The sequence below is a fragment of the Bradyrhizobium sp. CCBAU 51753 genome, from assembly GCF_015291565.1.
In the GTDB taxonomy this organism is placed as follows: Bacteria; Pseudomonadota; Alphaproteobacteria; order Rhizobiales; family Xanthobacteraceae; genus Bradyrhizobium; species Bradyrhizobium ivorense.
The window spans coordinates 3,029,504-3,260,189 of sequence record NZ_CP030037.1 but is presented as its reverse complement, the minus strand read 5'-3'; the positions used below and the strand labels follow the sequence as shown (position 1 = coordinate 3,260,189).

The 230,686-nt window shown below is 65.5% G+C and carries 193 protein-coding genes (2 of these 193 cut by a window edge); 80 read left to right on the top strand and 113 right to left on the bottom strand.

Going from position 1 to position 230,686, the window contains the following annotated elements; genetic code table 11:
• Window positions 1–561, bottom strand: the 5' portion of a protein-coding gene (locus XH93_RS14500) for a TetR family transcriptional regulator C-terminal domain-containing protein (RefSeq protein WP_194474040.1). 78 nt of this gene lie to the left of the window's left edge; only the first 561 of its 639 coding nucleotides appear in the window; the start codon lies at window positions 559–561; its stop codon lies off the left edge, out of view.
• A gap of 265 nt (window positions 562–826) precedes the next feature.
• Here XH93_RS14500 and XH93_RS14495 point away from each other — a divergent pair, with 265 nt between their 5' ends.
• The 5 genes from XH93_RS14495 (at window position 827) to XH93_RS14475 (ending at window position 5,777) form a co-directional block, all read left to right on the top strand.
• Complete coding sequence (locus XH93_RS14495; RefSeq protein ID WP_038387982.1) at window positions 827–1,033, top strand: ferredoxin; 207 nt, start codon at window positions 827–829, stop codon at window positions 1,031–1,033.
• A 64-nt stretch (window positions 1,034–1,097) separates the two neighbouring features.
• Window positions 1,098–2,324 carry a cytochrome P450 gene (locus XH93_RS14490; protein WP_194474039.1) on the top strand — a complete coding sequence of 409 codons (1,227 nt, stop codon included), beginning with the start codon at window positions 1,098–1,100 and terminating at the stop codon, window positions 2,322–2,324.
• Between the two features lie 81 nt (window positions 2,325–2,405).
• Window positions 2,406–3,728 (top strand): MFS transporter, encoded by a 1,323-nt coding sequence (locus XH93_RS14485; RefSeq protein WP_194474038.1) that lies wholly within the window; start codon window positions 2,406–2,408, stop codon window positions 3,726–3,728.
• A 12-nt stretch (window positions 3,729–3,740) separates the two neighbouring features.
• Window positions 3,741–4,403, top strand: a complete 663-nt coding sequence (locus tag XH93_RS14480) for a sulfite oxidase-like oxidoreductase (protein ID WP_194474037.1) — start codon at window positions 3,741–3,743, stop codon at window positions 4,401–4,403.
• Between the two features lie 153 nt (window positions 4,404–4,556).
• On the top strand, window positions 4,557–5,777 hold the full coding sequence (locus XH93_RS14475; RefSeq protein WP_194474036.1) for a bifunctional alpha/beta hydrolase/OsmC family protein: 1,221 nt from the start codon (window positions 4,557–4,559) through the stop codon (window positions 5,775–5,777).
• 172 nt (window positions 5,778–5,949) lie between these two features.
• Here XH93_RS14475 and XH93_RS14470 read toward each other — a convergent pair whose 3' ends face one another.
• On the bottom strand, window positions 5,950–7,404 hold the full coding sequence (locus XH93_RS14470) for a PLP-dependent aminotransferase family protein (protein WP_371815115.1): 1,455 nt from the start codon (window positions 7,402–7,404) through the stop codon (window positions 5,950–5,952).
• A 75-nt stretch (window positions 7,405–7,479) separates the two neighbouring features.
• Here XH93_RS14470 and XH93_RS14465 point away from each other — a divergent pair, with 75 nt between their 5' ends.
• The gene (locus XH93_RS14465; protein WP_194474035.1) at window positions 7,480–8,406 is read left to right on the top strand and encodes a DMT family transporter; all 927 of its coding nucleotides are present in this window, start codon (window positions 7,480–7,482) and stop codon (window positions 8,404–8,406) included.
• A gap of 97 nt (window positions 8,407–8,503) precedes the next feature.
• Here the strand turns inward: XH93_RS14465 and XH93_RS14460 are convergent, their stop codons facing one another.
• The 20 genes from XH93_RS14460 to XH93_RS14365 all read right to left on the bottom strand — a co-directional run bounded on the left by XH93_RS14460 (window position 8,504) and on the right by XH93_RS14365 (window position 29,554).
• The gene (locus tag XH93_RS14460) at window positions 8,504–9,829 is read right to left on the bottom strand and encodes an adenylate/guanylate cyclase domain-containing protein (protein WP_194474034.1); all 1,326 of its coding nucleotides are present in this window, start codon (window positions 9,827–9,829) and stop codon (window positions 8,504–8,506) included.
• 123 nt (window positions 9,830–9,952) lie between these two features.
• Entirely contained in the window at window positions 9,953–11,683 is a 1,731-nt protein-coding gene (locus tag XH93_RS14455; RefSeq protein ID WP_194474033.1) for an adenylate/guanylate cyclase domain-containing protein, read from the bottom strand.
• A gap of 429 nt (window positions 11,684–12,112) precedes the next feature.
• Window positions 12,113–13,420, bottom strand: coding sequence for an adenylate/guanylate cyclase domain-containing protein (locus XH93_RS14450; RefSeq protein ID WP_139862927.1), 1,308 nt, complete (start codon window positions 13,418–13,420; stop codon window positions 12,113–12,115).
• A gap of 199 nt (window positions 13,421–13,619) precedes the next feature.
• The gene (locus tag XH93_RS14445) at window positions 13,620–14,675 is read right to left on the bottom strand and encodes a YeeE/YedE family protein (RefSeq protein WP_194474032.1); all 1,056 of its coding nucleotides are present in this window, start codon (window positions 14,673–14,675) and stop codon (window positions 13,620–13,622) included.
• A 245-nt stretch (window positions 14,676–14,920) separates the two neighbouring features.
• Window positions 14,921–16,351: an indoleacetamide hydrolase gene (iaaH, locus tag XH93_RS14440; protein WP_194474031.1), complete on the bottom strand. Its 1,431-nt coding sequence runs from the start codon at window positions 16,349–16,351 to the stop codon at window positions 14,921–14,923.
• Between the two features lie 33 nt (window positions 16,352–16,384).
• Window positions 16,385–17,716, bottom strand: coding sequence for a phenylacetate--CoA ligase PaaK (paaK, locus tag XH93_RS14435; protein WP_194474030.1), 1,332 nt, complete (start codon window positions 17,714–17,716; stop codon window positions 16,385–16,387).
• Window positions 17,717–17,734: 18 nt separating this feature from the next.
• Window positions 17,735–18,190 (bottom strand): hydroxyphenylacetyl-CoA thioesterase PaaI, encoded by a 456-nt coding sequence (paaI, locus tag XH93_RS14430; RefSeq protein WP_139482066.1) that lies wholly within the window; start codon window positions 18,188–18,190, stop codon window positions 17,735–17,737.
• 198 nt (window positions 18,191–18,388) lie between these two features.
• Complete coding sequence (gene paaE / locus XH93_RS14425) at window positions 18,389–19,465, bottom strand: 1,2-phenylacetyl-CoA epoxidase subunit PaaE (RefSeq protein ID WP_194474029.1); 1,077 nt, start codon at window positions 19,463–19,465, stop codon at window positions 18,389–18,391.
• Window positions 19,466–19,467: 2 nt separating this feature from the next.
• Window positions 19,468–19,971 (bottom strand): 1,2-phenylacetyl-CoA epoxidase subunit PaaD, encoded by a 504-nt coding sequence (gene paaD / locus XH93_RS14420; protein ID WP_194474028.1) that lies wholly within the window; start codon window positions 19,969–19,971, stop codon window positions 19,468–19,470.
• On the bottom strand, window positions 19,965–20,741 hold the full coding sequence (gene paaC, locus XH93_RS14415; RefSeq protein WP_194474027.1) for a 1,2-phenylacetyl-CoA epoxidase subunit PaaC: 777 nt from the start codon (window positions 20,739–20,741) through the stop codon (window positions 19,965–19,967). Before paaC ends, paaD begins: the two co-directional genes overlap by 7 nt.
• Before the next feature lie 112 nt (window positions 20,742–20,853).
• On the bottom strand, window positions 20,854–21,141 hold the full coding sequence (paaB, locus tag XH93_RS14410) for a 1,2-phenylacetyl-CoA epoxidase subunit PaaB (RefSeq protein ID WP_139482070.1): 288 nt from the start codon (window positions 21,139–21,141) through the stop codon (window positions 20,854–20,856).
• A gap of 12 nt (window positions 21,142–21,153) precedes the next feature.
• Window positions 21,154–22,146, bottom strand: coding sequence for a 1,2-phenylacetyl-CoA epoxidase subunit PaaA (gene paaA / locus XH93_RS14405; protein ID WP_194474026.1), 993 nt, complete (start codon window positions 22,144–22,146; stop codon window positions 21,154–21,156).
• Between the two features lie 74 nt (window positions 22,147–22,220).
• Window positions 22,221–23,090 carry a phenylacetic acid degradation operon negative regulatory protein PaaX gene (gene paaX / locus XH93_RS14400; RefSeq protein ID WP_194474025.1) on the bottom strand — a complete coding sequence of 290 codons (870 nt, stop codon included), beginning with the start codon at window positions 23,088–23,090 and terminating at the stop codon, window positions 22,221–22,223.
• 209 nt (window positions 23,091–23,299) lie between these two features.
• A complete protein-coding gene (locus XH93_RS14395) occupies window positions 23,300–24,070 on the bottom strand; it encodes a triacylglycerol lipase (protein WP_194474024.1) in 771 nt (256 codons plus the stop codon).
• Between the two features lie 201 nt (window positions 24,071–24,271).
• On the bottom strand, window positions 24,272–25,555 hold the full coding sequence (locus XH93_RS14390) for a DUF445 domain-containing protein (RefSeq protein ID WP_194474023.1): 1,284 nt from the start codon (window positions 25,553–25,555) through the stop codon (window positions 24,272–24,274).
• Between the two features lie 33 nt (window positions 25,556–25,588).
• Window positions 25,589–26,540 (bottom strand): IS630 family transposase gene (locus XH93_RS14385; protein ID WP_139480399.1). Its coding sequence is split into 2 segments (ribosomal slippage): window positions 25,589–26,195 and window positions 26,194–26,540, totalling 954 coding nucleotides; the frame shifts between segments, so codons are not numbered across the junction.
• A 298-nt stretch (window positions 26,541–26,838) separates the two neighbouring features.
• The gene (locus XH93_RS14380; RefSeq protein WP_139482075.1) at window positions 26,839–27,315 is read right to left on the bottom strand and encodes a phasin; all 477 of its coding nucleotides are present in this window, start codon (window positions 27,313–27,315) and stop codon (window positions 26,839–26,841) included.
• A 186-nt stretch (window positions 27,316–27,501) separates the two neighbouring features.
• Window positions 27,502–28,095 (bottom strand): GNAT family N-acetyltransferase, encoded by a 594-nt coding sequence (locus XH93_RS14375; RefSeq protein WP_172626794.1) that lies wholly within the window; start codon window positions 28,093–28,095, stop codon window positions 27,502–27,504.
• A complete protein-coding gene (locus XH93_RS14370; protein WP_194474022.1) occupies window positions 28,092–29,174 on the bottom strand; it encodes an alpha/beta fold hydrolase in 1,083 nt (360 codons plus the stop codon). Before XH93_RS14370 ends, XH93_RS14375 begins: the two co-directional genes overlap by 4 nt.
• Complete coding sequence (locus tag XH93_RS14365; protein ID WP_139482078.1) at window positions 29,171–29,554, bottom strand: hypothetical protein; 384 nt, start codon at window positions 29,552–29,554, stop codon at window positions 29,171–29,173. Before XH93_RS14365 ends, XH93_RS14370 begins: the two co-directional genes overlap by 4 nt.
• Before the next feature lie 170 nt (window positions 29,555–29,724).
• On the opposite strand from XH93_RS14365, the gene XH93_RS14360 reads away from it, so the two are divergent.
• Entirely contained in the window at window positions 29,725–30,651 is a 927-nt protein-coding gene (locus XH93_RS14360) for an alpha/beta fold hydrolase (protein ID WP_194474021.1), read from the top strand.
• A 118-nt stretch (window positions 30,652–30,769) separates the two neighbouring features.
• A complete protein-coding gene (locus tag XH93_RS14355) occupies window positions 30,770–31,240 on the top strand; it encodes a nuclear transport factor 2 family protein (RefSeq protein WP_194474020.1) in 471 nt (156 codons plus the stop codon).
• A 142-nt stretch (window positions 31,241–31,382) separates the two neighbouring features.
• On the opposite strand, the gene XH93_RS14350 is transcribed toward XH93_RS14355, so the two are convergent.
• The 6 genes from XH93_RS14350 to XH93_RS14325 form a co-directional block, all read right to left on the bottom strand.
• The gene (locus XH93_RS14350; RefSeq protein WP_194474019.1) at window positions 31,383–32,057 is read right to left on the bottom strand and encodes a spermidine synthase; all 675 of its coding nucleotides are present in this window, start codon (window positions 32,055–32,057) and stop codon (window positions 31,383–31,385) included.
• A 132-nt stretch (window positions 32,058–32,189) separates the two neighbouring features.
• Window positions 32,190–35,423, bottom strand: a complete 3,234-nt coding sequence (locus XH93_RS14345; RefSeq protein ID WP_194474018.1) for a bifunctional cytochrome P450/NADPH--P450 reductase — start codon at window positions 35,421–35,423, stop codon at window positions 32,190–32,192.
• 133 nt (window positions 35,424–35,556) lie between these two features.
• Window positions 35,557–36,552: an alpha/beta fold hydrolase gene (locus tag XH93_RS14340; protein ID WP_194474017.1), complete on the bottom strand. Its 996-nt coding sequence runs from the start codon at window positions 36,550–36,552 to the stop codon at window positions 35,557–35,559.
• A 12-nt stretch (window positions 36,553–36,564) separates the two neighbouring features.
• Entirely contained in the window at window positions 36,565–38,115 is a 1,551-nt protein-coding gene (locus XH93_RS14335) for a wax ester/triacylglycerol synthase family O-acyltransferase (RefSeq protein ID WP_194474016.1), read from the bottom strand.
• Between the two features lie 58 nt (window positions 38,116–38,173).
• Window positions 38,174–38,965, bottom strand: a complete 792-nt coding sequence (locus XH93_RS14330) for a triacylglycerol lipase (RefSeq protein WP_194474015.1) — start codon at window positions 38,963–38,965, stop codon at window positions 38,174–38,176.
• A gap of 8 nt (window positions 38,966–38,973) precedes the next feature.
• Window positions 38,974–39,228 (bottom strand): DUF6489 family protein, encoded by a 255-nt coding sequence (locus XH93_RS14325; RefSeq protein WP_139482086.1) that lies wholly within the window; start codon window positions 39,226–39,228, stop codon window positions 38,974–38,976.
• 409 nt (window positions 39,229–39,637) lie between these two features.
• On the opposite strand from XH93_RS14325, the gene XH93_RS14320 reads away from it, so the two are divergent.
• The 12 genes from XH93_RS14320 (at window position 39,638) to XH93_RS14265 (ending at window position 53,615) form a co-directional block, all read left to right on the top strand.
• Window positions 39,638–41,236, top strand: coding sequence for an ABC transporter substrate-binding protein (locus XH93_RS14320; protein ID WP_194474014.1), 1,599 nt, complete (start codon window positions 39,638–39,640; stop codon window positions 41,234–41,236).
• Between the two features lie 104 nt (window positions 41,237–41,340).
• A complete protein-coding gene (locus XH93_RS14315) occupies window positions 41,341–42,321 on the top strand; it encodes an ABC transporter permease (RefSeq protein WP_194474013.1) in 981 nt (326 codons plus the stop codon).
• Window positions 42,322–42,332: 11 nt separating this feature from the next.
• A complete protein-coding gene (locus XH93_RS14310; RefSeq protein WP_194474012.1) occupies window positions 42,333–43,295 on the top strand; it encodes an ABC transporter permease in 963 nt (320 codons plus the stop codon).
• On the top strand, window positions 43,292–44,272 hold the full coding sequence (locus XH93_RS14305; RefSeq protein ID WP_194474011.1) for an ABC transporter ATP-binding protein: 981 nt from the start codon (window positions 43,292–43,294) through the stop codon (window positions 44,270–44,272). Before XH93_RS14310 ends, XH93_RS14305 begins: the two co-directional genes overlap by 4 nt.
• On the top strand, window positions 44,269–45,264 hold the full coding sequence (locus XH93_RS14300) for an ABC transporter ATP-binding protein (protein WP_194474010.1): 996 nt from the start codon (window positions 44,269–44,271) through the stop codon (window positions 45,262–45,264). Before XH93_RS14305 ends, XH93_RS14300 begins: the two co-directional genes overlap by 4 nt.
• A 101-nt stretch (window positions 45,265–45,365) precedes the next feature.
• The gene (locus XH93_RS14295; protein WP_194474009.1) at window positions 45,366–47,171 is read left to right on the top strand and encodes a gamma-glutamyltransferase family protein; all 1,806 of its coding nucleotides are present in this window, start codon (window positions 45,366–45,368) and stop codon (window positions 47,169–47,171) included.
• Window positions 47,172–47,415: 244 nt separating this feature from the next.
• The gene (locus XH93_RS14290; RefSeq protein WP_194474008.1) at window positions 47,416–48,126 is read left to right on the top strand and encodes a DUF1028 domain-containing protein; all 711 of its coding nucleotides are present in this window, start codon (window positions 47,416–47,418) and stop codon (window positions 48,124–48,126) included.
• The gene (locus XH93_RS14285) at window positions 48,123–49,112 is read left to right on the top strand and encodes an ABC transporter ATP-binding protein (protein WP_139860911.1); all 990 of its coding nucleotides are present in this window, start codon (window positions 48,123–48,125) and stop codon (window positions 49,110–49,112) included. Before XH93_RS14290 ends, XH93_RS14285 begins: the two co-directional genes overlap by 4 nt.
• A complete protein-coding gene (locus XH93_RS14280) occupies window positions 49,109–50,221 on the top strand; it encodes an ABC transporter ATP-binding protein (RefSeq protein ID WP_194474007.1) in 1,113 nt (370 codons plus the stop codon). Before XH93_RS14285 ends, XH93_RS14280 begins: the two co-directional genes overlap by 4 nt.
• 17 nt (window positions 50,222–50,238) lie before the next feature.
• Window positions 50,239–51,750 carry an ABC transporter substrate-binding protein gene (locus XH93_RS14275; protein ID WP_194474006.1) on the top strand — a complete coding sequence of 504 codons (1,512 nt, stop codon included), beginning with the start codon at window positions 50,239–50,241 and terminating at the stop codon, window positions 51,748–51,750.
• Window positions 51,751–51,781: 31 nt separating this feature from the next.
• Entirely contained in the window at window positions 51,782–52,723 is a 942-nt protein-coding gene (locus XH93_RS14270; protein ID WP_194474005.1) for an ABC transporter permease, read from the top strand.
• A 4-nt stretch (window positions 52,724–52,727) separates the two neighbouring features.
• Window positions 52,728–53,615 carry an ABC transporter permease gene (locus XH93_RS14265; RefSeq protein ID WP_194474004.1) on the top strand — a complete coding sequence of 296 codons (888 nt, stop codon included), beginning with the start codon at window positions 52,728–52,730 and terminating at the stop codon, window positions 53,613–53,615.
• Window positions 53,616–53,910: 295 nt separating this feature from the next.
• Here the strand turns inward: XH93_RS14265 and XH93_RS14260 are convergent, their stop codons facing one another.
• From XH93_RS14260 to XH93_RS14235, 6 genes are all read right to left on the bottom strand, one after another.
• Window positions 53,911–54,654 carry a hypothetical protein gene (locus tag XH93_RS14260; RefSeq protein ID WP_194474003.1) on the bottom strand — a complete coding sequence of 248 codons (744 nt, stop codon included), beginning with the start codon at window positions 54,652–54,654 and terminating at the stop codon, window positions 53,911–53,913.
• Between the two features lie 132 nt (window positions 54,655–54,786).
• On the bottom strand, window positions 54,787–57,894 hold the full coding sequence (locus XH93_RS14255; RefSeq protein WP_194474002.1) for a multidrug efflux RND transporter permease subunit: 3,108 nt from the start codon (window positions 57,892–57,894) through the stop codon (window positions 54,787–54,789).
• 250 nt (window positions 57,895–58,144) lie between these two features.
• On the bottom strand, window positions 58,145–59,338 hold the full coding sequence (locus tag XH93_RS14250) for an efflux RND transporter periplasmic adaptor subunit (protein ID WP_139481847.1): 1,194 nt from the start codon (window positions 59,336–59,338) through the stop codon (window positions 58,145–58,147).
• A gap of 1 nt (window position 59,339) precedes the next feature.
• Window positions 59,340–60,041 carry a TetR/AcrR family transcriptional regulator gene (locus XH93_RS14245; RefSeq protein ID WP_139860843.1) on the bottom strand — a complete coding sequence of 234 codons (702 nt, stop codon included), beginning with the start codon at window positions 60,039–60,041 and terminating at the stop codon, window positions 59,340–59,342.
• A gap of 64 nt (window positions 60,042–60,105) precedes the next feature.
• Window positions 60,106–60,696 (bottom strand): thiamine pyrophosphate-dependent enzyme, encoded by a 591-nt coding sequence (locus XH93_RS14240; protein ID WP_194474001.1) that lies wholly within the window; start codon window positions 60,694–60,696, stop codon window positions 60,106–60,108.
• Window positions 60,693–61,226 carry a thiamine pyrophosphate-binding protein gene (locus tag XH93_RS14235; RefSeq protein WP_139860845.1) on the bottom strand — a complete coding sequence of 178 codons (534 nt, stop codon included), beginning with the start codon at window positions 61,224–61,226 and terminating at the stop codon, window positions 60,693–60,695. Before XH93_RS14235 ends, XH93_RS14240 begins: the two co-directional genes overlap by 4 nt.
• Window positions 61,227–61,431: 205 nt before the next feature.
• On the opposite strand from XH93_RS14235, the gene XH93_RS14230 reads away from it, so the two are divergent.
• Together XH93_RS14230 and XH93_RS14225 are read left to right on the top strand one after the other, a co-directional pair.
• Window positions 61,432–62,655, top strand: a complete 1,224-nt coding sequence (locus tag XH93_RS14230; protein ID WP_194474000.1) for a cytochrome P450 — start codon at window positions 61,432–61,434, stop codon at window positions 62,653–62,655.
• A gap of 681 nt (window positions 62,656–63,336) precedes the next feature.
• Window positions 63,337–64,686: a Spy/CpxP family protein refolding chaperone gene (locus tag XH93_RS14225; RefSeq protein WP_246799617.1), complete on the top strand. Its 1,350-nt coding sequence runs from the start codon at window positions 63,337–63,339 to the stop codon at window positions 64,684–64,686.
• A gap of 25 nt (window positions 64,687–64,711) precedes the next feature.
• Here the strand turns inward: XH93_RS14225 and XH93_RS14220 are convergent, their stop codons facing one another.
• The 10 genes from XH93_RS14220 to XH93_RS14175 form a co-directional block, all read right to left on the bottom strand.
• Entirely contained in the window at window positions 64,712–65,857 is a 1,146-nt protein-coding gene (locus XH93_RS14220) for an alpha-hydroxy acid oxidase (RefSeq protein WP_194473998.1), read from the bottom strand.
• A 105-nt stretch (window positions 65,858–65,962) separates the two neighbouring features.
• The gene (locus XH93_RS14215) at window positions 65,963–66,826 is read right to left on the bottom strand and encodes a sugar phosphate isomerase/epimerase (protein ID WP_194473997.1); all 864 of its coding nucleotides are present in this window, start codon (window positions 66,824–66,826) and stop codon (window positions 65,963–65,965) included.
• Window positions 66,826–68,019, bottom strand: coding sequence for a dihydrodipicolinate synthase family protein (locus XH93_RS14210; protein WP_194473996.1), 1,194 nt, complete (start codon window positions 68,017–68,019; stop codon window positions 66,826–66,828). The genes XH93_RS14215 and XH93_RS14210 overlap by 1 nt, the downstream gene beginning before the upstream one ends.
• Window positions 68,020–68,033: 14 nt before the next feature.
• Complete coding sequence (locus XH93_RS14205; protein ID WP_194473995.1) at window positions 68,034–69,185, bottom strand: Gfo/Idh/MocA family protein; 1,152 nt, start codon at window positions 69,183–69,185, stop codon at window positions 68,034–68,036.
• Window positions 69,182–70,585 carry a hypothetical protein gene (locus XH93_RS14200; protein WP_194473994.1) on the bottom strand — a complete coding sequence of 468 codons (1,404 nt, stop codon included), beginning with the start codon at window positions 70,583–70,585 and terminating at the stop codon, window positions 69,182–69,184. Before XH93_RS14200 ends, XH93_RS14205 begins: the two co-directional genes overlap by 4 nt.
• Before the next feature lie 13 nt (window positions 70,586–70,598).
• The gene (locus XH93_RS14195) at window positions 70,599–71,447 is read right to left on the bottom strand and encodes an ABC transporter ATP-binding protein (RefSeq protein WP_194473993.1); all 849 of its coding nucleotides are present in this window, start codon (window positions 71,445–71,447) and stop codon (window positions 70,599–70,601) included.
• 115 nt (window positions 71,448–71,562) lie between these two features.
• Window positions 71,563–72,561: an ABC transporter substrate-binding protein gene (locus XH93_RS14190; protein WP_194475142.1), complete on the bottom strand. Its 999-nt coding sequence runs from the start codon at window positions 72,559–72,561 to the stop codon at window positions 71,563–71,565.
• Window positions 72,562–72,693: 132 nt separating this feature from the next.
• Entirely contained in the window at window positions 72,694–73,467 is a 774-nt protein-coding gene (locus XH93_RS14185) for an ABC transporter permease (RefSeq protein ID WP_371815114.1), read from the bottom strand.
• 277 nt (window positions 73,468–73,744) lie between these two features.
• Entirely contained in the window at window positions 73,745–74,452 is a 708-nt protein-coding gene (locus XH93_RS14180; RefSeq protein ID WP_194473991.1) for a TetR/AcrR family transcriptional regulator, read from the bottom strand.
• 123 nt (window positions 74,453–74,575) lie between these two features.
• Window positions 74,576–75,424, bottom strand: coding sequence for a VOC family protein (locus XH93_RS14175; RefSeq protein WP_194473990.1), 849 nt, complete (start codon window positions 75,422–75,424; stop codon window positions 74,576–74,578).
• A gap of 228 nt (window positions 75,425–75,652) precedes the next feature.
• Here XH93_RS14175 and XH93_RS14170 point away from each other — a divergent pair, with 228 nt between their 5' ends.
• Both XH93_RS14170 and rbsK read left to right on the top strand, forming a co-directional pair.
• Window positions 75,653–76,546, top strand: coding sequence for a sugar kinase (locus XH93_RS14170; RefSeq protein WP_194473989.1), 894 nt, complete (start codon window positions 75,653–75,655; stop codon window positions 76,544–76,546).
• A gap of 22 nt (window positions 76,547–76,568) precedes the next feature.
• Window positions 76,569–77,504 carry a ribokinase gene (gene rbsK / locus XH93_RS14165; RefSeq protein WP_194473988.1) on the top strand — a complete coding sequence of 312 codons (936 nt, stop codon included), beginning with the start codon at window positions 76,569–76,571 and terminating at the stop codon, window positions 77,502–77,504.
• Between the two features lie 97 nt (window positions 77,505–77,601).
• On the opposite strand, the gene XH93_RS14160 is transcribed toward rbsK, so the two are convergent.
• Window positions 77,602–78,822, bottom strand: a complete 1,221-nt coding sequence (locus XH93_RS14160; RefSeq protein WP_194473987.1) for an NAD(P)/FAD-dependent oxidoreductase — start codon at window positions 78,820–78,822, stop codon at window positions 77,602–77,604.
• A gap of 288 nt (window positions 78,823–79,110) precedes the next feature.
• On the opposite strand from XH93_RS14160, the gene XH93_RS14155 reads away from it, so the two are divergent.
• Both XH93_RS14155 and XH93_RS14150 read left to right on the top strand, forming a co-directional pair.
• A complete protein-coding gene (locus XH93_RS14155; protein ID WP_194473986.1) occupies window positions 79,111–79,902 on the top strand; it encodes an enoyl-CoA hydratase/isomerase family protein in 792 nt (263 codons plus the stop codon).
• A 21-nt stretch (window positions 79,903–79,923) separates the two neighbouring features.
• The gene (locus tag XH93_RS14150) at window positions 79,924–80,511 is read left to right on the top strand and encodes a histidine phosphatase family protein (RefSeq protein WP_194473985.1); all 588 of its coding nucleotides are present in this window, start codon (window positions 79,924–79,926) and stop codon (window positions 80,509–80,511) included.
• Here the strand turns inward: XH93_RS14150 and XH93_RS14145 are convergent.
• The 4 genes from XH93_RS14145 to XH93_RS14130 form a co-directional block, all read right to left on the bottom strand.
• Complete coding sequence (locus XH93_RS14145; RefSeq protein WP_194473984.1) at window positions 80,493–81,833, bottom strand: TRAP transporter large permease; 1,341 nt, start codon at window positions 81,831–81,833, stop codon at window positions 80,493–80,495. The two genes, XH93_RS14150 and XH93_RS14145, sit on opposite strands and share 19 nt — an antisense overlap.
• On the bottom strand, window positions 81,830–82,414 hold the full coding sequence (locus XH93_RS14140) for a TRAP transporter small permease (RefSeq protein ID WP_194473983.1): 585 nt from the start codon (window positions 82,412–82,414) through the stop codon (window positions 81,830–81,832). Before XH93_RS14140 ends, XH93_RS14145 begins: the two co-directional genes overlap by 4 nt.
• 166 nt (window positions 82,415–82,580) lie before the next feature.
• The gene (locus XH93_RS14135; RefSeq protein WP_194473982.1) at window positions 82,581–83,579 is read right to left on the bottom strand and encodes a TRAP transporter substrate-binding protein; all 999 of its coding nucleotides are present in this window, start codon (window positions 83,577–83,579) and stop codon (window positions 82,581–82,583) included.
• 150 nt (window positions 83,580–83,729) lie between these two features.
• Complete coding sequence (locus XH93_RS14130) at window positions 83,730–85,433, bottom strand: IlvD/Edd family dehydratase (RefSeq protein ID WP_194473981.1); 1,704 nt, start codon at window positions 85,431–85,433, stop codon at window positions 83,730–83,732.
• A 171-nt stretch (window positions 85,434–85,604) separates the two neighbouring features.
• Between XH93_RS14130 and XH93_RS14125 the strand changes: the two genes are divergently transcribed.
• Both XH93_RS14125 and XH93_RS14120 read left to right on the top strand, forming a co-directional pair.
• Window positions 85,605–86,294 carry a GntR family transcriptional regulator gene (locus XH93_RS14125; RefSeq protein WP_194473980.1) on the top strand — a complete coding sequence of 230 codons (690 nt, stop codon included), beginning with the start codon at window positions 85,605–85,607 and terminating at the stop codon, window positions 86,292–86,294.
• 22 nt (window positions 86,295–86,316) lie between these two features.
• On the top strand, window positions 86,317–86,901 hold the full coding sequence (locus XH93_RS14120; RefSeq protein WP_194473979.1) for an invasion associated locus B family protein: 585 nt from the start codon (window positions 86,317–86,319) through the stop codon (window positions 86,899–86,901).
• Here XH93_RS14120 and XH93_RS14115 read toward each other — a convergent pair whose 3' ends face one another.
• Complete coding sequence (locus XH93_RS14115; protein ID WP_194473978.1) at window positions 86,902–87,723, bottom strand: NAD(P)-dependent oxidoreductase; 822 nt, start codon at window positions 87,721–87,723, stop codon at window positions 86,902–86,904.
• A 101-nt stretch (window positions 87,724–87,824) separates the two neighbouring features.
• On the opposite strand from XH93_RS14115, the gene XH93_RS14110 reads away from it, so the two are divergent.
• Entirely contained in the window at window positions 87,825–88,787 is a 963-nt protein-coding gene (locus XH93_RS14110; protein ID WP_194473977.1) for an SMP-30/gluconolactonase/LRE family protein, read from the top strand.
• 208 nt (window positions 88,788–88,995) lie between these two features.
• Here XH93_RS14110 and XH93_RS14105 read toward each other — a convergent pair whose 3' ends face one another.
• Both XH93_RS14105 and XH93_RS14100 read right to left on the bottom strand, forming a co-directional pair.
• A complete protein-coding gene (locus tag XH93_RS14105) occupies window positions 88,996–90,426 on the bottom strand; it encodes an aldehyde dehydrogenase family protein (RefSeq protein WP_194473976.1) in 1,431 nt (476 codons plus the stop codon).
• A gap of 581 nt (window positions 90,427–91,007) precedes the next feature.
• Window positions 91,008–93,374, bottom strand: a complete 2,367-nt coding sequence (locus XH93_RS14100; protein WP_194473975.1) for a transketolase — start codon at window positions 93,372–93,374, stop codon at window positions 91,008–91,010.
• A gap of 131 nt (window positions 93,375–93,505) precedes the next feature.
• On the opposite strand from XH93_RS14100, the gene XH93_RS14095 reads away from it, so the two are divergent.
• The gene (locus tag XH93_RS14095) at window positions 93,506–93,967 is read left to right on the top strand and encodes an Lrp/AsnC family transcriptional regulator (protein WP_139481877.1); all 462 of its coding nucleotides are present in this window, start codon (window positions 93,506–93,508) and stop codon (window positions 93,965–93,967) included.
• A 923-nt stretch (window positions 93,968–94,890) separates the two neighbouring features.
• Here the strand turns inward: XH93_RS14095 and XH93_RS14090 are convergent.
• Entirely contained in the window at window positions 94,891–96,063 is a 1,173-nt protein-coding gene (locus XH93_RS14090) for a fumarylacetoacetate hydrolase family protein (RefSeq protein WP_194473974.1), read from the bottom strand.
• A gap of 148 nt (window positions 96,064–96,211) precedes the next feature.
• On the opposite strand from XH93_RS14090, the gene ppk2 reads away from it, so the two are divergent.
• Together ppk2 and XH93_RS14080 are read left to right on the top strand one after the other, a co-directional pair.
• Entirely contained in the window at window positions 96,212–97,171 is a 960-nt protein-coding gene (gene ppk2 / locus XH93_RS14085) for a polyphosphate kinase 2 (protein ID WP_246799616.1), read from the top strand.
• A 283-nt stretch (window positions 97,172–97,454) separates the two neighbouring features.
• Entirely contained in the window at window positions 97,455–98,333 is an 879-nt protein-coding gene (locus XH93_RS14080; protein WP_194473973.1) for a transporter substrate-binding domain-containing protein, read from the top strand.
• 183 nt (window positions 98,334–98,516) lie between these two features.
• Here XH93_RS14080 and XH93_RS14075 read toward each other — a convergent pair whose 3' ends face one another.
• From XH93_RS14075 to XH93_RS14065, 3 genes are all read right to left on the bottom strand, one after another.
• Window positions 98,517–99,185, bottom strand: coding sequence for an amino acid ABC transporter permease (locus XH93_RS14075; protein WP_194473972.1), 669 nt, complete (start codon window positions 99,183–99,185; stop codon window positions 98,517–98,519).
• A gap of 67 nt (window positions 99,186–99,252) precedes the next feature.
• The gene (locus XH93_RS14070; RefSeq protein ID WP_194473971.1) at window positions 99,253–100,512 is read right to left on the bottom strand and encodes an FAD-binding oxidoreductase; all 1,260 of its coding nucleotides are present in this window, start codon (window positions 100,510–100,512) and stop codon (window positions 99,253–99,255) included.
• A 5-nt stretch (window positions 100,513–100,517) separates the two neighbouring features.
• Window positions 100,518–101,276 (bottom strand): SDR family NAD(P)-dependent oxidoreductase, encoded by a 759-nt coding sequence (locus XH93_RS14065; RefSeq protein WP_194473970.1) that lies wholly within the window; start codon window positions 101,274–101,276, stop codon window positions 100,518–100,520.
• Between the two features lie 256 nt (window positions 101,277–101,532).
• Between XH93_RS14065 and XH93_RS14060 the strand changes: the two genes are divergently transcribed.
• Genes XH93_RS14060 through XH93_RS14045 form a run of 4 tightly spaced genes read left to right on the top strand, consistent with a single transcriptional unit; the run spans window position 101,533 to window position 105,333 of the window.
• Complete coding sequence (locus tag XH93_RS14060) at window positions 101,533–102,825, top strand: MFS transporter (RefSeq protein ID WP_194473969.1); 1,293 nt, start codon at window positions 101,533–101,535, stop codon at window positions 102,823–102,825.
• Between the two features lie 18 nt (window positions 102,826–102,843).
• Window positions 102,844–103,599 (top strand): SDR family NAD(P)-dependent oxidoreductase, encoded by a 756-nt coding sequence (locus XH93_RS14055; RefSeq protein ID WP_194473968.1) that lies wholly within the window; start codon window positions 102,844–102,846, stop codon window positions 103,597–103,599.
• A 21-nt stretch (window positions 103,600–103,620) separates the two neighbouring features.
• The gene (locus XH93_RS14050) at window positions 103,621–104,550 is read left to right on the top strand and encodes a polysaccharide deacetylase (RefSeq protein ID WP_194473967.1); all 930 of its coding nucleotides are present in this window, start codon (window positions 103,621–103,623) and stop codon (window positions 104,548–104,550) included.
• 36 nt (window positions 104,551–104,586) lie between these two features.
• Window positions 104,587–105,333, top strand: coding sequence for an SDR family NAD(P)-dependent oxidoreductase (locus XH93_RS14045; RefSeq protein WP_194473966.1), 747 nt, complete (start codon window positions 104,587–104,589; stop codon window positions 105,331–105,333).
• Window positions 105,334–105,387: 54 nt separating this feature from the next.
• On the opposite strand, the gene XH93_RS14040 is transcribed toward XH93_RS14045, so the two are convergent.
• The 5 genes from XH93_RS14040 to XH93_RS14020 form a co-directional block, all read right to left on the bottom strand.
• Entirely contained in the window at window positions 105,388–106,470 is a 1,083-nt protein-coding gene (locus XH93_RS14040; protein ID WP_194473965.1) for a zinc-binding dehydrogenase, read from the bottom strand.
• A 37-nt stretch (window positions 106,471–106,507) separates the two neighbouring features.
• Window positions 106,508–112,159 carry an autotransporter domain-containing protein gene (locus XH93_RS14035; RefSeq protein ID WP_194473964.1) on the bottom strand — a complete coding sequence of 1,884 codons (5,652 nt, stop codon included), beginning with the start codon at window positions 112,157–112,159 and terminating at the stop codon, window positions 106,508–106,510.
• A 245-nt stretch (window positions 112,160–112,404) separates the two neighbouring features.
• Window positions 112,405–113,394 (bottom strand): DMT family transporter, encoded by a 990-nt coding sequence (locus XH93_RS14030; RefSeq protein WP_194473963.1) that lies wholly within the window; start codon window positions 113,392–113,394, stop codon window positions 112,405–112,407.
• A 190-nt stretch (window positions 113,395–113,584) separates the two neighbouring features.
• Window positions 113,585–114,424, bottom strand: a complete 840-nt coding sequence (locus tag XH93_RS14025) for an aldo/keto reductase (protein ID WP_246799615.1) — start codon at window positions 114,422–114,424, stop codon at window positions 113,585–113,587.
• A gap of 177 nt (window positions 114,425–114,601) precedes the next feature.
• Window positions 114,602–116,083: an aldehyde dehydrogenase family protein gene (locus XH93_RS14020; protein WP_194473961.1), complete on the bottom strand. Its 1,482-nt coding sequence runs from the start codon at window positions 116,081–116,083 to the stop codon at window positions 114,602–114,604.
• Between the two features lie 118 nt (window positions 116,084–116,201).
• On the opposite strand from XH93_RS14020, the gene XH93_RS14015 reads away from it, so the two are divergent.
• Window positions 116,202–117,287, top strand: coding sequence for a substrate-binding domain-containing protein (locus tag XH93_RS14015; protein ID WP_194473960.1), 1,086 nt, complete (start codon window positions 116,202–116,204; stop codon window positions 117,285–117,287).
• A 32-nt stretch (window positions 117,288–117,319) separates the two neighbouring features.
• On the opposite strand, the gene XH93_RS14010 is transcribed toward XH93_RS14015, so the two are convergent.
• From XH93_RS14010 to XH93_RS13995, 4 genes are all read right to left on the bottom strand, one after another.
• On the bottom strand, window positions 117,320–117,778 hold the full coding sequence (locus XH93_RS14010) for a DoxX family protein (RefSeq protein WP_194473959.1): 459 nt from the start codon (window positions 117,776–117,778) through the stop codon (window positions 117,320–117,322).
• A gap of 23 nt (window positions 117,779–117,801) precedes the next feature.
• Entirely contained in the window at window positions 117,802–118,638 is an 837-nt protein-coding gene (locus tag XH93_RS14005) for an intradiol ring-cleavage dioxygenase (RefSeq protein ID WP_194473958.1), read from the bottom strand.
• A gap of 10 nt (window positions 118,639–118,648) precedes the next feature.
• Complete coding sequence (locus XH93_RS14000) at window positions 118,649–120,007, bottom strand: MFS transporter (RefSeq protein WP_194473957.1); 1,359 nt, start codon at window positions 120,005–120,007, stop codon at window positions 118,649–118,651.
• A 61-nt stretch (window positions 120,008–120,068) separates the two neighbouring features.
• Window positions 120,069–121,043 carry an amidohydrolase family protein gene (locus XH93_RS13995; protein ID WP_194473956.1) on the bottom strand — a complete coding sequence of 325 codons (975 nt, stop codon included), beginning with the start codon at window positions 121,041–121,043 and terminating at the stop codon, window positions 120,069–120,071.
• A 184-nt stretch (window positions 121,044–121,227) separates the two neighbouring features.
• On the opposite strand from XH93_RS13995, the gene XH93_RS13990 reads away from it, so the two are divergent.
• Window positions 121,228–121,779: a MarR family winged helix-turn-helix transcriptional regulator gene (locus XH93_RS13990; protein ID WP_194473955.1), complete on the top strand. Its 552-nt coding sequence runs from the start codon at window positions 121,228–121,230 to the stop codon at window positions 121,777–121,779.
• A gap of 20 nt (window positions 121,780–121,799) precedes the next feature.
• The gene (locus tag XH93_RS13985; RefSeq protein WP_194473954.1) at window positions 121,800–122,999 is read left to right on the top strand and encodes a 3-hydroxybenzoate 6-monooxygenase; all 1,200 of its coding nucleotides are present in this window, start codon (window positions 121,800–121,802) and stop codon (window positions 122,997–122,999) included.
• Here the strand turns inward: XH93_RS13985 and XH93_RS13980 are convergent.
• The 6 genes from XH93_RS13980 to XH93_RS13955 form a co-directional block, all read right to left on the bottom strand.
• Window positions 122,996–123,895, bottom strand: coding sequence for an SMP-30/gluconolactonase/LRE family protein (locus XH93_RS13980; protein ID WP_194473953.1), 900 nt, complete (start codon window positions 123,893–123,895; stop codon window positions 122,996–122,998). The genes XH93_RS13985 and XH93_RS13980 overlap by 4 nt on opposite strands.
• A gap of 159 nt (window positions 123,896–124,054) precedes the next feature.
• The gene (locus tag XH93_RS13975; RefSeq protein ID WP_194473952.1) at window positions 124,055–124,480 is read right to left on the bottom strand and encodes a globin family protein; all 426 of its coding nucleotides are present in this window, start codon (window positions 124,478–124,480) and stop codon (window positions 124,055–124,057) included.
• A 100-nt stretch (window positions 124,481–124,580) separates the two neighbouring features.
• Complete coding sequence (locus XH93_RS13970; protein ID WP_194473951.1) at window positions 124,581–125,375, bottom strand: ABC transporter ATP-binding protein; 795 nt, start codon at window positions 125,373–125,375, stop codon at window positions 124,581–124,583.
• An 11-nt stretch (window positions 125,376–125,386) separates the two neighbouring features.
• The gene (ntrB, locus tag XH93_RS13965; protein WP_194473950.1) at window positions 125,387–126,289 is read right to left on the bottom strand and encodes a nitrate ABC transporter permease; all 903 of its coding nucleotides are present in this window, start codon (window positions 126,287–126,289) and stop codon (window positions 125,387–125,389) included.
• A 61-nt stretch (window positions 126,290–126,350) separates the two neighbouring features.
• Window positions 126,351–127,661 (bottom strand): CmpA/NrtA family ABC transporter substrate-binding protein, encoded by a 1,311-nt coding sequence (locus XH93_RS13960; protein ID WP_139481569.1) that lies wholly within the window; start codon window positions 127,659–127,661, stop codon window positions 126,351–126,353.
• A 327-nt stretch (window positions 127,662–127,988) separates the two neighbouring features.
• Window positions 127,989–128,903: an intradiol ring-cleavage dioxygenase gene (locus tag XH93_RS13955; protein ID WP_194473949.1), complete on the bottom strand. Its 915-nt coding sequence runs from the start codon at window positions 128,901–128,903 to the stop codon at window positions 127,989–127,991.
• Between the two features lie 155 nt (window positions 128,904–129,058).
• Here XH93_RS13955 and XH93_RS13950 point away from each other — a divergent pair, with 155 nt between their 5' ends.
• The 3 genes from XH93_RS13950 (at window position 129,059) to XH93_RS13940 (ending at window position 133,641) form a co-directional block, all read left to right on the top strand.
• Complete coding sequence (locus tag XH93_RS13950; RefSeq protein WP_194473948.1) at window positions 129,059–130,333, top strand: serine hydrolase; 1,275 nt, start codon at window positions 129,059–129,061, stop codon at window positions 130,331–130,333.
• Between the two features lie 363 nt (window positions 130,334–130,696).
• Window positions 130,697–132,205, top strand: a complete 1,509-nt coding sequence (locus XH93_RS13945; RefSeq protein WP_194473947.1) for a sensor histidine kinase — start codon at window positions 130,697–130,699, stop codon at window positions 132,203–132,205.
• Between the two features lie 116 nt (window positions 132,206–132,321).
• Window positions 132,322–133,641 (top strand): dicarboxylate/amino acid:cation symporter, encoded by a 1,320-nt coding sequence (locus tag XH93_RS13940; protein WP_139481572.1) that lies wholly within the window; start codon window positions 132,322–132,324, stop codon window positions 133,639–133,641.
• A gap of 65 nt (window positions 133,642–133,706) precedes the next feature.
• On the opposite strand, the gene XH93_RS13935 is transcribed toward XH93_RS13940, so the two are convergent.
• Window positions 133,707–134,012, bottom strand: coding sequence for a hypothetical protein (locus XH93_RS13935; RefSeq protein ID WP_139481573.1), 306 nt, complete (start codon window positions 134,010–134,012; stop codon window positions 133,707–133,709).
• A 570-nt stretch (window positions 134,013–134,582) separates the two neighbouring features.
• Here XH93_RS13935 and XH93_RS13930 point away from each other — a divergent pair.
• The gene (locus XH93_RS13930) at window positions 134,583–134,978 is read left to right on the top strand and encodes a helix-turn-helix domain-containing protein (RefSeq protein ID WP_094194089.1); all 396 of its coding nucleotides are present in this window, start codon (window positions 134,583–134,585) and stop codon (window positions 134,976–134,978) included.
• Between the two features lie 412 nt (window positions 134,979–135,390).
• On the top strand, window positions 135,391–135,717 hold the full coding sequence (locus XH93_RS13925) for a hypothetical protein (RefSeq protein WP_172626771.1): 327 nt from the start codon (window positions 135,391–135,393) through the stop codon (window positions 135,715–135,717).
• Between the two features lie 40 nt (window positions 135,718–135,757).
• Here the strand turns inward: XH93_RS13925 and XH93_RS13920 are convergent, their stop codons facing one another.
• From XH93_RS13920 to XH93_RS13885, 8 genes are all read right to left on the bottom strand, one after another.
• The gene (locus XH93_RS13920; protein WP_194473946.1) at window positions 135,758–136,840 is read right to left on the bottom strand and encodes an isocitrate/isopropylmalate dehydrogenase family protein; all 1,083 of its coding nucleotides are present in this window, start codon (window positions 136,838–136,840) and stop codon (window positions 135,758–135,760) included.
• Between the two features lie 144 nt (window positions 136,841–136,984).
• The gene (locus XH93_RS13915; protein ID WP_139481576.1) at window positions 136,985–138,055 is read right to left on the bottom strand and encodes an alcohol dehydrogenase; all 1,071 of its coding nucleotides are present in this window, start codon (window positions 138,053–138,055) and stop codon (window positions 136,985–136,987) included.
• Between the two features lie 87 nt (window positions 138,056–138,142).
• Complete coding sequence (locus XH93_RS13910; protein ID WP_194473945.1) at window positions 138,143–139,111, bottom strand: ABC transporter ATP-binding protein; 969 nt, start codon at window positions 139,109–139,111, stop codon at window positions 138,143–138,145.
• A complete protein-coding gene (locus XH93_RS13905) occupies window positions 139,108–140,094 on the bottom strand; it encodes an ABC transporter ATP-binding protein (protein ID WP_194473944.1) in 987 nt (328 codons plus the stop codon). Before XH93_RS13905 ends, XH93_RS13910 begins: the two co-directional genes overlap by 4 nt.
• Window positions 140,091–140,960 (bottom strand): ABC transporter permease, encoded by an 870-nt coding sequence (locus tag XH93_RS13900; RefSeq protein ID WP_194473943.1) that lies wholly within the window; start codon window positions 140,958–140,960, stop codon window positions 140,091–140,093. The genes XH93_RS13905 and XH93_RS13900 overlap by 4 nt, the downstream gene beginning before the upstream one ends.
• Window positions 140,947–141,897 carry an ABC transporter permease gene (locus XH93_RS13895; protein ID WP_194473942.1) on the bottom strand — a complete coding sequence of 317 codons (951 nt, stop codon included), beginning with the start codon at window positions 141,895–141,897 and terminating at the stop codon, window positions 140,947–140,949. Before XH93_RS13895 ends, XH93_RS13900 begins: the two co-directional genes overlap by 14 nt.
• Before the next feature lie 6 nt (window positions 141,898–141,903).
• Window positions 141,904–143,442: an ABC transporter substrate-binding protein gene (locus XH93_RS13890; protein WP_194473941.1), complete on the bottom strand. Its 1,539-nt coding sequence runs from the start codon at window positions 143,440–143,442 to the stop codon at window positions 141,904–141,906.
• Between the two features lie 116 nt (window positions 143,443–143,558).
• Window positions 143,559–144,782, bottom strand: coding sequence for a CaiB/BaiF CoA-transferase family protein (locus XH93_RS13885; protein WP_194473940.1), 1,224 nt, complete (start codon window positions 144,780–144,782; stop codon window positions 143,559–143,561).
• Window positions 144,783–144,942: 160 nt separating this feature from the next.
• Between XH93_RS13885 and glgA the strand changes: the two genes are divergently transcribed.
• A complete protein-coding gene (glgA, locus tag XH93_RS13880) occupies window positions 144,943–146,370 on the top strand; it encodes a glycogen synthase GlgA (protein ID WP_194475141.1) in 1,428 nt (475 codons plus the stop codon).
• A gap of 3 nt (window positions 146,371–146,373) precedes the next feature.
• On the opposite strand, the gene XH93_RS13875 is transcribed toward glgA, so the two are convergent.
• Window positions 146,374–147,543 (bottom strand): patatin-like phospholipase family protein, encoded by a 1,170-nt coding sequence (locus XH93_RS13875; protein ID WP_194473939.1) that lies wholly within the window; start codon window positions 147,541–147,543, stop codon window positions 146,374–146,376.
• A 205-nt stretch (window positions 147,544–147,748) separates the two neighbouring features.
• Between XH93_RS13875 and XH93_RS13870 the strand changes: the two genes are divergently transcribed.
• Entirely contained in the window at window positions 147,749–148,645 is an 897-nt protein-coding gene (locus XH93_RS13870) for a LysR family transcriptional regulator (RefSeq protein WP_194473938.1), read from the top strand.
• A 53-nt stretch (window positions 148,646–148,698) separates the two neighbouring features.
• On the opposite strand, the gene XH93_RS13865 is transcribed toward XH93_RS13870, so the two are convergent.
• Entirely contained in the window at window positions 148,699–149,421 is a 723-nt protein-coding gene (locus XH93_RS13865) for a peroxiredoxin-like family protein (protein WP_194473937.1), read from the bottom strand.
• Window positions 149,422–149,502: 81 nt separating this feature from the next.
• A complete protein-coding gene (locus XH93_RS13860) occupies window positions 149,503–149,694 on the bottom strand; it encodes a hypothetical protein (protein WP_139864594.1) in 192 nt (63 codons plus the stop codon).
• Between XH93_RS13860 and XH93_RS13855 the strand changes: the two genes are divergently transcribed.
• From XH93_RS13855 to XH93_RS13845, 3 genes are all read left to right on the top strand, one after another.
• Window positions 149,693–150,181, top strand: a complete 489-nt coding sequence (locus XH93_RS13855) for a DUF302 domain-containing protein (RefSeq protein ID WP_194473936.1) — start codon at window positions 149,693–149,695, stop codon at window positions 150,179–150,181. The two genes, XH93_RS13860 and XH93_RS13855, sit on opposite strands and share 2 nt — an antisense overlap.
• A 305-nt stretch (window positions 150,182–150,486) precedes the next feature.
• Complete coding sequence (locus XH93_RS13850) at window positions 150,487–150,975, top strand: cupin domain-containing protein (protein ID WP_244622208.1); 489 nt, start codon at window positions 150,487–150,489, stop codon at window positions 150,973–150,975.
• Window positions 150,976–151,085: 110 nt separating this feature from the next.
• On the top strand, window positions 151,086–152,363 hold the full coding sequence (locus tag XH93_RS13845) for an MFS transporter (RefSeq protein WP_194473935.1): 1,278 nt from the start codon (window positions 151,086–151,088) through the stop codon (window positions 152,361–152,363).
• On the opposite strand, the gene XH93_RS13840 is transcribed toward XH93_RS13845, so the two are convergent.
• From XH93_RS13840 to XH93_RS13825, 4 genes are all read right to left on the bottom strand, one after another.
• A complete protein-coding gene (locus tag XH93_RS13840; protein ID WP_139481589.1) occupies window positions 152,284–153,522 on the bottom strand; it encodes an MFS transporter in 1,239 nt (412 codons plus the stop codon). The two genes, XH93_RS13845 and XH93_RS13840, sit on opposite strands and share 80 nt — an antisense overlap.
• Window positions 153,523–153,611: 89 nt before the next feature.
• Window positions 153,612–154,208 (bottom strand): PRC-barrel domain-containing protein, encoded by a 597-nt coding sequence (locus XH93_RS13835; RefSeq protein ID WP_194473934.1) that lies wholly within the window; start codon window positions 154,206–154,208, stop codon window positions 153,612–153,614.
• 53 nt (window positions 154,209–154,261) lie between these two features.
• The gene (locus tag XH93_RS13830) at window positions 154,262–156,463 is read right to left on the bottom strand and encodes an amylo-alpha-1,6-glucosidase (RefSeq protein ID WP_194473933.1); all 2,202 of its coding nucleotides are present in this window, start codon (window positions 156,461–156,463) and stop codon (window positions 154,262–154,264) included.
• Between the two features lie 111 nt (window positions 156,464–156,574).
• Window positions 156,575–158,338 carry an ABC transporter ATP-binding protein gene (locus XH93_RS13825; RefSeq protein ID WP_139481592.1) on the bottom strand — a complete coding sequence of 588 codons (1,764 nt, stop codon included), beginning with the start codon at window positions 158,336–158,338 and terminating at the stop codon, window positions 156,575–156,577.
• Window positions 158,339–158,658: 320 nt separating this feature from the next.
• On the opposite strand from XH93_RS13825, the gene XH93_RS13820 reads away from it, so the two are divergent.
• From XH93_RS13820 to XH93_RS13795, 6 genes are all read left to right on the top strand, one after another.
• Complete coding sequence (locus tag XH93_RS13820; RefSeq protein WP_139481593.1) at window positions 158,659–159,726, top strand: glycosyltransferase family 4 protein; 1,068 nt, start codon at window positions 158,659–158,661, stop codon at window positions 159,724–159,726.
• Between the two features lie 295 nt (window positions 159,727–160,021).
• Window positions 160,022–161,275 (top strand): ABC transporter substrate-binding protein, encoded by a 1,254-nt coding sequence (locus XH93_RS13815; RefSeq protein ID WP_194473932.1) that lies wholly within the window; start codon window positions 160,022–160,024, stop codon window positions 161,273–161,275.
• A 17-nt stretch (window positions 161,276–161,292) separates the two neighbouring features.
• On the top strand, window positions 161,293–162,162 hold the full coding sequence (locus XH93_RS13810) for a branched-chain amino acid ABC transporter permease (RefSeq protein ID WP_194473931.1): 870 nt from the start codon (window positions 161,293–161,295) through the stop codon (window positions 162,160–162,162).
• Window positions 162,162–163,148 carry a branched-chain amino acid ABC transporter permease gene (locus tag XH93_RS13805; RefSeq protein WP_194473930.1) on the top strand — a complete coding sequence of 329 codons (987 nt, stop codon included), beginning with the start codon at window positions 162,162–162,164 and terminating at the stop codon, window positions 163,146–163,148. The genes XH93_RS13810 and XH93_RS13805 overlap by 1 nt, the downstream gene beginning before the upstream one ends.
• A 10-nt stretch (window positions 163,149–163,158) precedes the next feature.
• Entirely contained in the window at window positions 163,159–163,908 is a 750-nt protein-coding gene (locus tag XH93_RS13800) for an ABC transporter ATP-binding protein (protein ID WP_246799614.1), read from the top strand.
• Window positions 163,901–164,605, top strand: coding sequence for an ABC transporter ATP-binding protein (locus XH93_RS13795; RefSeq protein ID WP_194473928.1), 705 nt, complete (start codon window positions 163,901–163,903; stop codon window positions 164,603–164,605). Before XH93_RS13800 ends, XH93_RS13795 begins: the two co-directional genes overlap by 8 nt.
• A 569-nt stretch (window positions 164,606–165,174) precedes the next feature.
• Here XH93_RS13795 and XH93_RS13790 read toward each other — a convergent pair.
• The 3 genes from XH93_RS13790 to XH93_RS13780 form a co-directional block, all read right to left on the bottom strand.
• On the bottom strand, window positions 165,175–167,109 hold the full coding sequence (locus XH93_RS13790) for an alkyl/aryl-sulfatase (protein WP_194473927.1): 1,935 nt from the start codon (window positions 167,107–167,109) through the stop codon (window positions 165,175–165,177).
• 44 nt (window positions 167,110–167,153) lie between these two features.
• On the bottom strand, window positions 167,154–168,974 hold the full coding sequence (locus tag XH93_RS13785; protein ID WP_194473926.1) for an NAD(P)/FAD-dependent oxidoreductase: 1,821 nt from the start codon (window positions 168,972–168,974) through the stop codon (window positions 167,154–167,156).
• Window positions 168,975–169,132: 158 nt separating this feature from the next.
• On the bottom strand, window positions 169,133–170,161 hold the full coding sequence (locus tag XH93_RS13780; protein WP_194473925.1) for an ABC transporter substrate-binding protein: 1,029 nt from the start codon (window positions 170,159–170,161) through the stop codon (window positions 169,133–169,135).
• A gap of 100 nt (window positions 170,162–170,261) precedes the next feature.
• Between XH93_RS13780 and XH93_RS13775 the strand changes: the two genes are divergently transcribed.
• The 7 genes from XH93_RS13775 (at window position 170,262) to XH93_RS13745 (ending at window position 176,731) form a co-directional block, all read left to right on the top strand.
• A complete protein-coding gene (locus XH93_RS13775) occupies window positions 170,262–170,909 on the top strand; it encodes a TetR/AcrR family transcriptional regulator (RefSeq protein ID WP_194473924.1) in 648 nt (215 codons plus the stop codon).
• Window positions 170,910–171,160: 251 nt separating this feature from the next.
• Window positions 171,161–171,955, top strand: a complete 795-nt coding sequence (locus XH93_RS13770; protein WP_139481603.1) for an ABC transporter permease — start codon at window positions 171,161–171,163, stop codon at window positions 171,953–171,955.
• A 12-nt stretch (window positions 171,956–171,967) separates the two neighbouring features.
• On the top strand, window positions 171,968–173,005 hold the full coding sequence (locus XH93_RS13765) for an NAD(P)-dependent oxidoreductase (RefSeq protein ID WP_194473923.1): 1,038 nt from the start codon (window positions 171,968–171,970) through the stop codon (window positions 173,003–173,005).
• Window positions 172,992–173,816 (top strand): GNAT family N-acetyltransferase, encoded by an 825-nt coding sequence (locus XH93_RS13760; RefSeq protein WP_194473922.1) that lies wholly within the window; start codon window positions 172,992–172,994, stop codon window positions 173,814–173,816. The genes XH93_RS13765 and XH93_RS13760 overlap by 14 nt, the downstream gene beginning before the upstream one ends.
• Window positions 173,817–173,825: 9 nt before the next feature.
• Window positions 173,826–174,881 (top strand): dihydrodipicolinate synthase family protein, encoded by a 1,056-nt coding sequence (locus XH93_RS13755; protein WP_194473921.1) that lies wholly within the window; start codon window positions 173,826–173,828, stop codon window positions 174,879–174,881.
• Window positions 174,869–175,654 carry an ABC transporter ATP-binding protein gene (locus XH93_RS13750; protein WP_194473920.1) on the top strand — a complete coding sequence of 262 codons (786 nt, stop codon included), beginning with the start codon at window positions 174,869–174,871 and terminating at the stop codon, window positions 175,652–175,654. The genes XH93_RS13755 and XH93_RS13750 overlap by 13 nt, the downstream gene beginning before the upstream one ends.
• A gap of 66 nt (window positions 175,655–175,720) precedes the next feature.
• Window positions 175,721–176,731 carry a restriction endonuclease gene (locus tag XH93_RS13745; protein ID WP_210340483.1) on the top strand — a complete coding sequence of 337 codons (1,011 nt, stop codon included), beginning with the start codon at window positions 175,721–175,723 and terminating at the stop codon, window positions 176,729–176,731.
• Between the two features lie 52 nt (window positions 176,732–176,783).
• On the opposite strand, the gene XH93_RS13740 is transcribed toward XH93_RS13745, so the two are convergent.
• From XH93_RS13740 to XH93_RS13730, 3 genes are read right to left on the bottom strand one after another with little or no spacing between them, the layout of a single operon-like run.
• Window positions 176,784–177,887 (bottom strand): ABC transporter ATP-binding protein, encoded by a 1,104-nt coding sequence (locus XH93_RS13740; protein ID WP_194473919.1) that lies wholly within the window; start codon window positions 177,885–177,887, stop codon window positions 176,784–176,786.
• Between the two features lie 16 nt (window positions 177,888–177,903).
• A complete protein-coding gene (locus XH93_RS13735; protein WP_246799613.1) occupies window positions 177,904–178,929 on the bottom strand; it encodes an ABC transporter substrate-binding protein in 1,026 nt (341 codons plus the stop codon).
• 23 nt (window positions 178,930–178,952) lie between these two features.
• Window positions 178,953–180,725 (bottom strand): iron ABC transporter permease, encoded by a 1,773-nt coding sequence (locus XH93_RS13730; RefSeq protein WP_246799612.1) that lies wholly within the window; start codon window positions 180,723–180,725, stop codon window positions 178,953–178,955.
• Window positions 180,726–182,006: 1,281 nt separating this feature from the next.
• Between XH93_RS13730 and XH93_RS13725 the strand changes: the two genes are divergently transcribed.
• The 8 genes from XH93_RS13725 to soxA all read left to right on the top strand — a co-directional run bounded on the left by XH93_RS13725 (window position 182,007) and on the right by soxA (window position 189,543).
• Entirely contained in the window at window positions 182,007–183,407 is a 1,401-nt protein-coding gene (locus tag XH93_RS13725) for an MFS transporter (protein ID WP_194473918.1), read from the top strand.
• Window positions 183,408–183,558: 151 nt separating this feature from the next.
• Window positions 183,559–184,008 carry a (2Fe-2S)-binding protein gene (locus XH93_RS13720; RefSeq protein WP_194473917.1) on the top strand — a complete coding sequence of 150 codons (450 nt, stop codon included), beginning with the start codon at window positions 183,559–183,561 and terminating at the stop codon, window positions 184,006–184,008.
• A gap of 10 nt (window positions 184,009–184,018) precedes the next feature.
• Window positions 184,019–186,199 (top strand): xanthine dehydrogenase family protein molybdopterin-binding subunit, encoded by a 2,181-nt coding sequence (locus tag XH93_RS13715; protein ID WP_194473916.1) that lies wholly within the window; start codon window positions 184,019–184,021, stop codon window positions 186,197–186,199.
• Between the two features lie 55 nt (window positions 186,200–186,254).
• A complete protein-coding gene (locus tag XH93_RS13710) occupies window positions 186,255–187,526 on the top strand; it encodes an NAD(P)/FAD-dependent oxidoreductase (RefSeq protein ID WP_194473915.1) in 1,272 nt (423 codons plus the stop codon).
• On the top strand, window positions 187,519–187,968 hold the full coding sequence (gene soxX / locus XH93_RS13705) for a sulfur oxidation c-type cytochrome SoxX (RefSeq protein ID WP_246799611.1): 450 nt from the start codon (window positions 187,519–187,521) through the stop codon (window positions 187,966–187,968). The genes XH93_RS13710 and soxX overlap by 8 nt, the downstream gene beginning before the upstream one ends.
• Window positions 187,969–187,973: 5 nt before the next feature.
• A complete protein-coding gene (locus XH93_RS13700; protein ID WP_194473913.1) occupies window positions 187,974–188,453 on the top strand; it encodes a SoxY-related AACIE arm protein in 480 nt (159 codons plus the stop codon).
• Window positions 188,453–188,773, top strand: coding sequence for a thiosulfate oxidation carrier complex protein SoxZ (gene soxZ / locus XH93_RS13695; protein WP_194473912.1), 321 nt, complete (start codon window positions 188,453–188,455; stop codon window positions 188,771–188,773). Before XH93_RS13700 ends, soxZ begins: the two co-directional genes overlap by 1 nt.
• The gene (gene soxA / locus XH93_RS13690) at window positions 188,770–189,543 is read left to right on the top strand and encodes a sulfur oxidation c-type cytochrome SoxA (RefSeq protein WP_194473911.1); all 774 of its coding nucleotides are present in this window, start codon (window positions 188,770–188,772) and stop codon (window positions 189,541–189,543) included. Before soxZ ends, soxA begins: the two co-directional genes overlap by 4 nt.
• 122 nt (window positions 189,544–189,665) lie before the next feature.
• Here soxA and XH93_RS13685 read toward each other — a convergent pair whose 3' ends face one another.
• Window positions 189,666–190,439: a ferredoxin--NADP reductase gene (locus tag XH93_RS13685; RefSeq protein WP_194473910.1), complete on the bottom strand. Its 774-nt coding sequence runs from the start codon at window positions 190,437–190,439 to the stop codon at window positions 189,666–189,668.
• A 171-nt stretch (window positions 190,440–190,610) separates the two neighbouring features.
• On the opposite strand from XH93_RS13685, the gene XH93_RS13680 reads away from it, so the two are divergent.
• The 3 genes from XH93_RS13680 to XH93_RS13670 all read left to right on the top strand — a co-directional run bounded on the left by XH93_RS13680 (window position 190,611) and on the right by XH93_RS13670 (window position 194,451).
• Window positions 190,611–191,807: an amidohydrolase family protein gene (locus tag XH93_RS13680; RefSeq protein ID WP_194473909.1), complete on the top strand. Its 1,197-nt coding sequence runs from the start codon at window positions 190,611–190,613 to the stop codon at window positions 191,805–191,807.
• Window positions 191,808–192,379: 572 nt separating this feature from the next.
• Window positions 192,380–193,780 (top strand): selenium-binding protein SBP56-related protein, encoded by a 1,401-nt coding sequence (locus tag XH93_RS13675; protein WP_139481622.1) that lies wholly within the window; start codon window positions 192,380–192,382, stop codon window positions 193,778–193,780.
• 2 nt (window positions 193,781–193,782) lie between these two features.
• Window positions 193,783–194,451 (top strand): hypothetical protein, encoded by a 669-nt coding sequence (locus XH93_RS13670; RefSeq protein ID WP_194473908.1) that lies wholly within the window; start codon window positions 193,783–193,785, stop codon window positions 194,449–194,451.
• Window positions 194,452–194,591: 140 nt separating this feature from the next.
• Here XH93_RS13670 and XH93_RS13665 read toward each other — a convergent pair whose 3' ends face one another.
• From XH93_RS13665 to XH93_RS13630, 8 genes are all read right to left on the bottom strand, one after another.
• A complete protein-coding gene (locus tag XH93_RS13665; RefSeq protein ID WP_194473907.1) occupies window positions 194,592–195,047 on the bottom strand; it encodes a MarR family winged helix-turn-helix transcriptional regulator in 456 nt (151 codons plus the stop codon).
• A gap of 14 nt (window positions 195,048–195,061) precedes the next feature.
• A complete protein-coding gene (locus tag XH93_RS13660) occupies window positions 195,062–195,766 on the bottom strand; it encodes an ABC transporter ATP-binding protein (RefSeq protein WP_139481625.1) in 705 nt (234 codons plus the stop codon).
• Window positions 195,763–196,554, bottom strand: a complete 792-nt coding sequence (locus XH93_RS13655; RefSeq protein WP_194473906.1) for an ABC transporter ATP-binding protein — start codon at window positions 196,552–196,554, stop codon at window positions 195,763–195,765. Before XH93_RS13655 ends, XH93_RS13660 begins: the two co-directional genes overlap by 4 nt.
• Entirely contained in the window at window positions 196,551–198,440 is a 1,890-nt protein-coding gene (locus tag XH93_RS13650) for an ABC transporter permease (RefSeq protein WP_194473905.1), read from the bottom strand. Before XH93_RS13650 ends, XH93_RS13655 begins: the two co-directional genes overlap by 4 nt.
• 167 nt (window positions 198,441–198,607) lie before the next feature.
• Window positions 198,608–199,822, bottom strand: coding sequence for an ABC transporter substrate-binding protein (locus XH93_RS13645; protein WP_194473904.1), 1,215 nt, complete (start codon window positions 199,820–199,822; stop codon window positions 198,608–198,610).
• A gap of 29 nt (window positions 199,823–199,851) precedes the next feature.
• Window positions 199,852–200,436 (bottom strand): amino acid synthesis family protein, encoded by a 585-nt coding sequence (locus tag XH93_RS13640; RefSeq protein WP_066516275.1) that lies wholly within the window; start codon window positions 200,434–200,436, stop codon window positions 199,852–199,854.
• A 16-nt stretch (window positions 200,437–200,452) separates the two neighbouring features.
• Window positions 200,453–201,361: a UPF0280 family protein gene (locus tag XH93_RS13635; RefSeq protein ID WP_194473903.1), complete on the bottom strand. Its 909-nt coding sequence runs from the start codon at window positions 201,359–201,361 to the stop codon at window positions 200,453–200,455.
• Window positions 201,358–202,806, bottom strand: a complete 1,449-nt coding sequence (locus XH93_RS13630) for a 6-hydroxynicotinate reductase (protein ID WP_194473902.1) — start codon at window positions 202,804–202,806, stop codon at window positions 201,358–201,360. Before XH93_RS13630 ends, XH93_RS13635 begins: the two co-directional genes overlap by 4 nt.
• Before the next feature lie 293 nt (window positions 202,807–203,099).
• Between XH93_RS13630 and XH93_RS13625 the strand changes: the two genes are divergently transcribed.
• The 5 genes from XH93_RS13625 (at window position 203,100) to XH93_RS13605 (ending at window position 210,644) form a co-directional block, all read left to right on the top strand.
• Window positions 203,100–203,567, top strand: coding sequence for a (2Fe-2S)-binding protein (locus XH93_RS13625; protein ID WP_194473901.1), 468 nt, complete (start codon window positions 203,100–203,102; stop codon window positions 203,565–203,567).
• Window positions 203,567–207,091, top strand: a complete 3,525-nt coding sequence (locus XH93_RS13620; protein ID WP_194473900.1) for a molybdopterin cofactor-binding domain-containing protein — start codon at window positions 203,567–203,569, stop codon at window positions 207,089–207,091. Before XH93_RS13625 ends, XH93_RS13620 begins: the two co-directional genes overlap by 1 nt.
• A 61-nt stretch (window positions 207,092–207,152) precedes the next feature.
• Window positions 207,153–208,457 (top strand): nicotinate phosphoribosyltransferase, encoded by a 1,305-nt coding sequence (gene pncB, locus XH93_RS13615; protein ID WP_194473899.1) that lies wholly within the window; start codon window positions 207,153–207,155, stop codon window positions 208,455–208,457.
• A 108-nt stretch (window positions 208,458–208,565) separates the two neighbouring features.
• Window positions 208,566–209,861, top strand: a complete 1,296-nt coding sequence (locus tag XH93_RS13610) for an O-acetylhomoserine aminocarboxypropyltransferase (RefSeq protein WP_194473898.1) — start codon at window positions 208,566–208,568, stop codon at window positions 209,859–209,861.
• Between the two features lie 3 nt (window positions 209,862–209,864).
• On the top strand, window positions 209,865–210,644 hold the full coding sequence (locus tag XH93_RS13605; RefSeq protein WP_194473897.1) for an alpha/beta fold hydrolase: 780 nt from the start codon (window positions 209,865–209,867) through the stop codon (window positions 210,642–210,644).
• Window positions 210,645–210,842: 198 nt separating this feature from the next.
• Here XH93_RS13605 and XH93_RS13600 read toward each other — a convergent pair whose 3' ends face one another.
• The 4 genes from XH93_RS13600 to XH93_RS13585 all read right to left on the bottom strand — a co-directional run bounded on the left by XH93_RS13600 (window position 210,843) and on the right by XH93_RS13585 (window position 215,484).
• On the bottom strand, window positions 210,843–211,862 hold the full coding sequence (locus XH93_RS13600; RefSeq protein WP_194473896.1) for a S1C family serine protease: 1,020 nt from the start codon (window positions 211,860–211,862) through the stop codon (window positions 210,843–210,845).
• A gap of 223 nt (window positions 211,863–212,085) precedes the next feature.
• Window positions 212,086–212,535 carry a hypothetical protein gene (locus XH93_RS13595; protein ID WP_194473895.1) on the bottom strand — a complete coding sequence of 150 codons (450 nt, stop codon included), beginning with the start codon at window positions 212,533–212,535 and terminating at the stop codon, window positions 212,086–212,088.
• Between the two features lie 7 nt (window positions 212,536–212,542).
• On the bottom strand, window positions 212,543–214,144 hold the full coding sequence (locus XH93_RS13590) for a GMC family oxidoreductase (RefSeq protein ID WP_194473894.1): 1,602 nt from the start codon (window positions 214,142–214,144) through the stop codon (window positions 212,543–212,545).
• A gap of 116 nt (window positions 214,145–214,260) precedes the next feature.
• Complete coding sequence (locus XH93_RS13585; RefSeq protein ID WP_194473893.1) at window positions 214,261–215,484, bottom strand: cytochrome P450; 1,224 nt, start codon at window positions 215,482–215,484, stop codon at window positions 214,261–214,263.
• Window positions 215,485–215,717: 233 nt separating this feature from the next.
• Here XH93_RS13585 and XH93_RS13580 point away from each other — a divergent pair, with 233 nt between their 5' ends.
• Window positions 215,718–217,355 carry an NAD(P)/FAD-dependent oxidoreductase gene (locus XH93_RS13580; protein WP_194473892.1) on the top strand — a complete coding sequence of 546 codons (1,638 nt, stop codon included), beginning with the start codon at window positions 215,718–215,720 and terminating at the stop codon, window positions 217,353–217,355.
• Window positions 217,356–217,620: 265 nt separating this feature from the next.
• Here the strand turns inward: XH93_RS13580 and XH93_RS13575 are convergent, their stop codons facing one another.
• The 7 genes from XH93_RS13575 to XH93_RS13545 all read right to left on the bottom strand — a co-directional run bounded on the left by XH93_RS13575 (window position 217,621) and on the right by XH93_RS13545 (window position 229,047).
• Entirely contained in the window at window positions 217,621–220,923 is a 3,303-nt protein-coding gene (locus XH93_RS13575) for a carboxyl transferase domain-containing protein (protein ID WP_194473891.1), read from the bottom strand.
• A 210-nt stretch (window positions 220,924–221,133) separates the two neighbouring features.
• Window positions 221,134–222,018, bottom strand: coding sequence for an ABC transporter permease (locus XH93_RS13570; protein WP_194473890.1), 885 nt, complete (start codon window positions 222,016–222,018; stop codon window positions 221,134–221,136).
• Entirely contained in the window at window positions 222,015–222,971 is a 957-nt protein-coding gene (locus XH93_RS13565) for an ABC transporter permease (protein ID WP_194473889.1), read from the bottom strand. Before XH93_RS13565 ends, XH93_RS13570 begins: the two co-directional genes overlap by 4 nt.
• A gap of 3 nt (window positions 222,972–222,974) precedes the next feature.
• Window positions 222,975–224,522, bottom strand: coding sequence for an ABC transporter substrate-binding protein (locus XH93_RS13560; RefSeq protein ID WP_194473888.1), 1,548 nt, complete (start codon window positions 224,520–224,522; stop codon window positions 222,975–222,977).
• An 18-nt stretch (window positions 224,523–224,540) separates the two neighbouring features.
• Entirely contained in the window at window positions 224,541–225,545 is a 1,005-nt protein-coding gene (locus XH93_RS13555) for an ABC transporter ATP-binding protein (protein ID WP_194473887.1), read from the bottom strand.
• Entirely contained in the window at window positions 225,542–226,618 is a 1,077-nt protein-coding gene (locus XH93_RS13550; protein WP_194473886.1) for an ABC transporter ATP-binding protein, read from the bottom strand. Before XH93_RS13550 ends, XH93_RS13555 begins: the two co-directional genes overlap by 4 nt.
• Window positions 226,618–229,047: a CaiB/BaiF CoA-transferase family protein gene (locus tag XH93_RS13545; protein WP_194473885.1), complete on the bottom strand. Its 2,430-nt coding sequence runs from the start codon at window positions 229,045–229,047 to the stop codon at window positions 226,618–226,620. Before XH93_RS13545 ends, XH93_RS13550 begins: the two co-directional genes overlap by 1 nt.
• A gap of 435 nt (window positions 229,048–229,482) precedes the next feature.
• On the opposite strand from XH93_RS13545, the gene XH93_RS13540 reads away from it, so the two are divergent.
• Window positions 229,483–230,686 carry the 5' portion of a mandelate racemase/muconate lactonizing enzyme family protein gene (locus XH93_RS13540; RefSeq protein WP_194473884.1) on the top strand. Its footprint extends 11 nt past the window's final position, so only the first 1,204 of its 1,215 coding nucleotides appear in the window; it begins with the start codon at window positions 229,483–229,485; its stop codon lies beyond the right edge, outside the window.

Sequence of the window (230,686 nt, the reverse complement as noted above, 5' to 3'; positions counted from 1 at the left end):
CTTTGGATCGGCAGCCCAGCCGGCCCACATCCCTTCGGTGAGTTGCGTCAGCGTCATCGCCAGGCGGTCGGCGTTGATCCGCACACCGCGCGCGTCGGCGGCGCGCCGCATCAGGTGCGCCAGTCCACGGCGGTACGGCCGGTAGAGTTGCTGGTAGATCTCGGCGAGCTCGGGAGACCAGTGCGACGTGCTGGCCAGCGCGACCCAGACCAGCACGCGTTCAGGCGTGAACACCGGCGCACTGAAGCTCGCGGTCACCACGGCATGCAAACGATCCAGCGGGTCCGGGCCCGCCGCTTCGGCGGCAGACCGCGTGGCCTGCTCGAAATCCTTCGCCACCTCGCCGACGGCGTGCAGCAGCAACGCATCCTTGCCCGGGAAGTAATGGCCAATCAGGCCACGCGAAAAGCCGGCGGCCTCGCAGATCGTCGCAACGGTGACATCCTTGTAGCCGTGTTCGGCAATCGCCTTCATCACCGCGACCACGAACTCCTGCCGTTTCAGCCCCTGATCGGACGATCCCACCGGACGCCCCCGCGGCCGCTTCTCCTCCTTTTGCAAGCAGCATTCTCCTTGTCAGGCACAGGCACGCGCAGCCTGATGACTCCATCACCCGAATTTGTTTGAATGTCCATCCAATTCCGGACGCCTTCGAGGCGATTGAATTTTTGCTTGACGGATAAGCGAAGCGATAATGTAATATGATATAACTTGGCGGAGCTGCCCTGCAATTCGCCCAAGCAAGCCAGAACTTGCAATAAGCTTTGGGAAATGAGGAACCGGCGCGCCCCGTTTTGCGCGCGAGAGCCTGAGGGAGAGCGCTTGCATGTCCAAGCTGAAAATCCGCGTCGACCAGGACAAATGCCAGGGTCACGCCCGCTGCAAATCACTCGCCCCGGAGCTGTTCGAACTCGACGAGTACGGCAACGCCCATGAGGTCGGCGACGGCACGGTGCCGGCCGGGCTCGAGGACAAGGCGTGGCTGGCGCAGACCAACTGCCCGGAAATCGCGATCGAAGTCACCGAGGAATAGCACCGAGCGGCGGCGGCCGCGCCGCCGGCCCCCGCGTTTGATCGAACGAGAAGGAAACGAGCCGATGTCCGATTCCCCGTCCGCAAGCTACCTGCCCGAACATCCCCCGGTCACCGACTGGGTCAATGATTTCGACCACACCGATCCGGTCTGGACCGAGGATCCGTTTCCGATCTGGGAGACGCTGCGTTCCGCCTCGCCGGTGGTGCACACCGAGCGTTTCCTCGGCTGTTACATGCCGACCACCTATCAGGCGGTGAAGGAGATCGCCTACGACACCGAGCATTTCTCCTCGCGCCGGGTCATCGTGCGCGACGTCCGCCCCGACATCACCGCCCGGGCGCCGCCGATCACCTCCGATCCGCCCGAGCACAAGCCGGCCAAGCAGGTGCTGCTGCCGCCGTTCACACCGGATGCGATGAAGCGGCTGGAGCCGCGGGTGCGCGCGATCTGCAATGAGCTGATCGACGAGTTCATCGCCGATGGCGGCTGCGACGCCGCGGCGCGCTACACCAAGCACATCCCAGTGCGCGCCATCGCGCACATGCTGGGCATCCCCGAGAAGGACGGCGACCTCTTCATCAAGTGGATCCACCAGATCCTCGAGCTCGGCATCAAGGACGACAACGAGCTGATGAACGGCGTGCGCGAGATGACCGGCTACTTCATGGCCCATCTCGAGCAGCGCAAGCTCGAGCCGGGTGACGATCTGATCTCGCAGCTGCTGCGGGCAAAGGGCCCGGGCGGCCAACCACTCTCCGACGAGCACGTGCTCGGCTCGCTGCGGCTGCTCTTGATCGCCGGCATCGACACCACCTGGAGCGCGATCGGCTCCTCGCTCTGGCACCTCGCGAGGACGCCCGCCGATCGCGAGCGGCTGGTCGCCGAGCCCGCGCTGATGCCGACCGCGATCGAGGAATTTTTGCGGGCCTATTCGCCGGTGACGATGGCGCGCGAGGTGATGAAGGAGACCACGGTCTCCGGCTGCCCGGTGAAATCGGGCAACATGGTGCTGCTGTCGTTCCCGGCGGCGAACCGCGACCCTGCGATGTTCCCCGACGCCGACAAGGTGGTGATCGACCGCAAGGAGAACCGCCACGCCGCCTTCGGCCTCGGGATCCACCGCTGCGTCGGTTCCAATTTGGCGCGGATGGAGATGACGGTTGCGATCGAGGAGTGGCTGAAGCGGATCCCGGATTTCCGCCTCGACCCGGCCGGCAAGGTGACGTGGTCCGAAGGCACGGTGCGCGGCCCGCGTCAACTGCCAATCCTGTTCGGCAAGCCCGCCTGAGGCGGCAGCTCGAGCAGTTACATCGCCTACCCGATGGGGTAGCTTGCCCGGAATCGAACCGACGAGTCCGGGAGGCACCGCATGACCGATCAAACCGCTCAGCCCGCGAGCGATCATCTCGACATCCAGGACGTCGAGCGGCGGGTGAAGGCGATCTTCATCGGCTCGGTCGGCAATCTCGTCGAGTGGTACGACTTCTACGCCTATACGGCGTTCGCGCTGTATTTCGCCCCGGCGTTCTTCCCGCACAGCGATCCTGTCGTGCAGCAGCTCAACGCGGCGGTGCTGTTCGCCGCGACCTTCCTGATGCGCCCGCTCGGCGGCTGGCTGTTCGGCTTCATCGCCGACCGCTACGGCCGCCGTTTGTCGTTGACGCTGTCGGTGGTCTGCATGTGCTTCGGCTCGCTGATCATCGCGGTGACGCCGACCTATGCCAGCATCGGCATTGCCGCGCCGGCGATCCTGGCACTGGCACGCATCATCGAGGGCCTCAGCTTAGGGGGCGAATATGGCGCCAGCGCCACCTATCTCAGCGAGGTCGCCGATCCCAATCATCGCGGCTTCTACTCGAGCTTCCAATACGTCACGCTGATCGGTGGTCAGCTCACCGCGATCATCGTGCTGCTGCTGCTGCAGAAGGTGTTCTTGACGCCCGAGGAGCTGAAGGCCTGGGGCTGGCGAATTCCGTTCGTGATCGGCGCCCTGCTCGCGGTCGTCGCGGCGGTGATGCGGCGTAGTCTGCATGAGACCGAAGCCTTCGTCGAAGCCAAGAAAGTCTCCAAGCCGACCGGCTCGATCGTCGGCCTGTTGAACTATCCGCGCGAATTGCTGCTGGTGGTCGGCCTCACCGCCGGCGGCACCGCGGCGTTCTACACCTTCACCACCTACATGCAGACCTTCGTGAAGCTGTCGGTCGGCCTGACCGAGGATCAGACCACCTTCGTGATCTTCGGCTCGCTGATCTTCGCGACCATCCTGCAGCCGATCTATGGCGGGCTGTCCGACCGCATCGGCCGCAAGCCGCTGCTGATCTTCTTCGGTCTCGTCGGCACGATCTCGACCGTCCCGATCCTGACCACGCTGAAGGAGACCAAATCGCCCTTCATCGCCTTCCTCTTGATCTGCGGCGCCTGGATCTTCGTCGCCGGCTACACCTCGATCAACGCGATCGTGAAGGCCGAGCTGTTCCCGACCAACGTCCGCGCGCTCGGCGTCGGCCTGCCCTATGCGATCACGGTGTCGATCTTCGGCGGCACCGCGCCCGCGGTCGCGCTGTATTTCAAGAGCGTCGGGCACGAGGACTGGTTCTACTACTATCTCAGCGGCATGATTTTCCTGTCGCTCATCATCTATTCGACCATGCGCGACACCAAGCATGACTCCGCGATGCAGCGCCACGAGTAGCGGAGCACGCCGATGACCGACGACAACGAGCCGCCCGAGAGCAAGCTGACGCGCAGCAAGCAGCGCTGGGCGCGCGAAGCCAAATTCCTCACCGGCAAGATCACCCGGCCGGAAGAGCAGCGCCTGCCGCCGGGCCAGCATCTGACCCGCGACTGGCCGGTGCTCGACCTCGGGATGCTGCCCAACGTCACGCAGGAGCACTGGCGGCTCGACGTCTTTGGGGCGGTCGAGCAGACGATCTACTGGACCTTTGCGCAATTCCAGGCGCAGCCGCAGACGCAGTTCGTCTCCGACATCCACTGCGTCACGACCTGGTCGCGCTACGACAATCAGTGGGAAGGGCTTGCCACCCGCGACCTGCTCGCCGCCTGCCGGCCGCGCGAGGAAGCGCGCTTCGTCGTGCTGCATTGCTATGACGGCTATACGACGAACCTGCCGCTCGAGGATTTCGCCGCCGAGGACGCGCTGCTCGCCCGTAGCTGGTCGGGCAAGCCGCTGGAGCACGAGCATGGCGGCCCGGTGCGCCTGGTGGTGCCGCATCTGTATTTCTGGAAGAGCGCCAAATGGCTGCAGCGCATCGAATTTTTGGCCGACGATGCGCCGGGGTTCTGGGAGGTCCGCGGCTATCACAATCGCGGTGATCCCTGGACCGAACAGCGCTATTCTGAAGACTGACTGTCCTCACCTCTCCCATAGGGAGAGGTCGGCGCGAAGCGCCGGGTGAGGGGTTACGGTCCCTCGATAGAGCGAAACCCCTCACCCGAATTTCTCGCTATGCTCGAAATTCGACCTCTCCCTATGGGAGAGGTGAAACCTCCGGAGACCAAGATGCCGCACGAACGCTTTCAATTCACCGGTGTGGGCGGCCATCAGCTTGCCGCCGCGCTCGATAGCCCCGACGGCCCGATCAAGGCCTATGCGCTGTTCGCGCATTGCTTCACCTGCGGCAAGGATGTGCTGGCGGCCAAGCGCATCGCGGTCGCGCTGGCGGCAAAGGGCATCGCGACGCTGCGGTTCGATTTCACCGGCCTCGGCTCCAGCGAGGGCGACTTCGCCAACTCGACCTTCTCATCCAACGTCGCCGATCTGGTCCGCGCCGCCGACCACCTGCGCGAGACGCGGCAGGCGCCGGCGATCCTGATCGGCCACAGCCTCGGCGGCGCCGCGATCCTCGCGGCCGCAGGGCAAATTCCCGAGGCGAAGGCGGTCGCGACCATTGCGGCGCCCTCCGACCCCGGCCACGTCACGCATTTCTTCAAGGATCAGATCGAGGACATCCGCGCCCAGGGTGAAGGCCAGGTCTCGCTCGCCGGCCGCCCCTTCCGCATCAAGCGCGAATTCCTCGACGACGTCGCCGAGCACAATCTAATGGCGCAGGTGAAAGCGCTGCACAAGGCGCTGCTGGTGATGCACTCGCCGACCGACGACACCGTCGGCATCGACAACGCCACCAACATCTTCATCGCGGCCAGGCATCCCAAGAGCTTCGTCTCGCTGGCGGGCGCAGATCACCTTTTGAGCGGCAAGCAGGACGCCGCCTATGTCGCCGGCGTGATCGGCGCCTGGGCCGAGCGCTACATCGACCTTGCCGCACAGCCGGCGGCCGAGGCCGCGACCGGCCCGCGCAACGTCGTGGTGCAGGAGACCCGCGCCGGCAAGTTCCAGCAGATCGTCACCGCCGGCCCGCACCGCATGCTGGCCGACGAACCGGTTACGGTCGGCGGACAGGACTCCGGTCCCGGTCCCTATGATTTCGTCCTCGCCGGGTTAGGTGCCTGCACCTCGATGACGATGCGGATGTATGCCGACCGCAAGTCGCTGCCGCTCGATCGCGTCACCGTGACGCTGACCCACAGCAAAATCCATGCGCAGGATTGCGCGGAATGCGAGACCCGCGAGGGCATGCTCGACCAGATCGACCGCGTCATCAGGATCGAGGGCGCGCTCGACGCCGAGCAGCGCAAACGGCTGATGGAGATCGCCGACAAGTGCCCGGTGCACAAGACGCTCACCTCGGAGGTGCGGATCGTCACCAAGGCGGCGGAGTGAGCCTGCGGCGCGGCGGGATCGGCCGCCCGGTAGCGCGCGCAAACAAAAATGCCGAAAAACAACCCCATGCAAAGTAGCCGGCGGCCGCGCCGGCGATCGCCAAAAGGCCACTTGACACGTCGGGCAACTCACCGATATTCTTCCAATATTCCGAAATCGTGCAGGTACCTCTCTACCCGCGCGCGACGCGCTTGCCGGTCAGGCAGTGCGCCATGGTCCGTACCGCGGCGCCGATCTCGTTCTCGCGCCAGGCCGCGAAGCCGAGCAGCAGGCCGAAATCGTGCGGCCGCTCCAGCGCAAGGCTCGACAGCGCACGCACCTCGACGCCGGCCGCGACCAGCCGCGTCACCGCGTCCCGGTCGGCACGGCCGTCCTTGAAGCGGGCGATCAGCTGCATCCCGCCTGGAGGGATCTCGGCCGCCAGCACCGCGCCGAGCTGCCGCGCCAGCACTGCCGAGAGATGGTCGCGGCGTGAGCGGTAGATGCGCCGCATCCGCCTGACATGCGCCAGAAAATGCCCGTCGGCCATGAAATCGGCCAGCGCCTCCTGGACATGCACGGAGGCGATCAACCCGAGATGCCGCTGCGCGATCTCCATGGTCCCCGCCAGCTGCGGCGGCACCACCAGATAGCCGATGCGGATATCGGCGGTCATCGCCTTGGCAAAGGTGCCGAGATAGAGCACGCGCCCGTCGCGATCGAGCCCCTGCAGCGCCGGCATCGGCCGGCTGTCATAGTGAAACTCGCCGTCGTAATCGTCCTCGACGATCCATGTCTTGCCCGGCTCGGCGGCCGCCAACAGCTCGGTGCGGCGCGCCACCGGCATCAGCCGTCCGGTCGGATGCTGGTGCGACGGCGTCGTGAAGATCAGCTTTGGCGCCCGCCTCTCCCCCGCGCGCGTCATGCCCCATTGGTCCAGCCGGATGCCGACAACATCGGCCCCGGCCGCGCGAAATGCCGCTGCGGCGCCGGGATATCCAGGGTCCTCGGTCCAGACCGCATCACCTGATATCACGGTGGTGGCGGCGATCAGCGTCAACGCCGCCTGCGCCGTCGGCAGGATGAGGATCTGATCGGCCTCGGCGCGGACACCGCGGTTGACTTCGAGATAATCGCGCAAGGCTTCGCGCAAGCTCGGCCGATTGATCACGGTCTGGTCGTTGAAGCGCCGGCGCAGCGCGCTGCGGCGCAGGCAGCGCGCCCAGAGCTCGTGCGGAAACTCGCGGGTGTCGGCAAGTCCCGGACGGAGCGGCCGGACATTTGCTTGATATGACAGCGGCCAGTCGGTCTCCGTGAGCCGCAAAGCCCAGGGCGATAACAGCGGCTTGCGCCCGCCGTCGTGTCTTGGCACCGGCGCCGCCCTGACGAACCGCTCCTCGATATCGTCGGTCACCACCGGCCGGCGTCGCGCGGCGATCCGCAGATAGCCTTCGGCTGCGAGCTGCTCATAGGCGTGCGTGACCGTGTTGCGCGCCACACCGAGCTCGGCGGCGAGCTGCCGGCTCGACGGCAGCATGGCGCCGCGCCGGATCCGGCCGCTCGCGATCAGCCCGCGGAGCTGCTGCGTCATCTGCGCGACCAGGCCCGCGGCATCCGAGCGCTTCAGTACGAGCAATTCGGCGAGAATCACTTTGGCTCTAACTGGCTCTCTGGTTCTGTCCAATCTGGCCCTTTCGAGAGAGCCAGTGCGATCCTATTCACAATGCGTGTCGCCCGCAAGGAAGCAGCCGTGAATCAGTCCCTCTCCCCCGCCAAGGCCGCCGCCCTGTTCATCGTCGTGGTGCTGGCCTGGGGCATCAACTGGTCGGTGACGAAATCGCTGGTCCAGGCGGTGCCGCCGCTGTGGACCGCATCGATCCGGAGCTGGGTCGCGCTGAGTGCCTTGCTGGTGATCCTGCGCGCCAGCGGCAACCTGATCATTCCGCGGATCGCCGATATCCCGGTCGTGCTCAGCGTGGCGCTGCTGCACATGACCTTCTTCTCGACGCTGGTCGCCACCGGCCTGCGCTATCTGCCGGCCAGCAAGGGCATCGTGCTCGGCTACACCACGCCGCTATGGGTGGCGCTCGCCGCCGGCGCCGCGCGGACCGAGCGGCTCGGCGCGCTGAAACTGGTCGGCGTCGCCTCGGGGCTCGCCGGCCTCTGCGTGATCCTCAACCCGGCATCGCTGGACTGGAGCAATCTGCATGTCATCGCCGGCGCCGCAATGATCATTCTGGCCGCGATCTGCTGGGCCGCGAACATCATCTACATCCGTTCGCACCGCTGGATCGCGACTCCGCTGCAGCTCCTGCTGTGGCAGGTGCTGGTGGCAACGATCGTGCTGACGATCACAGCGCTGGTCACCGAGGGCGTGCCCGACGTGATCTGGTCGCCGCACCTCGCGCTGCTGTTCCTCTATTCCGGCTTCATCGGCACGGCGCTGGCCTACTGGGCGATGTCTGTTGTCAACAAGAGCCTGCCGGCGCTGACGACCTCGCTCGGCACGACGGGGACGCCGATCGTCGGCATCGTGACCGCGGCGCTGCTGCTCGGCGAGCCGATCGATCTCTCGCTGGCGATCGCCGCGGCGCTGATCGTCGGCGGCATCGCGCTGAGCTCGCTCGCGGACGCGCCGTCGCAGGCGTAATTAGGGCCTGCATATATTCGTCACGTCCGCTTCGATCTCGGGAGCCGACGTCGAAGCCGCCATCGCTGTATGTCGGCCTTGGGCCAGAAGCGGACATCTAAGCGGTCGCCGCAAACAAGTCCCAACAGCCAGGTATGCCCTTTAGCTCATGCGAACCGCGATCAGAGAATTTGAGGCCAGCGCCGGCGACGAGATCGGTAACGACCCTCGAAACAAGAACCTCGCTGGGTTGACATTGTGCCATGACGCGCGCCGCTGCGTGGACGGCTATGCCGCCAATATCCCCATCACGTAGCTCGATCTCGCCGGTGTGAAGACCAGCTCGAAGCTGGATGCCGAGCTGCTCGGCGGCTGATCTAAACGCGAGGGCGCTCCGCACTGCTCGCCCAGGGCCGTCGAACGTCGCCAGAATGCCGTCGCCGGTCGACTTAACCAAGTTGCCACGATACTTCTCGACGATTTGCTTCGCTGTCTCATCGTGGCGATCCAGCAGCCGGCGCCAAGAAAGGTCCCCCATCTCAGCCGCGTTCCGGGTCGAATCGACAATATCGGTAAACAGCACCGTTGCCAGAACCCGCTCGACTTCGTTTGAAGCGTGTTCTCGGTGTCCGGTAACAAACTCCTCGATGTCTCCGAGCAGCGGCTCAGTATTGCCAACCCAAAATGCGTGACCTTCGTCTTTGTACTCAATGTACTTTGCGTTTGGGATGCGGGCCGCCAAATCTCTACCAAGATCAACGGAGAGCATCGGATCAAATTCTCGATGAAGCACGAGCGTCGGAACGCGAACGCTCCCAAGTATCGATCTCACATCTATTTGAATGTTCATTAGCTGGATCGCGCGGAAAGCGCCTGGGCTGGCTGAAAGCCGTTCGAATTTTGCAAATTGGGCAATGACCTCCGGCGTGTGCAATCGAGCCGGAACGATGATCTTTAGCAAGGACCCGTCACCCCAAAGGGGCATGCGCTTCGCGATCATCGCTTCAAATGTATTGGCGTCGTATTTGTCGGCAAACCGAGCGAAGCCGCCGTACAAAATTAGACGAGACACGCGATCTGGATGCGCGGCCGCGAACATTACTCCCATTGCGCAGCCTTCGGAGAATCCCATCAGTGTTGCTTCGCGAGATCCGATCGCATCCATCACTGCGCGTACGTCGTCGATCCGCTGCTCCAATGATGGCGCCTCAGAAATGCGATCGGATAGTCCCTGACCACGCTTATCAAAGGTCACTACTCTCGCGAAAGTCGCTAACCGACGCAAAAACGCTGTGTATCCCGGCAGCTCATGCATGTACTCGATGTTGGAGACAAAGCCGGGAACCAAGATGATGTCGGTCGGTCCATCGCCCATCGTTTGATAGGCGATGCTCACATCTCCGCTGGTTGCATACCGGGTAACCGGCAAAGCAGGTGCTTCCATTTCCGCCACCGTAAAACATAAAGGAACGACCGAAGCATATCAGGTTTCAGACGTGCCGCCATCGCTGCATGTCGGCCTTGGGCCAGAAGCCCGACCTCGCAGCTCGTAGGTAGACGCTCCTGTTCACGATGGCAAACCAGCCTTGCGCAGAGCGACGTGATACTTTTGCCAGCCAGGCGCATCGCGCCCTCCGCGAGAAATTATATCGAGTGACATTGCCGGAGCAATTCGCAGCGCCTGCTCAACTTGCTTCTGCGCCCTGGATTGGTCGCCGGACTCTGCAAGAGCGGCGGCCAAGTAAAGGTGATTGTCAAGAGAGTTCGGATTGACCTGCAGTCCCTTTTGAGCGCTGGCAATGGCACGCGAGAAATCACCCGCTGCGAAATGACATAGCGTTTCGGCGGCAAAGAACTGGCACGCCATTGGATCCCGCGGGCTCAAACGAAAGGCTATCTCTGCCTGTGCCAAGCCATCCGCGGGTCGATCTAGACTGGCGTAGCCCAATCCAAGTAACGCGCGTGCCATAGCGAGATTTGGATTAAGTTGAATCGCTCTTTCCAAGAGAGGAACGCCAGGTAGAACTCGGCCCATAAACCAAGACGCGCCACCGACGAGGAACAACACGGTAGGATCGTCGCTTTGCAGACTTACCGCTGACTTGATGTCCTGAGAGGCTTGTCGTGCGTCCATTAACCAGTCACGTCCCCATTGCATATACGACCGATAAGCGAGCGAAAATGCCCTGAGTCCAAACGCTAAACCAAATTCCGGGTCGAGCTTTGATGCGCGATCAGCTAGATCATTAGCGTTTGAGATGCTCTCTCGCGTAAACGTCGCGAGCGCCATCATTCCACGCGCTACAAGTCCCCAGGCGTCTAGATTGGTTGAAGAAGAGCGCTTGAATGTCCCGGCCTCGGCTGCAAGGACCTCGGGATATACCGCGCCCACGATACCGCTCGTTACCTCATCCTGCACAAGGAAAAGGTCACTTAACTCTCGATCAAAGCGATCGGCCCAGAGCGTCTTGCCAGTCCGCGCCTCGATCAATTGGGCCGTGACACGAACTCGATTGGCAGCCTTTCGGACGCTGCCTTCCAAAATGTACCGGACGCGAAACTGTCGAGCGAGCGATGTCGGGTCCGACAACCCGACCTTCAAAGAATCGGTCGAACTCTTCGCGATGACAAAGAAGTCTCGAGTTCTTGAGAGCAACGCAATGATGTCCCCCGTCATGCCGTCCGCAAAATACTCCTGATCTGAATCGCCGCTGATGTTCTTGAACGGCAGCACCGCTATCGAGGGCTTGTCGGGGAATGGGTGACTTGAAGCGTCAACCGCGTGCGCAGCGCTTTTGGGAAGCGCCGCAGACCGTGCAGCGTAGAGCCGTACCGCTCGGTCGATGTTCTTAAGCGCCCGCTCCCCGAGGTCAACGAACGTGAACTCAGTCTTGCCTCGTATCTGTTCAAGCGCGTTGCTCGAGAGGCAGACACCGCCTGGTTCGCATTCGCTCTCAACGCGTGCAGCGATATTGACGCCGTCGCCGAAAATGTCGCCGTCATCAATGATCACGTCGCCGACGTTGATGCCTATACGAAATGTGATCTGGGGCTGATCCTGATCGCGCTTCGCCATCAATTCCTGCACCGCCATCGCGCAGGTCACAGCGTCCACCGAACTGGCAAATTCAACCAGCAAGCCGTCGCCGGTGGTCTTCACGATCCGCCCATTGTGGCGAGCTATTGCTGGGTCGAAAATTTCACGACGAATTGCCTTTAGGGCTGTCAGAGTACCGACCTCATCCGCTCCCATTAGCCGGCTATAGCCTGCCACATCAGCCGCCAAGATGGCCGCCAACCGCCGCTCTATCCTCTCATCAGCCACGGGGTCCTCACCAACTTTGCCGTCCGGGCATAAGATCATAGGAGGGCGCTTCGGGCCAGTCCTCCGTCTCTGCGGCTAAGGTGGGACGTCGGAATTGGGTCATAGGCCGCCGATAACTACCGAACTGGGCAACTTCCGCTTTATGACTGGAAGCCGACGGTTATGAGTACACGCCCTAGGCCGTCGCGAGCGGCCTCACCCGTAATGCACCGCGCAGGCCGGCGCGGTGCCGAGCAGGATGCCGGCGATGGCGATGAAGGACGACAGCGACAGCGCGTCCGCTTCGATCTCGGAAGCCGACGTCGAAGCCGCCATCGCTGCATGTCGGCCTTGGGCCAGAAAGGGACTTCGGGCGATAGCGTCTCAGCTTTCTAAGCCGGGATCGGCGGCACCGAAACTCATTCAGACGACTGCGAATAGGCGCATGGGCTCGGCGAGACCCTTAAGCTCGGCCCGTCCCTGGTCGACGAACTTGAGGCCGGCACCCGCCACTAGATCCTTTACCGTGCTCGAAGCCAGCACTTCGCTCGCATTCGCATGCTGAGCTACCCGTGCTGCGATGTGCACAGCGATGCCGCCCACATCGTCGCCCATCATCTCGACCTCACCCGTGTGGACGCCGGCCCGCACTTCGAGATCGAGCGGCCGCACCGCGCTGACGATCCCTTGGGCGCAGCGAACAGCGCGCGCCGGGCCGTCGAACAGGGCCAGAAATCCGTCGCCCGTAGTCTTAACTTCGCGGCCGCGATGCCGCTCCAGTTCCGAACGCACCGCTGCATGATGCGCTTCCAGAGTTGAACGCCACTGCCTATCGCCCACCAACGAGGCTTTCCTTGTCGAATCGACGATATCGGTGAACAGCACAGTCGAGAGGACGCGATCAACCTCGATGGCGGTAGCGGAAACACCCATAAACTGTCTGATCTCCTCGAGGAGCCGATTCTGATCTCCGAACCATGGGAGGTGATCGTTACCTGAAAGTTCAGTGTAGCGTGCGCCAGAAATTCTCTCTCCAAGCTCGCGGCCGGCGAATGCACGAATGCGCACGTCGTCGCGCCGATGCATGACCAGCGTAGGAACCCGGACCGACGGCAGGATGGCCGTCACGTCGATCTCGCGGTTCATGCGCATCAAGTTGATCACGTCAGACGGGCTGGCCGCCGAGCGCTCGAACTTGGCGAACCGGTCAATGGCCCCGGGAATTGCGGCTGCCGACGGAGAGAAACTTGGCAGACTCTTGCCGGTCCCCCAGTCGGACCGGATAGTGCGCTCCAAGGCCGCAAAATCGTCGAACGGAACGGAGGCGCCCACCGTGCGCGCATACGTGCCGAACAGAATGAGACCAGCGACCCGCCCAGGATAGGTCGCCGCGAACAGGATAGACATTGGCCCACCCTCCGAGACACCGAACAGATAGGCTCTCTTGGAACCCGCAGCGTCGAGCACGGCGCGGATATCATCGATCCTTTCATCGAGATGCGGGACACCGACACCACGATCACTGAGACCCGTGCCGCGTTTGTCGAACCGGATCAGTCGCGAAAACGAGCCGAGGTCGCTAAGGAAGCGCGCGATGCTGGGATTCTCCCACGACTGCTCGAGATGCGATACAAAGCCCGGCGTCATGAGCAAGTCCGGACCGTCCTGTCCGGATATTTGATACGCGACGAAGACCTCGCCGCTGGTCACATAGCGCGTCTCGACAACCATGGCTTCCCTCAAGCCTAGCCCGCTGGGTAGCTTACGGTTAACGGCCAAGCAGTGCAATTGAGCGGCAAGAAGCTCATGGGTTAGTGCGGCGATGGCCCCTAGCTGCTCATGTCCGCTTTGGGGTCATAAGCCGCCGATAACTGCCGAACTGGGCAACTTCCGCTTTATGACTGGAAGCCGAGGGTTATGAGTACACGCCCTAGGCCGCAGCGAGCGGCCTCACCCGCAGCGCGCCGCGCAGGCCGGCGCCGGTGCCGAGCATGATGCCGGCGATCGCGATGAAGGACGACAGCGACAGCGTCGACAGTCCGGTCAGCCCCTGCCCGACCGAGCAGCCGAACGCCATCACACCGCCGATGCCCATCAGCGCGGCGCCACCGGCCGAGCGCAGCATGTGCTGCGGCGACCGGTAGCCTTCGAGCTCAAAGCGTCCGGTGGCGAGCGCGGTGACAAGACTGCCGGCGAACACGCCGAACACGGTGACGATGCCGAAATTGAGCGTCGAGCCGGTCGACAGCATCACATATTGCAGCGCATCGGCGATCGGCGCGACGAAGGTCAGCGAGGTCACCGGCACCGGATTGAAATCATCGGCGCCGAGATAGCCGGTGGCGTACCAGCCGGCGGCGACCAAGAGGCCGACGATCAGGCCCGCCGCGACCTGGCCGATCGACTTTCGGAACGGCGCATGCGCAAACGCGAAGATGATCAGGACGGGCGCGACCACCGATGCCGCGATCATTCGCGCCGGCACCGCGCCCAGCCCAGCGCTCGCCAGCAGCGCGGGGACCGAATTGGCTGCGACCGTGGCCTGCGACGCCTGGACCAGCGCGATCCGCGCCGGCGCGATCAGGCCCTTGAGCGTGATCTCGGCAAAGATGCCGAGCACGATCACGACGACGAAGGAGCGCAGATTGCCGCGCCCGAGCAGCACCAGCGCACGCGAGCCGCAGCCGTTCGACAGCACCATGCCGTAACCGAACAGCAGCCCGCCGAGGAACATCACCGGCGCGGAGAACGAGGGCTGCAGATAGATCGACTTGCCGAGGTCGACGAGGCCCGCCGCCGCCAGCAGCTGCGAGGCCGCGATCGCAACCCCCATCGCCAGCGCATAGGTGCGCCCGAGCCGGCCGTCGCCCTCCGCCCACAAGCCGCGCAGGCCGCTCATCATGCAGAAGCCGCTGACGAGGCCGACCGAGCCGTAGATCAGGCCGATGATCAGCGCCGCGAGGATGACAAGGGTGGCGGGGTCCATGGAGGTCTCTCAGAATTCGTCATTGCGAGGAGTGAAGCGACGAAGCAATCCATCGTCACCGCACGCGAGGAAAGATGGATTGCTTCGCTGCGCTCGCAATGACGGTGGAAATCATCGCCGCAAGATCACGCGTCGCCAAGCGGTCTGGTGCCATGACTAATCGACTGAACGTTCAATTCAAGAGGCTTGTTGCGACCCTGGCGGGTACGACCTGATGTCACGCCGGGCCTTCCGGTGTCAGACGGTCAAAGCTTCGGCGGCGGCGCCGAGCCCAGGATCGCCTCGATCGACAGGCCGAGCCCGAGCAACCTGGCATCGCTGCCCACGGCGCCATCGATCTCGAGCCCGACCGGCAGGCCGTCCGGCGTCATGCCGGCATGGAGCGACAGGCCGGGGAGGCCGGCATTGCTGCCGGGATCGGTGTTGCGGATCATGGTGCCGAACGTCGGCGCTGGCTCGCCGCCATTGACCGACATCTCGCTCGACCCGTTGGTTTCGTCGATCAAGGGTGCCGGTGCGATCGTGGTCGGAAACAGGATGGCATCCACGTTGTTGTCGCGGAAATACGCCGCGTAGATCGCCTGCAGCGCCGGGCGCTGCACGCCGATCGCGTCGTCATAGGCGGCGCCGAAGGCGTCCGTGGTGATGGCCCCGAATGCGCCGACGACGTCGGGGCTGGCAACCTTCGCCGCGATATCCGCCAGCGTGATGCCCTCGATCCCGGAGGCCGCAAGATAGGCCGGGATATCGGCGATCGGCTCATGCAGCGCCACCACGAACGACACCTTGCCGTTCTGCTCGAACAGATCGGGCATGTCGATATCGACCAGCACCACGCCGGCATCGGCGAGCTTCGCGCAGGCCGCGCGGGCGACGGCTTCGACGTCGCGGTCGAGACCGTTCCAGAAGCACGCGGGAATACCGAGGCGAACGCCGCGCAGCGGTGCGGCCACAGCGAGCGGCGTGCCCGTGATCACGGCATCGAGCAGCGCGACATCCGCCACCGTGCGGCCCATCGGGCCGACGGTGTCGCGGGTATGGCTGATCGGAACCACCTGATTGTCGTCGTGATAGCGTCGCTCGGCGCCGCCATTGCCGACTGATGGCCTGAGGCCCACGGTGCCGGTCAGCGCCGCGGGCACGCGGGTCGAGCCGCCGGTGTCCGATCCCAGTCCGCAGGTGACGACGCGTGCGGCGATCGCGGCAGACGTTCCGCCCGACGAGCCGCCGGGAATCCGCGTGATATCGTATGGATTTCTCACCGGCCCGGCGAATGGGGCAAGGTTGGTGCTGGTGATGCCGAAGGCGAGCTCGTGCAGGTTGGTCTTGCCGATGACAACAGCGCCGGCGTCGAGCAGTTTTTGCAGCGACGGGGCGTTGCGCGCGGGCCGCGCGTGCTGCAGCGCCGGCGTGCCGCCCGTGGTCGGCAGATCTGATGTGTTGATGTTGTCCTTGACGACAATTGGCAGGCCGGCGAGCGGACCCGCTCGTTGGCCGGCATCGACCTGCCGCGCAGCCGCCAGCGCGCCGTCGCGATTCAGGACAATGAAGGCGTTGAGGTGCTTGAGCTGCTCGGCGCGATCGAGCGCGGCCTGCACGACGCTGACCGCCGTCACCCTCTTGTCGCGGATCGCGGCGACGATCTCCGCGGCGGTCGCTTCAGTGGAATTGGCCATCGAACCCTGCGCCCCCTCGCTATGGGCGCAAGGCTAGGCCTTCGGCCGCTTGTCGTAAACACGTTTCGCCTTGCCGAGCGAGCGTTCCAGCGTTTCGGGGGCGACAGCCTTCACGACGGCGGTGACGCCGATGGTGTTCTTGATGAAGGCCGCGACCTTGTCGGCATGCGCCACGAGCCCGCTGCCGTCCCAGCTCTCCGGACGGGCTTCGGCGAGCACGGTCATCTCGTCCATGCGGCCCTCTCGCGTGAGCTCGATGATGAAATGGCCGCCGCACCAGTCGGTCGCCAGCAGCGCTTCCTCGATCTGGGTCGGGAACACGTTGACGCCGCGCAAAATGATCATGTCGTCGGAGCGGCCGGTCACCTTCTCCATCCGCCGCATGCCGGGCCGCGCGGTGCCGGGCAGCAACCGCGTCAGGTCGCGGGTGCGGTAGCGGATAATCGGGAAGGCTTCCTTGGTCAGCGAGGTGAACACCAGCTCGCCCTTCTCGCCGTCCGGCAGCACCGCGCCGGTCACGGGATCGATCACCTCGGGATAGAAATGGTCCTCCCAGATGTGCAAGCCGTCCTTGGTCTCGACGCATTCCTGGGCGACGCCGGGGCCGATCACCTCGGAGAGGCCGTAGATGTCGGTGGCGTCCATGTCGAACGCCTGCTCGATCTCGACGCGCATCGCGTTGGTCCAGGGCTCGGCACCGAAGATGCCGAACTTCAGCGACGACTTTCGCGGGTCGAGCCCCTGCCGCTTGAACTCGTCGAGGATCGCCAGCATGTAGCTCGGCGTCACCGTGATGATGTCGGGCTTGAAGTCGTTGATGATCTGCACCTGCCGCTCGGTCATGCCGCCGGAGATCGGCACCACGGTGCAGCCGAGCCGCTCGGCGCCGTAATGCGCGCCGAGACCGCCGGTGAACAGGCCGTAGCCATAGGCATTGTGCATCAGCATGCCGGTGCGGCCGCCGGCGGCGCGGATCGAGCGCGCCATCACGTCGGCCCAGGTGTCGATGTCGGCCCGGGTGTAGCCGACCACGATCGGCTTGCCAGTGGTGCCGGACGAGGCATGGACGCGGACCATTTGCTCCCGCGGCACCGCGAACATGTTGAAGGGGTAGTTGTCGCGCAGATCCGTCTTCACCGTGAAGGGAAATTTGGCGAGATCGGAAAGCTGCTTGAAATCCGACGGGTGCACGCCGGCAGCGTCGAACGCCTTCTTGTAATGGCCGACATTGTCATAAGCGTGCTTGAGCGACCAGGCGAGCCGCCGGGTCTGCAGCGCCAAGATCTCGTCGCGCGAGGCGCGCTCGGCGGCGTCGAGCTCGGGGTGATAAAAGCTGTCCTTGACCTTGAGCTTTGCCGTTGCCATCAGATTCCCCCGAAACCGTTATGCCTTGATGTCCGTATCCGGCAGCCATGTGCCGGATATGACCCGCGAATGGCCGCGAAACTCGGCGATCACGCTGTCGCCGACGGTGACGCGCACGTCGTAGATTCCGGAGCGGCCACTGCGCGAGATCTCGCGCGCGGTCGCGACCAGCCGGTCGCCGAGCTTGCCCGGCCGGATGAAGCTGATGTTGCCCTGCGCCGCCACGGCGCGCTCGTTGTGGCTGTTGCAGGCAAAGGCGAAGGCGGAATCGGCCAGCGTGAAGATCAGGCCGCCATGGCAGATGCGCTGACCGTTGACCATGTGCGGCTGCACATTCATCGCCATCACCGCCAGCCCCGGCTTGATCTCGACCAGCTCCATGCCGAGGCCCTTGCTGGCGTCGTCCTCCTTCCACATCGCCTCTGCGCAGGCGCGGGCGATATCCTCGGGCGATAACGTGGCCTTCACGTTCACAGCGAACTCCCTGTCAGCGGGCCCGTTGGAATGGGCCTCTTGAGATCAAGTGTTGGGCGTGACGTGTCAGACGTCAACGCTACTTCCGTCACTGTCATTCCGGGGCGATGCGGAGCATCGAACCCGGAATCTCGAGGTTCTCGGTGCGCAATTGCGCACCTGAGGGTTCGCTTCGCGCCCCGGAACGACTGCAAGCGATCACACGTGATCGTAATCGACCACGACTTTCTCCGAGCACGGCTTGGCCTGGCAGGTGAGGATGAACCCCGCCTTCAGCTCCCACGGCTCCAGCGAATAGTTCAGGTCCATCGGCGCTTCGCCCTCGACCAGCTTGGCGCGGCAGGTCGAGCACATGCCGCCCTTGCAGGCGAAGGGCAGGTCCATGCCGGCGCGCAGCGCGGCGTCGAGGATCGACTCGCCGTCGGCGACCGGCACCTCGCGGCGCTTGCCGTCGATGATCAGGCCGGCGGTGGCCTTCGGCGGCGCGCCGGCGGGAATGACGACCTTCGGCCGCGGCTTGCCGCCGAATTCCGAGACGAAGCGTTCGACATGGATGCGCTCTTCGGCGATGCCGATCTCGCGGCAGGTCGCCTCGATGGTCTCGCTCATCGCGGCGGGACCGCAGACGAAGACATGATCGACGGTCTCCGCCGGCACCAGCGAGCGCAGCAGCACCCGCACCTTGTCGCCGTCGAGCCGGCCGTGCAGGATCGGGATGTCCTGCTCCTCGCCCGAGATCACGTGAAACACCGAGAGCCGCTGCATGAAGCGGTCCTTCAGCTCTTCCAGCGCCTCGCGGAACATCATGCCCTCAGTGGAGCGGTTGCCGTAGAACAGGAAGAAGCGGCTGCCGGGCTCGCGCGCCAGCGCGCCCTTGACGATCGAGAGGATCGGGGTGATGCCGCTGCCCGCGGCGAATCCGACATAGGTGCGCGCCTCGCCGGGCGCATGGGCGACGCCGAAGCGGCCGGTCGGCGTCATCACGTCGAGCTCGTCGCCCGCCTTCAGGTCCTCCGCGGCCCAGCTCGAGAACGCGCCGCCATCGACCCGCTTCACCGCGATGCGCAGCTCGCCGTCATCGGGGCCGGAGCAGATCGAATAGGACCGGCGGATCTCCTCGCCGTCCATCGTGGTGCGCAAGGTCAAATACTGGCCTGGTACAAAACTGTAGTCGGCTCGCAGATCGTCGGGGATCGCGAAGGTCATGGAGACGGCGTCCGACGCCTCGCGGCGCAGATCGTTAACGGCCAGACGGTGAAAGCGCGGGGTCGACATGGTCAATGACACTTGAAGTAGTCGAAGGGTTCACGGCAGCTCTTGCAACGCCACAGCGCCTTGCAGGAGGTCGAGCCGAATTCGGACAGCAGCTCGGTCTCATCAGAACCGCATTGCGGACACGCCACCTGCTGCTCGCCGAACAGCGCACGGCGTGAGGAGCCCGGCAGCGGCGGCGCGATGCCGTATTCCCTGAGCTTGCGGCGGCCATCCTCGCTCATCCAGTCGGTGGTCCAGGCCGGCGACAGCACGGTGCGGACCTTGGGGCGATGGATACCTTCGCGCTCCAGCGCGAGCTCGATCTCGAGCGCGATCATGTTCATCGCCGGACAGCCGGAATAGGTCGGCGTGATCGCGACCTCGACATGGCCGTCGCGGACTTCAACGTCGCGGAGCACCCCGAGATCGGCGATGGTCAACACCGGAATTTCGGGATCGACCACCTGCGCGGCCGCGCTCCAAGCGCGCCGGCGCAGATCGGCGTCGCTGAGCGTGGCGGTCACCATGTCGCCCCCGGAAAGGTCCGTGGCAGCGACTGCAGCTCGCTGAGGAGATGTCCGAGATGCTCGCTGTGGCTGCCGCTGCGGCCGCCCTTTTGCATCCAGTTGTTGGCCGGCAGTTGCAGCGTCGCTTCGTTGACGATGCCGGTGACCGTCTTCAGCCACCGCGGCTGCAGCGCCGCCGGATCGATCGCGATGCCAGAAACGATCAGGCCGCGTTCGCTGTCGTCGACCGCGAACATCTCGCCGGTGTAGGACCAGAGGTGGTCGATCGCGTCCTGGGCGCGGCGATGGCTCTCCTCGGTACCGTCGCCGAGGCGGACGATCCATTCCGAGGAATGCCGCAGATGATAGGCGCTCTCCTTCTCCGACTTCGCCGCGATCGCGGCCAGCGTCGGATCTGTTGAGGCCATCATCGCGCGCCAGTAGAGATCGGCGAACGCCGCGTAGAAGAACTGCCGCACCAAAGTGCGGGCAAAATCGCCGTTGGGCTGCTCGACCAGCAGCAAATTGCGGTACTGGCGGACGTCGCGCAGATAGGCGAACTTGTCCTCGTCATTGTCGCGGCCCTCGACCTTGGCGGCATAGCCGTAGAGCTCGCGCGCCTGGCCGAGCAAATCGAGGCCCATATTGGCGAGCGCCATGTCCTCCTCCAGCGCGGGCGCATGGCCGCACCATTCGGACAGGCGATGGCCGAGGATCAGCGCATCGTCGGCGCGGCGCAGCGCGTAGAGCACTAGCGGCGTTTCGGAGACTTCGATGTTGGCGGCTGCCATTGATCAACTCGCTGTTTTTTCCGTCATTGCGAGCGAAGCGAAGCAATCCACACTTGCTTTGTGGCCCGATGGATTGCTTCGCTTCGCTCGCAATGACGCGGCGAAAGCGGAGCTACATATGCCCGACTTCGTCGGGTACGTCGTAGAACGTCGGATGCCGGTAGATCTTGGATTCCGCCGGCTCGAACATCATGCCCTTCTCGGACGGATCGGAGGCGGTGATCGCGTTCGACGGCACCACCCAGATCGACAGCCCTTCGCCGCGGCGGGTGTAGATGTCGCGCGCGGCCTGCAGCGCCAGCGTGGCGTCGGACGCATGCAGCGAGCCGACATGCTTGTGTGCAAGCCCGTTGCGGCTGCGGATGAAGACTTCCCAGAGCGGGGTGTTTGGCGTGGCCATCTCGATGCTCCCTTATTCGGCGGCTTGCGCGAGCTGGCGGTTCTTGCGCTTCTCGGCATAGGCCGCGGCGGCCTCGCGCACCCAGGCGCCCTCGTCATGCGCCTTGCGCCGTGCGGCGAGACGGTCGCGGTTGCACGGACCGTTGCCGGCCAGCACCTGCTTGAACTCGTCCCAGTCGATCGCGCTGTATTCCCAGTTGCCGTTGGCATTCTGCTTCATGCCGGGGTCGGGAATCGTGAGCCCGAGGAACTCGGCCTGCGGCACGGTGGCGTCGACAAATTTCTGGCGCAGCTCGTCATTGGAGAAGCGCTTGATCTTCCACTTGGTCGAGGTGTCGCTGTGCTGGCTCGCCTGGTCCGGCGGGCCGAACATCATCAGCACCGGCCACCACCAGCGATCCAGCGCGTTCTGCGCCATCGCCTTCTGCTCCGCGGTGCCGCGGCACAGCGTCACCATGATCTCAAAACCCTGGCGCTGGTGGAACGACTCTTCCTTGCAGACGCGGATCATCGCGCGGGCATAGGGGCCGTAGGAGCAGCGGCAGAGCGGGATCTGATTCATGATCGCCGCGCCGTCGACCAGCCAGCCGATGGTGCCGATGTCGGCCCAGGTCAGCGTCGGATAGTTGAAGATCGAGGAATACTTCGCCTTGCCCGACAGCATGCCGTCGACCAGCTCCTCGCGCGAGGTGCCAAGCGTCTCGGCGGCGGCGTAGAGATAGAGGCCGTGGCCGCATTCGTCCTGCACCTTGGCGAGCAGCGCGGCCTTGCGGCGCAGCGACGGCGCACGGGTGATCCAGTTGCCCTCGGGGAGCATGCCGACGATTTCGGAATGGGCGTGCTGGGAGATCTGCCGGGTCAGCGTCTTGCGATAGGCGGCCGGCATCCAGTCGTTCGGCTCGATGCGGTCGTCGGCATCGATGCGGGCCTGAAACTGCGCGGCGCGGCCGGCGTCCTCGATGCCGCGATCGTCGCCGTCAGAGCTATTGAGCGCCTGCGTATACATGGCCGACCTCCCTGTGTTGTTAGGCAGGAATATATAACACAATTTTCCAATTGCAAGTTATTTTTGTAACATATTCAGGCGCCCTCAAAACGGCGTGCCACCGCCCCGTTGGGCTTCGGCAGCGGCCCGTCCTCGTTGGTGGCGTGCTCGTCAAGCCATTGTTCCGACGGCGAAAGCAGTCCGCGATAGATCTCGCCGCAGAGCCTGCGCGCCGCCCTGCCCGGCCAGTCCTGCGGCAGCAGCGGCGCCGGCAGCAGCGGATCGCGCAGCACGACGCGGCGGTAATGGTGGATCAAGAGCACCCGCGCGGTGAAGGCGTCGGCGTCGGTCAGCGCCTCGCCTCTGGTGATCCAGCCGTGCAGCGGCTCGAACGTCTTCATGAATTTCAGATAGGCGTCCGCGGTGCGGTCGAGCGGCCAGCTTTCGCTAAGCAGGCGGCGCCCGCTGTCATCCTCCGCGGAGACTTCGAGACGGATCGCGTGCGCCGCCTCGTCAGGGACCGGCACGCCCGACGGCGCGACCCATACGCCCGGCAACGGGCTGCCGAAGCCGGCGTTCTTCAGCGCCTCGCGCGCGGTGTCGCGGTCCTCGGCATTGCCGATCAAGAGCAGCTCGAAGCGGCCGGTCCAGTCCGACGGCGGCGGATCGTAGATGTGCTTTGTTGCGGTATCGAAGGTCTGGCGGCCCTTCTTGTTCAGCCGATAGAAACTGTTGCGGCCGACCCGGTTGCGCTCGAGCCAGCCATCGGCGGCGAGCCGCGACATCGCGGTGCGCACCACGTTGCCGTCGATGTCGAGCGACTTGAAGAATTCGAGCAGCGTGCCGAGCCACACCGAGCCGCCACGCGGCACGATGGCGTCGCCGAACACGGTGATGATGATCGAGCCGGTGCGCGACGGCTCGCGCTTCAATTCGTCGACGATACGGGCAAGCGGCTGCGGCATGCCGCAACGCATAGCGCGTTTTGCCGGCGAACGACAATGCGGCGGCCTTCTCCCTCGCCCCGCTCTTGCGGGGAGAGGGTCGGGGTGAGGGGCTGCTTCTATAGAGACGGTGAGAGACGGACTCGCGGAGAGTCCCCCTCACCCGGATCGCATTGCGCTTCGCTTCATGCAATCCGGCCTCTCCCCGCAGGCGGGGAGAGGCAAGAAAGTTACCGGTTCGGATCGGGATAGACGATGCTGCGCCAGCCGCTGCGATCGAACGGTGCCCAGTCGCCTTCCTTTTGCGCGAGGCGATCGGCGACGGCGTAGACCACGGCGGGATGGTGACCCATGCCGCAATGGCTGCTCTCGACTTCGATGCTCTCCGACATCGACGAGGCTTGCTCGCGGCAACCCTGCCAGGCGCAGATGCCGTCGGTGCGGCTGAAGATCGCGGTGGTCGGCACCGGCGGTGCGCTGGCGAGCGAGCCGCCGAAGCGGGGATCCTCCTGCTCGGCGCGGCGGCCGCTGGCCATCTCGTAGACGCGCCAGGCGTTGGTCGACTTCGGTCCGGCGGCAAACGGGCTGCCGAGCGTGATCACCTGACGGACGCGCTGCGGCATCATCTTGGCGAGTTGGCGCGCATAGAGGCCGCCTAGGCTCCAGCCGACCACCGAGACCTTGCGGCCGCTGGCCTCATTCATCTGCTGCAGCAACTCGACCATGCCGTCCTGCACGCCGGCGCGAAGCCCGAGGTTGCGGCCCTGACGCCAGCCGCTGACGGCGTAGCCCTTGCTCTTGAGGAAGTCGCGCAGCGGCCGCGTCGACATGTCGGAGGCGATCAGCCCCGGCAGCACCAGCACCGGATGGCCGTCGCCGCGCGGGGCGAGGCTGAGCAGCGGCAGTGCACCAAGGAAAGCACCGAGTTCGGAAATGGCACGGCCTTCCAGAAACATCAGCGTCCTGGAGGGCGGGCGTAGCGTCTGCGCAGCAACCGACATTTCAGCTCCTCTTCGAGCACGGCCCCTAACGTCTCGGCAGCCGGCGATGGGTCAACAGGATGGTCAACAACACTGACGCAAACCTGGCGGAATCGTTCCGCAACGCAACAAACAGCCTTGAAAAGCTAGGGAACCGATTACTTTCGTGCAAGCGGTCAGGATCACACTTGCCACAACTTAAAATGCGGCGTGCCCAATCGGTCACAGCAGCCGCAGCGCATATTCCAAGGTGTAAAGTGCAAGCCCGGCAAGCCCGCCGATCAGCGAACCGTTGAAGCGGATGTATTGCAGGTCCTTGCCGACATTGACCTCAATCAGCGAGATGAGCTGCTCCATGTCCCAGCTCTTCATCTGATCGGCGATGAAGCTGGAGACGCCGCTCTTCTGCTCGGCGACCACCGTGCGCAGAATGGCAGTCAGGCCCTGGTTGATCTCGCTGCGCAGATCGGCGTCGCCGTCGAGCGCGTCGCCGGCCTCGACGAACATGCGCGTCAGCTGATGCTGCAGCACCTGCGACTCGCCGGACGCGCTGCGTTCGAGGAAATCCTTGACGTTGGCCCAGATGGTGCGGCCGAGATTGGCCAGCTCCGGGCGCGCCAGCAAATCGCGCTTCAGCCCCTCGATGCGATCGGCAAACGCCTTGTCGCTGCCGAGCCGGTCGACGAACGACAGCAGCATGCGGTCGAACTCGCCGCGGAACGGATGCTGCGGGTCGTTGCGCACCTCCTCGAAGAATTTGGTGGCCGAGGCGATGATCCGGTTCACCACGAACTTGTCGGCGCGATACAGCCTGAGCAGCGTCGGCATCTCGGCGCGGACCTTGTCGCGGATCACCGCCATGGTCTCCTGCTGCGTCAGCGTCTGGTGCAGCACGCGCAGGATGTCGTCGAGCAGGCCGCCATGCTTGCCCTCCTGCACGAAGCCGCGCAGCGCGCCGGCGGCCAGCGGCGCGAGATCGATCGCGAGAATCTGCGTGGTGACGCGGCGGCTGATGAACTGCATCAGCCCCGAGCTCTCGGTTGCGGCCAGCGCCTCCGGCAGCATGCGTAGCACGAAGCGGGCGAGATCCTCGCTGCGCTTGCGGTCACGCAGCCAGTCGGCGATGAAGCTGCCGAAATCGATCTCGCGCAGCTTGGCCTCGACCGGCCCGGCCTCGAGAAAATTGTTCTCGATGAATTCGCCGAGCTTTTCGGCGATGCGTTCCTGGTTGCTCTGAATGATCGCGGTGTGCGGGATAGGCAGGCCCAGCGGCCGCTTGAACAGCGCGACCACGGCATACCAGTCGGCAAGCCCGCCGATGGTCGCGGCCTCCGCGAAGGCCGCGATGAAGCCGAACACCGGATGGGTCGGCAGCAGCGCCTTCGCGGCGATGAAGATGACGAAGGTCGCCGCCAGCACGCCGGTCGCCAGCCACTTCACGCGGCGCAGCTCGGCCGCGCGTTCGGCATCGACCGGCGTTGCGATGAGGGCGGCGGGAAGGGTCATGGGCTTTCGAATGAACGCTAGAGCAGATTCTGATCAGACGCGATCATAGCCGGCAGCGGCGAAGAAGTTCAGACACTCTTGGGCGGTGAAGGCGGCCAAGGCGAGGGCGATAGCGTTGACCAAAGCCTCGATAGATCTGGCGGCCGCCTTTCGAAGGGCGGCTTTGAGCTTGGCGAAGGCCATTTCGATCGGATTGAGGTCGGGCGAATAAGGCGGCAGATAGAGGAGCCGAGCGCCCGCTGCATCGATTGCGATGCCGACCTCGGCCCGCTTGTGTGCTGCGAGATTGTCCATCACCACGATGTCGCCGGGCCTGAGTGTCGGCACGAGGACTTGCGTCACGTAAGCCTCGAACGCCGAACCATCCATGGGGCCATCGAGGACCATCGGCGCCGTCATGCCAGTCGCCCTGAGCGCGCCGACGAAGGTCGTCGTCTTCCAATGACCATGCGGGAGCGCTGCAACACAGCGCTGGCCGTACGGCGAACGGCCATAGAGCCGCGCCATCTTGGTCGAGGCTCCGGTCTCGTCGATGAACACCAACCGGTGGATGTCGATCTCAGGCTGGGATGCCTTCCACGCCGCGCGTTCAGCGGCGACGTCCGGCCGATCCTGCTCGCTGGCGTGCGATGTTTTTTTTGAACGTGATGTTGCGGCGATCGAAGAACCGCCAGACCACGCTCGGCGCGAAACGCTCGCCGTGGACTTTGAAGAGATGATCGGCGATCTCGGCCAGCGTCATGTCAGGCGTAGCCTCGACCAGGGAGAGGATCTCTGCAGCATGCCCCTCGATCCGAGCCGAACGCCGGTCGCCACCCTGCGCTCCCGCCTCACAGGCGCCGGTGCTTCGCCACTCGCTGACCAGTTCGATCGCTGTCGACGGCGCCACGCCGAACCGGCCGGCGGCGCCCCGACAGCTCATGCCTTCATCTTCCACGGCCCGAACAATGCGAAGGCGAAGATCCGGCGAGAGGGGTTTAGCCATGGGGGCTGGCCTCCATCACCAGCCCTCAGGGTGAATCACGATTTGCCCCGGAAGGGAATCCCTTTCGATTCCGCCAGATCGGAAAATGCTCTAGTCTAGCTAGACGCCACACACCGGCGTCATCCTGAGGTGCGCGCACTTTGCGCGCCTCGAAGGATGGCCACAAGCACCGTCGCTCGCGGCTATCCTTCGAGGCTCGCCGAAGACGGCTCGCACCTCAGGATGACGTCCGAGAAGGTAAAAAAGAAGGCCCGCGAAATGGCGGGCCTTCGAAAAGAGCAGTTGGTCGACGCAGCGATCAGGCGGTCTTGCCGTAGACCTTGGCAAAATTGTCCTGCGCGGTCTTGGCACCGTCGGCGACGAGCTTGCCGAGATACTCGGTCGTGGCCTTCGCCCGCGAGACGAACAGTTCGCCGCGCGCACGGACCAGGTCCGACTGGATCTGGGCGGCTTCGCTCAGCGACTTGGCCGAAGCGAGCTTGTCGATGCCGGCGAAGAACGCCTCGGCGTCCTGGTAGATCGCCTGCTGGACGTTGCGGCTGATCTTGGCGGCCTCGGTCACCGAACCGGCGACAGCGGACTCGATCACGTTGGTGACCTTCTCGGAGCCGGCATAGGCATCGGCGGCGCGGGTCTTGGCGGCCTCGGCCTGCTTCTTCACGAACTCGCGGGCGGCTTCCGGAACTTCCAGGTTCTGGAGCTTGGCGAACGCCTCGGTGACGGGCGCGAAGGCTTCCTTGACGCTGTTCAGCACGGAATTGGTTTCGGTGGTCATTTGCGGTCTCTCCATCCTCAGGTTTGAGCTATGGGCTCACCCCGTCCGGATTGGCCCGGGGCAGGAGTGTTATGTCACAATTCATGGTGCGCCGCAACATCTATGTTGCGACGCGATATCACGAACTCGTGAAGAGAGGAATTATCGGGCAATTTGCCTGCGAATTCAGCAGGTTGCGGTACAGATTTACTGCTGAACGGCTCCCGGCAGCCCGTAGGCCTCCATCTGGGCCCGGACCTGCGCCACATTGTGCCCGAGCACCACGATGTCGTGGGTCTTGCCCTCGACGTCCCGGACATGGTCGCGCAGCAGCGCTTCCGCCTTGAAGCCGAGGCTCTCGAACAGCGCGATCGCCGCGCGCTGGTCGACCGTCATCTGCACGGAGAACTTTTCCAGCCCGGCACCAAGCGCAATGGCAAAGGTCTCCTGCGACAGCGCACGGCCGACGCCCTGCCCGCGCACGTCGAGCGAGACCACCATGCGGATTTCACCGACATGCGGCGACCAGGAGTGCGGATCGCGGACCAGGGTGCCGCAGCCGACCACCTTGCCGTCCTTGACCGCGAGCAGGCTCGTGATGTCGCCGCGCTCGATCTCGTTGACCCAGGCCGACAGCACCTTCGGCTGGCTGATGTTGCGCGGCAGGAACAGCAGATCGTGCGTCGGCAGCTTTTGCGCGAAGGCGAGCACCGCGGCCTCGTCGGCCCGCGTCATCAGGCGAAACTCGATGTCGCCCGCCTCGGTCTTGACGTGGCGCGGATAGGAACGTTGTTCGGTCATGTTGATCTCTTGCCCAACCAGGAGTCCAGCTTCGGCCACAGCCGCTTGATCGCATTGGCGCCGGCGACCAGCGAGACGTGACCGCCTTTCAGCATCACCTCCTCCTTGTCCTCCGAGCCGATCTTGGTGATCAGGTGCTTGGCCGCGTCATACGGCACGATGTGATCGTGCTCGGCCACGGCATGCAGCAGCGGCACCTTGATATCGGCAAGCTTCGCCGCGCGACCACCGACCGTCATCGTGTCGTTGTAGAGCTTGTTGTCCCACATCAGGTCCTTGGTGATGGCGCGGAAATACTCGCCCGCAAGCGGCAGCGTGTCGGTCGCCCAGCGGTCGAACATCCGGTAGGACTTCACGAACTCGTCGTTCCAGATGTTCTCCCAGAGCTGGATCTGGCTGGCGACGCGCGAGGCCGGCCGCAGCATCTCGAACGACTGCAGGATCAGCTCGGGCGGCATGTTGCCGGTGCTGTCGATCAGGCCGTCGACATCGAAATAGCGGCGGTCGGCGAAGTTCGAGAACAGCTTCATCTCGCGGAAGTCGATCGGCGTGGTGAAGCAGATCAGGTTCTTCATCGGCCCGCCGCTATGGATCGAGCCATACAGCAGCGAGAGCACGCCGCCGAAGCAGTAGCCGATGACGGAGACGTCCTGCTCACCGGAGTCCTGCTGCACGCGGCGCACCGCGTCGGGGATGAAATCGAGGACGTAGTCCTCCATGCGCAGCGACTTCTCCTCCGGCTTCGGCGCGCTCCAGTCCAGCATGTACACGTCGTAGCCGCGCTTGAGCAGGAATTCGATGAAGCTTTGCCCCGGCACCAGGTCGAGGATGTAGCCGCGGTTGGTGGTCGCCATCACGATCAGCACCGGCACGCGATAGACCTCGCTGGCCTCCGCCCGGTAGTGATACAGGTTCATGGTGCCGCGCGAATGCAGCACGTCCTTCGGCGTCGAGCCGAGCGACGGGCCGGAGGTCGAGAAATACTCGACGCCCTTGATGCTGCGCTGGATCGCGCGCTGCACCTCGGACTGCACCCGCTCCGAGATCGAGGCGATATCAAAGCCTGTGGGAGCGTTCATTTGCGCTCTCCCTCCGGCGGCGGTTGCTTGGTGCGCGGCGGCCGCGGCGTCGCGCCATAGCCTTCCGCGGGCGCCAGCGAGTTGTGGTGCACCTGCTGCAGCAGCGTCTTGATCTCGTTGAGCTGGTTCTCCATCGACTGCAGGCGCTCGGCCATGCCGACCAGTTGGGCGCGACTCGGCAGGTTCATGGCCAGGAGATACTTCTCCATCAGCTCGCCGAGTTGCTTCTGCATACCCGCCGCGGCGCCGCCGGCCTGATTCATCGCCTTGGAAAATTCCGGCGAACTCATCAGCTGGTTGCCGAAGGAGTTGAACCCCTTCTCCATCTCACCAATCATCGTCTGCCAGATCACGGCAGGATCGTTGCCCTTGTCGGCCATGCGGCGCTCCTCAACACCAATTCCGAGCGCTTGCCGCGCTTTCGCTGTTTCGCACCATACGACACTGTTGTCGGTGATCGGTCAACAGCGGCGCAACCGCGCGGCCTATGGCTCTTCTGCGCTGCGTCAAACCGTGGCATACAGGTTCCTGACCGCGCCACCAGCAGGGGATGCCCGTGACCACGCTCGCTCATCAACCGCCGCAGATCGTCAAGGCCAACGGCATCGACATCTGCTACGAGATTTTTGGCGATGCCAACGCCGAGCCGCTGCTGCTGATCATGGGCCTCGGCGCGCAGATGATTCACTGGGACGATGAATTCTGCCGGCAGCTTGCCGCGCGCGGCTTTCGCGTGATCCGGTTCGACAACCGCGACATCGGCAAATCGGCGCGGATGAGCGGCGGCAAGCGCCTCACGGCCTTCGAGTTGCTCAAGCTGCGCCTGCTGAAGATCCCGGTCGCAGCGCCCTACCGGCTGATCGATATGGCGAGGGATACGGTCGGGCTGATGGATGCGCTCGGCATCCGGACCGCGCATCTGGTCGGCGCCTCGATGGGCGGCATGATCGCGCAGGAGGTTGCGATCAGCTTTCCGGAGCGCGTGCGCTCGCTGACCTCGATCATGTCGACCACTGGCAACCCGCGGATCCCGGGACCGACCCGCGAGGCCGGCGCGATGCTGATGGCGCCGCCACCGGCCACCAAGGAAGAGTATTTCGTGCGCTTCGCCCAGACCTGGAAAGTCCTGCGCAACGGCTCATTCCCCGAGGACGAAGCGCTCGATGCCGAGCGCGCGCGGCGCACCTATGAGCGCGGCCTCAATCCGGCCGGGGTCGGCCGCCAGCTCCGCGCCATCCTCGCCTCCGGCAGCCGCAAGGAACGGCTGCGCAGCGTCAAGGCGCCGACGCTGGTGATCCACGGCACGGTCGATCCGCTGGTGCATCCCGAGGGCGGCCGGGACACCGCGGCCTCGATCCCCGGCGCCAAGCTCCTGATGGTCGAGGGCATGGGTCATGCGCTGCCGATCCCGATGTGGCCGCAGATCATCGACGCCATCGACAAGCACGCGCATGGGGCGGCCGCGAAGGCCGCGTGAGCCCGGTTTCTCCGGGTAACCATGTGAGTTCGGGGTGCGCTCTTCCGGGCAACGCGCGGAGCCTGTAGAGAGCGCGATGCAGCGCGCGGTCGCGCGTTTCATCACCGGGAGTTTTCCGATGCACCTGTTTCTCCGGCCGCGGGCCGCAGCCGTCGCCGCCGCGCTCCTGCTTGCGTTCGCCGCGTCCGCGGCGATGGCGGCGCCGAACGAGGCGCAGCAGGAAGCCAACCGCAAGACCGTGCTGGCGTTCTACGACAAGGGGCTGAACCAGAAGGACGCCGACGCCGCGCTCGCCTATGTCGGCGACCGTTATGTGCAGCACAATCCCGGCGCCGCCGACGGCCCGGAAGGCTTTCGCAAGTTCATCGGCTTCCTGCGCGAGAAGTTTCCGAACTCGCACAGCGAGATCAAGCGCTCGTTCGTCGACGGCGACTACGTGATCCTGCATGTCCATGCGGTGCGCGAGCCCGGCACCCGCGGCAATGCGATCGTCGACATCTTCAAGCTCGAGAACGGCAAGATCGTCGAGCACTGGGACGTGGTGCAGCCGATCCCGGAGAATCCGGCGAACGGCAATACGATGTTTTGAGCGTAGCCTGTAGCCCGGATGGAGCCAACGGGTCGCGCGAACGCGCGCCCGATGACAGGCTCCGCGCAATCCTGGGCAGTCGATCCGCGTCGAGAGCTGTCCCGGATTACGCTGCGCTTCATCCGGGCTACAAGTGCGAAGCCTATCGCTTCGTCGCGATCCAGATCACATGGCGCGCGCCGCCGCCGCGTCCGGTCGCGCGTACGGCGACCTCGTTGACCTCGAAGCCCGCGCTGCGCAGGCGTTTTGTGAAGGATGGATGGGGGCCGGACGACCAGACCGCGAGCACGCCGCGCGGCCGCAGCGCACCGTGCGCCGCTGCCAACCCGGCCGCGCTGTAGAGCGCGTCATTGGCCTCCCGCGTCAGGCCCTCCGGGCCATTGTCGACATCCAGCAGGATCGCGTCGAAGGTCTTGGGATGCGACCGGATCACCTCGGTTACGTCGGTCTCCCGAATGCTCAGGCGCCGATCGTCCAGGCTGCCGGCAAAAATCTCCGCCATCGGCCCCCTGGCCCAGGCGACCACCGCCGGCACCAGTTCGGCCACGACGATCCGCGCATCTGCGCCCAGCGCGGCGAGCGCGGCGCGCAGCGTAAAGCCCATGCCGAGGCCGCCGATCAGCATATGCGGCTTCGCCACCGCTTCGATCTTCTTGGCGGCCAGCGTGGCGAGCGCGACCTCGGAGCCGCTGAGCCGGCTGTTCATCAACTCGTTGCTGCCGAGCTTGATGGAGAATTCGCGGCCGCGCCGCATCAGCCGCAGCTCGCCGTCGGTGCCGGGAATCTGTGCGGTGTCGAGCTTTTCCCACGGAATCATGCGAGGGCTTGTAGCATGGTCAAGGGGCGGAGCCGTAGCCCGGATGGAGCGCCAGCGTAATCCGGGGTGCTGCAACCGCGGCTGCAGTGGTCCCGGATTACGCTGCGCTCCATCCGGGCTACAAGGCGGGGCCTACCCGCCGGCCCAGACGTCGAGTACGTAGCGGTTGTTGGCGCCCATCTCCTCGATCCAGCGCACGGCGGCATCGGCATCCGCGCCTGATCGTTCGCGGTAGATCGACATCAACGTCGCCTTGACGTCAGGCTCCATCTTGCCGCCGTCGCCGCAGACATAGATGATCGCGCCCTTCTGGATGAGATCCCAGACGCGGCCCTTCTGCGCGGCGATGAGATGCTGCACATAGGTTTTCGGCCCGTCGGTGCGCGAGAACGCGGTGTACAATTCACCGATGCCCTCGGCCGCGAACGCCTTCAATTCATCCGCATAGATGAAATCCTGATCCGGATGGCGGCAGCCGAAGAACAGGATCGCCGGCCCCAGCGTGGCGCCCTGGGCCTTGCGCGCCGCGCGCTCTTGCAGGAAGCCGCGGAACGGCGCGAGGCCGGTGCCCGGGCCGATCATGATGATCGGCACGGCGTTGTCGTCGGGCAGGCGGAAGCCGGCCTTGGTTTCCTTCACCGTGGCGTGGACGGTATCGCCGGCGCGGCGGCGCGCCAGATAGTTCGAGCAGACGCCCTTGTAGATGCCGCGCCCGGAGCTGGCCGGCGCCTCCACCACACCGACGGTGACGCTGCAGCGCTGCGCCGCGCCGGCCGGTGACGACGAGATCGAATAATAGCGCGGCGCCAGCAGCGACAGCATTTCGAGGTAGAGGTGGAACGGCAGCTCGCAGGCCGGATATTCCTCCAGCAGGTCGAACACCGATTTACGTTTTGCCAGCACCTCGCTGCGGTAGCGCTCGACGGAGGCATCGTCCTCGCCGGCATAGGCCTGTAATTTTGGCTTGGTCACCGGGCAGCGGGTGTGCTCGGCCATGATCTGGATCTGCTTACGGGTTGCGACCTGCTGCAATTCCACGAACTCGGTGAGCAGCCGACCGACCGACACCGCGTTGCCGACCGGCAGTTGCGCGCGGCGGCCTTCCGAGACCTGCAGGCGGATCTGGTCCGCCGGCAGGAAGCCGAAGCGGCGCGCGACGGAATCGACCAGGGTCGGGTCGTTGCGCGGCACCACGCTGAGATGGTCGCCGACCCGATAGTTCAGACTGGCCGGCAGCTCGACCTCGATGTGCCGGGTCGAGCGATCCGACGGATTGGCGCCGTCCTTGATCTGCAGCTCGCTGTTGACCAGCACCTTCATCGGCACCGCGCCGCCCTGCGTCACGATGGTGTTGACCGCGCCCTGCACGACCGGCTCGATGGCATAGAGCGGCTCGTCCTCGGCGGTGCGGGTGAAATTCCAGTCGATGCCGAATTCCTTGGTCGCGACCTTCGCCGCCTCCGGGAACCATTTCTGGAACTGACCGTCGAGATCGCTGCGCGCATCGCCCTCGCCGCGCGGATACACCGCGCGGGCTCCGTGCGCGGTGAGCTGCTCGTCGATGAGGCGCGGCACCGACTGGTAGGTCGCGGCCCAATCGCTGTTGCCGCAGCCGAACACCGCGTAGCGCACTTTTGCAAACGCGTCCTTCGGCAGATCGCTGCCGAGCCATTTGACGAATTGCGTGGCGTTGTCGGGCGCCGCGCCGTTGTAGGAGGCGCAGATGATCAGAACCCCGCCCTCCTCCGGCAGCTGGCCGACATAGTCGTCGAGCGGACCAAGCCGCGTCGCAAAGCCGTTGATCTCGGAGAGATCGGCCATGCGGGTGGCCAGCTCCTCGGCCGAGCCGAGGTTGGAGCCGTACAGCACCAGCATCGGCGTGTTGTGTCCGGGACGCGTGGTCGGCGCGCGCGGCGCCTTCGGCGCGGCCGCGACGGCGGCCGTGCTGCCGGCGAACGCGCCGCGGTCCCTGTCGTCGCGCGGCCGCACCTTGATCTTGAAGCCGTCGGGCTTGACCGTCAGCGTCTCCTTCAGGTGCATCTGGTAGCGATGGATGTCGATCAGCTTGAAGCGCTGCAGGATCATGCCGATCGCCAGCGCCGCCTCGTGCATCGCAAAGCCGCGGCCGATGCAGGCGCGCTGGCCGTTGCCGAACGGCTTCCAGGCATTGATCGGCCGTTTTGCTTCCGCCTCGCGGCTGAAATTCTCGGGATCGAACACGTCGGGGTTCGGGCCCCAGACGCTGGGATCGCGATGCAGCGCCATCACCAAAATGGTGACGAAGGTGTTCTTCTTCAGCTTGTACTTGCCGCCGATGGTCTCGTCGGCCAGTGGCGCGATGCCATAGGCCGGCGCCGGCGGCCACAGCCGCAACGCCTCCTTCAGGCATTGCGTGATGTAGGTGAGCTGCGTCACCTGCTGATAGGTCGGCCTGGCATTGACGTCGGGGCCGAGAACGCGATCGACCTCCTCATAACACTTCTTCAGGATCTCGGGATGCTTCAGCAGCGCGTAGATCGTGCATGACAGCAGGCCCGACGTGGTCTCGTGGCCGGCGATCAGGAAGGTGTTGATCTGGTAGCGGATGTTGACGTCGTCGAGCTGCTCGCCGGTGGCGCGATCGACGCCGGTCATCATCGCGGCCAGCATGTCCTTCTTGTCGGAGGTGGCATCGGTGTTGCCGCGCCGCTCGGCGATGATCTCGTCGACCATCTTGTTCATGAAGGCGACGTCTTCGGTCAGCGTCTTGCGCCGCTTCTGCATCCACAGCCCTTCGAGCGGCAGGCCGCGGGTCATCATGATGGTCTCGAGCGAGCGCACCAGCGATTCCACGAACGGGTGGTAGTCGCGGCGGTAGAACGAGTTGAAGCGGTAGTCGAAGCCGCACAGGCCGATGGTGTCGAGCGTCAGCGCCGTCATGTCGTGGACGACGTCGATCTCCTCGTCGGCGTTGAGCCGCTCCCATTTCTTGACCAGCTGCTCGGCGATATCGACCATGCTCGGGTGGTACGACTGCATGGCGCGGTTGCCGAACGGCTGCATCAGGATGTTGTGCGCCTTGCTCCAGTTCGGCTCCTTGGTGTCGGCGGTGAACAGGCCGTCGCCGCCGACCGCACGGACCCGGCGCAGCGAGCCGCGCACCGCCTTGTCGAAGCGCTTCTCGTCGGACAGCTCGTCGACCAGGTCATGGCCGGAGACGATGACGAGCGGCGCGCCCATCATGTCGAGCCAGAAGATCGGCCCGAGCTCCTTCGAGAGCTTCACCAGATGCTGCACCGGCGCGGTCGAATCCAGCGACAGCATGTTGCCGACCACCGGTTTGGTCGGCGGATGCGGGATCGGACTCAGTCTGTTGCCGGACGCCATGTTGAGATTGCCCCCTGTTACCCGTCATTCCGGGATGGTCCGAAGGACCAGACCCGGAATCTCGAGATTCCCCGATGCGCAATTGCGCATCTGTGGTTCGCGCTACGCGCGCCCCGGAATGACGACTACGTCGTCACCCAAACCGCTTTCTACGCCACTCGATCAGCTTGGCGCTGACTTCGTCGGGCTTTTCCTGCTGCGTCCAATGGCCGCTGTCCTTGACCAGATATTTCTCGAGGTCCGGCACCAGCCGCTCCATGCCGACGGCGGCCGACGGCGGCAGCACCGCGTCGTTCTCGGCCATGATCATCAGCGACGGCACCTTCACATGATGGTCCAGCCCCGCCGAGCGTTCCCAATTGCGGGTGAAGTTGCGATACCAGTTGATGCCGCCGGTGAAGCCGGTTTTCGTAAAGGTGTCGACAAACACCTGCTTTTCCTCCGCTGAGAGGATCGGCGTGCGCGGATCATGCTTGGCGTCGTAGTTCGCGATCATCTGCGGAAACGCCAGGTTGAGCCGCGCCGAGGCGCCGACGCCGGCGATCGGCTGCTCCTCCGGCGTGCCCGGCGGACGCGCCACCGGCTTGCGCATGAAGGCGTCGAAGGTCTGCTCGACCCGGCTGCCGAAGATCCGGTCGGGCTCGCGCGCCGGGTCCTGGAACTGGACGATGTACATGTGCTCGCCAAAGCGCTGGCGGAACAGCGCGATCGGGTCCATCGGCGCGCGGTCCCAATGCGGCGTGTTGACGCCGACGACGCCCGCGACCCGCGCCGGGTGCCGCAGCGGCATCTGCCAGACGACGAAGCCGCCCCAGTCGTGGCCGACGAAGATCGCCTTGTCGACCTTGAGGTGGTCGAGCAGGCCGACGAGGTCGCCGGTCAGATGCTCCATGTCGTAGGCCTCGACCGGCTCCGGCCGGTCGGTCGCGCCATAGCCGCGCTGATCCGGCGCGATCACCCGGATGCCGGCCTCGCCCAGTGACTTGATCTGGTGACGCCAGGAGAACGCCAGCTCCGGCCAGCCGTGGCACAGCACCACAGGCGGCGTGTCGGTCTTGGGCCCTGCTTCGTAGAAGCCCATGCGGATGCCGTTGGTCTCGGCGAATTGCAGCGGCGGCATTTTGATCATGGCCAAGGACCCCTATTCGGCCGCGCCCTTGATGTCGGCAGGCGGCGGCGCGAACGCCGCCTCGAGTGCATCGAATTCGAGCGGCAGCATGTCGCACATCACCTGGACATGGGGAATGATGTTGGCGCCGACGATGAAGCCGAAGTCGAGCTGATCGCGATAGCTCTGCACGGTGATGTTGAGCGCAACCCCGTGGGTCGAGATCGAGACCGGGAAGATGTGCAGCAGCTCGGCACCGGCCGCGTACAGCGTCTGCCGCGGTCCCGGCACGTTCGACACCGTGATGTTGGTCGCCGGCGGCAGCACGTTGGAGAGGTCGGAACGGCTGTAGAGCAGCGCCATGATCTGCACCAGGATCGGCGCGCCGAGTAGCGAGATGTTGGAGACCTGCGGCATCAGGGCACGCAGCGGGTGCGACATCTCCTTGGACTTGGTCGACTGCGCGATGATGGTTTCCAGTCGCTGCTTGGGATCCTCGATGTCGGTCGCGATCGAGCAGATCATGCCGAACACCTGGTTGTTGGCGTCGGCATTGCCCTCCTCGCGCAGCGAGATCGGCACGCCCGCGGTCAGCGACTTGTTCGGCAGCGCGCCCTGACTGATCAGGTAGCGCCGCACCACGCCGGAGGCGAGCGCCAGCACGACGTCGTTGAGCTTGCCGCCGGACGCCTTCGCCAGCGCCTTGGCGCGCGACAGCGAGATCGAGGTGCCGGCGAAGCTGCGCTCCGACGAGATCGCCTTGTTGAGGATGGTCGGCGGCGAGGACATCGCCTGCAGGCTCTCGCGCGATCTGGGATCGGCGACCTTGGCGACCACGTCCGACAGGCTCTTGAGCACGGTCGGCATGCTGGAGGCGAACTTCACCGCGCTCTCGATCTGGAACATCGCGTTGTCGAACAGGATCGAGCCGAGATCGCTCTTGCCGGAGCGCGGCAGCTCCAGGCTCTTCTGCGCGGTCGCCGCGGCCTCGAACGGCTGGGTCCAGAGCTGCTGATAGGCGTCGATCAGGTTGGCGGCGATGTCGCGCGGCTCCTGCGCGACCTTCCGCGCGCTCGGCGGCTCGACCACGCGCGGCACCGGCGTCAGGTCGTAGATCATGCTGGTCAGCGCTGCGCCGGCACCGCCGTCGATGCAGGCATGGTGCATCTTGGAATACAGCCCGATCTCGTTGTCCTTCATGCCCTCGAACACGTAGAACTCCCAGAGCGGGCGGGCGCGGTTCAACAGCTTGGCATGCATCCAGCCGACGATGCGCTCGAGCGTGGCACGGTCGCGCGGCGCCGGCAGGCTGGCGCGGAAGATATGGCGGTCGATGTCGAACTGGTCGTCCTCGACCCAGGACGGATGGTCGATGTCGAGCGGCGCCTTCTGCAGCCGCGCTTTCAGGATCGGCGCGATGTGCAGCCGCGAGGCGATCATCGCCTTGAACTCCTCGAAGAAGTCGCCCTTGTAGCCGTCGGGCAGGCGGAAGATCGCCATGCTGCCGACATGCATCGGCATTTCCGGCGTTTCCAGATAGAGGAACGATGCGTCCAGCGAGGACAGCTTCTTGGCGTCGCTCATGATCTCCTCCCGAGAACCAACTTATACGGGCGCCTTGGCGGCGCTTCTCGTCATTCGGTCAGGATAGTGCCTGCTCTGCCGGCCCGTAGGCAATGGCAAAGGGGCCCGACCGGTCAAAATGCCGGAATTCACCCTCCGGCAGCGCCAGGCGGTCGGCAATCGCCCACAGCGCTGCGGGGTTGACGCCGAGGCCGATATGGCTCGCGAAATGCACTTCGATGTTCTCCGCGGTCGCCGACGGCCGCAGCCGGGAGGTGCGCCAGTTCACGATGCCGTCGGTGCGGGAATAGATCGAGGTCGCCGGCACCGGCATGTCGCCGGCGATCGCGGCGCGGACCTCCGGGATGTCGTCCACCCCTTCGCCGGACAAAAGCTCATAGAGCCGCGTCGCGTTGGTGGCGCGGATGTCGTCGGCGAACGGGCTGCCCAGCGTGATCACGGAGCGCACCAACTCGGGAAACTGCGACGCCAGGTCGCGCGCATAGACGCCGCCGAGGCTCCAGCCGATGATCGAGACCTTGCGCTCGGTCGCCTCATGGATCCGCTTCAGGAGGTCGCGCAGCGCGCCGCGCCTGGATGCGATGCCGCCGAAGTTGCGGCCCATGTTCCAGGCATAGGCGTCGTAGCCGAGCTCCTTCAAATAGCGCCGCATCGGCGCCATCGACAGGTCGCTGGCGAGGAAGCCGGGCAGCGTCAGCACCGGATGGCCGTCGCCCTTCGGCGCCCGCATCAACAGCGGCGACAGCAAAAGGCTCGAATTGAGCTCGAGCACGCCGCGCGCCTCGGCCAGCATCAGGAACAGGCTTGGCGGGCGCAACCGGCGTTCGGTCACCTCAACGCTCCTGTCCATGTCAGCCACTATTTCTTGTCCCGCTTGCCCATGCCGCCAAGGCCGGCCATCGTCACGAACATGTCCTGGAAGCGCTCGGCGAGCTTGGGATCGAAGGTGAACCAGCTCTGCATCAGCGATTCCGGCGAAACCTTATCGATGTTCGACAGCATCTGCTGCTGCAGCTTGTCCATGACGGCGGTTTGCATCGGCGCCACGTCCGGCAGGCCGAAGAACTGCCGGGCTTCGAGGGGCGTGCAATCTATCTCGACGTTGACCTTCATGTCCGCCTCCTCAAATGCGCCTGACCCACCTCAATATCACAGCGGCAGCGGGAGTCACGCAAGCCAGCAAGACCCATCCCGAGCTCCAGTTGGCCTCAATCATCCGTTATGGTCAATCAAACCGCTCCGCAGCGCGCGGTCCGGTTCGGCAAACGGCGCGCGATCCCGGCGTCAGATGCTTGCTTTCCCCTTGCCGTCCGCCACTGCGAAAGTTGAATGTCACGCGGTTGCGCCGACCGCCTATCCTGAGATCCGGACCATTGCAGCGCACACGTGCGGCGGTTAACCCTTTGGGAAATCGCGCTTGCGCGGCTTGCAAACTCTGGCAACATGGCCGGATAAAGAGCCGCCGGACAAGGCAAGCGACAACACGCCAACCGGCGGACAAAAAGCGGGGATCGGGACATACATGTCGGTACGTTGGAGTTTGGTTGCGGCGACTGCCGCCGCGTTTGTTGCCTGTGCGTTGCCGGCATCGGCCCAGACGTTGCGCTACGCCAACCAGGGCGAGCTGAAATCGCTGGACCCCTACACGCTGAAGGAAACCACCACGATCGCGCATCACGCCCATGTCTATGAGGGCCTGACCGCGCGCGACAAGGACCTCAAGATCGTCCCGGCGCTGGCCGAGAGCTGGGAGACGCTGAGCCCGACCAAATGGCGCTTCCATCTGCGCAAGGGCGTGAAATTCCACAATGGCGATCCCTTCACCGCCGACGACGTGCTGTTCTCCGCCGATCGGGTCCGCGCCAAGGGCTCCAACTTCCTCAGCAACGTTCCCGCCGACGCCAAGTTCACCAAGGTCGACGACTACACCGTCGACGTGACGCTGGACTCGCCCAACCCCATCCTGATCTCGCAATGGGATGGCTGGTACATCATGGACAAGAAGTGGTGCGAGGAGAACAATTCGGTCGCCCCGACGCCGGCGGCTGCGACCACACCGAGTTACGCCTCGCTGCACGAGAACGGCACCGGCCCCTTCACGATCGAGAGCCACCAGCCCGGCGTCAAGACCGTGTTCAAGGTCTTTCCGGGCCATTGGAAGAAGCCGGAGCATAATCTCAAGGAGATCATCTTCACCCCGATCGGCTCCGACGCCACCCGCGTCGCCGCGCTGCTGTCCGGCGAGGTCGACGTGATCGAGCCGGTTCCGCTGCAGGACATCCAGCGCGTCAATTCGAGCGGCAACGCCACCGTGCTGACCGCGCCGGAGATTCGCACCATCTTCGTCGGCATGGACGTGGCGCGCGACGAGCTGTTGTTCTCGAACGTCAAGGGCAAGAACCCGTTCAAGGACATCCGCGTCCGCGAAGCGATCTACAAGACGATCGACGTCGAGCTGATCAAGAGCCGCGTCATGCGCGGCATGTCGACGCCGTCGGTGCTGATGATCGCGCCGCAGCTCTACCCGCTGTCGAAGGATTTTACCCGGCCGAAGCTCGATCCTGACGGCGCCAAGAAGCTGCTGGCGGACGCCGGCTATCCGAGCGGCTTCGAAGTCACGATGGACTGCCCGAACGACCGCTACGTCAACGACGCCGCGATCTGCCAGGCGGTGGTCGGCATGCTGGCCCGCATCGGCGTCAAGGTGAACCTGCTGGCGCAGCCCAAGGCGCAGTATTTTGCCAAGGTGCTGAAGCCGGGCGGCTACCAGACCTCGCTCTTCATGCTGGGCTGGACCCCCGCCACCTCGGATTCGCACAACGTGCTGCACGATGTGCTCGGCTGCCGCGACGATCCCAAGGATTCGACCCGTGGCGAAGCCAATCTCGCCGGCTATTGCAACAAGGAAGTCGACGCGCTCACCGACAAGGTGCTGGTCGAACCCGATACCGCCAAGCGCGACCAGCTGATCAAGCAGGCCTACGAGCTCGTCATCAAGGATTACGGCTACATCCCGCTGCACCAGCAGTCGCTGGCATGGGGCGTGTCGAACAAGGTCAAGCTGACCCAGCGCGCAGACAACCAGGTCCTGCTCTACTGGGCCACCAAGCAGGGTGAATAAGTGACCCTGGCCTATCCGGTCCCGGAAGCCCCTGCTTCCGGGACTTCGCGTTTTCCGGCCGCGCAGCGCCGCGCCCCGGATGTCACAAGCAGTGAAAGGTAGAGATGCTCGCTTTCACTCTTCGTCGCGTGCTGCAGGCGATCGGCGTCATGCTCGCCGTGGGCGTCATTGCGTTCGCGATGTTCCGCTTCGCGGGCGATCCAGTGAGCCAGATCGTCTCGATCGACACCTCGGCCGCCGAACGCGCCTCGATCCGCAAGTCGCTCGGGCTCGACGATCCCGTGCTGGTGCAATTCGCGCACTATTTCATCAATGCCATGCAGTTCAAGTTCGGCATCTCCTACCAGTTCCGCCTGCCGGTCTCCTCGCTGCTGATGGAACGCCTGCCGGCGACGATGGAGCTTGCGATCTGCGCGACGCTGTTCGCGATGGTGTTCGGCATCCTGATGGGGGTATATTCGGCGCTGCGGCGCGACACCGTGCTTGCCAAATTATTCCAGGCGATATCGCTGATCGGCATTTCGCTGCCAACCTTCCTGATCGGCATCCTCCTGATCTATCTGTTCGCGGTGACGCTGGGCTGGCTGCCCTCGTTCGGCCGCGGCGAGGTGGTGAAGCTCGGCTGGTGGAGCACCGGACTGCTCACCGTCTCCGGGTTGAAGGCGCTGATCATGCCGGCGATCACGCTCGGATTGTTCCAGATGACCCTGATCATGCGGCTGGTGCGCGCCGAAATGCTGGAGGTGTTGCGCACCGACTATATCCGTTTCGCCCGCGCCCGCGGACTGACCACGCGCGCGATCCATTTCGGCCACGCGCTGAAGAACACGCTGGTTCCCGTGATCACCGTGGCCGGCCTGCAGTTTGGCTCGGTTATTGCATTCTCGATCATCACCGAAACCGTGTTCCAATGGCCGGGCATGGGGCTTCTGTTCGTCCAGGCCGTGCAAAACGTCGATATCCCGATCATGGCCGCGTATCTGTTGATGGTCTCGTTGATCTTCGTCACCATCAATCTCGTGGTCGACATCCTCTATACCGTGGTCGATCCGCGCCTGCGCGCGACCGTCGGCCGCGCGGCGTGAGGAGCTGACCGATGTCGGATGCCGTCGTTCCCCATCGCAATGCCCAAGTCTCGCGGGCCGGCGCCGGCTGGTTCAGACGCGCGCTCGACAGCGACATCTTCTATTCGTTCCGCCGTTCCAAGCTGACCATGGTGGCCGCGGCGATCACGGTGCTGTTCTTCCTGCTGGCGATCTTCGCCTCCTGGCTGGCGGTGCAGAACCCGTTCGATCCGGCGCAGCTGCAGCTGATCAACTCGCGGATCTCGCCGCTGTGGACCGCGGACGGCCAGAGCCCGTTCCTGCTCGGCACCGACGAGCAGGGCCGCGACGTTTTTTCGGCGATCCTTTACGGCATGCGCATCTCGCTCGCCGTCGGCATCGCCGGCGTGATCTTCGCCGGCGCGCTCGGCATCGCGCTCGGCCTGATCGCGGGCTATTTCGGCGGCGTCGCCGACAGCGTGATCATGCGGATCGCCGACGTCCAGCTCACCTTCCCGGCGATCCTGATCGCGCTGCTGGTCAACGGCGTCGCCAAGTCGCTGCTCGGCAACCGGCTCGACGAGATGAGCACGCTCGGCGTGCTGGTGATCGCGATCGGCCTGAGTTTCTGGGTGCAATATGCCCGCACCGTGCGCGGCTCGGTCATGGTCGAGAAGAACAAGGATTACGTCGCCGCGGCGCAGCTGATCGGCCTGCCGGCGCCGAAGATCATGCTGCGGCACGTGCTGCCCAACACCATGGGCCCGATCCTGGTCATCGCCACCATCAACCTCGCGCTTGCGATCATCACCGAGGCGACGCTGTCGTTCCTCGGCGCCGGCATGCCCGACACCATGCCCTCGCTCGGCACCCTGATCCGGATCGGCAACAATTATCTGTTCGCCGGCGAATGGTGGATCGTGGCGTTCCCGGGCATTGCCTTGGCCGGCCTGATCCTCTCCATCAACCTGCTCGGCGACTGGCTGCGCGACGCCCTCAATCCGAAGCTACGATGATGAAGCCCGTTCTCTCCGTCCGCAACCTCGAGGTGGAGTTCGTCACCCGCCGCGCCACCCTGCGCGCCATCAACGGCGTGTCGTTCGACATCGCCAAGGGCGAGGTGCTCGGCGTGGTCGGCGAATCCGGCGCCGGCAAATCGGTGACCGGCCTTGCCGTGATCGGGCTGATCGATCCGCCCGGCCGCATCTCCGCCGGCGAGATCGAGCTGTCGGGCACGCGGATCGACCATCTGCCGCCGGAAGAGATCCGCCGCATCCGGGGCAAGCGGATCGGCATGATCTTCCAGGATCCGCTGACCAGCCTCAATCCACTGTACCGGATCGGCGACCAGATCATCGAGACCATCCGCACCCACACCAACCTCAGCGAAACCGCCGCCCGCAGGCGCGCCATCGACCTGCTCGCCGAAGTCGGCATCCCCGCGCCGGAACGGCGGATCGACGGCTATCCGCACGAATTCTCCGGCGGCATGCGCCAGCGCGTCGTGATTGCGCTCGCGATCTGCGCCGAACCCGAGCTCATCATCGCCGACGAGCCGACCACCGCGCTCGACGTCTCGGTGCAGGCGCAGATCATCGCCCTGATCAAGCGGCTCGGCCGCGACCACGGCACCGCCGTGATGCTGGTGACCCACGACATGGGCGTGATCGCGGAAACCTGCGACCGTGTCGCGGTGATGTATTCCGGCCGCATCGCCGAGATCGGCCCGGTGCAGGAGGTGGTGCGCAATCCGCTGCATCCCTACGCCAAAGGCCTGATGGGCGCGATCCCGACCTTGGCGGGCGAGGACAAACGGCTGGTGCAGATCCCGGGTTCGATGCCGCGGCTGTCGGCGATGCCGCGGGGCTGCCCGTTCAACCCGCGCTGCGCATTCGCCTTCGACCGCTGCCATGTCGACCGTCCCGAGCCGATCACTCAGGGTACGCAGGCCGTCGCCTGCCATCTGTTCGAGCCGGCGGAGACCGCGGCATGAGCGGAACGCTGATCGACGTGAAAAACCTGCGCCGCGTCTTCGACGTCTCGAAGCCGTGGCTCAACCGCGTGCTGGAAGGCGGCCATCTCGAATATCTCAAGGCGGTCGACGGCGTCACCTTCGACATCAAGCGCGGCGAGACGTTTGCGCTGGTCGGCGAGTCCGGCTCGGGCAAGACCACGGTCGCGCGCATGGTGGTCGGACTGTTGCCGCCGAGTTCGGGCGAGGTCGTGATCGACGGCGTTTCGATGACCGACCCGCGACAGGGTCAGGCGCGGCGCCGGCTGCGCCGCCGCATCCAGATGATTTTCCAGGACCCCTATGCGAGCCTCAATCCGCGCTTCCGGGTCGATGCCATCGTCGCCGAGCCGATCCGCGCTTTCGACCTGATCCAGGGCGAGCGCGAGATCAAGGCCCGGGTCGGCGAGCTGCTCTCGCTGGTCGGCCTGCATCCCGACGACGGCCTGAAATTCCCGCATGAATTCTCCGGCGGCCAGCGCCAGCGGATCGCGATCGCCCGTGCGCTGGCCTCCGAGGCCGAGTTCATCGTCTGCGACGAGCCGACCTCGGCGCTCGACGTCTCGGTGCAGGCGCAGATCCTCAACCTGATGCGCGATCTGCAGGACAAGTTCGGCCTGACCTACCTCTTTATCAGCCACAACCTCGCCGTCGTCCGCCACATGGCGAGCCGGATCGGCGTGATGTATCTCGGCCGCATCGTCGAGATCGCCGAGGGCCGACAGCTGTTCGACAATCCGCGGATGCCCTACACAAAGATGCTGCTCGGCGCGGTTCCCGATCTCGCGATGTCCGGCCGCCAGCGCATTCCGGTCAAGGGCGAGATTCCCAATCCGATCGATCCGCCGCCGGGCTGCGCCTTCAGCCCGCGCTGTCCCCTCGCCTTCGACCTGTGCCGCCAGAAGACGCCGGAACTGATCGACGGCGTCGCCTGCCATGCCGTCAACAGTCCGGCCACGGCCGTTCCAGCCTGATCACGCGGATGCGAGAAGGCATGTCAACCAAACGGTTGGCATACCAGTCCGCTTGTGATCAAGTGCGCGCGCCGCAAGAAGCACATCAACGGTGAAGCCGCATGAGCAACATCAATCCCGATCCGTTCACCACACGCCCCGAGATCGAGGGCACCTTTGGCGTCGTGACGTCGACGCACTGGATCGCCACCGCCGTCGGCATGGCGACGCTGGAGAAAGGCGGCAACGCCTTTGACGCCGGCGTCGCGGCCGCGTTCACCTTGCAGGTGGTCGAGCCGCATCTGAACGGCCCGGGCGGCGACGTTCCCGTCATCGTGCACGACGTCAAGCGCGGCAAGACCGAGGTGATCTGCGGCCAGGGCCCGGCGCCGGCCAAGGCGACCATCGCGCATTATCGCAGCGAAGGCCTCGACATGGTGCCCGGCACCGGCCTGCTCGCCGCCTGCGTGCCCGGCACGTTCGAATCCTGGATGCTGCTGCTGCGCGACTACGGCACATTGCGGCTGCGCGACGTGCTGGAGCCCGCGATCGCCTATGCCCGCGACGGCTTTCCGCTGGTGGAGCGCGCCTCGGCGACGATCCAGACCGTCGAGCAGCTGTTCCGCAAATACTGGACCACATCCGCCGACGTCTATCTGCCCAACGGCGAGGTGCCGAAGCCCGGCACCATCTTCACCAACAAGCGGCTGGCGGAGACCTACACGCGCATCCTGCAGGAAGCCGAGAGCGCCGGCGGCGACCGCGTCGCGCAGATCGAGCGCGCGCGCCAGGCCTGGTCCAAGGGTTTCGTCGCCGCGGCGATCGACAAATTCTGCCGCACCCAGGAGGTCATGGACGTCTCCGGCTCGCCGCATCGCGGCGTGCTGTCGGCCGACGACATGGCGCGGTGGGAGCCGACCATCGAGGCGCCGCTGACCTATGATTACGGCCGCTACACCGTGCAGAAGGCCGGCGTCTGGAGCCAGGGCCCGGTGATGCTGCAGCAGCTCGCGCTGCTGAAGGGATTTCAGCTCGACGGGCTCGATCCCACGGGTCCCGACTTCATCCATCTGCAGATCGAATGCGCCAAGCTCGCCTATGCCGATCGCGAGACCTTCTATGGCGATCCCAAGTTCACAAATATCCCGATCGAGACGCTGCTGTCGGACGCCTATAATGACGAGCGGCGCAAGCTGGTCTCACGTGATAAGGCTTCGCTCGATTTTATTCCCGGCTCGGTCGAGGGTTTTGGCGCGGTCGTAAAACTGCGGCGCGCCGAGGGGCATCGCGAGGCGGTCGGCGCTATGGGGGCCGGCGAGCCGACCGTCGGCCGGTTCGGCGAGGTGCGCGGCGACACCGTGCATTTCGACATCATAGACAAGGCCGGCAACATGATCTCGGCGACGCCGTCCGGCGGCTGGCTGCAATCCTCGCCTGTGATTCCCGAGCTCGGCTTCTGCCTCGGCAGCCGCGCCCAGATGTTCTGGCTGGAGGAGAACCACCCGGCAGCGCTGGCGCCGGGCAAGCGGCCGCGCACCACGCTGTCGCCGACCATGGCGCTGCGCGACGGCGAGCCGTATCTGTCCTGGGGCTCGCCCGGCGGTGACCAGCAGGACCAGTGGATCACGCAGTTCTTCCTGCGCCACGTCCACGCCAAATTGAACCTGCAGGAGGCGATCGACGCGCCGGCCTGGCACTCCGAGCATTTCCCGATCTCGTTCTGGCCGCGCACCGCACGCCCCGGCGTGCTGGTGCTGGAAAATCGCGTGCCGAAATCGACCATCGACGAATTGAAGCGCCGCGGCCATGTGGTGGAGATTGGGCCCGACTGGTCGGAGGGCCGCCTCACCGCCGCCTCGAAGGTCGGTCCCCGCCGCCGCGCCGCGGCCAACCCGCGCGGCATGCAGGGCTACGCCGCGGGCCGCTAGGACGAGACGACCGCAGCAGCATGACGTGGCATCGAAGCACAGAGCGTGCCCCGAACTCCACCTCGCCCCGCTTGCGGGGAGAGGTCGGAATTCAAACGCAGCTTGAATTCCGGGTGAGGGGGAGCGTCCGCAAACGCAATGCCGATTATCATCTGCGGAACGAGCCCCTCACCCTAACCCTCTCAGAGCGAGCCCTGCTCGTCTCGCCCCCGCGAAGAGCGGGGAGAGGGAGAAGAGAGGTGAGATGACCTGGTCGATCATCGCCCGCGACAGCACCACCGGCCAGCTCGGCATCGCGGTCGCGACGCGCTTCTTCGCAGTCGGCGCGCTAGTGCCGCATATCGCGCCCGGCGTCGGCGCCGTCGCGACGCAGGCGCTGGTCAATCCCTATTACGGCGTTGACGGCCTCAGGTTGCTGCGCGGCGGCGGGAGCCCGCACGACGTCATCCGGGTCTTGCTCGCGGCCGATAGCGGCCGCGAGAGCCGGCAGGTGCATGTCATGGACGCGAGCGGCCGCATCGCCGCGCATTCCGGCAAGGAATGCGTGGACTGGTTCGGCCATATCGCGGGCGACGGCTTTTCGATCGCCGGCAACATGCTCGCCGGGCCCGCGGTGCTGAGCGAGACCGCGCGCGCCTATGCTGCGAACGAGAAGCTTCCATTCGCGGAGCGGCTGATCAAGGCGATGTTCGCCGGCGAGGCGGCCGGCGGCGACAAGCGCGGCAAGCAGTCCGCCGCGCTGCTGATCCATGGCACCGAGGACTGGCCGGCGCTCGACCTGCGGGTCGACGACCATGCCGATCCTTTGCGCGAGCTGGAGCGGCTGGAGGCCGTCAGCCGCGAGCACTGGGTGCACTTCCGCAAGTTCCTGCCGACCCGCGACAATCCGGCCGGCACCACCGAGCGCGCCACGATCGACGCCGACATCGCCGCCGCGACAGCGACCAAGAAATGACGGGCGGCCCGCTGATCGAGATCGAAGGCCTGCGCGTCATCTTCCAGGGCGACGACGGCCGCACCACCCATGCCGTCGACAGCGTCGATCTTTCCGTCGCCAACGGCGCCACGCTCGGCCTGGTCGGCGAATCCGGCTGCGGCAAGAGCGTGACCTCGCTGGCGATCATGGGGCTGCTGCCGAAGCAATCCGCCACCGTCACCGGCGCGATCCGCTTCGACGGCTTCGACCTGCTCGACGTGCCCGACGACACGCTGCGCGATTTGCGCGGCAACCGCCTGGCGATGATTTTTCAGGAGCCGATGACCTCGCTCAATCCGAGCTTCACCATCGGCGACCAGATCACCGAGACCATTTTGCGCCACCGCGGCGGTTCGCGGCGCAAGGCGCGCGAGCGCGCCATCGAGCTGCTGCGCCGCGTCCACATCCCCTCGCCCGACAAGCGCATCGACGAATATCCGCACAAGCTGTCCGGCGGCATGCGCCAGCGCGTGATGATCGCGATGGCGCTGGCCTGCGATCCGCAGCTGTTGATCGCCGACGAGCCGACCACCGCGCTCGACGTCACCCTGCAGGCGCAGATTCTCGATTTGATGCGCGAGCTGAAGGCCGCCAGCGGCGCGGCGATCATTCTGATCACCCACGACCTCGGCGTCGTCGCCGAGGTCTGCGACGAGGTCGCGGTGATGTATGCCGGCGAGATCGTCGAACGCGCGCCGGTCGACGAATTGTTCGGCAATCCGCAGCATCCCTACACGGTCGGTCTGCTCGGCTCGATCCCGCGGCTCGACCGCCGCACCTCGCATCTCGCCACCATCGAGGGCATGGTGCCGAACATGATGAACCCGCCGGCCGGTTGCCGCTTCGCCGCGCGCTGCCCGTTCGTCGAGGATGTCTGCGTCAAGGCGCCGCCGCCGCTGGCGCTGCTCAGCGCCAACCATGCCTCGCGCTGCATCAGGGCGCCGCTGGAGCGCCTCGTGTCATGACCGCGCTGCTCGAGGTCGAGGGGCTGGTGAAGCATTTCGTCGCCGCGCGCTCGGTGTTCGGCTGGGCGACCGCGCATGTGAAGGCGGTCGACGGCGTCAGCTTCACGGTCGAGGCCGGCCGCACATTGGCGCTGGTCGGCGAATCCGGCTGCGGCAAGTCCACCGTCAGCCGGCTGGTGCTGCGGCTGATCGAGCCCGATGCCGGCAGCGTCCGCTTCGAGGGCCGCGATCTCGGCGCGCTCGATGCCGAAGCGTTGCGCGCGTTTCGCCGCGATGCGCAGATTATCTTCCAGGACCCCTACGCCTCGCTCAATCCGCGCATGACCGTGAGCCAGATCCTGACCGAGCCGCTGGCCCTGCACGACCTGGTGCCCGCGGCGCGCCGCCGCGAGCGGGTCGAGGAGCTGCTGCGCCTGGTCGGCCTCGAGCCGCGCTTCGCCCGCCGCTACCCGCACGAATTCTCCGGCGGCCAGCGCCAGCGCATCGCGATTGCGCGGGCGCTCGCAGTCGAGCCAAAACTGATCATCTGCGACGAGCCGGTGTCGGCGCTCGATGTTTCCATCCGTTCGCAAATTCTGAACCTGCTGCGCGACCTGCAGGAGCGGCTCAAGCTCGCCTACATCTTCGTCTCGCACGATCTGGCGGTGGTCAAACACATCGCCGACCGCGTCGCGGTGATGAATCTCGGCACCATCGTCGAGACCGCGGACGCCGAGGCGCTGTTCGCAGCGCCGCGCCATCCCTACAGCCGCGCGCTGCTGTCGGCGATCCCGGTGCCGAAGCCGCGGGCCAAGCGCAGCCGCATCGTGCTGGAGGGCGAACTGCCGAGCGCGCTTAATCCGCCCGCGGGCTGCCGCTTCCACACCCGCTGCCCCTACGCCATCACGCGCTGCCGTAGCGAGGACCCGCAATTGCTGGCGGATGCCACCGGCCACGCCACTGCCTGCCATCGCACCGCGGAACTGCCGCCCCCGGACAGCATCGTTCCCTCCGACGGCGGCTTCTCGCCGGCGCTGGAGAAATTGCTCGCGGCGTTCGGTAGCGTCGCGGAAGGGGCGCGCGGCGCCGGGGTTGATACAGTCAGGCCGATGCCGGGAGCGGGCGCATGAATATGGGGAGCAGTGTGATGAAGATGTTTCGCTTGGCGGCGGCCGCCGCCGCCCTCGTCCTGTCGCTGGCGGCGAGCGCCCAGGCCCAGACCACGCTGCGGATCGGGCTGGCCGAAGACCCCGATATCCTCGACCCGACCATGGCGCGCACCTACGTCGGCCGCATCGTGTTTGCCGCGCTGTGCGACAAGCTGTTCGACATCGACGAGAAGCTCAACATCGTGCCGCAGCTCGCGCTGTCGCACGAGACCTCCGACGACGGCAAGGAGGTCACCATCAAGCTACGCCCCGGCGTCAAGTTCCAGGACGGCGAGCCGCTCGATGCCGAGGCGGCCAAGTTCTCGCTGGAGCGGCATTTGACCTTCCCGGGCTCGTTCCGCAAGCCGGAGCTCGCCAGCGTCGACCATGTCGAGGTCGTCGATCCCCTGACCATCAAGCTGGTGCTGAAGGCGCCGTTCTCGCCGCTGATCGCGCAGCTCACCGACCGCTCCGGCATGATGGTGTCGCCGAAGGCCGCGAAGGCCGCCGGCGACAAGTTCGGCCTGCATCCGGTCTGCGCCGGCCCCTACAAATTCGTCGAGCGCGTGCAGCAGGACCGCATCGTGCTGGAGAAGTTCGCCGACTACTGGAACAAGGACAACGTCTTCATCGACCGCATCGTCTATCTGCCGATCGTCGATGCCACGGTGCGGCTCGCCAACCTGAAGTCCGGCGGACTCGACCTGATCGAGCGCGTGCTGGCGACCGACCTCAAGGACGTGCGCGCGGATTCCCGGCTGAAGGTGTCGAGTGCGATCGAGCTCGGCTATCAGGGCATCACGCTCAACATCGGCAAGGACAAGGCCAAGGGTCCGCTCAGCCAGTCCGCCAAGGTGCGGCAGGCGCTCGATCTGGCGATCGATCGCGAGGCGATCAACCAGGTGGTGTTCAACGGCGAGTTCAAGCCCGGCAACCAGTGGATCAGCCCGGATCATCCCTATTACCAGAAGGATTTTCCGATCCGGCCGCGCAATGTCGAACGGGCCAAGGCGCTGCTGAAGGAGGCCGGCGTCACGCCGCCGGTCAGCGTCGACTTCATGGTGCCGAAGGGGCCGGAGACCGAGGGCACCGCGCAGGTGGTGCAGGCAATGGCCGCCGAAGCCGGCTTCGACATGAAGATCAGGGTGACGGAGTTCGCGACTTCGCTGAAGCAGGCCGAAGCCGGCGAATACCAGGCCTACATGCTGGCGTGGAGCGGCCGCATCGATCCCGACGGCAACTCCTATGTGTTCCTGCACAAGGACGCGCCGCAGAACTACAGCGCGTGGGCCAATCCCGAGGCCGACAAGGCGCTCGACGACGCCCGCCTCACCACCGACATGACGCAGCGTCGCGCGATCTACGCCAAGCTTGCAAAACTCGAGCTCGAGGACGAGGCCATTCTCTACATCTACCATCGCCGCATCATCATCGCGCACACCACGAAGCTCGACGGCTACAAGCAGATGCCGGACGGCCTGGTGCGCGTCGTCGGACTGAAGCTGAAGTGAGCGCAGCAGCGTCCGGGACAGAGGCACCGCCATGCTGAACTTCCTCGCCAAACGGCTGGTGCAGATCGTCCCGACGCTGTTCTTCGTCTCGATCCTGATCTTCTCGCTGCAGCAATTACTGCCCGGCGATCCGGCGCTGGTGATGGCCGGCGAGGAGCGCGATCCGGCCGTCATCGCCCAGATCCGCGCGCAATATCACCTCGATCAGCCGATCCCGGTGCAGTATGTCTACTGGATCAAGGGCGTGCTGTCGGGCGATTTCGGCGAGTCGCTGCGCAACAAGATGCCGGTGCGGGAGCTGATCGCGCAGAAACTGCCGGTGACGCTGCAGCTCGCCGGCATGGCGATCGTGATCGCGTTCCTGGTCGGCATTCCCGCCGGCATCGTCTCGGCGGTGAAGAAAGGCTCCGCCTGGGATTACGGCGCCAATCTGTTCGCGCTGTGGGGCATCTCGACGCCGAATTTCTGGCTCGGCATCATGCTGATCTTCCTGTTCTCGATCGAACTCGGCTGGCTGCCCGCCTCCGGCTACGTGCCGCTGACCGAGAACTGGCGCGCCAGCATTGCCGCCACCATCATGCCGGCCTTCGTGCTCGGCAACGCCATCGCCGCGATCCTGATGCGCCACACGCGGAGTGCGATGCTGCAGGTGCTGGAGAGCGACTATGTCCGCACCGCGCGCGCCAAGGGCCTCGCCGAGCGCACCGTGATCCTCAAGCACGCGATGCGCAACGCGCTCACGCCGATCATCACGCTCGGCGCACTCGAGCTCGGCACGCTGCTGTCCGGCGCGGTGCTGACCGAGCAGATTTTTTCGATCCCCGGCTTCGGCAAGCTGATCGTCGATGCCGTGTTCAACCGCGACTACGCCGTGGTGCAGGGCGTGGTGCTGACCACGGCGACGATCTACATCACGCTGAACCTGATCGCCGATATCGCCTACATCCTGGTCAATCCGCGGCTGCGGGGCTGATGCGATGACCGATGCTGCACTCGCAACCGTCCCCCTTGCCGCCGCCGAAACGCTGGAAAGCCCGGCGCGGCGCGCCTGGCGCCGGCTGATCCGGCGCAAGGGCGCGGTGCTCGGCCTCGCCGTGATCGCGATCTTCGTCCTGATGGCGGTGTTCGCCGCGCTGATCGTGCCCTACGATCCGATCGCGACCAGCTGGTCGCTGGTGCGCAAGGCACCCTCAGTGCAGCACTGGTTCGGCACCGACGAGCTCGGCCGCGACGTGCTCGCGCGCGTCGTGTTCGGCGCCCGCGCCTCGCTGCTTGCCGGCGTGATCTCGGTCGGCATCGCGCTCGCGATCGGCGTGCCGCTCGGGCTGCTCGCCGGCTATCGCGGCGGCTTCATCGACGCGCTGATCAGCCGCGTCACCGATGCGATGCTGGCCTGCCCGTTCCTGATCCTGGCGATCGCGCTCGCCGCCTTCCTCGGGCCGAGCCTCGGCAATGCGATGATCGCGATCGGCATCTCGGCGACCCCTATCTTCATCCGCCTGACCCGCGGCCAGGTGCTGAGCGTCAAGGTCGAGGACTACATCGAGGCCGCGCGCGCCATGGGCAATCCGCGCTGGCGCATCGCGCTGGTCCACATCCTGCCGAACATTTTGCCGGCGCTTTTGGTGCAGGCGACGCTGTCGATCGCCGCCGCGATCATCGCCGAAGCCGCGCTCTCCTTCCTCGGCCTCGGCCAGCAGCCGCCGGCGCCCTCCTGGGGCAGCATGCTCAACGCCGCTCAGCGCTTCCTCACCAGCGCGCCGTGGATGGCGATCTGGCCGGGACTTGCGATCTTCCTCGTCGTGCTGTCGTTCAATTTGGTCGGCGACGGTCTGCGCGACGCGCTGGACCCGAAGGCGCGGTAGGGTTTCTTGCCGTTCGCCGCGAGTGCCTATTTTTCCCCGCCATCCTGAGGTGCGAGCCCTTGCGAGCCTCGAAGGATCGACGGCCACCAGCCGGGCCGATTCATCCTTCGAGGCTCGCCGAAGAGACTCGCACCTCCAGCGACAAAGGCGAAGCCTTTGCGCGGGGATGACGGGGTTGGATTAGGGCAAGCCCATCCACGTCATTGCGAGCGGAGCGAAGCAATCCATGCCACCGCGTATGCGGAACGATGGATTGCTTCGTCGCTTCGCTCCTCGCAATGACGGGGAGACAGACCTAAATCACCACCTCGCGCAGCACGCGCCGGCAATCCATCTCGTATTCGAGATCGACCACCGGCGGGCGGCAGAAGTGCCAGGTCAGGCCGGAGCGGGTGGCGCCGCGGCGGACCAGTTCGTCGACGATGACGGGATGGATGTCGTGCACGGTGTAGGCCTGTACGTTGGTGGTCTCCGCCCAGCTGAAGCCGAACTCGGCAAGGCGGCGCTCCATCTCGCTCGCCGTGAAGCGGACCTTCTCGCGCCACGCCTCGGGGCTGAGATCACGGTAGCGCACGATGCGCTCGGGATAGCTGCCGGCGCCGCCGCGGGCTTCGGCACCGCCCGCGATCACGAAGGATGGCGCTGTGCTCGCGCTCGGCCGCGTAAACGAAAAGGCGTAGAACGACGGCTCGGACGGCGGATCGATCTCGGGGCAGACATTGCTGCGCGCCACCGGGTCGCTGCTGCCGTCATAGACGCCCCACTCCGCGAGCGTCTTGACATAGTGCTGGTTGAATGCGCGAAAGCCGTCCTCGGTGAAGGCGGCGGGCGAACGCAGCTCGCAGGCGCAGAACGAGGTCAGCGGCCGCCCCGCGCCCTGAATATAGGCCGCGATCCGCGCAAAGCCCTCGGCGAGCGGCAGCAGGCGGTCGAAGCGCACCCGCTCGATCTCGTAGCCGGCGCTCGCCTGCGCGCCGCTTGAGTATTGGAAGACGGCGGGAATGAACCGGTAATTGCCCGCTGCGAAGTCGCTCACCATGTCTGTTCCTCCCAGATCTTGTCGGGCGCCGCACGTGCTGCCGCCCGAGTTTCGAGGATACCACGAGACAAAGAAAAGGCGGCAGTGGCTTTCGCCAGTGCCGCCTTTCCTGCGAGCATGAGCTTGGAGGGCTCAGGTCGGTTTCAACGCGCCCGGATGACCGCTGCCGCCGAGATCGAAATCGGCGATCTGCTTGGCCCGGTCCGAACGGGACGCCGCCTCGTGGTCGGTCGCAATCACGGTGTAGACCATCGGCAGCACGAACAGGGTGAACAGCGTGCCGATCGTCATGCCGGCCACCACGACGAGACCGATCGAGAAGCGGCTGGCGGCGCCGGCGCCCGTGGCCGTCAGCAGCGGCAGCAGGCCGGTGACCATCGCCGCCGTCGTCATCAGGATCGGACGCAGCCGGATGCTGGCCGCCATCTCGATCGCCGAGCGGCGGTCGAGCTTTTCGTTGAGCTGCAGCTCGTTGGCGAACTCCACCATCAGGATGCCGTGCTTGGTGATCAGTCCGACCAGCGTCAAGAGGCCCACCTGGGTGTAGATGTTCATGGTCGCAACGCCGAAGAACAGCGGGATCAGGGCGCCGACGATCGCCATCGGCACGCTGATCATGATCACGAACGGATCGCGCAGGCTCTCGAACTGCGCCGCCAGCACCAGGAAGATGATGATGATGGCGAACGCGAAGGTGACCATCAGCTGGCTGCCTTCGTGGACATATTGCCGGGAGTCCGCCAGGAAGTCGTAGCTGAAGCCGGACGGCAGCTTCTTGGCTTCATTCTGCAGGAACTCGACCGCCTGCCCCATCGAGACGCCAGGCATCGGCACCGCCTGGAAGGTCGACGAGTTGAGCTGGTTGTAGTGCGTCAGTGCGTTCGGATCGACGCCGGTCTCGACCGAGACCACGGTCGAGAGCCGCACCAGGGCCCCGGTCGCGCTCGGCACATAGTAGTTGTCGAACGACTCCGGCGCGAGACGGGCGGCGCGCGGCACCTGCGGGATCACCTGATAGGACCGTCCCTCCAGGTTGAAGCGGTTGACGTAGTTGCCGCCGAGCAACGTCGCCAGCGCGTTGCCGATCGACTGCATGGTGATGCCGAGGTCGCTGGCCTTGGTGCGATCGACCTTGACGCGAACCACCGGCTGGTTGAAGTCGAGGTCGCTGTCGGAGACGATGAACAGGCCGCTCTTGCGCGCGGCGTCCTTCAGCTTGTTCATCTGGTCGAACACCTGCTGGAAGGTCGCGGTCGAGCTGATCACCATCTGCACCGGCAGGCCGCCGGGGCCGCCGGGCAGCGGCGGCAGGCTGAACGCAAAGGCGTTGATGCCTTCGATCTTCGACAGCTCGGCCTGCACCAGCGGCTGCAGCGTCTGCGCACTGCGCTTGCGCTCATCCCAGGGCTTGAGCAGCATTCCGGCAAAGCCGCCCTGCGGGCCGGTGATGCCGTTCAGCACGAAGCGCAGATCGGTCTCCGGAAACTTCTGGAACTCCTTGTCCATCTTGTCGCCGTAGTGGTCGATGTAGTCGATGTTGGCGTATTTCGGCGCCTTGGTCACCGCGAACACGATGCCCTGGTCCTCCTGCGGCGCGAGCTCCTTCTGCGTGTGCATGTAGAGGAAGCCGACCAGGCCGAGGATGGTCAGCGCGAACAGCGCGGTGATCGGCCGATAGTCGAGCGAGCGGTCGAGCATGCGGCCATAGCCGCGGGTGATCGAACCGAACACGCGATTGACCAGCCTGGAGAAACGCCCTTCTTCGGCGCTCTTGAGGAACACCGAGCACATCATCGGCGACAGCGTCAGCGCGATCACCCCCGAGACGATGACCGAGCCGGCCAGCGTGAAGGCGAATTCGCGGAACAGCGTGCCGGTGACGCCGCCGAGGAAACCGATCGGCGCGTACACCGCGGCGAGCGTGATGGTCATCGAGATGACCGGACCGACAATTTCGCGGGCGCCCTTCAGCGATGCCTGCACCGGTGGCATCCCCTCCTCGAGATGCCGATGGATATTTTCCACCACCACGATGGCGTCATCGACCACGAGGCCGATCGCCAGCACCATCGCGAGCAGCGTCAGCAGGTTGAAGCTGAAGCCGGCGGCCAGCATCAGGATGCAGACGCCGACCAGCGACAGCGGAATGGTGACGACCGGAATGATCACCGAACGGATCGAGGCCAGGAACAGGAAGATCACGACGACCACGATCAACACCGCTTCACCGAGCGTCTTCTCGACCTCGTCGATCGACGACTGGATGAACTTGGTGGAATCGTAGGCCACCTTCATCTTCATCGACGGCGGCAAATTGCGCTCGAGGTCCGGGAACAGGGCGCGGACGCCCTTCACGAGGCTCAGCGGGTTGCCCTGCGGCGTCGCCTTGATGCCGATGAAGATCGCATGCTCGCCGTTGAAGGCGACGCTGGCATCGGTGCTCTGCGCCGCGAGCTCCACGGTCGCGATATCCTCGATGCGCACGAAGCCGCCGTCCTTCGACTTCACGATCATGCGCTTGAACTGATCGATGTTCTGCAGGTCGGTGTTGGCCGAGACGTTGGAGACGATGAAGAAGCCCTTGGTCTGGCCGGCGGCCGCCTGGAAGTTGTTGGCGGCGATCGCAGCCGCGACATCGTTCGGCGACACGCCGCGTCCGGCCATCCGGATCGGATCGAGCCAGACGCGCATCGCGAAGGTCTGGCCGCCGAGGATGTCGGCGGAGGCGACGCCGTCGACCGTCGAGAGCACCGGCTGCACGACGCGGGTCAGGTAGTCGGAAATCGCCGATCCGCTGAGCTCCTCGCTGGAGAAGCCGAGATACATCACCGCGATGGTGTCGCCGGTCGCCTTGGTCACGACCGGGTCGAAGGATTCCTTCGGGATCAAATATTTGACCGAGTTGACCTTGGCCAGCACCTCGGTCAGCGCCTGATTCGGATCGTGATTGAGCTTGATGTAGACCTGGATCGTCGAGGTGCCGAGCACCGAGTTCGACGTCATGTAGTCGACGCCTTCCGCCGAGGCGACGGCCTGCTCGATCGGCGTGGTGATGAAGCCGTTGATCAATTCGGGCGACGCACCAGGATACGACGTCGTGATCGTCACGACGGTGTTCGACAGGTTCGGATATTGCCGGATCGGCAGCACCATCGCCGCGCGGAGGCCGATCAAGAGGATCAGCAGGCTGACGACGACCGACAGCACCGGGCGCTTGATGAAAATATCAGTGAAGGCCATCGTGAATATCCGAGTGAACGAGGTCGTTACGAATTCTGTCTGGTCGGAGCGACCACCTTCTCCCTCTCCCCGTTCTTACGGGGAGAGGGCTGGGGTGAGGGGCTTCGTCCGCGAAGATGCGGTGAGAGATCAGCTCGCGGAGAGTCCCCCTCACCCGAAATTCAGGCTGTGCCTGAATTTCGACCTCTCCCCGCAAGCGGGGCGAGGTGGATCGGAGGTCGCTCTCTTTGCGGAGCCTTATCATTGTTAATCAGTAGCGCGGCGGCTCGGCCGGAACCGGCGGCGGCGGATCGGTCGAGATCGCAACCGGCATGCCGGACTGCAGCTTGATCTGTCCGACCGCGACGACCTTGTCGCCGGCCTTCAGGCCCTTCAGGATCTCGACATGGCCCTCGGCGCGGTTGCCGGTCTTCACGAAGGTGCGGTCGGCGGTCAGCGTGGTCTTGCCGTCCTCACCCTTCTTCTCGGTGATCAGGAACACGGAGTCGCCGTACAGCGTGTAGTCAACCGCCGTTTCCGGGACGGTGACGACGGGCGGGTTGTCCGGCAGCACGATCGTGGTGGTCGCGAACATGCCGGGCTTGAGGATCCGATCCGGATTCTGGATCGTCGCCTGGACCCGGATGTTGCGGGTATCGGTCTGGATCTGCGGCTCGATGGTGGTGATCTTGCCCTCGAAGATCCGGCCCGGATAGGCGTCGACCTTGACCCGCACGGTTTGGCCGACCTTGATCTGCGAGCTCTGCTTCTCGGTGGCGGTCAGGTTTGCGTACAGCACCGACAGATCGGTCAGCGACACGATCTGCGTGCCCGCGGTCAGGTACTGGCCGACTTCGACCATGCGAACGCCGAGGTCACCCTCGAATGGCGCACGCACCAGCTTCTGCGAGATCAGCGCTTCGGTCTTGGCAATACCCGCCTTGGCCTGGTCGTAAGCCGCTTGCGCGGTATCGACAGTGGATTGCGGCCCGAACTGGCGCGACGCGAGCTGCTTGGCGCGGTCGAGCTGCAGCTCGCCGACGGTCGCCTGCGCCTTGAAGCTGGCGAGGTCGCCCTGCTCCGGGGCGTCGAACAGCTGCACCAGCGGGGTGCCCGCCTTCACATGGCTGCCGGCCGTGAACAGGATGTCGGTGATGCGGCCCGACACGTCGGTGGTGACGTTGACCTGATGCACCGCGACGAGATCGCCGACCGCGGTGAGCAGGTTCGGAATCAGCTCGGTCTTCGCCTCGACCGCGGTGACGCTCGCCGGCGGCGGCTTGTTGTTGGCGAAGAACTGCGCGATCATATGGCTGCGGAAGGCGTTGAAGCCGACGAGGCCGCCGACCAGCACCACCAGCAGCAAGCTCACGATGATGAACCAGCGCACCATGCGGACCGGACGCTTGGCGGGTTTCTCCTTGATCGGTTGCCCCGAGATGTGGCTTTCGGACTGAATGTTCATTTCATGCACTTTCTGCAGTTACCGACTTTCCCTGACTCGGTGACGGCTGGCGGCCCAAATGAGTTGAGATTGCGGCTTCGGTAAGTCCGATTCCGCGCAGGATGAACTGGCAAAGCTGCCGCTCGGCCGCAGCGGCATCGCCGTAGGGGAGACATGGTGTCGCAGGGAGCTGGGTCAGCGCGGCCATCAGCACGGTGTGATGCGCAAACCAGAACAGGTTGAGCGGCTCGTCGCCGATCTGTGCAGCGTCACCGGCGGCGACCGCGCGCTCGAGCGAGGCGGCGAAGGTCGGGCCGATCAGCTTGCCGACCTTGTCGTAGAGCAGCCGCGCGAATTCGCCGTCGTCGAGATGGCTGGTCACCATCAGCCGCATCCGCTGCGCCTCTTCCTGGTCTGGCGCGTCGCGCAGCTGCATGAAGTGGCCGACCATGCCCTGCACCAGCTCGACCAGCGTCGCGGTCGAGGGTTCCTGTCCCAGCAGATGGGCGAGATCGGGATCCGCTTCGCATTCCTCGGCAAGGATCTCGGCGTAGAGCGCCGCCTTGGACGGGAAGTGCTTGAACAGCAGGCCTTCCGAAATGGCAGCGGCGGCCGCCACGCTCTTGGTCGTGGTGCCGGCGAAGCCGTTCCGGGCGAAACATCGTTTTGCAGCGCTCAGGATCAACTGACGCCGCAAATCACTCGTCATGCGTAAGGTAGACATTTGGGTCGTGAGTAATCACTCACTTTACCAAAAGTCAAGGTTCTATTGCACCGCGAAAGTCATTTTATATCGGACTGTGGCCGAGAGACCCTCGGATACGATTCACAATGTAAGTGCCGTCGCGGCTGGACAGCACGCGTTCCAGATTGGCGGCGTCGATCTTCGCGCTGGCGAACCGCGGCCCGGCCGTAACATCCTGTAAAGACGAGGCAAAAGCCTCGACCTCAGCCATCGTCATGATCGCCTTGCTATCCCGTATTCCGCACGCTTTGGCGACGCCGACGAGGTCCGCGGAGCCGCCGGTGTGGCTGGCCTGGCCGCCGGTCTCGCCATAGGCCTCGTTATCCAGCACGATGATCGAGAGGTTTTTCGGCTGCTGCAGGCCGACCGTAGCCAGGCCGCCCATGCCCATCAGCATCTCGCCGTCGCCGGTGATCACGACCACCGGCAGCGCCGGCTGGGCCAGCGCCAGCCCGAGCCCGATCATCACCGCGCCGCCCATGCCGCCCCACAGATAGAAGTTGCGGTCGTGGTCGCCGGCGGCGGCGATGTCGTAGGTGGAGGCGCCGAGGCCGCCGACGGCGATGGCGCCGCCGCGCTCCTTGAGCAGTTCGGCAACGACGGCGCGGCGGTCGAGGAGATTGGCTTTGCTCATTTGGTGAAGACCTTTGCCCCGATCAGGCGCTGCGACAGCAGGACGGCGGTGGGCGTGCAGGCGTTGTAGGCCTGCGCGGCGCCGGCCTCGACGACCTCGCGGACCTCGCCGGGGTGCGAGGCGCGCAGCACCTTGATGCCGGCGAGTTCGAGAATCCCTTGCGTGTTCGAGCCCATCGGCACCTGCCAGGGATTGAACTCGCCCCACTCGCCGCGCATCGTCACCAGCGTGAGGAAGGGAAAGCGGAAGATCTGCACCAGCGACAGCATGTTGATGCAATTGCCGACGCCGCTCGACTGCATCAGCAGCACGCCGCGCTGGCCGCCGGCCCAGGCGCCTGCCAGCAGCGCCACGCCCTCCTCCTCCGTCGTCAGCGCGATGCCGCGCATCGCCGGAGAGCCGAGCACGCGCTCGATCAGTTCCGAATGGCCGGCATCCGGCACATAGGGCACCTGCCGTACCTCGAAGCGCTGCAATATGGAAAAAATCTCCTCGGGCCAGGAGGCCGCGGTCTCGGCACGGGCATGCATCAGGCGTTTCCGGTTGTCAGACTGTTTGGGCGGACTGTAGAGGGGCGCGCGCGTCGCATCAAAGCGCAAAACCGCATATGGCTCTGCGATTTGCTCGCACCGCATGGAGCAGCGCGCTGTTCCGCGCGGCTCGCAAATTGTATTTGCGTGGCGGGAGCACGCAGCTTACGATAGTTGCACGTGAAACTAATATGGGCATCCGGGAATGACGATGCACGCGCGAGAGCTGGCGGACGGTTTCGACCTCGAAAAGCTGACGGGCGAATTCTACGCCAATCCCTATCCGACCTATCGCGCGCTGCGGGAGAACGCGCCGGTCAAGCTGATGCCGAACGGCTGCTACTTCCTGACCCGCTACGACGATCTCGTCACCGCCTACAAGAACACCAAGGCGTTCTCGTCCGACAAGAAGAAGGAGTTTTTGCCGAAATACGGCGACTCGCTGCTGTACGAGCACCACACCACCAGCCTGGTGTTCAACGACCCACCGGCGCACACCCGCGTGCGGCGGCTGATCATGGGCGCTTTGTCGCCGCGTGCAATCGCCGGCATGGAGGGCGACCTGATCGCACTGGTCGACAGTCTGCTCGACCGCATCGCCAAGAAAGAGAGCTTCGAGTTGATCGGCGATTTCGCCTCCGCGATCCCCGTCGAGGTGATCGGCAATCTGCTCGACGTGCCGCATGACGAGCGCGAGCCGCTGCGCGACTGGTCGCTGGCGATTTTGGGTGCGCTGGAGCCTGTGATCAGCAAGGAGGCGTTCGACCGCGGCAACACTGCGGTGAAGGATTTTCTCGCCTATCTCGAAACCCTGGTCGAGCGCCGCCGCGCCAAGCCCGGCAATCCGGACCGCGACGTGCTGACCCGGCTGATTCAAGGCGAGGACAATGGCGAGCGGCTGACCGCCAAGGAGCTGCTGCACAACTGCATCTTCCTGCTCAATGCCGGCCACGAGACCACGACCAATCTGATCGGCAACGGGCTGGTCACGCTGACCGAGAACCCGGACGAGAAACAGCGGCTGATCGAGCAGCCCGACCTGATCAAATCAGCGGTCGAGGAAATGCTTCGCTACGAGAGCTCGAACCAGCTCGGCAACCGCATGATCGTCGAGGAGATCGAGCTCGGCGGCGTCAAGCTGCCGGCGGGCACGCTGGTGACGCTGTGCATCGGCGCCGCCAACCGCGATGGCGCCCAATTCCCTGACCCCGAACGCTTCGACGTCGCGCGGACGCCGAACCGCCACCTCGCCTTCGGCACCGGCGCGCATCAATGCGCCGGCATGGCGCTGGCCCGGCTCGAGGGCGCGGTCGCGATCTCGCGCTTCCTGGCGCGCTTCCCGAACTACGCGCTCGACGGTGTGCCGGTGCGCGGCGGCCGGGTTCGCTTCCGCGGCTTCCTCAGCGTGCCGTGCAGCATCAACACCTGACGCATTTCCCGGCACGGCCAAGGCACTTCCCCGCGGGCGATCAGGTCGACTTGGCGCTCGAGCGGATCGCGGCTGCTCTCACACGAGAGGTCTCCTGACGGTTCCCTGCATCGGAAGACCGCAACCGGCTGTGGCCACAACGAACGAATCTCACGCCTGCGCGTTGAAGCGCTATGGGCGACTGGTGAACGGAGAGCTACGCTCATGCTTTGCCGTCGCGTTAGACTTGTTGCATTTGTGATTGGCGTCTCGATGCTCGCGGCGAGCGGCGCGGCCGCTCAACCACACGGAAGAGGCGGACCGCCGGGACAGGCGGCAAGGCCTGCCGCGCCGCCCGCGATGGCACGTCCTGCCGCCCCGATGGTGCACGCCGCCCCTCCCGCAATGGCTAGACCGCCTGCAATGGCTCGGCCGGCCGCACCTTCGTTCCATGCCCCTCAGCGACCAGCGATGGCGCCGCCGCGCCCGGCACCGCATTTCGCCGCTCCGTCACCGCGCCAGGCTCCCCACATAGCCGCGCCGCGCCCCGCAGCGCCGCGCCCCGAATTCCGTCGTGCGGCACCGCCGCAGCGCCCGGCTCCGCATCTGGCGGCGCCATCACGCCCGAGCCCACCGTCGCGCTTAAGCGAGCGGCCGTCGCCGACGGAGCGCATTCAACAGCGCGCGCAGGAGCGGCAGCAGTTGATCCAGCAGCGCCAGCAGACCGCGCAGCAGCGGCAGCGTGAGAGCCTCTCGCGCCAGACCGCAGAACGGCAAACCCGGATCGATCGGCTGCAACAGCGCGTGCAGCAGTTGCAGACGCAAAAGGTCGACGGTGCGCGCGCGCAACGCATCCACGACCGGCAGCTGCAGGCGCAGAACCGTTTGCTGCAACGTGAGCAGCACGCGCAGCAGGCCGACGTTGCGCGCCAGCAGCGATTGGGGCCGGCAGCGACAGTTGGGGTCGCCGCCGCGACCACGGCGGCGACGCAGGCCGCTCAGCGCGAGCGATTTGCCGCGCATTTCCGCGAGCAGGCGGGAGCGCAAACCCAGGCGGCACTTGCCGCGCGCCAAGCCGGCTGGGCGCCCCGGCATGCCTGGCGACGCGGCAATCGTGCGGCGTTCGTGGCGTGGCTTGGCCCGGTGTTCTGGCCTTACGCCTATTCGGACATCTTTGACTACACGTTCTGGTCCTATGCCTACGAGCCCGGCTATTGGGCCTACGCCTATGACGACTTCGTCGACACGGTGTTCTGGGACACCAACAGCCCGTACTCCGCTTATGCCAGCACCTACCCTGGCGACTATCCGGCGACCGCAGGCCGCTATCGGCCCCGTCAACGCGCCGACACGAGCCCGCAGGCAATCAGGCAGTTGTGCGGGGAGCCGGACAGGGGCGTCACGGCCTGGCCGCTTGCCGACATCGCGCGGGCGGTACGGCCGAACCAGCAGCAGCGTGCCCTGCTCGACGACTTGAAGACCGCCGCGGCGAGGGCCGCGGATGTCTTCAAGGACTCCTGCGCGGACAGCTATGCGATGACGCCACCCGGCCGCTTGCGGTCGATGCTGAACCGCATCAGCGCGACGCTCGAGGCGATCAAAATCGTGCGGCCCGCCCTGGAGAGTTTCTACAGCTCACTCAGCGACGAGCAACAGGCCCGCTTCAATGCGCTCGGTCCACATGTCGGCGAGCGTTCGCCGCAACAGCAGGAGGCGAACGCGCAAGCCGGAAGTTGCGGCGATTCGAAATCCGACCTGGCCCAACTGCCGATCAACCGGATCGAGGCCTCGCTTCATCCGGCAGGCAAGCAAAAGGACGCGCTCGAGCGCCTGAGCGATGCGACAACAAAGGCGATAGCGGGCCTGCAGGCAGCCTGCCCAAACGACCTGCCGCTGACGCCGATCGGCCGGCTCGAAGCGATGCAGCACCGGCTCGAGGCCATGCAGAAGGCCGCGCAGTTGATCCAGCCTGCACTGGACGAATTCTATGCCACGCTGAGCAGCGAGCAGAAAGCACGCTTCAATACGCTGCAGCAGGTCGCGAGCCCCTGAGACCGGCTCGCGATCTGGATCACAGCTATCGGAACCGCAAGTTTGCGCGCGAGAGCTGGCTGATCGAGGAGCACCCCATCAGCCGCATGTCGCGCACCAGCTCGGCCTGCATCAGTCCGAGCGCGCGCTCGACGCCGGCCTGGCCGGCCGACGCCAGCGGATAGAGATAGAAGCGCCCGAGACCGACCGCCTTGGCGCCGAGCGACAGTGCCTTCAGCACATGGGTGCCGCGCTGAATGCCGCCGTCCATCATCACGTCGATCCGGTCGCCGACGGCATCGACGATCTCGGCCAGCTGATCGAACGCCGCCCGCGAGCCGTCAAGCTGCCGGCCGCCATGGTTGGACAGGATGATGCCGGTGCAGCCGATCTCGACGGCGCGCTTGGCATCCTCGACCGAGACGATGCCCTTCAGGCAGAACTGGCCGTTCCATTGCCGGACCATGTCGGCGACGTCGTCCCATCGCATCGCGGGGTCAAGCATTTCCGTAAAGTAACGTCCGATCGACATCGCGCCGCCGCTCATGTCGACGTGCTCGTCGAGCTGCGGCAGCTTGAAACTTTCATGGGTGAGGTAGTTGATGGCCCAGGCCGGCTTGATGGCGAATTGCAGCATGCCGCCGAGCGTCAGACGGAACGGGATCGAAAACCCGGTGCGCAGATCGCGCTCGCGGTTGCCGCCGGTGATGCTGTCGACCGTCAGCATCATCACGTTGACGCCGGCCTGCTTGGCGCGCCGCATCATCGCCGAGTTCAGGCCACGATCCCTGTGGAAGTAGAACTGGTAGACCTGCGGCGTGTCGTGCGCCTTGCGCAATTCCTCGAGGCTGGTGGTGCCGAGCGAGGACACGCCGAACATCGTGCCGTATTTCGCCGCCGCGGCGGCGACGGCGCGCTCGCCCTGATAGTGAAACAACCGTTGCAGCGCGGTCGGCGAGCAATAGAACGGCGTCGCCAGCTTCTGCCCCATCACGGTGACCGAGAGATCGACATTCTCCACGCCGCGCAGGACATTGGGCACCAGGTCGCAGCGTTCGAAGCTCGCGGTGTTCTGCCGGAGCGTCGCCTCGTCGTCCGCGCCGCCGTCGATATAGTTGAAGATCGGCCCCGGCAGCCGGCGCCGCGCCAGCTCGCGGAAATCATGGAAATTGTGGCAATCGCTCAAACGCATCTCGTGCTCCGATCCGGGCGGCGGCGTGCGACGGCTTTCCCAGCCACGCACTGCCCACCGGAATAACGGGCACGCTTCGCCTTGTCCACCGAACGAGCGTTGCGGTCAGACCACCGTGCAGTGCCGATCGATGCAGGTGCGCAACACCTCATCCATCGGCTTGGTCCACCAGTCATTCGAAAAAATCTCGATCTCCGAATAGCCGGCAAAGCCCTGCGCTTCGACCGCTGATCGCACCGATTTGATGTCGATCACGCCGTCGCCCATCATGCCGCGGTCGTTGAGGATATCCTTGGTGGGCACCAGCCAGTCGCAGACGTGGAAGGCGAGCAGCCGATCCCTGCCGGCGCGCGCGATCTGGGCCATCAGCTCCGGATCCCACCAGATGTGATAGACGTCGAGCGCGACGCCGATGGCGCCGCTCCGGGCGGGATCGAGCGCGTCGCAGATGTCGAGCGCATGCTTTGTGGTGTTGACGCAGGCGCGGTCGGCGGCATAGGCCGGATGCAGCGGCTCGATCGCCAGCGGCAGTTTTGCCTGTTTTGCATATTCCAGCATCTCGGCGATGCCGTCATGGACCTGGCTGCGCGCCGCCGCGATGTCCTTGGACGGCGCGCTGCCTGGCCGCGAATATTGCGGCAGGCCGCCGACCACCAGCACGATGCAGGGCGCGCCGAGCGCCGCGGCCTCGTCCACCGCGCGGCGGTTGTCGTCGCGCGCCTCGGCCCGACGCGCGGCGTCCGCCGGGAACATTCCGCCGCGGCAATAGCCGGACAACTCGAGCCCGGCGTCCTTCACCGCGCGCACCGCACGCTCCAGGCCGATGGCAGCGACCTGGTCGCGCCAGGGATCGATGGCGCGGATGCCGTGGCGCGCGCAGGCCTCGATGATGGCGACCAGATCGCCCTGCTTGCGGACCGTCGCCGTGTTCAGCGACAGCCAGCGATGGTCGTTGGAAAAGTCGCGCATCAGGGCTCTACGCCGCGGGTGGCGAGGATGGTCGTCATCCGGCGCGTGGCAAGCTCCGGATTGGCGAGCAGCCCGGCCTTGTCGGCGAGCCGGAACAGCTCGGCGAGATGCAACGTCGAGCGCGCGCTCTCCTGCCCGCCGACCATGGTGAAGTGGTCCTGGTGCCCGTTGAGGTAGGCCATGAACACGATGCCGGTCTTGTAGAACCGGGTCGGCGCCTTGAAGATGTGGCGCGACAGCGGCACCGTCGGGCCCAGCACGTCGTGGAAGCCAGCCTCGTCCCCCGCCGCCAGCCGCGACAGCGCATAGGACGCCGCCGGCGCGATCGCATCGAAGATGCCGAGCAGCGCGTGGGAAAATCCCTTGTCGTCACCGGCGATCAGTTCGGCATAGTTGAAGTCGTCGCCGGTGTACATCTTCACGCGGGCATCGAGCCGCCGCCGCATGTCGATCTCGCGCTGCTTGTCGAGCAGCGAGACTTTGACGCCGTCGACCTTGGCCGCGTTGGCGTTGATGATCGCAACCGCGGTGTCCATCGCCCGGTCGAGGTCGGCGGTGCCCCAGTAGCCCGACAGCGCCGGATCGAACATGTCGCCAAGCCAGTGGATGATCACGGGCTCGCGCACCTGCGACAGCACGCGGTCGTAAACTTTTGCGTAGTCCTCCGCGCGCTTGCCGAGCTTTGCCAGTGCGCGCGAGGCCATCAGGATGATGCGGCCGCCGGCCTTCTCGACCGCCGCGATCTGCTCCTCATAGGCGCGGATCACCTCGTCGATCGACTTTGCGTCCTCGACCGCGAGATGGTCGGTGCCGGCGCCGGAAAACACCAGCGCGTTGCCCCTGGCCTTCGCAGCCGTCACCGAGCGCTGGATCAGTTCCAGCGAGGTCGCCCAGTCCAGCCCCATGCCGCGTTGCGCGGTGTCCATCGCCTCGGCGACGCCGAGCCCGAGATCCCAGACGTGCTCGCGGAACGCAATGGTGCGGTCCCAGTCGATCGCGGCCGTAAGCCACGGGTCGACGTCGGCGCGCGGATCGGCCACCACATGCGCCGCCGAGAAGGCGACGCGGTTCAGCGTGCCCTCGAGCTTCGCCGGAAAGCTCCGCGAGGCGGCGAGACGATAGGTCTCGATGCCGCCATCCGCCGTCGGCAGCTTCAAGGACAGCGAGGATATCGGCAGGACTGGCTTGTTCATAACAAAGTCCTTTCTCAGACGACGATCGGCGCGACGTCGATCCAGCGCCGTTCCTTCCAGCTCTTCAGCGCGCATTCGGCGAGCTGCACGCCCTTGGCGCCTTCGAGCAGCGTGTACTTGTAGGGCGCATCCTCGCAGACGTGGCGGATGAACATCTCCCACTGCTCCTTGAAGCCGTTGTCGTAGACGACGTTGTCGGGCAGCTTCTGCCAGTCGGCGTAGAAATCGTGCAGCCGCTTCTCGTCCGGATTCCACACCGGCCGCGGCGTCGCCTGGCGCGCCTGGATCATGCAGTCGGTGAGGCCCGCAACCGCCGAGCCGTGGGTGCCGTCGACCTGGAAGGCGACGAGGTCGTCGCGATAGACCCGCGTCACCCAACTCATGTTGATATGCGCGATCACGCCGCCCTTCAGCTTGAAGGTGGCATAGGCGGAATCGTCGGCGGTCGCCTGGTACTTTTTGCCCTTCTCGTCGTAGCGCTCGGGAATGTCGGTGTTGCCGATGCAGACCACGCTCTCGACCTCGCCAAAGAGATTGTCGAGCACGTAGCGCCAGTGACAGACCATGTCGAGGATAATGCCGCCGCCGTCTTCAGAGCGATAGTTCCATGACGGCCGCTGCGCCTCCTGCCAGCCGCCCTCGAACACCCAGTAGCCGAACTCGCCGCGCACCGAGAGCATGCGGCCGAAGAAGCCGGAGTCGCGCAGGAACGCGAGCTTCTTCAACCCCGGCAAAAACAGCTTGTCCTGCACCGTGCCGTGCTTGAGGCCCTTGGCATTGGCGAGCTTCACCACCTCGACCGCCTCTTCCAGATTGGTCGCAATCGGCTTCTCGCAATAGACATGCTTGCCGGCGTTGATCGCCTTGGTCAGCAGCGACGGCCGCGCCTGCGTGGTCGCGGCGTCGAAGAACACGACGTCGGCCTTGTCGGCCAGCGCGCGGTCGAGATCGGTGGTGTGGCGCTCGATGCTGTAGCGCTTCGCCAATGCGCCGACCTTCTCGGCATCGCGGCCAACCAGGATCGGATCGGGCATTATGCGGTCGCCGTTGCCGAGCAGCACGCCGCCCTGCTCGCGGATCGCGACGATCGAGCGGATCAGATGCTGGTTGAGCCCCATCCGGCCGGTGACGCCGTTCATGATCAGGCCGAGGCGTTTGGTGGTCATCCTGCTTGCTCCTGCGAAACACGTGGTGTTGGCCGCTTGAGCGGCTGCATGGTGGACCAGTCCGGATGAACGGCGCTGGCAAAGCCTGATACGGTCAGCGATCCCGTCAGGAGATCGCCGTCATGGATCGCGAGGCGCACTTTTGCGCCGTCGCGCCTGTAGAGGTCGGGATGCGCGGCAAAGAAGCCTTCGGCCTCCACGCCCGGGGTCTCGGCAAAGCCGTCGACATAATGGTGCCCGTTGCGCTCGGCATGGGTGACGCCGATCAGCGCGCCGAGCGCGAGATCCTGCTGCACGGCAAGCCCGGCCTGGCAGGTCAGGTCCTCGCCGCTGATGAAGTACGTTCCGCCGTCCGCGCTCCACGCCGCCGCGCGGGTCGCGTTGATGATCGACTTGTAGATGCCCTTGCAGGATTTCGAGGAGATGCCGCAATAGCCCAGCGCCCGCGCCGCCGGGAATGCTTCGTAGGAGTCGTCGGCCTCGTCGATGATGAAGCTGCGCGCGGCCAGTGCGCCAAGGGGCGACGCCTTGGTGATGTCACGCGGCATCGGTTGCTCGATGTAGAGCAGGTTTGCCGCGATCGGCGCCAGCGTCGCGTCATGGTCGAGCCGATCGACCAGCGCAGTCAGCGCCGCGAGGTCGGCATATTGCTCATTGGCGTCGAGCGTGAGCTTCGTCGGATAAGGCAGCGTTGCCAGCTCCTTGCCGATCCGCGCCAGCCGCGCCCCGTCATGCGCGGGATCGCCGTTCAGCTTGAGCTTGAAATAGCGCGCGCCGGCATTTTCTCTGAAATCGGCGATGCCGCCCTCGCCTTCGATCATATCGTCCATCCCGACGGTGTGCCTGATCGCGACGCGGTCGAGCCGCCTGCGCGTCGCAAGGAAACGCGTGATCGCGGCGTCGTCGAGGTCGGGCGTCAGCCGGGCGTCGATACCAGCGATATTGCCGGCCATGCCGTCGAAGAAGCTGGCGCGTTCTGCGCGCAGCAGCGCGTCCAGGATCGCCTTGTCGATTTCCGCCGGTCCAAGGGCCGCGGCGAGCGGCGGAATGTCCTCTTTGGCGCAGGCCGCGACCTGCGCGCCGATGCAGCGGTCGTGCAGCCCGAACGCGGTGTCGAAACCGGTGTTGGCCAGATAGAGCTCACGCGCGATTGCGAGCGACCGGCGGAGATCGTCGACGGTCTGCTCCGCCGTCAGATGCGGCCGCTTGTCGAACCATTTCGGCGCCAGCATCTCCGCGCTGGCACCGGTCGCGCGGCCCTGGCCTTCCACCTCGATCTCAACACGTACAAACACCTGCGTCGACGCGTTGATCGTGACCGCGCCAAAGCGGAACGGCCGGGCAAACGGCACCGGACGTTCGAAGAAGGCGATATCCCTGACAGCGAGGCGAAGCGGCATCGAAGGTCTGGCCCTAGTCCAGCGTTCCCTGCGTGAAAAAGTGCTTTCGGATCCGCTGCACCAGTTCGGTGAAGACGGGATCCGACATCGAATCCAGCGAGCGCGGCCGCGGCAGCGGCACGTCGTAGATCGCGGCGATCGCGCCGGGCCGCTCGGTCATCACGAGCACGCGGTCGGCGAGGAACACCGCTTCCGGGATCGAATGCGTGATCAGGAGCACCGTCTTGCCGGTCTCGCGCTGGATCCGCATCAGCTCGACATTCATGCGCTCGCGGGTCATGGCGTCGAGCGCACCGAACGGCTCGTCCATCAGCATGATCTTTGGATCATGCACCAGCGCGCGGCAGATCGAGGCGCGCTGCTGCATGCCGCCGGAGAGCTGCCAAGGCAGCTTCTTCTCAAAACCCTCGAGCCCGACCAGTTTCAAGAGTTCCCTGGCGCGGGCAACATACTTGTCGCGCGGCAGGTGCTTCATGTCGATCGGCAGCATCACGTTGGAGAGCACGTTGCGCCACGGCAGCAGCAGCGCGTTCTGGAACACGATGCCGACATTGCCGTGTGGCCGGGTCACCTTGTCGCCGTCGATCAGCACCTCGCCCGTGGTCGGCGGCAGCAGGCCCGAGATCATCTTCAGCAGCGTGGATTTGCCGCAGCCGCTTGGTCCGACCACGACAAAGAACTCGCCGTCATTGATGGTGAAGTCGAGCGGCCGCAGCGACGGCACGTCGCCATCGCGCGAACGGTAGGTCTTCGACACGCCGGACAGCTTGATGCCCGGCGTGGCACCGCCCGCGCGGTCCGACACCAGGCGCAGGTGGGCGGCGGGTTGCTCGGCGGCGGTGGCTTTGGTTGCTGACTTCATGCGGCTAGGTCCATCCTCAACGTCATTCCGGGGCGATGCGAAGCATCGAACCCGGAATCTCGAGATTCCGGGTTCGGCTCTCCGAGCCGCCCCGGAATGACGGTGCTCGTGGCAATCACGAATTGCCCTTCGGCAGATAGTCGTTGGTGTAAAACGCCTTCGGATTGTCCTTGGCCTTGGCGTCGAGGCCGCCATATTCGACCATCAGATTCACCGAGTCCGTCATGTTCTGGTCGGTGACCTGGAACGGCCGCTTGCCCGTGGTCTCCGCCGTGCGATACAGCGGGATCGTCAGCTCAAAGCCCTGGGTCAGCGTGTCGATCTTGCCGCCCTTCGGGTTGGCGTCGAGGATCGACTGCGCCGCCGCCTTCGGCTCCTTCTCGGCGGCTTCCACCGCCTTGGTGGTCGCCGACATGAAGCGGCGGACCAGATCGGCGTTGGCCTTCACATAGTCGGAATTGGCGATGATGCCCGACGACACCATGTTGATGCCGTAGTCGGCGAACTTGATCGGGTAGACGTCCTTGCCGGTCGCGTCCTTGATCTTCATCGACTGGTCCATGACGTAGCCGAGAAGGAGATCGGCCTGGCCGTTGATCACGGCATTCAGCTTGGTCTGGCCGTCGCCGGCGACGGTGTGGAAGTCGCTTTCCTTGAGGCCGGTCTTCTTCAGGAACAGCGGCCAGATCTGGGTCATCGAGTCCGCCGGCGTGATCGCGACCGTCTTGCCCTTGATGTCCTCGGGCTTCCTGATGTTCTTGTCGACCAAGCCCATCGCCGACATCGGGCTGGTCTGCAGCAGCACGCCGGTCGCGACCACCGGCGCGCCCTTCACAGCCGCGCGCATCATGGTGGGCACGTCGACATAGCCGAAATCGGCAGTCTTGGCGGCTACCGCCTGCGTGGTCGCGGCCGAGCCGCGGCCTTCCTGGATCTCGAGGTCGATGCCCTCGGCGGCATAGATGCCCTTGGCCTTGCCGTAATAGAACGGCGCGTGCTCGCCATAGACGTACCAGTTCAGCATCAGCACGACCTTGTCCGCCGCGGCGGCAGGCGCCACTGCCGATACAGTCCAGGCCAGCGCGGCAATCACGGCAATGATCAATCGCATCAGGTAATCCTCCCGTGGTTTTTGTTCGTCATTGCGAGCGGAGCGAAGCAATCCACTTCTCGACTTGCGGCACTATGGATTGCTTCGCTTCGCTCGCAATGACGGCTGATCTTCTCTTTTGTTTGTTCAATAACTCTACGAAGCGAAAATGATGTCGTCGCGCTGGCTGACGTGCCAGGGGATCACCAGCCGCTCGATGCGGTCGACGATCCAGAACAGGATCACGCCGAGCAGCGCCAGGATCACCAGCGCGGCAAACATGGTCGGCAGGTCGAAGGTGCCGATCGAGCGCTGCATCACATAGCCGATACCGGAATTGGAGCCGACGAACTCGCCGACGACGGCGCCGACCACCGCGAGCGTCACCGAAACTTTGAGGCCAGAGAAGATCGCGGGCAGGGCGTGCGGCAGGTTGACGGCGCGGAACACCGCAAAGCGGCTGCCCTGCATGGCGCGGGCGAGATCGACCATGTCGGGGTCGACGGATTTAAAGCCCTGCACGGCGGAGACCACCACCGGGAAGAAGCCGAGCAGGAACGCCGAAATCACCTTTGGGATGATGCCGAAGCCGAACCACACCACGAACAGCGGCGCGATCGCGATCTTCGGCACCGATTGGGAGACCACCAGCAGCGGATAGACGTAGCTCTCGACCGTCTTCGAGCCTGCGATCAGCATCGCCACGGGGATGCCGAACAGCGCCGAGAGCGCGAAGCCGCAGATCGTCGCGTAGGTGGTCGGCCAAGACTGCCGCAGCAGCTCCGGCCAGTCGCTGATCAAGACCGCAACGACGTCGCCGGGCGACGGGATCTGATAGGCCGGAATGTGGAACAGGCGGATCGACAGGTCCCACGCCACCACGATGAGCACCAGGAACAGGAACGGCCGTACCCAGGCCGCGTTCAGCATCTTCGTTATGCCTGAGGGGCTCTTCGCCTCCGCCACGTCCCGCTCCCTGTTGTCCGTCTTTCGGCGAGGAAATTAACCCGTTGGATAAATACTGTCCAGCCCCTCGCACGCGGCAAAATCGCGCTGGATGTTGCGACTTTCGTCAGGTGAGAATTGTTCTAGGGGATGGGTCCGTAGCCCGGATGAAGCGCAGCGAAATCCGGGGTCAGTCCATCCGCGGATCGAGCGGCCCCGGATTGCGCTGCGCTCCATCCGGGCTACGCAACGGCGCGGCGGCTCACACCACCTGATGCTCCACCGACATCAGCGCCGGCATCTTCGCGCGGACGAACACGGCGGTGGATTTGCCGGTCAGCGCCGCCAGCACCAGGGCGATCATATGCTCGAGGCGCTCGTCGCGGGCGTCCTTCTTGAGCAGGTCGCGGCCGAAGATCACGCTCAGCGTGGCGCTGTTGGAGAGATAGAAGAACGCGAGCGCGGCGATCGAGATGTAGAGCTGCACGGGATCGACCGCGGCGCGGAAGTCGCCGCTTTCGACGCCGCGCGTCACCACGGTGCGGATCATCTCGACGAACGGCGAGTGCATCGACTTGACCTTGGTCGAGCGCTTCAGGTGCTTTGCCTTGGCGAGGTTTTCGGTGTTGAGCAGCGCCAGGAACTCGGGATTGCGCAGAAAATAGTTCCAGGTGAAGTCGACCAGCCGCGCGATCGCATCCGGCGGATCGACGTGCTCGAGATCGAGCGTGCGCTCCTCGGCGCGGATCTTCTCATAGGCGCCTTCCAGCACCTCGAGATAGAGATCCTCTTTATTGCCGACGTGGTAGTAGAGCATCCGCTTGTTGGCGCCGGCCGCGGCCGCGATGCGGTCGACGCGGGCTCCGGCGAGGCCATAGGACGCGAACTCCTGCTTGGCCGCCTCGAGAATGCGCAGCCGCATCCCCTCGGGGTCGCGCTGCCACTTCAATATTCGCTTTGCCTTGGCCAAAATCGAACGCTCAGTGATGCCGGATTGACAAACGTAGCACGGCGCACGGCGTTTGAGAACGAATGTTCTGGTGATGAACGCGAGCAAAAGCTGTTCGCGGCTGCGGCATAGACTGTCAGTCTTTTACTCGTCCCTGCCCGGCGACGGCTGCACCAGCAGCGTCGGCACGCCGCAGGTACCGTTGCGCACCGTCATCACGCGCGTACCGGGTTTGCGGCCGGTGCGGACGTCGGAAACGTCGACGCCGGCGGCGACCAGCCGCGCGTGGGTGGCCTCGATGTCGATGACGCGCCAGCAGATGCCGCGCAGCCGATCCGAGGTAGCCGGCTCCGCCTTGTCCGGCCGGTGCGTAACCTCGAGGATGAGGTCGCCGCAGCGGAAGAACATCAGCCGGCCCCACTCCGGATGCGACCGGTCGAGCGCCATGTCGAGCCCGAGCCGCGCGCCATAGAGCGCGGCACACCGTTCGGGATCGGCGGTCGCGATCACCACATGGTCCATCGCGGTGATCGAGGCCGGCATGGTGCGCACCGCCAGCGGCCGCTCCTTCTCGCGCTCCAGGAAGAACATGCGAACGCCATGCGTCGCCTCGGTCGCCGCGCGGGTGCGCTTCCATGACAGCGTGGCGCCGCTGGTCTCGTCGCGGCTTTCGACCTCGACGACGAGCTCCGGACGCAGCGTCAGCCGGTCGAGCCGGCGGTGCATCTTGTCGATATCGCTGGTGCGGAAGCAGAGGCTCGCCAGCCCCTCGCCTTGCGTGGCGAGCGCGCCGCGGACGCGCTGCGCAGCCTCGTCGTCGCCGCGCGGCGCCATCAATTCCAAGGTCGTGTTGTCGAGCGTGAACAGCACGCGGTCGGCGCCGTCGCCGCTGTTGCGCCATGACGGCGTCCGCGCGAACAGGGTCTCGTAGGCGGCGCTGGCAGCGGCGATGTCGCCGGTCAGGACGACGACGTGATCGAGACCGGTAATCATGGCATCCGCCTCCCCGAATCTGCCGTCATTGTGCTCTCCCTTCCCGTCGGAACCGCAGAGCGCCGCCGGCCGTTATGCCGGGTGCCAGAATGGCCTTCGATCCGCAGTGCCGCCCACATATCTAGCCGCAAACCAGGCAGGGTTGCGAATATTTTCAGCGATATCGGCCGGGCAGCGATGCTAATCTGCATCGCCGGCCGGGACCACACCAGCCACGACGGAAAGCGAATGCAGGCTCTCTTCATCGGACAGACCTATATCGACGTCACCTTCATCACCGACCACATGCCGACCGGCGACGAGAAGCACGTCGCCGACGCCTATGCGGTGTCGTTCGGCGGCAATGCCGTGACCGCGGCGTTCTGTTGCGCCAAGCTCGGCATCGTGCCCGATCTGATCGCCACCATGGCCAATGACTGGCTGGGGCGGATGTTCTGGGACATGGCCGACCGCTACGGCATCTCGATGCATCCGCGCAAGGTGAATTCCTCGTCGCTCTCCTTCATCATGCCCAAGGAAGGCAAGCGCGCGATCGTGCGCTGCCGCGACGACCAGCACATCCATCCGTTTCCGCTGCTCAACCTGAAGGGCTGCCGCGCGCTGCACATCGACGGCCACCAGCCGGATGCAGCGATCCACTACGCAAAGCTCTGCCGCGAGGAAGGCATTTTGACCTCGCTCGACGGCGGCGGGCTGCGCACCAATACCCATGAGCTGCTCGAATTCATCGACGTTGCGATCGTCGCCGAGCGGCTGTGCGAGCAGATGGACAAGACACCGGAGCAGATGCTCGCCTATCTCAAGGAGCGCGGCTGCCGGGTCGGCGGCGTTACCATGGGCGAGCGCGGCCTGCTCTGGTATGACGAGGCGGGCAAGCTCGGCACCCTGCCGGCGCTGCCGATCTCGCGCGAGCGCGTGATCGACACCAACGGCGCCGGCGACGTGTTCCATGGCGCCTACATCTATTCCTATCTCGCCAATCCCGGCAAAGCCTGGCGTGAGCATTTCGAGTTCGCGCGCGCGGCATCGACCTACAAGATTCAGAAGCTCGGCAACGAGGCCGGCCTGCCGACGCTCGCCAACATCGAGGCGGTCAAGCGCGAATTTGGCGCCGCCGTCTGACAGGGGCTGAATGGGGCCGGGCATGGGACGCGTCTTCGTCGCGGGTAGCATCAACATGGACGTGGTGGCGACCGCCGAGCGCCATCCGCGGATCGGCGAGACCGTGGCCGGCGAGGCCGTGCTGTATTTTCCCGGCGGCAAGGGCGCCAATCAGGCGGTAGCCTCGGCCAAGCAGGGCGTGCCGACCACGCTGGTCGGCCGGCTCGGCACCGACGCCTTCGGGCGCGAGCTGAGGTCGTTTCTCGCCGCGCAGGGCGTCGACCTCGTCTTCGTCAAGGACACCGAGGGCACGCATTCCGGCACCGCGATCATCACCATCGCCAATGCGGACAACACCATCGTGGTGGTGCCCGGCGCCAATGCGCGGGTCGATGCCGACGATGTGGCCGCGCCGGTGCTTGCCAGGGGCGATGTCGCAGTCAGCCAGTTCGAGATCCCGCTGCCGACGATCGCAGCCTTCTTCGCGCGCGCCCGCGCCGCCGGAGCGACCACGGTGCTCAATCCGGCGCCGGCGAAGCAGGCCGACAAGGCCCTGCTCGATCTCGTCGACATCCTGATCCTCAACGAAACCGAGCTCGGTTTTCTGACCGGAACGGAGCTCAAGGACGGCGACCCGCCTGCGCGTTTTGCCGAGGCGGCACGGAGTCTCGCGGCCGGCAAGATCGTCTGCGTCACGCTCGGCAAGCGCGGCGTCCTGGCGCTGACCGGAGGCGAACCGCTGCTGGTGCCGGGACGCGCGGTCAAGGCCGTCGACACCACCGGTGCCGGCGATTGCTTCGTCGGCGCACTGGCGTCGCAACTCGCCGGCGGCAAAGAGCTGCGCGATGCGCTGGCCTACGCCAATGTCGCGGCGTCGATTTGCGTGCAGCGGATGGGCGCCGCGCCGTCGATGCCGACGCGCGAAGAAGTGGAGTCGGCTCTCTCCCCACGTCGTCCCGGCGAAGGCCGGGACCTATAACCACCGGCCACGGCAAAGGGCACACGCACAGTTACGGCGTTCATCTCCGCCAATGACGCCGCGGAGTATGGGGCCCGGCCTTCGCCGGGACGACCAGCTAACCGACTAGCGCACTCTTCAAATCAAAACTCGCATCCGCAGCCTGCTCCGGCGTGATCGAGCCGCCGGCGCCGAGCAAGCGGCGGCCGAACATGTGATCGCCGGCGCGGTTGACCGATTCGATGCCGAGCAGTTTGTCGCCGCGATAGCAGAACGCGGAGAACGCGCCCTGCGCGCGGTCGCCGCGCACTACGACGCGGTCATAGCCGGTGGTGAGGCCGGCCATCTGCAGCTTGTCGGGACCCTGGTCGCTCCAGAACCATGGCAGGCCGTCATAGACCTCGGTCTTGCCGGTCAGCCGCGCGGCCACGCAGCGCGCGTGGTCGGTCGCGTTCTGCACTGATTCCAGCCGCAGCGATCCGCCAAAACGCTTGCTGGTGTAGAGCGCGCAGTCGCCGATCGCGGAGATATTGGGATCGGCGGTCAGGAGATGCTCGTCGACGATGATGCCGGAGGCGACCGGCAGCCCGGCCTCGGCGGCGAGCTCCACATTCGGCAGCACGCCGACGCCGACCACGACGAGATCGGCCGGAATATGCGTGCCGTTGCTGAGGCTGACGCCGGTGACCTTTGCACCACTGGCCTCGATCGCCGTGACCTGGACGCCGAGGTGAAGGCGAATTCCCGCGGCGGTGTGGCGCGACTGCGAGAACTCGGAGATTTCCGCGGTCACGGCGCGCGCCATCACGCGGGAAGCGAGCTCGACCACGTCGACCTCGAGCCCCTTGCCGCGCGCGGTGGCGGCGAATTCGAGCCCAATGAAGCCGGCGCCGATCACCACGACGCGCATGCCCGGCGCGATCAAATCGCGCAGCGCCTGGCTCTCGTCGAGGATGCGCAAATAGCGCACCGCGTCGAGTTTTGCGTTGGGAATATCGAGCAGCCGGTTCCGCGCGCCGGTCGCGAACACCAGATGGCCGTAGTCGAGCGAGATGCCGGAGGCCAGCGCCACTTTCCGCGCGTTACGATCGACCGCATGGGCGCGATCGGTGACCAGCTCGATCTTGTTGTCTTGGTAAAACTTGTCGGGCCGGAACATCAGGCTGTCGGGCCCGCCGGTTCCCTTCAGATACGCCTTGGACAGCGGCGGCCGCTGATACGGCAGATGGCCCTCGTCGTTGAGCAGCACGATGCGCTCGGCGAAGCCGCCCTGGCGCAGCGATGCCGCGAGCTGGAAGCCGGCGTGTCCCGCGCCGACGATGATGACCGAACCTGTCATCGGAACACCCCACATACGAGCGAGCAGGAGTGACCCATGCCGTTTTCCTCTCCGTCGATGTTAGCTTTGCTTGCCCCGTCCCCGCAGCGCTCGTGTCTGCGTACCCGAGGGCGCACCATTTGGCCTCATGGCTCGCGCCGACGCAAGGGGGTCTCCGCCCGATCGGGGCGCGCCAGGGCCCTGCGCCGGGAACAGGCCGGATTGCCAGCGCTGCCGCCAGGGCCTTAAATGCAGGAAAATAGCAGCCCAAATAACAGCCCCAAGATCTTCAACCCCAAGGTCTTCAATATGCCAGAGCCCGCCTCCGCCAATGACCCCGCCCTGCTCCGGATCGAGGGCGCCGTCGCAACCATCACGCTGAACCGGCCGGCCGCGTTCAATGCGATCGACCTTGCGATCGCCAAGAAGCTCGAAGCGCTCGGCGCCGAGGTCGAGGCCAACAAGGACGTCCGCGTGCTGGTCATCGAGGGCGAAGGTCGCGCCTTTTGCGCCGGCGGCGATCTGCAGACCATCGGCGCTGCCGCCGAAGCCGACAACATCCCGGCCGTGGTCGGCGAGATGCTGGCGCACTATCACACCTTCATCACCGCGCTGCGGCGGATGCCGAAACTAGTGCTCGCCAGCGTGCACGGCTCGGCGGCCGGCGCCGGCCTGTCGCTGGCCTTCATGGCCGATCTCTGCATCGCCGCCGAGGACGCGCGCTTCACGCCGGCCTACGCCAAGATCGGCGTCTCGCCCGATGGCGGCGGCACCGTCGGCCTGACTGCCGCGGTCGGCCCGCGCCGTGCGCTGCAGATTTTTCTCGCCGAGGACAATTTTACCGCGCAGCAGGCCCAGCAATGGGGCCTCGTCGCAAAAGTCGTGCCGGCGACCGAGTTGAAGGCGGCGACGCGCGCGTTCGCCTTGCGGCTGGCGCAGAATGCACCCGCGGGCCTTGCCGCCACCAAGGCGCTGATCCATCAGGCACCGACCACGCCAATCGAGGCGCAGCTCGACGCCGAGCGCGACGGCATCATCGCCTGCATGAACAGCGAGGAGTTCCGCGTCGCGGTGAAGAAGTTCACCAGCAAGTCGAAGTAGCCTCACCCGAGGTCAGCTCAGATGGCCTTGCCGCCCCGCTCCTTCCTGTGTCTCCGCCACGGCGCCACCGACTGGAACCGGCAAGGCCGCTTTCAAGGCCGCACCGACAACCTCCTCAACAGTGACGGCGTCGCACAGGCTCGCGCCGCCGCGCTGCGGCTCACCGGCGTGGCGATCGGCGCAATCGTCGCAAGCCCGCTGCGCCGCGCCGTGCAGACCGCCGAAATCGTCGGCACCGCGCTGTCGCTGCCGGTCGTGGTCGATGCCGGCGTCATCGAATGCGATTTCGGCAGCCTGGAGGGACAGTCGATCCGCGACACCATGCGCAAGCACGGCCTCACCGCGCTCGAGCAGTTGGTCTCGATCCTGCCGGCGGACGGCGAGCCCTGGCCCGCCGTCTCCGAGCGCGCGCTCCGCTGCGTCACGACGTGGCAAGAGCGTCATCCGGCCGCCGAGATCCTGTTCGTCGGCCACGACGCCGTGATGCAGGCGATCGCCCAGCGGCTGTGCGGCGGCTTTTTCGAGAACCGCTATGGCACGCCGTTCCGCTTCGCGCGCAGCGGAGATGCCTGGGCGGTGCAGGAGATCGGTCAGTTCGGACAGATATAGCCCGGGCCGCCCGGCGCCCTGAAGCAACCGACCGATTCCGGGATCACCTGCTTGGGCAGCCACAGCACGACCTTCGGGAAATAGATCGTGAAGCAGATCGTGACCAGGAACACGACATAGATCGGCAGCGCCGCACGCAGCGCCTTGGCAAAACTGATGCCGACGAATTTCGAGGCCATCAGCAGCACCAGGCCATAGGGCGGCGTGATCAGGCCGAAGGCGAGCGTTGCGATCAGCACCACCCCCATATGGACGCCGTTGATGTCGCCGGCCTGGGTCAGCGCGTTGACCAGCGGCATGAAGATGATGATGGTCGGCACCGGCTCGATGAAATCACCGACCACGGTGAACAGCAGCACCATCAGCAGCATGATCAGGTGCGGGTCGTTGCCGGCGATCGCGGTGATCCAGTCGGCGATGTAGATCGCGCCGCGCAGATAAGCGAGCATCCAGCCGAACGCGTTCGCGGCGCCGATCGTGATCAGCGGCAGCGAGAAGATCAGCCCGGCGAGGCAGAAGTCGTAAGGAATCCTCTTCAGATGCCCGCGATTGAGCGCCGGGATCACCACGATGATGATATAGGCCACCGCGACCACACCGGCCTCGGTCGGCGTGAACCAGCCGGTCAAAATGCCGCCGAGCAGGATCACGGGGATCATCATCGGCAGCGCGGCGTCGCCGGCGGCGAAGGCGACCTGGCGCAGCGGCGCGCGCGGCTTGCGCAGTCCGGACGGGCCGAAGAAATAGCAGTAGATCATCAGCCCGAAGCCGATCATCAGCCCAGGGACCACGCCGGCCATGAACAGGCCGGCGATCGAGACGTTGCCGACCGCGCCATAGACCACCGCCGTGATGCTGGGCGGCACCAGCGCCGCGATCGTCGAGGCGGAGGCGATGATCGCGGCGATGAAGGCCGGCTCGTAGCCTTCGCGCTTCATCGGACCGCCGAGCGCCCGGCTCATCACCGCGACGTCGGCGGTGGTCGAGCCCGACATTTCCGAGAAGAACATGCTGAAGACGACGACGACCTGCGACAGCCCGCCCCTGATATGGCCGACCAGCGACACCGACAGATTGGCGATCCGCACCACGACGTTCGCCGAGCTCATGAGCTCGCCGACCAAAAGGAAGAACGGGATCGCCAGCAGCGCCTCGGAATCGACGCCGTCGAAAATCTTCTGGATGATCGCCGCGAGCGAGACGTCGGACAGCAGCGCGCCGATGAACACGCCGGCAATCAGCGAAAACGGCACCGGCACGCCGAGATAGCCGAACAGCAGGAACGAGCAGGACATCAGCACGAGCACGATCGGCGCGCTCATCGCTGCGCTCCCGTCGTCGCGCCGGTGTTGATCGCAGGGATCGCAACGTCCTCGTCCGGCGGCTCCGGATGGTCAAAGCCGTTGCGGATGCCGTTGACCAGCTGCTCGATCGTGAACAACCCTATCAGAATGCCGGACAGCGGGATGATCGCATAGAGCGAGGCGATCGGCGTGCCCGACGGCAGGCGGAAGCTGCCGAAGCCGCGCAGATAGTTCTGATAGCCGTACCAGATCAGGCAGAACGCGACGCCCAGCACGACAATACGGATGATGATCTCGACGACGAGCCGCGACCAGCCGTGCATCGCCTCCGAAATCGCGGTGAGATAGAGGTGATCGTTGCGCCGCGTCGCGACCGCCGCCCCGATGAAGATCGCGTAGATGAACAGCGTCGACGTCACCTCCTGCAGCCACAGCCAGGGATGACCGATGGTGCGGGTGACGATGTCGGCGGTGACGGAGAGCGAGAAGCCGAAGCAAAGCAGCCCGCACAGCACCATCAGGATCAGTTCCAGCCGATCCAGCGCGCGCCATTTCAGATGCCGCTGCCGCTGCAGCACCAATTTGTCGGCGATGGCCATGGCTCAAAATTCCCCGTCGTCCCGGCGAAAGCCGGGACCCATAACCCCCGGCGTCAATTGCTTACAGAAGGCGGCTACCCGATCGCATCGCTGAAGGCCCGCGGCGTATGGGTCCCGGCCCCCGTGCGCAATTGCGCACTAGGCCGAGACGACGCTTGACGAGGCTCTAATTGCTCGCGCGGATCAGGTTCTTGATCTTCTCGGCGTGCGGACCGAGGTCCTTGGCGAGTTTGTCGAGATAGGGATCGGCGATCGCCGTAAACGTCTTCTTGTCGACATCCTCGACAACCTTGACCCCGAACCCTTTCAACTTCTTCAGCGCGCTGTGCTCCAGCTCGAACGCCTTGGCCGGTTCCTTGGCGCTGACCTCGTTGGCGGCGGCCTGCACCCACTGCTTCTGCTCGGCGGAGAGGCTCTGCCAGAGCTTGTCGGAAACGAACAGCAGCGCGTTGTTGGCCTCGTGCTCGGTGATCGAGAGCACCGGCGCCACCTCGTAATGCTTGTTGACGAGGTAGACGTTGATGCTGTTCTCGGCGGCGTCGACCACGCCGGTCTGCAGCGAGGTGTAGACGCTGCCGAACGGCATATGCACCGTCTGCGCGCTATAGGCCGGGAACATGGTGTCCTCGGTCGCGGTCGCCTGGACGCGGACCTTCATGCCCTTGAGGTCGCCGACGTTGTGGACCTCCTTCTTGCTGTAGATGTGCCGCACGCCCTGCGAGCCGGTGCCGATCACATGCAGGCCCTGGGTGGTCTCGTCGATCATGGTCCTGATCGCCTCGAACACCTTTGGATCGGCCAGCCCCTTGATGACATGCGCTTCGTCGCGGAACAGGAAATGCAGCGACATCACGCCGGCCTGCGGCGAGATCGTCGCCGTGTTGGCGGAGGAGATGATGGCAAATTCGATATCGCCGGCCTTCACCAGCTGCAGCAGCTGCGGCTCCTGGCCGAGCTGCGCGCCGGGATACTGATCGACGATCATGGTGCCCTTGCTCAATTCCTTGAGCTTGTCGGCGAACAGATCGCCTGCAATCGAATAGCCGGTGTTGCGCGGCTGGTCGTAAGCGAAGCGGAAGTGCTTGACCTCCTGCGCCCCCGCGCTCACGGACAGCAGTGCTGCCGCGGCCATGGCGATTCCGACGATCTTGGCTGGATAGCCCATCGCGACGTTCCCCCTGTTTTGTTTGTTGGCTTGATCATCCCACCACTCTCGCGGGATTGTCAATAAAACAGAGGAATCTAGTGGCTCATCGCCCCTCCGGCGCGTCACATGGCGGACATTATCGACAATTCCGCTGCCGCCGGGACTTCGTCACTTCCCCTCGGCGCGCATGAAATCGAAATCGCAGCCTTCGTCGGCCTGCAGGATGGTTTCGTTGAACAGGTGCGCGTAGCCGCGCTTGGCCCAATCCGGCGTCCCGGCCGTCGCCTGCGCGGCGCGGCGCTTCTCCAGTTCGGCCTCGTCGACGAGCAGATCGATGCTGCGTTTGGCGACATCGAGCCGGATCATGTCGCCGTTCCGCACCAGCGCCAGCGGCCCGCCAACGGCGGACTCGGGCGTGATGTGCAGCACGATGGTGCCGAACGCGGTGCCGCTCATCCGCGCATCCGAGATGCGGACCATGTCCTTGACACCGCCACGCGCGAGCTTCTTCGGAATCGGCAAATAGCCCGCCTCTGGCATTCCCGGCGCACCCTTCGGGCCGGCATTGCGCAACACCAATACATCGTCGGCAGTCACATCGAGCGCGGGATCGTCGACCCGCAGCGTCATGTCCTCGACCGACTCGAAGACCACGGCGCGGCCGGTATGCTGCAACAGCTTGGGGCTCGCCGCCGACTGCTTGATGACGGCGCCGCGCGGCGCGAGGTTGCCGTGCAGGATGGCCATCGCGCCCTCGGCCTTGATCGGGTTCGCCTTGGAGCGGATCGCGTCCTGCCCCGGCACCTCCTCGGCACCGGCGACGATCTCGCGCAGGGTCTGCCCGGTAATGGTTTTGGCCTCGAGATCGAGGAGATCGCCGAGCTGCGCCATCAGCTTCGGCACGCCGCCGGCGTGGTGGAAATGCTCCATGTAGTGCTCGCCCGACGGTTTTAAGTCGACCAGCACCGGCACCTCACGGCCGAGCCTGTCGAACGCGGCGAGATCGATCTTGTGCGGCGAGCGGTTGGCGATCGCGGTCAGGTGAATGAGCCCATTGGTCGAGCCGCCGATCGCCTGCATCACGATCTGGGCGTTGCGGAACGAGGACGGCGTCAAAATCTCGCTCGGCTTCGGCCCCTTGATCTTCGCCATCTCGGCCGCGACGCGGCCGCTCGCCTCCGCCAGCCGAAAACGTTCGGCATGCGGCGCCGGGATCGTCGCGCTCATCGGCAGCGACAGGCCGAGCGCCTCGGTGACGCAGGCCATGGTGGAGGCGGTGCCCATCACCATGCAGGTGCCGACCGACGGCGCGAGGCGGCCGTTGACCGCCTCGATCTCGACGTCGTCGATCTCGCCGGCGCGATACTTGCCCCACAGCCTGCGGCAATCGGTGCAGGCGCCGAGCACCTCGCCCTTGTGATGCCCGACCACCATCGGCCCGACCGGGATGACGACGGTCGGCAGATCGGCGCTGACGGCTGCCATGATCTGCGCCGGCAGGGTCTTGTCGCAGCCGCCGATCACGATCACCGAATCCATCGGCTGGGCGCGGATCATCTCCTCGGTGTCCATCGCCATCAGATTGCGCAGATACATCGAGGTCGGATGCGCAAAGCTCTCGGCGATCGAGATCGTCGGGAACACGAACGGCATCGCACCCGACAGCATCACGCCGCGCTTCACCGCTTCGATGATCTGCGGCACGTTGCCGTGGCAGGGATTGTAGTCGCTGTAGGTGTTGGTGATGCCGACGATCGGGCGGTTGAGCGCATCGTCGGAATAGCCCATCGCCTTGATGAAGGCCTTGCGCAGGAACAGCGAGAAGCCGGCGTCACCATAGCTGGTCAGTCCCTTGCGCAGTCCGTCGGCCATTTTCTTGTATCCCGTGATTATCAGCGCGCACTTAAGGAGCGGCACGAATTATTGTCAATACGAGATAATCCCGCCGCGCCAGGCGCCTGATCTGCGGCAAATTCACCCCCATTATTGACAATAACCGTGGCGCTATGGTGTCGTCCGGCGTCGCTTCGCAAACGGATGGCCATGAAAGCCCAGGCATCACCAGACATCCAGGTCCCCTCGCGCGAAGAGGAACAGGCGGAAGTGATCCGGCGGCTGGAGGAGGACATCATCTTCGGCCGCTTCGCTCCGGGTTTGCGGCTGGTCGAGGACACGCTGATGCAGCGCTACGATGCCAGCCGGCACTTCGTGCGCCAGGCGCTGTTCCAGCTCGAACGCCAGGGCATCGTGCTGCGTGAGAAGAACGTCGGCGCCACCGTGCGGTTCTACTCGGCGGACGAGGTGCGGCAGATCTACGAGGTTCGCGAGATGCTGACGCGCCAGGCGGCGCTGATGATCGCCCTGCCCGCCCCTCGCAACCTGATCGAAGAGCTGAGCGAGTTGCAACGGCAGTACTGCGCCAAAGCCGATGCGCAGGACATGCGCGGCATCCACGAGACCAACGATGCGTTCCACATCGCGCTGTTTGCAGCCTGCGGCAATCCGTACCTGGTCCGCTCGCTGCAGGACTACATGAACCTGACCTTGCCGATGCGCGCGAAGAACCTCGCCGACAACGAGGGCCTCGCACTGTCGCGCCGCCAGCACGAGCTGATGATCGAGCTGCTGAAGGGCCGCGACAGCTGGGCATTGGCGCAGCTCTGCGTCGATCACATGGCGTACAGCAAGGCGGATTATCTCGCCCGCATCGCCAACGACAAAAAGCCGCAATAGCGCGCGATACGCGGCCCCGATCGTGAAGGAGGCGGCGATGCGTCATGTGGTTATCTTGCTCGGGTCGCTCGCCGCGCAACTTGCGCTTAGCGGTGTCAGCGAGGCGGCCGATCCGCGCGCGACGCAACTGAGCTACGAGCCCTGGACCAAGACCTGCCTGACCCAGGCGAGTTGCTTCGTCGGCGCGGCCGCACGCGGCCAATGCGCGCCGTCGGGCGGCACCATCAGTATCTCGCCGCAGAACAGCAAGCGCGCGCTGCTGACGGCGAATGTCGGAACGCGGACCATGCTCGAGGGAACGATCAACCTCCGCATCGATCACGATGAACCGATCCAGATCGCCAAACCGCACTGCTATGCGCTGGGCTGCGGCGGCACATACGAAGGTGATAGCGGGCTGATCGAACGGCTGAAGCACGCGCAGACCATCAGTGTCGAAGCCAAGAATCTGACGGGCCAGACGATCGAACTCTCCTTTCCACTCACGCATTTTGCCGAAGCCTATGACGGGGCCGGAAGCCCGCCCAAAGCGTCCGAGCAAGCATCGAAGGAGTCGCCACGGCAGCACACCGAAGCCGTGAAACAACTCCCCCAATGCGAGAACTGATCACTTCTTCCAATCGATGATCCCGCTCTTGTCGCCGTCGAACTCCATGCTGCAGAACGTGCCGCCCTGGTAGAAGTCGCCGACCGGATCCGGCGGCAGCTTGGCCTGCTCGGCCATCGCGTGCTCGCGAAAATCTTCGCCGCGGCCGGTCGGGCGGTAGCCGAGATCGTAGGCGCGGTGATTGTCCCACCATGAGCGCTCGTTGTAGGAGGCGCCGTAAAACACCTCGAAATGGATGTCGGGATGCTCGAGCCCGATCCGGCACAGCTGCACCAGATCCTCCGGCTTCAGCCAGATCGACAGCCTGCGGTGGTCGAGCGGCGCCTCACCGAAATTGCCGATGCGCAAGCACGTCACCTTGAGCCCGTGCTTGTCGGCATAGAGCGCGCCGAGCGCCTCGCCGAACACCTTGCTCACTCCATAACGGCTGTCCGGCCGCGGCGTCACATCGGTGCCGATGCGGTGATGGCGCGGGTAGAAGCCGACCGCGTGGTTGGACGAGGCGAAGATCACGCGCTTGACGCCCTGCTTGCGCGCCGCCTCGAACAGATTGTAGCAGCCGATGATGTTGGCCTGGTGGATCTGGTCCCAGGATCCTTCGACCGAGTAGCCGCCGAAATGCAAAATGCCGTCGACGCCCTCGCAGATCGCCTCGACCGCTGCGAGATCGGCAAGATCCGCCGCCTTGAATTTTTCGCCGGCGCCGAGATCGGCGGGCTGCTTGATGTCGCTGAGCAACAGGTCCGGATAGATCGGCGGCAGCAACCTGCGCAGGCTCGTGCCGATTCCACCCGCTGCGCCGGTCATCAATATGCGTGCCATTCCGTCCCTCATATGTGCTGTGTGCCGTGACCGAATTGCGGTCGCAGGCCGACAATGATAGCAAACCATGCGCAGAGGAAACACAACAACGAGAACAGCAAATGTCCGATGTCCATTCCGCAGGCTGGCGTCCCGCGACCTATTACCCCGATCCCGCGATCCATGCACTCGACCCGCGCTTCGAGAAATACTGGCTGAAACTCTCCGCCGTGGAACGCATCGCCACCGGCCTGCGCTGGGCCGAAGGCCCGGTCTGGTTCGGCGACGGACGCTATCTGCTGTGCAGCGACATTCCGAACCAGCGCATCCTCAAATGGGAGGAAGAGACCGGCGCGGTCAGCATCTTCCGCAAGCCGTCGAACTTCGCCAACGGCAACACCCGCGATCGCCAGGGCCGCCTGATCACCTGCGAGCACGGCGGCCGCCGCGTGGTGCGCACCGAATATGACGGATCGATTACGGTGCTGATCGATTCCTTCGGCGGCAAGCGGCTGAACTCGCCGAACGATGTCGTGGTGAAATCCGACGGCTCGATCTGGTTCACCGATCCGATCTTCGGCCTGCTTGGCAACTACGAGGGCTACAAGGCCGAGCCCGAGATCGATCCCAACGTCTACCGGCTCGATCCCGAGACCGGCAAGGCCAGCATCGTCGCCGAGGGCGTGCTGGGACCGAACGGGCTTGCCTTCTCGCCCGATGAAAAAATCCTCTATGTCATCGAGTCTCGCGGCGTGCCCAACCGCAAGATCCTCGCCTACGACGTGTCGCCTTCCGGTGAAGAGCTGTCCAACAAGCGCGTGTTTGTCGATGCCGGCCCCGGCACACCGGACGGTTTCCGGCTCGACGTCGACGGCAATCTCTGGTGCGGCTGGGGCATGGGCGATCCCGAGCTCGACGGCGTGGTGGTGTTCGCGCCCGACGGCGTCATGATCGGCCGCATCGCGCTGCCCGAGCGCTGCGCCAATCTCTGCTTCGGCGGGCTGCAGCGCAACCGCCTGTTCATGGCGGCGAGCCAGTCGATCTACGCGCTCTACGTCAACACCCAGGGCGCGCTCGGCGGTTAGTTGCGGCGATCGTAGGATGGGTAGAGCGCAAGCGAAACCCATCATCTCGCCGCGGGTTCGAATTGATGGGTTTCGCTGCGCTCTACCCATCCTACGAATCTCGATGCTCGCCAACCGTCGACAAGGATACAAATTCCCTCTCCAAAACGTCTGACGCCGGAGCGGTGATCCGCCCCGGCGCCAGTTATCGTCTCTCTCGTGGCTCGGCTTACGCGGCGTTGAAGCCGGCGACCGCCTTAGCCTCGAGATATTCTTCCAGACCGTAGCGGCCCCACTCGCGGCCGTTGCCGGACTGCTTGTAGCCGCCGAACGGCGCGCTGCGCTCGTTCGGCACGCCCTGCAGGTTGACGTTGCCGGCACGGATCTGGCGGCCGACGCGACGCGCGCTCTCCACGGTGTCGCCGGTGACATAGCCGGCGAGACCGAACGGCGTGTCGTTGGCGATCTTGACGGCGTCGGCTTCGTCCTTGGCGCCGAGGATGGTCAGCACCGGTCCAAAGATTTCTTCGCGGGCGATCGTCATGTCGTTGGTGACGTCGGCGAAGATGGTCGGACGGACATAGAAGCCCTTATTGACGCCCTCGGGCAGACCCGGACCGCCGGCGACGAGCGTTGCGCCCTCGTCGATGCCCTTCTGGATCAGCGCCTGGATCTTGTCCCACTGGCCGCGGTTGACCACCGGACCGATGTTGGTGTCGGCAGCGCGCGGATCGCCGGCCTTGGTCTTGTCGGCAACGCCCTTCGCGATCGCGGCCACTTCCTTCATCTTGGAGAGCGGCACGATCATGCGCGACGGCGCGTTGCAGGACTGCCCGGAGTTGTTGAACATGTGCATCACGCCGCCGGTCACCGCCTTGGTCAGGTCGGCGCCCTCGAGGATGACGTTCGGCGACTTGCCGCCGAGTTCCTGGCTGACGCGCTTCACGGTCGGCGCAGCGCGCTTGGCGACGTCGACGCCGGCGCGGGTCGAGCCGGTGAACGAGATCATGTCGATGTCCGGGTGCTCGCTCATCGCAGCGCCGACCTCCGGGCCGAGGCCGTTGAGCAGGTTGAACACGCCCTTCGGCACGCCGGCTTCATGGAGGATTTCCGCGAAGATCAGCGCCGAGGTCGGGGTGAACTCGGAGGGCTTGAGGATCATGGTGCAGCCGGCGGCGAGCGCGGGCGCGACCTTGCAGGCGATCTGGTTGAGCGGCCAGTTCCAGGGCGTGATCATGCCGACGACGCCGACCGGCTCGCGCACGATCACGGCGGTGCCCATGGTCTCCTCGAACTCGTACTTCTTGAGCACTTCGAGGGTGTTCATGAGATGGCCGAGGCCGGCGCCGGCCTGCAGCTTCTCGGCCATCGGCAGCGGCGCGCCCATCTCGTCGGAGACGGCGGCGCCGATCTCCTTCATGCGGCCCTTGTAGACCTCGATCACCTTGGTGAGCAGCGCGATGCGCTCCTCGCGGCTGGTCTGGGAATAGGTTTCGAACGCGCGTTTGGCGGCGGCGACCGCCTTGTCGAGATCGGCTTTCGAGCCGAGCGCAACCTCATACATCGCCTCTTCAGTCGCCGGATTGACGACCGGGGTGGACTTCTTGACGACCGGATCGACCCAGGCGCCATCGATGTAGAATTGCATGCGATTGACCATCGGAAACCTCTTGTACGGGGCGTATGGAAAAGGGAACGGAAGCGTTCGGCAGGCATCCTTGCACGAAAGCCCGGCGAATTGAACCCGCCATGTGCGGGACGCGGCTCGTGCGCGCCAGACGGATATAAGGCCTCGGCCGCGCAGGTGGCAAGGCTCGCCACCTAACGCACCCTCCCCTGGAGGGCAGGGCGATCGCATATGGCAATTCCCGAGTCTCTTCCGATGCTTGGCTTGGCGCGGCACGCGCTCGACCTGAATAGGCCGTGGAATCGGATGGAGAACAAATCGGAATCGGAGCGCGAATGGCGGACACGTTCACTCGACCCACCCTTCGCAGAACTATCGATTCCACGCGGGTTTCTTTCATATGCGATAGCCCTGCCCTGGAGGGGGAGGGTCGGTTTCGCATCGAGCGAAGCAAGATGCGAAGCGGGGTGGGGTGAAGGTCTCTCCTCATCCAACAGTATCCGGGTGGAGAGATCACCCCACCCCGTCGCGCATTGCGCTGCGCTTCATGCGCAACGACCCAAGAGCGAGCTTCGCTCGTCTCGACCCCTCCTGGGGAGGGTGAAACCAAATACCTACACCGCCATCTTGCGATGCCGCACCGGCGCACCGACCGAGAGCCCCTCCGCCGCATCGATGATGCCGTTGGCGTCGATGCCGTAGTGGCGGTAGAGGTCGCCGATGGTGCCAGTCTGGCCGAAATGCTCGACCCCGAGCGCCTCGACCCGATGGCCGCGCACGCTGCCGAGCCAGCCGAGCGAGGCCGGGTGGCCGTCGAGCACGGTCACGATGCCGCAGTCGCGGCCGAGCGGCGCCAGCATCCGCTCGATATGACTCAAATGCTGCACGCCGCGGCGATCGCGGCGCAAATTCCGTGCGGCGGACCATCCGGCATAGAGCCGGTCGGCGGAGGTGACCGCGAGCAGACCGACATCGCGGTGGCTCTCGCCGATCAGCCCGACCGCCTCGATCGCCTCGGGCGCGACGGTACCGGTATAGGCAATCACCAGATCGCAATTCGGCCCCGGCTTGCGCATCCAATAGGCGCCATCGGTGATGTCGCGCTGCAGGTCCGGCGTCATGATCCGCGTCGGCTGTTCCAGCGTGCGGGTCGAGAGCCGCAAGTAAACCGAGCCGCCCTCGGCCCCCTCGCGCTGCATGTGGCCAAAACCGAAAGCCATGATCACCGCGAGTTCATCGACGAAGGCCGGATCGAACGAGGCGAGCCCGTCCTGGCCGAGGCCGATCAAAGGAGTCTTGATCGACTGATGCGCGCCGCCCTCCGGCGCCAGCGAGATGCCCGACGGCGTCGCCGCCACCATGAAGCGCGCATCCTGATAGCAGGCGTAATTGAGCGCATCGAGGCCGCGCTCGATGAAGGGATCGTACAGCGTGCCAACCGGCAATAGCCGCGCGCCGTTGATCTGGTGCGACAGGCCGAGCGCCGACAGCATGATGAACAGGTTCATCTCGGCGATGCCGAGCTCGATGTGCTGGCCCTTCGGCGAATATTCCCAGGTGTAGGCCGACGGGATCTTCTCCTGCCGGAACAGATCGTGGTTCTCCGCTTTCGCAAACAGGCCGCGGCGGTTGACCCAGGCGCCGAGATTGGTCGACACCGTAACGTCGGGCGACGCGGTGACGATGCGCGAGGCCAGCGCGCTGTCGCCCTTGGCCAGTTCGTGCAGGATCAGACCAAACCCCTGCTGCGTCGACATCTGCGCCGAAGCCTTGAACGCGAGCCGCTCCGGCACGTCGATTTCAGGCGCCGACAGGCGGCGGCGCCCCTCGCGGTTGAACGGCGCTTCCGCCAGGAACGCTTCCAGCTTCGCGGTGTCCTGCGCCAGGCCCTCGAACTTGTCCCACTCGTGACCCGGGCGGATGTTCTGCGCGGCGCGCCACTTCTCCATCTGCGCCACCGTCATCAGGCCGGCGTGATTGTCCTTGTGGCCCTGCATCGGCAGGCCGACGCCCTTGATCGTGTAGGCGATGAAGCAGACCGGACGGTCATGATCGATCGATTCAAAGGCCTCGATCATGCTCGCCATGTCGTGGCCGCCGAGGTTCGACATCAGCGCCAGCAGCTCATCGTCGCTGCGGCGGTCGATCAGCGCGGTGACCGGACCCTGGTCGCCGATGTCATCATGCAGATGTTTTCTGAACGCCGCGCCGCCCTGGAAGCAGAGCGCGGCGTACATCTGGTTCGGGCAGTTGTCGATCCAGCGCCGCAGCGCCTCGCCGCCCGGCTCGGCGAACGCCTCCAGCATCAGCTTGCCGTATTTCACGATCACCACGTCCCAGCCGAAATTGCGGAACATGGTCTCGAACTTCGACCACAGCCCTTCGCGCACCACGGCGTCGAGCGACTGCCTGTTGTAGTCGACCACCCACCAGGTGTTGCGCAGCGCGTGCTTCCAGCCCTCGAGCAGCGCCTCAAAAATGTTGCCCTCGTCCATCTCGGCGTCGCCGACCAGCGCGATCATGCGGCCCTCGGGCCGGTCGGCCATCCAACCGTGCGCCTTGACGTAGTCCTGCACCAGCGAGGCGAACAGCGTCTGCGCCACCCCGAGGCCGACCGAGCCGGTGGAGAAATCGACGTCGTCGACGTCCTTGGTGCGCGACGGATAGGACTGCGCGCCCTTGTAGCCGCGAAAATTCTCCAACTTGTCGCGGGTCTGGTGGCCGTACAGGTACTGGATGGCGTGGAACACCGGGCTCGCATGCGGCTTCACCGCGACGCGGTCCTGCGGCCGCAGCACCGAGAAATACAGCGCCGACATGATGTTGGCGAGCGAGGCGGATGACGCCTGGTGGCCGCCGACCTTCAGCCCGTCGCTGTTGGCGCGGACATGGTTGGCGTGGTGGATGGTCCACGACGACAGCCACAGCACTTTGCGGGCCAAGGCGGACAGCATTTCGAGGCGTTCGGGCGCGATTGCCATGGCGGTGCTCCGGGGCGATATGCCGGATGTTACTGCCGCGCGGGCCGGCGAAAATCTCAATTCCACGCGACAGCACAGGAAAAATTGGGATAAATTCCCACGATCTGGCCCTCACCCGTGAGTTCATTCCAATGCCTGCCCTCGATGCCATCGACCGCAAGATCCTGAGTCTGCTGCAGACCGACAGCCGCCTGACCATGCAGGAACTCGCCGACAAGGTCGGCCTGTCGGTGTCGCCCTGCCACCGCCGCGTCAAGCTGCTCGAGGAACGCGGCGTGATCTCGCGGTACATCGCGACGGTGGATCAGAAATCGCTCGGACTGCATGTCTCGGTCTTCATCTCGATCAAGCTGGCGCGGCAGAAGGAAGAGGACTTGAATCGCTTCGCCCGCGCGATCTCCAAATGGGACGAGGTGCTGGAGTGCTACCTGATGACCGGCAACCGCGACTATCTCCTGCGCGTCGTCGCCGCCGACCTCTCCTCCTATGAAGCGTTCCTGAAAAACAAGCTGACGCGGCTCGACGGCATCGCCTCGATCGAGTCGAGCTTTGCGCTGAGCCAGGTGAAGTACTCGACCGCGCTGCCGGTGTAGGGGTGGCTCGTCGAGCTTCGCAGCTAAACCCGTCATCCTGAGGTGCTCGCCTCTTCGGCGAGCCTCGAAGGGTCGACGGCCACCAGCCGGGCCGATTCATCCTTCGAGGCTCGCAAGAGCTCGCACCTCAGGATGACGGAGTGAGGTTGTGCATCCGCATTCTCGCGACATGATTTGTCCGAGCTTTGCATTTCGTTTCGCCGCTCTGAGATCAGAGGGCGCAGGGAAAGCCGGGTGCCGGTTCGCACCCATGGGCCCGGTGCAACAAAAAAGCACCGGGGTAGGACCACAGGTGTAACCGGAAACAACCCGGCTTTCCCTGCGCGATGGGTTACGGCTTATACGTGCTCTCCCCGGCGAGACTGGGCTTTTTTGTCACCGCTTTCGCAAAAACGCTTTCGCGCTTTGCGAGAGGACACCTGCCACTAGGGCGTCAGGCCTGCACGACTTCACCGTCCGCCTCGCATGCTGTCGTCACTGACATGCGAACCGTCCACCGCATCCCACCGCAACACTATGACGATGCGCAGCGCCCCTCGATCGGGTGAGACGGACGGATTAGACAGTGAGTTGGGGGGCGGCGTCAAGTGTTATTTCGGAAAATACGAACGCCTCTATCGCCGCCTCTAACCGGCTCTTGTGCAACTCGTGGGCGATAGCGCATGTAAGGGACGCACCGGCGGCGGGGTTCCCTCTCCCCTCTTGTCCGCCGAAGCCTTGGCGAAGGCGGATGCGGGAGAGGGTTAGGGAGAGGGGTGCCACACGACGCGCTCTCGCGCATCGTTGCGCGACGAGGAATTCAATTTGCGAGGACGATAGCCACGTCGGTCAGTTGAGTTCGGGGCTTACCCCTCTCCCCAACCCTCCCCCGCAAGGGGGGAGGGAGCCCGACTAGCGTGCTCACCTCACATTGCGTCGCGCCATCACAGCAGCTTCCGCTGCGCGAGGTTCTTCATCAGCGCGCCGACGCCGAACGTCCACGGTTCGCATTCGTCGCTATTGCGCATGCGGTTGACGAGCTTGCCGAGCTGCGGGGCGGCGATGGTGACGATGTCGTCGCGCTTGTGGGTAAAGCCCTCGCCCTTGGCGTCGCGGTCCTTCACCGGGGCGAACATGGTGCCGAGGAACAGCGCAAAGCCGTCGGGGTATTGATGCACGGGGCCGATGGTCTGGGCGACGAGATCGGTCGGGTCGCGGCTGATCTTTGAGATCGAGGAATGGCCTTCGAGCACAAAGCCGTCGGTGCCCTTCACGGTGAGGCCGACATCCATCTTCCTGACGTCGTCGAGCGCGAAGGTCGCATCGAACAGGCGGAGCAGCGGGCCGATCGCGCAGGAGGCGTTGTTGTCCTTGGCTTTCGACAGCAGCAGCGCCGAGCGGCCCTCGAAGTCGCGCAGATTGACGTCGTTGCCGAGCGCGGCGCCGACGATCTTGCCGCTAGCTGACACGATCAGCACGACCTCCGGCTCCGGGTTGTTCCAGGTCGATTTCGGATGCAGCCCGGCGTCCATGCCGGTGCCGACCGAGGACAGCGTCGGCGCCTTGGTGAACACCTCGGCGTCGGGGCCGATGCCGACCTCGAGATACTGGCTCCAGGCGTTCTGATCGATCAGCACTTGCTTGAGCTTCATCGCCTGCTCGGAGCCCGGCTTCAGTTTTGACAGATCGTCGCCGACCAGGCGCACCACCTCGGCCCGGATCGCCTCCGCCGAAGACGGATTGCCGCGCGCCCGCTCCTCGATCACGCGCTCCAGCATCGAGATCGCGAAGGTAACGCCGGCGGCTTTGAGCACCTGCAGGTCGACCGGCGCCAAGAGATGCGGCTTTGCGCGATCGCGGCTGTCCGGCGGCGTGTTGGCGAGGATCGCCGCGAGGTCGCCGATCCGCTCGCCCTTGACGGCGCGCAGCGCGGCCGCGGGGTCCGCCTCCTCGCACAGTGCGCTCACCGTCGGGAACCGGGCTGTGACGTCGAACACGCCGTCGGTGCGGATCGCGGCGACGGCCGGACCGCGCGCCTCGGGCAGCCAGACTCGCCCGACCAGCGTTCCGCTGGTGCCGTCTGCCGGCAGGACATCTTGTGGCGTGAGCGAAATCATTCGGCTTCTCCCGTTTCTGGTCTTTGAGGCTTGTTAGCACAGTCTCGCGGCGGACGTGAAACACCCGTCATGACAATGTCACACACGGGTAACATCGACCGTCAATGCTCCGGTCCGCTCCATCTAACATACTGAAAGACGGACCTTCATGACCGCCCCCCTCACCGACCAGGCCTTGCGCCCTGACGTCTCGCACGACGAAGCCTTGCACGACGAAGCTCTGCGCGCCCGCATCCATCAGGAGCTTGCCGACAGTCTCGACGAGGAGCTCGAGTTGGAGCTCGACGACGTCAGGCTGGACGAGCTCGAGCACGAGGCGGGACTCGGCCGGCAGGGGCTCGACCGCAAATTTTATTTCCGCGAGCTGCTGCGGCTGCAAGGCGAGCTGGTCAAGCTGCAGGACTGGGTGCAGCACGAGAAGAAGAAGGTGGTGGTGCTGTTCGAGGGCCGCGATTCCGCCGGCAAGGGCGGCGTCATCAAGCGCATCACCCAGCGGCTCAACCCGCGGGTCTGCCGCATCGCGGCGCTGCCGGCGCCAAATGAGCGCGAGCGCACGCAATGGTACTTTCAACGCTACGTCTCGCACCTGCCGGCCGGCGGCGAGATCGTGCTGTTCGACCGCAGCTGGTACAACCGCGCCGGCGTCGAGAAGGTGATGGGGTTCTGCAACGACGAGCAGTATGAGGAATTCTTCAAGTCGGTGCCGGAATTCGAGCGCATGCTGATCCGCTCCGGCACCATCCTGCTGAAATACTGGTTCTCGATCACCGACAACGAGCAGGCGTTCCGCTTCACGATGCGGATCCAGGATCCGCTGAAGCAGTGGAAGCTGAGCCCGATGGACGTCGAGGCCCGCACCCGCTGGGAGCTCTACACCAAGGCCAAGGAGGCGATGCTGGAACGCACCCACCTGCCGGACTCGCCGTGGTGGATCGTCGACGCCGTCGACAAGAAGCGTGCCCGGCTCAACTGCATCTCGCATCTCTTGAGCCAGATCCCCTATCAGCCGGTCACCCACCAGCCGGTGGTGCTGCCGCCGCGGGTGCACAACCCGGATTATCACCGTGGCCCGATCCCGCCGGAGATGTACGTGCCGGGGCGGTATTGAGCGGGGGCGCTCGCCGCGAGCACGCTGCGCTCCCTCGCCCCGTTCTTACGGGGAGAGGGTTGGGGTGAGGGGCCTCCATCCGGCGAGCACTTCATGGCTTGTTGAGGGGCGTGCCATGCCCCTCACCCGGATTGCATCTTCGATGCAATCCGACCTCTCCCCGCAAAGGGCGGGGAGAGGTGACGCGATAGGCATCACGCGCCTACCAATGGCGCAGGCTGATGGTATTGCCGCCCCCTGACACCGACGCTAGGCTTCCCCGATTTGGTGCAGGGAGGCCCACGTGACTCAATCCGACGAAACAAGAATCTCCGAAGACCGCCGCGACGCGCTGCGCTATGCGCTCGGGATCGGCAGCGGCGCGGCGCTGGCGGCGGCGCTGACGACGCCGGCCGCGGCGCAGACGCCGGCCGACAACACGCTGGACCGCATCCGCGCCAACAAGGTGCTGCGGATCGCGGTGCTGCCGGGCGAACTGCCCTATTTCAACAAGGATCTCGCCTCAGGCACCTGGTCCGGCTTCTCGATCGAGATGGCCAACGATTTGGCAAAGCTGCTCGACGTCAAGCTCGAATATGTCGAATCGACCTACGGCAACTCGATCCTCGACCTGCAGGCCAACAAGATCGACCTCGGCTTTGCGCTCAATCCGACGCCGCAGCGGGCGCTGGTGGTCGATTTCACCAGCCTGGTGTTCCCGCATCCGTTCGGCGCCATGCTGAAGAAGGGGCTGGAGGCCAAGACCTGGACCGACATCAACAAGCCGGAGGTCAAGATCGCGGTCGACGTCGGCTCTGCCAACGAGGCGGTAGCACGGCGCTTTGCGCCCAACGCCACCATCAAGTCGCTGAAGTCGCGCGACGAGGTGATGCTGGAAATGTCGTCGGGCCGGGTCGACTGCGTGGTCAACGCGCTGGTGCTCGGGCTGACCGCGATCGCCAAGAACCCGAATCTCGGCACCTACAAGATCCTGCAATCGCCCGCGGTGACGATCGCGAGCGGCACCGCGGTGCGGCGCGAGAGCGACAAGCGCTGGCGCGATTTCCTCTCGGTGTGGATCGACTACAACCGCGGCATCGGCCAGATGCGCGAATGGTTCGTCAAGGGCCTCGGCCTCGCCGGCGTCAAGCCGGAGGACGTGCCGGTGGAATTGAGTATTTGAGGTCGAGGATATCTCCGCTTCACCTCTCCCCGCCCTTTGCGGGGAGAGGTCGGATCGCATCAAAGATGCGATTCGAGTGAGGGGCGAACCACACTGCTCAACAAGCCGCGAACTGCTCGCCGGATAGAGGCCCCTCACCCCAACCCTCTCCCCGCGAAGAGCGGGGAGAGGGGGAAGAGCCACTTACACCTTGTCGTAAGTCAGCCCGCGCTCCAGCCGCCTTGCCGCCAGGGTCGACGGAAACAGGATCGCAAAATAGATCAGCGCCACGATGGTGTAGACCTCGAGAGGCCGATACGTGTCCGCGTTGATCAGCGTCGCGTTGTAGACCAGATCGGGCACCGCGATGATCGACACCAGCGAGGTGTTTTTCAGCTGCGTCACCGACTGGTTGACATAGGGCGCCATCATCGGCTTCAGCGCCTGTGGCAGGATCACGAGCCGCATCAAGCGCCAGCCGCGGAAGCCGAGCGCCTTGGCGGCATCCCACTGCCCGACCGGCACGCTCTCGATCGAGCCGCGCACGATCTCGGCATAGAACGCGCCGCCATAGAGCGACAGCACGCTGACGGCGGCGACATGGGCCGGGATGTTGACGCCGATCACGACCGGGAACGCGTAGTAGAACCAGATGATCTGCACCAGCAGCGGCGTGCAGCGGAAGGTCTCGATATAGGCGATCAGCAGCCAGTCGATCACGGGAATGCGGCGCAGCCGCGCCATGCCGACGATCAGGCCGATCAGCGTGCCGAGGATGATGGTGCCGATCGTGTAGGCGATGGTCCAGCCGAGCCCGAGCCAGAACAGATGGCTGTACTTGGCAAGGATGCCGAAATCCCAGACGTAGTTCATCCTGCCCCTCGGTTATCGACCATTCGCGCGCCGGCGCCGTCCAGCATCGCAGGCAGGCCCGCGCGAGTCACGCGATATACCGGTTTGGCGCAAACGCGCTCACATCGAACGGCGGCGCCTCGCCCGCGATCATTGCCGCGATCGCAGTGCCGGTTCCGGGGCCGGTGGTGAAGCCGATGTGCTGGTTGCCGAACGCCAGCCACAGCCCGCGATGCCGCGGCGCTGCGCCGATCATCGGCAGGCTGTCCGGCAGCGTCGGCCGCGCGCCGCGCCAGCGCTCGCCGACCGCATCGCCGAATTCGACCACGCTGCGCGCCATCGGCACCACCGCCTCGAGCTGGGAAAAATTCGACGGCGCGTCGCGCGCTGCAAGCTCGACGCCGCTGGTGACGCGGATGCCCTGCTCCATCGGCGTCATCAGGAAGCTGCCGTCGGAATCATGGATCGGGCGCAGCAATTTGCGCGCCGGGTTCGGTACGAAATGCTGGTGATAGCCGCGCTCGAACGCCAGCGGCACGCGATAGCCGAGCGGCCGCAGCAGCTCCGCCGACCACGGCCCGAGCGCGACCACGAGATGGCGCGCGGCGATCTCGCCATCGGCAAGCAGCACGCGCCAGCCGCCGCCGTGCGGTTCGATCCGCCTGACCTCGGATTGCCTGACCGCGCCGCCGCCATCCGCGAGCATCTTGGCGTAGGCCTTCACCACCGCGCCGGGCGAATCCACCGATGCGGTCTGGGTGTGCAGCAGGCCGGTGCTGTAGGCCGGGATGATGTTGGGCTCGAGCGCGGAAATGTCCTGGCGGTCGAGCACCTCGCTCTTGATGCCGAATTCGGCGAGCGCCGCCTGCTCGGCCTTGGCGGCCGCAAGGCCGTCGCTGCGCCAGGCCTTCAGCCAGCCGGTCTCGCGGATGCGATGCCCGGCCCCGGCTTGCACGATCCAGTCGCGATGCAGTTTCAGCGAGGCGCCGATCAGCCCGTTGAGCGCAGCCGCGCGCGGTTTTGTCTGCGACGGCGCAGCGCTGGCGAGGAAACGGATCACCCAGCCGGCGTTGGCGATCGCCCACGGGAGATTCCAGCGCAACGCCGGATGCGTGTTGCTGAGGTATTTCGGCAGGTTCTTCCAGAGCGCAGGCGTGTTGAGCGGCAGGATCGAGCCTGACGAAATGATGCCGGCATTGCCGTAGGAGGTTTCGCTGCCGGGCTCGCGGCGATCGACGATGCTGACGGAGAGACCGCGCTGCCGCGCCGCAAGTGCCGCGGAGACGCCGACCATGCCGGCGCCGAGCACGATCACGTCCGTCTGTTGTCCTGCTGTGCCCTCGCCCATGCCGATCACATCAGGGTCAGGCCGCCATCGACCGGCAGCGTGGCGCCGGTGACGTGGCCGGCTTCCGCCGACAACAGGAAGGCGACGACGGCGGCGACCTCGTCGGGCTCGGCCAGCCGCTGCATCGGATTGGCCTTTGCGACGCGCTCCCAGGTCGCTGTATCGAGCGCGCCGAACAGGCCGGGATCCTTGCGGGTGTAGCCGGGCATCACGGCATTCGCGGTGGCGCCGGACGCGGCGAGCTCGATCGCCAGCGATTTCACCAGCACCTCGAGCGCGGCTTTTGCCGCGGCCGAGGCCGGATAGGTGGCCCCTCGCAGGAAGCGATGCGGCCCGAAGCTACTGACCGCGACGACGCGACCGCTCGCGCTGCGCGTGAGATCCGGCAGCGCAGCCGCGGTGATCTCGTGGAACGCCGCAGCCATCACCGCGAAGGCGCGCTCCAACGCGGCGCGCGGCAAACTGGCGAATTCGCGGCGGTCGGCAAAGCCGGCCGCGTGCACGATCGCATCGACCGGTCCGAACGCGGCGCGCGCGGCGTCGACCAGCGCCGCGCCTGTGCCGGCCTCGGCGAGATCGCCGGTGCTGATCTCGACCGTGGCGCCCTTGCCGCGGCATTGCTCGGCCACCGCATCGAGCCGCTCGCGCCCGGCGGCGTCCGCGCCCTGGCCATGCAGCACCAGACATTGATCCGATGCGGCGAGCCGGCGCGCAATCGCGGCGCCAATGCCGGAGCCGCCGCCTGTGATGATCGAAACGCGCATGAGGTGACGTGAGTGGAGTTCAGAGGATGGAGAACTATAGGTGCGGTGTCGTGAAATGCAAATTGCGCGCCGTTCGGCACAAGAGCCGTGATCGAAAGCCAGGACCAGCAGCAAGACCAGCAGCACGGCGAGGAGCTATGCCGCAGCGAACTGTCAGCCATCACCGCAGAGCCGTCATGGCGCGCGCCTCACCCCTCGACACCGCCCGGATTGTCATGTCGAATATTGCAGTGAAATGCCCGTGACTGGTGATGCAATGGCGGAAGCTTCTGTTCTGGCCGCGCCGAGCGCGGATCTGGCTGACAACTCCCGCAGGGCGATCTGGGCCGCGGCGATCGGCAATCTGCTCGAGTGGTACGATTTCGGCGTCTATGCCTATCTCGCCGGACTGATCGCGACAAAATTCTTCCCGAACACCGATCCCACCGCCTCGCTGCTCGCCGCCTTCGCGGCCTATGGCGTCGGCTTCCTGGCGCGGCCGCTCGGCGGCATCGTGATCGGCCGCCTCGGCGACACCAGAGGCCGCAAGGCGGCACTGATGCTCACCATCTTCCTGATGGCATTCGGCACGGTGGGGCTCGGCCTGCTGCCGTCCTATGAGGCGATCGGCGTCTGGGCGCCAATCCTGCTGGTCGGCCTGCGCATCGTGCAGGGGCTGGCGGCCGGCGGCGAATGGGGCACCTCGACCGCCTTCATGGTGGAGTGGGCGCCGCAACACCGCCGCGGCCTGTATGGCAGTTTTCAGCAGGTTTCGACCGCCGGCGGCTCGCTGCTCGGCTCCGCCGTCGCCGCCATCATGACCTCGTCGCTGAGCCAGGCGGCGATGCTCGACTGGGGCTGGCGCGTGCCGTTCCTGTTCGGCGTGCTCCTGCTGTTCGTCGGCGCCTATCTGCGGCGCAACGTCGAGGAGACGCCGTCCTATGAAGCAAGCCGCCGGGCCGTCGCCGACCAGCCGGTGATCGCCGGGTTTCCGCTCGGGGCTCTCGCGTTCGGCTTCACCATCTTCTGGACCGTCGCCTATTACACGCTGCTCGCCTGGATGCCGAGCTTCACCCAGCGCTTCGCCGGGCTGACGCCATCAGAGGCGTTGTGGTCGAACACGATCGGCCTTATCGCCATGGTGATCGCGGTTCCGTTCTGGGGCGCACTGTCGGACAGGATCGGCCGCAAGCCGCTCCTGATGGCGAGCGCGATCGGCATCGGGCTGCTCGCCTATCCGCTGTTCTCGCTGATGACGGGCGGCGCCGGGCTCGCGCTGGTGATGCCGCTGCAGATCCTGCTCGGCATCCTGCTCGCGCTCTATTCCGGCGCCGGACCCGCGGCGATCTCGGAAATCTTCCCGACCCATCTGCGCTCCACATGGATGTCGAGCGGCTACGCGCTTTCGGTCGCCATCTTCGGCGGTTTCGCGCCGTTCATCGCGACCTGGCTCATCCAGGCCACAGGATCGCCGGTGTCGCCGACCTATCTCTATCTGCTGCCTGCGGCGGTGATCTCGCTGGCCGTGATCTGCAGCCTGAAGGAAACCGCCGGCACCAAACTGCGATGAGAGGCTGAAGCGCCCGCCATGCTCATTCGATTCGACGGACGCACCGCGATCGTGGCCGGAGCCGCGCGCGGCATCGGCCAGACCATCGCGCGATCGCTGGCCAATGACGGCGCGCGCGTGGTCGCCTGCGACCTGCTGCTCGATGAACTCGCACCGATCGCGGGCCGCGTCGATGGCGGCGGCGAGATCGTCGCGGCCAAGGTCGACGTCACCGATGAGGCCTCCATTGCCGAGGTCGTGGGCATTGCCGGCCGCGCCGACATCCTTGTCTATGTCGCGGGCGGCGTCCGTGGCCAAAGGCCCCGGCCGCTGGAAGAGGTGAGCGCGGACGATTTCGACGCCATCCTCGATGCCAATCTCAAGGGCGCGTTCCTGTTCATCAAGGCCACAGCGCCCGGCATGAAGACAAAAGGCGGCGGCCGCATTGTCACCATCTCGAGCCGCGCCGGCCTCGCCACCAGCCTCACCGGCATCCAGAGCTATCCCGCCGCCAAGCACGGACAAATCGGCCTGGTCAAACAGCTCGCCCAGGAGCTCGGGCCGTTCGGCATCACCGTCAATTCGGTCGCGCCCGGCTTCATGGCGACCAGCCCCGACTACGAGCGGCAGTGGAACAACTGGCCGGCCGCGTTCCGCGACAATTTCGTCAACACGATCGCGATGCGGCGCATGGGCGCGCCGCAGGACATCGCCGATGCGGTGACATTCCTCGCCTCGGACCACGCCTCATGGATCACAGGGCAGACCATCCCCGTCACCGGCGGCCCCCTGTAACGATCATCCGGGAGAACCATCATGAACGAGACGTCGAAGCTCGAAACATCGAAGCTCGAAACATCGAAGCTTGAGCCTTGGCAATGGCCGGAGGCGCACTGGCGCGGACTGGTCAACCAGGTCCGCGCGGGAAGAACCTATCGGCCGAAGAGGTGGAAGGACGGCGCGCGATGCGCGTTCGCGCTGTCATTCGATTCCGATCACGAGACCAACGAGCTGCGCGACGGCGGCAAATCGATCGGACGGATGGCGTGGGGACAATATGGCAATCGCGTCGGCGTCCCGAACATTCTGAAGCTGCTGGCAAAATACTCGGTCCCCGCGACCTTCTATGTGCCGGCCGTGTGCGCACTGATCTATCCCGACGAGCAGCGCCGCATCATCGCCGAGGGCCACGAGATCGGCATCCATTCCTGGATCCACGAGTTGAACTCGGTGCTGCCGTATGAGGCCGAAAAGGACCTGATGACGCGCGCCGCCGACGTGCTGGAGAAGACGACCAGGGTGCGACCGGTCGGCGCGCGCACGGCGTCCTGGGATTTCTCGCCGCACACGCTGCGGATCACCAAGGAGGCCGGCCTGCTCTACGATTCCTCGCTGATGGCCGACGTCGATTGCTACGAGCTGCTGCTCGATGGCGAGCCGACCGGCGTCATCGAGTTTCCGGTGGAATGGATCCGCGACGACGCCGTGTATTTCATGATGCACCGGTTCCAGGGCCTGCGTCCGTACACGCCGCCATCTGACGTGTTCGACGTATTCAGGCGCGAGTTCGAGGCGGCCTATGAAGAGGGCGGCGTCTTCCAGCTCACCTGCCACCCGCACATGATCGGCTACCGCTCGCGGCTGTGGATCATCGAGGAGCTGATTCGCCTCGCCAAGGCCAAGGGCGACGTCTGGTGCGCAACCCATGCCGATGTGGTCCGCTACGCGCGCGACCACGCCGCTTGAGGATTTGCCCAAGGAATTTGCTCAAGGAACCTGCTCATGACAAAGACCGCCCTCGTCACCGGCGGCGCGCGCGGCATTGGCCGCGCCTGCGCGCTGGCGCTCGCCGATGCCGGCTTCGACGTCGCCCTTGTCGATCTCCTCGAAGAGGAGATGGCAGCGACCGCGCGCGATATCGAGGCGCGCGGCCGGCGCACGCTGACCTTTCAGGCCGATGTCAGCGAATTTGCCCGCGCACATGCGATCGTCGAACAGGTCGGCGCGACATGGAAGCAACTCGACGTACTGCTGAACAATGCGGGCGCGGCGAACCCGAAGCCGATCCTCGAGATCACCGAGGCGGAATTCGACCGCACCATCGCGGTCAATCTGAAGAGCTGCTTCAACTTCATTCACGCGGCCGCACCGGTCATGATGAAGCAGGATGGCGGCGGGCGGATCATCTCGATTTCATCGATCAACGCGCTGTCGGGCGGCGTCACCAGCGCCGTCAGCAAGCATGCCTACGCGGCAGCCAAGGCCGGAATCCTCGGCCTCACGCGGTCGCTCGCCAAGGAGCTCGGACCCAAAGTGTCGGTCAATGCGATCTGCCCGGGCATTATCGCCACCGACCTGTTGCGCAATCTGCTCGGTGAACGGGAGGCAGAGCTGACCGCAGGCATTGCCATGGGACGGGTCGGCAGGCCCGAGGACGTTGCCAGTATCGTGCGCTATCTCGCCGTCGAGGCGCACATGTTCATGACCGGCCAGCATTTCGTGGTCGATGGCTTTCAGTGGAGCTGCTGAGCAGAGCTGAATTCGGGTGGGCAAAGAAGCGCCGCGACGTGCCCATCCTACGAACTACCGCCAGGGCTCGACCAGAATCTTGGTGTGCGCCTCGGGATTGGCGAGATCGGCGAACGCCTGCGCGACGCCGTCGATGCCGACGCGCCCCGTCACCAGCGCGCCGGCGTCGACCTGGCCTTCGGCGATCAAACGCAGCGAGTAGGCAAATTCCTCCGGCGTGTAGCCGAGCACGTACTGGACGTTGAGCTCCTTGATGATGCCAAGCATCGGCTCGGAGCGGTCGGTCTCCATGCAGACGCCGACCACGACGACGCGGGCGTGGCGCGGCGCGCCCTCGAACACCTGCTGCAGCACGCCGGGCACGCCGACGCATTCGAAGATCAACGCCGGCTTCAGCGCCGGCAGATGCGCCTGGAACGGCGGCCGCGCCGCCTTCTCCGCCTCCGTCATCTGGGCATGCTCGGCCCAGCTCGCATAAGGCTGCGTCCTGGCGGGATCGATCACGACGTCGGCGCCCATCTTTTCGGCAAGGGCGCGCCGCGCCGGCGAGTAATCGGCGGCGACGATCGGACCGAGCCCCCTGATCTTCAGCGCGGCAATCACCGCTAGGCCCACCGGGCCGCAGCCGATCACCAGCGGCACCTCACCGCCTCTGATATCGGCCATCGCCACCGCATGAACGCCGACCGCGAGCGGTTCGGTGAGCGCGGCATGCTCGGCGGCAAGGCCATTGGGCACTTCGAGCAGCAGCGGCTCGGAGAGCAGCATCTGCTCGGCATAGGCGCCGGGATTGTCGTTGGAATAGCCGATGCCCTGCGGCCCCTGCGGCGTCAGCAGCGCCGGCAGCGAGCAGACCCGCGTGCCGGGCTTCAGCCTGCGCGTGGTGCCCGGACCGTAATCGAGGATCTCGCAGCAGAACTCATGGCCGAACACGACGTCGCGCGCGAGGTCCATCGGCTTGCGGCCGGGCAGGAATTTGCTCAGCTCCACCATGCGGTGGGCGTGCATGCGCGCGTGCAGATCGGAGCCGCAGATGCCGCAGGCGAGCGACTTGACCAGCACCTGGCCGGCGCCCGGCTTCGGCTCGGGCATGGTGTCGACGACAATCTCGCCGTTCCTGAAGATCGCTGCGCGCATGGTTCCTCCCTGTTTTCACAAACAGTAGCACGGAGGATCACCACGAATAGCGCATAACACCCTTGCCGGCGTAGGATTGCGTCACGTTGGAAAACTCGCCTTCGAAGGTCGCGGCCGCCGACCAGCCGTTGCGCCACTTGACCTCGGCGGAGGCCGTGGTCAGCACGGAGTCGGAGGCCTGCGCGGCGCCGTTGACCACGAAGGCCGCGCCCGGCAGCGCCTGGAACACGGCGGCGATGTTACGGTCCGGGTTGAAGTCGTGCGCCCAGGCAACGCGGCCGCGCAGCGTCACCACGCCGCTGTCGACGGCGAAGGATTTGTCGGCGCGCAGGCCGAGCTCGCTGCGGGTGTCGGTCACGCTCTTGGCCGTGGTGTTGAGCGCGAAGGCGCCGCTGCCGGCGACCACGGTCTCGGCATAGCCCGGCAGGCCGAACGTCGTGAACTGCCCCGCGGCGTAGGGCGTCAGCCCGAGCCACGGCGTCGCGTAGCGATAGCCGCCTTCGAGCCGGCCCGACCAGGCATTGGCCTTGAACTCGGCGCGCAGATGATCGGCGCCGGCCGCGGTGACAATGCGATCGGTGGTGACGTCCTGCCAGCCATAGGCCAGCGCGGCGCTGAGATAGGCGGCGCCGATATTGTGGCGGATGAACGCGCCGGCCTGGAACAGGTCGGAGCGGCCCCAGCCGAGACCGTTGACGCTGAAATTGGTGCCGCCGCCGGCGAGCGCGAAACCCGCAAGCGTATTCGGCGACAGGCGGTAGTCGGCGCCGACCGCGGTGCCGTAGATGCTGCTGGACGTGTTGTTCGAGCCCACTACCGCGTTGCCGCTGGTGGTCTGCGAGCCGCCATAGCCCGCCGCCCACACGCTCCAGCGCTGCTCGAAGTCGAGCGGCGCCGCCGGCGCCTTGCGGTAGATGCCGGCGAAGGCGTCGCGCGCATCGGTGCGGCGCGCGGCATAGGCGAGCGAGGCGCTCTCCTCGGCGAACGGACTCGCGCCGGCGCCGGCGCCAAGACCGCCGTCGCGGCCGGCGACGAACGGATCGGTCAACAGCCCGATGAACAGGTTCATCGCGTTGAACGTCGCCTGCTGCGAGGCGGTGGCGCCCTCGCCCGAGGCCTGGGTCAGGCCGTTCGGCGTCAGCGTGCCGTAGACCAGCGGGATGCCGCCGGTGGTGTTGAAGAAATTGACCAGCGTGTTGGCGACCGCCTGCTGGTTGCCGGACAGGCCGCGGCCGAAATCCGGCGGCGTCGGCGGCACGAAATTCAGCGTCAGATTGAGATAGGCGTTGTTGGCGTCATAGCTCAGGCTCGGCGTGAAGTTCGCCGGCAGGTTGGCATTGACCAGCGACGAGAATGCCCCGTTAACGCCACCGCCCGCGCTGATAATCGTGTATTGCTTCGTCACGTAGCTGCCAGGCGCGAAGCTCGCCTTCACCGTGGCGCCGCCGAGTGTCGCCGTGCCGGTCACATTGGTACGGTCGGCCCCCACCGTCGAGACCTCGACCATGTAGCTCGCCGCCGCGGTGAAGACCAAATTGCCCTGCACGGTCAGCGTGCCGATCGAATTGCCCGGCGCCAGCGAGCCGCCGCTGACAACGGTATTGCCGAGAATGCCGTTGCCGCCGAGCGTGCCGCCGGCATTCACCGTGGTGAGGCTTGACGAGGCGATCGAGCCGTTGACGCTGAGCGTGCCGCCATTGATCGTGGTGCCGCCCGAATAGGTGTTCGCACCCGATAAGGTCAGCGTTCCCAAGCCGACCTTCTCTAGCGCGCCGCTCCCGGTGCCGTCCGCGATCACGCCACTGACAGTTGTCGACAGATTGTTGCTGCCGACGACCAGCGTGTTGCCGCCGCCGATGTAGTACCTGCCCGAGCCCGCGATCGAGCCTGCCGTGATACGGCCGTCGCCGTTCAGCCCGCGGCTGCCCCCGAAATCGACGATGGCGCCACCGTTGGTGATGAACTGTGCGTTGCCGCCGGTCGCGTTGTCGGCGAAACGGACGTCGCTCGGGGGAGGACGCCCGAAGAAATCGTCGTACGGACTGCCCGGGCTTTCAGTGATGATGATGGCATTGCCCGCCGTGGACCGGCCGCCAAAAGACAACACCGGGGTGGAAAAGCTCGTGCCGTCTGAACGGGTGATGATCGTCGCACTGGCAGCAGTTGCCGTGTCGGAGAAGAAGGTAAAAAAGGTGTTGTAGATCGTCGCATTGGCCGCCGTACTGCTGTTGTTAAAATTCCCGCCCGCGAGGAGCGTTGCCGAGCCGGCCGATGCGAAATCGCCGAACGAGGCTCCGCCGACGAGAGTGGCCTGACCGGCGTTGGTGTTCGCCAAGAAGGTCACGCCACCGTAGATGATGGCATTGGCGGCAGTGCTGGTGTCGGAGCCGCTGCGCACACCGAATGTCGTCGTGCCGAAGATCCGGGCGCTTCCGGCGGAACTGTTGTCGCGAAATACCGTGGTGCCGCCATCCGAGTTGGTGATCGTGGCGTTTCCGGCCGACGTGGCGTTGTAGAACGTCGTGATTCCAGGTCCGGCGTTGAGGGATAACCTGTTGGCATCGTTGGTGATGCTGACGAGGCCCGCGGTGCTCCCGTTGACGATATCCAGCCGGCCGTTGACGACGAGCGAGCCGCCGATCGATGAGGCGTGCGTGGCGTCGCCAACCTGCAGCGCCCCACTATAGTCGACGGTCGTGTTGCCTTGGAGGTCGTTGGCGCCGAGCAGCACCACGCGGCCCGAGCCGATCGAGTCGGAAACGGTCAGCGAGGTGCCGTTGCCGGCGGTGATGCCGCCGGAGATCGTGAGCTGCTTGCCAACGCTATTGATAGTGCCGCTCGACGAGTCGCTGATCCTGAAGTTGTTGTTGAAGGTCAGGTCGCTGGTGCCGTCGACCTTGAAGACGCCACCGTTCAGCGTCACCGTGCCGGTGCCGACCGAACTGGCGTTGGTGGCGATCACCGTCGTATGGTCCACCAGCGTACCGCCGGTGTAGGTGTTGACGCCCGAGAGCTGAATGGTCCGTTGGGTGCCCGTGCTGGTCAGGCGCAGCACGCCGGCGCCCGCGCCGTCGGCGATCACGCCCTGCAGATTAACCGCGGCTGAATTGGCATCGATCGTGCCGCCCGCGGCACTGACGGCGATGCTGTTGGCGAAGGCGATGCCGGTAAGGCTCGGCGCCATCTGGAAGATGCCGCCATTGAGCGTGATGGTGCCACTGCCGAGCGAAGCAACGTTCGTCGCTTGTACCGTTCCGGCCGATATCAGCGTGCCGCCGGTATAGGTGTTGACGCCCGACAGCACGGTGGTGCCGGCTCCGGTCAGTTGCAGGACACCGGTGCCGCCGTTGCCGTTGGCGATGACGCCGGCAATCGTCAGCACCGCGCTGCCATTGTCGATGCCGCCACCCGTGGTGTTGACCTTGAAGGCGTTGCCGAAGGTCAGGTTGCTGGCGCCGTCGGCCTTGAACGTGCCGCCGTCGAGCGTGACTGCGCCGGTGCTGACGGCATTGACGTTGGTCACCTCGATGACGCCGCCGGAAATCGTGGTCCCGCCGGTATAGGTGTTGGCGCCCGCCAGCGTCAGCGTGCCGCTTCCGGTCTTCACCAGCGTGCCGGATCCGCTGGTCGGGCCGATGCAGCCGCACGGATCGAAATCCGCGATCAGACCGCTGACCGTGCTCGACAGATTGTTGCCGCCGACGATGAGCGTATTGCCGCCGCCGATGTAATAGGTGCCGGAGCCAGCGATCGAACCCGCGGTGATGCGGTGATCGCCGTTCAGCCCGAGGCTGCCGCCGAAATCGACAAAGCCGGTGCCGTTGGTGATGAACTGCGCGTTGCCGCCGGTCGAATTGTCGACGAAGGTGGTCGCGGCGCCGCTCTCGGTGGTGATGGTAGCGTCGCCGGCGGTGGCATGCGCGGCAAAGTTCAGCACGCTGCCGGAACGATTGATGATCGTCGCATTGCCCGCGGTCGGCGCCTCGGCGGCGCTGAAGCCGCCGGTGCCGAAATAAAGCAGGCCGCTGTTGTCGATCGATGAGCTCCCCGCCGTGCTGTTCATGAAGAAGAAGACGGACCCGCTGGCCGAGTTCGTGATCTTCGCCGAGCCCGCCGACGAGAACTCGAAGAACTGCGCCGACGTGCCGAGATCGTGATTGGTGATCGTGGCCTGTCCCGCGGTGGTGTGGCCGAGGAACACCACGGAGCTGCCGCTGAAATTGTCGATCACGGCGTTTCCGGCCGTGGCGGTATCGGTGCCGCCGGGCGGACCGAGCGCGTCGCCGAACACCACGGTGCCGCCATTGGTGCTGGTGAACACGGCATTGCCGGCGGAGCTCGTGTCACGGAAGATCGTCAGCGCGCCGCTGGACGTCAACACGTTGGCGTTGCCCGCCGTGCTGCTGTCGCGAAACTCGGTGATGCCAAAATTCTTGCTCTCGATCGTCGCGGTGCCGGCCGACGTCGAGTTGTAGAATGTCGTGGTGGCAACGCCGTTGAAGCCGTCATTGACGATCTTGCTGATCGCGGCGGTGTTGGCGTTGACGATGTCGAGCTTGCCGTCGACGGCGATCTCGCCGGCGAGCGACGCAGTATGGGTCGCATCGCCGAGCTGCAGCGTCGCGCAATCGCAGATCGTGGTACCGCCGCTATAGGTGTTGGTACCGAGCATAATCACGCGGCCGAGGCCGCCCGAATTGTCCAGCACCGTCAGCTGGGCGGAGTCGTTGCCGTCACCGATATTGCCGGCGATCGTCAGCTGCACGCCATTGGCGTCGATCGCGCTGCCGGTCGCCGACTGGTTGATCGCGAAGTTGTTGCTGAAGGTCAGGTTGCTGACGCCCTCGGCCTGCAACACCGAATTGTCCAGCGTCACTGCGCCGGTGCCGAGTGAACGGTTGTTGGTGGCGATGACGGTCGTCCCGATCACCGTCGTGCCGCCGCTGTAGGTGTTGACGCCGGAGAGCTGGACGTTCGACGTTCCGGAGTGGGCGGTGTCGACCAGGAACAGCGTGCCGGCGCCGACGCCGTCCGAAATCACGCCCTGCAGATTGACCTGGGCGCCGTTCGCATCGACCGTGCCGAACGCGCCAACGCTGATGTTGTTGGCGAAGGCGATGCTGGAGACCGTCGGCGACTGCATCTGGAAGGTGCCGCCGTTGAGCGTGATGGCGCCGGTGCCGACCGAATTGGCGTTGGTGACCTGCACCGTTCCGGCCGAGATCAGCGTGCCGCCGGTGTAGCTATTAGTGCCCGCCAGCACCAGCGTGCTGTTGCCGAGCTGCTGCACCATGACCGGGCCGCCGCCGCCCTCGGCGACGTTGGCGTTGATGGTGATGGTCTGGCCGTTATCGGCATTGTTGATCAGGCCGCCGGTCGGCCCCGACCTGCTGAACTGAACCGGGTTGCCGTTGATCGTGAAGTCGCGCGAATTGGCGTTGAAGGTCCAGGAGTCCGGCAGCTTCGGGCCGGGACCGATGTTGATCGTCGGCGATCCCGTCGAATCGAAGATCGCCGATTGCCCAGGGAGGGATGGCGGCGCGGTGCCCGGATTGGACCAGTTGGTATTGAGCTCGTATTCGGTGGTGGCGGTCGTGCTTCCGGTGCCGCCCCAAACGAAGCTCTGCGCCGCTGCCGGGCCAAGCGGGAACACGCTTGCGGCCGAGGCGCAGAGCGCCAGAGCCGTCACACCACCCCGCGAGCGACTTCCAAACGAAAACGACAACGAACCAAAAAACCGCACTTCCCTGCCCCAGTAAAATGCCCTGCGGAGCTTGGAGTCAGGCTAGCATGCGGGAACCGGGAAGATTGCCGCTTTGTTTCCGAAACCGTTGAATTCGCTTCCGATGGCGAAAGTTTCGGCCGACCTGTTGTACGCGCGCAACGTTCAGGCGACCCGATGTCGCAACCGGCGCACGATTTTCGGCGGCGCGTTCAGGCGTTCGGGGACGGCTCGCTGGCGACGGCCAGCAATTGCGAGCGCCGGACGCGCTCGCGGTGGGCAGTGTAGAGGCCCGAGGCGACGATGAAACCGGCGCCGACGATGGTCCAGCCGTCGGGCAATTCGCCGAACACCAGGAAGCCGAGGATACTGACCCACACCAGTTGGGTGTAGGAGAACGGCGCCAGCACCGAGGCATCGCCGTAGCGGAACGCGAGCACCACGATCCACTGGCCCGCGGTCGACGCGACGCCGACCAGCAGGCCGAACATGATGTCGTGCCAGCTCGGCGCGACCCAGACGAACGGCACCAGCGCCGAGACGATGGCGACGCCGACGAGCGACGAATAGGCCATCACGGTGAGCGGCCGTTCGCTGCCGCTCATCATCCGCGTCATGATAAGCGTGCACGCCCAGGCCAGCGCCGAAAAGATCGGGAAGAACGCCGCGGGATGGAAGGCGGCGGTGCCCGGCCGCAGGATGATGAAGACGCCGAGGAGCCCGACTGCGGTTGCGATCCAGCGCCGCAGGCCGACCTTCTCGCCGAGGAAGGCGATCGACAGCGCGGTGACGAACAGTGGCGAGACGAAGCTGGTGGCGGAGGCTTCCGCGATCGGCAGGAAACTCAACCCGGTGATGAACAGCAGCGAGGAGCCGAGCAGCGCCGAGCCGCGCAGCACGTGCAGGCCGGGCCGTTTGCTGTGCAGCGCGAACAGCGGCGTGCCCGGCAGCATCACCGGCACCATGATCAGCGCGAACACCACGAAGCGGATCCAGGTGATCTCGATCGGGGGCAGCGTCTTGGCGAGATATTTCGCGGTGACATCGGAGGTGCCCAGAAACACCGTCGACAGCAGGATCAGCGCGATGCCCTTGAACGGCCGGTCGGTGCGCGCAGCCACTCTGCGCGCGACCGAGGTCTTCTCAGGCAATGCAAGGGGAACGCTGTCCAGCCTGGCGGCTGCGGCGGGGGGCGGAGTCACGACAATCTCGATGGCGCAATAATGGGAATCTGCTGATGCCAGAAAACTCCAATTCCGCAGCAAGGACAATGCCCGAAAACGGGACTCCGATATGCGTCAGCGCGCGCGACGGCCCGTCGCAGCCACGACACGGCCGCGAATGCAACACTTTGTTAGCAATTGTGTGAGGCGGCCGCTCCGCGCCTGATGCTCAGAGCATCGGCAGCGAGCGCGGTTTTGGTCCGCGCGGAAACGCCTTGTCGAGCGCTGCGATCTCGCTGTCGCTGAGCTTCAGATCGCCCGCCGCGGCATTCTCTACAGCATGATCCGCGCTCGATGCTTTCGGGATCGCGAGCACGGACGGGGCGCGGGTGAGGAAGCTCAGCGCGACCTGGCGCGGCGTCGCCTTGTGCGCCTGCGCGATGGATTGCAGCGCCGCGCCGCCCTTGCTCGACGCCGACGGAAAATCATTGTGGCCGAACGGCGAATAGGCGACGACGGCGACGCCGTGCTGCTCGCACCACGGGATCACCGCGTGCTCGATGGCGCGCTCCTGCAGATGGTAGAGCACCTGGTTGCAGGCGATCTTGCCTTCGCCGGCAACCGCGAGCAGTTGGCCGAGATCGTCGGCGTCGAAATTGCTGACGCCCCAGGAGCGGATCTTGCCGGCCGCGACCAGTTCGTCAAATGCCGCAACGGTGTCGGCAAGCGGATAGGAGCCGCGCCAGTGCAGCAGATAGCAATCGAGGTGATCGGTCTTCAGCCGCTTCAGCGAGCGCTCGCAGGCGGTGATGGTGCCGCGCCGCGACGCGTTGCTCGGCAGCACCTTCGAAACCAGGAACAGTTCTTCGCGCTGGCCGGCGATCGCGTCCGCAATCACGAGCTCAGCGTCGCCATACATCTCGGCGGTGTCGATATGGGTCATGCCGGCATCGATGCCGCGCTGTAGCGCCGCGACCGCCGCCTTGCGGTCACCGCGATCGAGATACCAGGTGCCCTGCCCGATCACCGAGGCCTGCGGGCCGTTCTTGCCGAATTTTTTTGTCTGCACGATCGCCTCGTTTCTCGTTGGCCCTGGCCCACTGAACGATAAATCAATCGAGTGACAATGTCTCCCCATCGTCGTCCCGGCGAAGGCCGGGACGACGGCGAGTTTGCGGCGCGTTCCGCGCAAGCCCAACGGCGCGGATCCGTCGATCCGCGCCTGGTCTGTCCGCGTTACGCGCGGTCAGACGTTGAGGTTCATCCACACCGCCTTCGGCTCGGTAAAATTATCGAGCGCGGCGGTGCCGTGCTCACGGCCGAGGCCGGAGTCGCGTTCGCCGCCCCAGGGCAGCCGCACGTCGGTGTAGCCGTAGGTGTTGATCCACACCGTGCCGGCGCGGGCCTTCTTGGCAAAGCGCTGGACCCGGCCGATGTCGGCGCTCCAGACGCCGGCGGCGAGGCTGTAGGCGGTGCCGTTGGCGATGCGCAGCGCATCGGCCTCGTCCCTGAACTTGATTACGCTGACGACGGGACCGAAGATTTCTTCCTGCGAGACGCGCATCTCGTGCGCGACATTGGCGAACACGGTGGGACGGATGAAATAGCCGCGGTCGCCGACGCGCTCGCCGCCGGTCGCAAGCTGCGCGCCTTCCTTTTTGCCGATCTCGACATAGTCGAGGATCGAGCGCATCTGCTTCTCGGAGATGACCGGCCCGAGCGCGGTGGCGCGGTCGGCGGGATCGCCGATCCGCAGGGCCTCGGCGCGCGCAACCAGGCGCTCCACCACCTCGTCATAGGCCTTCTCCTGCACCAGCACGCGCGAGCCGGCCGAGCAGACCTGGCCGGCGTTGAAGAAGATGCCGGCGGCCGCGGCTTTCGCGGCGGCTTCGAGATTGGCGTCGTCGAAAATCACGTTGGCGGACTTGCCGCCGAGCTCGAGCGAGACCCGTTTGAAATTGCCGGCGGCCCCCTTCATGATGCCGCGGCCGACGCCGGGCGAGCCGGTGAACGTCACCTTGTCGACATCAGGATGGTTGACCAGCGCGTCGCCGACGACGCGGCCGGGGCCGGTCACGATGTTGAGCACGCCCTTGGGCAGGCCGGCCTCGAGCGCGAGTTCGGCGATCCGCAGCGCCGACAGCGAGGTCAGCTCGGCGGGCTTCATCACCACGGTGCATCCGCAGGCCAGCGCTGGGGCGAGCTTCCACATCCCGATCATCAGCGGGAAATTCCACGGCACGATCGCGGCGACGACGCCGACCGGCTCGCGCACCGTGTAGGTCAGCGCGTCGTCGCGGGTCGAGACCACGTCGCCGCTGATCTTGTCGGCCCAGCCGGCGTAGTAAGTCAGCGTGTCGACCGCGGCCGGAAAGTCCTGGCGCAGCACGCCCGAGATCGGCTTGCCGGCATCGAGGCTTTCCAGCGCTGTGATCTCGTCGGCGTGCCGCTTCAACAGCTCGGCCCATCGCATCAGGATGTGGCCGCGCTCGGCGGCGCGCATGGTCCGCCATGGCCCTTCGAAGGCGCGGCGGGCGGCGGCGACCGCGCGGTCGACATCGGCCTCATTGCCTTCGGCGATGGTCGCGATCACCTGCTCGGTGGCGGGGTTGAGCGATTTGAAGCTGCGTCCGGACAGCGAGCGGACGCGGGCGCCGTCGATCAGCAACAGCTCGTCCCGGACCGTCGGGGCGTGGCGTTCGTGTCCATAGTCATATGCAGCAGACATCATATTTCCTCCTGGTATTGCACCTGAAGGTAGGAGGATTTGTTCCGCAGTAAATATGATATCTTGTGCCTATTGGAATGCCAGGATATGAATTAGACTTCATAATCGGAAGGCTGCGATGCTGCAGATCGAGATCGAGACCGTCTGGCGGTTCCGCAAGGAGAACTCACCGCAGACCGCGGTGGTGATGCTCGGCATCCTCAACGAGATCAGGAAGACCGGGAAGATCACCAGCGCCGCCAGCGACGCGCATTTGTCCTACCGCCATGTCTGGAACCTGATCGAGCAGTGGACCGAATTCTTCGGCGTGCCGCTGGTCGAGACCCAGCGCGGCAAGGGCTCAAAACTGACGCCGTTCGGCGAGAAGCTGGTGTGGGCCGGCGAGCGCATGCAGGCGCGGCTCGGGCTGCAACTGGAAAACCTCGCGCAGGAGCTGGTCACCGAGATCAAGCCGTTCCTCGAGCAGCGGCCGTCCGTCATCCGCGTGCATGCCAGCCACGGCTTTGCGGTGTCGAAACTGCGCGAGTTCCTCGACCGCGAGAGCGGCATGGGCGTCGACCTGCGCTATGTCTCCAACCAGAACTCGCTGGTCTCGCTGGCGCAGGGCGCCTGCGACCTCTCCGGCGTACATCTGCCGCGCGGCGAACTGCGCGCGCAGGGCATCAAGGCCTGCCGGGAATGGCTCGATCCGCGCGAGGACCGCGTGATCAATTTCGTCACCCGCGAGATGGGCCTGATGGTCAAGCGCGGCAACCCGCTGAAGATCACCTCGCTGAAGGATCTGGTCGAGCGCAAGGCGCGCTTCGTCAACCGCGACCACGATTCCGGAACGCGGATTCTGTTCGACCAGCTGCTGGCGCTGCACCGGATCCCGCAAGGCAAAATCAACGGCGGGCAGCACATTGAGTTTACCCATGCCGCGGTCGCCGCCTATGTCGCGAGCGGCATGGCCGATGCGAGTTTCGGCGTCGAGGCGGCGGCGCGGCAGTTTTGCCTCGATTTCATCCGCCTGCTCACCGAGGATTATTTCTTCGTCTGCAAGCGCGCGTTCCTGGAGACCGAGCCGATGCAGCGCGTGCTCGACATCATGAAGAGCAGCGCGTTTCACAAGGCGGTGGACGCTCTGCCCGGCTATGTCGCCTCGCATACCGGCGCCGTCAGCGGCGTGAAGGAGTTTCTCGAAAAGCTGCATTCCGACCGCTGATGCGGCATGATCCGGCCTTGCGGCGTGGCCGGTCAGACGCTCGCTGCGCCTGGCTTGCCGCCTGCACTTACGGCGTAGCTGCCCGGACCGTTGACCGCGATCAGCGCGAGCGCGCCGAGCAGGCCGAGATTCTTCAGGAAGTTGATGGTCTGGGTGACCACCTGCGCCTCGGGCGCGACCCAGAAATTGTGAAACATCAGCGTCGCCGCGATCGTGAACAGGAATAGCGCGACCGCCGCCGGGCGTGCGAACAGGCCGAGCACGAGCGCGACGCCACAGCCAAGCTCGACCGCGATCGCACCCGACGCAAGAATGGCGCCGATGCCGTCGGCGCCGCCGAGCCGTCCGGCGGTAACAGTGAACGCCATCACCTTGCCGATGCCGCTGTAGAGAAACAGCGGTGCAATCGCCAGCCGGGCGAACAGCAGAACCAGCGAAGTGGGAAGCGCGGCGGCCTTGTCGCCTGCCGCGAGTTGAGTGGAACTGGACATCGGCGATCTCCTTGCTGGTGACGTCAAAGCGGTTTCAGGCCGAATCGGTAGCTGAGGCTGCGCTGTGGCTGTCCTGACCGGTCATCCCGGGAAAACTCGGCGATCAGCGAATTCTTGACGCCGAACACCGCATCCGAGTCGAGATACGGACTTTCGGCGTCGAAGATGTGGGTGATCAGCATCTCGTAACCCTTGGCGGCGATCATGAAGTGGACATGCGCCGGGCGATAGGGATGCCGGCCGAGCGCCTGCAGCATCTCGCCGACCGGGCCGTCGTGCGGGATCGGATAGAACGCCGGCATGACCGAGGTGAAGGCGAACCGTCCGTTGCGATCGGTCCTGAACCGCGCGCGCATCGTCAGGGATTGCAGGTCGGCTTGTTGCACGTCGTAATAGCCGTCGTCGTCGGCGTGCCAGACGTCGACGGTCGCGTCCGCCAGCGGATCACCTTCGGGCGAGCAGACGACGCCGCTGACGCTCAGCGGCTCGCCCTCCATGCCGCCGGCGATATCGGCGCCCGATTGGACCTCCGGCGCAGCGGCCACGAAGAACGGGCCGAGCACGGTGGTCTCGGTCGCGCCCGCGGGCATCCGATGGTTGATCGCATCGACCAGCATCGAGACGCCGAGAGTGTCCGACAGCAGGATGAACTCTTGCCGCCTGTCGTTGCACATCTGCCCGGTCCGGGTCAGGAAATCGATCGCGGCATTCCATTCATCGAACGTGATCTCGGCGTCGCGGACGAAATCATGCAGATGGCGGACCAGGCTCGTCGTGATCGTCTTGAGCCGCGCGTCCCCGGTCTGCGCCAGGCTGTCGATCACGGCGTCGGTGATGTTGTGCTCGTCGAAATCGCGCATGATCGTGCCGTCACTCCGCCGGCGCGGTGTTGACGGCGGCCGGCCGCGCCGTGGTGGCAAGGCCGAGCGAGCCGATCGCGAATGCGCCGACGATCGCGGCACCGCCGATCGCCCAGAACACGACGTCGGGACCGCCGGTCGCCTGCTGCAGCAGCCCGATCACGTAGGGACCGAGGATCGCGCCAACCCGGCCGACGCCCAGTTCCATGCCGACGCCGCTGGCGCGCAGCAGCGTTTCATAGGAGCCGGCGGTAAAGTTGTTGAGCACGTGCTGGGCGCCGATGATGCAGAACCCGGCGATGGCGACGATCGCGAGGTTGACGCCGTGGCCGCTGATGAACACCAGCGCCAGCACCGCGATGCCGCCGCTCAACCACCACGTGGCGAGATAGCGCGGCGTCAGCACGTGATTGCGGTCGGCCAGCATCGCAAGCGTCAGGCCGCCGACGAACGACATCGCCTGCATCAGCGCGCCGAAGCCGAACGATGCCGCAAAGGTCTCGCCGCGCTTCTGCATCACGGTCGGGATCCAGCCGGTCAGGCCGAAGATCGCAAACAGGCTGAGAAAGGCGGTGATCCAGATCGTCAGCGAGACTCGGCGATAGCGCGGGCTGAGCAGCGCCGCGATCGGATTTGGCATGCTCGCGGCGTCGGCCGAAGCAAAGCTCGCGTCACGATAGGCCGCCGCCCGTTCCGGGCGCAGCCGTGCCAGCAGCGCACGCAGCTCCTCGGTGCGGCGCCGCGCCGCCAGAAATTGCGGACTCTCCGGCAGCACGGCGTGCGCCACGAAGGTCAGCGGGATCGACAGCGCGCCGAGATAATACAGGATCTGCCAGCCGTAATGCGGCGTCAGATAGACCCCGACCAGGCCGGCGCAGACGCCGCCGAGCGACCAGCCCAAGGTCACGCCCCATAACGAAAACGCGTTGCTGACGCGGCGCGGCGCCATTTCGTTGACGAAGGTGGTGCCGAGCGGCAGCAGCACGCCGAGACCGAGCCCCGTGGCAAAGCGCAGTGCGCAAAAGCTCCAGAAATCGTTTGCTATCGTGGCGGTGAGCAGCGTGAAGACGTTGACAACCCAGAGGCCGGCCAGCAGCGTGCCGCGGCGACCGAGCCGGTCGGCGACCGCGCCGTGGCCGATCGCGCCGAACAGGAAGCCGACCAGACCCGAGCTCACGAGCAGCCCCGCCTGGCTCGGCGACAGGCCCCAGGGTTTCGCCACGTAGTGGATGACATAGGCCGGGTTGAAGGTGTCGTAACCATCGAACAGCGTGATCAGCGTGATCAGGATGCCGAGGACCTTGTGCAGCCGGCCGATGGCCGCGCCGGACAATTCCTCGTGCACGTCGATTGCGGGCGAAGTGCTCACGGTTTCCTCCCTTGTGACTGACGATGCGCCCTGCTCTGCGGCAGGTTGAATTGGCGTTGCGCTAGAACTTGAACAGGCGGAGCGCGTTGTCGCGGCCGATCTTGAAGCGGTCGGCTTCGGAGATGGTCGCGGTATCGAACCACTCGGCGGCGTGGTCGATGTTCTCGAACGGCCAGTCGGCCGAGAACAGGATGCGGTCGGCGCCGATCTCGAGCATCGCGTCGATCAGGGCCTGGGTGCGGAAATTGCCCGACGTCGTGATGTAGAAGTTCTCACGAAAATAGTCGGCGATCTTGCGCTTGGCCGGATAGACGTTCTGCGCGCGCATCCACTTGTTGTGATTGTCGACCCGCCACATCGAATACGGCAGGCCCTCGCCCATATGGCCGAGAATGATCTGCAGCCGCGGATAGGCATCGAACAGGCCCGAGCCCATCAGGCGCAGCGCGTGCACCGCGGTTTCCTGGCCGAACGCCCAGGTCGGCCCCATCAGCCAGCGATGACCCTCGTAGATCGCCGCGTCCTTCGCCAGCGGATTGCGCGGATGCAGGTAGAACGGGACGTCGAGACGCTCGACCTCGGACCAGAACGGCCAGAACTCCTTGCGGTCGTAATACAGCGCGCCGTCGTGGCTTGACGACTCGCTGAAGCCGTTGACCAGCGCGCCGCGGAATTTCAGCGCGCCGACGCAGCGATCGAGCTCGCGCGCCGCAGCCTCGGGATCCTGCATTGGCAGCGCGGCGAGGCCCTGGAAGCGCAGCGGCCGCCGCGCGACCTGCTCTGCGAGAAAATCATTGGCGCGGCGCGACAGCTCCAGCGCGCGGTTGCGATCGGGAATCGCCTGCACCGCCGGCGCGTTGAGCGACAGCAGCATCATCTCGATGCCGTGTGCGTCCATCTCGGCAAGGCGGCGCTCCTGAATGTCGAGCAGCCGGGCCTTGAGCTCGACCCAGTCGTCGGCCGGCGAGAAACCCGCGCTGTCGCGCACCGTCTCCTCGATGGCGAAGTGCTCCTCCAGCGCGATCTTTCCCTGCATGGCGTCGTCCTTTCCGGCTTCAAAGCGCGTTTCCGTGTTGACAGGAGGAAACATCCGGTCCAGATATTTGTCAATGAGAAAGTTGCAAACGCAAATGATTGATACGCAACTGTTGTCGGTACGAAGACCGGCGGCTATTCCGGGCGGCGATCTCCCGCCAGGAATTAAGCCCGGACCTAAGCTCATGTACCGATTTTCGAATTCGCTCCCCTATCTGCTCGCGCGGCTCGGCGTGCGGATGGGCGATCTGTTCGTCCGCGTCATCCGTCACGAGAAGTTGACGCTGCCGATGTACCGCGTGCTCGCCGCGCTGTCGGAGCAGGGCCATCCGCTGCGGCTCGGCGAAATCGCCGAGTTGACCTCGGCCGACGTCTCGACGCTGTCGCGCATCGTCGCCGAGATGAGCCGCGCCGGCCTGTTGACGCGCGACCGGCCGGAGAACGACCAGCGCAGCCTGCAGGTCGCGCTGACGCCGAAAGGAGCCGAGCTCGCCGGCCGCCTGATGCCGATCGCGCAGCATTATGAAGAGGTCGCAACCGGTGCGATGTCGGCGAAGGAAGCCGCCGAGCTCAAGCAGGTGCTGGTCGCCCTCTACAAGAATCTCGATCAGCTCGAGCAGGAGGTCGAAGGCGGCCTGATCAAGGTCCCTCCGCCCGCAGCGTCGAAGGAGACGCGCGAGCAAAAAACCGACAGCAAGGTCGGCGCCGGCCGGCGGCGCAAGGTACCGAGAAAATAACCACACACCAGGGAGAGGACATGCGCAGGGATCCGATCATCATTGCAGGCGGCGGCATCGGCGGACTTGCTGCGGCGGTCGCGCTGGCCCGCAAGGGATTTCAGGTCACCGTGCTGGAACGCGCGCCGCTCTACCAGGAGATTGGCGCCGGCATCCAGCTCGGCCCCAACGCCTTCCATGCCTTCGACCATCTCGACCTCGGCGATGCCGCGCGCTCGATCGCGGTGTTCATCGACCAGTTGCGGCTGATGGACGCGATCTCGGCCGAGGAGATCACCAGCGTCGATCTGACCAGCTATTTCCGTCAGCGCTTCGGCAATCCCTATGCAGTGGTGCATCGCGGCGATCTGCACGGCATCTTCCTGCGCGCCTGCGAGACGCATCCCGGCATCACGCTGCGCAGCGATTGCGACGTGACTGGCTACGACCAAGACGGCGAGACGGTCAGCGCGCGGCTGAAATCAGGCGAGCGGGTCAAGGGCTGCCTTTTGATCGGTGCCGACGGGCTGCGCTCGCGCATCCGCCAGCAGTTCGTCAATGACGGCCCGCCGCGGGTCGCCGGCCACACCACCTATCGCTCGGTGATTCCGACCGAGCAGATGCCGGAGGATTTGCGCTGGAACGCCGCGACGCTATGGGCCGGGGCGAAGTGCCATCTGGTGCACTATCCGCTCTCGGGCTGGAAGGTCTTCAACCTTGCCATCACCTGCCACAACGATCCGCCGGAAGCGTTCGCCGCGAGGCCGGTGACCCACGACGAAGTGCTGGAAGGATTTCGCGACGTCCACCCGCGCGCGCAGGCGATCATTCATCACGGCAGGGACTGGAAGGCCTGGGTGACCTGCGACCGCGATCCGATCGAGCGCTGGGTCGACGGACGCGTGGTGCTGCTCGGCGACGCCGCGCATCCGATGCTGCAGTATTTCGCGCAGGGCGCCTGCATGGCGCTGGAGGACGCGGTCTGGCTCGCCGAGCTATTGGGCGAGATGCCCGATGACTTCGCGCCGGCTCTGGAAAAGTACCGGCAGGTTCGCCTGATGCGCACCGCGCGGGTCCAGCTTCAGGCCCGCGAGCTCGGCACCCATGTCTATCATCCGGCCGGCGTTCACGCGCTGCTGCGCAACCAGCTGATGCGCGAGACCAATCTCGAGAAGTTTTGCGACAATCTCGCCTGGCTTTACGACTCGCCGTTCCCCGAGGCTCCGCGCGCCGTCGCCTAACCCAGCCCGCTGATATCGGCGACCAGCACCGAGCCGGTCACCGATTCCGTGATGTAGAGCCGGTCGCGATTGGCGCCGCCGATCGCGACATTGGTGCAGCTCTGCCCGGCGCAGGATTTGATCCGTGCGATGCATTCGCCGTTCGGCGCGAAGACAAAGACATGGCCGAGCGAGGCGTGCGCGACGAACAGCCGCCCTGCCCGATCCATCGTCATGCCGTCGGGCCCGCTCGGCCCGAACAGCGAGCAGAACCGCCCGACCTTGGAGATGCTGCCGTCCTTCATGAACGGCGCGCGCCACACCGCATTGTCGCGCGTCATCGCGACGAACAGCACGGCCTCGTTCGGATCGAGCACCAGGCCGTTCGGGCTGATGCCGGTGTCGATCAGGCAGTCGAGCTGGCCGCTGGCGCGCAGCCGATAGACCCGGCCGGTCGGATCGTGCAACCCGGTCTGGCCCTGATCGGTGAAGTAGATGTCGCCGTTGGAGGCGATATGCAGGTCGTTGCAGCCGCGGAACGATTCCGAATTGCGCGAGCGCAAGAGCGGCGTGACCGTGCCGGCCTTGGCATCGAGCTGCATCAGCCCGTGCCGGTAGTCGGCGATCAGGATGCGGCCCTTGGCGTCGATCTTCAGCCCGTTCGGCCAGCCGTCATATTCGGCGACCAGCGACCAGGTCTTGTCCGGCGCGATCCGGAAAATGCGGCCAAAGGGAATGTCGACGATGTAGAGATTGCCCTCGGCGTCGAACGACGGCCCCTCGATGAAGCAATCGGTCACCGCACCGGGCCGGTTGGCCTCAGCCCATTCGGTCGAAACCTTGCGGCGGAACTCGGCGGGAACTGCGGTGAAGATTTCGGTCGGGATCAGTTTGGGCGGCGTTTCCAGGTACATCATCTTCTTGGTTCACCCGTTTGGTGGAACGGGCGGACCATAGTGATTTCCCCGCGTCATTGCGAGCGCAGCGAAGCAATCCACCTACCCGCTTGCGGAGGTATGGATTGCTTCGCTGCGCTCGCAATGACGCGGACCGCGCGGCAGGCGCCGACGATGTCCTTACTCGGCCGCCTCCGCGCTGCCATAGGCCTCGGAGATCATGTAGCCCGATAGCGTGCCGTACGCCGCGGTCCAGGCGGCGGCGACGTCGGGCGTCCAGGCTTCGCCCAAGCCCTTCTCCAGCGTCCACAGCAACGCGCCGCCGACCACGGGATAATGCTCGGCCTTGGCACCGTAGCCGACATGACGCTTGGCGAGCGCACTCGCGGCCGGCAGGATCGCGTCGAGATTGCTCAGCCCGTTGACGACAACGGCAAGCGTCGTCATCAACTTCTTGCGTTGCTCCTTCATGTCCGCCGGAAACATCGCCTTGACGGCGGGCGCGACTTCGAACAAGCGATCGTAAAAGATGGCCGCGGCCTGCTCCGAGATCGGCGCGACCTTGCCAAAGCTGTCCTGAACCAGCTTGATTTGCGCCGGATTCATCTCAATTCTCCCTGGTTCTCAAATAACTCTCGAAAAACTCGAGCATTCGTAGCGGACCGTGGCGCCTTGGTTGAAGCAGCAACCCTGATGCCGAGATGTTTCAAGCCGCCTCCACAAAGCTGTGGCGCTCGTAGAGGAATTCGAGCACGCGCTGCCGGCATTTCAGGTAGGCCGGGTTGGTCGCGAGCTCGAGCCGCTTGCGCGGTCGCGCCAGCGGCACCTCGAGCACCTCGCCGATCCGCGCGCTCGGGCCATTGGTCATCATGACGATGCGGTCCGACAGCAGCACGGCCTCGTCGACGTCGTGGGTGATCATCAGGATGGTGTTGCCGAGCTTCTGGTGCAGCGCCATCACCGAATCCTGTAAGTGCGCCCGGGTCAGCGCATCGAGTGCGCCGAACGGCTCGTCGAGCAGCAGCACCTTCGGCTCCATCGCCAGCGCACGGGCGATGCCGACGCGCTGCTTCATGCCGCCGGAGATCTCGCTGGGCCGCTTGTCCCTGGCGTGCGCCATCTGCACCAGGCTGAGATTGTGCATCACCCAGGCGTCGCGCTCGGCCCTCGTCTTGGTCTTGGCGAACACCTTGTCGACGCCGAGCCTGACATTCTCGTACACCGTGAGCCACGGCAGCAGGCTGTGGTTCTGGAATACCACGGCGCGATCCGGCCCCGGCGAATTGACCTCGCGATTCTCCAAGAGCACGCAGCCATTGGTGGTGCCGGTGAGGCCGGCGACGATGTTGAGCAGGGTCGACTTGCCGCAGCCGGAATGGCCGATGATCGAGACGTATTCGCCCTTCTCGATCGTGAGGTTGATGTCCTTCAGCACCTCGGTCGTGGCATTGCCACGGCTAAAGGTCTTGTCGATGTGATCGAGCTTCAGATAGGCCTGCATGATCCGTCCCCTCAGTTCGCCGCGGTGCCGCGGGTCACGACCTTACCCAGTCCCGCGATCAGGCGGTCGAGCAAGAAGCCGATGATGCCGACATAGAACAGCGCCAGGATGATTTCGCTGATATGCGAGGAATTCCACGCATCCCAGATGAAGAAGCCGATGCCGACGCCGCCGATCAGCATCTCGGCGGCGACGATCGCAAGCCACGACAGGCCGATGCCGATGCGCAGGCCGGTGAAGATGTAGGGCGCGGCGGCCGGGATCATGATCTTGGTGAAGAACTCCAGCGGATTGAGCTGCACCACGGCGGCGACGTTGCGGTAGTCCTGCGGGATGTTGCGAATGCCGACAGCGGTGTTGATGATGATCGGCCACACCGAGGTGATGAAGATGACGAAGATCGCCGATGGCTGGCCGTCACGGAACGCGGCGAGCGACAGCGGCAGCCAGGCCAGCGGCGGGATGGTGCGCAAGACCTGGAACAGCGGATCGAGCCCGCGCATCGCCCAGACTGACTGACCGACCAGCGTGCCCAGCGCGATGCCGGCGATCGCCGCCAGCGAATAGCCGTAGGCGACGCGCTGCAGGCTGGCGGACAGATGCCAGAACAGGCCCTTGTCGATGCCGCCATGGTCGAAGAACGGATCGAAGATCAACTCCTTGGTGTCCTTGAACACCTTTGAGGGCGGCGGCAGGCTGGAGCCGGCGCGTCGGCAGATCAGCTCCCACACCACCAGCAATAGCGCGACCACGATCAGCGGCGGCACCACGCGCACCGCCGCCTCCTTTGCCATCTTGGCGTAGGTCTCGGCGCGCGGCGCGCGCTTCGGCGCAATGCTTACGACCGGCGCCGCTGACGGGGTTTGCGGAATCGCGACCGGGGTAACTTCGGTCTTCATGGCAGGCATCGACATCGAAAATAAATCTCCATAATCAAAAGACGGGGCCGCGCCGCGCGCGGCCAACATGGCCAAATCAGACGTCAACGCGCTTGATGGAGAGCGACTTCAGGTAGGCCGCCGGATTCTCCGGATCGAACACCTTGCCGTCGAAGAAGGTCTCCTTGCCGCGCGAGGTCGAGGTCGGAATGTCCGACACGCCGAGCTCCTTGGCGGCTTCCTTCCAGAGGTCCTCGCGATTTACCTTGGCGATTAGCGCCTTGGTGTCGAAGCCTGGCTCGTACTTGCCCCAGCGGATGTCCTCGGTGAGGAACCAGAGGTCGTGGCTCTGATAGGGATAGGACGCATTGTCCTGCCAGAACCGCATCTGCTGCGGCGAGTTCTCGACGACGCGGCCGGTGCCGTAGTCGAACTTGCCCTTCATGCGGTCGGTGATGTCCTCCACCGGACAGTTGATCCACTGCCGCTTGGCGCAGATCGCGGCGGTCTCCTCGCGGTTTTCCGCCTTCTCACACCACTGCTGCGCTTCCATCACGGCCATCAGCAGCGCCTTCGCGGCCTTCGGGTTCTTGTCGACCCAGGCGGCGCGCAGGCCGAACGATTTCTCCGGGTGCTTGTCCCAGAGCTCGCCGGTGGTGATCGCGGTGTAGCCGATGTCCTGATGGATCAGCTGCAGATTCCACGGCTCGCAGACGCAGAAGCAATCCATGGTGCCGACCTTCATGTTGGCCACCATCTGCGGCGGCGGCACCACGATGGTCTCGATGTCTTTGTCGGGATCGATGCCGCCGGCCGCGAGCCAGTAGCGGATCCAGAGATCGTGGGTGCCGCCGGGGAAGGTCATCGCGGCCTTCACCGCCTTGCCGGAGGCCTTCTTCTTCTCCAGCGCCGCCTTGAACGGCGTGGTGTCGATGCCGACCTTGAGATCGGCATATTCCTTGGCGACCGAGATGCACTGGCCGTTCAGATTGAGCCGCGCCAGGATGTACATCGGCGTCGGCTGATTGTTCTGCGTCACCTTGCCGGACGAGATCAGATACGGCATCGGGGTCAGGATATGCGCGCCGTCGATGCCGTTGCCTTCGGAGCCGAGCACGAGGTTGTCGCGCGTGGTGCCCCACGAGGCCTGCTTCTGCACCTCGACATCAGGCATGCCGTATTTGGCGAAGATGCCCTTTTCCTTGGCGACGAACAGCGGCGAGGCGTCGGTGAGTGCGATGAAGCCGAGCTTGGCGCCCTTCACTTCCGGACCCGCGCCTTGCGCGAACGCGCCGGCGGGGAAGTTCAGCTTCGCGGCGGCGAGCAGCGCCGCGGTGCCGCTGGCGGCCTTGAGGAGTTGGCGACGGCTCGGTCCGCGGCCTGAACGAGGGTCGTTGCGCTTGGTCATGGGCAGTGTCGTCCTTCTGCATCTGTGCTGAGGCTGGGGCCGTCCGTCAGGCGTCGCCGCTGTCGCGCATGAGGGCGCGTTCCGGGGTGGCCCCGGGTGCGGCAGACACAGTTCGGATCATTGGTCACAAGGGACGGCGTCGATGGCGTCGACGACTAACTATTCAAACCGCGTGCCAAATCGCTGCATCGCAAAAAAGCAATGCAAGAGAACGAGATGCGAAGGATGTCGCAGGACGCAGCCGCCCTGCCGCGCGCATCCAAATATGGCGCAGCGCTCAATTCTTGTGCGACGCACAAGAATTGAGCAGGCGCGTACATCGAGTGATCAGGCGTGCTCGGGGACCTTGGCGCCGAGCGGCGCGGGCGCCATGCCGCCGCCCGGCTTGACGCGGAATTCGTAGGTCATCAGGTGCCACACCCCGTCCGACCGCTTGCCGTCCGGCATCGTGGCATCGCTGCGCTTCTCGACCTTGGCGATCAGGTCGTTCTTCACGCCGAACACGACGTCGGAGTCGATGTATTTGTCGCCATCGATGAAGACATGGGTGATCAAGGGCTCGTAGCCCTTGGCGTTGACCAGGAAGTGCACATGCGCGGGGCGCATCGGGTGGCGGTTGGTCTGGGTGATCATCTGGCCTACCGGACCGTCGGTCGGGATCGGATAGCTGCACGGCAGGATGGTGCGGAAGGTGAAGCGGCCGTCGGCATCGGTGATGAAGCGCGCGCGTGACGACGGACCTTCGGTGGCGTAGCTCGGCTTCTGCGAGTCGTAGTGGCCGTCGGTATCGGCATGCCAGACGTCGACTGGCACGCCGGCCAGCGGCTTGCCGGCGAGATCGGTGACGCGGCTCTGCACGAACATGCGCTCGCCGGGCAGACTTGCCGAGATGTCGGAGCCGTGCGGCGTCACCTTGTGCTCGCCGACATAGAACGGGCCGAGCACGGTGGTCTCGGTGGCGCCGTCGCGATCCCTGTGATTGACCGCATCGACCAGCATCGAGACGCCGAGCACGTCGGAAAGCAGGATGAATTCCTGGCGGATGTCGGTGCACTTCTGCCCGGTGCGGGTCAGGAAACCGATCGCGTAGTCCCACTCCTCGAAGGTGAGATCAGTTTTCCGCACATAATCGTGCAGCGACTTCACCAGTTCCTGCAGCAGGAACTTGGCCCGCGGGTCGGGCGTCTGGTCAAAGCTCTTGATGACGGCGGCGGTGAGCTCGGTGTCGTTGAACTGGGTCATCTCTGGCGTTTCCCTTGCTAGTTCCTTGCAGCCGCGACGGGCGCAGTTGCGGGCGGGAGCGTATACCAGCGGCGGTGTGCCGGTAAGCCGGGGCCGATTGCTGCGGCGGACACTTTTCGGCTATCAAGACGGCCCTGCAGCCGGAGAAATGCCTGATGCTAGCCCCCACCCCTGCCTCGCCCGAATCCGCGGGCATGTCGACGCCAGCGCTCAATCGCCTCGAAGCGCATCTGAAGACCCGCTACATCGATGCCGGCCGCTTTCCCGGGACGCAGCTGCTGATCTATCGCCGCGGCAAGATCGTGCATTCCACCGTGCAGGGCTTTGCCGATCTCGAGCGCAAGGTGCCGGTCAAGGACGACACCATCTACCGCATCTATTCGATGACCAAGCCGATCACGTCGGTCGCCTTCATGATGCTGGTCGAGGAAGGCCGCGTCGCGATCGACGAGCCGGTCGCAAAATACATTCCGGAATGGAAAAACCTCGGCGTGTTCCTCGCCGGCAATGCGCCCGCCTTCCTGACCCGTCCACCGAACCGGCCGATGCTGATCGTCGACCTGTTGCGCCACACCTCGGGCCTCACCTACGGCTTCCAGCAGCGCTCCAATGTTGATGCCGCCTATCGCGAGCACAAGATCGGCGAGGTCGAAAAGGCCGGCTCGCTCGACAGCATGATCGAGGGCCTCGCCAAGATCCCGCTGGAGTTCTCACCGGGCGAGGCCTGGAATTACTCGGTCGCCACCGACGTGCTCGGCTATCTGGTCGGCAAGATCTCCGGCATGCCGTTCGAGCAGTTTTTGAAGGAGCGCATCTTCAAGCCGCTCGGCATGAACGACACCGACTTCTTCGTGCCGGCCGACAAGGCAAACCGCTTCGCCGCCTGCTATTCCGCCGACCCGCAGGGCGGCTTCAACCCGCTCGCCGCCGAGCGCAAGGGCACGCTGACCCTGCAGGACGATCCGACCACCAGCTCGTTCCTGTCGCCGCCCTCGCTGGTTTCGGGCGGCGGCGGGCTGTGCTCGACCGCGGCCGACTACCTCACCTTCTGCCGGGCGCTGCTCAATGGCGGCGAGCTCGGCGGCGTGCGGCTGCTCGGCCCCAAGACGCTGAAGCTGATGACCTCCAATCACCTGCCCGGCGGCGTCGACCTGCCGGCGATGTCGCGCTCGCTGTTCAGCGAGGCCGCCTATAACGGCATCGGCTTCGGCCTCGGATTTGCCGTCACCATGCACCCGTCGCAGACCCTGATCGCCGGCAGCCCGGGCGAATTCAACTGGGGCGGCGCGGCGACCACGTCGTTCTTCATCGATCCGGCCGAGGAGCTGATCACGATCTTCATGACCCAGGTGCTGCCGTCGAGCGCCTATCCGCTGCGGCGCGAGCTGCGGACCATGGTCTACGCGGCGATCACCGAGAGCAATCTCTGACGATTGCCCTCCCGCCCTGCCCCCGGGTACAGGCGCGCAGCCAAACCAGCGAAAACAACCCCATGCAAAGTAGCCGGCGGGCCCGGCGGGCGACATGGCCACTTGACACGTCGGGCAAGTCACCGGTATTCTTCCATTATTCCGAAACTGCGCAACACCCCCGGACTCACGCAGATGGCAGTTGCCGACGTCTGCAACTGCCCCTTTCACATCGCCATGGCCGGTCCATAGGACGTGGCCGATAGCCAAATGCTATAACCCTGCCGCGGGGGCGCGCCGCGGAATTTTCCGGCCCGATATCCTTGGCGGATTTTTCCGCTTCCCCTAAGCTCGCACCATATTGGGCATCGAGCCGGGGACTTCGTGCCAAAACTGACATTGCCAGTCCGTCTCGCGCTGCTGGTCGCGGGAACGATGTTGCCGCTGATCATTTTCGCGGTCGGCATCGTCGTCTACAACTACCAACAGGATCGCCAGGACGCCACGCAGCGCGTGCTCGAGACCGCGCGCAGCATCCGCCTGCTGCTCGATGCGGAAATGCAGCGCATGACCGGCGCCCTGCAGGTGCTGGCGCTAACCAACTCGTTGCGCAACAGCGATTTCGACAGTTTCCGCCGCACCGCGTTCGGCTTCCTCGACCAGTACGGCAAGGACGGCGTGGTGCTGGTGGCCGACCGCCAGGGACGCCAGCTGTTCTCCTCGCTGACGCTGGACACCTCGACCCTGCCGCCGCGCAGCAACCTCGGGATCGTCGAGCGGGTGTTCACGACCAAGCTGCCGGTCTACTCCAACCTGTACTTCGGCGCGGTGAAGCAGCGCCAGATCATCACCGTCGAGGTGCCGGTGCTACGCGACGGCGACGTGATCTACGACATCTCCTTCAGCCCGCCGCTCGAGGTCTTCCAGGCCATGATCGAGAAGCAGCGCCTGAGCCAGGACTGGACCATCTCGATCTTCGACGGCGACGGCATCAACCTGGCGCGCGTCCCCAATCCGCAGGCGACCATCGGCCAGCGCGCCTCGCAATCGCTTTATGTCGAAATGTTCCGCGGCGGCGAAGCGACGCTGCCGACCGTGTCGCTGGAAGGCGTCCCGCTGATCACCGGCTTCACGCGATCGCGCATCACCGGCTGGACCGTCGCCGCGGGGATCGCTGAGGGATCGCTGATTGCGCCGCTGTGGCGCTCGCTGGCGATCACCAGCGTGATCGGCGGCGTGCTGCTGCTGGTCGGGCTCGGCTTCGCGCTGCGGATGGCAACCACCATCGCGCGCGCCGATGCGCTACACGACCTGCTGATCGAGGAGCTCAACCACCGCGTCAAGAACACGCTGGCGATCCTGCAGTCGATCACCACGCAGACCTTCCGCAGCGCGACCCGCGCCGAGCGCGAGACCTTCGAGGGACGGCTCGGCGCGCTGGCCGAGGCGCACAACCTGCTCAGCATGGCGAAATGGCAGGGCTCCGACCTGCAGGACGTGGTCGCTCGCGTGCTGCAGCCCTATCTGCTCAACACGCCGGAGCGGGTCAGGGTATCCGGGCCGCGGGTGCCGCTGTCGCCGCGGCTTGCCGTGGTGCTGTCGATGATCGTGCACGAGATCGCGACCAATGCCGCCAAATACGGCGCGCTCTCCAACGACACCGGCACGGTGACGCTCGACTGGGAGGTCCGCGGCAACGAGCCGGGCCGGACGCTGCGGATGATCTGGGCCGAGGCCGGCGGGCCCGAGGTCGCGGTGCCGGTGCAGCGCGGCTTCGGCTCCCGTCTGATCGAGCGCAGCGCCCGCGACCAGCTCGGCGGCGAGGCCACGGTCGATTTTCGGCCCGACGGCGTCGTCTACACGATGACCTGCGCGCTCGACGGCGAGGAATGACCGGCACGGCCCGGCCGCCGTCCCCGCGACATTTTGGCACGCAAGTTGCTAAGGTTGCTTAAGGTGATGCCGGGCTCGTTGCAGGGCTCGGACTGGCAGAAAATGAGGGGGCAGTCATGTCGACTATCGCAGCGGAAGCCATCGCGATCCGCAAGCCGCTTTACACGTCGCTGTTCGTTCAAGTGCTGGTCGCGCTCCTGCTCGGCATCGTCATCGGCATGGCAGCACCGGATTTCGCGGTCGGGCTGAAGATCTTCAGCGACGCCTTCCTGAAGCTGATCTCGATGATCGTGGCGCCGATCGTGTTCTGCGTCGTGGTGCACGGCATCGCCGGCGCCGGCGACCTCAAGAAGGTCGGGCGGGTCGGCGTCAAGGCGCTGCTCTATTTCGAGGCGATGACGACGGTCGCGCTGGTGGTCGGCCTCGTGCTCGCCTATCTGTTCGGGCCCGGCCACGGCATGAACATCGACGCCTCGACGCTGGATCCCAAGGCGCTCGGCAACTATGCCAGCAACGCGCAGAAGCTGAAAGGCGAAGGCATCGGCAGCTTCCTGCTCAACATCATCCCGACCACCTCGTTCGACGCGCTGTCGCGCAACGACGTGCTGCAGGTGCTGTTCTTCGCCATCATCTTCGGCGTCAGCCTGGCGCTGGTCGGCGGCGAGAAGGGCGAGAAGGTCACCTCTTTCATCGACGCGGTTTCGACCGTGTTGTTCCGCGCCATGGGCCTGATCGTGCGCATCGCGCCGATCGGCGTGCTCGGCGCGGTCGCCTACACGGTCGGTAAATACGGCGTCGGCTCGCTGAAGCAGCTGCTGTCGCTGGTCGCGCTGTTCTACATCTCGGTCGCAATCTTCGTGCTCGGCGTGCTCGGCACCGTGATGGCGCTGGCCGGCGTCAACATCCTCAAGTTTCTCGGCTACTTACGCGAGGAGCTGATGATCGTGGTCGCGACCGCGTCATCCGACGCGGTGCTGCCGCAGGTGATGCGCAAGCTGGAACGCTTCGGCGTCAAGGACTCGGTGGTGGGCCTGGTGATTCCGACCGGCTATTCCTTCAACCTCGACGCCTTCTCGATCTATCTGACGCTGGCGGTCGTGTTCATCGCGCAGGCCACCAACACGCCGCTGTCGTTCGGCGATCTGCTGCTGGTGCTCGGCGTCTCCCTGATCACCTCGAAGGGCGCCCATGGCGTACCGGGCTCGGCGATCGTGATCCTGGCGGCAACGCTGAATGCAGTGCCGAGCATCCCGGCGATCGGCCTCGTGCTGGTGCTGTCGGTCGACTGGTTCATCGGCATGGCGCGCGCGGTCGGCAATTTGATCGGCAACTGCGTCGCCACCGTCGTGGTCGCGGCATGGGAGGGCGATCTCGATCGCGAGCAGGCGCGACGCGTGCTCGACGGCACCGATGCGGTGGATGTCACGGCCGGATGATGCGCCCGGCAACGTGCACATAGCGCGCGCTCCGCGATGCGGAACGCCTGGCGACGATCAACGACCTATTTGACGAGCTTGAGGTAGGGCGGAAATCGCCTGACCGCCGGTCGTGGCTCGTCGGACGCCATCATGTCACACAATGCTTTCAACTCGGAATCCGTCACCTTGTGCAATTCCATCCGAAGCTCGAGGATGGCAAGGGACAACAACCGCGCCGTCTCAGCGTTGGCCCGGTCAAGCAGAACGGCCTCGCACTCTTCCAGAGTCGCCAGCAGCGACCGCAACCGTTCTTCCGTATTTGCGACGGGCATATCTTCCACTCCCGAAGCCGCGAGCTGTAATCGAGGCGTACCCCTCTTTCGCTTCATTGGCCTCTCCCGCCAAAGGTCGCCCATTTGTGGCGGGCGCATGGCTGCTCCGGATGATCCCTATCTTTTCTGTAATTGTCCAGCAACATTCCGAAAGCCTGACTTGGACTTATCTCAAACTTTTATCCGATACCGCCGCCCCGGCCCCGCCACATGCCCCGGACCCGCGCGACCTCAAGGTGCAGCTAGCAGGGGTTGCATCTCCGCCGAGACGCTCCTAAAATGATCATCGCCCGTACAAATACGGGCAAAGTGCCTAGTGCCGCCGGTAAGCATGCGGGCAAAATCTGTGACGATCAAACTCGCGCTAGTTGTGGTTCGGTCAATATTTTGCCAAATGTAGAGGGCGGGGTGTCGAGAGACACCTTGGCACGATCGACTCCAGGTAGTCGGGCGTGTCGGTAAAGGGTGCTTCCAATGCGCATGTGCGTTTGGATACCATCCCGCGATCTTCTTGGATCTTGCTAGTTCGACGAACTGACGATCCACACGAGCTTAACGCGGTACATCATGGACGTGTCCCTGACCCAGCCGGGCCAGGGATTCCCGATTGAAGGACGGGTCACAAGAATGAACAGATCAGCAGCAAAGAAGATGAAACAGCGCAGTGCCGGCAAACCGGACATTGAGTTGGGCAAGCGAATTCGCCTGCGCCGTGTCGAGCAGAAGATTTCGCAGGCCGAGCTGGGCGACAAGCTCGGCGTCAGCTTCCAGCAGGTGCAGAAGTATGAGAAGGGCGTCAACCGCGTCGGCGCCGCCCGTCTTCAGCAGATCGCATCCGCACTCGATGTGCCGGTGACCTTCTTCTACGACGGCGACAACAAGGCGCGCGAGGTCGAAAGCCTGCTGTTCCTCGACAGCGCTTTCAGCCTGCGGTTGCTGCGCGCCTACAGCAAGATCAAGGACCAGACCGTGCAACGTCAGCTGGTGTCCTTGATGGAATCGATCGCCGCCAACGAAGACTGAGCGGTATCGCCGCTCAGGTCGCGCCGCCGCGGACGCGACCGACTAGCCCGAACGGATCGGCCGCGAGGCCGGTTGCTGTGACACATCCGCCGGTCGGGCCGGGACCATATCAAAGCGCTGCCATCGGCGATGGTGGCGCTTTTTTCTTTGCCGATGCAGATGCCGCGCGTGTGGACCGCGCGCTGATCGCGCACCGCGCGCAAGCGGGCGCGACATCCTGCCATTCTGTCGCGCGGCCAATCGTCGCCCGAATGTGCGGCGACCTCAGAACTCCGCATTTGCCGCGTTGAAGCACCGTCCGCAAACCAAGTGCGCAAGACCAGTCTGCAGGATCATCTGCAAGCCTCGTCTTTTTGTCGCAGCAACCCGGCGACCGCATGGACGTTTTCAAGCTTCAACCAAGGAGAACTCAATGAACATCAAGCTTGCTGTGATTGGACTGGCCGCGCTCGGAAGCGCAGCCCTGATGTCCGGCGCCGCGTCCGCGATGCCGAACGGGCTGCCGCAGGCCAGCCACATCGCAGGCGAAGCGTCCAATGTCGGCCAGGTGCGCCAGGTCTGCGACCGCTGGGGCCGCTGCTATTGGCAGCCGGGCGGTTACGGCTACGGGCCGCGCCATCATGGCTGGCATCACCGCCCGCATTTCCACCATCGCCACCATCACCACGGGCATCGCCATCACGGCGGACACCACGGTGGCGGACATCACGGCGGGCACCATGGCGGACACCGACGCTAACTTTCAGCGAGGGGGCTTCGGCCCCCTCGTCCTTGTCACGCTACAGCGCCGCCAGCACCGCCTTGGCGACGTCGGCGGTGCCGTTGCTGCCGCCGAATTCCATCGGCCTGATGCCGCCGGCATAGGCCTTGTCGACCGCACGCTCGATCCGTTCAGCGGCCTCAGTCGCGCTCTCGATGCCGTGCTTGTCGGCAAGCCAGTCCAGCATCATCGCCGCCGAGAGGATCATCGCGGTCGGGTTGGCCTTGCCCTGCCCCATGATGTCGGGCGCGGTGCCGTGACAAGGCTGGAACACGGCGTGACGGTCGCCGATATCGGCCGACGGCGCCATGCCCATGCCGCCGATCAGGCCGGCGGTGAGGTCGGACAGGATGTCGCCGAACATGTTCTCCATCACCATGACGTCGAAATCCCAGGGCCGCTTCACCAGCAGCGCCGAGCAGGCGTCGACATAGAGGCGATCGGTCTTGACGTCGGGATGGCGCTTGGCGGCCTCGTCGAACATGTCGCGGAAGAACGCAAATGCCTTGAACACATTCGCCTTGTCGACGCAGGTCAGCCCGCCGCCGACGCGGCCGCGCGCCTTGCGCCGCTCGGCGAGGCGGAAGGAGAATTCGAACAGCCGCTCCGAGGTCTTGCGCGTGATCACCAGGGTCTCGCGCGCCTCGCTCTCGGTGACGACGCCCTTGCCCATCGAGGCGAACAGGCCTTCGGTGGATTCCCTGATCACGACGAGGTCGATGCCCTTCTGATCGGCGCCGACGATCGGGCTCGGCACGCCGGGGATCAGCCGCGCCGGACGCACGCCGGCATAGAGATCGAAATGAAAGCGCAGCTCGACCTGCGGCATGATCTCGGTGTTATCAGGGTAGCGCACCGACGGCAGGCCGCAGGCTCCTAACAGGATCGCGTCCGCCTCCTCGCACAGCCGCACCGTGGAGTCGGGCATCGACTTGCCGGTCTCCTTGTAGTTGTTGGCGCCGGCCGGCGCCTCGGTGAAGCGGAAGCTGAGGCCGGTCGAGGCCTCGATCTTGCGCAGCACCTCGAGCGCCGGCGCCATCACCTCCGGTCCGATGCCGTCGCCACCGAGCACGGCGATGTGGAATGCGTTGTTGGCGGACATGGGGAATCCTCAAGACATCGGGGTGAGATTAGAAGTTTGGTCGTCATTGCGAGCAAAGCGAAGCAATCCATACCTCGACACGGGGACAGATGGATTGCTTCGTCGCAAGCGCTCCTCGCAATGACGTGGCGGGAGTCGTGACAACTACGGCGTCAGCACGGCACGGCCGACCAGCTGGCCCTTTTGCAGATTGGTCAGCGCCTCGTTGGCCTTGGCGAGCGGCATCGGCGTCACCGGGATCGCCGGGATCTTCTTGGTGCGGACGAGGTCGAGCAGTTCCTGCGTCTCGCGCAAATTGCCGACATAGCTGCCCTGAATGGTCACCGCCTTGATCGGGATCAGCGGCAGCGCCCAGGTCGCGCCGCCGCCGAACAGGCCGACGATCACGAGCTTGCCGCCCTTGGTCAGGCAATCGAAGCCGAGCTGCGAGGTCTGGGCGTTACCGACCAGATCGATCGCGGCGCGGATCGGCTGGCCGGCCTTCTTCATCAGCTGCTCCAGCGCATCGGGGGCCTTGCCGTCGACGGTCGCGAGCGCACCGGCAGCTTCCGCCGCCTCGCGCTTCCTGGCGTCGATGTCGACCACGATGGCGCCCTTGCCGCCCATCGCCTTGAGCAGCGACAGCGCCATCAGGCCGAGGCCGCCGGCGCCGAAGATCACGATCGGGGTGTCCAAATCCTTCTCGACCTTCTTCAGCGCGCTGTAGGTGGTGACGCCGGAGCAGGCGTAGGGCGCGGCGGTGACGGGATCGAGCCCCTTCAGGTTCAAGAGATATTTCGGATGCGGCACCGTCATGTGATCGGCATAGCCGCCGTCGCAATAGACGCCGAGCGCATTCGGCTTGATCGCGCACATGTTCTCGTCGCCGCCGAGACAGGTCGGGCACTTGCCGCAGCCGAGCCAGGGATAGGCCAGCGCGACGTCGCCGACCTTGAGGTCGCCCTTGTCGGCGTCCTTGACGTCGGGCCCGAACGCGACGACCTCGCCGACCGTCTCGTGGCCCATCGTGCGCGGCAGCGAGACGCCGCGGTCCTTCAGCGACAGCGGCTTGCGGCCATGACCGAGATCATAGCCGCCCTCCCAGATATGCAGGTCGGAGTGACAGACGCCGGCCGCCTTGACCTTGATCAGCACCTGGGTGCCCGAGGGCTGCGGCGTCGGCTGATCGACTTCCTTCAGCGGGGCATTGAAATCGACGACCTGAAAGCTCTTCATCGCTGTTCTCCCGGTAGCTTTGTTATTGCGGCGGACCTTGCCACGCCCGTCCCTTGAGGACAAACGCAGGATTTGGTCACCCCTTATTCAGACCAGCGGATGATGGCAAGCCGCGAACTGGCCGGGCGCGACGATGCGCAGTTCCGGAACCTCGCTGGCGCAGCGCGCATCGGCCCGCGGGCAGCGGGTGCGGAAGCGGCAGCCCGAGGGCGGCGCGATCGGCGACGGCGGCTCGCCGACCGGCACGCTCTGGGTCGGGCGGACATCCGGATCGGGCACCGGAATCGCCTCGATCAGCAGCGCGGTATAGGGATGCGCCGGCTGTGCGAACAGCTGCTCGGAGGGCCCGACCTCGCAGAGCCGGCCGAGATACATCACCGCGACGCGGTCGCTGACCGCCTTCACCACCGCGAGATCGTGGGCGATGAACAGCAGCGTCAGGCCGTAACGCGTCTTCATCTCTTCCAGCAAGTTGAGGATCTGGGCGCGGATCGAGACGTCGAGCGCGGACACCGGCTCGTCGCAGATGATGAATTCCGGATTGAGCACCAGCGCGCGCGCAATGCAGATGCGCTGGCACTGCCCGCCGGAGAATTCGTGCGGCAGCCGCCCGCTCACCAGCGCCGGATCGAGGCCGACCGCCGCCAGCACGTCGCTGACGCGGCGCCGGCGCTCCTCGGGATCCCTGACGCCCGAGATCACCAGCGGCTCGGCGACGATGTCACCGATCCGCCGCCGCGGATTGAGCGAGGCGATCGGGTCCTGGAAGATCAGCTGCACGCGCTGGCGCATCTTTCGCAAGCTATCGCCACGCATCGCGGTGAGATCGTGGCCGTCGAACAGCACCTTGCCGGAGACCGCCTGGCGCAATTGCAGCACGGCGCGGCCGAGGGTCGACTTGCCGCAGCCGGATTCACCGACCAGGCCCAGCGTCTCGCCGCGCGCGATCTCGAGGCTGACGTCGGACACCGCATGAATGACCTTGCCGCCGACCGCATATTCGACGACGAGGCTTTCCACCTTCAGCAGCGGATCGGATGCGGCCTGCAGCATCATGTGCCGGCTCCCGCGGCGATCGGGTGGAAGCAGGCGAACTGATGCTGCGACGTCTCGGCCGGGCTGAGCTGCGGCTTTTCCCTGTTGCAGCGCTCGACGGCATAGCGGCAGCGCGGCGAGAACGAGCAGCCTCTCAGGGGCCGGGTCGGATCCGGCGGCCGTCCCGAAATCGCCGGCAGCGGCGTGTGCGGCGCGGCGTCGAGTTTCGGCAACGCGGCCAGCAGCGCCTCGGTGTAGGGCATCCGCATCTGCTTGAACAGCGAAGGCGTCGGCGCGCGCTCGACGATGCGCCCGGCATACATCACCGCGACCTCATCGGTGCGGCCGGCGACGACGCCGAGATCGTGGGTGATGATGATCATCGCCATGTGGCGGCGCTGCTGCTCGCGCGCCAAGAGATCGAGGATCTGGGCCTGGATCGTGACGTCGAGCGCCGTGGTCGGCTCGTCCGCGATCAAGAGCTTCGGCTCGCAGGACAGCGCCACCGCGATCGCCACCCGCTGGCGCATGCCGCCGGAGAGCTGGTGCGGATACTGCGCCAGCCGCTGCTCGGGCGCGGGAATGCCGACCGCCGCCAGCAGCTCGATGCTGCGCTGCCTCGCCTGCGCGAGGTCGAGCTCGAGATGTTCCTGAATGGTCTCGATCAGCTGGGTGCCGATGGTCAGCACCGGATTGAGCGAGGTCATCGGATCCTGGAACACGACCGCGAGCGAGCGGCCGCGCAGCTTGCGCAACTTCTCCGCCGACAGGTTCGGCAGATCCTGGCCGTCGAACATCACCCGTCCCGACAGCTTTGCCTTCTTCGGCAGCAGTTGCAGGATCGCCCGCGACAGCATGGTCTTGCCGCAGCCGGACTCGCCGACGATGCCGAGCGTCTTGCCGGCGCCGACCGCGAGATCGACCTGGTCGACCGCGCGCAGATTGCCGCGCGGCGTCGGCAAATCGACCACCGCATTCTCGACCGAGAGCAGTGTGCCGTTCATAGCGCGCCCTGCTTCGGGTCGGTCAGCGCCCGCGCGGTGTCGCCGATCAGGTTGAACGAGAGCACGGTCAGGAACATCGCGATCGCCGGAATGAAGGCGAGCCGCGGCGCGACGTCGAGGCTTTCCCGCCCCTCCCCGATCATGCTGCCCCAGCTCGAGATCGGCGGCGGCACACCGAGACCGAGGAACGACAGCGCGCCCTCGACCACGATGGTGACAGCGACCGCCAGCAGGAAGAAGGCAAGCAGCGGCAGCAGCACGTTCGGCAACAGCTCGCGCAGCAAGATGCGGCTGTGGGTGGCGCCGAGCGCCTGCGCCGCGATGACGAATTCGCGCCGCGCCAGCGACAGCGTCGCCGCGCGCGCCACCCGCATGAAGGCGGGGATGCCGAGCACGCCGAGGATGCAGGTCAGGTTGAAGATCGACTGGCCGAGATAGGCGGTCACCGCCAGCGCCAGAATCAGCGGCGGGAACGCCAGCAGCACGTCCATGCTGCCGACCACGAACGCCTCGAAGCGGCCGCGGAAATAACCGGCGAGCATGCCGAGCGCGCCGCCGAAGGTGAGCCCGATCACCGGTGCGCAGAGCCCGACGATCAGCGAGATCCGCGCGCCGTAGATCAGCCGAGACAGCTCGTCGCGGCCGAGGCCGTCGGTGCCGAGCCAGTGCTCGGCCGAGAACGGTGCGCGCCGCTCCAGCATGTCCATGTCGGTCGGGCTCGGCAGCGGCAGCACGTCGGCGAGGATCGCGACCGCGAACACCAGTGTCATCCAGCCGATCGCAAGCCAGAACAGCGCGCCGACCCGGCGGCCGCGCCGCACCGGCTCCGTGCTGGTCTCGTCGAGGCTGAGTTCAAGCGTGGCCATGGCGGATCCTCGGATCGAGCACGGCGTAGAGCATGTCGACGATGAAGTTCATGATCACGAAGCCGGCGGCGACCAGCAGCACCACGCCCTGCAGGATGATGAGGTCGCGGGTGTAGATTGCACCGACCAGGAGACGGCCGATCCCCGGCAGCGCGAAGATCGTCTCCACGATCACCGCGCCGCCGATCAGCCGGCCGATATTGATGCCGGTGATGGTGACCAGCGTCAGCGACGACGGTTTCAGCGCATGCACGAACAGGATCCGCGACGGTTTTAGGCCCTTCGCCTTGGCGAGCGCGATGTAGTCCTCCTGCAGCGCCGCGATCATGTCGGAGCGCAGCACGCGCATGATGCCGGGCCACTCCGCCAGCGCCAGCGTCAGCGCCGGCAGCACCATGAAGCGCAGATTGGCGAGCGGATCCTCGCTGAACGGCACGTAGCCGGTCGCCGGCAGCCAGCCGAGCTCGACCGCGAACAAATAGATCAAGAGGATCGCGGACAGGAAGCTCGGCACCGAGAGCATGCCGAACGCCGAGCCGGTCATGAAGCGGTCGAAGGCGCTGCCGGCCTTCGCCGCGCAGGCGATCGCCAGCGGCACGCCGATCGCAAGCCCGATCAATTCGGCCAGGACCATCAGCTCGAAGGAAACAGGCACGCGCTCGCCGACCGCCTGCAGCACGGTCTGTCCGGTGCGGAACGAGCGCCCGAAATCGCCCTGCAGGATATGCCAGAGCCAGCCGAAATAGCGCTGCCAGATCGGCAGGTCGAGCCCCATGTCATGGCGCAGCGCCGCGACGTTCTCCGGCGTCGCCTGGTCGCCGAGGATCACGTAAGCGAGATCGCCCGGCAGCAGCGAGGCGATCACGAAGGTCAGCACGGAGACGGCGATCAGCACCGGCACCAGATACAGGAGCCTCCGCGCAACGAAGAACAGCATGCAGCGCTATTCCTTCCAGGCAGTCGAGACGTCGAGCACCCCATTGAACATTTTCGGCAGGCCCTTCACCTTCGCGCTCGAGATCGCGTAGTAGGTATTCTGGAAGGTCCAGAACCAGATCGCCTGCTTGTTGATCAGGCGGCTGATCGCACAATAATCCTCGGTGCGCTGGCCGACATCGGCGGTGGAGCGCGCGTGCTCGAGCAGCCGGTCGAGCTCCGGATCGGAATAATTGGCGAGCGCGACCGGGCTGCCGGTATGGAAGTTCGCGTACATCTGCGGATCGGGATCGGCGAGATCGACGATGCGCCACGGCGTCATCTGGAACTGGCGCATGAACGCGCGCGGCACGATGGTGGCCTGGTCGACCTGCTCGATCTCCATGTTGATGCCGGCGCGCTTCCAGAGCTGCTGCAGCACCTGGCCGACGGTGCGGCCGCGCGGCGTTGCCGTGACCAGCATCTTGAACTCGACCGGCTTGCCGTAATCCTTGACCAGCGCCTTGGCCTTCTCGAGGTCGAACGGCAGCGCGCCGTCGTCCTTGCACTTGACCCAGGAGCCGTCGCCATACGGGTTCGACGCCGGCCGGCTCAGGCCGCTGCTGACCGCCTGCGACATCTTCGGCCGGTCGAGCGCCATCACCACCGCCTGCCGCACCCGGATGTCGTCGAACGGCGGGTTCTTGGTGTTGACGGCATAGACCGCCGCGCCCGAGCCCTTGTAGGTGTGCACGGTGAGCTTGGAGTCCTTCTGCGCCTTCAAAATATTGTCGGCGTCGGCCTCGTCGTCCCAGACGATGTCGGCCTCGCCCGATTGCAGCGAGGCGAAGCGCGACTGCGCGTCCGGCAGCGGCTTCAGGATGATGCGGTCGAGATAGGGCTTGCCCTTGTCCCAATAGTCCGGGTTCTTCTCCAGCACCATGCGGTCGCCGGCGGTCCAGGATTTCAGGATGTAGGGACCGGTGCCGACCGGATTGCGGTTGTAGTCGTCGCCCTTGGTCTTCCAGGCGGTCGGCGACTGCATCACGTTGTTGGAACTTTGAATGGACTGCGTCGCCGGAAAATTCACCGCCGGGTCGCTAAAATTGTAGACGACGGTGAGATCGTCGGTGGTCTGCACGCTGATGATGTTCGAGATGTAGAAGGCGCAGCGGCACTTGTTGGCGGGATCCTTCTGGCGATCGAAGTTTTCCTTCACCGCCTGTGCATTGAACGGCGTGCCGTCGTGGAATTTGACGCCCGGCCTGAGCTTGAAGGTCCAGGTCTTGTAGTCGTCGGAATGCGACCACGACACCGCGAGCTTGGGCACCGGCTCGCCCTTGTCGTTGAGGGTGGCGAGCGTGTCGAAAATCGCGGCTGCTGCGGTGTTGGCCGAGGTGTCGTAGACGCCGACCTTGAGCGGATCAAACCCCGGGATATCCAGTTCCTGACCGACGGTCAGCGAGCCGCCCGACTTCTGCGCGCTGGCGGGTGTTGCGACCGCAGCAACAAATCCCGCGACAAGAAATAAACGCGCAAACGCGTGCGCGCGACCGACCGGCTTCATCCGTGCTCCCTCCCGAGATGCGCAACGTCCGGTGTTCCGGATCGTTGTGATGGAGCATAACATTGTCCGGAATCGCCGCGCGCGGCAAGGCCATAACGCGGATGAAAAGCCGCGGGTTAGCCACGCACCGATTTTTGCGGTTGCGTCGCGAAAGCTGCGATCTCCTCCTCGGAGAGGCCGACCTCCTGCAGATAGGCGCGTGTGTGCTCGCCGAGCGTCGACATGCGTTTGCCTGCGCCGACCGCCGCACCCGACATGCGGAACGGCAGGTTGAGCACCTTGAAGGCGCCGCCGCCATCCTCGACCTCGGCCAGCGCGCCGCGATGGGCGAGCTGTGGATCGGCCAGCGCCTCGCTCACGGTGCGATAGGCCGAGGACGGCACACCGTATTCGTTGAGTGCGTCCAGACAAGCGCGCGTGCTCACCGTGCGCGACCACGCCTCCACGCCGTCCATCAGGCTGGTCCAGTTCTCCCGGCGATCGGCGTACTTGGCAAAGCGCGGGTCGGACACCCATTCGGGACGGCCGATCACCTGCATCAGGTTCTGAAAGGTCTTCTCGCTGGCGATCGCCACCATCACGTAACCATCGGAAGTCTGGATCGGCCCGAAGGTCGGGCGCTGGCTCGGCCTCACCTCGAATTGCGACCACTGCACCTCGTTCAAGGTCAGGCTCAGCATCGATTCCAGCATCGAGACGTCGATGTGCTGGCCCTTGCCGGTGACGCCGCGCTGATACAGCGCCGCCGAGACCGCGCCGAACGCATAGGTGCCGGTCAAGACGTCGGCGTGGTAGATGCCGCAATGATCCGGCCGGGTGCGGCCGCGCTGATAGGCGAGATGCGCCATCTCGTAACCGGAGGCGGCATGGATCACCGGCGCATAGGCCGGCAGCTCCGCCGACGGCCCGCTCTGGCCGTAGCCCGAGATCGAGCAGTAGATCAGCTTCGGATTGATGCCGCTGACCGAGGCGTAGTCGAGCTGCAGCCGCCGCATCACGCCGGGGCGAAAATTCTCCACCAGCACGTCGGCGGTCGCGATCAGCCGGCGGATCGCCTCGCCGCCGGCCGGCGACTTCAGGTCGAGCACCAGGCTCTGCTTGCCGACGTTGAGTTGGCCGAACGCCGTCGAGCAGTTGTTGCGCAGCGGCGGCCGGGTCCGCATCGTCTCGCCCTCGGCGGGCTCGATCTTGATCACCTCCGCGCCCATGTCGGCGAGCATGCGGGTGCAATGCGGGCCGGCGATCGTGGTCGAAAAATCCAGCACGCGAAGGCCGGAGAAGCTCCGTGTCAAATTCCCCTCATCGTTGCCGGCTATTGTCGCTGCCAAGGCTCCCTCCATCGCGCGGTCTTCATTGATTGCGCGTGACACTAAAGTGAGCCGTGCGGACAGGAAAGCGTCTCGTCCAGACCGGGCCCGCGGGCCGTCTTGCATTTTACTCAACAGCAAACTGGACCCGATCTTGCATGGCCCTTGAGGGGCTGGAACGAGGGCGCGCTTGTTGAAGGTCTTGTTCGTCACGACGGAGATCGACGATTTCGTCCGCGTCGGCGGGCTCGCCGCCGTTTCCGCGGCACTGCCGCGGGCGCTGCGTCCGTGGAGCGACGTCAGGATCATGCTTCCCGGCTACCGGGACGTGGTCGAGCAGTTCACTTCCATTGAAATCGTCGGGCAATGCGCCGCGCGCGGCGAGATGCCGGCCTGCACGCTCGGGCGCGCATCGACCAAGGACGGGCTGCCGGTCTATGTGCTGCTGTGCCCGGCCCTCTACGACCGGCCAGGCAATCCCTATGGCGACGCGTGCGGCCGCGACTGGCCGGACAACGACATCCGCTTCGGCCGCTTCGCCTCGGCCGCTGCCGAACTTGCAGCCGGCATGCTGGACAAGAACTGGGCAGCCGACCTCGTGCACGCCAATGACTGGCAGGCGGCGCTCACACCGGCTTACCTCGCATGGCGGGGTCTGCGGATTCCGTCGATCCTGACCATCCACAACCTCGCCTATCAGGGCCTGTTTCCGAAGGAGGCGCTGCGGCGGATCGGCGCACCGGAGAGCTCATTCCACATCGACGGGCTGGAATTCTACGACAAGGTTTCCTTCCTCAAGGGCGGCCTGGTCTACGCCTCGCACCTGACCACCGTGAGTGCGACCTACGCCAGGGAGATCACGACCGCCGAACTCGGCTGCGGACTGGAAGGCCTGCTGCGGATCCGCTCCGACGCCAACGAGCTCACCGGGATCCTGAACGGCATCGATGAGAGCTGGGACCCGCGCACCTGCGCGCAGCTGGCAAAGCCGTTCGCCGCCGGCGACTGGACGGGCAAGCAGGCCAATGCCGACTACGTCCGCCGGCAGTTCGGGCTTGCGGTCTCGCGCGGGCCGATCTTCGGCCTGGTCGCCCGCCTCGTGCACCAGAAGGGCGTCGACCTCGTGCTGTCGGCGGCCGATGAGATCGTCCGGGACGGCGGACAGATCGTCGTCACCGGCAGCGGCGAGCCCGCGTTCGAGGATGCGCTGGTGGCCGCGCACCGGCGGCGGCCGGATGCGATCGGCGTCATCATCGGCTTCAACGATGCGCAGGCGCGCCGGATCTTTGCCGGCAGCGATTTCACCCTGATGCCGTCGCGCTTTGAGCCCTGCGGGCTGAGCCAGATGTATGCGCAGCGCTTCGGTTCGCTGCCGATCGGCCGCCAGACCGGCGGCCTCGCCGAGACCATCACCGACGGCGAGACAGGCTTTTTGTTTCCGCAGCCGTCGGCGGAATCCCTCCTCGGCGGCATCCGGCGTGCCTTCGACGCCTATCACGCCAAGGACCGCCTCAACGCGATGCGCACCAGCGCCATGGCCAAGTCGTACAGCTGGGATCTCTCCGCCGCGTGCTATGGCGCGCTCTACAGGAAGCTGGTCATGCCATCGATGGCGGCGTGAGATTCATTCCGCAGCTTCTGCCAGCAATGCGTTCGACTGCTGCTCGTGCAGGATCACGCCCGATAGCGGATCGAACTCGCCGACCCAGGGCTTGCGCTGCAGCACAGCTCGGGTGTGGACGTAACCGGCTTCCCAGCGCTTCATAATCCCGACCGGGCTGAAGTCGATATCCTTGGTGTGAGTTTCATGATCGAGCTGGGGAGCCAGCAATCGCACGACATGCATCCGGGTCGGACAGCCGTAGCTCATGAGTTCGCGCACCGCCTCGCTGGTCCGCTCCGCTTCCGGCAGCCGCGCCGCGAGCTGGTTGATGACATGGCGAAGCCGATGCGCCTGCTGCTGGCGCGCGATGTGACTGGCAATTCGGCTGGAATATTGCACGTCCTTGTGACGGTTCAGAACCTCCGCCATCGTCGTCGGCTCAGCGCCGGCCGGATTCCACAGATGAACCGCAAAAATCAGGGAATTCTTGCGCGGATTGTCGTCGAACACGGCCTCGGTCGGTGTATTCGATAATATTCCGCCGTCCCAATAGAGCTCACCGTCGATGCGGATGGCGGGAAAGGCAGGCGGCAGTGCGCCCGACGCCATGAGATGGCGCACATCGAGCCTGCAGTTGCGGCTGTCGAAATAGCGCATCTCGCTGCTGCGGACGTGTGCGGCGCCGACCGTTAGTCGGGGCGAGCATTGATTGACGAGCTCGAAATCCACGAGTTCAGTCAACGTCCGCTCCAGCGGCGCTGTCGCGTAATAGCCGGCATTATCCGCACCGAGCGGATAGTCGTTGCCGGCATGCGCGAGCGGGTTCGGCCGGAAGAACCCGGGAATTCCGTGCGTCACGGTCGACCAGTAGGACAGCTTCTCATTGAAACCGGGAAAGATGTCGCGAAAGCTCCACACCGGGTTCTGCTCGACCTTCTTCCAGAACTCGCGCAGCCGGGACAGCCGGTTCTGCGGCGAATTGCCGGCGATCAGACCAGCGTTGATCGCGCCGATCGAAGTGCCGATGATCCAGTCCGGCTCGATGCCGGCCTCGTGCAGCGCCTGGTACACGCCGGCCTGGTAAGCGCCGAGCGCGCCACCACCCTGCAGCACAAGCACGACCTGCCCCGGATGGGGCCGCTCCGCGGAGGTCAACCTGCGCGATGAAAAGCCGTCTTGAGCATGGGTCATGTCATACTCCTGTGCCTGCCCTGCTCGCAGAGCGTCGCGAGCCGACCGTCCTTGAAGTTCGCCTCCACGCAATCTGCCCGCCGCGCGCACCGGGCGGAAATGCCGTTTGGCTTCCGAAGCCATGCACGGCCGCTATCGCGGTTCTGCTGTCCCGGACGAGGCTTTCGGGCTAGCTTTGCGCTCAGGCAGACAGGGCAGCACCGTCATGGAGATGCATCAGGTCAGGTATTTCCTCGCAGTCACGCGGCTGTTGAACTTCACGCGCGCCGCCGACGAATGCAATGTGACGCAGCCGTCCCTGACACGCGCGATCAAGCAGCTGGAGGCCGAGCTCGGCGGCGACCTGTTCCGGCGCGAGCGCCCGGCCGCGCAACTGACCGAGCTCGGTCAGCACATGTTGCCCCTGCTGCAGCAATGCTACGACGCGGCTTCCGGTGCGCGGGTGCTGGCCTCTTCCTTCAAGAGCGGAGAGATCGGCGCGCTGCGGATCGCGCTCAGCCACGCGATCGACCTTTCGCTGTTGACGCCGCATCTCGACCAGATCAAGCGGCAGTTCAACCGGTTGGAATTCCACTTCCTTCGCGGCAATAGCGCCGAGGTCGGTAAATATCTGAAGAGCGGCGAGGCCGAGCTTGGCATTGCCGCCGAGCTCGGCGCCGATTGGGACCGCCTCGACACCTGGCCATTGTTCACCGAGGATTTCGACCTCGTCACGAGCAAGCGACATCCCTTGGCTGCCCGCGACCGCGTCGCCTTCGACGACCTTCGGAATGAGCAGATGCTGTCACGAAGCTACTGCGAACATTGCGAGCATGTCGGCAGATCCCTGCGCGAGCACGGCGTCGCCATCGACCGCCGCCACGAAATCTCCTCCGAACGTGACCTGATCCAATTGCTCGAGGCGGATATCGGTATCGCAGTCATCCCGCAGACGTCGATGATCCCCGAAACACTGAAGCGCCTGGCCGTCCACGGCCTGGACTCGCGAAGGACCGTGCATCTCTACGGCGTCGCCGGACGCCAACGCACCGCCGTCGCTTCCGCCGTGATGCGAATGCTGCGCGGCACCGACTGGCAGCAATTCCTGAACCGGAATGCCTGACGCCTAGAGCATGATCCGGAAAAGTGCGAAGCGGTTTTCCGAAAAGATCATGCTCAAACAAAGGGCTGCCCGCCTGCGGCTTTCACCGCGGCGATCAGGTCGTCGATTTCCATTCGCTTGCGGAAATCCGGATCGACGAAGCGGGCCTTCACCCGCCCGTCGCGTCCGACGACGAAGACCGCGGGGATCGGCAGTATCCAGGCCTCATTGCCGTGGAAGCCCGATATGTCCAGATAGGACAGCAGCTGCTGGATCTCTGCGCCGAGCCAGATCGCAAGGTTGAGCGACAACGCGTAGCCATTGTCGAGATCGGTCAGCACCGGAAACGGCGCGGCCGATTCGAGTTTGAATTGCGCGGCGTATTTCTGGGTTTCCGGCATGATCGCAACGATCCGCCCGCCGAGCGTCTCCAGCAGCCCCTGCGCCTTGACGACCGCGCTGACGTTCAAGCGGCAGTATGGGCACCAATGCCCACGATAGAACATCACGACCACCGGCCCGCCGGCGATGAGTGCCTGCAAGCTGACCAGGGAACCGGTCTCGTCCGGCAGCAGGAACGGAGGCATGAGGTCTCCAGGCATTGGCGCATTCTCGCCGCCGCCGTTCTTCTTGAGGCGTGTCACGAGGCGATCGACCGCTTCGCTGTAGGCCGGAAACACATCACGGCTTGCCGCGGCATAGGCCGACAGGCGCTCGTCGAGCGTGCCGTCCATTTCGCGGCAACTCAGGAACGCCTGTCTCAGGCGATCGGCGTCGGCGGGCGACAGTTGCGTCATTCCAGGCTCCTACCGAGGCGGTGGTGGCAATCTTATTTTCGGCTGCGTGCCGCCCGCAAGGGGCGCCGTTCACCTTTTCCATCAGAAGCGGATTCCGCAACGGCTAGAAATGCCGATCGCCAATCGGTTCGATAGCCGGCGTGCATCATGGGGCCAATAGCCGGCGGCTATCGATGCGAAAGCCGATTGGTATTTCAGATCGAGAGCCGGAACGCGCATCCTGCGCGCCAGCGATGCCATGAGCACGCACAGGCCCGACAGGAGTTTCGCCATGACACAGATCGCCAAGCGCTTCACAACTGCTTTCGGCAGCCTGCTGCTCGCGCTGCTGCTGATATCAACCGCGCCGCTCGCCCGCGCCGACGGCGATGACGGTATCGTGCGCATCAAGAGCGCAGTGCCGATGGCCGAGGCGATTGCACGAATCAAGGCGGATGTCGCCGGCAAGGGCATCCGATTCTTCTCGGAAATCGATCAGTCGAAGCTCGCTGCCGATGCCGACATCGCGCTGCGGCCCTCGACGTTGCTGGTGTTCGGCAATCCGCCGCTCGGCACCCAGTTCATCACCTCGAACCCCAACGCCGGGCTCGATTGGCCGGTGCGCCTGCTGCTGACGCAGGATGACAACGGCGATGTCTGGGCGATCTGGACCGATTTTCAATGGATCGCCAGGCGTCACAACATCAGGGATCGCGACGCGCAGTTCAGGATGGCGACCTCGGTGGTCCAATCGATCGTCTCGACCATCACGACGAGGTAACGCAGCGCAGTCCGCATACGTAAGGCTGTCAGGCTGCGCCGTCGGCGCGGCCTGACGTTGCATTTTCGGCGCGCATTTCATCGATCACGCGGATCAGGAGCGGTGAATCTCTTCGGCCCTGCGATGCGCTCTGGCGTCACGGCTCGCCAAATCAGGGGGCAAGTCTGCGCCTACATGCTCGGCCGCGCATAGCGCGGTGCTATGGAGTCGAGAGCCAACCGGTATTTCATCTCGCGCGCGATCCCTGAGACACTCCTGCCATCGCCGGCCGCTACCAAGGGCCGAGGCGCAACAAGGAGACCATCATGATGAAATCCACGCCGTCACACATGCTCCGCAACGGCCTGACGCTCGCCGCGATCATCGCCGGGTCGATCGCGGCAGCATCGGCCGCGATTGCCGGGGAATGCCCCGCGGACAAGCTGAAGCCCAATGTGCGCGAGAAGGTCGACTACAAGCCGGTCGGCGTAACCGACGTCACGCTCGGCGCGATCGACCTCGAGAAGCAGCCGGCGCACATCGCGGGCCGCGAGCTGCGCTTCCGCAAGCTGACGATCGAACCCGGCGGAATCGTCCCCTGGCACAGTCACGACGACCGCCCGGCGCTGATCTTCGTGCAGCAGGGCGAAATCGTCGAGTACGCCAGCAACTGCGCCGAGCCGATCGTGCACAAGGCCGGCGATATCCGGCCCGAGGTGTTCGGCACCTCGCACTGGTGGAAGAATCTCGGCAAGGAGACTGTCATTCTCTACGTCGGCGACGTCCGCAGAGATCCGCGCGACCACAACATGTAAGGGATGCAACGAGCGCCCGCCCTGAGCCTTGTTGCCGATGTGACGTCCGGAACGCCCCGTGATCCCACGGCTCCGGGCGTCACATCTTCCGTCCTCCTGCGAGGCACGCCATGACCGAGACAGCAACGTCGATGCGAGTTGAAGCGGTGACCGTCGACGGGCACTTGCCCGGCGCTGCGCTGCGATCCCTGATCATCGGCCTGACCGCTTTTCTGACCGTCGTCGACCTGTTCGCGACGCAGGCAATTCTGCCTTCCCTGACCCGCCACTACAATGTGACGCCGGCGGCGATGGGTTTTGCAGTCAACGCCAGCACGATGGGCATGGCAGTTGCCGGTCTCGTGATCGGCGTGCTCAGCCCGCATATCCAGCGGCAACGCGGCATCCTTGTGAGCCTGGTGCTGCTCGCCGTTCCCACCGCCTTGCTCGCGGTCGCACCCAACCTCACGATATTTACGCTGCTCCGCGTGGCACAAGGCCTCTGCATGGCCTCCGCGTTCGCGCTGACTCTGGCCTATCTCGGCGAGCAATGCAGCGTAGCGGACGCCGGCGGGGCCTTCGCGGCCTATATCACGGGTAACGTCGCCAGCAACCTGATCGGCCGCCTGGTCTCGGCGGCGGTCGCAGATTGGTTCGGACTGGCATCGACGTTCTATTTTTTCGCCCTCCTCAACCTCGCAGGCGCCGTGCTGGTCTATGCCACGATCAAGCGCGTTCAGCCAATGCATGCGATGCCGGTGGCCCAGTCACCCCTTCAAGTCATGATCGCGCAGTGGCGGGATCCGGCGCTTCGCGCCGCGTTTGCAGTCGGCTTTTACATTCTGTTCGCCTTCATCGGGACGTTTACGTTCGTAAACTTCGTCCTGGTTCGTCCGCCGCTCTCGCTGGGACGAATGGATCTTGGCTTCGTCTATTTTGTTTTCCTGCCGTCGGTGGTTACGACGCTGCTGGCAGGCAACATTGCCGCGCGGTTCGGAACCCGCCGGGCCCTGTGGGGCGCCCTGGCGATCACGGGCGTCGGGCTGCCGCTGCTGCTGACGCCGCGGCTTGCCGCGGTGCTGGCCGGAATGGTGCTGGTCGGCGTCGGAACGTTCTTTGCGCAGGCCGTCGCAACCGGCTTTGTCGGACAGGCCGCGCGGGAGAACCGTGGGGTGGCGAGCGGAACTTACCTTGCGTGCTATTTCCTCGGCGGTCTCGTCGGCAGCGCCGCGCTGGGCCAGTTGTTCGATCGCTTCGGATGGACCGCATGCGTTGCCGGGGTCGCGACCGCGCTGGCCGGGGCGGCTTGGCTGACTGCCCGCCTTGTGGTCACGCCGTCCGCCGCGTCTCCGGCATCACCAGCCAAATTATCAGCAGGCCGAGCGCGGCGACGCAGGCGAGCCCGATGAAGGCCGTGCCGCTGCCGAGCTTGTCGCTGACATAGCCGGCCAGCACCGTGCTGAGCGACGCGCCGATGCCGACCGCGGTGCCGACGATGCCCTGCGCCAGGTTGAAATGGCCGCTGCCGAAGGCGACGTCGGCCACCACCAGCGGCACCATCACGCTGAACACGGCAGCGGTGATGCCGTCGAGGATCTGCACCACGACCAGCAGATACGGATCGCGCACCGTTGCGAACAGCAGGCCGCGGATCGCCAGCGCGGCGAACGCGATCAGCAGCAGCGGCCGCCGGCCCCAGGCCTGCGCCTTGCGGCCGACCGAAGGCGAGGACAGCGCGACGATCGCCTGCGGCACGATGATGCAGGCCGCGATCAGGACCGGCGCCCACTGGCTCGATCGCGTCGTGACCACGCCGGCCATCAGCGGCAGCATCGCGGCGTTGGCGAGCTGGAACAGCATCATGGCGCCGGCAAAAATCAGCAGCGGGCGCTGCCGTACCAGGCTGAACACGCTGGTCGCCTTCTTGTCGGGCTTGTCGCGCTTCACCTCGCCATGGGCCTGCGCGATGTCGATCTCGCGTTCGCGGATCCGCGCCAGCGACAACAGCGTCGGGATCGCCAGGATGAAGGTGACGAGGAACACGGAGCGGTTCGACAGCAGATAGCCGACGGCGCCCATCAGCGCCGCGGCCGAGCCGTTGCCGAGCGAGGCGAAGCGCGCGTTGCGGCCGAGCCGCTCCCCGATCGCGTGCGGCCCGACCAGGCCGAGACTGATCGCAGCGATCGCCGGCCCCAGCACGCAGCTCGCCAGCGCATGGAACGTCGCGGCCACCGTCACCACGGGAAGGATCGGCCAGAGCGCGTAGGCCAGCGCGCAGATGCCGATGGTGGCGACCGCAAACCCTGCGACGATCCGCTCCGAACGCGCCGCATCGACGATGGCGCCGCCCGGCATCTGGCCGAGCAGGCCGATGATGCCGCCGATCGAGAGCACGAAGCCGATCTCGACCTGGGTCCATTTCTGCGTCGTCAGGTAGACCGCGATGAACGGGCCGAAGCCGGTCTGCACGTCGGCCAGGAAGAAGATGAACCAGTCGAGCCCGCGCTGGCTTTCGCGCGACGGCGTGCGCGGCTCCTCCGGATTGGGCTGATCGGGAACGAGCGGCACAATATTCCTGCCGCCGGCTGATCGCTTGTCACGACCGTCGCCAACCGTCTCTAAGGAAGAGTTCGGACGTGCGACCAGCTTTTAATCCCCTAATGTTCGTAATCCCACGGATGGAGGCTTCCGGCCGCACCCAGCACGATGAGCGGCGCATCTTCCTTGTATTCGGGTGCCGCGCTGACCTGCTGCTTGTTCAGGTCGAGCGAGATGCTGTCGCTCTTGCTGGAAACGCCGGCAAAGCGCAGCGCGTTCCAGTCGACGACGATCTTGCGGCTGCCGACGCCGAGGAAGCCGCCGAAATCGATCACCGCGGCGCGAACCTTGCCGTCGCGATCGACGATGACGTCGACGATGCGGCCCATGTCTTCATTGGCGGAGCTGCGCACGTCACGTCCGAGAATGCCGTGGGCGTCGCGCGCGCCGATCACGGTAACCGACGCCGGCGGCGCCGGTTCCTTGGCTTGCTCCTTGGATGGCTCCTTGGCGCCCTCCTTGGCAGGTTCTTTGGCCGGTTCTTTGGCTTGCTCCTTCGCTTGCTCCTTGGCCGGCTCCTTCGGCGCGGCCTGGGCCGCGGCCGGCGGTGCCGATGACGACGGTGACGGCGAAGATGCCGCCTCGTCGGCGGCGCGGACACCGGCCGCCGTGACCAGCACCGCCGCGGCCAGCGTGACAATGATTCTCGGACGCATGAAACTCTCCCACGATATTCCCAGCCTCACGCGGCGCTGCCGCATGAGCGCGCTCAATGCGTCAGCACGATCGACACCTGGATCTGCCCGCGCGTGCGCAAGACTTCGAGCGACACCTCGCCGTTGTGGCGGCGCAGCCGCAAATCGACGCTGGAGGCGCCGAGCCTGAGATCGCGCAACACCACCTCGTTGAGGAATTCCGGCAGGCGTGGGTCGCGCAGGCGGATCTCGCCGCGCGCCACATCGAATTCGAGCCCGAGCGCCGCCTCCAGCAAGGTGAACGGCGTCGCGCTGGCCCAGGCCTGCGGCGCGCAGGCCACTGGATAGAGCACGGGTCCGCGGCGGGGCTCGCGGCGGAAGCCGCAGAACAATTCCGGCAGCCGCCGCAGCTCCATGTAGCTCGCGGCGTCGAACAGCCCGTTGAACAGATGCGCCACCGAATGCTTCAGGCCGTAGCGCGCGAAGCCGAGCGCGATCAGCGCATTGTCATGCGGCCAGATCGAGCCGTCGTGATAGGACATCGGGTTGTAGCGGGCTTCGCCGACCGCGACGGTGCGAATGCCCCAGCCCGAGAAGAATTTCTGGCTCATCAGATCGGCCGCGACCAGCCGCGCGCGATCCTCGCCCACGATGCCGGTGAAGAGAAGCTGCCCGGCGTTGGAGGTGCGCACCTTGCACGGCTGCTTGGCGCCGTCGAGCGCGACCGCGTAGGTGCCGAGCTCCTCGCACCAGAATGCCTCCTCGAACTGCGCGCGCAGCCGCTCGGCCTCGGCCTCCAGCTTCACCGCCTTCTCGGGCATGCCGAGCCGCTGCGCCGCGCGCGCGGCGAGCCGCTTGCCGACGAACACATAGCCCTGCACTTCCGCCAGCGCGATATTGCCCTCGGCGAGCCGGCCATCGGCATGGAAGATGGCGTCGAACGAATCCTTCCAGCCCTGATTGCGCAGGCCCTCTTCGGTGGCGCGCTGGTATTCGAGAAAGCCGTCGCCGTCCGGATCGCCGGGACCGTCGATCCATTGCAGTCCGGCCTCGATCGCGGGCCACAATTCGCGCAACGTCTCCTCGTCGCCGGTGCGCTCGAGATAAAGCCCCGCGAGCAGCACGAACAGCGGCGTCGAATCGACGCTGCCGTAATATTGCGCGAACGGCACCTCGCGCAGCGCCGCCATCTCGCCGCCGCGCATCTCGTGCAGGATCTTGCCCGGCGCCGCATCCGCCAGCGGATCGACCGCCTTGGCCTGGAACACGGCGAGCCGCTTCAGCACGCCCTTGGCGATGCGCGGATCGACCCACAGCATCTGCAGCGCGGTGATCAGTCCGTCGCGGCCGAACGTCGTCGAATACCAGGGGATGCCGGCATAGGGATAGCGGCCCTGCGGCGTCTCGGTCATCAGCATGTTGAGGTCGGCCATCGCCTGGCACAGCACCTCGTTGAAGATGTTGTTCGAGGTCTCGATCGAGGCCGCGCCGGCCGACGAATTGCGCATCTCGCGGCGGTGCGCCAGCAGCCCGCGGAAGAACGGCACCGGCTTCTGCATGATCGGCTTGTTGCAGGACACCGCGACGAACAGCGAGGTGACCTGCGCGGGCGCGAGGTCGAAATGGTAGGTCGCCGCGTTCACCGACAGCCTTGTCGGCCGCGGATCGAAATGCAGCGCCGTGATCCGCGCCAGCGCGTCGAGGCCGTGATATTCCAGCACGACATCGGTCGGCCCCAGCAGCTTGCTTAGCCCCGTGCCGCGGTGCGGCCGGCGCTCGCCGCGCACCTCGAACAGGTCGGCGAAGTCGTTGTCGAACAGCAGCGTGAGGTCGAAGCTGGCCGGATGTTCGCCGTGGTTCTGCAAACCGATGCGCTGATACGCGGTGCCGCGCCACAGGAAGATCGAGCGCACGATGTGCAACGTGTCCTTCGGCAAGGTCAGGCGATCGTCGCGGTAGACGTCGGAATTGGTGAGGTCGACGGTCAGCGACGAGTTGTCGTCGCGCAGGTTGGAGCCGAGCAACAGCGGCTGCACGTTTTCCAGCACCATCTCCAGCCGCGCCAGATAGCGCGTGTCGGCATTGAACAGCCCGTCCGGCCCGCCGGCCGAGGCGCCGATATCGCCATGGCTGTCGAGCACGATGAAGGTGTCGTCGTGCTTGAGCGAGCGCCGCGGCCGGGCCGCCGGCCCGGTCATCGGAATGTAGAACGGCGATTCCACGACGCGTTCGGTGATGCGGGTGGTGATGATCTGCGTAACGACGTCGGCTGTCATCGGAACCTCGGGCGACTTCTTTTGCTCGAAGACTTTTGGCTCGAAGATCTTGGGCTCGAATGTTGGTTCGAACCAACGCACCGCAACGCAAGAACGCGTGATGACGCGGGATCAGGCCGCGCTGGTGGAGAGCCGGCCCATCTCGCGCGCGACCAGGTCGCGGTAGGGGCCCCTGCCCTTCACGAGGATATCGGGCGGGCCGTCCTCGACGATCCGGCCGCCCTGCAGCACGATCACGCGGTCGAAGCTACGCAGCGTCGCCAGGCGATGCGCGATCGCCACCACGGTACGCCCGCGCATCAGCCGCGACAACGCTTCGCGGATCGCCTCCTCGGAATCCGCGTCGAGCGCGGCGGTGGCCTCGTCGAGCAGCAGGATCGGCGCGTCCTTCAGGAAGGCGCGGGCGATCGCAATGCGCTGGCGCTGGCCGCCGGAGACCTTGACGCCGCGGTCGCCGACGATGGTGTTCATGCCTTCGGGCAGGGTTTCGATGAAGTCGCAGCGCGCCGCGATCGCCGCACGCCGCACCTCGTCGTCGGTCGCGTCGGGGCGGCCGTAGCGGATGTTCTCCAGGATCGAGCGATGGAACAGCGAGATGTCCTGCGGAACCACCGAGATCGCCGCGCGCAAACTCTGCTGGGTGACGCGGGAGATGTCCTGGCCGTCCACCATGATGTTGCCGTGCTCGACGTCGTAGAAGCGCTGCAGAAGCGTAAACAATGTTGACTTGCCGCCGCCGGACTGGCCGACCAGTCCGACCCGCTGGCCGGGCTGGATGCGCAGGCTGAAGCGGTCGAACACCTGCAAGCCGCCGGGATAGCGGAACGAGACATTGTTGAAGGCAATCGCCGCGCCGCTCTTCACCAGCGGCTCGGCCTCCGGATGGTCCTTCAGCTCGTGCGGCTGCAGCAGCGTCGCAAGCGCCTCGGTCAGCCGGGCGACGTGCTGGGTGACGTCGACCAGGGCAACCGCGAGATCGCGGGTGGCGCTCAGGATCGAGATGCCCAGCGTGCAGACCAGCACGACGTCGCCGGTGGTGGCCGCGCCCTGCTGCCAGAGGCTGAGCGCCCAGGCCAGCATCGCGATGGTCAGAACCACGGTCACGCCGGCGTGAACGAGGCGCAGCTTCTCGAGATAGCGCAGGGAACGGCCCCGCGCGATGAGTTCCCGGTTCACGGTCGAGTCGAAGCGGTCGTGCTCGTAGCCGAGGCCGCAGAACGCGCGCACCAGCGGCAGGTTGTTGATCACATCGACCATTTCGCCGTCGACCGACGCCGCCTTGCTGGCGAAATCGTCATGCAGCGGCCGGCCGGCGGCAGCCATGTGGAACATCGCCACCACCATGGTTCCCGCGATCAGGATCAGCACCGCCGACATCGTGACGCTGACGGTTCCAACCAGGGTGATCGCCGCGAATGTCGCAATGCAGGGCGGCAACACGTTCCATACGAACATGTTCTCGACGGTGAACACCGCGTTCGAGGTCGCCGTGATCCGGCTGGTCAGCATCCCCGGCAGCCGGTCCGTGAAATAGCTCGGCGCATGGCCGGTGAGATGGCGGAACAGGTCGCGGCGAAGGTCGCCGGTGACGCTGACAAAGGTGTAGCTCGCCGTCCAACTGGCGATCCGCCACAGGAAGTTGTCGGCCGCGATCAGCGACATGAGCAAAGCGAATGCCAGCCATACGCCATTTGCGGACGAAGGTCCGGCCGACAGCGCGTCGACCAGGTTCTTCACGCCGTATTGCGTGCCTACGGAGCAGGCAACCGCGGCGACGACAGCCGACAAGATGACGACATGTGAAGGCAGGCGCCGGCGCAGATAGCGCAGCACGAACGGAAAGGGGCGGTGCGCATATCCTGACAGATGATCCATGGCGTCCCTGCAAAAACCTGTTGGAAGTGAACGGGATTTCTTGAGTTCGGTTTCCCGTGCACGATGACGTGAAGAGCGGCGGTTCGTTTCCTTGGTGTGGCCACCAATGCGCGACATTTTCGCACCGCTCGCACCGGCAAAAACGTGTTGGAGCGTGATGGCATCACCAAGACCACAGTGTGAAGGAAGAAAGAACCGTCGGAATTCACACGCTTAAGGAACCACGCACGTGCGAGAACGTTCCCGTCTTCGGCATGTCGGGTGCCATCAACGGGCTGAGGGGTCTTGTTCATCCACAATGCACATACAGGAGACGGAGAATGCGCATCGCGCAGGTTGCCCCGCTGACGGAGGCTGTTCCCCCCAAACTCTACGGTGGCACCGAACGGGTCGTGCACTGGCTCACCGAAGAACTTGTTACCCTCGGACATGACGTCACGCTGTTCGCCAGCGGCGATTCACAAACCTCCGCGAAGCTCGATGCGACCTGGCCCAAGGCACTGCGCCTCGATGGTTCGGTCCGCGACCCCAACGCGCTGCACATGGTGATGTTGGAGCGGGTCCGGCAGAAGGCCGATGACGACGAGTTCGATTTCCTGCACTTTCATCTCGACTATTATCCGTGGTCGGCGTTCTCCCGGCAGCCGACGCCGTACGTGACCACGCTGCACGGCCGGCTCGATCTGCCGGAGCACCAGCCGGTGTTCAACACGTTCTCCAAGATTCCCGTGATCTCGATCTCGAACGCGCAGCGGCGGCCGGTGCCGCAGGCGCATTGGGTGCGCACCATCCATCACGGCCTGCCCGAGAACCTGCTGACGCCGCAGCCGGTCAAGCCGTCCTACCTTGCGGTGCTCGGCCGCATCGCGCCGGAAAAAGGCGTCGATCGCGCCATCAAGATCGCGACGCGCTGCGGCATTCCGCTGAAGATCGCCGCCAAGGTCGACCGCGCCGATCAGGAATATTATGACGAGCTGATCAAGCCGCTGATATCAGGCAATCCGCTGGTCGAATTCATCGGCGAGATCACCGACCGCGAGAAGCCGGATTTCCTCAGCGGCGCGCTCGGCCTGCTGGTTCCGATCGATTGGCCGGAGCCGTTCGGTCTCGTGATGATCGAGGCGATGGCCTGCGGCACGCCCGTGATCGCCTACAACCGCGGCTCGGTGCCCGAAATCATCGAGGAAGGCCTGACCGGCTTCATCGTCGAGGACGAGATCAGCGCGGTGTCGTCGGTCGGCCGGCTCGAGACGCTGAACCGCGGCGCGATCCGCAAGCAGTTCGAAACCCGCTTCACCGCGCGGCGGATGGCACTCGACTATCTCGCCGCCTATCGCAGCCTGATGGAATCCAAGCCGCGCTTCCAGCTGGTGGCCAGCGCCGAATAACAGTTGCAGCGGCCGATCGGATGATCCGGCGGGCCGACATCATGTCGGTCCGTTGGGTCATCCGATTGTCAATAATAGCCAGCCCTTTGGACGCCAGATCTTGCGCGGCGAACCTGTCCCTATTCGCGCAATAAGTGATTGCTGCGATGCACTTCCCGAATGGCCCTTCTGCATAAGTTTAGCTGATATCGCCTTTGCGATCGCTGAATTACGTGCTCTTATGCTTACCGCCTGATGAAAAATAAGAAGCGAGCGGACGGAGCAACCGTGCCGCGATCGCACAGGGGGGAATGCCATGACTGGGGACCGCACGCCTGTCGCCATTAATAATACCGCTCCGGCCGACGCCTCACGCAAAAAGCTGAACCGCCGCAAATTCCTCGCCAGGACGGGTGGCGTGCTGGCCGCAGGCGCCTTCGGTGCCGTGCCCTTACGCGGCTGGGCCGCCGATCCCATCAATATCGGCGCGCTCTATCCGACCACCGGCAGCATGGCCCAGATCGGCGTCGGCTGCGTCGCCGCCGCAAAGCTCGCGGTCGACATGGTCAACGAGGCCGGCGGCATCAAGTCGCTGGGCGGCGCCAAACTCAACCTGATCGTCTCCGACGTGCAGAGCGACACCACGGTGACGCGCACCGAGACCGACCGGCTGATATCAGGCAACAAGCTGTCGGCGATCCATGGCTGCTATGCCAGCGCGCTGACCCTGATCGCCAGCGAGGTCTGCGAGCGCGCCAAGGTCCCGATCATCACCGGATCGAGCTCGGACCAGCTCAACAAGGGACGCACCTACACCTTCACGCCGTTTGCGCGGGCCTCGCAGTTCGCCAAGACCCAGCTGCAGATGGCCAAGCTCGTCAGCGAGCAGGCCAAGGTCGCCGTGATCTTCGAGAATACGGCGTTCGGCACCTCGACCTCGAATGGGCTCAAAGAGCTGGCGCCGGGCGAAGGCGTCGAAATCGTGATGTTCGAGCCATATTCGGCCGGCTTCACCGATGCAAGCCCGCTGATCAACAAGGTCAAGGCCTCCGGTGCCAACACCCTGTTCTCGATCTCCTATCTCAACGACCTCATCCTGATCGTGCGCACCGTCAAGCAGGTCGGACTCAACATCGCCATCAATGGCGGCTCCGGCGGCTTCGTGATGCCGGACTTCTACAAGAATGTCGGCCAGCTCGCCGAGGGCCTGCAGGGCGTCGGGCACTGGAACCACGACGTCAGCGAGGAAGCCCAGAAGGTCAACCTCGAGTTCAAGAAGCGCACCGGCGAGTTCGCCTTCGAATATGCCGGCGGCCTGGTGGCGCAGACCTTCATGCTGGCCGACGCGCTGGAGCGCGCCGCCTCGACCGATCCCAAGAAGGTGCGTGAAGCGCTCTCCACGCTCGACGTCTCCTCGGGCTATGCGGCAATGGCGCCCGGCGGCAAGGTGAAGTTCGGGCCGGACGGCAAGAACGTCCATGGCAAGCCGGTCGGCGTGCAGTGGCAGAATGCCGATCTGGTCAGCGTCTTCCCCAAGGAAGACGCCCGCGCGCCGCTGATGAAGACTTAGAACAGCGGTCGCCTCGCATGTGGGAGACACTGGCCCAGGCCGTGATCAACGGCCTGCTCATCGGCGGCATCTACGCGCTTGTCAGCATCGGCGTCACGCTGATTTTCGGCGTGGTCAAGATCGTCAATTTCGCCCAGGGCGAATTCGTGATGATCGGGATGTACATCTCGTTCTTTCTCGCCACCCAGTTCGGCATCGATCCGCTGGTGTCGCTGGCGGTCTCGATGCCGGTGCTGTTCGTCGCCGGCATGCTGATCCAGCATTTCCTGATCCGCCGGGTGCTCGGACCCAACGACATGCCGCAGATCTTCCTGACCTTTGCGCTGTCGCTGCTGCTGCTCAACCTTTCGCTGATGCTGTTCACCGCGAATTACCGCACCGTCCACACCTCCTATTCGGACGCGGCGCTGCACATCGGCGGGCTCTACATTCCGGTCGCAAAGCTGATCGCGTTTGCGGTGGCGATGGCGCTGAGCGGCCTGCTCTGGGTGTTCCTGCACACCACCGATCTCGGCAAGGCGATGCGCGCGGCCTCGCAGAACCGCGACGTCGCCATGCTGATGGGCATCAACCCCAACCGGGTGTTCGCCGTGGCGTTCGGCACCGCGCTGGCGCTGGCCGGCGCCGCCGGCTCGCTGCTGATGCCGTTCTACTCGGCCTATCCGTTCGTCGGCCAGGTGTTCGTGCTGATGGCGTTCGTCGCCGTCGTGATGGGTACGCTCGGCAATGTCGTCGGCGCACTGATCGCGAGCCTGATGATGGGGGTCGCGGAATCGCTCGGCATCCAGTTCGTCGGTGCCGATTCCGGCCTGATCGTGGTGTTCGCGATGCTGCTGCTGACGCTCGCCTTCAGGCCGAGCGGGCTCGGCGCCAGGAGGGGCCGCTGATGCAGGCGCTCATCAAGCTGAAATGGCTGTGGCTGGCGATCGCGGCCGCGATCATGCTGGCTTTGCCCCAGCTCGTCACCTCGTCGTTCGCGATCGACATCTTCATCCGCATCCTGCTGTTCTCGTTCATCGGCGTCGCCTGGAACCTGATGGGCGGCTACGCCAAGCAGCTCTCGCTCGGGCATGCCGCCTATTTCGGGCTCGGCGCCTACACCTCGACGATCATGCAGGTGAACTACGGCATCTCGCCCTGGATCGGGATGATCGCCGGCGGCGTGGTCGCGATGCTGGCGAGCCTGCCGATCGGCTGGCTCTGCTTCCGCCTGCGCGGCCCCTATTTCACCATCGCCACCATCGCGACGGCCCAGGTCTTGATGCTGATCTTTCTGAAATTCCGCGATTTCGCCTGGGGCGCCGAAGGCACCACGATTCCCAACCTCGGCAGCGCGCCGCTGATGATGCAGTTCGAGGAGAAGTCGTCGTACTACTATGTCGTGCTCGGGCTGTTGGTGGTCGGGCTATGGATCACCCACAGAATCGAAAGGTCCTGGATGGGCTACTATCTCGTCGCGATCGGCGAGGACGAGGATGCGGCGGAGGCGATCGGCGTCAACGCGCCGAAGATCAAGCGCGACATCTATATGATCAGCGCGTTCCTGACCGCGCTCGCCGGCACCTTTTACACCCAGTACATCTACTTCATCGATCCCGCGACCGCGTTCAGCTTCAACGTCTCGATCGAGGCGGCGCTGGTCTCGATCGTCGGCGGCATCGGTACGCTGTGGGGTCCCGTCATCGGCACCGTGCTGCTGGAGACCACCTCGGCGCTGCTGCAGAGCTGGCTCGGCAGCTCGGTCGGCGGCATCCAGCTCACCGTCTACAGCCTGATCCTGATGGCCGTGATCTTGTGGCGGCCGACCGGACTGATCGGCTTTGCGACCGACGTCTATCACCGCACCACCCGGCGCAAGCCGGCGCATGCCTGAGGGTCGCGTGATGGCAGAAGCACTGGTCATCAAGGGGCTCAGCAAGCGTTTTGGCGGGTTGAAAGCCGTGCAGGACGTCAGCTTCACGGTGCAGGAGAACGAGACCGTGGCGCTGATCGGGCCGAACGGCGCCGGCAAGACCACGAGCTTTCATTTGATCACGGGATTTCATCGCCCGGACGCCGGCTCGGTGCTCGCCTTCGGCCAGGAGGTCGTCGGCCTCAAGCCGCACGACGTCTGCGCGCTCGGCATGGCGCGCACCTTCCAGGTGGCAAAGCCGTTCGGCGCGATGACGGTGCTGGACAATGTGATGACCGGCGCCTTCTTGCGCGACCGCCATATCGCCGCCGCCGAGCGGAAGGCGCGCGAGGCGATCGAATTCGTCGGCCTCGCCGCCCGCGAGCAGACCCAGGCCAAGGACCTCACCACCATCGACCAGCGCCGGCTGGAGATGGCCCGCGCGCTGGCGACGCAGCCAAAGATCCTGCTGCTCGACGAGGTGATGGCCGGGCTCAACCCGTCGGAGATCGACCAGGCCGTGGCGCTGGTGAAGAAGCTCGCCGCCAGCGGCCTGACCATCGTAATCGTCGAGCATGTGATGCGCGCGATCATGGCGGTGGCCCGCCACATCGTGGTGCTCGACCACGGCCAGAAGATCGCCGAGGGCGCGCCGAAGGAAATCGTGGAGAACCCGGAAGTGATCCGCGCCTATCTCGGCTCCTACGTGCACCCGCCGGCGCAGGGAGACGCCCATGCTTGAGCTCTCCCGCGTCAGCGCCAGCTACGGCTCGGTGCCTGCCATCACCGACGTCAACATCTCCATTGCCCAGGGCGAAGCCGTCGGCCTGTTGGGGGCCAACGGCGCCGGCAAGAGCACGACACTGCGCGCCGTCTCGGGCCTGGTCAAACTGTTCGCGGGCAAGGTCACCTTCGACGGCGTCGACCTCGCCAGCCTGCCGCCCTACCGCATCCCCGAGCTCGGCATCGCGCATGTGCCCGAGGGGCGCCAGGTGTTTCCGGAAATGAGCGTGCAGGAAAACCTCGAGATCGGCGCCTTCGTGCCCAAGGCCAAGACGGATCGCGCGCGGACGATGGAGCTGGTCTACAGCATCTTCCCGCGGCTCGCCGACCGCAAGAAACAGCTCGCCGGCACCATGAGCGGCGGCGAGCAGCAGATGCTCGCGGTCGGCCGAGGGTTGATGCTCAAGCCGCGGCTTCTGATGCTCGACGAGCCGTCGCTCGGGCTGGCCCCGGTGATGACCGACGTGACCTTCGAGAAGATCGGCGAGATCCACAAGATGGGCACCGCGATCCTGCTGGTGGAGCAGAATGTCAGCCGCGCGCTGTCGCTGGTGCAGCGCGCCTACGTGCTGGAAAGCGGCAACGTGATCATGCACGGCACCAGCACCGAGCTCGCCAACAACAAGCAGGTGCAGGCGGCGTATCTCGGGATTTGAGGCGTCCCGCTGTTAGTCCCGTCATCCTGAGGAGCCCGCACTTGCGGGCGTCTCGAAGGATGCACGGCCACCAGCGGGGCCGTCGACCCTTCGAGGGCCGCTGAAGAAGCGGCCACCTCAGGGTGACGGTGATAGAGCAATTCTCTGTCCTCATCGTCGTCCCGGCTAAGGCCGGGACGACGATGGACATATTGCACCGCTGTCAATTCCGTCATCCCCGCGCAAAGGCTTCGCCTTTGTCGCTGGAGGATGCACCGCTGTTCAGTCCGTCATCCTGAGGCGCGAGCCCTTGCGAGCCTCGAAGGATGAATCGGCCACCAGCCGGCCCGTCGACCCTTCGAGACGCGCGCAAGAGCGCGCTCCTCAGGGTGACGGGTTGGTTTGCTCACCTTTCTCAGTGTCATCACCCGCGCAGGCAGGTGATCCGGTATTCCAGAGGCAGTGGTGAATGAACCGAGAGGCCGCGGCGTACTGGATCGCCCGGTCCATGTGCGCAATTGCGCACAGGCCGGGCGATGACAGGTGTGGGTGAGGACAAAGCTTCACACCCTCTCAGGGTGACGACGGCGCTACGTCACCACCGTCCGCTTCGGCTCGACGATCTCGAACATGCGCGGGAATTCGTCCATCAGCGCCATCAGCTCGCCGAGCTTTAGCGGCTCGCCGGACACCTTGATCCTGTCGGCGTCGACCGCCTCCGGGAACGTCGTGAGCTTGGCGATCACCTCGTCCAGCGTGCCGCGCGCCAGGGTGAAGCTCGCATCCGCATCCGCCGCCTGCGCGCCCTTGACGTAGGTCAGCGCCGAATTCTCCAGATTGAGCACGAACGTCTCGCCGGTATCGGTAAAGCTCCAGTTCAAGACGATGCGCGTGCCTTCGGCCTTGGGGCCGTTGAGGCGGATGCCGAGCACGTCCCAGAGCTGCTCGGTGCGCAGCGCGGCCAGCGTCTCGCGCGGCATCGGCGAGCGCGGCGGCGTCTTCGGCATGCCCTGGCGCAGCTCCTGCGCGCCGAACAGATAGGCGTTGCGCCAGGTCGAGCTTTCCGCGGCGTAACCGAGCTGCTCGAACGTGTCGGCCAGCATTGCCCGCGCCGCCTGGTTGTCCGGCTCGGCGAACACGAGATGGCTGACCGCCTGCGCCACGAAGCGGAATTCGCCCTTTGCAAAATCCGCCGCGGCGCGTTTCAGGATCGCGTCGGCACCGCCCATGTATTCGACATACTTCTTGCCTGCCTCGACCGGCGGCAGCGTATCCAGATTGACCGGATTCGCATCATACCAGCCGAGATATTTTTGGTAGATCGCCTTCACATTGTGCCTGATGTGGCCGTAATAGCCGCGGCCATGCCAGGCGCCCTCCAGGCTCTGCGGCAGACGGATCGCCTCGGCGATCTCGGCGGCGTTGAGCCCGTGGTTCATCAACCGGATGGTCTGGTCGTGGGCATATTTGTAGAGATCGCGCTGCTGGCGGATCATGGTGTCGATCCGCTCCCGCCCCCACACAGGCCAGTGATGCTGGCCGCACATCGCCTCGGCCTTGCCGCCCCACATCTGCAGCGCCTCGCCGAGATATTTCGACCAGGCCAGCGCATCGCGGACATCGGCGCCGCGGAACGGCAGCAAATTGTGGAAATTGTGCGTGCAGTTTTCCGCGAGGTTGAGCAGCCTGTAGCGCGGGATGAAGAAATGCATCTCGGCCGGCGCCTCGCTGTTCGGCGCCATCTGGAATTCGAATTCGACGCCGTCGATCACCCTGACATCGCCGGTCGCGATGATCAGGTCGGTCGGCCGCAGCAGCGCCACGCCGCCGGCCGCCATGGTCTTGCCGAGCCCGCAGTCGACCTGTCCGTGCACGCCCTTGGCGAGGAACGGCCCGAACTGATACTGCGCGCGGCGCAGCATCGCCGGCCCCGCGATGATGTTCTCGGAGACCGCGTGCTCCATGAAAAAGTTCGGCGCGATGATCGGCAGACCGGCCGCCAGCATCGCGTCGTCGAGCACGCCGCGGGCGCCGCCCCAATGGTCGGTATGGGTGTGGGTGAAGATGACAGCCGCGACCGGCCGCTTGCCGCGGTGCTGGAAGTACAGCTCCATCGCCGCCCGCGCCCCCTCGATCGAGGTCAGCGTGTCGACCACGATCACGCCGGTGTCGCCCTCGATCAGCGTCATGTTGGCGATATCGAGCCCGCGCACCTGGTAGACGCCGGGCACCACCTCGAACAGACCGTGATGCATGTTGAGCCGCGACTGCCGCCACAGGCTGGGATCGACGGTCGGCGGTGCATTTTCCTCCGCCAGGAAGCCGTAAGGCTCGAGGCTCCAGACCGTGCGGCCCTGCGCCGAGGTGACTTTTGCGTGCTCGATGGTGCCGAGGAAGCCGCGCGCGGCGTCGTCGAAATCACTGACATCGGAAAACGGCAGCGCCTTCAGCGTCGCCGCATGCTGCGCGATGACCGAGGCGGATGCGGGCTTCGGAGCTTGCGATGCGTCACTGGCGCTTGTCATGATCGTTCACTCCCCTCACACCACGAAAACCTTGATCATCCGCCTCAGCGAAACTGCACGCCCTCGAACTGGCCGCTGCTGCGCCATCCCTCGATATATTTGAAATAGGCCAGCGCGCCCGCAGGATGGCCGACATTGAGCTTGGCGGCGGGACCGGGCTCGCGGCCCTCATTGTTGTAGTAGCCCGGCGTGCAATCCGGTCCGCCGATCATGCGGCCGACGCCGGTCAGGAGCAGTTCGACCCAGCGGCTCTCGGCCTCCTTGCTGACTTCGATTTGCGTGAAGCCGTTGTCGCGCGCATGGCTGACCATCAGCGCGATGGTCCGCGCCGCCTCCGTCAAATTGTGCGGCACGTTGGAGATCAGGTTGGCGCCCTGCGTCGGCTGCACGAAGAACACGTTCGGAAAGCCGTGCACGTGGATGCCGTGCTTGGTGCGCATGCCCTCGGCCCAATACTCCGACAGCTTGACGCCATCGCGGCCGGTCAGATCGAAGCCGGCCCGCCGGCGATATTCGGTGCCGACCTCGAAGCCGGACGCATAGATGATGCAATCGAGCTCGTATTCCCTGCCGGCGACGACGATCCCCTTCTCTGTGATCCGCTCGACGCCCTTGCCGTCGGTGTCGACCAGATGCGTGCCCGGCGTGTTGAACGCCTGCAGATAGGAATCATGGAAGCACGGCCGCTTGCAGAGCTGGCCGTACCAGGCCTTCAGATTCTTCGCGGTCTCGCGATCGCGGACGATCGTGTCGATCCGGTTGCGGATTTCCTCCATCTTCTCGAAGTCGGAATCCTCGAACGCGGCCCGCATGTTTTCCACGGTTCGCTGCTCGCGCGGCAGCACCATGATCTTGGCGCGGATCCGCTTCGACAGGTCGGTCCAGCCATCCTGCACCAGATCCTCTTCGGCGGAGCCGCCGGCCTGGTTGGCGGTGAAATTTTCCAGCCAGCGCTGCTGCCAGCCCGCCGTTGCGATGCCGGCGAACCAGTCCGGATCAATCCGCGCATTGCCGCGCACGTCGACCGACGACGGCGTGCGCTGGAACACGTAGAGCTCCTTGCAGGCCCGCGCGAGATGCGGCACGCACTGCACCGAGGTCGCACCGGTGCCGATGATGCCGACGCGCTTGTCGGCAAGCCTGTCCATCGGCGCGCCCTGCGGACTGCCGCCGGTGTAGTCGTAATCCCAGCGGCTGGTGTGGAACGAGTGGCCGGCAAAATTCTCGATGCCGGCAATGCCGGGCAGTTTCGGCACGTGCAGCGGGCCGGTGCCGATGCCGACATATTGCGCGGTGAAGGCGTCGCCGCGGTTGGTGCGGATCATCCAGCGCGACTGCGCCTCGTCCCAATCGAGGCTGACGACCTCGGTGTGAAACAGCGCGTTGTCGTAGAGCCCGAAATGTTTGCCGATGCGCTGGCAATGCGCGAGGATCTCCGGCGCATGCGCGTATTTCTCCGACGGCATGTGGCCGGTCTCTTCCAGCAGCGGCATGTAGACCATCGACGCGGTGTCGCACTGCGCGCCGGGATACCGGTTCCAGTACCAGGTGCCGCCGAAGTCGCCGCCCTTCTCGACGATCCGCACATCCTTGACGCCGATCTCGGTCAGCCGCGCGGCGGTCGCGAGCCCAGCGAAGCCGCCGCCGATGAAGGCGAAGGTGACGTGGTCGGTCTTCGGCGCCCGCTCGGTGCGCGGCGTATAGGGATCGTCGAGATAATGCGCGAGCTGTCCCTTGATCTGCAGATACTGGTCGTTGCCGTCGGGACGCAGCCGCTTATTTCGTTCAGCGAGATATTTCTGGCGCAGCCGCTCCTTGTCGATCGCGGCGGGCTTCGCATCCCGGGATTGATCCGTCATCGTCATCGGAGGGCGCCTCGCTCGATCGGCTTTTCTGTCGTTGGTTCCGCAACAGATAAGCTGACATCGACGCGATTGGCAAATCCCCGCCGTCCCGGCATCCTCGGCGTGACTTGACGGTTGGCCCCCTCATTCCGGGCGTATTGCCCTGGAATGACCTGCGCTCACTTCTTCACCTTGCTCGCATCCATCTTGATGTTGGCGTCGAGCATTTTGGTCGAGAACGCGGTCGTGACGTCGAACGGCTTCTCCATGCCGAGATAGGTCTGGACCAGTTCATAGTCCTTCTTCATCCGCTCGCCGTCGATCCAGCCGAGCGCCTTGGTGGTGGTGAACTCGTCGGTCATCAGATACTTGATGCGCTCCCACTGCCGCTCCTGGTTCGCCTTGTCGAGGCCGGAGGCCTGGTCGAGCAGCGCCTTGAGGCAGGGCGCGACGTCGGCGACGCAGGCCGCATAGGCCTTCTGGCTGATCCGCACGAACTCCTCGACCAGCTTCGGGTTCTTCGTCAGATAGGCGCCGTTGACGATCAGCGAGTTGCCGTAGGGGTTGAGCCCGATGTCCTTCCAGTTGACGAAGCCGAGGTCCTGGCCGAACTCGATCACCTTGAGATCGTGCTCGTTGTAGAAGTCGCTGATGATGTCGACGGTGTGGCTCTTCAGCGCCGCGATCTTCGCGGTCGGGCCGACATTGACGAAGGAGACCGCGTCGGGCGCGAGCCCGGCCGCCTTGGCGAAGGCCGGCCACATCACGCGCGAGGCGTCGCCAGGCGGGTTGCCGATCTTGTGGCCGACGAAATCCTTCGGCCCGTTCACGCCGTAGCTCTTCAGCCAGTAGAAGGTCTGGCCGGTATTGGCGTAGATGCTCATCAGCGCCACCACGTCGGCGCCCTTGCTCTTGGCCACCAGCATGGTGGCGAGGTCGGCGATGCCGAACGGCGAGCCGCCGGAGCCGACCTTCAGCGCCGAGACGCCGGAGCCCTTGCCGACCTCGATGGTGAGATCGATGCCGGCCTTCTCGTACCAGCCCTGCGCCTTGGCATAATAGAACGGCGAATGGTCCGCGGTCGGCGTCCAGTTCAGCACCAGGTTGACCGCGTCGCCCGCGAACGACGGCCCGATCGGCATCGCCAGCGCAACCGCCAGCCCAATCGTCAGCCCAATCGTCAAGGCGGCGGCTCTCAATCCCCTCATCGCATCCTCCTCGAACGACAAGGCCGGCCTTGTCGTTGCGTGTCCCTGACGCTACCAATGCAACAGAGGGCGGGACCAGTTGTCAACTGTTTGGTTGGAAATGCTCAAGAGACGATCGGACGACATCAAGCCGCAGCGGCGCGATCCCGTCGCCACCCGGAACAAGCTGCTGACCGCGGCGCGGCGCGAGTTCGCGCAGAACGGGCTGGCCGGCGCCCGGGTCGACGAGATCGCGGCGCGCGCCGGCGTCAACAAGCAGCTGGTCTACCACTATTTCGGCGACAAGGACGCGCTCTACCTCGCCGTGCTGGAATGGGTCTATGAAGAGATCCGCGCCCAGGAGCGCAAGCTCAATCTCGAGGGCCTGCCGCCCGAGCAGGCGATCAAGACGCTGATCGAGGCCTCGTTCGACCATCTCGACGCCCACCCCGACTTCATCGTGCTGTTGAACGACGAGAACCGCGGCGGCGCCCGTCACGTGCGCGGCTCGCGCAAGCTCGAGGCGATGCATTCGCCCCTGGTCAGCATGGTCTCGAAGATCCTCGCCGAGGGCGTGCGCGCGGGAACCTTTCGCAAGGGCGTCAACGCGGTGCACCTCTACATCTCGATCGCGGGCCTCAGCTATTTCTTCTTCTCCAATGCCTCGACCCTGTCGGCGATCTTCGGCAAGGACCTGTCCAGCGCCGCCGAGAAGCGCGCCCGCCGCAAGCACGTGGTCGACCTGGTGCTGAAGTCGCTGCGGCCGTAGGCGAGCGTTGGCCGTTCCCCATATTCGGTGTCGTCCCGGCCTTGAGCCGGGACCCATAACCACCAACGCGCGTTGGTTTGCGAAGCTGGGGCCCACGGCCCTCGTAGCAACAACGTCCTGTGGTTATGGGTCCCTGCTTTCGCAGGGTCGACACCGGAATTCGTGGCGCGACTTGTGAACTTCGACCCGCTAATCAACCAACTGGTTGAAAGTTGCCGACACCCGGGATAGGCTGCGCTCGCGCCCGGAGGATGGCGCGAGCAACGGAGCAGCCTGTGTTCAATGACGGCGGACGGTCGGCGCGGTCGATTGCGATCATCCTGATCGTGCACCTTGCCGTGATCGTGCTCTGGCAGGTCGCCGTCGACGCCTTCCAGGTTCCAAAGTTCATCCTGCCCTCGCCGCTCGCGACCGTGGCGACGCTGGGCGCCGCAAAGTATGCCTGGCTGTCGAACCTGCTGGTGACGGCGGCGGAAATCCTCGGCGGCTTCTGCCTCGGCGCGCTGGTCGGCGTCGCGCTTGCGGTGATCTTCACCTGGTCGCCGCTGGTCAGCCTGCTGCTGCTGCCGCTGTTCGTGACCTTGAACATGATCCCGAAGGTCGCGCTGGGGCCGCTGTTCATCGTCTGGTTCAGCTACGGCATCTTTCCGAACATCCTGATCGCGTTCTCGATCTGCTTCTTCCCGATCCTGCTGACCACCGCGCGCGGCCTCTCCGAGGTCGAGCCCGACCTGCTCGACCTTGTGAAATCGCTGCGCGGCTCGCGCTGGACCCTGTTCCGCAAGATCCAGCTGCCGGGCTCGCTGCCTTACGTGTTCTCCGGCATGAAGGTCGGCGCCATCCTCGCGGTCGCCGGCGCCATCGTCGGCGAGTTCATCGCCTCCGAGCGCGGGCTCGGCTACCTGATGATCCAGGTGCAGTCCTCGCTCGACACCCCGGCGATGGTGATGGCCGTGGTGCTGCTCACGCTGCTCGGCGTCGCGCTGTACGGCCTCGTGCTCGGCCTCGAACGGCTGTTCGTGGTCCGCGACGTCAGGCTGCAATAACAAGGACACAGCATGCTGCTCACCCGCGACACCCTGCCCGCAACGATCCCCGATCTCGATGCGCTCGACGAGCTGCTGAGCCGGCCGAGCCAGGCGCTGATCGACGATCTCGGCAAGGTCGACGGCGACATCATGATCCTCGGCGTCGCCGGCAAGATGGGTCCGACCCTGGCCGATCTCGCCAAGCGCGCACAACCGCAGCGCCGGGTGATCGGCGTCGCGCGCTTCAGCGACCAGAGCGTCAAGGAGTGGCTGGAGACGCGCGGCATCGAGACCATCAATTGCGACCTGCTCGACGAGCGCGCGATCGCGCAACTGCCGAAGAGCCCGAACGTGATCTTCATGGCCGGCCGCAAGTTCGGTGCCGAGGGCGATCTGTCGCTGACCTGGGCGATGAATGCGCATGTGCCGGCACTGGTCGCCCAGGCTTTTGCGACCTCGCGGATCGTCGCGTTCTCGACCGGTTGCGTCTATCCGTTCGTGCCGGTCGACGGCCGCGGCTCCGACGAGGAGATGGCGCCGAACCCGCCCGGCGAATACGCGCAATCCTGCGTCGGGCGCGAGCGCATGTTCGAATATTTCTCGCGCAAATTTTCGACGCCCGGCCGGCTGTTCCGCCTCAATTACGCGATCGACATGCGCTACGGCGTGCTGCATGACATCGCCACCAAGGTGTTTTTGGGCAAGCCGATCGACGTCAGTCTCGGCCATGTCAACTTCATCTGGCAGGGCGACGCCGCCGCGCAGGCGCTGCGCTGCCTCGCGCATTGCGACACGCCGACCTCGCCGATCAATGTCAGCGGCCATGAGATCCTCGCGGTGCGCGACCTCGCCGCCAAATTCGGCAAGCGCTTTGGCCGCGCGCCGGTGATCGTAGGCCAGGAGGAGCCGACGGCATGGCTGACCGACACCTCGCAGGCGGTGAAACTGTTCGGCCTGCCGATCGTCGATACCGACCAGTTGATCGCATGGACCGCCGATTGGGTGGCGCGGTCGATGCCGAGCCTCGGCAAGCCCACCAAATACGAGGTGCGCGATGGCCGCTACTGACTCGCTCGCGATTGTCGAGCTCGGCGTCGACGACGCGCCGGCGGGCCTCGCACTGTCGGCGGAGGCGCACTGGAACCAGAACGAGGCCGACTGGCGATTTTTCCTGAGCCACGGCATCGTGCTCGGCGTGCGCGACGGCGACCAGCTGATCGCCACCGCGGCGCTGCTGCCTTACGCCGACGGCAACGCCTGGATCAGCATGGTGCTGGTCACCGCGCGCTGGCAGCGCCGCGGCATCGCCACCCGGCTGGTCGACGCCTGCCTCGACGCCGCGCGGCAACGCCAGCTGACGACATGGCTCGACGCCACACCGGCCGGCGCCGCGGTCTACGGTCCGCTCGGCTTCACGCCGACCTTGGAGCTGCGCCGGCTTCGCCTGACCGATCCGCCGCGCGGCGCGGACACGCAGGCGCTGCCGGCCGGAGAACCAGACGAATTGATCGCCCGCGACCGCCGCGCCTACGGCTTTGAGCGCGAGGCGCTGCTGCGAACGTTCTGCGCGCGCGCCGGCTCGCGTCTCGTCGCCGGCGACAAGGCGATTGCCCTGGTCCGCGACGGCCGCATCGCCCGCCATATCGGGCCGCTGCTTGCCGACGACGCCGCCAGCGCGCTGGCGCTGGTCGCAGCCATCGCGCAATCCGAGACGCGGCCGCTGATCATCGACGCCGTTCATTCCCAGTTCGACTTCCTGAACGGCCTGACCAGCGCGGGCTGGAGCATCGAGCGGCCGTTCCAGCGGATGCGGTTCGGGCCGCGGACCACGCCGGGCGAGCAGTTGCCGTTTGCCGTCGCCGGCCCGGAATTTGGATAGGGACACGCCATGCACCACAGCGACATCAAGCCCGAGGTCCGCAAGCTGATCGCCGACGGCACCGTGCTGCCGGCGCATCCGCTGGCGCTCGACGCGAGCCGTCAGCTCGACGTCAGGCACCAGCGCGCGCTGACGCGCTACTACATCGACGCCGGCGCGGGCGGCCTTGCGGTCGGCGTCCACACCACGCAGTTCGCGATCCGCGACGTCGGCCTCTACCGGCCGGTGCTGGAGCTCGCCGCCGAGACCGCCGCCGCCTGGACCACGCGGCCGCTCGCGATGGTCGCGGGCCTCGCCGGCCCGACCAGCCAGGCGACCGCCGAAGCCAAGGTCGCGCGCGGCATCGGCTATCACGCCGGGCTGCTCAGCCTTGCGGCGATGAAGTCGGCCTCCGAGGACGAGATCATCACCCATTGCGAGGCGGTGGCGAAGGAAATCCCGCTGGTCGGCTTCTATCTGCAGCCGGCGGTCGGCGGCGTGATCCTGAGCGCTAATTTCTGGCGGCGCTTTGCCGCGATCGACAATGTGATCGCGATCAAGATCGCGCCGTTCAACCGCTACCGCACCCTCGACGTGCTGCGCGGCGTCGCTGCGGCCGGCGCACTCGACCGCGTTGCGCTCTATACCGGCAATGACGACCATATCCTGCTCGACCTCACGCTGCCGTTCGACCTGCGCGAGAACGGCGTCACCACGCGGACATATTTCAAGGGCGGCCTGCTCGGGCACTGGTCGGTGTGGACCGCCAGCGCCATCAAGCAATTCGAGATGTGCAAGGCGGCGCGGCACAAGGAGACGGTCCCGGCGGATTTGCTGGCGCTCGACGCTCGCGTCACCGATTGCAACAGCGCCTTCTTCGACGTCGCCAACAATTTCCACGGCTGCATCGCAGGCTGCCACGAGATCCTGCGCCGCCAAGGGCTGATGCAGGGCATCTGGTGCCTCGATAAGGACGAGGGCCTGAGCCCGGGCCAGATGGCCGAGATCGACCGCGTCTGCCGCGAGCACGCCGACCTCTCGGACGATGCGTTCGTCGCCGAGAACCTGCAGAAATGGCTGGCATGACGGCGGAGCCCTTCATCAGCCTGCGCAACGTCCGCAAGGTCTACCGGTCCAGGGGCGCCGAATTCCTCGCCGTGTCCGACGTCACCATGGACGTGCAGGAGGGCGAGCTGGTGTCGCTGGTCGGCCCGTCCGGCTGCGGCAAGACCACGGTGCTGAAGATTCTTGCCGGCCTGCATGGCGCCGATTCCGGTACCGTGAAGATCGGCAACGCCACGACGCCGTTCGATCCGGCGCGCGATATCGGCATGGTGTTCCAGCAGGCGCTGCTGCTGAAGTGGCGCACCATCCTCGACAACGTGCTGCTGCCGGCGGAGATCGTCGGCCTGCCGATGAAGGCGGCGCGCGAGCGGGCGCGCGACCTGCTGAAGCTGGTCGGGCTCGCCGGCTATGAGGACAAGTACCCGCAGCAGCTCTCCGGCGGCATGCAACAGCGCACCGCGATCGCGCGCGCCTTCGTCCATGACCCGAAGCTGATCCTGATGGACGAGCCGTTCGGCGCGCTCGACGCGCTGACCCGCGAGCAGATGAATCTGGAGATGCTGCGGATCTGGCGCGAGAGCGGCAAGACCATCATCTTCGTCACCCATTCGATCCAGGAAGCGGTGTTCCTGGCCTCGCACTGCGCCGTGCTCACAGCGGGACCCGCGAAGATGGCCGAGTATTTTCCGATCGACCTGCCCTTCCCGCGCGATCTGCCGATCAAGACCACCGACGCGTTTGGCGCCTATGCGCGGCGGATCTATTCGAGCCTCGGGCTGAGCGCCGGCCTGTAGCTTTTTTGCTGCAACTAGGGTTAGCTCTGGCGTGACGCTCACAACCTCACTCGGAGGAATACGGCAGTGCCTGAGGAACGGCCTATTTGGGGCATCCACATGGGGAAAGACCATGCTGAGCATCCGATCAAGGACGGTTACATTGCAATTGGATGGGCCCGAATGGGCGATTTGTCGAAATTGCCTGCCAATCGCGATTCGTTCAAAAAAACGGTCACAGCCACTTATCCAAACCTTAAGCCGGGAGCGGTTCCCGTTGTGGCAGGTACCTTGTTCAAGTTCGCCTGCGAAATGCAGATCGGCGACCTTGTCGTATATCCATCGAAGATCGATCGCATGGTCAATTTGGGTACTGTCCAAGGGAATTATCAATTCGAACCTTCGTCAGGTGATATGGATGGCCCCAATCGGCGTTCGGTGAAATGGATTAGGCACATCGCGCGGGCAGACTTTTCCCAAGCCGCACTGCATGAGATCGGCTCGGCCGTTACGCTGTTCCAAGTCAAGAACAATGCTGAGGAATTCGTTGCCGCTTTCGATGGAAAGCCACTCAAGGGGGAAGACGTCGACGCCGAAACGGCTAACGCGGCGGCTGCAATCGCCGAAGAGGAAATCGAAGACTTCGTAATCAAACGCTTGAAATCGGGCCTTTCGTTTCGTCAGTTCGAGTTTTTTGTCGCCCATTTGCTCGAGCGGATGGGATATCATTGCCGGGTTACACAAGCATCGGGAGATGGCGGCGTCGACATTATTGCCCACAAAGACGAGCTCGGCTTTCACGACATCATAAAGGTTCAGTGCAAGCAGACGGTCAATACTATCGGGCAGCCGCAAGTCTCCCAGCTCTACGGGCACGTAAAAGACAACGAACACGGTCTGTTCGTCACACTTGGTGGATACTCAGGGCCAGCGCTTGAGTTTGAACGCGCCAATCAAAACCTCCGTCTCGTTTCTGGCAGTGAACTAATTGAACTGATCTTCAGTCATTACGAACGCTTTGATCCTCTATATCGAATGCTTCTCCCAATGAAGAAGACGTACGTCATCGCTCCCCTGACCTCCGAAGACGACCCGTAGGCTCCCGAAGATTTTCCGGTCCAACTGCAACTCATTGCTCTCCAACTTCCATCTACTCATGCGACACCGGCCCGCTGTCGCGATAGGCCCACAGGCATTCGCGCGGCAGCGAGACCGGCGCCTCGACGCCGACCTGATGCCGCGCTGATGTGCCGAGTTCGACCACCTCGAGCCGCTTGCCGAACAGCTCGATGCCGTAGGCGGTCTGGGTGCCCTGATAGCGGCGGTCGAGCACCTTCGCTGAGAACGTGTTGGCGCCATCGGGCCGGCCGATCGCGATGTTCTCGGGCCGCAGCGCGACCCGCACCTTCTCGTCCGGCGCCAGCGCATGGAACAGCGCGACCTCGCCTCGCCTGCCGTCGCCGAAATCGACCACGCCATATTGGCCGTTGCAGGTCACCAGCGTGCCCGCGAGCTCGTTGGTGGCGCCGGTAAAATTGGCGACGAACAGATCCGCGGGCCGATTGTAGATCGCATCGGGCGTGTCCATCTGCAGCAGCTTGCCGTCGCGCATCACGCCGATGCGGTCGCCGAGCACCACGGCTTCGGCCTGGTCGTGCGTGACATAGAGCGCGGTCATGCCGGTCTGCTTGAGGATGACGCGCAGATCATCGCGCAGCCGCAGCCGCAGCTTGGCGTCGAGGTTCGACAGCGGCTCGTCGAGCAGCAGCAGTTGCGGCCGGTACACCATGCTGCGCGCCAGCGCGACGCGCTGCATCTGCCCGCCGGACAGCGCGACCACCGGCCGGTCGCCATACTCCGACAGCCCGACCAGCGTGAGCGCTTCCTCGACCATGCGGTTGGCTTCAGTCCGGCTGATCTTGCGGTGCTTCAGCGGATAGATCACGTTCTGCCGCACCGTCATGTGCGGCCACACCGCATAGGACTGGAACACCATGCCGAGGTCGCGCGAGCGCGGCGCGACCTGGACGCCGCGCGCCGGCGACGACACCACCCGGCCCGAGATCGAGATCTCGCCGCCGGTCGGATGCTCGAGCCCGGCGACGCAGCGCAGCGTCGTGGTCTTGCCGCAGCCGGACGGCCCGAGCAGCACGACGATCTCGCCCGCGGGCACGCTGAAGCTGACGCCATCGATCGCCGGGCGGCCGACCGCGAACTGCTTCCTGAGTTCGGTGACCTCGAGCGTCGCCGTCATCGTTGCACCCGTCGCCTTACTGCCGATAGCCGTACGTCTTGTCCCAGTCGGCCACCCACGCCGCATGCAGCTTCACATACTCGCCGAAATCCGGATACCACAGCTTCACCACCTTGGGATCGAACCCTTCGGGATAGGCCGGCACCTCCTTCAGCGAGGTGAGGTTGCCGAGCTCCTTGATCATGAAGATCTGCCCTTCCTTGGACAGGCACCAGTTCAAAAACAGCTTTGCCGCGTTCGGATGCGCGGCGGTCTTGGGAATGCCCGACGCATAGGGATTGACCGGCGCGCCCTCGGGCGCGAAAAAGATCTCGATCGGCGCGCCGTCCTTCTTCTTCTGATAGATCACGTTGTAGAGCAGCGGCGCGATGGCGATTTCGCCACGCACCAGCGCGTCGGCGGTCGGGGCGCCGGACGGATACAGCACTGGATGGGTCGCGGCCTGCTTGGCCCAGTAATCCTCGCCGAGCACCTGGCGCTCGAACATGATCCGCGTCCAGGTAGTGCCGCCGGACTGCGCGAACACCTGGCCGATCAACTTGTCATATTGCTTCTTGGTCAGGTCCATCCAGGATTTCGGCGGGTCCTTCACCAGCTCGGTGTTGTAGGCGATCGACCAGGCAAGCGTGATGCGCGGCCAGTATTTCGGCGAGATCAGCGCGTGCGGATCGTAATCGGCGGCGTTCGGCGGCGCGTAGTCCTGGAACAACTCTTCCAGCGGCTGCATCAGCGCGCGGTCGGAGTGATCGACCACGTCGGCGATCAGTTTGCCGGCGGCGGCTTCGGTCTTCACGCGGGTGATGAGCTGGCCGCCGGGCGCGCGCACCATCTCGATCTTGATCTCGGGAAAGCGCTTGTTGAAGGCCTTGATCACCTGCTGCTCGATCTCGGCGAAATTGGCGGTGTAGTAGACCAGCTTGCCCTCGGCCTTGGCGGCCGCGATCAGCTCGGGCGAGCCGAACTCCTGCGCCTGCGCGCTAGGCGCCAGCGCCAGGCTCGCGACACTTGCCAAGGCCAATGTGGTGAAGGTCCGTCTATCCATTCGCCAATCCTCCCATTTTGTTGTTATCCGGTCCGCGCCACATTGCCCTGCGCGGCGCCGCGCGACAGCCAGTTGGCGCCGCCGATCAGGACGCCGAGCAGCACCGTCTGCACCAGGCTGAACGCCGCGGTCTTGCCGATATTGCCGCCCTCGTAATAGTCGAGCAGCAACACCGACATCACCATGGTGTTGCTGGTGTAGAGGAACAGCGACGAGCCGAGCTCGCGGATCGCCAGCACGAACAAGAGCGTCATCGCCGCCAGCACGCCCGGGCTCGCCAGCGGCAGCACGATGGTCCTGATGGTGCCGAGCATGCCCTTGCCACAGACCCACGCCGCCTCCTCGAGCTCGCGATGGATCTGCAGGAACGAGGTCGACAGCGCCTTCACGGTGTCGGGCATGAAGCGCGCGATGAAGGCGAGTGCGAGAATCCAGATCGTGCCGTAGAGCCCGCCGGGCACGCCGATCCAAGCCCAGAGATAGGCGACGCCGACCACGAGGCCGGGGATCGCGACCGGCAGCGTCGAGATCAGGTCGATGCTGCGGCGCCCGGGAACGCGGGTGCGATGGATGGTGTAGCCGATCGCAAAGGCGAGCGCGCCGCCGATGATCGCGGTGATGACGCCGACTTCGACCGCGTTGTAGATCGAGCGCATCGTCAGCGGATTGTCAAAAATGCTCTCGAAATGCGTCAGCGAATATTGCCGCATGTCGAACAGGCTGGCGACGTCGCGGATGAACATGAACTTGCGGAACGCGGCGACGATCAGCGCCAGCGACGGCAGCACCACGACGATGAGGAGATAGACGATGCCGATCGCGAAGGTGAGCCAGCGCCACGGCCCGAGATCGAGGCTGCGCGGCCGGAACGCCTTGCCGGCGACCGTGGTGTAGCTGCGCCCGCTCAGCACCCGCTGCTGCAGATAGACCAGAAACCCGGTCACCACCATCAGGATGATCGCGACCGCGGCCGCGGTGTTGTAGAGCGGCGGCGACCAGTTGGTCAGCTTGAAGATGTAGGTGGTGAGCACGTTGAGGTTGGTCGGGGCGCCGAGCACCGCAGGGATGCCGTAGATGCCGAGCATCACAATGAACGACAGCAGCATGCCCGAGATGATCGCCGGCATGATCAGCGGGAAGGTCACCGTGAACAGCGTCGAGAAGGCGCTGGCGCCGGAGATCTCGGCGGCCTCCTCCAGGCTCGGATCCATGTTGCGCAGCGCCGAGGAGGTAAACATGTAGACATAGGGCGCGTAGTAGATGCCGAATACGAAGACAAGGCCCCACATCGAATAGAAATCGACGCGCAGGTCGGAGCCCATCCACTTGAACATGGTGTTGATCAGCCCGGTCTTCGGCGAACCGAGAATCGCCCAGGCGACGCCCGCCACCAGCGGCGGCGCGAACAGCGGCAGGATGCTGGCGGCGGCGATGAAGCCCTTGAACGGCGTGTTGGTGCGCACCACGATCCAGGAGAAGAACAGCCCGATCGCGACCGCGATCGCGGTGCCGCCGCCGCAGGCGATCAGCGTGTTGAGCAGCGCCTCGCCGACATTCGGGTTGGCGAGCACGGCGAGGAAGTTCGCGATCGACAGATGGCTGAGGCTGCGCGCAAGCCCGTCGACCACCGGGTTGGTGTCGGTGAGCGCGCCGAGCAGCAGCATGATGACGGGATAGATCACCAGGAACGCCAGGATCGCCAGCAACCCCGCGACCCAGAGGCCGGTCAGCATGCGGCGGGCCCCATCGCTGGCGCCACGCGTGACCTCGCTGCGCCGGTCCGCCGGTCCGTGCAATGCGTTTCCCCTCCTGTGGCCGATTCTGTTGCGATGGCCTGCTTGTATGCCAAGGGTAGTCGATCGTTTCGATGACGCAAGCTATCCGAAAGTCGCCTGCACGCGTTAATGTGACACAGTGACGAAGCCGCGCGCTTTTCGCCGGGTGAACTGTGGGTTGTCCTCGCCCAATGCGCAGCCATTGGTTCCGTCATCCCCGCGCAAAGGCTTCGCCTTTGTCGCTGGAGGCGGCCGCTTCTTCAGCGGCCCTCGAAGGATCGACGGCCACCAGCGGGGCCGATTCATCCTTCGAGACGCGCGCAAGAGCGCGCTCCTCAGGATGACGGTGATGGTATGATTCACATTTCAAACAACTTGCTCGGTGTCATCACCCGCGCAGGCGGGTGATCCAGTATTCCAGAGACGGTGGTGACTGAGCCGAGAGGCCGCGGCGTACTGGATCGCCCGGTCGAGCCGGGCGATGACAGTTGTGGGTGGGGATATAGCTTCGCATTCTCGCGACATGATTTGTCCGAGCTTTGCATTTCGTTTCGCCCTCTCCTTGATCAGAGGGCGCAGGGAAAGCCGGGTGCCGATTGCACCCATGGGCCCGGTGCAACAAAAAAGCACCGGGGTAGGACCACAGGTGTAACCGGAAACAACCCGGCTTTCCCTGCGCGATGGATTACGGCTTATACGTGCTCTCCCCGGCGAGACTGGGCTTTTTTGTCACCGCTTTCGCAAAAACGCTTTCGCGTTTTGCGAGAGGACACCTGCCACTAGGGCGTCAGGCCTGCACGACTTCACCGTCCGCCTCGCATGTTGTCGTCACTGACATGCGAACCGTCCACCGCATCTCACCGCAACACTATGACGATGGCCAGCGCCCCTCGATCGGGTGAGACGCGAAGACCATACACTGAATTTCCTTTCCGAAAAAGCGAAATATTTTTGCGCGGAGGGATTGACGGGGCGAGCAACTCACTTTTAGCGCGAGCCCTACCCTCGTCATTCCGAGGCGTGCGAAGTGCGAACTATGATGCGCAATTGCGCATCCACTAACGCTGCGGCCCGATGGATTCCGGGTCCTCGCTTCGCGAGCCCCGGAATGACGACAAAGCAACGTCACCCTCGCCGCGCCCAGCCGCCGGGCGCTGCGCGCGATCGAGGGATATCTGCACGCGCCGCGCCGCGACGCCTGACACTTCCCGGCAAGGCCGCTTCGCATACGCATCATGCAGCGGTGCGGCTGGGGAACGCGGGGCCGGCGTAGTACATGCCAGCCCGGAGACAATTTCGGACATGCTCGAAAAGACCCCGATCACCGGCGCAGCCATGGCGCCCGTCAGCGATGGACTGCCGTGGGAACGGCGGCGCTGGGCGGTGGCCGCGATCTTCACGGCGCTGGCAATGGCCTCGCTGGACACCGCGATCGCCAACATCGCGTTGCCGGCGATCGCGACCGATCTGCAGGTCAGCCCCGCAGAAGTCGTATGGGTCGTCAATGTCTACCAGATCGCCCTGGTCGCGACGCTGCTGCCGCTCGGCGCGCTCGGCGAGATCGTCGGCCACCAGCGCATCTATCTCTGCGGCCTGCTGCTGTTCACATTGGCGTCATTGGGCTGCGCGCTGGCCTGGTCGCTGCCGAGCCTCTTGGTGGCGCGCACGCTGCAGGGGCTGGGCGCCAGCGGCATGATGAGCGTCAACACCGCGCTGGTGCGCTTCGTCTATCCGAGCAAGATGCACGGCCGCGGTTTTGGCCACAACGCGCTGGTCGTCGCCACCGCCTTCACGCTGGGACCGACGATTGCCTCGGGCATTTTGGCGCTTGGCCCATGGCCGTGGCTGTTCGCCGTCAACATTCCCTTCGGCATCATCGCGATCCTGATCGGCCTGAAGACGCTGCCGCCGACGCCGCGCGCCACCCACAGCTTCGACTTTGCCGGCGCTGCGCTGGCCTCCGCCTGCCTTGGCCTGTTCATCACCGGGATCGGCAGCGCCGCGCACAAGGCAGCGCCTGCGCTCGTCATCACGGAACTCGTCGGCGCCGTGCTGTTCGGCTGGATCCTGATCCGGCGGCACGCCGATCATCCGGCGCCGATGCTGCCGATCGACTTGTTCCGCCGACCGATCTTCGCGCTATCCGCCGCCACCGCCGTCTGCTCATTCGCTGTGCAGGGCCTCGCCTTCGTGTCGCTGCCGTTCTACTTCGAAGACATCCTGCACCGCTCGCAGGTCGAGACCGGCTTCTTCATGACGCCGTGGCCGCTGGTGGTCGCCTTCATGGCGCCGATCGGCGGCCGGCTGTCCGACCGCTATCCGGCCGGCATCCTCGGCGGCATCGGCATGGTGCTGCTCGGGATTGGCATGGTGCTGCTGGCGACCCTGCCGGCGGAGCCCAGCGTCGCCAACATCGTCTGGCGCACGATGATCTGCGGCATCGGCTTCGGCTTCTTCCAGACCCCCAACATGAAGGCGATCATGTCGAGCGCACCGCCGCATCGCGGCGGCAGCGCCAGCGGCATCGTGGCCACCGCGCGGCTGATCGGGCAGACCACCGGCGCCGCGCTTGCCGCGCTGTGCTTCGCGCTTGCCGACCGCGAGGGCGCCACCGTCGCGCTGGCGCTCGGCGCCGGCTTTGCCGCGCTCGGCAGCGTGATGAGCTTCCTGCGCCTCGCAGTCGCCCCTCCGAAAAAAGCATAACAGGATTGCAATTTCCGATTGCGGCCAAACACCGCAACAACAACTTTCTTCCGCGCAGAAAACGCGTTTTCTTGATTTGAACCGTTCCAGGTTCGAGGCCACATTCCGCGCCGCTGTTCAATCGATGGATTGGACCAATCAGGGGACCGCGATGGCAAACCTCAAAATCAACGGCAAGACAATCACTGTAGACGTCGAGGACGACACTCCGCTGCTGTGGGCGATCAGGGAGAATGTCGGACTGACGGGAACCAAATACGGCTGCGGCATCGCGCAGTGCGGCGCCTGCACCGTTCACATGGATGGCGTGGCGATGCGCTCCTGCGGCGTCACGGTCGGTGAAGCCGCCGGCAAGGACATCACCACCATCGAGGGTCTCGCGGTGGGCGGCGCTCTGCACAAGGTGCAGCAGGCCTGGATCGCCAACGACGTGCCGCAATGCGGCTATTGCCAGAGCGGCATGATCATGGCGGTGGCGGCGCTGCTGAAGGACAATCCGAAGCCATCAGACGACGATATCAACGACGCCATTACCAATATCTGCCGCTGCGGCACCTTCCAGCAGGTGCGCGAGGCGATCCATGCTGCCGCGAACGCGTAAGGGGGCAGCCATGAACCAGCACGTCAAACTCAATCGCCGTTCCTTCGTGATCGGCGCCGCCGCTGCCGGCGCCGGCCTTGCGATCGGCCTCGACCTTCCGTTCGGCGGCCCCGCCGTGGTGCGCGCGGCCGACGGCTCGCCCGAGATCAACGCCTGGGTGGTGATCCGGCCCGACGACATCGTGGTGATCCGCATCGCCCGTTCCGAGATGGGCCAGGGCACGCTGACCGGCCTTGCCCAGCTCGTCGCCGAGGAACTGGAATGCGACTGGTCGAAAGTCACCACCGAATTTCCGACGCCGGGCGAGAGCGTCGCCCGCAAGCGCGCCTGGGGTGATTTCTCCACCGGCGGCAGCCGCGGCATCCGCACCTCGCAGGACTATGTCCGCAAGGGCGGCGCCACCGCGCGCGTGATGCTGATCCAGGCCGCCGCCAACGAATGGAAGGTGCCGGCCGCGGAATGCAAGGCGGCGAACAGCGTCATCACCCACACGCCCTCGGGCAAGACCACGACCTACGGCAAGGTTGCGGAAGCCGCCGCAAAACTCGAGCCGCCGGCCGACGTCAGGCTGAAGGACCCGAAGGACTGGACCATTGCCGGCAAGGGCCTGAAGCGGCTCGACACCGCGGACAAGGTCACGGGCAAGACGATCTACGGCGCCGACGTCAAGTTGCCGGGCATGCTGAACGCGGCGATTAAGGATTGCCCGGTGTTCGGCGGCAAGGTGAAGAGCTTCGACGCCGCCAAGATCGCCAACATGAAGGGCGTCAAGAAGGTTGTGCCGGTCGGCGACAGCGCGGTTGCCGTCGTCGCCGACACCTGGTGGCACGCCAAGACCGCGCTCGACGCGCTGCCGATCGTCTGGGACGAGGGCGACAACGCAAAGGTCTCCAGCGAGACGATTGCGAAGTGGCTGGCCGAGGGCCTCGACAACGCACAGCCGGCCTATGTCGGCAACCAGAACGGCGACGCCAAGGCCGCGATTGCCGGCGCCGCCAAGAAGGTCGAGGCGGTCTACAGCTATCCCTACCAGAACCACGCCACCATGGAGCCGATGAACGCCACCGTGCTCTACACACCTGACAAATGCGAGGTGTGGTGCGGCACCCAGAACGGCGAGGCGGCGTTCGCCGCGGCGCTCGAGGCCTCCGGCCTGCCGCCGGAGAAAGTCGACGTCCACAAGCTCCTGCTCGGCGGCGGTTTTGGCCGGCGCGGCATGACCGACTATGTCCGCCAGGCGGTGGCGATCGCCAAGCAGATGCCGGGCACGCCGATCAAACTGCTGTGGTCGCGCGAGGAGGACATGCAGCACGGCAAGTATCACCCGATCACGCAGTGCAAGCTGACCGGCGCGTTCGATGCCGACAACAACCTGATCGCACTGCACTACCGGCTGTCGGGCCAGTCCATCCTGTTCTCGGTGCGCCCCGAAGCGCTGCAGAACGGCATGGATCCCGCCGCATTCCAGGGCGTGGCGCAGACCGGCGAGGCCGCGATCGGCTATTCGGTGCCGAACCTTTTGGTCGAGCATTCGATGCGCAACCCGCACGTCCCGCCCGGCTTCTGGCGCGGCGTCAACGTCAATCACAACGCGATCTACATGGAATGCTTCATGGACGAGCTGGCCCAGGCCGTCGGCCAGGACCCGCTCGAATTCCGCCGCAAGCTGATGGGCAAGCATCCGAAGCATCTCGCGGTGCTCAATGCCGTGGCCGAGAAGATCGGCTGGGGCACGCCGGCGCCGAAGGGCGTCTATCGCGGCATCGCGCAGGTGATGGGCTATGGCAGCTATGTCGCCGGCGCCGCCGAGATCTCGGTGACCGACGGCAGCAAGATCAAGGTGCATCGCATCGTCGCCTCCACCGATCCGGGCTACATTGTCAACCCGGCGCAGGTGGAGCGGCAGATCGCGGGCTCCTTCGTCTATGGCCTGAGCGCGCTGTTCTACGGCGGCTGCACCGTAAAGGATGGCCGCATCGAGCAGAGCAATTTCGACACCTACAACTCGATGCGCATCAACGAGATGCCCAAGGTGGAATCGGTGATGGTGCCGAGCGGCGGGTTCTGGGGTGGGGTCGGTGAACCGACCATCGGCGTCGCGGCGCCGGCGGTGCTCAACGCCTATTTCGCAGCGACGGGCAAGCGTATCAGGAGCTTCCCGCTGCGGACCCAGAACATCTCCTTCGCCTGATGACATCAGAAGCAGCGGCCGCTCGGCCGCTGCTTCGCTTTCCGGATTATCGTGCATGGTGGTCACGCGTCGCCTGACGCGCAGGAATGTCGTCCGTGGCGCCGCTGCCGTCGTAGCGGCGGCGCTGGCGCGTCCGTCGCTGGCGCAAGCAACTGCACGCGTCGCGGTGATCGGCGGCGGCTTCGGCGGCACCGCCTGCGCGCGGGCGCTGCGGCGGCTCGATCCGAAAATTCAGGTCACGCTGATCGAACCGAACCGGACTTTCACCGCCTGCCCGCTCAGCAACGAGGTGATCGCGGGCCTGCGCGAGCTGCCGGCGCAGCAATTCAGCTACGACAAGGTTGCCGCCGACGGCATTGTTGTCGCCGCGCAAGCGGCCACCAAGGTTGATGCAGAGGCGCGCACGGTCGGTCTCGCCGACGGCTCCACGCTGTCCTACGACCGGCTGGTGCTGGCCCCAGGCATCGAGATGCGCTTCGACGCCTTATCGGGCTATGACGAAGCAGCGTCCGCGAAGATGCCGCACGCCTGGACTGCCGGCGAGCAGACGCTGCTGCTGCGCCGACAGCTCGAGGCGATGGACGACGGCGGCGTGGTCGTGATCGCGGTTCCGGCCGCGCCGCTGCGCTGCCCGCCGGCGCCTTACGAGCGCGCCAGCCTGATCGCGCATTACCTGAAGGCGAAGAAGCCGCGCTCGAAGATTCTGGTGCTCGACGCCAAGGACAATTACTCACAGCAAAAGCTGTTCGAGCATGCGTGGGCCGAGCTCTATCCCGGCGTGATCGAGCGCATCGCGCTGTCGCAGGGCGGCCGAGTGACCGCGGTCAATCCGGCGACGAAAGAGATCGTCACCGACTTCGGCAATTACACCGCCGCGGTCGCCAACGTGATCCCGCCGCAGCGCGCCGGCCGCATCGCCGCGATCGCCGGCGTCGCCGATCGGACCGGATGGTGCCCGATGGATCCGGTAACCTTCGCCTCAAAGCTCGTGCCCAACATCCATGTGATCGGCGACGCCGCCATCGCCGGCGGGATTCCGAAATCCGCTTCCGCCGCGGCCGCGCAGGGCCGGGCCTGTGCGGCGGCGATCGTGGCTGCACTCGCCGGCAAGCCGCCGGAGACGCCGCGGCTCGACGGCGCCTGCTACAACACGGTCGCGCCCGGCTATGCGTTCTCGCTGAAGGGCATCTATCAGCCAAAGGACGATCTGTACGCCGAGGCCGAGGTGACCACGAGCCCGGTCGAGGCCTCGCGCGAGGTGCGTCAGCGCGAGGCCGACGAGGCGTTGAGTTGGTTCAACACCATCACGGGAGATGCCTTTGGCTAGGCTTGCTCCCATCGCGCTGCTCGCGATTGCCTCGCTCGCGGCCTGCTCGCCGGCGGGCGCAGAGGGCTTGCAGCCCTACACGATCGTCGGCGATGCGATTCCGGCTTCGCTGACGGGAACCAATGGCGACGCAACGCGCGGCCGCGCGCTGATCGTGGAGCGTTCCTCCACTTGCATCCTCTGCCACAGCGGTCCATTTCCCGAGCAGGCGTTCCAGGGTGACCTCGCGCCGAATCTCGCCGGCAGCGGCAACCGCTGGTCGGAAGGGCAATTGCGGCTCCGCCTGGTCGATGCGGCGCATCTCAATCCGGCGACGATCATGCCGTCCTACTACCGCGTGGATGGGCTTTCGCGCGTCGGCAATGCGTGGCGCGGCAAGCCGATCCTGTCGGCGGAGCAGATCGAGGATATCGTAGCCTATCTGGTGACACTGCGGGACTGAGACCAATGGCGAATTCGGATCACACCACACGTCGAACCTTTCTCGGACTCGCCGGTGGCGCCGCGGTGCTCGGCGCGGTTCCGGTCGTCATCGTGCGCCCGGCGGAGGCCACGCCGGCCATGCTCTCGGCGGCGATCCGCAACGTCGTCGGCGAGGCCGATGTGCGGACCGGCAAGGTCAAGCTCGACATTCCGCCGCTGGTCGAGAACGGCAACACGGTGCCGATGACGGTCAGCGTCACCAGCCCGATGACGGCGAATGAGTATGTGAAGAGCATCCACGTCTTCAACGAGAAGAACCCGCAGCCGAACATCGGCAACTTCTATCTCGGCCCGCGCGCCGGCCGCGCCCAGGTCTCGACCCGCATTCGCCTCGCCGACAGCCAGAAGGTGACGGCGATCGCGCGGCTCTCCGACGACACGTTCTGGTCGGCGACCGCCGACGTCGTGGTGACGCTCGCCGCCTGCACCGAGGAGGCGATCTGATGCCCTCGGCCCTGATCAATGTGCCGGCCAAGGCGAAGCGCGGCGACGTCATCGAGATCAAGACGCTGATGTCGCACATCATGGAGACCGGCTATCGCCACACGGTGTCGGGCGACGTGGTGCCGCGCGACATCATCACGAGCTTCGCCTGCCGCTTCAACGGCACGGAAGTCTTTCGCGCCGATTTCTATCCGGCCGTCGCCGCCAATCCGTTCCTCACCTTCTTCACCACGGTGACCGAGAGCGGCAGGTTCGAATTCGAGTGGATCGGCGACAAGGGGTTTTCGGAGACCGCGTCGGCGTCGATCACGGTCGAATGAAGTTTTTCGCCTGCATCGCGATTCTGGCGGCGATGGCGGGGGCTGCGCTCGCCGCCGAGATCCCGCAAGCCGAACGCCGCTCCGGCTACAGTTTCATGGGCCCGGACAGCAAGGCGATGCAGGACGATGACACCGCCAATCCCGGCATGCTCTGGGTGCTCGACGGCGAGGCGCTGTGGCAGCGCAAGGCCGGCACCGCGAGCAAGTCCTGCGCCGACTGCCACAATGACGCGCGGGTCAGCATGAAGGGCATTGCTGCCCACTATCCGGCGTTCGACAAGACGCTGGGAAAGCCGGTCGATCTCGAGGGCCGCATCAACCTCTGCCGCAGCAATCATCAGCAAGCGCCGCCCCTCGCCTACGAAAGTCGCGAGTTGCTCGCGCTGACCGCCTACGTCGCCGAGCAATCGCGCGGCATGCCGATCGCGGCCGGTGACGATCCCGAGCTTGCGCCGTTCGTTGCAAAGGGACACGAGCTGTTCACGCAGCGGCAGGGCCAGCTCAATCTGGCCTGCGCCAACTGCCACGACGATAACTGGGACAGGAAGCTCGCCGGCGCGCCGATCACGCAGGGACAGCCGACCGGCTATCCGCTCTACCGGCTGGAATGGCAATCGCTCGGATCGCTGCAGCGGCGCTTACGCGCCTGCATCACCGGCATCCGCGCGCAGGCCTACGACTTCGGCTCGCCGGAGCTGGTGGAGCTGGAGCTCTATCTGATGTCGCGGGCGCGCGGCATGAATCTCGAGACGCCGGCGGTAAGGCCCTAGATTCCCACCGCCCCATCCACGTCATTGCGAGCAAAGCGAAGCAATCCATTGCACCGCATGCTCGGTGACAATGGATTGCTTCGCTTCGCTCGCAATGACGGCGGTGGAGAGCGGCGCTAGCCTCAGCGCTCCGCGAACGCCTTCTCGACCACGAACTGCGCCGGCTCGCCGTGATTGCCTTCGACGAAGCCGCGGCCGCCCAGCAGCGTGCGGGTATCGGCGACCAGTGCCGGCGAACCGCAGATCATGACGCGGTCATGCGCGGCGTCGAGCGCCGGCAGGCCGATATCGTCGAACAACTTGCCCGTGGTGATCAGGTCGGTGATGCGGCCGCGGTTGCGGAACGGATCGCGCGTCACGGTCGGGTAGTAGATCAACTGCTCGCGGACCAGCTCGCCGATCAGCTCGTCGTTCGGCAGTTTTTCGGTGATCATCTCGCCATAGGCGAGTTCCTTGACGCGGCGGCAGCCGTGCAGCAGTACGACCTTCTCGAAGCGGTCATAGGTCTCGGGATCCTTGATCACGCTGAGGAACGGGGCGAGGCCGGTACCGGTGCCGATCAGATAGAGGTTGCGGCCGTCCTCGAGGTTGTCGATCACCAGCGTGCCGGTGGCCTTGCGGCTGACGATGATCTCGTCGCCTTCCTTGAGGTGCTGCAGGCGCGAGGTCAGCGGGCCGTCCGGAACCTTGATCGAGAAGAACTCGAGGGTGTCCTCGTAATTGGCGCTGGCGACGCTGTAGGCGCGCAGCAGCGGCTTCTCGCCGACCTTGAGCCCGATCATGGTGAACTCGCCGTTGCGGAAGCGGAAGGTGGGGCTGCGGGTGGTCTTGAACGAGAACAGCGTGTCGGTCCAGTGATGAACGCTGAGGACGCTTTCCTGGTTGAAATTGCTCATCGCACCAATCCCTGATTTGTGCCGCGCGGCTCCAAGGACTTGAACCCCGTTGACCGGCCGGATCGTTTGTATACGATCATTCGTATACAAACGAATAATCCGGCTTGATCGAAAAGTCAAGCCGAGCTCAAATTCCCGGGCAATTTCGCCATAAACAGAAGGAAACCACCCATGGCTCACGACGCGCCCCAGGCCACCGGCCCCAGCAAGCTGGTGATCCGCAATATCGGGCTGTTGCTGTCGGGAGCCCTGGAGAAGCCGATCCTCGATGCCGACACCATCGTCGCCGAGAACGGCAAGATCACTGCGATCGGCCGTCTCAAGGACGTCGACACCGAGGGCGCCACCACCATCGTCGATGCCAACGGCACGACGGTGGCGCCCGGCCTGATCGACAGCCACGTCCATCCGGTCGCCGGCGACTGGACGCCACGGCAGAACCAGATCAACTGGATCGACAGCTATCTGCATGGCGGCGTCACCACCATGATTTCCGCCGGCGAGGTCCACATGCCCGGGCGGCCGCGCGATGTGGTCGGCGTCAAGGCGATGGCGATCTTCGCCCAGCGCGCGTTCTGGACGCTGCGGCCGGGCGGCGTGAAGGTGCATGCCGGCGCGCCGGTGATCGAATGCGAGATGGTCGAGGACGATTTCAAGGAAATGGCCGCCGCCGGCGTCAAGCTACTCGGCGAGGTCGGGCTCGGCGGCGTCAAGGACGGCCCGACCGCGCGCAAAATGGTCGGCTGGGCGCGCAAATACGGCATTCAGAGCACCATCCACACCGGCGGCCCCTCGATCCCCGGCTCCGGCCTAATCGACAAGGACGTGGTGCTGGAGGCCGACACCGACGTGGTCGGCCACATCAATGGCGGCCACACCGCCCTGCCCGACGACCAGATCCGCTGCATCTGCGAGGGCTGCAAGCGCGGGCTCGAGCTGGTGCACAACGGCAACGAGCGCTCGGCGCTGTTCACGCTGCGCACCGCGCGCGAGATGGGCGATTTGCACCGCGTCATCCTCGGCACCGACGCGCCGGCCGGCTCCGGCGTGCAGCCGCTCGGCATTTTGCGCATGGTGTCGCTATTGTCGTCGCTCGGCGACCTGCCCGCCGAGCTCGCCTTCTGCCTCGCCACCGGCAACACCGCGCGGATGCGCGAGCTCGATTGCGGCCTGATCGAGGTCGGCCGTTCCGCCGATTTTGTCCTGATGGACAAGGCGCAGCATTCGCCCGGCAAGAACATCCTGCACAGCGTGCAGCTCGGCGATCTCCCGGGCATCGGCATGACCATCATCGACGGCATCGTCCGCACCCAGCGCAGCCGCAACACGCCGCCGGCGGGCAAGGTGCCGGAGATCGTGGCGAAGTAACGCGCACAATTGACAACCCGTCACCCTGAGAGGGTGTGAAGCTTTGTCCTCACCCACCGCTGTCATCGCCCGGCCTGTGCGCGATTGCGCACATGGACCGGGCGATCCAGTACGCCGCGGCCTCTCGGTTCATTCACCACTGCCTCTGGAATACTGGATCACCCGCCTGCGCGGGTGATGACACCGAGCAAGTTGAGCAAAACAACCCGTCACCCTGAGGTGGCCGCTTCTTCAGCGGCCCTCGAAGGGTCGACGGCCACAGTCGGGCCGTGCATCCTTCGAGGCTCGCAAGAGCTCGCACCTCCAGCGACAAAGGCGAAGCCTTTGCGCGGGGATGACGGTGATGCATTTTGTGCCAGCTCAGCTGACCGGCCACCGCGCCGTGCGGCTTTGCCGCGCCGGCGCCGTCACCGAAGCTTGTTTTCAGCTGTCACCGTTGCGGTGTAGTCTGCCCCAAAGCGAACCTTAGCCGGCAGCACTCGCAAGAGGCATTTCGATCCGGATTTTAAGTTCTTGCTGCTGCATGCCGCCGTGCCGTGTTGATCAACATCACACAATCAGGAGGGCAGCCGATGACGATGAGGCCAGATCCCACGTTCCACGCCTCGCCGAAGCTGGCGATGGAAGCCCCAGTCGAGAATTTTGCCTACACCGTGCTACTCAGCCCGGATCATTCGAAGCCGGACGCGCTCGCCGTGATCGACGTCAAGCGGGGCTCGCCGACCTACAGCAAGATCGTCCACACCGTGACGATGCCCAACAAAGGCGACGAGTTCCACCATTTCGGCTGGAACGCCTGCTCGTCGGCGCTGTCGCCGCTCGCCGGCCACGCTTTCCTCGAGCGCCGCTATCTCATCATTCCCGGGATGCGATCCTCCCGAATCTATATCATCGACACCAAGCCGGATCCGACGCAGGCGAAAATCCACAAGATCATCGAGCCCGAAGAAGTCTTCAAGAAGACCGGCTACTCGCGGCCGCACACCATTCACTGCGGGCCGGAGGGCATCTATGTCTCGACGCTCGGCGGCGGCGGCAAGGACGGCACCGACGGACCGCCCGGCATCTTCATCATGGATTGCGAGAGCTTCGAGGTGCTCGGCCGCTGGGAGATCGATCGCGGCTCGCAGACCAAGCATTATGACTTCTGGTGGAACCTGCCGCGCGACTACATGGTGAGCAGCGAGTGGGCGCTGCCGCCGCAATTCGAGAACGGCATCGTGCCGGAGGACCTGCTGTCGAACAAATACGGCCACCGGCTGCATTTCTGGGATCTGCGCGCGCGGCGCAACGTCCAGACCATCGACCTCGGCGCCAACCATCAGATGGCGCTGGAGGTGCGGCCGGCGCATGATCCGATCCGCGAGCACGGTTTTGTCGGCGTCGTGGTCGACACCACCAACCTCGAGGGCTCGATCTGGACCTGGTGGCGTGAGGGCGGCCAGTTTCACATCGAGAAGACGGCGACGATCCCGCCCGAGCCCGCGCCGAAGGACAAGCTGCCGCCGCTGCTGCAGGGTTTTGGCGCGGTGCCGCCGCTGGTCACCGACATCGACCTGTCGATGGACGACCGGTTCCTCTACGTCTCCTGCTGGGGCACCGGCGAGATGCGGCAATACGACGTCTCCGATCCGCGCAAGCCGAAGCTTGCCGGATCAGTCCGGATCGGCGGCATCGTCGGACGCGCGCCGCATCCGAACGGACAGGCCTTTGCCGGCGGCCCGCAGATGGTCGAGATCAGCCGCGACGGCAAGCGGGTGTACTGGACCAATTCGCTGTACTCGACCTGGGACGACCAGTTCTATCCGAACGGCATTCCCGGCGCCGAGGTGATGGCGAATGTCGGCGCCAATGGCGGCCTCGAGCTGGCCAAGGACTTTTGGGTCGGCCTCCCCGACGGCTACCGCGCGCACCAGATACGGCTCGACGGCGGCGACTGCTCGACCGACTCGTTCTGCTATCCGTCGGTCTGAATGTGAGTGCGGCCGACTGGACGCTGGCCTCGCTGTGGCTGGCGGTGATCGCGAGCGGCCTCTACCACGGCATCAACCCGGGAATGGGCTGGCCGCTCGCCGTATCGGCCGGCCTGATGCAACGAAGCTCGCGCGCGCTCGTTGCCGCGCTCGGGCCGCTCGCAATCGGTCACCTGCTGGCGATGCTGCTGGTGATCCTGCCGTTCGCGATGCTGGCCGCGCTGGTCGAATGGCAACGCCCGATCCGGATCGCCGCGAGCCTGCTCGTCATCGCCTTCGGCATCTACCGGCTGCTCGACCGCCGCCATCCCCGGGCGCTGGCGCGGATCCCGCCGGCGCAGCTCGGCCTGTGGTCGTTCGCGGTCGCGATCGCCCACGGCGCCGCGCTGATGTTGGTGCCGATCTATCTCGGGCTCTGCGAGGCCGCCGATGCCGATCGTGGCCACGCGGCCGCCGGCGCGCTGATCAATGCCAACCTGACGATGGCGCTGCTGGTCTCCGTGGTCCATGCCGGCGCGATGATCATCGCCGGCGGCTGTTTGGCGTGGCTGGTCTATCGATACCTCGGGCTGAAGTTCGTATCGCGAAGCTGGTTCAACCTCGATGCGGTCTGGGCCGGCAGCCTGGTGCTGGTGGGTGCCGTCGCGCTGGTGCTTGGCGCGGCAGCGTAAGTCCAGCCGTCATTGCGAGGAGCGAAGCGACGAAGCAATCCGTCCTTCCGCGTATGTGGAGCGATGGATTGCTTCGCGGAGCCTGTCATCGGGCGCGCGTTCGCGCGACCCGTTGGCTCGCAATGACGGAAACGTTTGCGTTAGCGCAGCCTGCTCAGCAGCGCGATCAGCGTCTCGCGCTCCTTGGCGTCGAGTGGGGCCAATGTCTCCTTGGAGATCGCATGCGCGTGCGGAGCGGCCTTTTCGGCCATCTGCTGGCCGGCGCGGGTGAGACTCACGAGCAGGCGGCGGCCGTCGTCGGGATCGGGCGACGTTTCCGTGAGGCCGCGCGCGGTCAGGCGGTCGATCACGCCCTTGATGGTCGCGACATCCATCGAGGTCAGCCGCCCGAGCTGGTTCTGCGAGCAGGCGCCGACCTCCGCGAGCTTCGACAGCGCGGCCCATTGCGTCGGCGTCAGATTGATGCCGATCTCGCGGGCGAAGATCACGGCATGGCGCTGCGACACCTGGCGCAGGATAAAGCCGATCTGCTCGTCCAGCACATAACCCGGCTTCGACGCCTTGCCGTTTCGCTTTTGTGCAGCTACCTTCGCCATGGTCCACCCCGCCCCTACAGCGACAGATGCGCGTCGCGGATATCGGGCCGCGCGTCGAGCTCGGCCATGGTGCCGCCGAAGCAGATCCGGCCGCGCTCGATGATGTAGGCGCGATCGGAGATCAGCCGGGCAAAATGCAAATTCTGCTCGGACACCACGATGCTCACGCCCTCCTTCTTCATGGCGAGGATCGCATCGACCATCTGCTCGACGATCTTCGGCGACAGGCCCTCCGACGGCTCGTCGAGCAGCACCAGCGACGGATTGCCCATCAGCGTGCGCGCGATGGTCAGCATCTGCTGCTCGCCGCCGCTCATGCGGCCGCCGGGCCGGTTGCGCATCTCGCCGAGATTGGGAAACAGCTTGAACAGTTTTTCGCGGTCCCATTGCGGCGCGCCCGCCCGCTTCGGCTGGCGGCCGACCTCGAGGTTTTCCTCCACCGTCAGGTCCGTAAAGATGCGCCGTTCTTCCGGCACGTAGCCGAGGCCGCCGCGCACGATCGCATGGGTCGGCTCGCGCGAGACGTCCTTGCCCTCGAACATGATGCGGCCGGAGCGGTTCTCGACCAGGCCGACGATGGAGCGGAACGTGGTCGACTTGCCGGCGCCGTTGCGGCCGAGCAGCGCCACCACCTCGCCCTCGCCGACCTCCAGCGCGATATCGAACAGGATATGCGCCGGGCCGTAAAAGCTGTTGAGATCATTCACCGTGAGCTTCATGCGGAGGCTCCCTCACGGTGCCGGGCGTCGTAGACCAGGCCTTCGCCGAGATAGATCGCCTGCACCTGGGCGTTGCCGCGGACCTCCTCGGGCGAGCCTTCGGCGATCAGGCTGCCGCGGTTCAGCACCAGGATGCGGTCGGCATGCTCGAACACCACGTCCATGTCGTGCTCGGTAAACAGCACGCCGATCGACTGTTCGCGCGCGATCCGCGCCGTGAGCCGCATCAGTTCGACGCGCTCGCGCGGCGCCATGCCGGCGGTCGGCTCGTCCATCAAGAGCAATTTGGGCTGGTTGGCGAGCGCGATCGCAAGCTCCAGCCGCTTGAGGTCGCCATAGGCGAGTTCGCCGCAGGGCCGTTCGGCATAGGCGCCCATGCCGACCAGATCGAGCAGCCGGCCGGCCTCGTCGCGCGCGTGCTTCGCGGTCGAGGCCCACAGGTTGAACAGCTCGCCGCCGTGCGAGACTAGCGCGACCTGCACGTTCTCGCGCACCGTCATCGTCGGGAAAGTCGCAGTGATCTGGAAGGTGCGGCCGACGCCCATCCGCCAGATCACCCGCGGCTTCTTGCCGGTGATCTCCTCGCCAAGCAGCCGGACCCGCCCGGAATCCGGAATGATCTGGCCGTTCAGCGCGTTGAAGCAGGTGCTTTTTCCCGCACCGTTCGGCCCGATCAGCGCCAGGATCTCGCCGGCGCGCAACTCGAACGAGACGCCGCGCATGGCATGCACGCCGCCATAGGATTTTGTCAGTTCCTCGACCGACAGCAACGTGGGGGCCATGCTCATTCGGCGGTCTCGATGCGGGAGGTGAGCACTGACGAAGCCGACGAGGCGGACTTGCGCCGGCGATGCAGGAAGGTCTCGAGCGTACCGACGATGCCCTTCGGGAAGGCCACCACGATCAGCACGACGAAGCCGCCGAGCACGAGTTTCGACAGATCGGTCTGGCTGACCAGCCAGATGTTGAGCGCCTTGTAGACGATGGCGCCGATCACCGCGCCCGACACCGTCTCGACGCCGCCGAGCAGCACCATGACCAGTGCATCCACCGAGAGCGAGATGCCCATATTGTCCGGGAAGACGCTGCCCTTCAGGTAGGCGAACAGCGCGCCGGCGACGCCGGCCACGGTGCCCGCGATCACGAAGGCGGTCCACTGGATGCGCTTGCTGTTGATGCCGATGGCCTCGCTGCGCAGCGGAGAGTCGCGCGTCGCACGCAGCGCAAAGCCGAACGGCGAGAACACGATGATGCGGAGAATGACGACCGCCAGCGCGGCAATGCCGAGCGACAGCCAGTAGAAGCGCGACGGGCTCGCCACCCAGCTCGCCGGCCAGACGCTGAGGATGCCGTTGTCGCCGCCGGTTACCGACACCCACTGGAACGCGATCGACCAGACGATCTGGGCGAAGGCCAGCGTCAGCATCGCGAAGTAGACGCCGGAGAGCTGCACGGCGAAGAAGCCGAACACGGCCGCGCCGAGCAGCCCGACGATCGGCCCGAGCAACAGGCAGACGATCATCGGCAGGCCCGCCTTGGTGGCGAGCAGCGCCACGCCGTAGGAGCCGAGCCCGAAATAGGCGGCGTGGCCGAACGAGGCCAGCCCGCCGACCGACATCAGGAAATGCAGGCTGGCCGCGAAGATCACGAAGATCGCGATCTCCGAGCCCACCGTGAGCAGATACGGGCTATTAAGCACCGGCAATGCGGCGGCGACCAGCAGCGCCGCAATCGCGGCGAAGCGTTCGTTCGTGGTCAGCGGCCGCCACGGATTGACCGTCAGGCCCGGCGTGCGCCGCGCCGGCGCCTCCGGCTTGCCGAACAGGCCCCACGGCCTGACGATCAGCACCACCGCCATCACCAGGAACACCAGGATGATGGAAATTTTCGGAAAGATCAGGATGCCGAAGGCGTTGAGCTCCGACACCAGCACTGCGGCGACGAAGGCGCCGATGATGCTGCCGAGGCCGCCGATCACCACCACGACGAAGACCTCGACGATGATCCGCAGGTCCATCGCGTGATTGACTGCATCACGCGGAATCTGCAGCGCGCCGCCGAGCGCGGCGAGGAAAACGCCGAGCGCGAACACGCTGGTGAACAGCCATTTCTGATTGACGCCGAGCGCCGCCACCATGTCGCGGTCCTGGGTCGCCGCGCGCACCAGGATGCCCCATCGGGTGCGCTGGAACAGCAGCCAGAGAATGCCGAGCACGACCGGCCCGAGTGCGATGAGGAACAGATCGTAGCTTGGAATGTTCTGGCCGAAGAAATCGATCGCGCCCTTGAAGCCGGGCGCGCGGCGGCCGACCAGATCGTCCGGGCCCCAGATCAGCACCACGAGGTCCTCGACCATCAGCGTCAGGCCGAAGGTCGCGAGCAGCTGGAACAGTTCGGGCGAATGGTAGATCCGGCGCAGCAGCACCATCTCGACCAGCACGCCGATCACCGCCACCGCCAGCGCCGCGGCGACGATGCCGCCCCAGAAACCGAGCGCGCCCGAGAAACGCTCGGTCAGCGTGAAGGCGACATAGGCGCCGAGCATGTAGAACGCGCCATGGGCAAAGTTCACGATCCGCGTCACGCCGAAGATGATCGACAGGCCAGAGGCGACCAGGAACAGCGACGCCGCGCTGGCAAGACCGGTCAGGAACTGGACGACGTAAAAAGCCATGGGCGGTCCGCGTTGGAGATCACAAGCATCACTTCGTAGGGCGGGTTAGCGCAGCGTAACCCGCCCTTGCACCACGAGGCGGTGGGTTACGCCTTCGGCTAACCCACCCTACAGGTCTTCCCTTCACCTCTCCCCGCAAGAGCGGGGAGAGGGAGAAGTCTGCAGTCTCAATCCTTCGGCCGCAGCTTTTCGATTTCGGCGTCGCTGGGCAGATAGTCGGAGCCCTTGCGGTAGGCGCTATCGACCATGATGCCCTTGCCGTCCTTGAGCGCGGTCTTGCCGGTGAAGGCGCCCAGGGTCGACTGGTGATCGATCTTGCGGAAGGTGATCTCGCCGAACGGCGACGGCATCGAGATGCCCTCAGCCGCAGTGATCAGCTGCTCCGGATCGGTCGAATTGGCCTTGGCAAGGATCGCGGCCGCAGCCTTGATGGTCTGGTAGCCGACGATCGAGCCGAGCCGCGGGTAATCGTTGTACTTGCCCTGATAGGCCTTCAGGAACGCGTCGTGCTCCGGCGTCTTGATCGCGTACCAGGGATAGCCGGTGACGATCCAGCCCTCGGGCGTCTCGTCCTTGAGCGGATCGAGATATTCCGGCTCGCCGGTCAGGAAGCTCACCACCTTGCGGTCCTTGAACAGGCCTCGCGTATTGCCCTCGCGGACGAGCTTCACCAGATCGGCGCCAAAGGTGACGTTGAGGATCGCTTCCGGGCTCGCCGCGGCAACCGCCTGCACCACGGGGCCGGCGTCGATCTTGCCCTGCGGCGGCCACTGCTCGTCGACCCACTGGATGTCGGGCCGCTTCTCCGACATCAGCTTCTTGAACACCGCGACCGCCGACTGGCCGTATTCATAGTTCGGCGCGATCGTCGCCCAGCGCTTTGCCGGCAGCTTTGCGGCCTCCTCCACCAGCATCGCCGCCTGCATGTAGTTGGAGGGGCGCAGGCGGAAGGTGTAGCGGTTGCCCTTCGACCAGGTGATGGCGTCGGTCAGCGGCTCGGCCGCGAGGAAGAACACCTTCTTCTGGTTGGCGAAGTCGCTGACGGCAAGCCCGATGTTGGAGAGGAAGGTGCCCGCGAGCAGCGCGACCTTCTCGCTCGACACCAGCTCGTTTGCCGCGGTCTGCGCGTCCGCCGGCTTACCGCCGTCGTCCTTGGAGACGACGACGAGCTTCTTGCCGTTGATGCCGCCGGCGGAATTGATCTCTTCCACCGCGAGCTGCCAGCCCTTGCGGTAGGGCTCGGTGAACGCCGGCAACAAGGAATAACTATTTATCTCGCCGATCTTGATCTCGCTCTGCGCCAAGGCCTGTGTTGTCACGGCGCTGGTCGCCATGGTCGCAACCGCGATCGCCAGACCCGCCCCTACGAAATAACCACGCATCCCGTACCTCCAGTTTGTCTTCAAAGAGATTATCGCAATCCGTCTTCGCCCTTGATTTCGTCCACGGTCAGCCCGCCGACGCGCGGCAGCGGCCGGCCGCTGTCGGTCACCGCGACCGCGACCATGATCTCATTGGCGCGCGGCGCATCGTTGATCTGCACCTCCATGCCGTCGAAATGGCTGCGCACGAACGCCGCGTCCTTGTGGCCGAGCGGAATGTCCAGCGTGGTGCCGGGGCCCGAACGCTTCTTCGACGACGGGATCAGCGCGGCGCCCTTGGAGAGCACCTTGCGCACCGGCGCACCCATCTTCGGATGCAGGATCGCGGCCGCGTGCTCGAGCTCGCCGTTTTCGCCGACGGCGGCGGCTTTGCCATAGGAATGCGCCTTGGCGCCGTCGATGCCGAGCGCTGCGACCGCTCGCTTCGACAGCAATTCGCCGAGTTCCTCGCCAATCGCGATCAGCGGCGACAGGTCCTCGACATAGCGGCCGGCAAACGGATTTTCGATCACGGCGATCGCGGCGGCGCGCCGGGTCGGCGGCGCGATGGTCTTGCCCATCTCCAGATGGGTCTCCTCGACCACGGTGACGATCTTGCGAATGACGGCGCTCATTGTGCCTCGCTCCCGGTCATGCCTGCAGCATGCTTTGTATCGTTGTTCCCTGAAACGCGTGCGGTGCCGGCGCCTCGCGGCCAATTGCACCGACCAGCCGCGTTTCGCCCAGTAGACGCAATGCCGCGCCCTCGATCAATCCCGACGTCAGGAGCAGGCGCGCCTGCGCCGTACCCGCGTCAAGCGCCTGCTCGATCTCGTGGTCCGCCAGCGGCCCGACATCGCGGGTCACCAGCCGCGCGCCGAGATCGCTGTCCGGCTGCAATTCGTTTGCCGGAAGCCGGACGATCGCCGGATGGCCCGGCAGGTTGACCGCATTGGCAATGACCGTCGCCGCGGCGTCGGCCTGCGACGCGGTACGCGCCAGCACGGTGACGGCATCCGCAATGCCGAGCGAAAAGCTGCGGCCATGGCGACCGCTGGTCGCAATACCGCGGACCGGCATGTCGGCGTCGATGGTCGTGGTGCGCATCACCCCATGGCGGTCCGGGCGATCCATCAGGCCGACGCTGAACTGCTCCCCGCCGGCGAGATGCAGCGCGATATCGCCGCCATTGTTGACATAGGCGCGATCGAGCGCGGCTTCCTGCAGCATCGCACCGAGGATTTCCTCGGCAACCGAGCCCGCCACCGCCGCCATGGGCGTGATGAAGGAATCGGCGGCAAATGGCGCGACGGCGGCATGCATGCGCCGCGCGACCACGCCTTTCAGCGCGCAGTGATGTGGATCGGCCGCACTGCGCAACAAAGGCAACTCCGCACAGAGTTCATCCAGCAGGCCAGTGAACCGTTCCGCCGCCGCCCGATAGGCGGCGCTGACATCGGCGTCCCTGCCCTTCGCTCCAATGACCAGGTCAATCGGGCCGTCCTGCAAATGCAGCCGCTTGCCGTCGGGAAGAAGCGCGATTTGCGGGAGCCTCGTCATGCGCGCCGTCCCGGAATGTATGGCATCGGCCGGACCTCGGCGCTGTCGCGCAGCGAGGACAGCGGGCGGACATAATCCATGTGGCCGCCAAGGGCCGCATAGTCGGACAGCCGCATCGTGAACTCGATCGGCGCCACCAGCGCCGGCGTCGGCACGTAGCCGAACGCGCCGGCCGGCATCTGCGTGACATCGACCATGAAGGTGATGCCGCCGCCCGGCCAGACATAGACCGGCGCGCCGCCGCTGGTCACACGCGTCAGTGCGTCCTTGACCGAGCGCGTCAGCCGCACCGGATTGTCGGTGACGCCGGCGCGCAGCGAGCCGCCGGCGCCGCCCATGAACAGCACGGTGCACAGCGCCGGCTCGCAATTCTCTTGGATGCGCTCGACGGAAAATCTGAGATCCGCCGGCATCTCGGTCTCGACCGGCCGCAGCGCCTCGTCGAGCACGTAGTAGGAGGCGTGCTCGCCGGTGGTCGAGACCATCAGCATCGTCAACCCTGGCCGCGCCTCCTTCGGATTGAACGGGCCGAGGATCGATAAGGGATCGGAGATGTTGGTGCCGCCCCATCCGGTGCCGGGATCGGCGACCTGGAAATAGCGGCCGGGTGTCGAGCGCCGGCCCTTCATCTTGATGCCGGTGTCGGCGATGTCGAGCAATTTTCCGGCCTGGTGCTCGCTGAGCACGCCGGTGATGTGGTCGTCGACCACCACGACCTCGTCGACCTTGCCGTGCCATTGCTTGGCGAACATGCCGATGGTCGCCGAGCCGCAGCCGACCCGCATCCGCTCTTCCGGCACGCTGTTGACAATCGGCGGCTTGCCGGCCTGCACGATCACGGTGGCGCCGCCGTCGATGGTCAGCTCCACCGCCTTGCAGTTGGAGAGATCCATCAGCGTGTCGCAGGTGACGCGGCCTTCCTTCTTCGAGCCGCCGGTCAGGTGATGCACGCCGCCGAGCGACAGCATCTGCGAGCCGTATTCGCTGGTCGTGACGTGGCCGACCGCCTCGCCGTCGGCGCGCACCGTCGCGGTCTCCGGGCCGAGATAGCGGTCGGTGTCGATCTTCACCTTGACGCCGCAATAGGAGAAAATGCCCTCGGTCACCACCGTGACCATATCGACGCCGTCGACCTCGGACGACACGATGAACGGCGCCGGCTTGTAATCCGGATACGTCGTTCCGGCGCCGATCGCGGTGACGAAGATGTCGGGCTGGCGGACGATCTTGCCGTCCCAGTCGCCGCTCACCTGGAACGGCACCAGCTTGCCGCCATGCGATACCGTGCGCTCCAGCACCACGTGCGGATCGACGCGGATCAATGTTCCATCATGATTGGCATAGCGGTCGCAGGCGCCGGCCGCGCCCGGCTTGATGTAGCACATCACCGGACAGGCATCGCAGCGGATCTTGTCGCCGGCGGCGACGGTCATTGTGTCAGCCATCGTGACCAAGCCTGGACTTGTGGCGGCGGTCGATCATACTGCGCATCCCTCCGCCTCCGCCGATATCGTTCGTATACGAATGATCCTGCGCGGGAGCTTGCGGCCTGTCAAGCGGCCATTGCTGCCAAAAGCTGCCGCTGCCGAATAATAGCCCATTTGCCTAGCCGCCCTGTTCATAAAGCGGGCACGCGCTGCAGCGCGGCATGCCGCCGCTTGCACGTTTGTATACAAACGTTATCCTCCTTCGCGATCGCGCGCGCGTTGCAGCGCAAACACGAGGGAGAACGAGGGCGATGCGCCTGACCGTGAACGGCAGGGACCATGATGTCGACGCTGCTCCCGACACCGCATTGCTTTACGTGCTGCGCAACGATCTCGAACTGAACGGACCGAAATACGGCTGCGGTCTCGGCGAGTGCGGCGCCTGCGCGGTGCTGATCGACGGCGTCGCCGCGCGGTCCTGCGTGATCCCGATCGAAGGCTGCGTGGGGCGCGACATCGTGACGCTCGAAGGCCTCGGCAGCCGCGAGCATCCCGATCCGGTGCAGGACGCCTTCATCCGCGAACAGGCCGCGCAGTGCGGCTACTGCCTCAACGGCATGATCATCACCACCAAGGCGCTGCTGGCGCGCAACGCTGCGCCAAGCGAGCATGAGGTGCTGGAAGCGCTGCGCTACAATCTCTGCCGCTGCGGCGCGCATATCGAGATTGTCCGCGCCGCGATGCGCGCCGCCGGCCACGCGCTCGAGGCGCGCGATTGATGGCTGTGACCGAGCAACGCCAGCGCGGCTCGCTGTCGGTCGTGCGCCCCGCGGTGCTGGGCAGCGAAGGCGCGTTCGAGACCTTCATCTGCATCACCGCCGACGGCTCGGTCAACGCCTATAACGGCCACGTCGATCTCGGCACCGGCATCCGCACCGCGCTCGGCCAGATCGTCGCCGAAGAGCTCGACGTCTCCTTTGCCCGCGTCGTCGTGATCCTCGGCGACACCGCAACGGTGCCGAACCAGGGCGCGACGATTGCGAGCGAGACCATCCAGATCACCGCCGTCCCGCTGCGCAAGGCCGCCGCGCAAGCGCGGCATTTTCTGGTCGCGCGCGCGGCCGAGCGGCTGGAGCTGCCGATCGAGGAGCTCACGGTCGAGGACGGCCTGATCCGCGGCCATGACAACCGCAGCGTCAGCTATGGCGAATTGATCGCCGACGACACGATCCAGTTGGAGCTTGCCGACGACGTCCCGGTCAAGGCGGTGGATGCCTATTCCATCGTCGGCAAATCCCAGCCGCGCGTCGACCTGCCGGCGAAGGCCACTGGCGAGCTGGTCTATGTGCACGATGTGCGGGTGCCGGGCATGCTGCACGGCCGCGTCGTCCGCCCGCCCTATGCCGGCGTCGATGCCGGCCCGTTCGTCGGCACTAGCCTGATCGCGGTCGACGAAGCCTCGGTGCGCGATATCCCCGGCCTCGTCGCGGTCGTGCGGATCGGCGACTTCGTCGGCGTCGTCGCCGAGCGCGAGGAGAACGCGATCAAGGCGGCGGCGCAGCTCAAATTGAGCTGGAAGCCGGGTCCGGCGCTGACCGATCTCAGCGATATCGAGCAGGCGCTGCGCGCCAATCCGTCGACGCCGCGCCAACTGATCGACAAGGGCGATGTCGACGCCGCGATCGGCGCGGCCGCGAAGCCGATGCAGCGGACATATGTTTGGCCGTACCAGATGCACGGCGCGATCGGCCCATCCTGCGCGGTTGCCGATTACGGCGACGGCGCGATCCGGGTCTGGTCCGGCACGCAGAACCCGCACATCCTGCGCGGCGATCTCGCACTGCTGATCGAGCGGCCGGAGTCCGAGATCGACGTGATCAGGATGGAGGCGGCGGGCTGCTATGGCCGCAACTGCGCCGACGACGTCTCCGCCGATGCGCTGCTGCTGTCGCGCGCGGTCGGCCGCCCGGTGCGGGTACAGCTCACCCGCGAGCAGGAACATGCCTGGGAGCCGAAGGGCACCGCGCAGTTGATGGACGTCAATGGCGGGCTCAATGCCGACGGCAGTGTCGCCGGTTACGATTTTGCCACGCGCTATCCGTCAAACGGTGCGCCGACGCTGGCGCTGCTGCTCACCAGGCGGATCGCGCCTGAAGCCGCCGTGTTCGAGATGGGCGATCGCACCGCGATCCCGCCCTACGACTACGAGAACATGCGCGTCGTCGCCAACGACATGCCGCCGATCGTGCGCGCGTCCTGGTTTCGCGGCGTCTCGGCGCTGCCGAACACCTTTGCGCACGAGTCCTATATCGACGAGCTCGCCGCCGAAGCCAAGGTCGATCCGATCGAATATCGTTTGCGCTATCTGAAGGACAAGCGTGCGATCGATCTCGTCAACGCGGTCGCCGAGCGCGCCGGCTGGACGCCGCGTCCGGTGCGGCAAGAGCAGCAAGACGGCGACATCGTCCGCGGCCGCGGCTTCGCCTATGCGCTCTATGTGCACAGCAAGTTTCCCGGCTATGGCGCGGCGTGGTCGGCATGGATCGCCGACGTCGCGGTCAACAAGGCGACCGGCGACGTCAGCGTGACACGCGTCGTCGCCGGCCAGGACTCCGGGTTGATGATCAATCCGGAGGGCGTGCGCCACCAGATCGAGGGCAACGTCATCCAGTCCACCAGCCGCGCGCTGATGGAGGAAGTCTCGTTCGAGCGCGGCACGGCGCGGGAATGGGGCGCCTACCCCATCATCAAATTTCCGGAGCTGCCCAAGATCGACGTGCTGATGCTGCCGCGGCAGGATCAGCCGCCGCTCGGCGTCGGCGAGTCCGCCTCGGTGCCGAGCGCGGCGGCGATCGCCAACGCGATCTATGATGCGACCGGCGTGCGTTTTCGCGAGCTGCCGTTCACGCCGGAACGGATCTTGAAGGGATTGCACGGCGAGCAGCCCTCGGCGCCCGCTCCGCTCCCGCCGCCTGCCGCGCCGGCGCAACTCAACAAATGGCAGAACCCGATCGTCAAACGCAGCGGCATCCTCGCCGGTGTTGCGGCACTGTGCGCGGCGGCGATCGGCATCGGTGCCGCCGTGCTGCCGTGGCGCGCTATTGCGCCGATTGCTCAGCCCGATGCCTCAGTGTTTTCCGCCGCGACGATTGCGCGCGGCAAGGAGCTTGCGGCGCTCGGCGCCTGCGCGGTCTGCCACACCTCCGAGCATGGCATCTTGAACGCCGGCGGCCGCCCGCTGGAGACGCCGTTCGGCACCATCTACACCACCAACATCACACCCGATATCGACACCGGCATCGGCGCCTGGTCCTATCCCGCCTTCGAGCGCGCGATGCGCGAGGGCATCCATCGCGACGGGCGGCATCTCTACCCCGCGTTTCCATACACGCATTTTGCCAAGGCGAGCGACGCCGACCTGCAGGCGCTCTACGCCTACTTGATGGCGCAGGCGCCCGTGCGCGCCGAGACGCCGCAGAACACCCTCGCCTATCCATTCAACCTGCGTCCGCTGCTGGCCGGATGGAATGCGCTGTTCCACAGACCGGATACGTTCCAGCCCAATCCCGCCAAATCCGAAGCGTGGAATCGCGGCGCCTATCTGATCGAGGGTCTCGGCCATTGCAGCGCCTGCCACTCGCCGCGCAATGCGCTCGGCGCCGAACGGCAGGCCGCCTATCTTGCCGGCGGCTTAGCCGAGGGCTGGGAGGCGCCGGCGCTGACCTCGCTGTCGAAGGCGCCGATCCCCTGGAGCGAGGACGAGCTGTACGCTTACTTGCGCACCGGCGAGTCCCGCCTTCATGGCGTTGCCGCGGGCCCGATGGCGCCGGTGGTCAAGGAATTAGCCGCGCTGCCCGACCAGGACATCCGCGCGATGGCGGTCTACCTTGCCTCGTTCAACGAGGCCGCCGATCGGCCGGCCCACCATGCCTTGGCCGTGAAGCTCGAAACTACGACCGCCGTCACCACCGCCCCCTCCGTAGGCGCGCGGATCTATCAAGGCGCCTGCGCGGTCTGCCACGAGGTCGGAGGTCCCCCGCTGTTCGGCAGCCGGCCCTCGCTGGCGCTGAACAGCAATCTGCACAGCGAGGTGCCCGACAACCTGATCCAGGTGATCCTGCACGGCATCGCCAAGCCCGCGGCGAGCGATCTCGGCTACATGCCACCCTTCAAGGACAGCATGAGCGACGGCCAGGTCGCCGAGCTGGTCGGCTTCCTCAGGCGGCAATTCGCCCCCGGCAAGCCGGAATGGACCGGCGTTGCTGCGACGATCGGCCGTATCCGGCAGACCATAGCGCGCTGAGCTGCCATGTTCCGCCCAAAACCCACTGGGCGGGCGGCGTCCGGCAGGCTAAGGTTCCCGCATGACGGTCACAGATATTGCAACCCGGACCTACAACCACGGCTGGCGGCTCGATCCGATCGTGCGCAGCCTGCTCGACACCGATTTCTACAAGCTGTTGATGCAGCAGATGATCCGGGAGTGCTATCCGGACACGCGCACCACCTTTTCGGTGATCAACCGCTCCACCCACATCAAGCTCGCCGAGGTCATCGACGAGGGCGAGCTGCGCGCCCAGCTCGACCACGCCCGCACCATCCGTTTTTCCAAGAAGGAGCTGATCTGGCTCGCCGGCAACACGTTCTACGGCAAGACCCAGATGTTCTCGCCCGACTTCATCAACTGGCTCTCGACCTTCCGCCTGCCCGAATACGAGCTGCACAAGGTCGACGGCCAGTATGAGCTGCATTTCCACGGGCCCTGGACCCACACCACGATGTGGGAGATCCCGGCGCTCGCGATCCTCAACGAGCTGCGCTCGCGCGCGGCGACCAAGGACTACGGCCGCTTCGCGCTCGACGTCATCTACGCCCGCGCCAAAGCAAAGCTGTGGGCCAAGGTCGAGCGGCTGCGAAAGCTCGACGGCCTGCGGCTGTCCGATTTCGGCACGCGCCGCCGCCACGGTTTTCTGTGGCAGCGCTGGTGCGTCGAGGCGGTCAAGGAAGGCCTCGGCTCCTCCTTCACCGGGACGTCGAACGTGCTGCTCGCGATGGACAACGATCTCGAAGCGATCGGCACCAACGCGCATGAGCTGCCGATGGTGGCCGCCGCGCTCGCCAATTCCGACGAGGAGCTGCGCTGGGCGCCCTACCGCATCCTCGACCAGTGGCGCCACACCTATGGCGGCAACCTTTTGATCGCGCTGCCCGACGCGTTCGGCACAAAGCCGTTTTTGCGCGACGCGCCGGACTGGGTGGCGGACTGGACCGGCTTTCGTCCCGACAGCGCGCCGCCGATCGCAGCCGGCGAGGACATCATCACCTGGTGGAAGCAGAAGGGCCGCGATCCCCGTGAGAAGCTCTTGGTGTTCTCCGACGCGATGGACGTCGGCTCGATCGAGGACACCTACCATCACTTCAGGGGACGCGTCCGCATCAGCTTTGGCTGGGGCACCAACCTCACCAATGATTTCGTCGGCTGCGCGCCCGACGGCTCGACCGAGCTCGACCCGATCTCGATCGTCTGCAAGGTAACGTCGGTCGACGGCCGCCCGGCCGTCAAGCTCTCCGACAATCCGGAGAAGGCGACCGGCATCCCGTCCGAGGTCGAGCGCTATTTGCGCGTATTCGGCAATATCGGCCGCGTTCGTACCGCAGTTCACGTCTAACATAGCGTTTTCAAGCGAAGTGGACCCCGGTTCGCGTAAAGAAAACGCGTCAAACAAAAGACTCCTCGCGAACGAACCATCCTCACCGACTGATCACACGAGTTTCGCATGCCCGCACCCAAGCCGCCTGCCTTCGAAACCCTGAGCCTGCATGCCGGCCAGCGCCCCGATCCCGCGACCGGCGCCCGCGCGGTACCGATCTATCAGACCACGTCCTACGTGTTCCAGGATGCGGATCATGCCGCAGCGTTGTTCAATCTCGAACGCGCCGGCCACATCTATACCCGCATCTCCAACCCGACGACCGCAGTCCTCGAAGAGCGCATCGCCGCGCTGGAATGCGGCGTCGGCGCGATCTGCACCGCCAGCGGCATGGCCGCGATGCATCTCGCCATCGCAACCCTGCTCAATGCCGGCGACCACATCGTCGCCTCCGCCTCGCTCTATGGCGGCACCATCAACATCCTCGCGCATACCCTGCCGCGCTTCGGCATCACCACCACCTTCGTGAAGCCACGGGCGCTGGACGATTTCCGCGCCGCGATCAGGCCGAACACCCGGCTGGTGATCGGCGAGACCATCGGCAATCCCGGCCTTGAGGTGCTGGATATCCCCGCGGTCGCGCAGATTGCACATGACGCGAAGATCCCGCTGCTGATCGACAACACCTTTGCGACGCCCTATCTCAGCCAGCCGATCGAGCTCGGCGCCGACATCACGATGAACTCGGCGACTAAATGGATGGGCGGCCACGGCATCGCCATCGGCGGCGTCATCGTCGACGGCGGCCGCTTCGACTGGCGCGCATCGGGAAAATTTCCGCAGCTCACCGAGCCCTATGCCGGCTATCACGGCATCGTCTTCGACGAGCAGTTCGGCAAGGCCGCCTTCATCATGCGCGCCCGCACCGAAGGCTTGCGCGATTTCGGCGCCTGCCTGTCGCCGACCAACGCGTTCCAGCTCTTGCAAGGCATCGAGACGCTCGGTGTCCGCATGGACCGTCACGTCAGCAACACCAGCGCCGTGCTCGACTTCCTGACCGCGAACAAGGCGGTCGACTGGGTGCTGCATCCGTCGCTGGAGAGCCATCCGGACTATGCGCTCGCCAAGAAGCTGCTGCCGCGCGGCGCCGGCTCGATCGTCAGCTTCGGCATCAAGGGCGGCCGCGCCGCCGGAAAGAAGTTCATCGAGTCGTTGAAGCTGATCAGCCATCTCGCCAATGTCGGCGACGCCAAGACGCTGGTGATCCATCCGGCCTCGACCACGCATCAGCAGATGGACGCCGACCAGCTCAAGGCCGCCGGGATCGGCGAGGAGCTAGTGCGGCTGTCAGTCGGCATCGAAACCGCGCAGGACATCATCGACGATCTCGGCCAGGCGCTGCGCGCCTCGCAAAGGACTTGAGCCATGCAGCTTTCCGTCAACGGATCGGACACCTTCATCGCCACCGGCGGCAAGCCGTTCGACCCTTCGCTGCCGGCGGTGGTGATGCTGCACGGCGCCGGCTTCGATTCCTCGACCTGGGCGCTGCACAGCCGCTGGTTCGCCCACCACGGGTTCTCCGTGCTGGCGCCCGACCTGCCCGGCCACGGCCGCTCCGCCGGCAAGCTGCTGGCGACGATTGCCGAGATGGCCGACTGGACCGCAGCGCTGATCACGGCGGCCGGCGCAGTGAAGGCCCGGCTGATCGGCCACTCGATGGGCTCGCTGATCGCGCTCGAGACTTCGGCGCGGCATCCGGACAAGGTCTCCGGCCTGGCGCTGATCGGCACCGCGGCGACCATGACGGTTGGCCCCGATCTGCTCAAGGCCGCCGAGGCCAACGATGCGGCCGCGATCGACATGGTCTCGATCTGGGGCCTCGGCTTCAAGGCCGAGCTCGGCGGCAGCCTCGCGCCCGGGATGTGGATGCACCAGGGCGCGCAGCGGGTGCTGCAGGAGGCGAAGCCCGGCGTGCTGTACAACGACCTCAACGCCTGCAACGCCTACCAGAACGCGCTGGCGGCCGCCGCGCAGGTCAGGGTGCCCGCGACCTTCGTACTCGGCGAGCGCGACATGATGACCCCGCCCAAGGCCGGCAAGACCCTCGCCGCGGCGACGCCGAATGCGCGGACCGTGGTGCTGCCGGGTGCCGGCCACATGATGATGGTCGAGCAGCCGGACGAGCTGCTGGCGGCGCTGCGGTAGCGCTGCCGCGAACTACTCTTCCCTTCTCCCCTTTTGGGAGAAGGTGGCGCGCAGCGCCGGATGAGGGGTTGTCTCCACAGATGCGCTCGCGGAGAGATACCCCTCACCCCGCTTCGCTACGCGAAGCGAGCCTCTCCCACAGGGGGAGAGGGTGCAGCGGAGCCCGCGGATGGGCTCTCATTCACTACCGCTTCGCCCTCACTGCTTCGCGGGCTTCCGTTCGATTGGATGGATGTCGATCGCGCGGAGACGGCCGAGGCGGAGGACGTCCATCGACAGCTTCCGATCGATCCGGCTGTGATCGAGCGCGCGGATCAGGTCGTCGACGCCGTGGATCTCGACGCCGTCGAGCCTGATCGCGACGTCGCCCGGCAATAGCCCTGCCCGCGCCGCGGGGCTGTCCGGCTCGATCTGCATCAGCAGCGCGCCCATCTTGTTCTCGACACCCGCGAGCACGGCATGACGCCGCGGCACCGGCGCGGTCTGGCCGGCGACCCCGATGAAGGCGCGGCGCACATAGCCGTGGCGGATGATCTCCGACAGCACGAACTGCGCGGTGTTGCTGGCGACCGCAAAGCAGATGCCCTGCGCGCCGTTGATGATCGCGGTGTTGATGCCGATCACCTCGCCCTGCGACGACACCAGCGGCCCGCCGGAATTGCCCGGATTGAGCGCGGCATCGGTCTGGATCACGTCCTCGATGGTCCGTCCGCTGATCGAGCGGATTGAGCGTCCCAGCGCCGAGACCACGCCGGCGGTCACCGTCGATTCGAAGCCGAGCGGATTACCGATCGCGACCACGAGCTGGCCGCGCCGCAAGGTCTTGGAATTGCCGAGCGAGGCATAGGGCAGATCGCGCGCGCCATCGGCGCGCAGCAGCGCGAGGTCGGTGTCGGGATCGACGCCGAGCACATGGGCGTCCGTGACGAAACCCTCGGTGTCGCGCAGCCGGATCTCCCTCGACGAGCCGACCACGTGGCTGTTGGTCAGCACGAACCCGTCGGGCGAGATCACGATGCCCGAGCCGAGCCCGCCGCGCTCGCGCGCGTTGCGCACTTTCGGCCCGGTCTCGACCCGGACCACGGCCGGGCCGACCCGTTCGGTGACGTCGATCACGGCATTGGAATAGGCATCCAGCAACACCCGGTCATCCGGGGCAGCATCGGCCGTCCGCGGTGACGGCCTGTCACCGGCGGCATCTGAGGTAAAATCCAGCATGGCGAGATTCCTTTGGTCTCCTCAGATGGTGACCGGTTCCCGCCGCCGCAAGTGGTTACCCGCCGCGCAGCCCTGCCCGCCTTCACCTCTCCCTTGGGAGAGGTCGGCGCGTAGCGCCGGGTGAGGGGCTGTGGTCCCTCATTCGCGCCGCGGCCCCTCACCCGATTTGCTAACACAAATCGACCTCTCCCCGTCGGGGAGAGGTGAACCAGACCGCCTCACATCACGACGCCCGCCGCAGCGTGCCGCCGCGGGCCTTGACCGGATCGAGCAGCGACCAGTCGCCGTCCGGCAGCACATGACCCTTCGGGAATGGGGCGCGCAGCTCGAGCCCGAGCGAGCGTAGCACGCGGTCGTCGCGGTAGTAGCATTGCAGCACGACCCGGACCAGCGTAGCGGCCGGCGCTCCGCCGGCGGCACGAAACTCCTGCACCACCGCGTCGCGCTTCACCTCGTCGAGCTCGGCGAGCGGCTTGCCGGCAAGCTTCGCCAGGTGGTCGAGCGCCCTCGCCACCAACGCGGCGTCGCGGCCGAGCGTCGCCAGCATGTCGGCCTGGATCGCGGGGTCGTCGGCCCCCGGCACCTTGTACTCGGAGCTTTCGGGAATGATCATCGCGGCGACGGTGCGGAGGTCGGCACGCTCTGCTGCGGTCAGTTCTTTGCTGTCGGACATGTCGGTCTCAATCGAACAGGTTGGCTAGGCGCTGCTTCATCTGGTCGGCGATGTAGAGCGCGAGGGCCTGGATGGTGGAGGTCGGGTTGACGCCGCCCGAGGTGACGAAGATGCTGCCGTCGACGATGAACAGGTTCTTCACGTCGTGCGAGCGGCCCCATTCGTTGACCACGGAACGGTCAGGATCGGTACCCATCCGCGCAGTGCCGAGCAGATGCCAGCCGCCCCACGGGATCGGCGAGTTGATGCACAGATCGGTCGCGCCGGCGGCTTCGAGCACCTCGCGGCCGCGTGCCAGCGCGTGGTCCATCATCTTCCGGCTGTTCTCGCTGATCGTGTAGTCGATCTTCGGCGCGGGAATGCCGTGGCCGTCCTTCAGTTCAGGATCCAGGGTGACGCGGTTGTGCTCCTCGGGAAGATCCTCGCAGATCGCGGAGAAGCCGAGCCGGTGCCCGTTCAGCCTGCGGAAGACGCGGTGGTGATCCTTGCCCCAGGGCAAGATGCCCTTCTGCTCGCTGACCACGGCCTCGAACACCGGCCCTGCGCCGCGCACGAACTGGACGCCGTAGCCGCGGACGAAGCCGCGAGAGAGGTCGGTGTCATACCACTCCTTGCTCCACAGGCAGGTCGGCGGCGCGCGGTTGGAGTCGGTCGGCTCGGCGACATAGCCGTAGATCTGCGCATAGGGATGGAACATCAAATTCTTGCCGACTAGGCCCGACGAGTTGGCGAGCCCGTTCGGAAATTTTCCCGAGACCGAGTTGAGCAGCAGCCGCGGCGTGCCGACGCCGTTGCAGGCGACGATCACGACCTCGGCGGGCTGAAACTGTTCGACGCCGTCCTTGTCGTAGTAGACGACGCCGGTCGCCATGCCCTCGTCGTTGGTCAGGATCTCGCGCACCCGGCAATGCGTCTTCAACTCGACGCCGGCGCGGATCGCATGCGGCCAGTAGGTGATGTCGGTCGACGCCTTCGCGCCCTGCGCGCAGGCCGGCGTGCAGTGGCCGAGATTGATGCAGCGCGCCCTGCCCTCGTAGTCCATCGTCGCGACCGTCGTGTCCGACGGCCACCAGTGCCAGCCGAGCTTGTTCATTGCCCGGCCGATCAGCGGACCGGACAGGCCGAGCGGTTGCGGCGGCATCGGCGGATGCGACAGCGGCGACAGCGGATCGCCCGATAGGCCCGAAGTGCCCATCATGCGGTCGTTCTCCTCGAAGAACGGGGTGAGCGCGTCGTAGTCGATCGGCCAGTCGTCGGCGACGCCGTCGAGCGTCTTCACCTTGAAATCCGATGGATGCAGCCGCGGCCAGTGCGCGGTGTACATCACGGTCGAGCCGCCGACGGCGTTGTAGTTCACCACCTTGATCGGCGAGTTGTCGTCGTTGATCGGGTAATCCTCCGGCCGTTTGCGGACGTTCGGGCTCGACGACCATTCGCCGTAGAACTTCGCTTCCCAGTCGCGGCCGGTGCTCGGATATTCTGATGGATTCATCCAGCCGCCCTGATCGAGGCAGAGGATATGCATCCTGGTGTCGGCGAGGCTCCAGGCCACCGCGGCGCCGGAGGCGCCGGCGCCGATGATCAGGACGTCAACGGGATCGTTCTTCATTCTTGTTCCTTGTTCTCACCATCCCGTCATTCCGGGGCGATGCGAAGCATCGAACCCGGAATCTCGAGATTCCGGGTTCACGCTTCGCGCGCCCCGGAATGACTTGCAAACAAAATTCAATTCACGATTCTCACCGGCAAGCTTCGTATACCGCGGATGAAATTGGAATAGAGCCTTTGCGGCGGGCCCATGATCTCGAAACGCAGATCACGCGCCAGAACCTCCTCCCAGAGGATGCGGAGTTGCTGCTCGGCGAGGCGGTCGCCGACGCAGCGGTGGATGCCGGCGCCGAAGGCGAGATGCTGGCGCGGCTTGGCACGGTCGATGATGAATTCGTCGGCGCGCTCGATCTTGTCCTCGTCGCGGTTGCCGGAGATGTACCACATCACCACCTTGTCGCCCTGCTTGATCCGGCGGCCGGCGAGCTCGACATCGTTGCGCGCGGTGCGGCGCATGTGCAGCACCGGCGTGTGGTAGCGGATGGTCTCGGAGACGAGGTTCGGGATCAGCTCATGCCGGGCGCGCACCAGCTCGAACTGTTCGGGGTTTTCGCACAGCGCCAACAGCCCCGCGCTCATGGAATTGCGCGTGGTGTCGTTGCCGCCGACGATCAGCAGTCCGATGGTGCCGATGAACTCGCGCGGCTCCAGGTTTCGCGTCGCCGGCGAATGCGCCAGCATCGAGACCAGGTCGAAGGTCGGCGGCGCATCGATCCGGGCGTCCCACAGCTTGCGGAAATATTCGCCCATCTTGATCAGCTCGGCGGTGCGTTCGGCCTCCGAATGCACCACCGCGTCCGGTGACTCGATATTGGCGATCGCGACATCCGACCACCAGGTCAGCTTGGCGCGATCCTCAAAGGGGAAATCGAACAGCGTCGCCAGCATCATGTTGGTGAGTTCGACCGAGACCCGCTCCGCCCAGTCGAACGTCTCGCCACGCGGAAGCGCGTCGAGCACGGCGGATGTGCGGGTGCGGATCAGCGCCTCGAAATTGGCGAGGTTCGACGGCGCCACGATCGGCGCCACCGTGCGGCGCTGCGCGGTGTGGCCGGGCGGGTCCATCCGGATGAAGCTCGGCCGCTCCTGGCCCTTCGGCTGATCGGCGACCTGGATGCCGCCGAGCTCGGAGGCGGAGGAATAATTCTGGTGATCGAGCTCGACCGCAAAGATGTCGTCGTAGCGCGTCACCGACCAATACGGCCCGTAGGGCGAGGCCTCGCAGTAATGCACGGGATCGTCGCGACGCAGTTGCGCGAATAGCGGGCGCCAGGTGTCGTCCTGATAGAGGTGGGGGTCGCTGACGTCCGAAGACGTCGGCCTGCGCAGCGCCTCTCCCATCGCTTGCCTCCCGCCGGTTCCGTCGCCGCTTCGTGGGCGATCGTGTTGCCGGAACGATAGAGGGAATCCCGCGGCGGAGTAAAGCCGTGGGGCGTGCGTCCGCCGCACGGAATGTCGCATCTGGGACGGCGAACCCGGCAAATCGCGATAGCAGCCCCGCTTTGCAATGTTTGTCGGCGGCGGCGAGACCGGCTAGCCTTGCCAGCAATCATTGAGCCGGGGAGCAGCGCCAGGTGGCCGCACAGCGTCAAGACACAACTCCGCCGCAGACGGCGGCGCTGGACTACGACGTCATCGTCATCGGCGCCGGGCTGTCCGGCATGTATCAGCTCTACCGGCTGCGCGAGCTCGGGCTGAAGACGCGGGTGTTCGAGGCCGGCACCGGCGTCGGCGGCACCTGGTACTGGAACCGCTATCCCGGCGCGCGCTTCGATTCCGAGAGCTATTCCTACGGCTATTCGTTCTCGAAAGAGCTGCTGCAGGAATGGGAGTGGTCCGAGCATTTCGCCGGCCAGCCGGAGACGCTGCGCTACTGCAACTACGTCGCCGACAAGTTCGATCTGCGCCGCGACATCCAGTTCGAGAGTCGCGTCACCGCCGCGATCTACCAGGACGCGACGCGTAGCTGGGACGTCACGTTGGCAAGCGGCGCACGGCACAGCTGCCGCTTCCTGATCACCGCGATCGGCCCGCTGTCGACGCCGACGCTGCCGCGCATCGAGGGCCGCGACGATTTCAAGGGCCAATCCTTCCACACCGCGCGCTGGCCGAAGGAGAAGGTCGACTTTGCCGGCAAGCGCGTCGCGGTGATCGGCACCGGCGCCACCGGGATCCAGACCATCCAGACCATCGCGAGCGAAGTCGGCCACCTCACCGTGTTCCAGCGCACCGCCAACTGGGCCGCGCCGCTGCACAACGGCAAAATCGATGCCGCAACGCAGGCGAAGATCAAGGCCGGCTATCCCGAGATCTTTGCGCGCTGCCAGGAGACCTTCGCTTGCTTCATCCATACGCCCGATCCGCGCGGCGCCTTCGAGGTCAGCGATGCGGAGCGCGAGGCGAATTATGAGAAGCTGTATGGCGAGCGCGGCTTCGGCATCTGGCAGGGCAATTTCAAGGACATCCTGATCGACCGCAAGGCGAATGCGACGATCAGCGATTTCATCGCGCGAAAGATCCGCGAGCGGGTCAAGGACCAGGCGGTGGCCGAGAAGCTGATCCCCAGGAATCACGGCTTTGGCACCCGCCGCGTGCCGCTCGAGACCTTCTATTACGAGGTCTACAACCAGGACAATGTCGATCTGGTCGACCTGACCGAAACGCCGATCGAGCGGATCACGCCGGAGGGCATCCGCACCACCGAAAACGACTACGCCTTCGACATCATCATCTACGCCACCGGCTTCGACGCCATCACCGGCAGTTTTGACGCGATCGATTTTCGCGGCAGCGGCGGCGCGCGGCTGAAGCAGAAATGGACGCACGGGCCGGAGACCTATCTCGGGCTGATGGTCGACGGCTTCCCCAACATGATGATGCTGATGGGCCCGCACACCGCGCTCGGCAACATCCCGCGCAGCATCGAATACAGCGTCGACTGGGTCACCGGCCTGCTCCGTTTCGCGACCGCGAAGGGCCTGACCCTGCTCGACGCCACGCCGGCGGGCACCGCCGCCTGGACCGATCACGTCAAGGCGCTCGGCGTCGGCCTGCTCTCCAACGAGGTCGATTCCTGGATGACCGGCATCAACCGCAACGTCGACGGCAAGCAAAGGCGCATCGTCGCCCGCTACAGCGGCAGCGCGCCGGCTTACCGCGCACGATGCGACGAGGTCGCGGCGAAGGGGTATGTGGAGTTGCGGCTGGAGTAGCTCTCGCAGCGACGGGGCTGCCCCGGAGCGTGTGAGGGACGCGCACTGGTCGGGTTCCCTCTCCCCTTGCGGGAGAGGGTTAGGGAGAGGGGTGCCACACGGCGTGCACTCTCCGCATTCAAAGACGACTGAAGAGCGAAGTTGCGATAGCGATGTCCGCGTCGGTCAGCTGAACCCGGGGCTACCCCTCTCCCCACCCTCTCCCGCAAGGGGAGAGGGAGCCTGACGAGCGTGCTCACCTCACTTTCGCGGCACCGCCATCATCTCACCACGCATCGATGCACGGCCGCTTCCGCGTCGTGCGCGGCTCGACCTTCGGCACCGAGCGAAGGCCCGCCATGATCCAGTGCCGGGTGTCGGCGGGGTCGATCACCTCGTCGATCTCGAGCACGGAGGCGATCGAGACCGCCTTGCCGTTGGCGTAGAGCTCGGCGACCTTGGTCTGGAAGTATTTCTCGCGCTCAACCGGGTCCTCGATCGCCTCCATCTCCTTGCGGAAGCCGAGGCGGACGTAGCCTTCGAGGCCCATGCCGCCGAATTCGCCGGTCGGCCACGCCACCGTGAAGAACGAGGCGTGAAAGCCGCCGCCGATCATCGATTGCGCGCCGAGACCGTAGCCCTTGCGCAGCACGATGCCGAACAGCGGGACGGTGATGCTGGCGCCGGTGACGAACATCCGCGCGACATGGCGCACGATCGCGGTCTTCTCGGCCTCCGGGCCGACCATGAAGCCGGGCGTGTCGCACAGCGAGATGAGCGGGACGTCGAAGGCGTCGCACAGTTGCATGAAGCGCGCCGCCTTGTCGCCGGCCGGCGCATCGATGGCGCCGCCGAGATGCTTTGGGTTGTTGGCGATCAGGCCGAACGGTTTGCCCTCGATGCGGATCAGGGCGGTGATCATGCCGACGCCGAAATCGCGGCGCAGCTCCAGCACCGAGCCTTCGTCGGCGAGCAGATCGATCACGGTGCGGATGTCGTAGACCCGCAGCCGGTTCTCCGGGATCGCGCGGCGCAGCAGCCGCTGGTCCGGCGCCGTCCAGTCCTTCACCGCGCCCTGGAAATAGGACAGGTATTTTTGCGCCACCGTCGTCGCCTCGGCCTCGTCCTCGACCAGAATGTCGATCACGCCGTTCGGCGATTGGAAGGACACCGGTCCGACCTCGGCCGGATGATAGACGCCGAGCCCGCCGCCCTCGATCATCGCCGGACCGCCCATGCCGATCGAGGCATTTTTGGTGGCGATGATGACGTCGCAGACGCCGAGCATCGCAGCGTTGCCGGCAAAACAGTAGCCGGAGACGATGCCAACCACAGGCACGAGGCCGGAGAGCTTTGCGAACTGCACGAAGGACGGGCCGTCGAGACCGGTCATGCCGAGCCGGTCGGTATCGCCCGGACGGCCGCCGCCGCCTTCGGCATAAAACACCAGCGGGAGGCGCCACTGCTCGGTCAGCGTGAGCATGCGGTCGATCTTCTTGTGGTTCATGTGGCCCTGGGTGCCCGCCAGCACGGTGTAGTCGTAGGCGATCACCATGCAGCGCGCGCCCTCGGGGCCGAAATGCTTCGCGTTGACGGTAGCGACGCCGGCGATCAGGCCGTCGGCCGGCGTGTTCTTGATCAGGTCCTCGACCTTGCGGCGGCGGCGCTGCGCCGCGATCGCGAGCGAGCCGTATTCGACGAACGAGCCCTCGTCGACCAGATCCGCGACGTTTTCGCGCGCCGTGCGCTGGTTGGTCTTGCGGCGGCGCTCCACGGAGGCGGGGCGGTTCTCGTCCAGCGTGATCGCCTTGCGCGCGATCAGCTCGGCCAGATCAGGGCGGATGTGATCGAGGTCGATCGCGGCCTCCGCCTCCGCGGTATGGCCGTCGACCTCGGCCGGCTCGATGAACAGGATCGGCTCGCCATGCATCAGCGTGAGGCCCGGGCCGCCGGCGATCTTCGTCACTCGTCCGCCATGCGGGGCGGTGACCAGATGCTCCATCTTCATCGATTCCAGCACAGCGATCTGCTGGCCGGGCCGGACCAGATCGCCCTCCGCGACCTCGATCGTCACGATCGTGCCCTGCAGCGGCGCGGGCACCGGTAGTGATCCTTCCGGTGCGGTCTCGGCGACCGCGGCTTTGGTCGTAGCCGCCTCAGCCACTTCGACCAGCGGCTTGGCAAGATTCTCGGCCGCACCGACCAGCGCCGCGACGTGCGTGTCGATGAAATTGGTGCTGATCTTGTTGCGAGCAAAACTCTGGTGCGCTAGCACCGCGCCGAGGAACGGGATGTTGGTGGCAACGCCGCCGATGCGGAATTCGCGCAAGGTCCGCGCGGCCTTATGCACCACGTCGGACCATTTCGGGCTTGGCGAGTGCACGATCACCTTGGCCAGCAGCGAGTCAAAGGCGGCGCTGGTGCGGTAGCCGGAATAGCCGAACGTGTCGACGCGGACGCCGGGCCCGGACGGCAGGTCGAATACAGCCAGCGTGCCGCCAGTCGGTTTTGTCACCCCCTTCTCGTCCATCACCTCCATGTTGACGCGAAGCTGCATGGCGTAGCCGCGCGGCAGCGGCACGGCGGATTGCGCGAGGCCGAGCGAGGCCAGCGTCGCGCCGGCGGCGACCGCGAGCTGCGAGCGCACCAGGTCGACGCCGAGCACTTCTTCCGTGACGGTGTGCTCGACCTGCAGCCTCGGATTGGCCTCGATGAAGGCGAACGCGCCCTCGCCTTCGCCGGCCTCGTCATCGACCAGGAATTCAAAGGTGCCGAGATTGTCGTAGCGGGCGGCGACGGCGAGCTGCTTCGCCGCCTCGATGATACGGGCGCGCAGGCCATCGCTGAGCGACGGGCTCGGCGCCACCTCGATCAGCTTCTGATTGCGGCGCTGGATGGTGCATTCGCGCTCCCAGAGATGAGAGATCGCACCAAAGCGGTCGCCGATGATCTGTACCTCGATATGGCGCGCCTTGCGGATCAGCCGCTCGACATAGACGGCATCGCTGCCGAACGCCGCCTTGGCCTCCGACTGGCAGCGCGCATAGGCCTCCGCGAGTTTTGCAGTGTCCTCGACCACCCGCATGCCGCGGCCGCCGCCGCCGGCGATCGCCTTGATCATCACGGCAGCATTGGGCCCGAGCGAATCGAAGAAGGCTTTTGCCTCGTCGAGCGAGGTCGCGCCCGAGGTGCCGGCGATAACAGGCACGCCGCATTTTCTCGCCAGCGCCTTTGCCGTGGCCTTGTCGCCGAACAGATCGAGCGCTTCCGGCGACGGGCCGACGAAGGTGATCTTCTCCTCCGCGCAGCGCCGTGCCAGCGCTGCATTCTCGCTGAGGAAGCCGTAGCCCGGATGCAGCGCATCGCAGCCCGCGTCCTTGGCCGCCGCGACGACCGCCTCAATGTCGAGATAGGCCCGCGCGCCATGGCCGGGGATCTCGCGCGCCTCCTCGGCCGCGCGGACATGCAGCGAGGCGGCGTCGTCAGCGGGATAGATCGCGACCGTGGCAAGGCCGCTTTCGCTCGCGGCGCGGGCGATGCGGATAGCGATTTCTCCGCGGTTGGCGATCAGCAATTTCTTGAAGGACATGGTCGGTTCCGTGCGTTGCTTACCTCGCCCCGCTTGCGGGGAGAGGTCGAAATTTGCGCGCAGCGCGAATTTCGGGTGAGGGGGACTCTCCACCAGCGAGATCGCTGAGAGTCCCCCTCACCCGAAGCCTGCGCTTCGCTTCGGCTTCGACCTCTCCCCGCAAGCGGGGCGAGGTGAACGGAGCGCGGCAAGCAGCGAGCATTTGCACCACTAGCGATCCTTCATGGTCGGATCGAGCACGATACGCAAGGATTCTCCCAGCGCGTTGAAGGCGAGCGAGACGACGAGGATGGCGAGGCCCGGCGCGTACATCTGCTCCGGCGCGATCTCCATGTACTGGTAGGCACGCGCCAGCATGGCGCCCCAGCTCGGGTTCGGCGGCTGGATGCCGAGGCCGAGGAACGACAGGCTGGCTTCCGCGAGCAGCGCCGCGGCGAGCAGCAGCGTCACCTGCACGATCACCGGCTGCAGCGTGTTCGGCAGCACGTGGCGCCACAGCACATGCCAGGTCGGCGCACCGAAGCCTCTGGAGGCATCGACATAGAGCTCCTGCCGCACGATCAGCGTGCGGGCGCGGACGATGCGCGCCAGCGCCGGGAACATCGTGATGCCGACCGCGATCATGCCGTTGGTCAGCCCGATGCCGAGCGCGCCGGTGACCGCGATCGCCAGCACGATCGCGGGGAAGGATAAGAAGGTGTCGATGACGCGGCTGATGATGTCGTCGATCCAGCCGCCGAAATAGCCGGCGACCAGGCCGACCGGCAGCCCGATCAGAAATCCAACGCCGACCGCGAGCAGGCTGGCATAGACGGTGGCCGGCGCGCCGTAGATCAGGCGCGACAGCACGTCGCGGCCGAGATCGTCGGTGCCGAGCAGATGCGCGGGCCCCGGCGGCGCCAGCATGTTGTTGACGTCCTGCGCGGTCGGCGCATAGGGCGCGATCCACGGCGCGCCGATCGCGACGATGACCAGCACCAGCAGCACCAGAATCGACAGCGCGGCGCGGAGATCGCCGACCAGCCAGCGCACGAGGCGGCGCAGCCGCGTCGGCCGTGCCGGTGCCTTCAGGGACGCGAGCGCCGTGTCGGTCATTGCTCGATCCTCGGATCGACCGCGGCACAGAGCAGGTCGGTGACCAGGTTGACCGCGATGACGACGACCACCATGGTGAAGACGACGCCCTGCACGATCGGGAAATCGCGCTGGATCGCGCCGCGCACGATCAGGCTGCCGAGGCCGGGGATCGCAAACACCGCCTCGATCACCACCGTCGCCGCCAGCATGCGGTTGACCAAGAGGCTGATGATGGTCAGCAGGTTGACGCTGACATTCTTCAACCCGTGCTGCCAGAGGATCCGGGACATCGACAGCCCCTTCGCGTGCAGCGTGCGGACATATTGTGACGACAGCACCTCCAGCAGCGCGCCGCGCAGCTGGCGCGCGACCTCGGCCATGCCGTAAGCCGCGATCGCAATCCCCGGCAGCAGCGCGTGCCTGACCGCCTCGACCGGCGAGGCGCTGAAAGATTTTGCGCCGGTCGCCGGCAGCCAGTTCAGCTTCAGGGAAAATTCCGCCACCAGGATCATGGCGAGCCAGAAGCCGGGGATGGCGACGCCGAGCGAGGCGATCAGGCTGACCGCCTTGTCGACCCAGCCGTTCGGCTTGATCGCGGCGAGCACGCCCATCGGGATGCCCGTCAGCAGCGCCAGCAGCATCGCGATCACGACAATCAGCAGCGTGTTGGGGAACGCGCGGCCGATCGAGTTGGCGACCTTCTCGCCCGACAGCAGCGATTGCGAGAGGTCGCCCTGCGCGACCTTGCCGAGCCAGGCGCCGTATTGCACCAGGAACGGACGGTCGAGGCCGTAGATGTTCTTGATCTCGGCGATGCGTGCGTCGGTGGCGTTGTCGCCGGCCAAGGTCACGGCGATATCGCCGGGCACCAGCTTCAGCAGCGCAAACACCATGAAGGTCGCGAGCAAAATCACCGGCAGCGCCTGCAACAGGCGGCTGCCGACGACCCTGACCGGTGACCGTCGCGCCATGGTTTAACCTTCCAGCCAGACGTCGTCGTATTTCGGCTTGCCGAGCAGGTTCGGACGATAGCCCTGCACCTTCTTGTTCATCGCGACCAGCTCGAACTGGAACGCCAGCGGCGCGACGAGCGCGTTTTCCATCACCAACCGCTGCACGGCGGCAAACGCCTTGCGCCTGGTGTCGATGTCCTCGGAGGCGCGCGACTCCCTGATCGCGGCCTCGAGCTCCGGCGGCACCGGCGCGCGGCCGCCGTTGAAATAGGCGTCCTTGGTGAACATCAGCGAATAGGTCAGGCTCGGATCGGGCCGTCCGGTCCAGGCCGCGAGCAGGCCAAAACCCTTCTTCTCCGGACCGAAGAACGCGGCGGAGGCCTCGGCGACCGGCGCGTTAACGAAGCGCAGGTTCATGCCGGCCTTGCGCAGCTGCTCGATCAGGATTTCCTGGCGCTGCACCGAGTCCTGGTCGGGATAGCCGCCGAGCTCGATCTGGGTGCCCTCCTTGAAGCCGGCTTCGCTAAGCAGCTTGCGCGCCCGGTCGGGATCGTAGGGATAGAGCTTTGCGACCTCGGCATCATAGGCCCAGTGCGACTTCGGCAAATTCATGTAGGCGGGCTCGGCCAGGCCGGCCAGCGCACCCTTGACGAAGGACTCGCGATCGATCGCGAAGTTGAAGGCCTGCCGGACCTTCGGATTGTCGAACGGCGGCTTGGCCCAGTTCAGGAAGATCTGGAACACGTAGAGCGTCGGGCCGTTCACCACCTTGACGCTGGAGGCGCGCTCGATGATCGCCTTCTGCCGCGGCGGCAGCTGGTAGATCAGATCGTTCTGGCCCGCGGTGACCGAGCGGGCGCCGGTGGTCAGCTCGGGGATGATCGAGAACTCGATGCCGTCAGGGTAAGGCCGGTTCGGCTTCCAGTATTTCTCGTTGCGCTTGACCACGATCTTCTCGCCGTCGGCCCAGCTGACGAAAGCGTAGGCGCCGGCGCCGACCGGCTTGCGGGTGACGACGCCGCCCTCGGCCGCCTTCAGCGCAGTCGGCGACACCATCATGCCGGCGCGGTCGGAGAGGATGCCGGGCAGCGCGGTGTCCGGCGACTTCAGCTTCAGCGTCACCTGTTGCGGTCCGGTGACCTCGACCGACGACACCGACACCAGGTCGGCCTTGATGTTCGACTTCGCATCGCTGCGGTTGCGCTCGAGGTTGAATTTGACGGCTTCCGCGTCGAGCGGCGTGCCGTCGTGAAAGGTGACGCCGGTGCGGATGTTGAGCACGAGTGTGGTGGGATCGGTGAACTTCCAGCTTTCGGCGAGCCCCGGCTTCGGCTTCAGCGTCTCGAACTCCCACTCGGTCAAGGTGTCGTACATCGTGAAGAGGAAGGCGTGGTCGGAGCCGGCGCCGCCGGTTGCGGGATCGAGGCTCGACGGGTTGGCGGATGCCGAGATCCGCAGGGTGCCGCCCTTTTTCGGCGCGCCCTCGGCGTAAGCGGGGCCACCGAGCGTTATGCCGGCGAGCGCGCCCGAGATCAGCGCCATCGCTTCGCGTCGTGTCGTCATCGTCATGGCGCTTCTCCGGTGTTGTTAGCTCGGTGAAAAATTCGGGCGGTCGGCAAAATGGCAGGCCACCCAGTGATCGGGTTTCAGCTCGCGCCAGTCCGGCGCCTGCTGGGCGCAGAGCGGCTGCGCATGCGGGCAACGGGTGCGGAAGCGACATCCTGAGGGCGGATCAATGGGACTCGGCACCTCGCCCTGCAGCACGATGCGCGCGTCGGTCCGCATCGCCGACGGCAGCGGCCGTGGCTCGGCCGACAGCAATGCGATGGTGTAGGGATGCAGCGGCCGCTCGGCGACCTCTTCGGTCGGGCCGAGCTCGACGAACTGCCCGAGATACATCACCGCGACGCGCTCGCTGATATGCGAGACCACGGCGAGATCGTGGGTGATGAAGACGTAGGTCAGGCCGAGATCGCGCTGTAGATCGGCGAACAGATTGAGCACGTCGCCGCGGATCGACATGTCGAGCGCCGCCACCACCTCGTCGCAGACGATCAGTTTTGGCCGCAAGGTCAGCGCGCGGGCGATCACGACGCGCTGCTTCTGGCCGCCGGAGAGCTGGTGCGGATAGCGCTCGCCAAACTCCTGTGGCAGGCCGACGCGCTCCAGGGCTTCCCGCGCCTGTCGCTCGCGCTCAGCCTTCGTGCCGATGCGGGCGAGCTCCAGCGGCTCCAGCACCGAGGCCAAAATGGTCATGCGCGGGTTCAGCGCCGCATTCGGATCCTGGAAGATGATCTGGTAGTCGCGGCGGTGGCTCTGGAACGCGCTGCGCGACAGCGCCGTCGGATCGATGCCATCGTGCAAAATCGCGCCGCCGCTCGGCTGCTGCAGGAACACCAGCGCGCGGCCGATCGTGGTCTTGCCCGAGCCTGATTCACCGATGATGCCAAAAGTCTCGCCGCGGCGGACGTCGAAATTGACGCCGTCGACCGCCTTCACGGTGGCGCGGCGGTCGGTGGTCTGGAAGCGGACCTGGAGGTCGCGCACCGAGACGATACTTTCGCGGCGGGGTTCGGCGGGTGCTGCGGTCATTGTCGCGCGACCCTCGCTGTCGCCACGGTCTCGGGCGGATGCAGCGCTCCGGGCAGATTGAGCTCGGCAAAGCGCCAGCAGCGCACCCGGCGGCCGCCGCCGGCGTCCTGCAGCGTCTGCTCGGCCTCGCAGCCCTTTGCGGCGTGCGCGCAGCGGGCGCGGAAGCGGCAGCCGTTTGGCATGTCGGTAATCGACGGCACCCGGCCCGGGATCGACGGCAGCCGGCCGTGGCGCGGGCTCAGATGCGGCAGCGAACGCAGCAGACCGGACGTATAAGGATGCAGCGGCCGCACCAGCGCCTCATCCACCGCGGCATCCTCGATCACCTCGCCGGCATACATCGTGATCATCCGCGTGCAGGTTTCGGCGACGACGCCAAGGTCGTGGGTGATCAGCATCAAGGCGGTGTGCGAGGTCTCGCTGATGTCGCGCAGCAGTTCGAGGATCTGCGCCTGCACGGTGACGTCGAGCGCGGTGGTCGGCTCGTCGGCGATCAGAAGCTGCGGGCCGCAGATCAGGCTGGCGGCGATCATCACGCGCTGGCGCATGCCGCCGGAGAGCTGGTGCGGATAATCGTCGATGCGCCGTTCCGGCGAGGCGATGCCGACCCGGCGCAGCATCTCCAGCGTCTTCGCCCGCGCCTCCTCATAGCCGATATCGCTGTGAACGCGCAGCGTCTCGGCGATCTGGTGGCCGACGGTGAAGACTGGATCGAGCGCGCTCATCGGCTCCTGAAAGATCATCGCGATGCGCTTGCCTCGGATGGCGCGCATCTGCCGCGCGCTGCAGGAGGCGAGATCGATGCCATCGAACAATATCTGGCCGTCGAGACCGGCGAAATTGCCCGGCAGCAGCCGCAGGATCGAGAGGCCAGTAATCGTCTTGCCGCAGCCGCTCTCGCCGACGATGCCGACCCGCTCGCCGGGCGCGATGTCGAAATCGATCTTGCGGGTCGCCTGCCAGACGCCGTGGCTGGTCTTGAAGCGGATGCCGAGCCCGCGCACCTGCAGCAGCGGCCGCGCGATCGCGCGCGCCGCCTCCGCCCCGCGCTGTGCCGGCTCGCCTGCTGCCATCAGCCCGCCGCCCGCTTCTTCTCTTTCACCAGTTGCTCCTCCATTAGCATCTCGGTGCCGATGATGCCCTCTTGCGCCAGCTCCGCAAGCTCGGCGTCGGAGAGACCGAGCAGGCCAACGAGAATTTCGCGATTGTGCTCGCCGAGCGTCGGCGGCACCGTACGGATAGCAAACGGCGCGGCGCCTTCGCGGAACGGCATCGACGGCTGCGGATGTCGGCCGATGAAGGCGCGGTCGACCTCTTGGATGAAGCCGCGCGCCCGGAGCTGCGGGTCCTTCAGTAACTCGATCGGCAGCCGCGCCACGCCGGCCGCGACGCCCTCAGCCTGGAGCAGAGCCATTGCCTCGTCGGGATCGCGCGTCGAGGTCCAGGCGGTGATCGCAGCCTCGATCTCGGGCTCGATCGCGCGGCGGCCTGCGGCCATCCTGAGCGTGCCGTCCGTCGCCCAGTCGTCGCGGCCGAGCAGCCGCGCCAGTTTCGGCCACATCGCATCATCAGACACCGCGACCACGATCCAGTTGTCGTCGCCGGCGCAGCGGAAGCAGCCATGCGGCACGAAATCCGGATGGCGGTTGCCGTATTTGGTCGGCGGCTTGCCGTCGATCGAATGCGCGATGACCCAGGGCGCCGCGAACGGCATCATGCATTCGATCTGCGCGAGATCGATGAACTGCCCCTGCCCCGTCAGCTTGGCGTGGATCAGCGCGGTGAGCACGGCCGCGCAGCCGTTGAGGCCGCCGACGGCATCGCCGAACGCGGTGTGGCTCATCACCGGCGGGCCGCCGGCGTCGCCGACCACGCTCGGCAGGCCGGAGCCCTGCTCCAAGGTCGAGCCATAGGCGCGGCAGTCGCGATATATGCTGCCGGCGCCGAACGCCGACATCGACATCATCACAAGCTTTGGATTGATCTGGTGCAGCACGTCGTAGCCGAGGCCCAGCTTCGGCAGCACCTCCACCGAATAATTGTCGACCACGAGGTCGGCATCGGCGAGCAGGCGTTTTGCCAGTGCAAGGCCCTTCGGCCGGGTCAGGTCGAGCGTGATGCCGCGCTTGTTGCGGTTCATGATGCAGTAGCGCACCGACTTCTCGTACATCTGCTCCAGCACATAGGCCGGGCGGCGGTCGACGCCGCGCCACCAGTCCGGATACTGGATCGCCTCGATCTTGATGACGTCGGCGCCGAGATCGGCGAGCGTGCGGGTGCAGATCGGCCCGGCCCAGCCCATCGAGAAATCGACGACGCGGATGCCTTCGAGCGGCAGGCGATTGGTCGCAGCGCGTTCTGGCGCCGGCACACGCGGCGCGGCCTCGCGCCGCTGCTGCTCACCGAGATCGGGCACACTGCCGCCGCGCAGCGGCGGTGTTGCCGTCAGCCGCTGCATCGTGCCCGCCGAAAAACCGCTCTCGTCGCCGATCGTAACAGGCACGATGGCGCCGCGGGCACGCTTCTCCTCGTCGGCGATGAGGTCGGAGATCTCTGGCACCGGCACGATCGGGATCTTGCGCTTCAGGCCCTCGGCGAACCACTCCTGCGCGGTGCGCTGCTGCAGCTTCGGCAGGATTTTCGCTTCGATATCGGCGACACGGCGCAGCCGGTCGACGCCCATGAACAAGGTTGGATCGTCGCGCAGCTCGGGAAGCCCGAGCATCTCGCAGAAAGCGCGCCACTGCGCCGGGGTCACCGTGGTGACACCGAGCCAGCCCTGCTTCGTCTCATAGATGCCGACCGGAAAGGTCGGCCAGAACCGGTTGACGCCGATCCGCCGCATGATGTCGCCGCGCTGGAACGCCTCGAACATGATGTATTCGGTGACGGCGATGCTGGCCTCGAACAGGCTGAGATGGCTGTCGCGCCCGCGCCCGTCCGCCATGCGGCCAAGCACCGACGAGGAGGCGGCGATGAAGCCCCAGAGACCGCCGAGAATGCCGGTCTGGAAATCCGGCGCGTGCATCGGCGGCCCCTGCTCCGGCCCGACCAGCTTTATCAGCCCGGTCAGCGCGCGGATCGTGGAGTCGGTTGCGGCGAAGTCCGCATAGGGACCGCGATCGCCGAACCAGGAGAGGTCGAGATGGATCAGGCCGGGATTGTCTCGCTTGATCGCATCGAGATCGATGTCGGGACAATCCGCCGCATCGATGCCGCGGCCGTCGAGCAAAATGTCGCAGCCGGCGACCAGCTCGCGCAAACGCGACGCGGCGTCCGCGTCGTTGCGGTCGAGCACGACGCTCGACTTGTTGAAATTGAGAAAGGCGAACCAGGCACTGTGCCTCTTCGGCGTCAGCGGTGCGGTGCGGCGCAACGGGTCGCCCTGCGGCGGCTCGATCTTCTGCACATCGGCGCCGAAATCGGCGAACAGCCGCGCGCAATAGCTGGTCGCAGCCGCGCTTCCGATCTCGACTATCCGCAGATGCGACAACGCGCCCATCACGCTCCCTCGCGAACCCCATGATCAGCCGATGACGATGGCTGATTCAGTTTCTTTGTTGCCTGAACTTGAAGCCGCGCCGACTGTGTGATGCAAGTGGAATTTTCTTCCGCTCGACGGAATACGCGTGACGAAGAATGGAGTTGGACAACCATCTCCGTCATCCTGAGGAGGCCGCAACGCAGCCGTCTCGAAGGATGCACGGCCCTGCTGCGTCCGCGCCGAGAACGTCCATATCCGCGCGGAAAAAGCCGGGCTGTCGACCCTTCGAGACGCGCGCAAGATCGCGCTCCTCAGGGTGACGGTCTGGGAGTGCAAGCGTACTCATCGCACGCCCGCTCATCTGCGCTGGCGGTCTGCCGCCGTGCGATTGACGCATTGCTCGATCCGCTATTGTGCTGATGCCAACAACAACACAACACGCCCGGGGAACAGATGACCAAGGCCACCACCATCAAAGCCGTCGAAACGCTCGCCTGCGATGCCGGGTGGCGGAATTATCATTTCGTCAAGGTGACGACTGACGACGGGCTGGTCGGCTGGAGCGAGTATGACGAAGGGTTTGGCGCGCCGGGCGTGACGGCTGCAATCGAGCGGCTGTCGGCGCGGGTGGTCGGCAAGAATGCGTTCCAACACGAGCGGATCTATGTCGAGCTGTTTGCCGCAACGCGTCCCGCCGCCGGCGGCGTGGTGGCGCTGGCGCTGAGCGCGATCGAGAACGCGCTGCTCGACGTGAAGGCCAAGGCGCTCGGCGTGCCCTGCTACGACCTGCTCGGCGGTAAGATCCGCGACCGCGTCCGGGTCTACTGGTCGCATTGCGCGACGTGGCGCATCAATCATCCCGACTGGTACAAGCCGGCCATTACCGATCTCGACGGCGTCAAGGCGATCGGCCGCGAGGTCCGCGAGAAGAAGTTCTCCGCGATGAAGACCAACATCTTCGTCTACAGCGACGGCAAGCCGCAGGGCTGGCGGCCCGGCTTCGGCTCGCCGTTCCAGCCCGAGATCAATGTCGACCGCAATGTGCTGCGCAATCTCTGCATGCACCTGGAGGCGATCCGCGACGGCGCCGGGCCCGATGTCGATCTCCTGCTCGACCTCAACTTCAACGCCAAGACCGAGGGCTATCTCAAGATCCTGCGCGCGATCGAGAAGATGGACATGTTCTGGGTCGAGATCGACACCTTCAACCCGCAGGCGCTGGGCTATATCCGCCGCCAGAGCCCGCATCCGATCTCGTCCTGCGAGACGCTGCTGGGCTTGCGCGAGTTCCTGCCCTATTTCACCGAGCAGGCGATGGATGTCGCGATCATCGATACGCCGTGGAACGGGGTCTGGCAGTCGATGAAGATCGCGGCCGCCGCCGAGCACTTCGAGGTCAACGTCGCGCCGCATAATTTCTACGGCCATCTCTGCACCATGATGAACGCGCATTTCTGCGCGGCGGTGCCGAATCTGCGGATCATGGAGACCGACATCGACCGCCTGGCGTGGGACCACGAGCTGTTCACCCACGTGCCCGAATTCGTCGACGGACATCTCGTGATCCCGGACCGCCCGGGCTGGGGCACCGAGCCGAACGAGGAAGGCCTGCGCGCGCATCCGCCGAAGAACAAAGGCGGGCTGCTGAACTACGGGC

Coding starts and splice junctions, on each gene's coding strand:
- XH93_RS13995 (WP_194473956.1), bottom strand. CDS start 121,043: ATGCAGGGAAAGATCGCGCTGGAGGAGCACTTCGCCATCGAGGAGACG.
- XH93_RS13750 (WP_194473920.1), top strand. CDS start 174,869: ATGGCTGGCATGACGGCGGAGCCCTTCATCAGCCTGCGCAACGTCCGC.
- XH93_RS13970 (WP_194473951.1), bottom strand. CDS start 125,375: ATGCAGGCCTATCTGAAGCTCGATCACATCGACAAGACCTTTAGCCGT.
- XH93_RS13700 (WP_194473913.1), top strand. CDS start 187,974: ATGGCGAATTCGGATCACACCACACGTCGAACCTTTCTCGGACTCGCC.
- XH93_RS14040 (WP_194473965.1), bottom strand. CDS start 106,470: ATGCGCGCAGCGATCTTCAGGAACGGCGAGATTGTCGTCGACACCATG.
- XH93_RS14250 (WP_139481847.1), bottom strand. CDS start 59,338: ATGAACATTCAGTCCGAAAGCCACATCTCGGGGCAACCGATCAAGGAG.
- XH93_RS13655 (WP_194473906.1), bottom strand. CDS start 196,554: ATGAGCATGGCCCCCACGTTGCTGTCGGTCGAGGAACTGACAAAATCC.
- XH93_RS13785 (WP_194473926.1), bottom strand. CDS start 168,974: ATGACGATGACGGATCAATCCCGGGATGCGAAGCCCGCCGCGATCGAC.
- XH93_RS14015 (WP_194473960.1), top strand. CDS start 116,202: ATGCTGCAGATCGAGATCGAGACCGTCTGGCGGTTCCGCAAGGAGAAC.
- XH93_RS14275 (WP_194474006.1), top strand. CDS start 50,239: ATGAAGATGTTTCGCTTGGCGGCGGCCGCCGCCGCCCTCGTCCTGTCG.
- XH93_RS13620 (WP_194473900.1), top strand. CDS start 203,567: ATGGCTGTGACCGAGCAACGCCAGCGCGGCTCGCTGTCGGTCGTGCGC.
- XH93_RS13590 (WP_194473894.1), bottom strand. CDS start 214,144: ATGAAGAACGATCCCGTTGACGTCCTGATCATCGGCGCCGGCGCCTCC.
- XH93_RS14395 (WP_194474024.1), bottom strand. CDS start 24,070: ATGTCGGTTGCTGCGCAGACGCTACGCCCGCCCTCCAGGACGCTGATG.
- XH93_RS14375 (WP_172626794.1), bottom strand. CDS start 28,095: ATGACCGAACAACGTTCCTATCCGCGCCACGTCAAGACCGAGGCGGGC.
- XH93_RS14290 (WP_194474008.1), top strand. CDS start 47,416: ATGACCTGGTCGATCATCGCCCGCGACAGCACCACCGGCCAGCTCGGC.
- XH93_RS14115 (WP_194473978.1), bottom strand. CDS start 87,723: ATGGCACGCATATTGATGACCGGCGCAGCGGGTGGAATCGGCACGAGC.
- paaB (WP_139482070.1), bottom strand. CDS start 21,141: ATGGCCACGCCAAACACCCCGCTCTGGGAAGTCTTCATCCGCAGCCGC.
- XH93_RS13605 (WP_194473897.1), top strand. CDS start 209,865: ATGCAGCTTTCCGTCAACGGATCGGACACCTTCATCGCCACCGGCGGC.
- XH93_RS13815 (WP_194473932.1), top strand. CDS start 160,022: ATGACTGGGGACCGCACGCCTGTCGCCATTAATAATACCGCTCCGGCC.
- XH93_RS13925 (WP_172626771.1), top strand. CDS start 135,391: ATGAACATCAAGCTTGCTGTGATTGGACTGGCCGCGCTCGGAAGCGCA.
- XH93_RS14465 (WP_194474035.1), top strand. CDS start 7,480: ATGCGTGTCGCCCGCAAGGAAGCAGCCGTGAATCAGTCCCTCTCCCCC.
- XH93_RS13710 (WP_194473915.1), top strand. CDS start 186,255: ATGGTGGTCACGCGTCGCCTGACGCGCAGGAATGTCGTCCGTGGCGCC.
- XH93_RS13575 (WP_194473891.1), bottom strand. CDS start 220,923: ATGTCCTTCAAGAAATTGCTGATCGCCAACCGCGGAGAAATCGCTATC.
- XH93_RS14095 (WP_139481877.1), top strand. CDS start 93,506: ATGCCTGCCCTCGATGCCATCGACCGCAAGATCCTGAGTCTGCTGCAG.
- XH93_RS14475 (WP_194474036.1), top strand. CDS start 4,557: ATGCCGCACGAACGCTTTCAATTCACCGGTGTGGGCGGCCATCAGCTT.
- XH93_RS14330 (WP_194474015.1), bottom strand. CDS start 38,965: ATGGACAGGAGCGTTGAGGTGACCGAACGCCGGTTGCGCCCGCCAAGC.
- XH93_RS13805 (WP_194473930.1), top strand. CDS start 162,162: ATGCAGGCGCTCATCAAGCTGAAATGGCTGTGGCTGGCGATCGCGGCC.
- XH93_RS14445 (WP_194474032.1), bottom strand. CDS start 14,675: ATGGACCCCGCCACCCTTGTCATCCTCGCGGCGCTGATCATCGGCCTG.
- XH93_RS13790 (WP_194473927.1), bottom strand. CDS start 167,109: ATGACAAGCGCCAGTGACGCATCGCAAGCTCCGAAGCCCGCATCCGCC.
- XH93_RS14305 (WP_194474011.1), top strand. CDS start 43,292: ATGATGAAGCCCGTTCTCTCCGTCCGCAACCTCGAGGTGGAGTTCGTC.
- XH93_RS13780 (WP_194473925.1), bottom strand. CDS start 170,161: ATGAGGGGATTGAGAGCCGCCGCCTTGACGATTGGGCTGACGATTGGG.
- XH93_RS14370 (WP_194474022.1), bottom strand. CDS start 29,174: ATGAACGCTCCCACAGGCTTTGATATCGCCTCGATCTCGGAGCGGGTG.
- XH93_RS14205 (WP_194473995.1), bottom strand. CDS start 69,185: ATGACCACCAAACGCCTCGGCCTGATCATGAACGGCGTCACCGGCCGG.
- XH93_RS14245 (WP_139860843.1), bottom strand. CDS start 60,041: ATGTCTACCTTACGCATGACGAGTGATTTGCGGCGTCAGTTGATCCTG.
- XH93_RS14260 (WP_194474003.1), bottom strand. CDS start 54,654: ATGGTGAGCGACTTCGCAGCGGGCAATTACCGGTTCATTCCCGCCGTC.
- XH93_RS13845 (WP_194473935.1), top strand. CDS start 151,086: ATGACCGAGACAGCAACGTCGATGCGAGTTGAAGCGGTGACCGTCGAC.
- XH93_RS14175 (WP_194473990.1), bottom strand. CDS start 75,424: ATGATTACCGGTCTCGATCACGTCGTCGTCCTGACCGGCGACATCGCC.
- XH93_RS14495 (WP_038387982.1), top strand. CDS start 827: ATGTCCAAGCTGAAAATCCGCGTCGACCAGGACAAATGCCAGGGTCAC.
- XH93_RS14020 (WP_194473961.1), bottom strand. CDS start 116,083: ATGTCTGCTGCATATGACTATGGACACGAACGCCACGCCCCGACGGTC.
- XH93_RS13955 (WP_194473949.1), bottom strand. CDS start 128,903: ATGACCCAGTTCAACGACACCGAGCTCACCGCCGCCGTCATCAAGAGC.
- XH93_RS14060 (WP_194473969.1), top strand. CDS start 101,533: ATGGCGGAAGCTTCTGTTCTGGCCGCGCCGAGCGCGGATCTGGCTGAC.
- XH93_RS13630 (WP_194473902.1), bottom strand. CDS start 202,806: ATGGCTGACACAATGACCGTCGCCGCCGGCGACAAGATCCGCTGCGAT.
- XH93_RS14360 (WP_194474021.1), top strand. CDS start 29,725: ATGCCCGTGACCACGCTCGCTCATCAACCGCCGCAGATCGTCAAGGCC.
- XH93_RS14005 (WP_194473958.1), bottom strand. CDS start 118,638: ATGCGCGATTTCGACGAGCACAACATCACCGACGCCGTGATCGACAGC.
- XH93_RS13550 (WP_194473886.1), bottom strand. CDS start 226,618: ATGGCAGCAGGCGAGCCGGCACAGCGCGGGGCGGAGGCGGCGCGCGCG.
- XH93_RS13635 (WP_194473903.1), bottom strand. CDS start 201,361: ATGACGAGGCTCCCGCAAATCGCGCTTCTTCCCGACGGCAAGCGGCTG.
- XH93_RS14045 (WP_194473966.1), top strand. CDS start 104,587: ATGACAAAGACCGCCCTCGTCACCGGCGGCGCGCGCGGCATTGGCCGC.
- paaA (WP_194474026.1), bottom strand. CDS start 22,146: ATGTATACGCAGGCGCTCAATAGCTCTGACGGCGACGATCGCGGCATC.
- XH93_RS14200 (WP_194473994.1), bottom strand. CDS start 70,585: ATGCCGCTTCGCCTCGCTGTCAGGGATATCGCCTTCTTCGAACGTCCG.
- XH93_RS13675 (WP_139481622.1), top strand. CDS start 192,380: ATGACGATGAGGCCAGATCCCACGTTCCACGCCTCGCCGAAGCTGGCG.
- XH93_RS13825 (WP_139481592.1), bottom strand. CDS start 158,338: ATGGATCATCTGTCAGGATATGCGCACCGCCCCTTTCCGTTCGTGCTG.
- XH93_RS14100 (WP_194473975.1), bottom strand. CDS start 93,374: ATGGCAATCGCGCCCGAACGCCTCGAAATGCTGTCCGCCTTGGCCCGC.
- XH93_RS13850 (WP_244622208.1), top strand. CDS start 150,487: ATGATGAAATCCACGCCGTCACACATGCTCCGCAACGGCCTGACGCTC.
- XH93_RS14230 (WP_194474000.1), top strand. CDS start 61,432: ATGACGATGCACGCGCGAGAGCTGGCGGACGGTTTCGACCTCGAAAAG.
- paaK (WP_194474030.1), bottom strand. CDS start 17,716: ATGGCAACGGCAAAGCTCAAGGTCAAGGACAGCTTTTATCACCCCGAG.
- pncB (WP_194473899.1), top strand. CDS start 207,153: ATGACGGTCACAGATATTGCAACCCGGACCTACAACCACGGCTGGCGG.
- XH93_RS14390 (WP_194474023.1), bottom strand. CDS start 25,555: ATGACCCTTCCCGCCGCCCTCATCGCAACGCCGGTCGATGCCGAACGC.
- XH93_RS13735 (WP_246799613.1), bottom strand. CDS start 178,929: ATGGATAGACGGACCTTCACCACATTGGCCTTGGCAAGTGTCGCGAGC.
- XH93_RS13820 (WP_139481593.1), top strand. CDS start 158,659: ATGCGCATCGCGCAGGTTGCCCCGCTGACGGAGGCTGTTCCCCCCAAA.
- XH93_RS14130 (WP_194473981.1), bottom strand. CDS start 85,433: ATGGCCGACGGACTGCGCAAGGGACTGACCAGCTATGGTGACGCCGGC.
- XH93_RS13960 (WP_139481569.1), bottom strand. CDS start 127,661: ATGACCAAGCGCAACGACCCTCGTTCAGGCCGCGGACCGAGCCGTCGC.
- XH93_RS14350 (WP_194474019.1), bottom strand. CDS start 32,057: ATGATTCCGTGGGAAAAGCTCGACACCGCACAGATTCCCGGCACCGAC.
- XH93_RS13910 (WP_194473945.1), bottom strand. CDS start 139,111: ATGATGCTGCAGGCCGCATCCGATCCGCTGCTGAAGGTGGAAAGCCTC.
- XH93_RS14295 (WP_194474009.1), top strand. CDS start 45,366: ATGAGCAACATCAATCCCGATCCGTTCACCACACGCCCCGAGATCGAG.
- XH93_RS13890 (WP_194473941.1), bottom strand. CDS start 143,442: ATGAAGCCGGTCGGTCGCGCGCACGCGTTTGCGCGTTTATTTCTTGTC.
- XH93_RS13935 (WP_139481573.1), bottom strand. CDS start 134,012: ATGAAGCGAAAGAGGGGTACGCCTCGATTACAGCTCGCGGCTTCGGGA.
- XH93_RS14365 (WP_139482078.1), bottom strand. CDS start 29,554: ATGGCCGACAAGGGCAACGATCCTGCCGTGATCTGGCAGACGATGATT.
- XH93_RS13765 (WP_194473923.1), top strand. CDS start 171,968: ATGCTGCTCACCCGCGACACCCTGCCCGCAACGATCCCCGATCTCGAT.
- XH93_RS13570 (WP_194473890.1), bottom strand. CDS start 222,018: ATGACCGACACGGCGCTCGCGTCCCTGAAGGCACCGGCACGGCCGACG.
- XH93_RS14310 (WP_194474012.1), top strand. CDS start 42,333: ATGTCGGATGCCGTCGTTCCCCATCGCAATGCCCAAGTCTCGCGGGCC.
- XH93_RS14255 (WP_194474002.1), bottom strand. CDS start 57,894: ATGGCCTTCACTGATATTTTCATCAAGCGCCCGGTGCTGTCGGTCGTC.
- paaX (WP_194474025.1), bottom strand. CDS start 23,090: ATGCCGCAGCCGCTTGCCCGTATCGTCGACGAATTGAAGCGCGAGCCG.
- XH93_RS13755 (WP_194473921.1), top strand. CDS start 173,826: ATGCACCACAGCGACATCAAGCCCGAGGTCCGCAAGCTGATCGCCGAC.
- XH93_RS14280 (WP_194474007.1), top strand. CDS start 49,109: ATGACCGCGCTGCTCGAGGTCGAGGGGCTGGTGAAGCATTTCGTCGCC.
- XH93_RS13900 (WP_194473943.1), bottom strand. CDS start 140,960: ATGGCCACGCTTGAACTCAGCCTCGACGAGACCAGCACGGAGCCGGTG.
- XH93_RS14270 (WP_194474005.1), top strand. CDS start 51,782: ATGCTGAACTTCCTCGCCAAACGGCTGGTGCAGATCGTCCCGACGCTG.
- XH93_RS13665 (WP_194473907.1), bottom strand. CDS start 195,047: ATGGCGAAGGTAGCTGCACAAAAGCGAAACGGCAAGGCGTCGAAGCCG.
- XH93_RS13610 (WP_194473898.1), top strand. CDS start 208,566: ATGCCCGCACCCAAGCCGCCTGCCTTCGAAACCCTGAGCCTGCATGCC.
- XH93_RS14075 (WP_194473972.1), bottom strand. CDS start 99,185: ATGAACTACGTCTGGGATTTCGGCATCCTTGCCAAGTACAGCCATCTG.
- XH93_RS13885 (WP_194473940.1), bottom strand. CDS start 144,782: ATGGAGGGAGCCTTGGCAGCGACAATAGCCGGCAACGATGAGGGGAAT.
- XH93_RS13775 (WP_194473924.1), top strand. CDS start 170,262: ATGCTCAAGAGACGATCGGACGACATCAAGCCGCAGCGGCGCGATCCC.
- paaD (WP_194474028.1), bottom strand. CDS start 19,971: ATGGTGACCGCCACGCTCAGCGACGCCGATCTGCGCCGGCGCGCTTGG.
- XH93_RS13930 (WP_094194089.1), top strand. CDS start 134,583: ATGAACAGATCAGCAGCAAAGAAGATGAAACAGCGCAGTGCCGGCAAA.
- XH93_RS14450 (WP_139862927.1), bottom strand. CDS start 13,420: ATGGTTGTCGAGACGCGCTATGTGACCAGCGGCGAGGTCTTCGTCGCG.
- XH93_RS14155 (WP_194473986.1), top strand. CDS start 79,111: ATGCCAGAGCCCGCCTCCGCCAATGACCCCGCCCTGCTCCGGATCGAG.
- XH93_RS13680 (WP_194473909.1), top strand. CDS start 190,611: ATGGCTCACGACGCGCCCCAGGCCACCGGCCCCAGCAAGCTGGTGATC.
- XH93_RS13685 (WP_194473910.1), bottom strand. CDS start 190,439: ATGAGCAATTTCAACCAGGAAAGCGTCCTCAGCGTTCATCACTGGACC.
- XH93_RS14325 (WP_139482086.1), bottom strand. CDS start 39,228: ATGAAGGTCAACGTCGAGATAGATTGCACGCCCCTCGAAGCCCGGCAG.
- XH93_RS13650 (WP_194473905.1), bottom strand. CDS start 198,440: ATGGCTTTTTACGTCGTCCAGTTCCTGACCGGTCTTGCCAGCGCGGCG.
- XH93_RS14125 (WP_194473980.1), top strand. CDS start 85,605: ATGAAAGCCCAGGCATCACCAGACATCCAGGTCCCCTCGCGCGAAGAG.
- XH93_RS13795 (WP_194473928.1), top strand. CDS start 163,901: ATGCTTGAGCTCTCCCGCGTCAGCGCCAGCTACGGCTCGGTGCCTGCC.
- XH93_RS13555 (WP_194473887.1), bottom strand. CDS start 225,545: ATGACCGCAGCACCCGCCGAACCCCGCCGCGAAAGTATCGTCTCGGTG.
- XH93_RS13560 (WP_194473888.1), bottom strand. CDS start 224,522: ATGACGATGACGACACGACGCGAAGCGATGGCGCTGATCTCGGGCGCG.
- XH93_RS13585 (WP_194473893.1), bottom strand. CDS start 215,484: ATGGGAGAGGCGCTGCGCAGGCCGACGTCTTCGGACGTCAGCGACCCC.
- paaC (WP_194474027.1), bottom strand. CDS start 20,741: ATGGCAGCCGCCAACATCGAAGTCTCCGAAACGCCGCTAGTGCTCTAC.
- XH93_RS13865 (WP_194473937.1), bottom strand. CDS start 149,421: ATGACGCAACTGTCGCCCGCCGACGCCGATCGCCTGAGACAGGCGTTC.
- XH93_RS13905 (WP_194473944.1), bottom strand. CDS start 140,094: ATGAACGGCACACTGCTCTCGGTCGAGAATGCGGTGGTCGATTTGCCG.
- XH93_RS14150 (WP_194473985.1), top strand. CDS start 79,924: ATGGCCTTGCCGCCCCGCTCCTTCCTGTGTCTCCGCCACGGCGCCACC.
- XH93_RS14065 (WP_194473970.1), bottom strand. CDS start 101,276: ATGCGCGTTTCGATCATCACAGGCGGCGGCTCCGGCATTGGCGCCGCG.
- XH93_RS13645 (WP_194473904.1), bottom strand. CDS start 199,822: ATGCGTGGTTATTTCGTAGGGGCGGGTCTGGCGATCGCGGTTGCGACC.
- XH93_RS14110 (WP_194473977.1), top strand. CDS start 87,825: ATGTCCGATGTCCATTCCGCAGGCTGGCGTCCCGCGACCTATTACCCC.
- XH93_RS13545 (WP_194473885.1), bottom strand. CDS start 229,047: ATGGGCGCGTTGTCGCATCTGCGGATAGTCGAGATCGGAAGCGCGGCT.
- XH93_RS14335 (WP_194474016.1), bottom strand. CDS start 38,115: ATGAGCGACGCCAAGAAGCTGTCCTCGCTGGACGCATCGTTCCTCTAT.
- XH93_RS14345 (WP_194474018.1), bottom strand. CDS start 35,423: ATGGCGTCCGGCAACAGACTGAGTCCGATCCCGCATCCGCCGACCAAA.
- XH93_RS14185 (WP_371815114.1), bottom strand. CDS start 73,467: ATGCTGAACGCGGCCTGGGTACGGCCGTTCCTGTTCCTGGTGCTCATC.
- ntrB (WP_194473950.1), bottom strand. CDS start 126,289: ATGTCGATGCCTGCCATGAAGACCGAAGTTACCCCGGTCGCGATTCCG.
- XH93_RS13760 (WP_194473922.1), top strand. CDS start 172,992: ATGGCCGCTACTGACTCGCTCGCGATTGTCGAGCTCGGCGTCGACGAC.
- XH93_RS14090 (WP_194473974.1), bottom strand. CDS start 96,063: ATGATTTCGCTCACGCCACAAGATGTCCTGCCGGCAGACGGCACCAGC.
- XH93_RS14315 (WP_194474013.1), top strand. CDS start 41,341: ATGCTCGCTTTCACTCTTCGTCGCGTGCTGCAGGCGATCGGCGTCATG.
- iaaH (WP_194474031.1), bottom strand. CDS start 16,351: ATGGCCAATTCCACTGAAGCGACCGCCGCGGAGATCGTCGCCGCGATC.
- XH93_RS13600 (WP_194473896.1), bottom strand. CDS start 211,862: ATGCTGGATTTTACCTCAGATGCCGCCGGTGACAGGCCGTCACCGCGG.
- XH93_RS13800 (WP_246799614.1), top strand. CDS start 163,159: ATGGCAGAAGCACTGGTCATCAAGGGGCTCAGCAAGCGTTTTGGCGGG.
- XH93_RS13565 (WP_194473889.1), bottom strand. CDS start 222,971: ATGGCGCGACGGTCACCGGTCAGGGTCGTCGGCAGCCGCCTGTTGCAG.
- XH93_RS14235 (WP_139860845.1), bottom strand. CDS start 61,226: ATGCATGCCCGTGCCGAGACCGCGGCCTCCTGGCCCGAGGAGATTTTT.
- XH93_RS14460 (WP_194474034.1), bottom strand. CDS start 9,829: ATGGAAGCACCTGCTTTGCCGGTTACCCGGTATGCAACCAGCGGAGAT.
- XH93_RS13810 (WP_194473931.1), top strand. CDS start 161,293: ATGTGGGAGACACTGGCCCAGGCCGTGATCAACGGCCTGCTCATCGGC.
- XH93_RS14265 (WP_194474004.1), top strand. CDS start 52,728: ATGACCGATGCTGCACTCGCAACCGTCCCCCTTGCCGCCGCCGAAACG.
- XH93_RS14160 (WP_194473987.1), bottom strand. CDS start 78,822: ATGACAGGTTCGGTCATCATCGTCGGCGCGGGACACGCCGGCTTCCAG.
- XH93_RS14340 (WP_194474017.1), bottom strand. CDS start 36,552: ATGATCAAAATGCCGCCGCTGCAATTCGCCGAGACCAACGGCATCCGC.
- XH93_RS14140 (WP_194473983.1), bottom strand. CDS start 82,414: ATGGCCATCGCCGACAAATTGGTGCTGCAGCGGCAGCGGCATCTGAAA.
- XH93_RS14170 (WP_194473989.1), top strand. CDS start 75,653: ATGCAGGCTCTCTTCATCGGACAGACCTATATCGACGTCACCTTCATC.
- XH93_RS13660 (WP_139481625.1), bottom strand. CDS start 195,766: ATGAAGCTCACGGTGAATGATCTCAACAGCTTTTACGGCCCGGCGCAT.
- XH93_RS14070 (WP_194473971.1), bottom strand. CDS start 100,512: ATGGGCGAGGGCACAGCAGGACAACAGACGGACGTGATCGTGCTCGGC.
- XH93_RS13720 (WP_194473917.1), top strand. CDS start 183,559: ATGGCAAACCTCAAAATCAACGGCAAGACAATCACTGTAGACGTCGAG.
- XH93_RS13975 (WP_194473952.1), bottom strand. CDS start 124,480: ATGAATCCGGCGCAAATCAAGCTGGTTCAGGACAGCTTTGGCAAGGTC.
- XH93_RS13920 (WP_194473946.1), bottom strand. CDS start 136,840: ATGTCCGCCAACAACGCATTCCACATCGCCGTGCTCGGTGGCGACGGC.
- XH93_RS13860 (WP_139864594.1), bottom strand. CDS start 149,694: ATGGCGAAACTCCTGTCGGGCCTGTGCGTGCTCATGGCATCGCTGGCG.
- paaE (WP_194474029.1), bottom strand. CDS start 19,465: ATGTCGACCCCGCGCTTTCACCGTCTGGCCGTTAACGATCTGCGCCGC.
- XH93_RS13870 (WP_194473938.1), top strand. CDS start 147,749: ATGGAGATGCATCAGGTCAGGTATTTCCTCGCAGTCACGCGGCTGTTG.
- XH93_RS14300 (WP_194474010.1), top strand. CDS start 44,269: ATGAGCGGAACGCTGATCGACGTGAAAAACCTGCGCCGCGTCTTCGAC.
- XH93_RS13830 (WP_194473933.1), bottom strand. CDS start 156,463: ATGACAGCCGACGTCGTTACGCAGATCATCACCACCCGCATCACCGAA.
- XH93_RS14135 (WP_194473982.1), bottom strand. CDS start 83,579: ATGGGCTATCCAGCCAAGATCGTCGGAATCGCCATGGCCGCGGCAGCA.
- XH93_RS13725 (WP_194473918.1), top strand. CDS start 182,007: ATGCTCGAAAAGACCCCGATCACCGGCGCAGCCATGGCGCCCGTCAGC.
- XH93_RS14195 (WP_194473993.1), bottom strand. CDS start 71,447: ATGAAGTCAGCAACCAAAGCCACCGCCGCCGAGCAACCCGCCGCCCAC.
- XH93_RS14105 (WP_194473976.1), bottom strand. CDS start 90,426: ATGGTCAATCGCATGCAATTCTACATCGATGGCGCCTGGGTCGATCCG.
- XH93_RS14485 (WP_194474038.1), top strand. CDS start 2,406: ATGACCGATCAAACCGCTCAGCCCGCGAGCGATCATCTCGACATCCAG.
- XH93_RS14010 (WP_194473959.1), bottom strand. CDS start 117,778: ATGTCCAGTTCCACTCAACTCGCGGCAGGCGACAAGGCCGCCGCGCTT.
- XH93_RS13895 (WP_194473942.1), bottom strand. CDS start 141,897: ATGCTGTTCTTCGTTGCGCGGAGGCTCCTGTATCTGGTGCCGGTGCTG.
- XH93_RS14240 (WP_194474001.1), bottom strand. CDS start 60,696: ATGAGCAAAGCCAATCTCCTCGACCGCCGCGCCGTCGTTGCCGAACTG.
- XH93_RS14055 (WP_194473968.1), top strand. CDS start 102,844: ATGCTCATTCGATTCGACGGACGCACCGCGATCGTGGCCGGAGCCGCG.
- XH93_RS13835 (WP_194473934.1), bottom strand. CDS start 154,208: ATGCGTCCGAGAATCATTGTCACGCTGGCCGCGGCGGTGCTGGTCACG.
- XH93_RS13940 (WP_139481572.1), top strand. CDS start 132,322: ATGTCGACTATCGCAGCGGAAGCCATCGCGATCCGCAAGCCGCTTTAC.
- XH93_RS13875 (WP_194473939.1), bottom strand. CDS start 147,543: ATGACCCATGCTCAAGACGGCTTTTCATCGCGCAGGTTGACCTCCGCG.
- XH93_RS13950 (WP_194473948.1), top strand. CDS start 129,059: ATGCTAGCCCCCACCCCTGCCTCGCCCGAATCCGCGGGCATGTCGACG.
- rbsK (WP_194473988.1), top strand. CDS start 76,569: ATGGGACGCGTCTTCGTCGCGGGTAGCATCAACATGGACGTGGTGGCG.
- XH93_RS14320 (WP_194474014.1), top strand. CDS start 39,638: ATGTCGGTACGTTGGAGTTTGGTTGCGGCGACTGCCGCCGCGTTTGTT.
- XH93_RS14220 (WP_194473998.1), bottom strand. CDS start 65,857: ATGCGTTTGAGCGATTGCCACAATTTCCATGATTTCCGCGAGCTGGCG.
- XH93_RS13855 (WP_194473936.1), top strand. CDS start 149,693: ATGACACAGATCGCCAAGCGCTTCACAACTGCTTTCGGCAGCCTGCTG.
- soxZ (WP_194473912.1), top strand. CDS start 188,453: ATGCCCTCGGCCCTGATCAATGTGCCGGCCAAGGCGAAGCGCGGCGAC.
- XH93_RS14490 (WP_194474039.1), top strand. CDS start 1,098: ATGTCCGATTCCCCGTCCGCAAGCTACCTGCCCGAACATCCCCCGGTC.
- XH93_RS13715 (WP_194473916.1), top strand. CDS start 184,019: ATGAACCAGCACGTCAAACTCAATCGCCGTTCCTTCGTGATCGGCGCC.
- ppk2 (WP_246799616.1), top strand. CDS start 96,212: ATGACCGCCCCCCTCACCGACCAGGCCTTGCGCCCTGACGTCTCGCAC.
- XH93_RS13770 (WP_139481603.1), top strand. CDS start 171,161: ATGGCGCGAGCAACGGAGCAGCCTGTGTTCAATGACGGCGGACGGTCG.
- XH93_RS14050 (WP_194473967.1), top strand. CDS start 103,621: ATGAACGAGACGTCGAAGCTCGAAACATCGAAGCTCGAAACATCGAAG.
- XH93_RS14285 (WP_139860911.1), top strand. CDS start 48,123: ATGACGGGCGGCCCGCTGATCGAGATCGAAGGCCTGCGCGTCATCTTC.
- XH93_RS13595 (WP_194473895.1), bottom strand. CDS start 212,535: ATGTCCGACAGCAAAGAACTGACCGCAGCAGAGCGTGCCGACCTCCGC.
- XH93_RS13990 (WP_194473955.1), top strand. CDS start 121,228: ATGTACCGATTTTCGAATTCGCTCCCCTATCTGCTCGCGCGGCTCGGC.
- XH93_RS14210 (WP_194473996.1), bottom strand. CDS start 68,019: ATGAACAAGCCAGTCCTGCCGATATCCTCGCTGTCCTTGAAGCTGCCG.
- XH93_RS14145 (WP_194473984.1), bottom strand. CDS start 81,833: ATGAGCGCGCCGATCGTGCTCGTGCTGATGTCCTGCTCGTTCCTGCTG.
- XH93_RS13985 (WP_194473954.1), top strand. CDS start 121,800: ATGCGCAGGGATCCGATCATCATTGCAGGCGGCGGCATCGGCGGACTT.
- XH93_RS14215 (WP_194473997.1), bottom strand. CDS start 66,826: ATGCGCGACTTTTCCAACGACCATCGCTGGCTGTCGCTGAACACGGCG.
- XH93_RS13640 (WP_066516275.1), bottom strand. CDS start 200,436: ATGAGCGCCGTCATTCGCAAGATCGTCACCGTGGTCGAGGAGACCCAT.
- soxA (WP_194473911.1), top strand. CDS start 188,770: ATGAAGTTTTTCGCCTGCATCGCGATTCTGGCGGCGATGGCGGGGGCT.
- XH93_RS13740 (WP_194473919.1), bottom strand. CDS start 177,887: ATGACGGCGACGCTCGAGGTCACCGAACTCAGGAAGCAGTTCGCGGTC.
- XH93_RS13915 (WP_139481576.1), bottom strand. CDS start 138,055: ATGAAGAGCTTTCAGGTCGTCGATTTCAATGCCCCGCTGAAGGAAGTC.
- XH93_RS14480 (WP_194474037.1), top strand. CDS start 3,741: ATGACCGACGACAACGAGCCGCCCGAGAGCAAGCTGACGCGCAGCAAG.
- XH93_RS14355 (WP_194474020.1), top strand. CDS start 30,770: ATGCACCTGTTTCTCCGGCCGCGGGCCGCAGCCGTCGCCGCCGCGCTC.
- XH93_RS14380 (WP_139482075.1), bottom strand. CDS start 27,315: ATGACCACCGAAACCAATTCCGTGCTGAACAGCGTCAAGGAAGCCTTC.
- XH93_RS13980 (WP_194473953.1), bottom strand. CDS start 123,895: ATGATGTACCTGGAAACGCCGCCCAAACTGATCCCGACCGAAATCTTC.
- XH93_RS13625 (WP_194473901.1), top strand. CDS start 203,100: ATGCGCCTGACCGTGAACGGCAGGGACCATGATGTCGACGCTGCTCCC.